Annotated in this window: 188 protein-coding genes, 3 tRNA genes and 6 pseudogenes (1 of these 197 cut by a window edge); 89 read left to right on the top strand and 108 right to left on the bottom strand. The window is 61.8% G+C overall.

The window, feature by feature from the left end; translation table 11 throughout:
- From HU806_RS04585 to HU806_RS04555, 7 genes are all read left to right on the top strand, one after another.
- Positions 1–459 carry the 3' end of an ABC transporter substrate-binding protein gene (locus HU806_RS04585; protein ID WP_186610242.1) on the top strand. It extends 852 nt beyond the left edge of the window, so only the last 459 of its 1311 coding nucleotides appear in the window; the start codon falls outside the window, past its left edge; it ends in the stop codon at positions 457–459.
- 144 nt (positions 460–603) lie between these two features.
- Entirely contained in the window at positions 604–1536 is a 933-nt protein-coding gene (locus HU806_RS04580) for a carbohydrate ABC transporter permease (RefSeq protein ID WP_186610241.1), read from the top strand.
- Positions 1537–1543: 7 nt separating this feature from the next.
- Positions 1544–2374 carry a carbohydrate ABC transporter permease gene (locus tag HU806_RS04575; RefSeq protein WP_186610240.1) on the top strand — a complete coding sequence of 277 codons (831 nt, stop codon included), beginning with the start codon at positions 1544–1546 and terminating at the stop codon, positions 2372–2374.
- Between the two features lie 39 nt (positions 2375–2413).
- The gene (locus HU806_RS04570; RefSeq protein ID WP_186610239.1) at positions 2414–3517 is read left to right on the top strand and encodes an ABC transporter ATP-binding protein; all 1104 of its coding nucleotides are present in this window, start codon (positions 2414–2416) and stop codon (positions 3515–3517) included.
- A 16-nt stretch (positions 3518–3533) separates the two neighbouring features.
- Entirely contained in the window at positions 3534–5015 is a 1482-nt protein-coding gene (locus HU806_RS04565; protein WP_186610238.1) for a mannitol dehydrogenase family protein, read from the top strand.
- 199 nt (positions 5016–5214) lie between these two features.
- Entirely contained in the window at positions 5215–6702 is a 1488-nt protein-coding gene (xylB, locus tag HU806_RS04560) for a xylulokinase (protein WP_186610237.1), read from the top strand.
- A 12-nt stretch (positions 6703–6714) separates the two neighbouring features.
- Positions 6715–7653 (top strand): carbohydrate kinase family protein, encoded by a 939-nt coding sequence (locus HU806_RS04555; RefSeq protein WP_186610236.1) that lies wholly within the window; start codon positions 6715–6717, stop codon positions 7651–7653.
- Positions 7654–7726: 73 nt separating this feature from the next.
- Here HU806_RS04555 and HU806_RS04550 read toward each other — a convergent pair whose 3' ends face one another.
- The 4 genes from HU806_RS04550 to HU806_RS04535 form a co-directional block, all read right to left on the bottom strand.
- Positions 7727–8020 carry a DUF1652 domain-containing protein gene (locus HU806_RS04550; protein WP_186610235.1) on the bottom strand — a complete coding sequence of 98 codons (294 nt, stop codon included), beginning with the start codon at positions 8018–8020 and terminating at the stop codon, positions 7727–7729.
- A gap of 381 nt (positions 8021–8401) precedes the next feature.
- Positions 8402–9409: a threonine ammonia-lyase, biosynthetic gene (gene ilvA / locus HU806_RS04545; protein ID WP_186610234.1), complete on the bottom strand. Its 1008-nt coding sequence runs from the start codon at positions 9407–9409 to the stop codon at positions 8402–8404.
- 224 nt (positions 9410–9633) lie between these two features.
- Positions 9634–10782, bottom strand: coding sequence for a PQQ-dependent sugar dehydrogenase (locus HU806_RS04540; RefSeq protein WP_186610233.1), 1149 nt, complete (start codon positions 10780–10782; stop codon positions 9634–9636).
- 35 nt (positions 10783–10817) lie between these two features.
- Complete coding sequence (locus HU806_RS04535) at positions 10818–11159, bottom strand: hypothetical protein (RefSeq protein ID WP_186610232.1); 342 nt, start codon at positions 11157–11159, stop codon at positions 10818–10820.
- A gap of 213 nt (positions 11160–11372) precedes the next feature.
- Between HU806_RS04535 and ku the strand changes: the two genes are divergently transcribed.
- Both ku and ligD read left to right on the top strand, forming a co-directional pair.
- Positions 11373–12263 carry a non-homologous end joining protein Ku gene (gene ku / locus HU806_RS04530; protein ID WP_186610231.1) on the top strand — a complete coding sequence of 297 codons (891 nt, stop codon included), beginning with the start codon at positions 11373–11375 and terminating at the stop codon, positions 12261–12263.
- A 33-nt stretch (positions 12264–12296) separates the two neighbouring features.
- Positions 12297–14267 (top strand): DNA ligase D, encoded by a 1971-nt coding sequence (gene ligD / locus HU806_RS04525; protein WP_186610230.1) that lies wholly within the window; start codon positions 12297–12299, stop codon positions 14265–14267.
- 4 nt (positions 14268–14271) lie between these two features.
- Here ligD and lpxO read toward each other — a convergent pair whose 3' ends face one another.
- Positions 14272–15174 carry a lipid A hydroxylase LpxO gene (gene lpxO, locus HU806_RS04520; RefSeq protein ID WP_186610229.1) on the bottom strand — a complete coding sequence of 301 codons (903 nt, stop codon included), beginning with the start codon at positions 15172–15174 and terminating at the stop codon, positions 14272–14274.
- Positions 15175–15575: 401 nt separating this feature from the next.
- On the opposite strand from lpxO, the gene HU806_RS04515 reads away from it, so the two are divergent.
- Both HU806_RS04515 and HU806_RS04510 read left to right on the top strand, forming a co-directional pair.
- Positions 15576–17165, top strand: coding sequence for an ABC-F family ATPase (locus HU806_RS04515; RefSeq protein ID WP_186610222.1), 1590 nt, complete (start codon positions 15576–15578; stop codon positions 17163–17165).
- 402 nt (positions 17166–17567) lie between these two features.
- Positions 17568–18761 carry an MFS transporter gene (locus HU806_RS04510; RefSeq protein ID WP_186610221.1) on the top strand — a complete coding sequence of 398 codons (1194 nt, stop codon included), beginning with the start codon at positions 17568–17570 and terminating at the stop codon, positions 18759–18761.
- Here HU806_RS04510 and HU806_RS04505 read toward each other — a convergent pair.
- Complete coding sequence (locus HU806_RS04505) at positions 18755–19792, bottom strand: alpha/beta hydrolase family protein (RefSeq protein WP_186610219.1); 1038 nt, start codon at positions 19790–19792, stop codon at positions 18755–18757. The two genes, HU806_RS04510 and HU806_RS04505, sit on opposite strands and share 7 nt — an antisense overlap.
- Before the next feature lie 182 nt (positions 19793–19974).
- Entirely contained in the window at positions 19975–20583 is a 609-nt protein-coding gene (locus tag HU806_RS04500; RefSeq protein WP_186610217.1) for an FMN-dependent NADH-azoreductase, read from the bottom strand.
- A 130-nt stretch (positions 20584–20713) separates the two neighbouring features.
- Here HU806_RS04500 and HU806_RS04495 point away from each other — a divergent pair, with 130 nt between their 5' ends.
- Positions 20714–21622, top strand: a complete 909-nt coding sequence (locus HU806_RS04495) for a LysR substrate-binding domain-containing protein (protein WP_186610215.1) — start codon at positions 20714–20716, stop codon at positions 21620–21622.
- Positions 21619–21969 carry an MmcQ/YjbR family DNA-binding protein gene (locus HU806_RS04490; protein WP_186610209.1) on the top strand — a complete coding sequence of 117 codons (351 nt, stop codon included), beginning with the start codon at positions 21619–21621 and terminating at the stop codon, positions 21967–21969. The genes HU806_RS04495 and HU806_RS04490 overlap by 4 nt, the downstream gene beginning before the upstream one ends.
- Positions 21970–21981: 12 nt before the next feature.
- Here HU806_RS04490 and ubiT read toward each other — a convergent pair whose 3' ends face one another.
- From ubiT to norR, 7 genes and pseudogenes are all read right to left on the bottom strand, one after another.
- Complete coding sequence (gene ubiT, locus HU806_RS04485; RefSeq protein ID WP_186610203.1) at positions 21982–22452, bottom strand: ubiquinone anaerobic biosynthesis accessory factor UbiT; 471 nt, start codon at positions 22450–22452, stop codon at positions 21982–21984.
- Positions 22446–23336 carry a U32 family peptidase gene (locus HU806_RS04480; RefSeq protein ID WP_186610194.1) on the bottom strand — a complete coding sequence of 297 codons (891 nt, stop codon included), beginning with the start codon at positions 23334–23336 and terminating at the stop codon, positions 22446–22448. Before HU806_RS04480 ends, ubiT begins: the two co-directional genes overlap by 7 nt.
- Before the next feature lie 10 nt (positions 23337–23346).
- Positions 23347–24342 (bottom strand): ubiquinone anaerobic biosynthesis protein UbiU, encoded by a 996-nt coding sequence (gene ubiU / locus HU806_RS04475; protein ID WP_186610192.1) that lies wholly within the window; start codon positions 24340–24342, stop codon positions 23347–23349.
- 80 nt (positions 24343–24422) lie between these two features.
- Positions 24423–25658 carry a molybdopterin molybdotransferase MoeA gene (locus HU806_RS04470; RefSeq protein WP_186610190.1) on the bottom strand — a complete coding sequence of 412 codons (1236 nt, stop codon included), beginning with the start codon at positions 25656–25658 and terminating at the stop codon, positions 24423–24425.
- Complete coding sequence (gene moaB, locus HU806_RS04465) at positions 25655–26209, bottom strand: molybdenum cofactor biosynthesis protein B (protein WP_186610188.1); 555 nt, start codon at positions 26207–26209, stop codon at positions 25655–25657. Before moaB ends, HU806_RS04470 begins: the two co-directional genes overlap by 4 nt.
- An 88-nt stretch (positions 26210–26297) precedes the next feature.
- A pseudogene (gene pdxH, locus HU806_RS04460) lies at positions 26298–26944 on the bottom strand (pyridoxamine 5'-phosphate oxidase).
- 114 nt (positions 26945–27058) lie between these two features.
- Positions 27059–28579: a nitric oxide reductase transcriptional regulator NorR gene (norR, locus tag HU806_RS04455; RefSeq protein WP_186610180.1), complete on the bottom strand. Its 1521-nt coding sequence runs from the start codon at positions 28577–28579 to the stop codon at positions 27059–27061.
- 160 nt (positions 28580–28739) lie between these two features.
- Between norR and ytfE the strand changes: the two genes are divergently transcribed.
- Complete coding sequence (gene ytfE, locus HU806_RS04450) at positions 28740–29414, top strand: iron-sulfur cluster repair protein YtfE (RefSeq protein WP_186610178.1); 675 nt, start codon at positions 28740–28742, stop codon at positions 29412–29414.
- Positions 29415–29503: 89 nt separating this feature from the next.
- On the opposite strand, the gene HU806_RS04445 is transcribed toward ytfE, so the two are convergent.
- Together HU806_RS04445 and HU806_RS04440 are read right to left on the bottom strand one after the other, a co-directional pair.
- Positions 29504–29941, bottom strand: coding sequence for a CopD family copper resistance protein (locus HU806_RS04445; protein ID WP_186610176.1), 438 nt, complete (start codon positions 29939–29941; stop codon positions 29504–29506).
- Between the two features lie 25 nt (positions 29942–29966).
- Positions 29967–31157: an NnrS family protein gene (locus tag HU806_RS04440; protein WP_186610174.1), complete on the bottom strand. Its 1191-nt coding sequence runs from the start codon at positions 31155–31157 to the stop codon at positions 29967–29969.
- Positions 31158–31642: 485 nt separating this feature from the next.
- On the opposite strand from HU806_RS04440, the gene HU806_RS04435 reads away from it, so the two are divergent.
- Together HU806_RS04435 and HU806_RS04430 are read left to right on the top strand one after the other, a co-directional pair.
- Complete coding sequence (locus HU806_RS04435) at positions 31643–32155, top strand: hypothetical protein (RefSeq protein WP_186610166.1); 513 nt, start codon at positions 31643–31645, stop codon at positions 32153–32155.
- A gap of 37 nt (positions 32156–32192) precedes the next feature.
- A pseudogene (locus HU806_RS04430) lies at positions 32193–32428 on the top strand (cytochrome D1 domain-containing protein); the annotation flags it as partial.
- A 134-nt stretch (positions 32429–32562) separates the two neighbouring features.
- Here the strand turns inward: HU806_RS04430 and HU806_RS04425 are convergent.
- The gene (locus HU806_RS04425) at positions 32563–34041 is read right to left on the bottom strand and encodes a hypothetical protein (RefSeq protein WP_186610161.1); all 1479 of its coding nucleotides are present in this window, start codon (positions 34039–34041) and stop codon (positions 32563–32565) included.
- Positions 34042–34224: 183 nt separating this feature from the next.
- Between HU806_RS04425 and HU806_RS04420 the strand changes: the two genes are divergently transcribed.
- Positions 34225–36882, top strand: coding sequence for an excinuclease ABC subunit UvrA (locus tag HU806_RS04420; protein WP_186610159.1), 2658 nt, complete (start codon positions 34225–34227; stop codon positions 36880–36882).
- A 270-nt stretch (positions 36883–37152) separates the two neighbouring features.
- Here HU806_RS04420 and hemN read toward each other — a convergent pair.
- From hemN to HU806_RS04405, 3 genes and pseudogenes are all read right to left on the bottom strand, one after another.
- Positions 37153–38540, bottom strand: a pseudogene (hemN, locus tag HU806_RS04415) (oxygen-independent coproporphyrinogen III oxidase).
- Positions 38537–39892: an oxygen-independent coproporphyrinogen III oxidase gene (locus HU806_RS04410; protein ID WP_186610157.1), complete on the bottom strand. Its 1356-nt coding sequence runs from the start codon at positions 39890–39892 to the stop codon at positions 38537–38539. The pseudogene hemN and the gene HU806_RS04410 overlap by 4 nt, the downstream one beginning before the upstream one ends.
- A gap of 84 nt (positions 39893–39976) precedes the next feature.
- Positions 39977–40420 (bottom strand): CopD family copper resistance protein, encoded by a 444-nt coding sequence (locus HU806_RS04405; RefSeq protein ID WP_186610148.1) that lies wholly within the window; start codon positions 40418–40420, stop codon positions 39977–39979.
- Between the two features lie 303 nt (positions 40421–40723).
- On the opposite strand from HU806_RS04405, the gene HU806_RS04400 reads away from it, so the two are divergent.
- Positions 40724–46336 carry a putative Ig domain-containing protein gene (locus tag HU806_RS04400; protein ID WP_186610147.1) on the top strand — a complete coding sequence of 1871 codons (5613 nt, stop codon included), beginning with the start codon at positions 40724–40726 and terminating at the stop codon, positions 46334–46336.
- 90 nt (positions 46337–46426) lie between these two features.
- Here HU806_RS04400 and HU806_RS04395 read toward each other — a convergent pair whose 3' ends face one another.
- The 7 genes from HU806_RS04395 to HU806_RS04365 form a co-directional block, all read right to left on the bottom strand.
- Positions 46427–47776 (bottom strand): TolC family outer membrane protein, encoded by a 1350-nt coding sequence (locus HU806_RS04395; protein ID WP_186610145.1) that lies wholly within the window; start codon positions 47774–47776, stop codon positions 46427–46429.
- 2 nt (positions 47777–47778) lie between these two features.
- Positions 47779–49149, bottom strand: coding sequence for an HlyD family type I secretion periplasmic adaptor subunit (locus HU806_RS04390; protein WP_186610140.1), 1371 nt, complete (start codon positions 49147–49149; stop codon positions 47779–47781).
- On the bottom strand, positions 49142–50863 hold the full coding sequence (locus HU806_RS04385) for a type I secretion system permease/ATPase (RefSeq protein ID WP_186610138.1): 1722 nt from the start codon (positions 50861–50863) through the stop codon (positions 49142–49144). The genes HU806_RS04390 and HU806_RS04385 overlap by 8 nt, the downstream gene beginning before the upstream one ends.
- A 288-nt stretch (positions 50864–51151) precedes the next feature.
- Positions 51152–52552 (bottom strand): amino acid permease, encoded by a 1401-nt coding sequence (locus tag HU806_RS04380; protein ID WP_186610136.1) that lies wholly within the window; start codon positions 52550–52552, stop codon positions 51152–51154.
- A 224-nt stretch (positions 52553–52776) separates the two neighbouring features.
- Positions 52777–53424 (bottom strand): response regulator transcription factor, encoded by a 648-nt coding sequence (locus tag HU806_RS04375; RefSeq protein ID WP_186610134.1) that lies wholly within the window; start codon positions 53422–53424, stop codon positions 52777–52779.
- A gap of 79 nt (positions 53425–53503) precedes the next feature.
- On the bottom strand, positions 53504–54103 hold the full coding sequence (locus HU806_RS04370; RefSeq protein WP_186610132.1) for a lecithin retinol acyltransferase family protein: 600 nt from the start codon (positions 54101–54103) through the stop codon (positions 53504–53506).
- Between the two features lie 113 nt (positions 54104–54216).
- Entirely contained in the window at positions 54217–59691 is a 5475-nt protein-coding gene (locus HU806_RS04365; protein ID WP_186610130.1) for a trifunctional serine/threonine-protein kinase/ATP-binding protein/sensor histidine kinase, read from the bottom strand.
- 438 nt (positions 59692–60129) lie between these two features.
- Between HU806_RS04365 and HU806_RS04360 the strand changes: the two genes are divergently transcribed.
- The 5 genes from HU806_RS04360 (at position 60130) to HU806_RS04340 (ending at position 66086) form a co-directional block, all read left to right on the top strand.
- Positions 60130–60507 (top strand): response regulator transcription factor, encoded by a 378-nt coding sequence (locus tag HU806_RS04360; protein ID WP_186610129.1) that lies wholly within the window; start codon positions 60130–60132, stop codon positions 60505–60507.
- 205 nt (positions 60508–60712) lie between these two features.
- Positions 60713–62182, top strand: a complete 1470-nt coding sequence (locus tag HU806_RS04355) for an efflux transporter outer membrane subunit (RefSeq protein WP_186610128.1) — start codon at positions 60713–60715, stop codon at positions 62180–62182.
- Entirely contained in the window at positions 62179–63744 is a 1566-nt protein-coding gene (locus HU806_RS04350; RefSeq protein ID WP_186610127.1) for an MFS transporter, read from the top strand. The genes HU806_RS04355 and HU806_RS04350 overlap by 4 nt, the downstream gene beginning before the upstream one ends.
- 6 nt (positions 63745–63750) lie before the next feature.
- Positions 63751–64782, top strand: coding sequence for an HlyD family secretion protein (locus HU806_RS04345; RefSeq protein ID WP_186610126.1), 1032 nt, complete (start codon positions 63751–63753; stop codon positions 64780–64782).
- Between the two features lie 200 nt (positions 64783–64982).
- The gene (locus tag HU806_RS04340; RefSeq protein WP_186610124.1) at positions 64983–66086 is read left to right on the top strand and encodes a sigma-54 interaction domain-containing protein; all 1104 of its coding nucleotides are present in this window, start codon (positions 64983–64985) and stop codon (positions 66084–66086) included.
- A 78-nt stretch (positions 66087–66164) separates the two neighbouring features.
- On the opposite strand, the gene HU806_RS04335 is transcribed toward HU806_RS04340, so the two are convergent.
- The 7 genes and pseudogenes from HU806_RS04335 to sfnG form a co-directional block, all read right to left on the bottom strand.
- On the bottom strand, positions 66165–66920 hold the full coding sequence (locus HU806_RS04335) for an ABC transporter ATP-binding protein (protein WP_186610122.1): 756 nt from the start codon (positions 66918–66920) through the stop codon (positions 66165–66167).
- 57 nt (positions 66921–66977) lie between these two features.
- Positions 66978–68303 carry an ABC transporter substrate-binding protein gene (locus HU806_RS04330; RefSeq protein ID WP_186610120.1) on the bottom strand — a complete coding sequence of 442 codons (1326 nt, stop codon included), beginning with the start codon at positions 68301–68303 and terminating at the stop codon, positions 66978–66980.
- A 50-nt stretch (positions 68304–68353) separates the two neighbouring features.
- Positions 68354–69421, bottom strand: a complete 1068-nt coding sequence (locus HU806_RS04325; RefSeq protein ID WP_186610119.1) for a branched-chain amino acid ABC transporter permease — start codon at positions 69419–69421, stop codon at positions 68354–68356.
- 9 nt (positions 69422–69430) lie between these two features.
- Positions 69431–70310: pseudogene (locus tag HU806_RS04320) on the bottom strand (branched-chain amino acid ABC transporter permease).
- Positions 70311–70376: 66 nt separating this feature from the next.
- Complete coding sequence (locus HU806_RS04315) at positions 70377–71159, bottom strand: ABC transporter ATP-binding protein (protein ID WP_186610117.1); 783 nt, start codon at positions 71157–71159, stop codon at positions 70377–70379.
- Positions 71156–72322, bottom strand: coding sequence for an AMP-binding protein (locus tag HU806_RS04310; RefSeq protein ID WP_186610114.1), 1167 nt, complete (start codon positions 72320–72322; stop codon positions 71156–71158). The genes HU806_RS04315 and HU806_RS04310 overlap by 4 nt, the downstream gene beginning before the upstream one ends.
- Before the next feature lie 13 nt (positions 72323–72335).
- On the bottom strand, positions 72336–73433 hold the full coding sequence (sfnG, locus tag HU806_RS04305) for a dimethylsulfone monooxygenase SfnG (protein WP_186610112.1): 1098 nt from the start codon (positions 73431–73433) through the stop codon (positions 72336–72338).
- Between the two features lie 380 nt (positions 73434–73813).
- Here sfnG and HU806_RS04300 point away from each other — a divergent pair, with 380 nt between their 5' ends.
- From HU806_RS04300 to HU806_RS04290, 3 genes are all read left to right on the top strand, one after another.
- Positions 73814–75058 carry an acyl-CoA dehydrogenase family protein gene (locus HU806_RS04300; protein ID WP_186610110.1) on the top strand — a complete coding sequence of 415 codons (1245 nt, stop codon included), beginning with the start codon at positions 73814–73816 and terminating at the stop codon, positions 75056–75058.
- 181 nt (positions 75059–75239) lie between these two features.
- A complete protein-coding gene (locus HU806_RS04295; protein WP_186610108.1) occupies positions 75240–76379 on the top strand; it encodes an epoxide hydrolase family protein in 1140 nt (379 codons plus the stop codon).
- Between the two features lie 461 nt (positions 76380–76840).
- Positions 76841–77122 (top strand): fructose-bisphosphate aldolase, encoded by a 282-nt coding sequence (locus tag HU806_RS04290; protein ID WP_186610106.1) that lies wholly within the window; start codon positions 76841–76843, stop codon positions 77120–77122.
- A 989-nt stretch (positions 77123–78111) separates the two neighbouring features.
- On the opposite strand, the gene HU806_RS04285 is transcribed toward HU806_RS04290, so the two are convergent.
- From HU806_RS04285 to HU806_RS04270, 4 genes are read right to left on the bottom strand one after another with little or no spacing between them, the layout of a single operon-like run.
- Complete coding sequence (locus tag HU806_RS04285) at positions 78112–78333, bottom strand: formate dehydrogenase subunit delta (protein WP_186610104.1); 222 nt, start codon at positions 78331–78333, stop codon at positions 78112–78114.
- Positions 78330–81206, bottom strand: a complete 2877-nt coding sequence (fdhF, locus tag HU806_RS04280; RefSeq protein WP_186610101.1) for a formate dehydrogenase subunit alpha — start codon at positions 81204–81206, stop codon at positions 78330–78332. The genes HU806_RS04285 and fdhF overlap by 4 nt, the downstream gene beginning before the upstream one ends.
- Positions 81203–82762, bottom strand: a complete 1560-nt coding sequence (locus HU806_RS04275; protein WP_186610099.1) for a formate dehydrogenase beta subunit — start codon at positions 82760–82762, stop codon at positions 81203–81205. Before HU806_RS04275 ends, fdhF begins: the two co-directional genes overlap by 4 nt.
- The gene (locus tag HU806_RS04270; RefSeq protein WP_186610097.1) at positions 82756–83238 is read right to left on the bottom strand and encodes a formate dehydrogenase subunit gamma; all 483 of its coding nucleotides are present in this window, start codon (positions 83236–83238) and stop codon (positions 82756–82758) included. The genes HU806_RS04275 and HU806_RS04270 overlap by 7 nt, the downstream gene beginning before the upstream one ends.
- A gap of 353 nt (positions 83239–83591) precedes the next feature.
- Between HU806_RS04270 and HU806_RS26790 the strand changes: the two are divergent.
- A pseudogene (locus tag HU806_RS26790) lies at positions 83592–83708 on the top strand (hypothetical protein); the annotation flags it as partial.
- 202 nt (positions 83709–83910) lie between these two features.
- Positions 83911–84804, top strand: a complete 894-nt coding sequence (locus HU806_RS04265) for a LysR family transcriptional regulator (protein WP_186610095.1) — start codon at positions 83911–83913, stop codon at positions 84802–84804.
- On the opposite strand, the gene HU806_RS04260 is transcribed toward HU806_RS04265, so the two are convergent.
- Entirely contained in the window at positions 84792–86003 is a 1212-nt protein-coding gene (locus HU806_RS04260) for a (R)-mandelonitrile lyase (protein WP_186610093.1), read from the bottom strand. The two genes, HU806_RS04265 and HU806_RS04260, sit on opposite strands and share 13 nt — an antisense overlap.
- Positions 86004–86305: 302 nt before the next feature.
- Between HU806_RS04260 and HU806_RS04255 the strand changes: the two genes are divergently transcribed.
- From HU806_RS04255 to HU806_RS04245, 3 genes are all read left to right on the top strand, one after another.
- Positions 86306–88024, top strand: a complete 1719-nt coding sequence (locus HU806_RS04255) for an RHS repeat domain-containing protein (RefSeq protein ID WP_186610078.1) — start codon at positions 86306–86308, stop codon at positions 88022–88024.
- Between the two features lie 192 nt (positions 88025–88216).
- Entirely contained in the window at positions 88217–88915 is a 699-nt protein-coding gene (locus HU806_RS04250; RefSeq protein WP_186610077.1) for a hypothetical protein, read from the top strand.
- A 64-nt stretch (positions 88916–88979) separates the two neighbouring features.
- Entirely contained in the window at positions 88980–89879 is a 900-nt protein-coding gene (locus HU806_RS04245; RefSeq protein ID WP_189672365.1) for an AraC family transcriptional regulator, read from the top strand.
- Between the two features lie 75 nt (positions 89880–89954).
- Here HU806_RS04245 and HU806_RS04240 read toward each other — a convergent pair whose 3' ends face one another.
- From HU806_RS04240 to HU806_RS04205, 8 genes are all read right to left on the bottom strand, one after another.
- On the bottom strand, positions 89955–90398 hold the full coding sequence (locus HU806_RS04240; RefSeq protein ID WP_186610067.1) for an HIT family protein: 444 nt from the start codon (positions 90396–90398) through the stop codon (positions 89955–89957).
- Between the two features lie 21 nt (positions 90399–90419).
- On the bottom strand, positions 90420–90782 hold the full coding sequence (locus tag HU806_RS04235; RefSeq protein ID WP_186610065.1) for a response regulator: 363 nt from the start codon (positions 90780–90782) through the stop codon (positions 90420–90422).
- Positions 90779–92965 (bottom strand): PAS domain-containing sensor histidine kinase, encoded by a 2187-nt coding sequence (locus HU806_RS04230; protein ID WP_186610062.1) that lies wholly within the window; start codon positions 92963–92965, stop codon positions 90779–90781. The genes HU806_RS04235 and HU806_RS04230 overlap by 4 nt, the downstream gene beginning before the upstream one ends.
- A 118-nt stretch (positions 92966–93083) precedes the next feature.
- A complete protein-coding gene (locus HU806_RS04225) occupies positions 93084–93914 on the bottom strand; it encodes an amidohydrolase family protein (protein ID WP_186610061.1) in 831 nt (276 codons plus the stop codon).
- A 30-nt stretch (positions 93915–93944) separates the two neighbouring features.
- Complete coding sequence (locus tag HU806_RS04220) at positions 93945–95234, bottom strand: MFS transporter (protein ID WP_186610059.1); 1290 nt, start codon at positions 95232–95234, stop codon at positions 93945–93947.
- Between the two features lie 134 nt (positions 95235–95368).
- Positions 95369–96100, bottom strand: coding sequence for a GntR family transcriptional regulator (locus tag HU806_RS04215; protein ID WP_186610058.1), 732 nt, complete (start codon positions 96098–96100; stop codon positions 95369–95371).
- 127 nt (positions 96101–96227) lie between these two features.
- Positions 96228–97433, bottom strand: a complete 1206-nt coding sequence (gene arsJ, locus HU806_RS04210; RefSeq protein ID WP_186610057.1) for an organoarsenical effux MFS transporter ArsJ — start codon at positions 97431–97433, stop codon at positions 96228–96230.
- A 9-nt stretch (positions 97434–97442) separates the two neighbouring features.
- Positions 97443–98447, bottom strand: a complete 1005-nt coding sequence (locus HU806_RS04205) for an ArsJ-associated glyceraldehyde-3-phosphate dehydrogenase (protein WP_186610056.1) — start codon at positions 98445–98447, stop codon at positions 97443–97445.
- 305 nt (positions 98448–98752) lie between these two features.
- On the opposite strand from HU806_RS04205, the gene HU806_RS04200 reads away from it, so the two are divergent.
- Positions 98753–100474 (top strand): amidase, encoded by a 1722-nt coding sequence (locus tag HU806_RS04200; RefSeq protein WP_186610055.1) that lies wholly within the window; start codon positions 98753–98755, stop codon positions 100472–100474.
- Between the two features lie 25 nt (positions 100475–100499).
- Here the strand turns inward: HU806_RS04200 and HU806_RS26440 are convergent.
- A pseudogene (locus tag HU806_RS26440) lies at positions 100500–100633 on the bottom strand (EAL domain-containing protein); the annotation flags it as partial.
- A 129-nt stretch (positions 100634–100762) separates the two neighbouring features.
- Here HU806_RS26440 and HU806_RS04195 point away from each other — a divergent pair.
- From HU806_RS04195 to HU806_RS04185, 3 genes are all read left to right on the top strand, one after another.
- Positions 100763–101191 (top strand): helix-turn-helix domain-containing protein, encoded by a 429-nt coding sequence (locus tag HU806_RS04195; RefSeq protein ID WP_186610054.1) that lies wholly within the window; start codon positions 100763–100765, stop codon positions 101189–101191.
- Positions 101192–101233: 42 nt separating this feature from the next.
- Complete coding sequence (locus HU806_RS04190; RefSeq protein WP_186610053.1) at positions 101234–102583, top strand: OprD family porin; 1350 nt, start codon at positions 101234–101236, stop codon at positions 102581–102583.
- 96 nt (positions 102584–102679) lie between these two features.
- On the top strand, positions 102680–103630 hold the full coding sequence (locus HU806_RS04185) for a DNA/RNA non-specific endonuclease (protein WP_186610335.1): 951 nt from the start codon (positions 102680–102682) through the stop codon (positions 103628–103630).
- 66 nt (positions 103631–103696) lie between these two features.
- Here the strand turns inward: HU806_RS04185 and HU806_RS04180 are convergent, their stop codons facing one another.
- The 4 genes from HU806_RS04180 to HU806_RS04165 all read right to left on the bottom strand — a co-directional run bounded on the left by HU806_RS04180 (position 103697) and on the right by HU806_RS04165 (position 107422).
- Positions 103697–104461, bottom strand: a complete 765-nt coding sequence (locus tag HU806_RS04180) for an SDR family NAD(P)-dependent oxidoreductase (protein WP_186610051.1) — start codon at positions 104459–104461, stop codon at positions 103697–103699.
- Between the two features lie 183 nt (positions 104462–104644).
- A complete protein-coding gene (locus HU806_RS04175) occupies positions 104645–105937 on the bottom strand; it encodes a PQQ-dependent sugar dehydrogenase (RefSeq protein WP_186610049.1) in 1293 nt (430 codons plus the stop codon).
- Positions 105934–106362 carry a DUF2231 domain-containing protein gene (locus HU806_RS04170; RefSeq protein ID WP_186610047.1) on the bottom strand — a complete coding sequence of 143 codons (429 nt, stop codon included), beginning with the start codon at positions 106360–106362 and terminating at the stop codon, positions 105934–105936. Before HU806_RS04170 ends, HU806_RS04175 begins: the two co-directional genes overlap by 4 nt.
- Before the next feature lie 136 nt (positions 106363–106498).
- Positions 106499–107422, bottom strand: coding sequence for a LysR family transcriptional regulator (locus tag HU806_RS04165; RefSeq protein ID WP_186610046.1), 924 nt, complete (start codon positions 107420–107422; stop codon positions 106499–106501).
- A gap of 114 nt (positions 107423–107536) precedes the next feature.
- Between HU806_RS04165 and HU806_RS04160 the strand changes: the two genes are divergently transcribed.
- The 3 genes from HU806_RS04160 (at position 107537) to HU806_RS04150 (ending at position 112350) form a co-directional block, all read left to right on the top strand.
- Positions 107537–108532, top strand: coding sequence for an aldo/keto reductase (locus HU806_RS04160; protein ID WP_186610044.1), 996 nt, complete (start codon positions 107537–107539; stop codon positions 108530–108532).
- Positions 108533–108640: 108 nt separating this feature from the next.
- Positions 108641–110050, top strand: coding sequence for a putrescine-ornithine antiporter (gene potE / locus HU806_RS04155; RefSeq protein WP_186610042.1), 1410 nt, complete (start codon positions 108641–108643; stop codon positions 110048–110050).
- Positions 110047–112350, top strand: a complete 2304-nt coding sequence (locus HU806_RS04150; protein WP_186610041.1) for an Orn/Lys/Arg family decarboxylase — start codon at positions 110047–110049, stop codon at positions 112348–112350. Before potE ends, HU806_RS04150 begins: the two co-directional genes overlap by 4 nt.
- Positions 112351–112371: 21 nt before the next feature.
- Here the strand turns inward: HU806_RS04150 and HU806_RS04145 are convergent, their stop codons facing one another.
- On the bottom strand, positions 112372–112935 hold the full coding sequence (locus HU806_RS04145; protein ID WP_186610040.1) for a TetR family transcriptional regulator: 564 nt from the start codon (positions 112933–112935) through the stop codon (positions 112372–112374).
- A 187-nt stretch (positions 112936–113122) separates the two neighbouring features.
- On the opposite strand from HU806_RS04145, the gene HU806_RS04140 reads away from it, so the two are divergent.
- On the top strand, positions 113123–113779 hold the full coding sequence (locus HU806_RS04140; RefSeq protein WP_186610334.1) for a glutathione S-transferase: 657 nt from the start codon (positions 113123–113125) through the stop codon (positions 113777–113779).
- Between the two features lie 21 nt (positions 113780–113800).
- Here HU806_RS04140 and HU806_RS04135 read toward each other — a convergent pair whose 3' ends face one another.
- The gene (locus HU806_RS04135; RefSeq protein ID WP_186610039.1) at positions 113801–114496 is read right to left on the bottom strand and encodes a tRNA (adenine(22)-N(1))-methyltransferase TrmK; all 696 of its coding nucleotides are present in this window, start codon (positions 114494–114496) and stop codon (positions 113801–113803) included.
- 221 nt (positions 114497–114717) lie between these two features.
- Between HU806_RS04135 and HU806_RS04130 the strand changes: the two genes are divergently transcribed.
- Positions 114718–115422 (top strand): transporter substrate-binding domain-containing protein, encoded by a 705-nt coding sequence (locus HU806_RS04130; RefSeq protein ID WP_186610333.1) that lies wholly within the window; start codon positions 114718–114720, stop codon positions 115420–115422.
- A gap of 18 nt (positions 115423–115440) precedes the next feature.
- On the opposite strand, the gene HU806_RS04125 is transcribed toward HU806_RS04130, so the two are convergent.
- A complete protein-coding gene (locus HU806_RS04125) occupies positions 115441–115899 on the bottom strand; it encodes a winged helix-turn-helix transcriptional regulator (protein WP_186610332.1) in 459 nt (152 codons plus the stop codon).
- 105 nt (positions 115900–116004) lie between these two features.
- On the opposite strand from HU806_RS04125, the gene HU806_RS04120 reads away from it, so the two are divergent.
- Together HU806_RS04120 and HU806_RS04115 are read left to right on the top strand one after the other, a co-directional pair.
- Complete coding sequence (locus HU806_RS04120; protein WP_238350113.1) at positions 116005–117261, top strand: MFS transporter; 1257 nt, start codon at positions 116005–116007, stop codon at positions 117259–117261.
- Positions 117237–117509, top strand: coding sequence for a YceK/YidQ family lipoprotein (locus HU806_RS04115; RefSeq protein ID WP_186610038.1), 273 nt, complete (start codon positions 117237–117239; stop codon positions 117507–117509). Before HU806_RS04120 ends, HU806_RS04115 begins: the two co-directional genes overlap by 25 nt.
- A gap of 22 nt (positions 117510–117531) precedes the next feature.
- Here the strand turns inward: HU806_RS04115 and HU806_RS04110 are convergent, their stop codons facing one another.
- The gene (locus tag HU806_RS04110; RefSeq protein ID WP_186610037.1) at positions 117532–118422 is read right to left on the bottom strand and encodes a LysR substrate-binding domain-containing protein; all 891 of its coding nucleotides are present in this window, start codon (positions 118420–118422) and stop codon (positions 117532–117534) included.
- Between the two features lie 106 nt (positions 118423–118528).
- Between HU806_RS04110 and HU806_RS04105 the strand changes: the two genes are divergently transcribed.
- A complete protein-coding gene (locus HU806_RS04105) occupies positions 118529–118984 on the top strand; it encodes a PACE efflux transporter (protein ID WP_186610036.1) in 456 nt (151 codons plus the stop codon).
- A gap of 12 nt (positions 118985–118996) precedes the next feature.
- On the opposite strand, the gene HU806_RS04100 is transcribed toward HU806_RS04105, so the two are convergent.
- On the bottom strand, positions 118997–119851 hold the full coding sequence (locus HU806_RS04100) for a LysR family transcriptional regulator (RefSeq protein WP_186610035.1): 855 nt from the start codon (positions 119849–119851) through the stop codon (positions 118997–118999).
- 74 nt (positions 119852–119925) lie between these two features.
- On the opposite strand from HU806_RS04100, the gene HU806_RS04095 reads away from it, so the two are divergent.
- The gene (locus HU806_RS04095; RefSeq protein ID WP_186610034.1) at positions 119926–120870 is read left to right on the top strand and encodes a DMT family transporter; all 945 of its coding nucleotides are present in this window, start codon (positions 119926–119928) and stop codon (positions 120868–120870) included.
- Here the strand turns inward: HU806_RS04095 and HU806_RS04090 are convergent.
- Positions 120867–122921, bottom strand: coding sequence for a 2Fe-2S iron-sulfur cluster-binding protein (locus HU806_RS04090; RefSeq protein ID WP_186610033.1), 2055 nt, complete (start codon positions 122919–122921; stop codon positions 120867–120869). The genes HU806_RS04095 and HU806_RS04090 overlap by 4 nt on opposite strands.
- Before the next feature lie 389 nt (positions 122922–123310).
- Here HU806_RS04090 and yghU point away from each other — a divergent pair, with 389 nt between their 5' ends.
- Entirely contained in the window at positions 123311–124150 is an 840-nt protein-coding gene (gene yghU / locus HU806_RS04085; protein WP_186610032.1) for a glutathione-dependent disulfide-bond oxidoreductase, read from the top strand.
- Positions 124151–124361: 211 nt separating this feature from the next.
- Here the strand turns inward: yghU and HU806_RS04080 are convergent, their stop codons facing one another.
- Positions 124362–125288 (bottom strand): Gfo/Idh/MocA family protein, encoded by a 927-nt coding sequence (locus HU806_RS04080; RefSeq protein WP_186610031.1) that lies wholly within the window; start codon positions 125286–125288, stop codon positions 124362–124364.
- A gap of 91 nt (positions 125289–125379) precedes the next feature.
- Positions 125380–126165 (bottom strand): DeoR/GlpR family DNA-binding transcription regulator, encoded by a 786-nt coding sequence (locus HU806_RS04075; protein WP_186610030.1) that lies wholly within the window; start codon positions 126163–126165, stop codon positions 125380–125382.
- A 209-nt stretch (positions 126166–126374) separates the two neighbouring features.
- Here HU806_RS04075 and mqo point away from each other — a divergent pair, with 209 nt between their 5' ends.
- The gene (gene mqo / locus HU806_RS04070) at positions 126375–128024 is read left to right on the top strand and encodes a malate dehydrogenase (quinone) (protein WP_186610029.1); all 1650 of its coding nucleotides are present in this window, start codon (positions 126375–126377) and stop codon (positions 128022–128024) included.
- A gap of 63 nt (positions 128025–128087) precedes the next feature.
- Here the strand turns inward: mqo and HU806_RS04065 are convergent, their stop codons facing one another.
- From HU806_RS04065 to gspG, 19 genes are all read right to left on the bottom strand, one after another.
- Positions 128088–129065, bottom strand: a complete 978-nt coding sequence (locus tag HU806_RS04065; RefSeq protein ID WP_186610028.1) for a LysR substrate-binding domain-containing protein — start codon at positions 129063–129065, stop codon at positions 128088–128090.
- A 41-nt stretch (positions 129066–129106) separates the two neighbouring features.
- A complete protein-coding gene (locus HU806_RS04060; protein ID WP_186610027.1) occupies positions 129107–130072 on the bottom strand; it encodes a peptidylprolyl isomerase in 966 nt (321 codons plus the stop codon).
- A 5-nt stretch (positions 130073–130077) separates the two neighbouring features.
- Positions 130078–130560, bottom strand: coding sequence for a YbjN domain-containing protein (locus tag HU806_RS04055; protein WP_186610026.1), 483 nt, complete (start codon positions 130558–130560; stop codon positions 130078–130080).
- 35 nt (positions 130561–130595) lie between these two features.
- Positions 130596–131243, bottom strand: coding sequence for a DNA repair protein (locus HU806_RS04050; RefSeq protein ID WP_186610025.1), 648 nt, complete (start codon positions 131241–131243; stop codon positions 130596–130598).
- A gap of 15 nt (positions 131244–131258) precedes the next feature.
- A complete protein-coding gene (locus HU806_RS04045; RefSeq protein ID WP_186610024.1) occupies positions 131259–132950 on the bottom strand; it encodes a putative porin in 1692 nt (563 codons plus the stop codon).
- Between the two features lie 35 nt (positions 132951–132985).
- Complete coding sequence (locus HU806_RS04040; RefSeq protein WP_238340404.1) at positions 132986–133708, bottom strand: energy transducer TonB family protein; 723 nt, start codon at positions 133706–133708, stop codon at positions 132986–132988.
- 3 nt (positions 133709–133711) lie between these two features.
- Positions 133712–134137, bottom strand: coding sequence for an ExbD/TolR family protein (locus HU806_RS04035; protein ID WP_186610023.1), 426 nt, complete (start codon positions 134135–134137; stop codon positions 133712–133714).
- 10 nt (positions 134138–134147) lie between these two features.
- Positions 134148–135980: a DUF2341 domain-containing protein gene (locus tag HU806_RS04030; protein WP_186610022.1), complete on the bottom strand. Its 1833-nt coding sequence runs from the start codon at positions 135978–135980 to the stop codon at positions 134148–134150.
- 31 nt (positions 135981–136011) lie between these two features.
- Positions 136012–137607, bottom strand: a complete 1596-nt coding sequence (locus HU806_RS04025) for a ShlB/FhaC/HecB family hemolysin secretion/activation protein (protein ID WP_186610329.1) — start codon at positions 137605–137607, stop codon at positions 136012–136014.
- A gap of 147 nt (positions 137608–137754) precedes the next feature.
- Positions 137755–138354 (bottom strand): transposase, encoded by a 600-nt coding sequence (locus tag HU806_RS26650; protein ID WP_186610021.1) that lies wholly within the window; start codon positions 138352–138354, stop codon positions 137755–137757.
- A 255-nt stretch (positions 138355–138609) separates the two neighbouring features.
- Entirely contained in the window at positions 138610–151122 is a 12513-nt protein-coding gene (locus HU806_RS04015) for a filamentous hemagglutinin family protein (protein ID WP_186610020.1), read from the bottom strand.
- Positions 151123–151326: 204 nt separating this feature from the next.
- Positions 151327–152559, bottom strand: coding sequence for a substrate-binding domain-containing protein (locus tag HU806_RS04010; RefSeq protein ID WP_186610019.1), 1233 nt, complete (start codon positions 152557–152559; stop codon positions 151327–151329).
- A gap of 339 nt (positions 152560–152898) precedes the next feature.
- On the bottom strand, positions 152899–154110 hold the full coding sequence (gspF, locus tag HU806_RS04005) for a type II secretion system inner membrane protein GspF (protein WP_186610018.1): 1212 nt from the start codon (positions 154108–154110) through the stop codon (positions 152899–152901).
- A complete protein-coding gene (gene gspE / locus HU806_RS04000) occupies positions 154110–155552 on the bottom strand; it encodes a type II secretion system ATPase GspE (protein ID WP_186610017.1) in 1443 nt (480 codons plus the stop codon). Before gspE ends, gspF begins: the two co-directional genes overlap by 1 nt.
- Complete coding sequence (gspD, locus tag HU806_RS03995) at positions 155549–157933, bottom strand: type II secretion system secretin GspD (protein ID WP_186610016.1); 2385 nt, start codon at positions 157931–157933, stop codon at positions 155549–155551. The genes gspE and gspD overlap by 4 nt, the downstream gene beginning before the upstream one ends.
- A complete protein-coding gene (locus HU806_RS03990) occupies positions 157930–158484 on the bottom strand; it encodes a type II secretion system protein M (protein WP_186610015.1) in 555 nt (184 codons plus the stop codon). Before HU806_RS03990 ends, gspD begins: the two co-directional genes overlap by 4 nt.
- Entirely contained in the window at positions 158477–159649 is a 1173-nt protein-coding gene (gspL, locus tag HU806_RS03985) for a type II secretion system protein GspL (protein WP_186610014.1), read from the bottom strand. Before gspL ends, HU806_RS03990 begins: the two co-directional genes overlap by 8 nt.
- The gene (gspK, locus tag HU806_RS03980; RefSeq protein WP_527251134.1) at positions 159646–160629 is read right to left on the bottom strand and encodes a type II secretion system minor pseudopilin GspK; all 984 of its coding nucleotides are present in this window, start codon (positions 160627–160629) and stop codon (positions 159646–159648) included. Before gspK ends, gspL begins: the two co-directional genes overlap by 4 nt.
- On the bottom strand, positions 160617–161066 hold the full coding sequence (gspG, locus tag HU806_RS03975) for a type II secretion system major pseudopilin GspG (RefSeq protein WP_186610013.1): 450 nt from the start codon (positions 161064–161066) through the stop codon (positions 160617–160619). Before gspG ends, gspK begins: the two co-directional genes overlap by 13 nt.
- A 172-nt stretch (positions 161067–161238) precedes the next feature.
- Here gspG and gspI point away from each other — a divergent pair, with 172 nt between their 5' ends.
- A complete protein-coding gene (gene gspI / locus HU806_RS03970; protein WP_186610012.1) occupies positions 161239–161619 on the top strand; it encodes a type II secretion system minor pseudopilin GspI in 381 nt (126 codons plus the stop codon).
- 1 nt (position 161620) lies between these two features.
- Here the strand turns inward: gspI and HU806_RS03965 are convergent, their stop codons facing one another.
- The gene (locus HU806_RS03965; RefSeq protein WP_186610011.1) at positions 161621–162049 is read right to left on the bottom strand and encodes a type II secretion system protein N; all 429 of its coding nucleotides are present in this window, start codon (positions 162047–162049) and stop codon (positions 161621–161623) included.
- Between the two features lie 91 nt (positions 162050–162140).
- On the opposite strand from HU806_RS03965, the gene gspH reads away from it, so the two are divergent.
- Positions 162141–162599, top strand: coding sequence for a type II secretion system minor pseudopilin GspH (gene gspH, locus HU806_RS03960; protein ID WP_186610010.1), 459 nt, complete (start codon positions 162141–162143; stop codon positions 162597–162599).
- Positions 162599–163210, top strand: a complete 612-nt coding sequence (locus tag HU806_RS03955; RefSeq protein ID WP_186610009.1) for a PulJ/GspJ family protein — start codon at positions 162599–162601, stop codon at positions 163208–163210. Before gspH ends, HU806_RS03955 begins: the two co-directional genes overlap by 1 nt.
- A gap of 16 nt (positions 163211–163226) precedes the next feature.
- On the opposite strand, the gene HU806_RS03950 is transcribed toward HU806_RS03955, so the two are convergent.
- Genes HU806_RS03950 through HU806_RS03940 form a run of 3 tightly spaced genes read right to left on the bottom strand, consistent with a single transcriptional unit; the run spans position 163227 to position 165304 of the window.
- On the bottom strand, positions 163227–164183 hold the full coding sequence (locus tag HU806_RS03950) for a FecR family protein (RefSeq protein ID WP_186610008.1): 957 nt from the start codon (positions 164181–164183) through the stop codon (positions 163227–163229).
- Positions 164184–164237: 54 nt separating this feature from the next.
- Complete coding sequence (locus tag HU806_RS03945) at positions 164238–164783, bottom strand: RNA polymerase sigma factor (RefSeq protein WP_186610007.1); 546 nt, start codon at positions 164781–164783, stop codon at positions 164238–164240.
- 17 nt (positions 164784–164800) lie between these two features.
- Positions 164801–165304: an STN domain-containing protein gene (locus HU806_RS03940; RefSeq protein ID WP_238350112.1), complete on the bottom strand. Its 504-nt coding sequence runs from the start codon at positions 165302–165304 to the stop codon at positions 164801–164803.
- A 367-nt stretch (positions 165305–165671) separates the two neighbouring features.
- Here HU806_RS03940 and HU806_RS03935 point away from each other — a divergent pair, with 367 nt between their 5' ends.
- A complete protein-coding gene (locus tag HU806_RS03935; protein ID WP_186610005.1) occupies positions 165672–165980 on the top strand; it encodes a hypothetical protein in 309 nt (102 codons plus the stop codon).
- A gap of 242 nt (positions 165981–166222) precedes the next feature.
- Positions 166223–166726: a GNAT family N-acetyltransferase gene (locus HU806_RS03930; RefSeq protein ID WP_186610004.1), complete on the top strand. Its 504-nt coding sequence runs from the start codon at positions 166223–166225 to the stop codon at positions 166724–166726.
- Between the two features lie 14 nt (positions 166727–166740).
- Here HU806_RS03930 and HU806_RS03925 read toward each other — a convergent pair whose 3' ends face one another.
- The 3 genes from HU806_RS03925 to HU806_RS03915 form a co-directional block, all read right to left on the bottom strand.
- A complete protein-coding gene (locus HU806_RS03925) occupies positions 166741–167118 on the bottom strand; it encodes a hypothetical protein (RefSeq protein ID WP_527251132.1) in 378 nt (125 codons plus the stop codon).
- A gap of 168 nt (positions 167119–167286) precedes the next feature.
- Positions 167287–167628, bottom strand: a complete 342-nt coding sequence (locus HU806_RS03920) for a YajG family lipoprotein (protein ID WP_186610003.1) — start codon at positions 167626–167628, stop codon at positions 167287–167289.
- A gap of 167 nt (positions 167629–167795) precedes the next feature.
- Positions 167796–168974 carry a XylR family transcriptional regulator gene (locus HU806_RS03915; RefSeq protein WP_186610002.1) on the bottom strand — a complete coding sequence of 393 codons (1179 nt, stop codon included), beginning with the start codon at positions 168972–168974 and terminating at the stop codon, positions 167796–167798.
- 155 nt (positions 168975–169129) lie between these two features.
- Here HU806_RS03915 and xylA point away from each other — a divergent pair, with 155 nt between their 5' ends.
- The 6 genes from xylA to leuD all read left to right on the top strand — a co-directional run bounded on the left by xylA (position 169130) and on the right by leuD (position 176554).
- On the top strand, positions 169130–170446 hold the full coding sequence (gene xylA, locus HU806_RS03910) for a xylose isomerase (RefSeq protein WP_186610001.1): 1317 nt from the start codon (positions 169130–169132) through the stop codon (positions 170444–170446).
- 149 nt (positions 170447–170595) lie between these two features.
- Positions 170596–171597, top strand: a complete 1002-nt coding sequence (gene xylF / locus HU806_RS03905) for a D-xylose ABC transporter substrate-binding protein (protein ID WP_186610000.1) — start codon at positions 170596–170598, stop codon at positions 171595–171597.
- 82 nt (positions 171598–171679) lie between these two features.
- The gene (xylG, locus tag HU806_RS03900; RefSeq protein ID WP_186609999.1) at positions 171680–173236 is read left to right on the top strand and encodes a D-xylose ABC transporter ATP-binding protein; all 1557 of its coding nucleotides are present in this window, start codon (positions 171680–171682) and stop codon (positions 173234–173236) included.
- The gene (locus HU806_RS03895) at positions 173237–174373 is read left to right on the top strand and encodes a sugar ABC transporter permease (protein ID WP_186609998.1); all 1137 of its coding nucleotides are present in this window, start codon (positions 173237–173239) and stop codon (positions 174371–174373) included.
- Between the two features lie 150 nt (positions 174374–174523).
- Positions 174524–175945, top strand: coding sequence for a 3-isopropylmalate dehydratase large subunit (gene leuC, locus HU806_RS03890; protein WP_186609997.1), 1422 nt, complete (start codon positions 174524–174526; stop codon positions 175943–175945).
- Positions 175946–175948: 3 nt separating this feature from the next.
- Positions 175949–176554, top strand: coding sequence for a 3-isopropylmalate dehydratase small subunit (gene leuD / locus HU806_RS03885; protein WP_186609996.1), 606 nt, complete (start codon positions 175949–175951; stop codon positions 176552–176554).
- A 123-nt stretch (positions 176555–176677) separates the two neighbouring features.
- Here the strand turns inward: leuD and HU806_RS03880 are convergent, their stop codons facing one another.
- Positions 176678–177349 (bottom strand): Bax inhibitor-1/YccA family protein, encoded by a 672-nt coding sequence (locus HU806_RS03880; protein WP_186609995.1) that lies wholly within the window; start codon positions 177347–177349, stop codon positions 176678–176680.
- Between the two features lie 124 nt (positions 177350–177473).
- Between HU806_RS03880 and HU806_RS03875 the strand changes: the two genes are divergently transcribed.
- The 3 genes from HU806_RS03875 (at position 177474) to HU806_RS03865 (ending at position 180443) form a co-directional block, all read left to right on the top strand.
- Positions 177474–177561 (top strand) — tRNA-Ser (locus tag HU806_RS03875).
- A gap of 122 nt (positions 177562–177683) precedes the next feature.
- Positions 177684–178538: an SPFH domain-containing protein gene (locus HU806_RS03870; RefSeq protein ID WP_186610326.1), complete on the top strand. Its 855-nt coding sequence runs from the start codon at positions 177684–177686 to the stop codon at positions 178536–178538.
- A gap of 111 nt (positions 178539–178649) precedes the next feature.
- Entirely contained in the window at positions 178650–180443 is a 1794-nt protein-coding gene (locus HU806_RS03865) for a DAHL domain-containing protein (RefSeq protein WP_186609994.1), read from the top strand.
- 46 nt (positions 180444–180489) lie between these two features.
- Here HU806_RS03865 and HU806_RS03860 read toward each other — a convergent pair whose 3' ends face one another.
- Positions 180490–180681, bottom strand: a complete 192-nt coding sequence (locus HU806_RS03860) for a DUF2188 domain-containing protein (RefSeq protein WP_186609993.1) — start codon at positions 180679–180681, stop codon at positions 180490–180492.
- Positions 180682–180783: 102 nt separating this feature from the next.
- Positions 180784–181683, bottom strand: coding sequence for a polysaccharide deacetylase family protein (locus HU806_RS03855; RefSeq protein WP_186609992.1), 900 nt, complete (start codon positions 181681–181683; stop codon positions 180784–180786).
- Between the two features lie 239 nt (positions 181684–181922).
- On the opposite strand from HU806_RS03855, the gene HU806_RS03850 reads away from it, so the two are divergent.
- The 3 genes from HU806_RS03850 to HU806_RS03840 all read left to right on the top strand — a co-directional run bounded on the left by HU806_RS03850 (position 181923) and on the right by HU806_RS03840 (position 183145).
- Positions 181923–182177, top strand: a complete 255-nt coding sequence (locus tag HU806_RS03850) for a DUF6555 family protein (RefSeq protein ID WP_186609991.1) — start codon at positions 181923–181925, stop codon at positions 182175–182177.
- Between the two features lie 155 nt (positions 182178–182332).
- The gene (locus HU806_RS03845) at positions 182333–182563 is read left to right on the top strand and encodes a hypothetical protein (RefSeq protein ID WP_186609990.1); all 231 of its coding nucleotides are present in this window, start codon (positions 182333–182335) and stop codon (positions 182561–182563) included.
- Positions 182564–182719: 156 nt separating this feature from the next.
- Positions 182720–183145 carry a hypothetical protein gene (locus HU806_RS03840; protein WP_186609989.1) on the top strand — a complete coding sequence of 142 codons (426 nt, stop codon included), beginning with the start codon at positions 182720–182722 and terminating at the stop codon, positions 183143–183145.
- A 23-nt stretch (positions 183146–183168) separates the two neighbouring features.
- Here the strand turns inward: HU806_RS03840 and HU806_RS03835 are convergent, their stop codons facing one another.
- Together HU806_RS03835 and HU806_RS03830 are read right to left on the bottom strand one after the other, a co-directional pair.
- A complete protein-coding gene (locus HU806_RS03835; RefSeq protein ID WP_186609988.1) occupies positions 183169–183396 on the bottom strand; it encodes a PLD nuclease N-terminal domain-containing protein in 228 nt (75 codons plus the stop codon).
- A 92-nt stretch (positions 183397–183488) separates the two neighbouring features.
- The gene (locus HU806_RS03830; RefSeq protein WP_186609987.1) at positions 183489–183674 is read right to left on the bottom strand and encodes a hypothetical protein; all 186 of its coding nucleotides are present in this window, start codon (positions 183672–183674) and stop codon (positions 183489–183491) included.
- 251 nt (positions 183675–183925) lie between these two features.
- On the opposite strand from HU806_RS03830, the gene HU806_RS03825 reads away from it, so the two are divergent.
- A complete protein-coding gene (locus tag HU806_RS03825) occupies positions 183926–184288 on the top strand; it encodes an NUDIX hydrolase (RefSeq protein ID WP_186609986.1) in 363 nt (120 codons plus the stop codon).
- A gap of 75 nt (positions 184289–184363) precedes the next feature.
- On the opposite strand, the gene HU806_RS03820 is transcribed toward HU806_RS03825, so the two are convergent.
- Both HU806_RS03820 and HU806_RS03815 read right to left on the bottom strand, forming a co-directional pair.
- Positions 184364–184450: transfer RNA gene (locus HU806_RS03820), tRNA-Leu, on the bottom strand.
- Positions 184451–184646: 196 nt separating this feature from the next.
- Positions 184647–184720, bottom strand: a tRNA-Cys gene (locus tag HU806_RS03815).
- Between the two features lie 339 nt (positions 184721–185059).
- Here HU806_RS03815 and HU806_RS03810 point away from each other — a divergent pair.
- The 10 genes from HU806_RS03810 (at position 185060) to HU806_RS03765 (ending at position 196485) form a co-directional block, all read left to right on the top strand.
- A complete protein-coding gene (locus HU806_RS03810; protein WP_186609985.1) occupies positions 185060–185896 on the top strand; it encodes an SRPBCC family protein in 837 nt (278 codons plus the stop codon).
- Positions 185896–187068, top strand: coding sequence for a zinc-dependent alcohol dehydrogenase (locus HU806_RS03805; protein ID WP_186609984.1), 1173 nt, complete (start codon positions 185896–185898; stop codon positions 187066–187068). The genes HU806_RS03810 and HU806_RS03805 overlap by 1 nt, the downstream gene beginning before the upstream one ends.
- Before the next feature lie 144 nt (positions 187069–187212).
- Complete coding sequence (locus HU806_RS03800; RefSeq protein WP_186609983.1) at positions 187213–188442, top strand: MFS transporter; 1230 nt, start codon at positions 187213–187215, stop codon at positions 188440–188442.
- Positions 188443–188548: 106 nt separating this feature from the next.
- Complete coding sequence (locus HU806_RS03795) at positions 188549–189064, top strand: sigma-70 family RNA polymerase sigma factor (RefSeq protein WP_186609982.1); 516 nt, start codon at positions 188549–188551, stop codon at positions 189062–189064.
- Complete coding sequence (locus HU806_RS03790) at positions 189065–190027, top strand: FecR domain-containing protein (RefSeq protein ID WP_186609981.1); 963 nt, start codon at positions 189065–189067, stop codon at positions 190025–190027. It abuts the gene before it with no gap.
- An 88-nt stretch (positions 190028–190115) separates the two neighbouring features.
- Complete coding sequence (locus HU806_RS03785; protein ID WP_186609980.1) at positions 190116–192551, top strand: TonB-dependent receptor; 2436 nt, start codon at positions 190116–190118, stop codon at positions 192549–192551.
- A gap of 62 nt (positions 192552–192613) precedes the next feature.
- Positions 192614–193786: an ABC transporter substrate-binding protein gene (locus HU806_RS03780; RefSeq protein WP_186609979.1), complete on the top strand. Its 1173-nt coding sequence runs from the start codon at positions 192614–192616 to the stop codon at positions 193784–193786.
- Positions 193783–194841 carry a FecCD family ABC transporter permease gene (locus tag HU806_RS03775; protein WP_186609978.1) on the top strand — a complete coding sequence of 353 codons (1059 nt, stop codon included), beginning with the start codon at positions 193783–193785 and terminating at the stop codon, positions 194839–194841. Before HU806_RS03780 ends, HU806_RS03775 begins: the two co-directional genes overlap by 4 nt.
- Complete coding sequence (locus HU806_RS03770) at positions 194835–195590, top strand: ABC transporter ATP-binding protein (RefSeq protein WP_186609977.1); 756 nt, start codon at positions 194835–194837, stop codon at positions 195588–195590. Before HU806_RS03775 ends, HU806_RS03770 begins: the two co-directional genes overlap by 7 nt.
- Before the next feature lie 115 nt (positions 195591–195705).
- Positions 195706–196485, top strand: a complete 780-nt coding sequence (locus tag HU806_RS03765; RefSeq protein ID WP_186609976.1) for a TSUP family transporter — start codon at positions 195706–195708, stop codon at positions 196483–196485.
- Here HU806_RS03765 and nudC read toward each other — a convergent pair.
- From nudC to HU806_RS03705, 12 genes are all read right to left on the bottom strand, one after another.
- On the bottom strand, positions 196453–197283 hold the full coding sequence (gene nudC / locus HU806_RS03760) for an NAD(+) diphosphatase (RefSeq protein WP_186609975.1): 831 nt from the start codon (positions 197281–197283) through the stop codon (positions 196453–196455). The genes HU806_RS03765 and nudC overlap by 33 nt on opposite strands.
- Before the next feature lie 6 nt (positions 197284–197289).
- Complete coding sequence (locus tag HU806_RS03755) at positions 197290–198102, bottom strand: crotonase/enoyl-CoA hydratase family protein (protein WP_186609974.1); 813 nt, start codon at positions 198100–198102, stop codon at positions 197290–197292.
- 254 nt (positions 198103–198356) lie between these two features.
- A complete protein-coding gene (locus HU806_RS03750) occupies positions 198357–199838 on the bottom strand; it encodes an efflux transporter outer membrane subunit (protein ID WP_186609973.1) in 1482 nt (493 codons plus the stop codon).
- Entirely contained in the window at positions 199835–202939 is a 3105-nt protein-coding gene (locus HU806_RS03745) for an efflux RND transporter permease subunit (RefSeq protein WP_186609972.1), read from the bottom strand. Before HU806_RS03745 ends, HU806_RS03750 begins: the two co-directional genes overlap by 4 nt.
- Before the next feature lie 93 nt (positions 202940–203032).
- On the bottom strand, positions 203033–206131 hold the full coding sequence (locus tag HU806_RS03740) for an MdtB/MuxB family multidrug efflux RND transporter permease subunit (protein WP_186609971.1): 3099 nt from the start codon (positions 206129–206131) through the stop codon (positions 203033–203035).
- Positions 206128–207444: an MdtA/MuxA family multidrug efflux RND transporter periplasmic adaptor subunit gene (locus HU806_RS03735; RefSeq protein ID WP_186609970.1), complete on the bottom strand. Its 1317-nt coding sequence runs from the start codon at positions 207442–207444 to the stop codon at positions 206128–206130. Before HU806_RS03735 ends, HU806_RS03740 begins: the two co-directional genes overlap by 4 nt.
- A gap of 190 nt (positions 207445–207634) precedes the next feature.
- A complete protein-coding gene (gene tpx / locus HU806_RS03730) occupies positions 207635–208135 on the bottom strand; it encodes a thiol peroxidase (RefSeq protein WP_186609969.1) in 501 nt (166 codons plus the stop codon).
- Positions 208136–208250: 115 nt separating this feature from the next.
- On the bottom strand, positions 208251–208922 hold the full coding sequence (locus HU806_RS03725) for a DUF3313 domain-containing protein (RefSeq protein WP_186609968.1): 672 nt from the start codon (positions 208920–208922) through the stop codon (positions 208251–208253).
- A gap of 83 nt (positions 208923–209005) precedes the next feature.
- Positions 209006–209500, bottom strand: coding sequence for a hypothetical protein (locus HU806_RS03720; protein WP_186609967.1), 495 nt, complete (start codon positions 209498–209500; stop codon positions 209006–209008).
- A gap of 276 nt (positions 209501–209776) precedes the next feature.
- On the bottom strand, positions 209777–210574 hold the full coding sequence (locus HU806_RS03715; protein ID WP_186609966.1) for a transglutaminase family protein: 798 nt from the start codon (positions 210572–210574) through the stop codon (positions 209777–209779).
- Positions 210571–211521 carry an alpha-E domain-containing protein gene (locus tag HU806_RS03710; protein ID WP_186609965.1) on the bottom strand — a complete coding sequence of 317 codons (951 nt, stop codon included), beginning with the start codon at positions 211519–211521 and terminating at the stop codon, positions 210571–210573. Before HU806_RS03710 ends, HU806_RS03715 begins: the two co-directional genes overlap by 4 nt.
- Before the next feature lie 3 nt (positions 211522–211524).
- Positions 211525–212934: a circularly permuted type 2 ATP-grasp protein gene (locus HU806_RS03705; RefSeq protein ID WP_186609964.1), complete on the bottom strand. Its 1410-nt coding sequence runs from the start codon at positions 212932–212934 to the stop codon at positions 211525–211527.
- Positions 212935–213553: 619 nt separating this feature from the next.
- Between HU806_RS03705 and HU806_RS03700 the strand changes: the two genes are divergently transcribed.
- From HU806_RS03700 to HU806_RS03670, 7 genes are all read left to right on the top strand, one after another.
- The gene (locus HU806_RS03700; RefSeq protein ID WP_186609963.1) at positions 213554–214144 is read left to right on the top strand and encodes an amino acid synthesis family protein; all 591 of its coding nucleotides are present in this window, start codon (positions 213554–213556) and stop codon (positions 214142–214144) included.
- Between the two features lie 45 nt (positions 214145–214189).
- Positions 214190–215023 (top strand): alpha/beta fold hydrolase, encoded by an 834-nt coding sequence (locus tag HU806_RS03695; RefSeq protein ID WP_186609962.1) that lies wholly within the window; start codon positions 214190–214192, stop codon positions 215021–215023.
- Complete coding sequence (locus HU806_RS03690) at positions 215020–216501, top strand: aldehyde dehydrogenase (RefSeq protein ID WP_186609961.1); 1482 nt, start codon at positions 215020–215022, stop codon at positions 216499–216501. Before HU806_RS03695 ends, HU806_RS03690 begins: the two co-directional genes overlap by 4 nt.
- Before the next feature lie 12 nt (positions 216502–216513).
- On the top strand, positions 216514–216999 hold the full coding sequence (locus tag HU806_RS03685) for a flavin reductase family protein (protein ID WP_186609960.1): 486 nt from the start codon (positions 216514–216516) through the stop codon (positions 216997–216999).
- 44 nt (positions 217000–217043) lie between these two features.
- Positions 217044–217448, top strand: a complete 405-nt coding sequence (locus tag HU806_RS03680) for a carboxymuconolactone decarboxylase family protein (protein ID WP_186609959.1) — start codon at positions 217044–217046, stop codon at positions 217446–217448.
- Between the two features lie 61 nt (positions 217449–217509).
- Positions 217510–218262 (top strand): GntR family transcriptional regulator, encoded by a 753-nt coding sequence (locus tag HU806_RS03675; protein ID WP_186609958.1) that lies wholly within the window; start codon positions 217510–217512, stop codon positions 218260–218262.
- A 2-nt stretch (positions 218263–218264) separates the two neighbouring features.
- Positions 218265–218828, top strand: coding sequence for an NUDIX hydrolase (locus HU806_RS03670; RefSeq protein WP_186609957.1), 564 nt, complete (start codon positions 218265–218267; stop codon positions 218826–218828).
- Positions 218829–218834: 6 nt separating this feature from the next.
- Here the strand turns inward: HU806_RS03670 and HU806_RS03665 are convergent, their stop codons facing one another.
- The gene (locus HU806_RS03665) at positions 218835–219128 is read right to left on the bottom strand and encodes a DUF1330 domain-containing protein (protein ID WP_186609956.1); all 294 of its coding nucleotides are present in this window, start codon (positions 219126–219128) and stop codon (positions 218835–218837) included.
- A gap of 82 nt (positions 219129–219210) precedes the next feature.
- Here HU806_RS03665 and ribBA point away from each other — a divergent pair, with 82 nt between their 5' ends.
- From ribBA to HU806_RS03630, 7 genes are all read left to right on the top strand, one after another.
- On the top strand, positions 219211–220320 hold the full coding sequence (ribBA, locus tag HU806_RS03660; protein WP_186609955.1) for a bifunctional 3,4-dihydroxy-2-butanone-4-phosphate synthase/GTP cyclohydrolase II: 1110 nt from the start codon (positions 219211–219213) through the stop codon (positions 220318–220320).
- 228 nt (positions 220321–220548) lie between these two features.
- Positions 220549–221574: an ABC transporter substrate-binding protein gene (locus tag HU806_RS03655; RefSeq protein ID WP_186609954.1), complete on the top strand. Its 1026-nt coding sequence runs from the start codon at positions 220549–220551 to the stop codon at positions 221572–221574.
- A complete protein-coding gene (locus HU806_RS03650; protein WP_186610325.1) occupies positions 221571–222506 on the top strand; it encodes an ABC transporter permease in 936 nt (311 codons plus the stop codon). The genes HU806_RS03655 and HU806_RS03650 overlap by 4 nt, the downstream gene beginning before the upstream one ends.
- 6 nt (positions 222507–222512) lie before the next feature.
- Positions 222513–223322, top strand: a complete 810-nt coding sequence (locus tag HU806_RS03645; protein WP_186609953.1) for an ABC transporter permease — start codon at positions 222513–222515, stop codon at positions 223320–223322.
- Between the two features lie 17 nt (positions 223323–223339).
- Complete coding sequence (locus tag HU806_RS03640; protein WP_186609952.1) at positions 223340–224491, top strand: ABC transporter ATP-binding protein; 1152 nt, start codon at positions 223340–223342, stop codon at positions 224489–224491.
- Positions 224492–224518: 27 nt separating this feature from the next.
- Positions 224519–225004, top strand: a complete 486-nt coding sequence (locus HU806_RS03635) for a flavin reductase family protein (RefSeq protein WP_186609951.1) — start codon at positions 224519–224521, stop codon at positions 225002–225004.
- A gap of 29 nt (positions 225005–225033) precedes the next feature.
- Positions 225034–226077, top strand: coding sequence for an LLM class flavin-dependent oxidoreductase (locus tag HU806_RS03630; RefSeq protein ID WP_186609950.1), 1044 nt, complete (start codon positions 225034–225036; stop codon positions 226075–226077).
- 74 nt (positions 226078–226151) lie between these two features.
- Here the strand turns inward: HU806_RS03630 and HU806_RS03625 are convergent, their stop codons facing one another.
- On the bottom strand, positions 226152–228188 hold the full coding sequence (locus tag HU806_RS03625; RefSeq protein ID WP_527251133.1) for a TonB-dependent siderophore receptor: 2037 nt from the start codon (positions 228186–228188) through the stop codon (positions 226152–226154).
- A gap of 298 nt (positions 228189–228486) precedes the next feature.
- On the opposite strand from HU806_RS03625, the gene HU806_RS03620 reads away from it, so the two are divergent.
- Positions 228487–230283, top strand: a complete 1797-nt coding sequence (locus tag HU806_RS03620) for a methyl-accepting chemotaxis protein (protein WP_186609948.1) — start codon at positions 228487–228489, stop codon at positions 230281–230283.
- A gap of 230 nt (positions 230284–230513) precedes the next feature.
- On the opposite strand, the gene HU806_RS03615 is transcribed toward HU806_RS03620, so the two are convergent.
- Positions 230514–230686, bottom strand: a 173-nt coding sequence (locus tag HU806_RS03615; RefSeq protein WP_186609947.1) for a YbdD/YjiX family protein, incomplete at its 5' end; no start/stop codon positions are given.

Genomic DNA, 230686 nt, shown 5'->3' with positions numbered 1-230686 from the left:
TTCGCTCCCCACGAAAAAACCGATAAGGGCACCTCGTGGATGTACTCCTGGTCGCTGGCGATCCCGACCAGCTCCAAAGCCAAGGAAGCGGCCAAGGTCTTTACCACTTGGGCGACGTCCAAGGAGTACGGCCAACTGGTCGCCAAGACCGACGGCATTGCCAACGTACCACCGGGCACCCGCGCCTCGACCTACAGCGACGAGTACATGAAGGCCGCGCCGTTTGCCAAGGTGACGCTGGAATCGTTGAAGGTCGCCGACCCGAAGGCTCCAACGCTCAAGCCCGTGCCCTACATCGGCATTCAACTGGTGACCATTCCCGAATTCCAGGCCATCGGCACCCAGGTAGGCAAATTCTTCTCGGGCGCGCTGACCGGCCAGCAGACCGTGGACCAGGCGTTGACCGCCGCGCAGTCCACCACAGAGCGGGAAATGAAGCGCGCCGGGTATCCCAAGTAAAGACCTGTAGACATCCATTTGTGGCGAGGGAGCTTGCTCCCGCTGGCGGGCAGAAGGATTGCCTGTCGGCATAGGCCCGCTGCGCGGTCCAGCGCAAGCAAGCTTCCTCTCCACAGGGAATGCGTCGCATAAGAGTAAGCACTCATGAATACCTCGACAACGACAGTCAAAGCCCCCATCGAAATAGCCCCGCCGACACGCAAGGTCCGTGTGGCAAACCCCGGCTGGTTCCTGGTCAGCCCTTCGGTCGCCTTGTTGCTGCTGTGGATGATCGTGCCGCTGGGCATGACCGTCTACTTCTCGACGATCCGCTACAACCTGCTCTACCCCGGCGAAAACCAATTCGTCGGGCTGGAGAACTTCACCTACTTCCTGACCGACTCGGGCTTCATGCCCGGCGCCACCAACACCCTGCTGCTGGTGGGCAGCGTGTTGTTGATCAGTATCGTGCTTGGTGTGTTGATCAGCGCGCTGCTGGAAGCCAGTGAGTTTTTCGGTCGTGGGATCGTGCGGGTGTTGCTGATCTCGCCGTTCTTCATCATGCCGACCGTGGGCGCGCTGATCTGGAAAAACCTGATTTTCCACCCGGTCTCCGGAATCCTCGCCTCGGTCTGGAAACTGTTCGGCGCGCAGCCGGTGGACTGGCTGGCGCATTACCCGCTGCTGTCGATCATCATCATCGTGTCGTGGCAATGGCTGCCCTTCGCGATCCTGATCCTGATGACCGCCATGCAGTCACTCGACCAGGAACAGAAAGAAGCCGCGCGCCTCGACGGTGCCGGCCCGATCGCGATCTTCTGGCACCTGACCCTGCCGCACCTGGCGCGTCCTATCGCCGTGGTGCTGATGATCGAGACGATTTTCCTGCTGTCGGTGTTCGCCGAGATCTTCACCACCACCAACGGCGGTCCCGGCTACGCATCGACCAACCTCGCCTACCTGATCTACAACCAGGCGTTGGTGCAGTTCGACGTCGGCATGGCGTCGGCCGGTGGTTTGATCGCCGTGGTGATCGCCAACATCGCCGCCATCATCCTCGTGCGGATGATCGGCAAAAACCTCACCGACAAAAATTGAGGCCGCCATGACTCTTCAACAATCCCGTCGCCTGCAAAGCCTGCTGCTGGGCACGCTGGCCTGGGCCATCGCGATCCTGATCTTCTTTCCGATCTTCTGGATGGTGCTGACCAGCTTCAAGACCGAAATCGATGCGTTCGCCACGCCGCCGCAGTTCATCTTCATGCCGACGCTGGAGAACTACCTGCACATCAACGAGCGCAGCAACTACTTCAGCTTCGCCTGGAACTCGGTGGTGATTTCCTTCAGCGCCACTGCCCTTTGCCTGTTGATCGCGGTGCCGGCAGCCTACTCCATGGCGTTCTACGAAACCCAGCGCACCAAGGGCACCTTGCTGTGGATGCTCTCCACCAAGATGCTGCCACCGGTGGGCGTGCTGATGCCGATCTATTTGCTGGCCAAGAGCTTTGGCCTGTTGGACACGCGCATTGCGCTGATCATCATCTACACGCTGATCAACCTGCCGATCGTGGTCTGGATGATTTACACCTACTTCAAGGACATTCCCCGCGACATCCTCGAAGCCGCGCGCCTGGATGGCGCCACGCTCTGGCAGGAGATGGTCCGCGTGCTGCTGCCGATCGCCAAGGGCGGCCTCGCTTCCACCGTGTTGTTGTCGCTGATCCTGTGCTGGAACGAGGCGTTCTGGTCGCTGAACCTCACCTCATCCAAAGCCGCGCCACTGACAGCGCTGATTGCCTCTTACTCCAGTCCGGAAGGTTTGTTCTGGGCCAAATTGTCGGCCGTCTCGACCCTGGCCTGCGCGCCGATCCTGATCTTCGGCTGGATCAGCCAGAAACAGCTGGTACGCGGTTTGTCCTTCGGCGCGGTGAAGTAACGCGCCCTACACAGTCATCAGAAGCGGAGGCCCATCATCATGGCCAATCTGAAAATCAAGAATCTGCAAAAAGGCTTCGAAGGCTTCTCCATCATCAAGGGCATCGACCTTGAAGTGAACGACCGCGAGTTCGTGGTCTTTGTCGGCCCGTCCGGCTGTGGCAAATCCACCTTGCTGCGGCTGATTGCCGGCCTCGAAGAAGTCAGCGACGGCACCATCGAACTGGACGGCCGGGACATCACCGAAGTCAGCCCGGCCAAGCGCGACCTGGCGATGGTGTTCCAGACCTATGCCCTGTACCCGCACATGAGCGTGCGCAAGAACATGTCCTTCGCGTTGGACCTGGCCGGCGTACCCAAGGCCGAGGTCGAGAAGAAAGTCAACGAAGCGGCGCGCATCCTCGAGCTGGGGCCGATGCTGGAGCGCAAACCCAAGCAATTGTCCGGCGGCCAGCGCCAACGCGTGGCCATTGGCCGAGCCATCGTGCGCAACCCGAAAATTTTCCTGTTCGACGAACCGCTGTCCAACCTCGACGCCGCCCTGCGCGTGCAGATGCGCCTGGAACTGGCGCGCCTGCACAAAGAGCTGCAGGCGACCATGATCTACGTAACCCACGACCAGGTTGAAGCCATGACCCTGGCCGACAAAGTGGTGGTGCTCAATGGTGGGCGCATCGAACAGGTCGGCTCGCCGCTGGACCTGTATCACCAGCCCGCCAACCTCTTCGTGGCCGGGTTCCTCGGCACGCCAAAAATGGGTTTCCTCAAGGGCAAGGTCACCGCACTGGACGGCCAGGGTTGCGAAGTCCTGCTGGACGCCGGGACGCGGATCAGCCTGCCGTTGAGCGGTGCCAACCTGAGCGTTGGCGGCGCAGTAACTTTGGGTATTCGCCCGGAACACCTGAACCTGGCGCAACCGGGCGATTGCACGCTGCGGGTTACCGCCGATGTCAGCGAACGGCTGGGCAGCGACACCTTCTGCCACGTCGTCACCGCGTCCGGCGAAGCCTTGACGATGCGAGTGCGCGGCGACCTGGCGAGCCGTTTCGGCGAGCAACTGGATCTGCACCTGGACGCCGAACACTGCCATTTATTCGATGCCGAAGGCGTAGCGGTCTCCCGCGCCCTGCGTGCTGCCGCCTGATTGCCGAGATTTTGCGATGAAACTCAACCGACAGAACCTGCACAACCTCAAGCCCGAGGTCGCCCTACCCGCCTATAACCTGAGCGACCGTCGCCAGGGCATCGTCCACATCGGCGTCGGCGGTTTCCACCGTGCGCACCAGGCGTATTACACCGATGCACTGATGAACACCGGCGAAGGCCTTGACTGGGCCATCTGCGGCGTCGGCCTGCGGGCCGAGGACCGCCGCGCCCGGGACGACCTGGCCGGCCAGGATTACCTGTTCACCCTCTTCGAACTGGGCGACACCGATGACACCGAAGTGCGGGTGATCGGCGCCATCGCCGACATGCTGCTGGCCGAAGACGGCGCCCGTGCGCTGATCGACAAACTGGCCGACCCGCAGATCCGCATTGTCTCGTTGACCATCACCGAGGGCGGTTACTGCATCGACGACAGCAACGGCGAGTTCATGGCCCACCTGCCGCAGATCCAGCACGACCTGGCCCATCCGGACCAGCCGACCACGGTGTTCGGCTTCCTCTGCGCGGCCCTGGCCAAGCGCCGAGCCTTGGGGACGCCGGCGTTCACCCTGATGTCCTGCGACAACCTGCCCCACAACGGTGCGGTCACCCGCAAGGCGCTGCTGGCCTTCGCCGCCCTGCGTGACCCTGAGCTGGGACGGTGGATCGACCAGAACGTAAGCTTCCCCAACGCCATGGTTGATCGGATCACGCCGATGACCAGCAGCGCCCATCGTTTGCAGCTGCATGACGAACATGGCATCGATGACGCCTGGCCGGTGGTCTGCGAGCCCTTTGTGCAGTGGGTGCTGGAAGACAAATTCGTCAGCGGTCGCCCAGCTTGGGAAAAGGTCGGGGTGCAGTTCACCGATGACGTTTCGCCTTATGAAGAGATGAAGATCAAGCTGCTCAACGGATCCCATCTCGCCTTGACCTACCTGGGATTTCTGAAGGGCTATCGCTTCGTCCATGAAACGATGAACGACCCGCTGTTCGTGCGCTACATGCGCGCCTACATGGACCTGGATGTGACACCGCAACTGGCGCCGGTGCCGGGCATCGACCTGAGCGAATACAAAAATACCCTGGTGGAGCGCTTCTCCAACCAAGCCATCGCCGACCAGTTGGAGCGGGTCTGTTCGGACGGCTCCTCGAAGTTTCCGAAATTCACCGTGCCGACCATTAACCGCTTGATCGCCGACGGCGCCGAAACCCGCCGCGCCGCGCTGGTGGTGGCGGCCTGGGCGGTGTATCTGAAGGGCGTGGACGAGAACGGCGCGAGCTATTCAATTCCCGACCCACGAGCGGCGTTCTGCCAGGCGCTGGTGGCCGACGACGTGCTGGTGACCCAGCGGGTGCTGCAAGTTGAAGAAATTTTTGGCACGGCGATTCCCCGTTCGCCTGAATTCGTGGCAGCCTTCGAATGGTGCTGCAACAGCTTGCGCGAGCATGGGGTGACCAAGACGCTTGAGCGGGTACTGGCTGATCAAGGCTAGATGCAACCCGCTTTCGTGGCGAGGGAGCTTGCTCCCGCTGGGTTGCGCAGCGACCCCATGAATCTGACACCCGTTTGTCAGGCTCACTGCGCTGCCTGGATTGGGGCTGCTGCGCAGCCCAGCGGGAGCAAGCTCCCTCGCCACAGGTGTTGCATGTCCCTGACGATAATGTAATCAAGCTGCTGATCCGAGGATTTCCATGGCCAACCAACAACTGTTCCTGGGCATCGATTGCGGCACCCAAGGCACCAAGGCGCTGATCCTGGATGCGATCAGCGGCCAGGTACTCGGCCAGGGCGCCGCAGCCCACAGCATGATCAGCGGCGCCAACGGCCGTCGCGAACAAGACACCCAGCAATGGCTCGACGCGTTCACCCAAGCTACTCGGCAGGCGTTGTCGGCCGCCGGAGTCGATGGCCAGGCGATCATCGGCATCGGCGTATCCGGCCAACAGCATGGCCTGGTGCTGCTTGATGACCAGGGCCAGGTCCTGCGCCCGGCCAAGCTGTGGTGCGACACCGAGACAACCGCGGAAAACGATCGACTCCTGGCGCACCTCGGCGGTGAAAGTGGCTCCCTGGAGCGTCTCGGCGTGGTGATCGCTCCGGGTTATACGGTATCCAAATTGCTCTGGACCCAAGAACAGCATCCGCAGGTGTTCGAACGCATCGCCAGCGTCCTGCTGCCCCACGACTTCCTCAATTACTGGCTGACCGGCCGCCATTGCAGCGAATTCGGCGATGCCTCGGGCACCGGTTATTTCAACGTGCGCAGCCGCCAATGGGACACGGAGCTGCTGCGACATATCGACCCCAGCGGACGCCTGCTATCGGCCTTGCCGGAACTGATCGAGGCCCATCAACCGGTCGGCAGGATCCTGCCGCAGATTGCCGCACACCTTGGCTTGAACCCCGAGGCCGTGGTGGCCAGCGGTGGCGGCGACAATATGATGGGCGCGATCGGCACGGGCAATATCCAGCCCGGCGTGATCACTATGAGCCTCGGCTCCTCCGGCACGGTGTACGCCTATGCGGCGGAGCCCGTGGTCAGCCCGCAGGCGTCGGTGGCAACGTTCTGTTCTTCCAGCGGCGGCTGGTTACCGCTGATCTGCACCATGAACCTGACCAACGCCACCGGGGCGCTGCGCGAGCTGTTGGACTTGGACATCGACACGTTCAATACCTTGGTCACCCAAGCGCCGATCGGTGCCGAAGGCGTCTGCATGCTGCCGTTCCTCAATGGCGAACGGGTCCCCGCCCTGCCAAACGCCACCGGCAGCCTGCTGGGCCTGACGACCACCAACCTGACCCGGCCCAATCTGTGCCGCGCCGTGGTCGAAGGCACGACCTTCGGCCTGCGTTACGGCCTTGACCTACTCAGGGCCAATGGACTCGAGGCGCAGAGCATTCGCCTGATCGGCGGCGGCTCGAAGAGCCCGGTCTGGCGGCAGATCGTCGCCGATATCATGGACATCACGGTCATCTGCACCGAACAGAGCGAAGCGGCTGCCCTGGGCGGGGCGATCCAGGCGGCCTGGTGCCATGGCGGCGCGCAAGAACAGCTGGCTGAACTGTGCCAGCGTTGCGTCAAGCTCGACCCGGCCAGCGAAACCCGGCCCGTCGCCGAACAGGTCGCGGCGTCCCAGCAAGCTTATGAACTTTATCGGCAACACGTCGCAACCCTTTGAGAGCAGGCAACTATGTATCTGGTGTGTGGTGAAGCGCTGTTTGATCTGTTCAGCGCAAACGAAGCGGGAGCTCCGGCGTCCCAAGTGAATTTCAAGGCAATTGCCGGCGGCTCGCCGTTCAACGTGGCGGTAGGGTTACGCCGGCTGGGGATCGAATCGGCATTGTTTGCCGGGCTGTCCACCGACTACCTCGGCCAACGCTTGCGACAGGTATTGACCGACGAAGGCGTCAGCACGCAATTCACCCATGACTTCGACGCCCCCACTACCCTGGCGATGGTCGCCGTAGGGGCCAACGGCTCGCCGCACTACAGCTTTCGCGGTGAGGGTTGCGCGGATCGGCTATTGACCATGGCGCATCTGCCGACGCTGAGCCCGCAGGTGCGTGGCTTGCATGTCGGTTCATTTTCCCTGGTGGTGCAGCCGGTCGCCGACACGCTGCTGGCGCTGGTGCAACGCGAAAGCGGCAAGCGCCTGATCAGCCTGGACCCGAATGTGCGGCTCAATCCGCAGCCGGACATCGAGTTGTGGCGTTCGCGAATCGCCACGTTGGTGCAGTATGCCGACCTGATCAAAGTCAGCGATGAAGACCTGGGTCTGCTCTACCCCGACCGAGACCCGCATGAAGTGATCAGCGGCTGGCTGGAACATCGTTGCCAACTGGCATTTCTGACCCGTGGCGGCGACGGCGCGACGGTGTTCAGCCGTCATCATGGCGTCAGGTCGCTTGCTGCCTGTCCAGTCAAGATCGCCGATACCGTAGGCGCGGGCGATACATTCCAGGCGGCATTGATCGCCTGGCTGACTGAACAGCAGTTGGATTGTGTGGAGGGCTTGAATTCGCTGACAGCGCAACAGCTCAGTCAAATGCTCGACTTCGCCATGCGCGCCGCTGCGCTGACCTGCGGCAAAACCGGTCCCGACCTGCCTTACCGACGGGAACTGGACTAGCAACAATCAAAGACTGCACGCCGGGTTCGAACGATGTCGGACCCGGTCGTCAGGCCGCAAGGACGAGGAGTGATTAGCGCCCGCTCATCCGATGTTGCTGATGGAAATAGTTACCTGAAGCGTGATTTGCGGAAGCACGCCCGTGGTCAAGCTCAGTGCGCAGTTCGGCGATCAGGTCATTGATGGCGCGGCAGCCGGTGAGCTTGGTGGCATCGATATCAGTCTTGACCAGTGCCACACGATCGGTTTCATGGTCGTCGTAAATCTTCACCGTCATCGACAAATCCGGTGACAAGGTGCATTGCGAGCGTTTCGGCAGCAGGCTGCTTTCAATGATGTTTCGCATTTCCAAGGCAGATAAAAACATGGCAACTCTCTCCTGTTGAGGCAGCCAACTTATGTTCACGACGGGGGTATTTTCGTCCGATTCTTCCCTTCGGACTGGACTACGAATGCCCTACCGTTCGTTCATTTTGGCGTTTTCTGGTGTTGGAGCCCGTTCAATCGGACTCGGGTATCAACCCGCAAAAAACATGCCTGTACCTGGGTACATCCAGCCTGTTACAAATCAATCACTTAGCGAGAAAATCAAGCGAAACGGTCATGCAGAATGCAAGGAAACGGTGTTTCTCTCATGCAAACTGCAATTGCCCGTTCGGCTTGTCAGGCTCAGAGTAGCCACTATTTCGACTTCATGGGCGGGCATCCGTCGGCTTCTGGAAAAAAAACCGTGACGCGTCATGCAATCTCAGGAAACCGCCATCGCCGCACGTTCGGCGACGTGGCGCAAGCTGTCGAAGTTGATATTGGCGCCCGAGTCGATGGCCACCAGCGTCTGGCCTTGCGCGCCGCTGTCAGCCACGTATTGCTTGATACCCGCCACTGCCAAGGCGCCCGATGGCTCGGTGATCGAGCGCGTGTCGTCGTAGATGTCCCGGATCGCCGCGCAGAGCTGGTCGTTGGTGACGGTTATCACTTCATCGACACAGAATCGGCAGATATCAAAGCCATGGGCACCGATCTGTGCTACGGCCACGCCGTCGGCGAAGGTGCCCACGCTGGGCAGCGTCACTCGTTCACCAGCAGCCAACGCCGCTTGAAGGCAGGCGGAATGTTCGGACTCGACGCCGATGATGCGTATTTCCGGGCGCAGGTATTTGACGTACGCCGCGATTCCGGCGATCAGCCCGCCGCCACCGACCGGAACGAAAATGGCGTCCAGCGGACCTGGATGCTCGCGCAGGATCTCCATCGCGACCGTTCCCTGCCCGGCGATGACTTGCGGGTCGTCAAACGGCGAGACGAACTCTCGTCCGGTCTGTTGGGCCAGGTTCAAGGCGAACTCCAGAGCGAACGGAAAGCTCTCGCCGTGCAGCAATGCCTCGGCGCCCCGGCTGCGCACGCCCAGTACCTTGAGCTGCGGCGTGGTGCTGGGCATGACAATGCAAGCGGATATTCCCAGCTCCCGAGCGGCCAGCGCTACGCCCTGGGCATGATTACCTGCCGAAGCCGTGATCACGCCACGGCTGCGTTGCTCCGGGGTCAGTTGTACCAATTTGTTGTAGGCGCCGCGAATCTTGAAGGAAAAGGTCGGCTGCAAGTCTTCGCGCTTGAGCAGGATCCGGTTTCCCAGGGCTTGCGACAACGCTGGGGCCGCTTGCAACGGCGTGGCCACCGCCAATTCATACACCGGCGCGGCCAGAATCTTCTTGACGTAGTGCTCCAGCAAGGCTTGCTCGGCGCGGGTCGGGGTCATGGCGGTCTCCTGGTTCGAATGAAGCCCTGGAGACAGAAAGAAAAAACCCGCCTCTAGGGCGGGTTGGGTGCAGCCGTCAGCTAGCCCGCCAAATAAGGAATGGCGGTAATAATGCTTGGCTGGCTGCGCAGTACGGTGGAATTCATGACTGGACGTTAGCCGCGCGCGCCGGGCAAGTCAATGGAAATCCCGGCCCGGCTACCCGAACCTCATTGAATTCACCGTCATTTAAGCCCGACCTTGTACAACGCACCGTCGCCCTCATCCGTCAGCACATACAGGAAACCATCCGGGCCCTGGCGAACGTCACGGATTCGTTCGCCAAGATCACCCAGCAAGCGCTCTTCATGGACAACCTTGTCGCCTTCGAACTCCAGACGGATCAAATCCTTGGAAACCAGCCCGCCGATAAAAACGTTACGTTGCCAAGCCTTGAATCGGTCGCTGTCATAGAACGCCATCCCGCTGAGACCTGGCGACAGCTGCCAGACGTGGTGCGGGCCCTCGGTGCCTTCAACGGTCTTGCCCTGGGCTTCGGGAATGCGTGCGCCGGAGTAATTGTCGCCATGGGTCGCCAGTGGCCAGCCATAGTTCTTGCCGCGTTCGATGATATTCAACTCATCACCGCCCTTGGGCCCGTGCTCATTCTCCCACAGCGTACCGTTCCAAGGGTTCAACGCCGCGCCCTGTGAATTGCGAATGCCGTAGGACCAGATTTCGGGCCGGACGTTTTCCTGGCCAACAAAAGGATTGTCGTCAGGCACCTTGCCGTCGGGGTAGATACGTACGATCTTGCCTTGCAGCTTGTCCAGGTCCTGGGCGGTCGGGCGGTCGTTGTTTTCCCCCAGGGTAATGAACAGGTAGCCGTCCCGGTCGAACACCAGGCGCGAGCCGAAATGGTTGCCCGTGGAAAGCTTGGGTTGCTGGCGGAAGATCACATTGAAGTCCTTCAGACTCTTGAAGTCTTCGGACAATTGCCCGCGCCCGACGGCGGTGCCGGCCTTGCCGTCCTTACCCGCCTCGGCATAGGAAAGGTAAACCGTGCGGTCCCGCTTGAAGTCCGGCGACAGCACAACGTCCAGCAAGCCGCCCTGGCTTCGCGCCCAAACGTCCGGCACGCCGCTCAGCGGTGCTGAAAGCTTGCCGTCCGGGCTGACCCGCCGCAGGTTGCCCGACCGCTCCGTCACCAGCATTCCCTGCTGATCTGGCAGGAACGCCACGGACCAAGGGTGTTCGAGCCCCCGGGTCACCGTCGTCACTTCTACCGTGCCCTCCTCGCTTTTCATTGGCTGGGGCTGCGCGGCAGAGACCGGCGTGGCAAGGGTTAGAACAGCGCTGGCGCAAAAGGCCGCCAGGAGTGTTTTACGGATCATGCACACTTCCTTCTGTGGTGTGAAAAAAGACCGGCCTAGCGATTGCCGTTATTGCTGTTTCTGGGCGGCGTCGGCGCCTCGATCGTCGGCCGCGCAGAACCCGATGGCTGCCCGGAGCGCGGGTAGCCGTTACCGATGCCGCCGTTTTCCAAGGTCGGCGGTCGGGGAACGGGCACGGTCGGGTTGTTGCGAATGCCCGGCACGTTCGACTGGGTGCCCTGCATGCTGTTGGGATTGGCCCGGCGTATCGGGCTGTTATAGGGATTGTTATTGCCCGGTGGATTCTGCGCCACGATCACCGAGCCTTGGTCGAAGGACGTGGCCTGGGCAGTAGCCGTCAGCAATAGCGCAATGGTGGCAATCATCAGCCTGTTCATTTGAATACCTCTTGGATTCAGGCATATCGAAAACACGCTACGCCGCAGGTTCGCGGTTGTTAAGCGAAATGTCCGCGCGAAGATGTAACCAGGCATCTCTGGAACGCCCGTTCCGCTGGCGCGATGGCCGCAGCCAGCCGGCGCGCGGTGGAAACTTTTGCCGGCGCCCGGAGGTCACCAGAGAGACTCATTTACTGGCAAGGAAAATCCACCATGGCACGGGCAATCTGGAAAGGCGCAATCAGTTTCGGGCTGGTCCACATTCCCGTGGCGCTGGTATCGGCCACCGCGTCCCAAGGCGTGGATTTCGACTGGCTGGACAAGCGCAGCATGGACCCGGTCGGCTACAAGCGCGTCAACAAGGTCACCGGCAAGGAGGTGACCAAGGACGACATCGTCAAAGGCGTGCAATACCAGAAAGGCCAATACGTGCTGATCAGCGAAGATGAAATCCGCGCCGCCCACCCAAAATCCACCCAGACCATCGACATCTTTTCCTTCGTCGACAGCGAAAAAATCCCCCTGCAGAACATCGACAAGCCCTATTTCCTGGCGCCCGACAAACGCGGTGGCAAGGTCTATGCCTTGTTGCGCGAAACCCTGGTCAAGACCAACAAAGTGGCGCTGGCCCATGTGGTGTTGCATACCCGCCAGCACTTGGCGGCGCTCATGCCTTTGGAGTCGGCCCTGGTGCTGGTGATGCTGCGCTGGCCGGCCGAGGTGCGCGAGCTCGACGTGCTGGAGTTGGGCGACGAAGTGACGAGCCCGACGCTGGCCAAGGGCGAGCTGGAGATGGCCAAGCGCCTCGTGGAAGACATGAGTGGCGACTGGGAACCCCAGGAGTACCGCGACAGTTTCGAGGACAAGATCATGGAGCTGGTGGAGAAGAAGGCCAACGAGGGCCGGCTCGAAGCGGTGGAAACCGACCCTGGCGAAGAACAGCGCAAGACCGCCGATGTCATCGACCTTACCGAGCTGCTCAAGCGCAGCCTGGGCGGCAAGGGCAAGGCGCCGGACAAACCCGCCGAGAAGCCCGCAGCCAAATCCACCAAGACCCGCAAGCCCGCTCCCGCTAAAAAAGCCACCAAGGCCTCCCGGGGCTAACCCCGAGGCGCCAGCAACACAAGGGAATCTGTCATGGCCAAGGCCGAGAGTGAATATGCCCGTCTGTCCGATGCCGCACTGGACCCAGCATCAGCACCCAAGTCCCCCGGGAAAACCGCGCTACCCGATCGATTGTTGCCGCAGCTGGCGACACCGGTCGAGCAACCGCCGGCTGGCGAATGGCGCTATGAAGTCAAATTCGACGGTTATCGATTGCTGACCCGCATCGAAGGCGGCGAAGTTCGCTTGTTCAACCGCAATCAGCTGGACTGGACCGACCGGCTGAAGCTGCATGCCGATGCGCTGGCCGAATTGAATCTGGATAACAGCTGGCTCGACGGCGAGCTGGTGCTGCTCGATGATACCGGTCACTCCGATTTCGCAGCGCTGCGTCAAGCTTTCGAAATCGGCCGCACGGTAGACATGGTCTATTTCCTCTTCGACGCGCCTTTTCTCAACGGTGTGGACCTGCGCCAGGCGCCTGTCGAAGAACGCCGTGCCGCCTTGAAAAAAGCCCTCAGCAATAACGGGAGCAAGCGCGTGCGCTTCTCCGAGGCGTTCTCCGCCAGCCAGGGCGATATATTTGAAAGTGCCAACGCGCTCGCACTCGATGGCGTGGTCGGCAAGCGCCTGGGCAGCCCGTATGAATCGCGACGCAGCCCCGACTGGGTGAAACTCAAGTGCCGATTGCGCCAGGCCTTCGTCATCGTCGGTTTCACCCACCCCCAAGGCAAGCGTCACGGCTTTGGCTCGCTGTTGCTCGCGGTCAATGGGCCATCGGGTTTGATTTACGCCGGTCGAGTCAGCAACGGGTTCAGCCAATCGCACGTCAAGCAATTGCATGAGCAGCTGTGCACGTTGGAGCGTGACGCTTCGCCGCTGGCGGAACCGCTCAACGGCACCCGTAGCCGCAGCGTGAAATGGGTCGAGCCGACCCAGGTCTGTGACGTCGAGTTCACCGAATGGACTCGGGACGGCTTGGTCAACCAGGCGGTCTTCCTTGGATTGCCCCATGACAGGCCCTCGGGCACGATCATCCGCGAGCAACCGATGCCGATAAAAGCCGAGCCGACGAAACCCAAGTACCGCGGTAAAACCCGCACCGTGGAAGTCGCCGGGGTGAAGATCACCCATCCCGAACGCGTCATCGACAGCGTCAGCGGTGTCCGCAAGGACGAGCTGGCCCGATATTACGCGGACATCGCTCCGTGGATCCTGCCGCACCTGAAGCAGCGGCCAGTGGCTCTGCTGCGCGCCCCGGACGGGATTGGCGAAGAGCAGTTCTTCCAGAAACACGCCGATCGCCTGGAGATTCCCCACATCAAACAGCTCGACCCGGCGCTGGATCCTGGCCATGCCGCGCTGATGGAAATCGACGACGTCCCATCACTGGTCAGCGCGGCGCAGATGGGCACGGTGGAATTGCACACCTGGACCGCGACCCATGACCGGATCGAGTCGCCGGATCTGTTCGTCCTCGACCTTGACCCCGACCCGTCGCTGCCCTGGAGCGCCATGATCGAAGCCACCCGCATGACCCTGTCATTGCTCGACGAATTGGGTTTGCAGGCGTTCCTCAAGACCAGCGGCGGCAAGGGCATGCACATCATCGTGCCGTTGGCACGCGGTGAAGGCTGGGACGCGACCAAGGCGTTCGCCAAGGCCATCTCGCAATTCATGACCCGGCAGATGCCGAAGCAGATCACCGCAACCATGGGACCGAAGAACAGGGTCGGCAAGATCTTCCTCGACTACCTGCGCAACTCGCGCGGCGCCAGTACGGTGGTCGCTTACTCAGTGCGCGCACGGCCAGGGCTGCCGGTGTCGGTGCCCATAGCGCGGGCGGAGCTGGACGGCTTGCGCAACGCCCAGCAATGGGACATCTACACCGCCCTGGAGCGGGCCAAGGGCTTGGGCGCCGATCCGTGGGAAGGCTACAGCCATCGCCAACGAATCACAGCGAAGATGTGGGAACAGCTGGACGCGCAGAAACCTGGGGACTGAACCTTCAGATCCAGATGAACAGCGCCAGCAAGCCGCCGAAGAACGCCCATTTCTGCAGGTAATAGAGCGTGCGGTTGCGCTTCTTCAGGGCCTTGCCTTGCAGGCGAATCCTGTAGAGCCTGGAAAACGCTCGATTCAGTGCACCAGTCTTGTCGCTGGTCGCATCGTTGGGCGCGCCGGCGGCCGCCATCACGGTACGGCTGAACCAGCGGTTGAAGGCAGTGGCCCAACGAAATTTCATCGGCCGCTCCACGTCGCAGAACAAGATGATGCGGTTGTGTGGCGTGGTGTTCTCTGCGTAATGAATGAACGTTTCGTCGAACATCACCGCTTCGCCGTCGCGCCAATGGTAATGCTCGCCGTCGACGTTGATATAACAGCCGGCCTCGTTGGGCGTTTCCAGGCCCAGGTGATAACGATAGGACCCGGCATACGGATCGCGATGACGCACCAGCTTCGAGCCTGGCGGAAGTTCGGCGAACATCGCCGCCTTGATCGAGCCGATGCCCTGCACCAGTTCGGTGGTGCGTGGGCAGAGTTTCATCGCCGAGGGATGGCTGTCGCCGTACCATTTCAGGTAGAAGCGCTTCCAGCCGGTCTTGAAGAAAGAGTTGAAGCCCACATCGTCATACTGATTGGAACGCTTGATCTCCCCCGCCCGCAGCAGATTCTGGCCTTCGGCGCGGATTTCTTCCCAATGGGCTTGCAATGGACTCAGGTCGGGGAACTGCTCCGGGCTCAGGAATGGCTTGTTGGGCAGCTTCGAGCACAGGTACAGCAGGCAATTGATCGGCGCGAGAAAGGACGAGTGATCGCTCAGCTGGCGCCCGAGCTTGTGCCGTACGCGCCCACGCAGGTGCACATAGCCAATGGAAAGGAGGTAGATCGCGACAATGATGAGCTTCACGGGATCGGTCTGGTCCAGGAGTGAACAGGCTGCTGCTCCTGGCCAGCCAAGCGGCAATGGAGAGCGTCGAGCGAGATGGCGATTTAGCCACAATTTGTAACTGAAGGTTATCCCTCAGTTGTGAAAAACTGTCTTGCCTGGGTAACACCCTATCGTTAATGCAGCCAGATCAGTACAATCGCCGCCAAATATCACGCGCCCCCTTGGCCGATACCGGAAAACCCGGCTTCGGCGCAACTCCACTCGGTCCAGGCGCTCCGTATGCAGCTGTCCTCTTATGCCGGATGGACCCTTGCGCTTGCGACCGCGAAGCCTCTAGCGCGGTGCGGATCGGCGCAAACAGGTACTGAACAGGTACTGCCGCACCCTTAGCTACTCTGAATGTTCCGCAGGATAAACCTTTGATCTCTACAGCTAACATCACGATGCAGTTCGGCGCCAAGCCGCTGTTCGAAAACGTCTCTGTCAAATTCGGCGCGGGCAACCGCTACGGCTTGATCGGCGCCAACGGTTGCGGCAAGTCGACCTTCATGAAAATCCTCGGCGGCGACCTCGAGCCGTCCGGCGGCCAAGTCATGCTCGAGCCGAACGTGCGCCTGGGTAAACTTCGCCAGGATCAGTTCGCCTACGAAGAATTCACCGTGATCGATACCGTGATCATGGGCCACGAAGAACTGTGGAAGGTCAAGGCCGAGCGCGACCGTATCTACTCGCTGCCGGAAATGACCGAAGAAGACGGCATGGCCGTGGCCGAGCTGGAAACCGAGTTTGCCGAGATGGACGGCTACACCGCCGAATCCCGCGCTGGCGAATTGCTGCTGGGCCTGGGTATCGGCATCGAACAGCATTTCGGCCCGATGAGCGAAGTCTCGCCAGGCTGGAAGCTGCGTGTGCTGCTGGCCCAGGCGCTGTTCTCCGATCCCGAAGTGCTATTGCTCGACGAACCGACCAACCACCTGGATATCAACACCATCCGCTGGCTGGAAAACGTGCTGACCCAGCGTTCGAGCCTGATGATCATCATCTCCCACGACCGTCACTTCCTGAACAGTGTCTGCACCCACATGGCGGACCTGGACTACGGCGAGCTGCGCCTGTTCCCAGGCAACTACGACGAATACATGACCGTGGCGACCCAATCCCGCGAGCAATTGCTGTCGGACAACGCCAAGAAGAAAGCGCAGATTTCCGAACTCCAGTCGTTCGTCAGCCGCTTCTCGGCCAACGCCTCGAAAGCCAAGCAGGCCACCTCCCGCGCCAAGCAGATCGACAAGATCCAACTGGCCGAGGTCAAGCCTTCGAGCCGTGTCAGCCCGTTCATTCGCTTCGAGCAGACCAAGAAACTGCACCGCCAGGCAGTCATCGTCGAGCGCATGGCCAAGGGCTTTGACGGCAAGCCGCTGTTCAAGGACTTCAGCTTCACCGTCGAAGCCGGCGAGCGCGTCGCGATCATCGGCCCGAACGGCATCGGCAAGACCACGTTGCTGCGTACCCTGGTCAATGAACTGAAACCCGATGCCGGTACCGTGAAGTGGACCGACGCCGCCGAACTGGGCTACTACGCCCAGGACCATGCCCACGACTTCGAAGATGACGTCAACCTGTTCGACTGGATGGGCCAGTGGACTCAGGGTGGCGAACAACTGGTTCGCGGCACCCTCGGCCGGATGTTGTTCTCCAACGACGAAATCCTCAAGTCGGTCAAGGTCATCTCCGGTGGTGAACAGGGTCGCATGCTGTTCGGCAAGCTGATCCTGCAGAAGCCGAACGTGCTCATCATGGACGAACCGACCAACCACTTGGACATGGAATCCATCGAAGCGCTGAACCTGGCGCTGGAAAACTATCCGGGTACGCTGATCTTCGTCAGCCACGACCGTGAGTTCGTCTCGTCCCTGGCTACGCGGATCATCGAGCTGAGCGCCGACGGCGTGGTCGACTTCAGCGGCACCTATGACGACTACCTGCGCAGTCAGGGTGTGTTGTTCTAAGGGCAGCTTCGAGCTGTAAGCTTCAAGCGGCAAGTGAAAGGCCCGGTCCATGTGACCGCAATGCTGTTCACTTAAGGCAATCGACAAACTCGTGGCGAGGGAGCTTGCTCCCGCTGGGCCGCGAAGCGGCCCTAAAACCTGCCAATGCGGAGCATCAGACACACCGCATCCGCCGGTTTACGACTGCTTCGCAGCCGAGCGGGAGCAAGCTCCCTCGCCACGGGTCGTCATTTTTCTTAAATGAACCGCATTGCGGTCCATGTGACCGGGCTTTTTGTGTTTCCAGGGTAAGAAACTATTGGGTGCTCCATGGCTTTGGCGAGGCTATTAGTTAGCCTGCTTCCTTTTCTCCTCTCCCCGCGCCATGATAAAGCTCTCCTGCCGCTGCCCGCGAACGAGCCCATGCCCACGCCCCCATCAGCTCCCAGTTCCCTGTCGATCACCCTGCAGATCGTCTCCATCGTTTTCTATACCTTCATTGCCTTTCTCTGCATCGGCCTGCCGATTGCCGTGTTGCCTGGCTATGTCCATGACCAACTGGGCTTCAGCGCGGTGGTGGCCGGGCTGACCATCGGTTCCCAATACCTGGCGACGCTGCTCAGTCGCCCCATGGCTGGACGGCTGTCGGACAGCATTGGCACGAAGCGGGCAATCGTCTACGGTTTGCTGGGGATTCTGCTCAGCGGCGTGCTGACGCTGATCTCAACGGTGCTGCAGGACTTCCCTCTGCCGAGCCTGTTGATCCTGATTGCCGGCCGGTTATTGCTAGGTGTCGCCCAAGGGCTGATCGGCGTCGGTACGATCAGTTGGTGCATGGGACAAGTCGGTGTGGAACACACGGCCCGTTCGATTTCCTGGAACGGCATCGCTTCCTACGGCGCAATCGCTATCGGCGCCCCGCTGGGGGTGGTGATGGTCGATGGGTTGGGTTTCGCCAGCCTGGGGATCGCCTTGTCACTGCTCGCTGGCATGGCGCTGTGGCTGATTCGCAACAAGCCGTCGGTACCGGTCGTTCGTGGCGAGCGCCTGCCGTTCTGGGCGGTGTTCGGGCGCATTTCACCGTTTGGCGCCAGCCTGTGCCTGGCTTCGATCGGCTACGGCACACTCACCACCTTCATCACCCTCTTCTATCTCAGCCGCGGCTGGACCGGCGCGGCATGGTGCCTGACGGTGTTTGGCGTGTGCTTCATCCTGGCACGGTTGTTGTTCATTTCCAGCATCGCCCGCTTCGGTGGCTTCAGTTCGGCCATTGTCTGCATGAGCATCGAAACCCTGGGGCTGGTGTTGCTGTGGCTGGCGCCTTCGACTGCGTTTGCCTTGGTCGGCGCGGGACTCGCCGGCTTCGGACTGTCGCTGGTGTACCCGGCGCTGGGCGTAGAGGCGATCAAGCAGGTGCCCAACAGCAGCCGAGGCGCCGGACTGAGCGCCTACGCGGTGTTCTTTGACTTGGCGCTGGCGATCGCCGGTCCGTTGATGGGCGCGGTGGCGTTAAACCTGGGCTACTCGTCGATCTTCTTCTTTGCAGCCTTGTTGTCAATCATCGGGCTGGGGCTGGCGTTGCTGCTGCGACGGCGAGCGGAAAGAGTCGATCACTGATCGGCGGTCCTCAGGCCGGCCCGGGTCGGCTTGCCCAGTGCCTGGCTGAAAAAGCGGCTGGCCTCGGAGATCATCGTGCGGTGGATGTCCTTGCGGTCGACGCCATCGGCATCGGTGCACAGCGCCGGCATCGCCGCGATCTGCTCGTCCGTGCAAGGCGCCATGAAGACGAAGTGCCCTGCCCCGGCCAACGTCTTGAAATCCGGCGCGGTGGGCAGTTTGCGAGCCAGTGCCGCGGCATTCTTGTCGAAGGCCACCAGCTTGTCGCCGTCACCGCTATAAAGCAGCACCGGCACATGGACGTCGGCCAGCGTGTGCCGACCGAACTTCAAACTCAACGGCGCCATCAGCAATAACGCGCGGACCCTCGGGTCGGCCACCGGCGACAGGTCGTCGCGGTCGGCAATCAATTCGCCTTGGGTGTTGCAGGCGTCACGGTCATCCGGGCGTTCCTGGCAGTAGCGGCGCAGGCGATTGAGATCCGGGGTGGCGCCGGAAAGGATCAAGGCGGTTTCGCCACCGGCGGAATAGCCGATGACACCCACCTGCCCCGCGTTGACGTAAGGCGAGAGCATCGGATCGTTCAATGTCGCGGTGATCGCTTCGGAGATCTGGATCGGCCGTCCATACAAGTTGCTCAAGGTGCCGAGCCGACTGTGGTCCTGGGCGTTGTCGCCGGGATGAATCACCGCCACCACGACAAACCCTTTGCGCGCCAGCGACGTGGCCAGGTCATGCAGCGCCAGGGGCGTGCCGGTATTGCCGTGGGACAGCATCAACAGCGGGAAACGGCCGATGGCGATCTGCGCGTTGGGCGCAGCGTCGATCTGGTAGCCGCCCAGCGTGCTGGATTGCTCACCGGCGGTCGACGGATAGAACGCAATGGCCTGCATCGGCTGGTGATCCAGCGGATCGAGAAAGCTCAGCTCGTGAAAACCGGCGCTCCAATGCGGATGTGGCGCCGGTGCGGCCTGCACCGAACCGAACCCGCTCAACCAACAAAGCAACAGTGCTGCACCAAGACGTGTCATCGAATTTTCCACCTTCACCCGCCGATCGGGAGCCCATTGGCTCGCGGTTCCGGTCGTGCATGATCTGCGCCATGAATCCGGCGCCGAATGCAGGAAAACCCCGCATCCCAGCCATCCATTGACGACGAGAATACAGGGTTTTGCGAAGGTTGCCCGCGGAGCTTGGTGGCTTTACGCAAGCCTTACGCGGCGGCGAATTGCTGGCTGATCTGCAGCTTGGCTTGGCTCATGCCCTTGGCGCGCATGTCGTCGCCTTTGGCCAGGCCTTCAGCACGGACGAATTCAATGTCGGTAATGCCAAGAAAGCCGAACATGTGCTTGAGATAGTCTTCGTGGCCCACGCCACTCGGCTGTCCGGCATGCAGGCCGCCGGCGGTGGAAACGATCACCAGTTTCTTGCCGCCGCATAGACCTTCAAAGCCTGCATCGCCGTAGCGGAACGTTTGGCCAGCCACTGCGATACGGTCGATCCACGCCTTAAGCTGGGTCGGGATGGTGAAGTTGTACATGGGTGCGGCGATGACCAGCGCGTCTGCTGCCTGGAACTCGGCCATCGTTTCTGCGCTGAGCTCAGCCTCGTACTTGAGCGCGGCATCGCGCAATTCGGCGCTGGTGCCGGCGGCAACGAGCGTCTGGGCGGAAAAGTGGCTGATGGCGTCGGCGGCCAAATCACGATAAGTGACGGTAATAGCCGGCTCGGCGGCTTTCCAGGCCTGCACCAGCTCACGGCTCAATTGGCGCGACGCCGAGTTGTCGCCAAGGATGCTCGAATCGATATGCAACAGTTTCATGTGAATGCTCTCCTGAGTGAGGATCGCAACCAGGCGATCAAGTGCGAACAATCCTATCGATGAAACCAATAGCCGATAAGACCGCAAGAATGCGATAGTTCGTCCCACACACAGGACAATCGAAATCAATATGCAAGACCTCAACGATCTGTACTACTTCGCCAAGGTGGTCGAAGCCGGTGGCTTCGCGGCCGCCGGGCGCTTGCTGGGCATCCCCAAGTCGCGCCTGTCACGGCGTATCGCCGAGTTGGAAGAACGCCTCGGCGCCCGCCTGCTGCAACGTACCACTCGCCAGTTGAAGCTGACGGCAGTGGGCGAACGCTACCTGAGCCATTGCCAGGCCATGTTGCTCGAAGCCGAGATGGCTGACGAGGCGGTGGCGAGCATGTCCAGCGAACCCCGTGGGCGATTGCGAGTGTCGAGCCCGGTGGGGCTGGCTCATCAATTCCTGCCCCTGATCATCGAAACCTTCCTGGCGAAATATCCCTTGGTCCAGTTGGAGATGACCCTGCTCAATCGGCGCGTGGACCTGATTGGCGAAGGCATCGACGTGGCGTTGCGCGTGCGCGATGTGGGCGACGAAGACCCGCTGCTGATGACCCGCCGCCTGCGCCAGGCCCGACTGACTCTGGTCGCCAGCCCGGCACTCGTCGAAGGACGGCAAATCGAAACCCCGGACGACCTCAAGCAACTGCCGGTGCTAGGGGCACTGGACGCCGATCGACTGGTTCATCTGCGCCTGCTCGACCGCAGCGGGCAAAGTACCGAACTGGCCCTGGAAGCACGCCTGGGCATCGACGATTTCATCGTGCGCCGCGCCTGCGCCCTCGCCGGCCTGGGCATTACTTTGCTGCCGAGCATGTATTGCGAGCAGGAGTTGCTTGACGGCAGGTTGGTGGAGTTGTTGCCCGGATGGTCATCGCCCGATGGCTGGCTCCTGGCAGTCTATCCTCACCGGCGCGGTATGCTGCCGGCGGTGCGCGCCTGGATCGATCATCTGGTGGCGGCTTTTGAACAATGCGGGGACAAAACGATATGAGTTTGAGCGAAGAGGACGTCGCACGGTTTTGCCTGGGCTTGCCAGGCGCCAGGGAAGACTACAAGTGGGGCGGCGTGCGGGTGTTTTCCGTCGCCGCAAACAAAATGTTCGCCCTGCAAAACCTGCGGGGCGACTCATTGGCGTTCAAGGTCGACAAGGACCTGTTCCTCGGCCATTGCGACCGCCCGGGCATTCACCCGGCGCCTTATCTGGCGCGTGCGCAATGGATCATCATGCAGGTCCCCTACCCGCTGGGCGCCGACGAGTTGCGTGGTTTGCTGCAACGCTCTCATCAACTGGTGGTCAGCAAGTTGCCCAAGCGCACGCAGGTTGGGTTGCTGTTGTAGACGGGGCGGTCATCAGACCGTCGCCAAGCCCTTTCCTGCCCGCTCCAGATTGCGCCATAGCCACGGTGGCAAGACGTCCGGGTCGAGGCTGTCGATCAGGTTCTTCAGCGCCAGGCCCAGTTCGGTGTCGCCTTCAATGACCAGTCGCCTGCGGAAGAACAAGGTGTCGGGGTCTTCCTGACGGCTGGCCAATAGCAGGAATTCGCGCCAATTGCCGCTGATGCTGACCTGGGCGTCGGCCCGCTCGGCGATGCGCAGCCCATCGTGGGCCAACGTCAGGAACCAGCACAATTTCAGGTCCGATACCCGCAGGCACAGCCAGCGCCCGTGCAGCACGTCGAAACCGCCATCGCGCAGCGGTTCGGCCAAGCAACGGTTGAGCGCCTGCTGCAAGGCCAGGCGTTGCACCAGGAACGGCACCTTGCCCACCAGCGGCAACAAGCGGTCGGCGCCCTTGAGCAGCCATTTTTTCGGATTTAACACAGGCCCGCCTCCTCGACTTTCAGCATGCCAGCGTGGCCGTGCCAGTACCCGTTGCAACCATCGACGAACAGCGGTGGCGCTTCGCCCTGACGGACTTTGTCGAACGCTCTGACCACCTCGTCCATGCCCTGTGCCCTCGGACTCAGGCGCAGCACATCGGCGCCACTTGCCAGCAGCGCGTTGTAATCGGCCAACAGGTTCGTCACCTCGCCGGACATCGTCTGAATGCCGTTCAAGGTGAACAACAATTGTCCTTCCTGGCTGCTCAGCGCCAGTCCGTCGGGGTAGTTGATGCAACAGAACTGGCAGTCGTCCTTCGGCCGGTTTTCGGCTCGGGCGGTAAAGCAGCGCGCCGAATAGGCCAAGGGCAGATGGCCGTAGGCGAAGATTTCCACCTCGGGCACCTTCCGATCCATCTCACGCACCTGCTCCAGCACATCGCCGATCAGCGCCGCCGAACACTCCACCGGCGGCACCCAGCGGATCATGCCGCTGTCGAGCAACTGCGCCAGGGCGTGGCCGTTGTACAGATTCAACGCCGGCCCGCCGACAAAGGGCAGCTTGCGCTCGGCCATGAACTGCACCGCGCCCATGTCGTTGGCTTCCACCAGCAACTCGCCGTTGTCACATAAACGACGCAGGGTGGACAGTTCCGAAGCCGCTTCGATCAGCGTCAAACTCGACAACACAATCTGCGCCTGGCTGCACTGTTGCAGCTCACGGCCCAAGCCCAGCCATTGGTCCAGGGAGAATGCCCGACGCTTCGAACAGACGGTTTCCCCCAGGTAAATCACATCCAGCGGCAAGGCCGACATCTCGGCGTAGAAGTTTCCCAGTTGCGCTTTGTCCCAATAGAACAGGACCGGTCCCAGGCTGAGTTTCATCTGGCCTCCCTCATTGCCATGAACGGTGGTAGGCACCCAATGTGGTCTGGCTGCCCTCGGACAGACCGGCCAACACCTGGCGCCATTCTTCGCGAACCCGGAAGCGCTGGGGCGCGGCCTGGTGCGCATCCAGCGCGGCGCGCCAGACCCGGGTCACTTGCTCGACGTAGGCCGGGCTGCGCTGGCGACCTTCGATTTTCACCGCCTCGACGCCGATGGCCGCCAGTTCCGGCAGCAGGTCCAGCGTGTCGAGGCTGGTGGGTTCTTCCAGCGCATGGAAGCGCTTGCCGCCCACCAGGAAACGCCCCTTGCACAGGGTCGGGTAGCCGGCCGGTTCTGCGGGGGTGTAGCGGTCGATCAGCACCTCGCTCAAGCGCGCGCTCAGCCCTTGGGCGTCCTCGCTCCAGCGCACCGCTTTGGCCGGCGAGCAGACGCCGCAGAGGTTCGGCGATTCGCCGGTCACGTAGGAAGACAAGTGACAGCGACCTTCGGCCATGATGCACAGGCTGCCAAAACCGAAGACTTCAATCGGCACCGGACTGCCCGCCGCCACCTGCCGCACCTGGGCCAGGGACAGCACACGCGGCAGCACGGCGCGGCGGATGCCGTAGCGCTGGGCGTAAAACGCCAGGGCCGCCGCGTGGGTTGCCGAGCCTTGTACCGAGAGGTGCAGCGCCAGCCGTGGGTGTCGTTGGCTGGCGTAGCCGAGCACGCCGGGGTCCGCGGCGATGAGCGCATCCACGCCGAAATCGGCGGCGCGATCCACGGCGCGCTGCCAGCGCTCCCAGCCCTTGGGTTGCGGGTATGTATTGACCGCCACGTAGAGTTTGCGTTGATGCTGGCGGATGTGCGCAACCGCCGCGTCGAACTGTTTGTCATCCATGTTCAACCCGGCGAAATGCCGGGCATTGGTGTCATCGCGAAAGCCGACATAGACGGCATCGGCGCCTTGGCGCACCGCCGCTTTGAGGGCTGGCAGATTCCCTGCCGGGCAAACCAGTTGCATGGGGCATCCTCATCAGAAAACGCAAGCGCCGCCAGTCTAGCCAGCCCGGCGGCGGTGACCTTGACGGAGGTCAATTGCCGTCAATGCATCAGGCTCGTGAACGGCAAGTACATCACCTGGTCGTGCTTGTGCAGTTGCGCCTCACGCTCCACCACCGCCAGCCCATCGGCCCAGCACGCGGCCGTCAGCATCGCCGAGCTTTGCTGGGGATGCAGTTCGACGCACAGGTGTCCGTCTGCACCGGGAACCAACCTGGCCCGCAGATACTGCCGACGGTGGTTGCGCTTGAGCCAGTCAAACCCGGCGGGTACCTGCAACGGCACGGGCAACACGTCGCGCATGCCCTGGGCGCGGAACAGGAACGGACGCAGGACAACCAGTGCGGTGATCAGCGCCGCCGAGGGGTTGCCCGGCAGGCCGATCCACGGCTTGCCTTCAACGTCACCGAACGCCAGGGGTTTGCCCGGCTGGATTGCCAGGCGCCAGAGGTCGAGATGCCCCAAGGCCTCGATGGCGTGCTTGAGATGGTCCTCCTCGCCCACCGATACGCCGCCCGAGGTGATCAGCACGTCGCATTCGGCTGCGGCCAGGCGCAACGCTCGTTGACTGGCCAACAGCTGGTCAGGCATGACACCAAGGTCATGAACCTCAAAGCCCCACCCGCGCAACAACGCCGCCAGGCTATGACGGTTGCTGTTGTAGATCTGTCCCGGCGCCAATGGCGCTCCCGGTTCACGCAACTCGTCGCCGCTGCTGAGCAAGCCCACCTGCAACGGACGAAAAATTTCCACCCGGGCGATGCCCGCGCCGGCCAGCAACCCCAGCTCCTGGGCACGCAAGCGAGTGCCGACGCCGAGCAAGCGATCGCCCCGGCGCAGCTCTTCGCCTTCCTCGCGAACATGGTCGCCGCGATTGGCCGCCGGCAACCAGATATGCCCGTCATCGACCCGACAGCTTTCCTGCGGCACGACCGTATCGGCGCCCGGCGGCAACGGCGCACCGGTGAAGATACGCACGGCCTGCCCCGCCTGGAGTGGCTCGCCCGGCCCATCGCCCGCGGCGATCCTTCCGGCCAACATCAGGTATCCACCGCCAGCCGGCAGGTCAGCGGCCCGCACGGCGTAGCCGTCCATCGCACTGTTGTCCCAAGCCGGCAGATTCATGGGACACAAGACATCGCTGGCCAGCACCCGCGCCAAGGCCTGATCCAAAACCACCCGTTGCACCGGCGGTGGCGGCGGCGCCTGGTCAAGCAGATGCCGGATCGCTTCGTCCACCGGCGTCAACATGCCGCTGTCACACACGCCGCCGCTCATGCGCGTGTCTCGCAGGCTGTCGGAGCGACACCGTCCTGCGGCTTGAGGTGCGGGGTGAAATTGCACGGCCCGGTGCGGCTGTCCAATTGCCCGGCCAGGATCTGCCCCCAACCGGTCCGGCACGCGCCCGGAGAGCCCGGCAGGCAACACACCAGGACACCGTTACTCACGCCCGCCAAGGCACGGGACTGCAGGGTGGACATGCCGATCTCAGCCAACGACACCTGACGGAACAGTTCGCCGAAGCCATCGACATGCTTGTCGAGCAATGGCGCCACCGCTTGCGGCGTATTGTCGCGCGGGGTGAAGCCGGTGCCGCCGGTCATTAGGACCACCTGCACCTTGGGGTCGGCGATCCACTGCGAAACCCGCGCGCGGATTTGATAGATGTCGTCCTTCACCAGCCCTCGGTCGATCAGTACATGACCGGCGGTTTGCAGCAGATCCGCCAGGGTCTGGCCCGAAGTATCGGTGGCGAAGGTACGGGTGTCGCTGATGGTCAGCACCGCGATATTCAGCGGTTGGAAAAGGCGTTGCGTCAGATGGGCCATGATCAGCCGTCCTGTCAGAAAAGATGGCCCAGCCTGAACCGCAATCGGTGCCGGGCCTATTCCTCCATGGAGGTACCTCCCTCGGTGCTCAGGGCGCCAGGCGACTGCGCTGCCAAAGGCCGCCGTGCAACCGATAGTCGAGACGGTCATGCAGGCGGTCAGCGCGGCCCTGCCAGAATTCAAGTCGCTCGGGCTGCAGGCAATAGCCGCCCCAATGCGCGGGACGCGGAACCGGTTGCCCGGCGAAACGCTGTCCGACTTGCGCCAGCAAAGCCTCCAACGCGGCACGATTGTCCAGTGCACGGCTTTGCGGCGAAGCCCAGGCCCCCAGGCGACTGGCGACGGAGCGGGAACGGAAGTAGGCGTCCGACAGCGTCGGGTCAAGCTTATGGACCTGCCCTTCGACGCGTACCTGTCGCTCAAGGCCCGGCCAGAAAAACGTCATGGCGGCCCAAGGATGGGTCGCCAGGTCCCGCCCCTTGCCGCTGTCATAGTTGCCGAAGAACGAGAAACCTTCTTCGCCGAAGCCCTTGAGCAACAGGATCCGGCAATGCGGTCGCCCCTGCTCGTCCACCGTCGCCAGGGCCATGCTGTGGCTTCCACCGGAGGGCTTTCGGTCTCGCGGGCCTGTTGCATCCAGAGACTGAACAGGATCAGGGGATTCTCCGGTGCCTGGGCTTCGTCCAGCCCGTCACGGGTGTACTGGCGGCGCATGTTGGCCAGGGAAAGGGGCATGAACGATGTCTCCACTGTGGGTTTGGCCCCAGTGTGGTGTCGGCAGCGTTCGCTGGCCTTGATCGTTGTCAATGCCGGTTGTTGCATCGAAGTGACAATACGGTTGTGCTGGCGCTACTTGAGCCCCAACCGCCGCGCCAGTTTATGCAGGTTGCTTGGGTCGATCTCCAACAGCCGCGCGGCCCCCGCCCAGTTCTGGCCGCAGCGCTCCAAGGCCTTGAAGATGGCTTGCCGCTGGCAGTCGTCGACCGTCGCGCTCAAGGGCCGCAACGGGGCGTCAAGCGATTCCTGCGGTGCGCAGACCGTGGCCGTGCTGGCATTGACGTCCAAGTCGAGCACTTGCGGCTCCAGGGTCATGATCAGGCTGCGACTGGCGCCACGGCTCAGTTGTTTCAACGCCGCTCGGCTGATCACGTGCTCCAGCTCCCGCACGTTACCGGGCCAGGTGTAGGCCAGCAGCGCCTGCTCGGCGGCTGGCGACAGGCGCAGCCCGCGCAAGCCCAATCGCGTGCGGTTAAGTTCGAGGAAGTGCCCGGCCAGTATCAACACATCGTGGCCGCGCTCGCGCAGCGGCGGGATTGGCACTGGATAGACCGATAACCGGTGGTACAGATCGGCCCGAAACAGCCCGTCGCGAATGCTGTCGGGCAGGTGCCGGTTGGTCGCGGCGATGATCCGTACGTCAACGTGCAATGGCTTGTCCGCCCCCAGGCGCTGGATCTCTCCGTTCTGCAAGGTACGAAGCAACTTGGCTTGCACGGTCAACGGCAATTCGCCTACTTCATCGAGAAACAGCGTGCCACCGTTGGCCGCGTCGAAGCGCCCGGCGCGGTCGGTCGTCGCTCCGGAAAACGCGCCTTTGACGTGGCCGAACAATTCACTTTCGGCCAGGGACTCGGGTAACGCCGCGCAATTGACCTGCACCAAAGGCTTGTGCCCGCGCCGGGAAAGACGATGCAAGCGGCGGGCAAACAATTCTTTGCCAACCCCGGTCTCGCCCAGCAACAGCACGGGCAGTTCGGAATCGGCCAAGACGTCCAGTTCGTTGAGCAATTGCTGCAAACCCTCGCTGCGCCCGAGGATCTCGCCCTCCTCGGCTGGCAGGCGCAGGTCCGTCTGGTCGCTGCGCGACGCCCGCAGGCTGCGGTTCTCCTGCTCCAGCCGGGTGACCCGCAGCGCCGCCTCGATCTGCAACGTACAGCGCTTGAGTTCCTCCCGGGCGCGGCTGTCGAAGGTGCCGGCGTGCAATGCATCCAGGGTGATCGCCCCCCACAGGCGTCCTTCCACATAGAGGCTCACGCCCATGCAATCGTGCACCGGCAACGGCTCGCCGACGTGGTGATCGAGCAGGCCGTCGTAAGGGTCCGGCAGGCGGCTGTCGGGTTCGAACCAGGTCGGCTCACGCGATGCCATGATCGCCGCCAGGCGCGGGTGCTGGGCGATCACGAACCGACGGCCCAGCGCTTCGTGCACCAGGCCCACGGTCGCCACGGGCCGGAGGCTGTCGTCGTCCAGACGGAGCAAACCGACGGCGCCACTGTTGAAATATTCGCGCAGGGTCTGCACCAGGCGCTGCAATCGCACGGCATTGGGCAGCTCGACAATCAGGTCGGCGGCCAGGCTTTCACGCAGCATGGTAGTGATGACCCTCCAGGGTTCGTTTGACCCCTCGCAGCCAAGGTGAAAATCACCTTGTCATGAATTTATCTATTTACTTTCAAGCAGTTGAACCCTGGCACGGCGACTGCAATGCCCGTTCATCTGTCCCTTCCGGGATTCAACCCAAGGAAACATGATGAGCCTCGACCTACTTGAACAAAGCCTCGGCCAACTGGCCTGCGATATTCCCGGCGCTACCCGGACTTTTCATCACTACAACCTCGACTTCTGTTGCGGCGGACAAAAGACCCTGCGCGAAGCCGCACTGGGAAAAGGTCTGAACCCCCTGCTGATCGCCGACGCCCTGCGCACCCTGCAAGCTGCTGGCGAGCTGGGCCACGACTGGCGCAACGAGCCTCAGTCGCGGTTGATCGCCCACATCCTCGAACGCTACCACGCCCGCCATCGCGAACAACTGCCAGAACTGATCCGCCTGGCCCGGCGTGTCGAGCGGGTGCATGGCGCGCGGCCCAGTTGCCCCAACGGTTTGGCCGACCATTTGGCAGACCTGTACCAGGAGCTTGAAGGCCACATGCTCAAGGAAGAACAAGTGCTGTTCCCGATGTTGCAACAGGGCCTGGGCGAGCGAGCCTCGGCGCCGATCCAGGTGCTGCGCTACGAACACGACCAGCACGGTGAAGCCTTGGAAACCATGCTCGCCCTCACCGACCAGATCACTCCACCGGCCGACGCCTGCAACACCTGGCGCGCGCTGTATCGCGGGCTGGTGGAGCTGCGGGATGACCTGATGCAGCATATTCATCTGGAAAACAATGTGCTGTTTGTCAATGCGATGAAGCCAGTGCATTGATTGAAAACACCGCAGCCGTACCGGTTGCGGTGTTCACAATCAGGGGTTCACAACCAGGGGTTCAAAACCAGGGGTTCAAAACCAGGTGTTCAAAACTGCCAGTAGAACATCCCCTTTGCCAACACCACGATCAGTAGCATGTGCCCGAGGATACTACGCCGCAGCCAACAGCCCCGGTTCGGCGTCAACCGGCCGCGCTTGAGCCAATAGGCCAGCCAGACGTAATGCCCGACGATGCTCAGGGCTAGCAGGATCTTGAAACTCAGCAGCAGGCCGAAACTGCTGTCCAGCGGCTGCGCCAAGGCGCCGCGATGGTGCCAGGCCAGGCCGATGCCGGCGCCGTACAGCACAAGCACGACGCCATGCAGTACATGCCGTGAACGCTTGGCGATCGCTTGGTCGGCAGCCTCGCGGGTGTCCTGCGCCAGCGGCCGGCGAGCGGCCTGCCAGATGATCACCTCGAAAAACAGCGTGCCAATGAAGGCGATGGCCGCCAATAGATGCGCGACCAGCAAGACCCCGTACATTATCGATCATCTCCGTGCGGCCGATTCATCCAGGATGCCCATCCACCCGCGCCTGCAGCAACATCGGGCCATAACGCCAGGCGTACAGGCCAAACGCCAATAACCAGCACAGGCCCGCCAGCCAAAGCGCGGGCAGCGGCAAGAGCAACCCCAGTAGCACCCGACTGAAACACGCCAGGTTCAAGAGGATGAAGGCCAGCGTCATGCCCGTCGGCGGCTCGAGTGGACGCCCGGTATGGCCGAGGCTGACGCGGGCGATCATCGCCAGGATCAGTCCGGCCATGGCGCCGATGGTCAAGGCATGCACCGCCAGGCTCGGGTTCAGCGGCGCGCCGAAGTGCCACAACGCCATGCCCAGGCACGCCACGGCCAGCCAAGCGTAGGCCAGGTGCAACGACCACAACAGCGGCACCCGCCACAAGTCCCGGTCATGCCAGCGCACCAGACGAATCCCGTGCCCAACCGCCAACGCGGTGAACAACAGGCCGACCCAGACGCTGGCCGACAATGCCGGACCGAAGGCATAGAGCAACGCCACCAGCGCCGAACCCGCCAGCAACAGGCGGTCGAGCCACGGCCAAGGGGCCACACCGTCGACCCGACCGAGGCCACGCTGGGTAAAGAACGGAATCACCCGCCCGCCAATCAACCCCATCAGCGCCGCTACCAGCCACAGGCCGGTGAGCACGCTTTGACGCTGCAGGCCTTCGTCGTGCTGTACCAGGCCGTACACCGACAAACCATCAGCGGCGGCCAACAGCAGCAATACCAGCACGATCGGGTAATTGCGTTGCTGCCGCGCGCGCCACAACGTCAGGCCCATCAGTGCTGCCACGGCCAAGGCAAAACCCATTTCCAACGCCATCAGCAAAGGCCAGGGCGCATCGGCCAGCCAGGCCAGCCGCGCGCCCAGCCACAGCAACGCCAGTGCGGCCAAGCGCTTGCCGCTGAGCCCTGGGCTGCCCGTCCAGGTCTGCACCGCCGTCAGCAGGAATCCGGCGATGATCGCCAGGCCGAAACCGAACAACAACTCATGACGGTGCCAGGCCAGCCAGCCGCCGGCCGGTTGCCAGGCCGACAAGCGCCCGGTAAACGCGGCGAGCCAAAAAGGAATGGCCAGCAGCGCTAGCACGCAACCGGCCAGAAAGAACGGCCGAAACGCCAGGCGCCACAGCGGCGCGATGGCCATGGCCTTGCGACGGTCAAGCAATTGCATACACCACTCCTTTGCCTCGCTGAACCGTCAGCGAGGTACGACAAACCAGGGTTCGAATGATCGGCTATCGACGCCGGCAGGCCTTGTCTCAGATCAAGCCAGCGCGTCGGCGACCTCCCGTCTCGAACAGGCACTTGCAAGGGGCTTGCCGAACGGGATCATTGTGGGAGCCGGGCTTGCCCATGAAGAGGCCAGAAGCCATTGCGCAAACGCTTGGATTGACCACCCGCCGACCCGCACCGCCGCTTTCTCAACCGGCACAGCGATAACACTCAATTGGCGATCAAACTTGACGAACGGATCGAGGCCAGAGGGGATTCCGTGTTGCGAAAACATCAGCACCTTTTGTCGGATATTGACGTCGACCTGTCAGTCCTGACAGTAGACCACCCGCCATTTGTGGCGCCCAATCAGGTGGCGCTGCGATCTCCAATGTCCGGCTCCACGGGCAGGGTCAAAAGCGCTTGTGACCGGAGAAAACAAAGATGGAAAATGTGGATGATTTAGTCGATTTCGAAGATGGAAGGCACGGCTGGGAAAATGATCTTGGATCTCTGGATGGGACACTCGAAGAGGAAGACACCCCAACAGGCAAGAATACTTTCTGGTCCGGCAGGCTGAAAGCGAAATACCCCCAAGAAGAGTTTGAGATTTCTGCTTCTCTCGCCAAGATGTTTTTCTTTTCTGGCGAAGGGCAGCAGGACGGGATGTTTAGTATATCTTTCGACTACCGCGTTCATTGGCCGGAGCAGGGAGAAGCAATACGGATATATCTCATGGCTTCAGGAGAAGTACCGCTGGGCTATTCCCGTACTTTAATAGATGAGAGAACTCCAGTGGACGAGTGGCTCCAATTTCCTTTATCTAGCCTTTACTACGCCCGTGACAGGATGACCCCTGTCTTGATCGGCGCGCATGGCTCGCTTGAGAACCATGCGTCCTCCCGTAAGATAGACATCGATAACATCAGGGTTGTGGAATTGCCCGTTAAAAAATAGAAACTCACGAACGGTCGCCTGACGTCAAGCACTTGCTCATGTCGACATCGTTGACGGCGACCGTTTCGAAGTCCTGGCGCGTTTCGCCTCGCATTTTGCCGTGCATGGCGGGCCGAAGTTTCGCCGGACGGACGCTTCGTCTATTTCGCCTCCCGGGACGGCTGGATCAGCCTGTACGACCTGCGTAACCTCGAACTGATCGCCGAGGTCCGGGCCGGACTCAATACTCGGAACCTGACGGTGAGCAAGGATGGTCGCTGGGTGCTGGTGGGCAAGGAGATCAAGCGCCTGCCGATGAACAAGCCGTCCGGCAAGTACAACGAGGGCAACAAGATCGAGTTCGCCGAAGGAACCTCGCACTGACCCGTGGCGAGTGTTTGCTAAAGCATTGGTCAAACAACCCATCCCTAGCGCAACCCATAGGAATGGATGCGTCCGTCATTATTGTCGTACCAATTGCCGTGCGCCCAGATCACGCGGTCCTGCGCCGGTTGGAAGCCGAGGATGCCCAAGTAACCTGTGATGGAGAGGCGTTGCCAGGAGCGGCCCCAATCGTTGGAATAGAACACTGCGTCGGCGGAGATGTTCGCGTTCGACCCAAAGTAGAGCCAGCGCGGCGGCTGGTGGTTGCTGGTGGTGTTGATCAGCAGGGTGTTTTGCCCCATCCAGAAATTGCCACCACGAACCTGTGTATCCGATGCCAGCGGTGCAAACACGCTGGGCAGGTCGCTCAAGGGCTTCCAACTGAGTGCGGCGGTGTCCAGTTCGGCAACAACATCTTGCCCACGGTCTCCCAGGTCAATCAGCCCAACCACCCGCCCGGCGTCGTACTGCAGCAGTTTGCTGACAAAAAGATTGTCGTCACGCTGCACGTCGATCACCTGCCACTGCCCTGCCTTGGCTTGCAACCGGGCCCGTGTCGTGACGTTCACCGCGATATTGTGGCTCGCGCCGTCCGGATGGCCTCCCCAGAAACGCTGGGATACCCAGATAAATGCCGTCTGTGTATCAAGCTGCAGGACATGGGTCCGGGTTTCGCCATGTGTGCCTGCGTTAGTGCTCCAATCGGTGATGTCAGGGCGTTTGCCGTGGGCATATTCGGCGGACACCAACAGCGACTCGCGGGCCATTATTGGCGAGCTGTTCGCACCGCGATCGGCGGAGTAAAAGACGCCGGTGGAGACGGCACTCGGCTTCTCTTCATCACCGTATTCATCCACGGCGTCCGGCGTCCCGACCGCCCAGACTTCATTCAAACCGTGGAAATACGGGGCCAGGCTCCAGGCCAGCGACTCGACCTCGGGAAACCAGCCCTTGGTCAGCCAGGTCCAGCGCTGGCCTTGATCATCACTGCGAAGCACCACGGTCTGGCGGGTCTGGTGGGCGTTCGCGGTTTCAGGACGACGAAGGCCCGTGAGCAGGAACACACTGCTCCCGTCGGGGTTGGCCACCAGACAGGCGCTGCCGCTGACATGCGCCACGAGTTGGAATTGCCCTTGGGCGTCGAGGCGGGAAATGAAGGTGGTTTCCCTGTCAGCGTGAGAGAGCGAACTGGCAAAAATCCCGGGCTGCTCCGGTGCTTCAGACTCATCTGACTTGCCATGGACCACCGCATCCAGGTCCACGACGTCCGCGGACGGTTCAAGCTCTTTCGCCTCCCTCTCCAAGCGCGCCACCAGCCAGGTTCCCTGCGGGGTCACCGTCACGCCCGTGCAATACTGCCCCATCGCTCGCAACCGGGTGTCCTTCACCGCGCCCACCTGCTGCTGGTCGGGACTGTCGCCGCCCAGTTCCAGCTTGGCGCTGACAATCATCCAGATGTACCAGAGCGCCGCACCGGCCAGCAGCGCGACAAACAGCGTGGAGAACACTTTGGATCGAGGCATGAGGGGGTCCGTATCCATGGGAAAAAATCTGCAGAGCTTTTCTCATCTCTTTCGCCTGGAGTAAATTTTTATCGCACGGCAAAGCATGAACCCGGTCGCATAATTGTCAGCGCTGTGATCCAGTTCAACTCGCCCAACCTGAACGCCCCAGCGCATTGCACCGACGCACACAAGGAACGCTCAATGCCCGCTCGCATCGGCCCCGAATCAACCGCTTCATTGCCTGCAAGCACTGGGTTCGTCCGGGTGCGAGGCGCCCGCGAACACAACCTCAAGAATGTCGACGTCGACATCCCTCGCGATGCACTAGTGGTGTTTACCGGCGTGTCGGGTTCCGGCAAGTCGTCACTGGCGTTCTCCACGCTTTATGCCGAAGCCCAGCGGCGCTATTTCGAATCGGTCGCGCCCTACGCGCGGCGCCTGATCGACCAGGTGGGCGTGCCGGACGTGGACAGCATCGAAGGCCTGCCGCCAGCGGTGGCCTTGCAGCAGCAACGCGGCACGCCCAGCGCGCGCTCCTCGGTGGGCAGTGTCACCACCTTGTCGAGCCTGATCCGCATGCTCTATTCCCGTGCTGGCAGCTACCCGGCCGACCAACCGATGCTGTACGCCGAAGACTTCTCGCCCAACACGCCGCAGGGTGCCTGCACGCAGTGCCACGGTTTGGGACGGGTCTATGAGGTGACTGAAGCGTCCATGGTGCCCGATCCTTCGTTGACCATTCGCGAACGCGCGGTGGCGGCCTGGCCGATGGCGTGGCAAGGCCAGAACCTGCGGGACATCCTGGTGACCCTGGGTTATGACGTCGACATTCCCTGGCGCGACCTGCCAAGGAGACAGCGCGACTGGATCCTGTTCACCGAAGAAACGCCGACCGTCCCGGTGTACGCCGGGCTCACCCCGGCCCAGACCCGCGAAGCGCTCAAGCGCAAGCTCGAACCCAGCTACCAGGGCACGTTCAGCGGCGCCCGGCGCTACCTGCTGCACACTTTCATGCATTCGCAAAGCGCCCAGATGCGCAAGCGCGTGGCGCAATACATGCGCGCCAGCCCCTGCCCGGCGTGCGAGGGCAAACGCCTCAAGCACCAGGCGCTGAGGGTGACGTTCGCCGGCCTGGACATCGCCGAACTGTCGCACCTGCCATTGCTGGAGTTGGCCGAAGTGCTCAAGGGTGTCGCCGCGCCCGACTACCTGCGCCAGCCTGAAGAACCGGGCGATGTCCTCAGCCACCACCAGACCCGCGAAGCCCGCGAGCAACGTGCCGCCCGGGGCGAAAATCCCCACGCGGGCGGGCCGGACGCGCGCCACACGCCCAACCTGTCCCTGGAAAAACGCCTGGCCGCCCAGCGCATCGCCGCTGAGCTGCTGGAGCGGATCGTCACGCTGATCGACCTCGGCCTCGGCTACCTGGCCTTGGAGCGCAGCACGCCGACGCTGTCCTCCGGTGAACTGCAGCGCCTGCGCCTGGCCACCCAGCTCAACTCCCAATTGTTCGGCGTGATCTACGTGCTGGATGAACCCTCCGCCGGCTTGCACCCTGCCGACAGCGAAGCGTTGTTCGGCGCCTTGCAGCGCCTGAAGGCGGCGGGCAATTCGGTGTTCGTGGTCGAGCACGACCTGGACACCATGCGCCGCGCCGACTGGCTCATCGACGTCGGTCCCGATGCGGGTGAGCAAGGCGGAAAAATCCTCTACAGCGGGCCACCTGAAGGCCTTGATCAATTGCCTGAGTCCCGGACCCGAGCCTATCTTTTCTCGCCAAGTGGCGTCGCCGCGAGCCCCCCGCGTGAACCCAGGGCTTGGCTGCGCCTGGAAGGGATCACCCGCAACAACCTCGAGAATCTGAACGCGGCCTTTCCCCTCGGTTGTTTCACCGCGGTGACCGGCATTTCGGGCTCGGGTAAATCCAGCCTCGTCAGCCAGGCCTTGCTTGACCTGATAGGCGCCCACCTGGGCCAGGCCGGCCCCACCGCCGAGACCGATGAACAAAGCCTGGAAGACGAACCCGTGCAAACCAGCGGCGGCCATGTCACCGCCGGGCTCGATGCGATCAAGCGACTGGTCCAGGTCGACCAGAAACCCATCGGCCGCACGCCCCGCTCCAACCTCGCCACCTACACCGGACTGTTCGACCACGTGCGCAAACTCTTCGCCGCTACCGAACAGGCAACAGCGCTGGGATTCGATGCCGGACGGTTTTCCTTCAACGTCGCCAAAGGCCGCTGCGAAACCTGTGAAGGCGAAGGTTTCGTCAGCGTGGAGTTGTTGTTCATGCCGAGCGTGTACGCCCCCTGCCCTACGTGCCATGGCGCCCGCTACAACCCGCAGACCCTGGAGGTAATTTGGCAGGGCTTGAACATCGCCCAAGTGCTGCAACTGACCGTGGACCAGGCGCTCGAGGTCTTCGCCGGCCAAGCATCGGCGCGGCGCTCGTTGCAAGTGCTGCATGACATTGGCCTGGGCTATCTGCGCCTCGGCCAACCGGCCACCGAGCTGTCCGGCGGCGAGGCCCAGCGGATCAAACTGACAACGGAACTGCAACGCAAGGCCCGCGGCGCGACGTTATACGTGCTGGACGAGCCTACCAACGGCTTGCATCCCCAGGACGTCGATCGCTTGCTGGTGCAATTGAACCGTCTGGTGGACGAAGGCCACAGCGTGGTGGTGGTCGAGCATGACATGCGCGTCGTGGCCCAGAGCGACTGGGTCATCGACATTGGCCCGGGTGCGGGGACGCAGGGCGGCAAAGTCGTGGTCTGCGGCGCGCCGCAGGTGGTCGCGGCGTGTCGGGAAAGCCGCACGGCGCCGTTTCTGGCGAGGGCTTTGCAGCCGAAACACTGAACCGTGGCGAGGGAGCTAGCTCCCGCTGAGTGGCGCAGCCGCCCCAAAACCAGCCACCACGGTGCAACAGGTGAACCCTGCCAGCCGGGTTTACGACCGCTGCGCAGCCGAGCGGGAGCAAGCTCCCTCGCCACAGAAGCCTGTGCCCCAGAACCCTGCGTATCCTCGGGAAAGCATGTTGCTGACAGACTCCCACCAATCGGCATAGCACTCTCTTGTGGTGCGACGTTTCGCTAAATCCCCTCGCCACAAGTGCTACTCAGTAGCTTCTCAAACAGTGCGCGAATACTGCACCGTCTGCTCCCCCGCCAGGTACGCATCGAACGCCATGGCCACGTTGCGCATCATCAGTTGCCCCTGGGGCAACAACACCAGCGAGTCCTCATGGATCGCCAATAATCCATCGCCCACCAATTCCTCGAGCCGCTCCAGCGCGTCAACGAAGTACTCGACAAAGTGGATGCCGTGATCCGCTTCGATCCGACCGAAATCAATCCGCCCGTGGCACATCAATTCGCTGATCACTTCGCGCCGCAAGCGGTCGTCATCGCTCAGGTGGTAACCCCGTTGCACCGGCAACAAGCCCTGGTCCAGCCACGCGTAGTATTGGGAAAGCTCCTTGACGTTCTGGTTATAGCTGTCACCGACCTTGCCGATTGAAGACACGCCCAGGCCAATCAGGTCGCAGTCTGCATGGGTGGAATAGCCCTGAAAATTACGCTGCAAGGTCCCCCGGGAACGGGCACGCACCAGTTCGTCGTCCGGCAAGGCGAAGTGATCCATGCCGATGTAGACGTAACCGGCCGCGGTCAGGCGGTTGATGGTCAGTTCCAGCAGTTCCAGCTTGCGTTCGGGTGGCGGCATGTCTTCGGGCCGGATCATCCGTTGCGCCCTCACCCGTTGCGGCAGGTGCGCGTAGCTGTACGCGGCGATCCGGTCAGGGCGCAAGGCGATGATCTTGCTCAAGGTGGCATCGAAACTGGCCAGGGTCTGCAGCGGCAGGCCGTAGATCAGATCGACGCTGATCGACTTGAATCGAGCCAGCCGGGCCGCCTCTACCAGCTCGCCGACCTGGGCCTCGCTTTGCACCCGATTGACCGCGGCCTGCACTTGCGCATCGAAATCCTGGATGCCGAAGCTCAGGCGGTTGAAGCCAAGCGAAGCAAGCCTTGGATCTGTCCGGCATCTATCGTGCGGGGATCGACCTCAATGGAAAACTCATGGTCGTCACTGTCGTCCATGTCGAATGATTCGTGCAGGCAGTCCATCAGGTCAGCCAGTTGCTCATGGCTCAGGTAAGTCGGCGTGCCTCCGCCCAGGTGCAGTTGGGTCAACTTGCGCGAGCGCTCGAACAAGGCGGCTTGCAAGGCGATCTCGCGCTTGAGGTACGACAGATACTCGGCGGCGCGATGGGTCTTGCGCGTGATGATCTTGTTGCAGGCGCAGTAGTAGCAAAGGCTCTGGCAGAACGGGATATGGATATACACCGAGAGCGGCTTGGGCACCTGCGCCTGGTGGCTGCGTCGGGCCGCCTGGCGGTATTCATCCAGGGCGAACGCTTGGTGAAATTGCGGCGCGGTGGGATAGGACGTATAGCGAGGTCCCGGGCGATCGTATTTTTCGACCAGAGTGCGATTGAAACCGGTGGCTGCGTTCATGAAGACTTCAACTTTTCAAAATAGTGTAGGCCCGCGCCCGCAAGTTCCGGGTCGAACAGGTTGCAGATCGCGTCTACGCTCAGGCGCCCAGCGGGCAGGATGCCGATGAAACGGCTCGACAGCTCGATCAATCCCTGAACGTGCAACTGTTCCAACAAAGGCCAGACGCCTGCGAAATACTCGCGAAACACCAGGCCGAAACGCCTTTCGACCGCTGGGATATCCAGCTCCAGGTCACACGACAACTGTTCGGTGACCGTGGCCCTGATCAAGTCCTGCGCCTCGCAACGCCAGCCACGGCACACCGGCAATTGCCCGGCATCGAGTTGCTGGCAGTACTGGAGGAGGTCGTCGGTGTTCTGCACGTACAGGTGCTCGATCTGGGTGATGGCCGACAAGCCGAATCCCACATGATCGCAACAACCGTGACGGGTGAAACCCTGGCAGTTGCGATGCAGGCGTCCATGTTCCTGGGCGACCGCCAGGTCATCGTCAGCCCGGACAAACTGCCCCAGGCCGATGTAGTGGTAACCGGCCTCGAGCAGTTGTTCGCAGCAACTGCGACGCATCGCGCCCTTGTCGGTCTCGCTGCAAAAGGCTGCGGCCCCTCCGGCGTTGTTGGAACGGTAGCGATAAGGCGCGCGGGCGTAATCGAAGACGTAGAGGCGATCCGGTTCCAGCTCGATCAATGTGGCCAGTTTCTGGGCGAAACTCTGGGGAGTCTGCCAGGCATGACCGTAGCCCAAGTCAATGTTGATCGAGCGAAAACCAAAGGTCCGCGCCGCATCGATCAGCGAGTGGATCGGGGCTGGGTTCTGGTAGCAATCGATGGACAACTCGCTGTCGCGCCCGATGTCCGGAACGCCGATGCTGACATGGGTGAAACCCTGGTCACGGATCAGCCCCATGGTCGACCAGTCGGTATGGTGCAAGTCGACTTCGATGCTGTGGTCACCGCTTTCGCAGAAATCGAAACGCTTGCGCAGGTCGCTCATCAACCTTTGCAGGTGCGTAATCACCGGCGTTCCGCCGGTCAGGCAGAACTGCTCGACCCGCCGCCCCGAGCCCAGGTGACAGGCAACCAGGCCCATCTCATAGGTCAGGCGCTGCAGATAGCCGTCGATTTCCCCGCATTGGCACACGCTGGCCAGGGTCGAGCAGGAGGCTAACCTCAAGCGCGACGGCAAATGCACCGTCAGCGACAGGGGCCGGCGCTTTTGGCGGCTGGAGCGTAACCCCCTGAGCAGGTCGAGCGAGCCGATGCCTGGGTGGAATTTACGCGCACCGATCGGGCAATTCACCTGCGCAACCGCTGGCGCAGACTCATCGAGGATATGAAACAGGTCGAACATGACAATCTCCGAGTGGCTGCGCGACAACAGTGTCGGGCTTATCCCACGCGGCCACCTTGACCTGTATCAAGCGCACTGCTCGCGCTACCCATTGAGGTAGAACATGCCCTTGGCCAGCAGCACGATTGCGACCAGATGCAAGAAGACGCTGGCGTGGATGAATCGGACGTAACCGGCTTTCATGCGCCCGCTTCGAAACAGCCACATCGCCCAGAGGAAATGCCCCAGCACACTGGCCGCCAGGAGGATCTTCAACCCAAGCAACACGCCAAAGGACGATTGCAATGGCGACGCCAGCACCGCCCGGTAACGCAGCCAGACCATGGCCACGCCAGCGCCGAACAACACCAGCAATACCCAGGGCATCAATTGTCGGGCACGCCGGCTGATGCCCTGCTCAAGCAGCACCATCACTTTGGTGGGCAGTTGTTGGCGGATGCTTTCCAGGAACAGCACCTCGAAGAACACCGTGCCAATGAAGATCAGCGCGGCGAACAGGTGCAAAGTCAGAAACAGCGGATACGTCATGGGGCTCCCCGGCGGCACTTGGGGCGCTGCCTTTATTCAAGGCTAACGCCGGTCGAGCATGGGGAGGTTGACGCCAATCAAGTAAAAGCTCGCGCTCACCCATTCACCGTTGATCGGCAATAAGCGTCAACAAAACGTTACACATCGGCGAAGACCAGACAACCGTCGATCAGATCATTCAGTTTTTTGACACTTCGCCGATGTGCGGTCACAACTTTTTCGCTCCGCTGGGTCTTAACACCGAGGTCGCCGATGGAATATTGGCAGCCACCGAGGTTTTGAGCCTGATACGGAGATAAGTCCATGATTTTCAACGTACAAAATTTTGGCGCCAAAGGAGATGGCGTTACTGACGACACGGCGGCCATTCAAAGTGCGATCGATGCGGCAGCGGCCGCAGGCGGCGGTCAGGTGTACATGCCGACCGGGACCTACATCGTTTCGGGGGGAGTGGAACCTTCCGATGGCTGCCTGATGCTCAAGAGCAACGTCTACCTGTACGGCGACGGCATGGGCGACACCACGGTCAAGCTGGCCGACGGCTCCGACACCAAGATCACCGGTATTATTCGCTCGGCCTATGGCGAGGAAACCCACGATTTCGGCGTCAGCAACCTCACCATCGACGGTAACCGCGACGCCACCACCGGCAAGGTGGACGGCTGGTTCAACGGTTATATTCCCGGCGAAGAAGGCTACGATTCCAACGTTACCCTCGACAGCGTCGAGATCAAGGATTGCTCCGGGTACGGCTTCGACCCCCACGAGCAAACCGTCAACATGGTCATCAAGAACAGTGTGTCCCACGGCAACGGCCTGGATGGTTTCGTTGCCGACTTCCTCAGCGACAGCACTTTCGAAAACAACATCGCCTACGACAACGACCGCCACGGCTTCAACGTCGTCACCAGCACCCACGACTTCACCCTCGCCAACAACGTCGCCTACAACAACGGCGGCAACGGCATCGTGGTGCAGCGGGGCAGCGAGGACATTCCCTCCCCCAGCAACATCACCATCACCGGCGGCGAGGTGTACGGCAACGGCGCCGAAGGCGTGCTGATCAAGCTGTCCAGCGACGTGACCGTCACTGGCGTCGACATTCACGACAACGCCAGCGCCGGGGTCCGTATCTACGGCAGCAATCACGTCGAGGTCCTCGACAACACGCTCAACAACAATGCGTTGGGCAGCGCGGTACCGGAAATCATCATCCAGTCCTACGATGACACGCTTGGCGTGTCCGGAAAGTACTTCAACGGCAGCGACAACCTGATCCAGGGCAACGTCATCAGCGGCAGCAACCTTTCCACCTACGGCGTCGCCGAGCGCAACGAAGACGGCACCGATCGCAACGCGATCATCGCCAACACCATCAGCCACACCAGCAAGGGCGCCACGCTGGTCTACGGCGACGGCAGCTACGTCAGCGCCACGGTGCCAATGACCACGGTTCAAGGCACGGCGGGCAATGACATCCTGACGGGCACCAGCGCCAGCGAGATCTTCTACGGTGCAGCCGGCAACGACACCATCAACGGCGCGGCTGGCAGCGACATCCTGGTGGGCGGCGCGGGCGTCGACAAACTCACCGGCGGCACAGGCGCCGATGTGTTCCGCTTCGCCAGCCAGTCCGACAGCTACCGCAATGCAACCGCAAGCTTCGATGACACCATCGCCGATTTCGACGTCACCCAGGACAAGATCGACCTCGCCGACCTCGGCTTTACCGGCCTGGGCAATGGCCGTGGCGGCACCTTGCAAGTCAGCTACAACGCCAGCAGCGACCGCACCTATATCAAGGATTACGACGCCGACGGCAGCGGCAATCGCTTCGAGCTGATTCTCTCGGGCAACCTGGCAAGCACCCTGACGGCGGACAACTTCATTTTCAACCGGGTGATTACTGGCACCGCCGGCAGCGACTCGTTGCTGGGCACCGATGCGGCCGACACCCTGCTCGGCCTGGCTGGCAATGACAGCCTCAGTGGCGGCGCGGGCGGCGACAAGCTCAACGGCGGCGCCGGCATGGATACCCTCACCGGCGGCGCCGGGGCGGATACCTTCGTGTTCGCCAACCGCATGGACAGCTACCGCAACTACAATACCGGTGGCGCCAACCTCGGAGACCTGATCACCGATTTCGACATCGGCGCCGACAAGATCGACCTTTCCGCCATGGGATTCACCGGCCTGGGCGACGGCAAGAACAACACCGTCTACCTGGTTCTCAACAGTGCCGGCACCAAGACCTATATCAAGTCGCTGGAGGCCGATGCCAATGGCAACCGCTTCGAAGTGGCCCTGGACGGCAACTACCTCAACACCCTGACCAGCGCCAACTTCGTCTTCGCCACCTCGTCGCCGACCAACCAGGCGCCCGTGCTGGCCACGCCCTTGCTAGACCAGAACGCGAATGAAAAAACACCGTTCAGCTACGTGGTGCCAGCCACCAGTTTCAGCGACCCGGACAATGACACCCTCAGCTATACCGCCAAGCTGGCCGATGGCAATGCCTTGCCCAGTTGGCTGACATTCGATGCCGCCACGCGCACCTTCAGCGGCACGCCACCGGACACGGCGTCGGGCACCTACTCGATCCAAGTCACCGCAACCGACGGCAGCAACGCCACCGTCAGCGACAGCTTCACCCTGGCCGTACAAGACGTGCCCAGCTCCGTGGTGATCAACGGCACGCCGAACAACGACACGCTGACCGGCACTGTCGCCAACGAGCAGATTTTCGGCGGCGCGGGCAACGATACGATCAACGGCGCAGCCGGCAACGACATCCTGGTGGGTGGCACCGGCGTGGACAAACTCACCGGCGGCACTGGCGCCGATGTATTCCGCTACACCTCCAAGCTCGACAGCTACCGCACCAGTTCCACCAGCGCCAGTGACCAGATCCTCGATTTCGACGTGGCCGCCGACAAGATCGACGTCTCGGCCCTGGGCTACACCGGGCTGGGCAACGGGCTCAATGGCACCCTGCAGGTCACTTACAGCTCGTCGACCAACCGCACCTACCTCAAGGACCTCACGGTCGATGCCAATGGCAACCGCTTCGAAATATCGATGGCGGGCAATTTCGTCAGCAGCCTGACGGCCAGTCATTTTGTCTTCGCCGACCAGAACACCCCGACCAACGTGGCGCCGGTGGTGGTCATCCCGCTCCTGGACCAGAACACCAGCGAAAGCACGCCATTCAGCTACACCGTGGCAAGCAATAGCTTCACCGACGCCAACCAGGATGTGTTGACCTACACCGCGACCCTCGCCAACGGCAGCGCCCTGCCCTCATGGCTGAGCTTCAATGCCACCAACCTGACCTTCACCGGCACGCCCACTGGCACCGCGGCAGGCAACTATGACGTACTGGTCAAGGCCACCGACCCCTCCGGCGCATCGGTCAGCGACAGTTTTGCCCTGGTGGTGGCCGATGCCCCCGCCAACACCATCACCGGCACGGCCAATGCCGAGAGCCTGAACGGCACGGCCGGCGCCGATCTGATCCTGGGCCTGGGTGGTAACGACACCATCAAGGCCGGCACCGGTGCCGACATCGTCGATGGCGGTGCCGGGCGCGACTCGCTGTATGGCGGCGATGGCGGCGACACGTTCCGCTACAACAACCTGTCCGACAGCTACCGCGACTACGACACCGGAGGCGTCACCGCCACGGACACGATCTACGACTTCACCGCGGGCGTCGACAAGATCGACGTGTCCGGGCTGGGTTTCCTCGGCCTGGGCGATGGCAGCAATGGCACGCTCTACATGACCTTGAACGCGGCCGGCGACAAGACCTACATCAAGTCGAGCCAGGCCGACGCCGATGGCAATCGCTTCGAGATCGCCCTGAACGGCAACTACCTCAACACCCTGACCGCCGATGATTTCGTCTTCGGCGAGCGCGCCCAGCAGGACATTCTTTACCTGCCGACTCTCGGCCAATCCAACGCGCGCCTGCTGCGCATGAGCGAAGACGACGATCAGTCCGGCACCTCGATGCTGGTCAACGACCTGAACAAATACACCACCTACGACGTGCGCAGCCAGTTCAGCGATGCCGACGGCAACGGCATCGATATTGCGGTGGGTGGCAGCACGGTCAACGGCTTGTCGACCCTCGGCGCCGAAGAGTTGAAATTGTGCTGGTGGTTGACCGACACCAACCAACCCGGGCCGGCGCTGTTGCGTGCGGTGACGTTGCTGCGCGACCAGCTCACGGAGCTGAAATCCATCGACAACGTCACGATGGGCATTGTCTGGGGCCAGGGCGAGGAAGCCGCCCAGGAAATCGCCCGCGCAACGGACAAGGAAGCGGCAGCGGCGGCCTACAAGGCGGCGACGCTGAAGGTCTTTGATTACTTGCACGCCCAGTTTGGCAATTTCAATGTGTACATGATGGAGACCGGTCACTACGAGCAGGACGCGGCACGTGCCCGTGGCTACTCGGAAGAGAAGATCGCTGCCATCGTCGCGGGCGTCGGTTATGTCCGCGCCACCCAGGAAGCCATCGCGGCCGAGCGCGCCGATGTGAAACTGGCGGTGGATTACACCGACCTGCCGCTGCGCTACGAAGTCGACCCGTTGGTGTATCCCGACGACGTCTGGCATCTGCATGAGGAGTCGGCGGAAATCGTCGGCCAGCGCCTGGCGGACTACATCGCAGGTGACCTCGGATTCCAGGGCAACCCTAACGACAACAACAGCGTCCAGGATATTTTCGATGGCGCGCAGAATGAAGGCGGGAAGATCTCCGGCACCGACCAGGCGGACACGCTGGTGGGCAGTTCCGGCAACGACATATTGGACGGAGACTTGGGTGCCGACTCGTTGACCGGTGGCGATGGCAACGACATCTACGTCGTCGACAACGCATTCGACAGCCTGGTGGAAACCAACACCTCGACCTCGCAGATCGATACGGTCCAGGCGTCGGTCAGCTGGACGCTCGGCGCCAACCTGGAAAACCTGGTGTTGACCGGCGTGTCGGACATCGACGGGACCGGCAACGAGCGTCGCAACTTCATCACTGGCAACGCGGCCAACAACGTGCTCAATGGCGCTGCGGGGGCTGACAGCATGAGCGGTGGCGACGGTAACGACACCTACTATGTCGACAACGCCAGCGATACGGCAATCGAGACCAGCAGCAACCCGGTGTCCGGCGGCATCGACAGCGTCCACAGCAGCCTGGCCACCTACACGCTGGGCAACAACGTGGAGAATCTGTACATCGACAGCGCCAGTGCCGCCAACGGGATCGGCAATGCGCTGGGCAATACGCTGTTCGCCGGTGCTGGCGACAACATCCTCGACGGGCGCGATGGCAATGACACGGCGTCGTTCGAGCGCGCGTCGGCCGGGGTGACCGTGAATCTGTCAACGTCCGCGCAACAAAACACCGTGGGCTCGGGGCTCGACACGCTGAAGTTCATCGAGAACCTGACGGGCAGTGCCTATGCGGACACCCTGTTGGGCAACAGTGCCGGGAACATCCTCAACGGCGGCGCGGGCAACGATACCTTGGTGGGCGGCTCGGGCGATGACCGCCTCATCGGCGGTGCCGGCACTGACAATCTCACCGGCGGCACGGGCGCGGATACTTATGCGTTTGGTGCACTGTCGGACCTGGGCGTCGGCGCAGCGCGCGATGTGATCAACGGTTTCAAGACGACGGAGCTCGATAAACTGGATTTCACCGGCCTGGACGCCAACCCGCTGACCGCCAATGTCGATGCGTTCAACTTCATCGGCAGCAACGCCTTTGACGCCAGCAACGCCACCGGCCAACTGCGCTTCGTCGACGGCATCCTCTACGGCAGCATCGACGCCGACGCCACCGCCGAGTTCGAATTCGAACTGGTTGGCGTCAAGGAGCTGCACGCCAGTGACTTCACTGCCTGAGTGATGGGGGCTGCTGCGCAGCCCAGCGGGGCGATGTTACGTTTCGCTAAATCCCCTCGCCACAAGAGCAACAGCCCGTGGGCCCCGGCCTTAGAACAAGCTCTGCACCTGTTCCAGCACCGCGCGGTTCATCTGGCCGGTGTGGATGTGCAGGCTTACATAGCTTTGCAGCATGTCCAGTTTGGTGTCGAGCAGGTCCCGGCGCGCCTGGAATAGCCGTTGCTGGGCATCGAGGATGTCGACCGTCGAACGTACCCCGCCTTGAAACCCCTTCTCCGTCGACGTCAGCGCCCGTTGGTTGGATTCCACCGCCCGTTGCATCGCCTTGCTCTTGGCAAAACCTGCCACCACACCCAGGTAATCGGTTTCGATGTCTTCGGCCAACTGCTGACGCTGCACGTCGTAATCGGACTGGGCGCCTGCAAGCTGTGCCTCGGCCTTGGCCACCGAGGCGCGCACTGCACCGCCGCGATACAACGGAATGTCCAATTGCACGCCAACGTAATAAGTGTCCTGGCGCGGGTCCAGCTCCTGGTACTGACGGGTTTCCCGGCGCGTCAACTGAGTGGTCAGCGACAGCGTTGGGTAGTGCCCGGCACGCTGGCTGTCGGCCTGCGCCTCGGCCACTTTCACCGCCGCCAGCCGGGCCGCCAGTTCCGGGCTGGCCTCGCGGGCAATTGCCGTCCAGTAAGGCAAATCCTGCTCCGGCGGGATCGGCGTTCCGGCGGGAAGTTCTTCGCGCATCGGTTGGATGTCATCAATCGGTACATTGGAACGGCCCGACAGCGCCCGCAGCGCAGCCACGCGCCGGGCGTTGGCTTCGGCTTCCTGGGCCTCCACCAGATCGAGCCGGGCCTGGGCCTCGTCGATGTCGGTGATCGCGCCCTGGCCACCCTGATAAAGCTTTTTGCTCTGGATCACCAACCCATTGATGGCGGTTTTCTGCTGGGCGATCAACTTGAGCTCGTTCTCGGCCCGAGCGACGTCGAAATAGCCCTTGGCAACCCGATCGAACAACGCCTGGCCGGCCACATCGAACTGTTGGCTACCGAGTGCTCCCCGGGCCTTGCCTTCCTGATACGCCGCCCAACGGCCCTTGTCATACAGCGGTTGCTGCGCAGCCAAGGTCACGTTGTTGGCCTGGTAATCGTTGCTATTGACGTAGCCGCTGTCATCACCGCCATCGGTACGCCCGCCATACCCATAACGCGATGACAACGACACTTGCGGGTACAGCCCGCCCCGGCCGATCGCCTCTTCCTGGCGCGACGCATCAAAGGCGTGGGTCGCCGCTTGCAAGGTCGGGTCGTTGAGACGCGAGGCATCGTAGGCGGCGATCAGGCTCAACCCGCCCTCCGCCGCCCACACCGGGCCGATCACTGCCCAACTGGTACACAAACTCAACAGCACACGGACGCCGTAACGGCAACGGTCGGTCATGCTCATTCCTCTTTGAAGGCAGCCAGCAAGCGTTCGCGCAAAGGTTTCATCAGATAGTTCATCAAGGTCCGCTCACCGGTCACCACGGTGACATCGGCGAGCATGCCCGGGCGCACCAGCAGCCCGGCCTCTTGCAGCGAAGCCACCGTGTCGGCGGGAATCTCGACCTTGGCGGAGAAGTACGGCTGGTGGGTTTGCTGGTCGATCAGCTGGTCCGCCGACACCGTGGTCACGGTGCCCGTCACCGTTGGCGTATCCACCCGTTGCAGGGCGGTGAAATGCACGTGCACCGGCAACCCCGGGCGCAGCTTGTTGGCCATCAGCGGCTCAAAGCGCGCGGTGATCGCCATCGGCGCGTCCAGTGGCACGACCTGCATCAGCGTTTGCCCGGCCTGGGCGACGCCCCCGACCGTGTGGATCGACATGTCCATCACCTGCCCGGCCACCGGTGCCCGGATCGCGCCGTTGTCCACTTCGAACTGCAAGGCGCGGATCTGATCGGCATAGCCCGCCGCCTCGGCGGACACTTCACTGAGCTGGGTTTCGGCATCGCGGCGAAACTCCTGCTGCGCCTGCAAAGCCTTGAGCCGGCTTTCATTGATCGCCTGGCGCGTCCTGCCGACGTCACCGATGCCGGAAGCAATCTGTCCGGCCAGTTGCGCGGCATTACGCTCGGCCTCGAAGAGCTTGTTGCGCGGCACGTAGCCTTCCCGGGCGAGTTCGCGCAGGCCTTCGAGTTCCTGCTGCTGGAAACGCATTTGCGCGTCGTAGTTGCGCTTGACCCCTTCGTACCCCTGCAACTGCTGCTGCAAAGCGCCAATTTCATGCTCAATGATCTGCAGGCGGCTACCCAGCTCGGCACGCCGCGTCAGGAACAACTGACTCTGCAGCGCCATGGCCGCCTTGACGCGCGGCTCTTCGGCCCGCTCCAGCAATTGCGCCGGCCACTGGATCTCAGCGGCACCCAGGCGTTCGGCGATCAATCGCGCCTCGATACTGCGGTCGTTGAGCAGCTTGCCCAGGGTGACGTCCAACTGCGATTGCGCTTGCACGGTGTTGAGCTGTACCAGCAACTGGCCCTGGCTGACGCGGTCACCGTCGCTGACCAGCAACTTCTCCACTACGCCGCCCACCAGCGATTGCACCGCCTTGCGCTCGCCCGCCACCACCACGGTGCCGCTGCCCACCACGCCCTGGTCGAGTGGCGCCAGAAAGGCCCAGAGCAGGAATCCGCCCAGCGTCAGGGCCAGGAAGATCACCCCGTAGCGCGCCGCGCCACCGGCATCGGTGCTGGCGCTGGGCAAGGTGTTGCTGCTGAGCACGCTCAAGCCGTGCTCGCCGTGGACCACCGTGGTCGGTTTCACATCACGCATCTTTGCCTGCCTCCCGCACGGCGGTTGGCCTTGGTCCCGGCATCAACGCCTTGAGCACCCGATCCCGAGGGCCGAACGCTTGTTGAGTCCCGTCCTTCAACACAAGGATGTGATCGACCACCGCCAGCACGTTGGGCCGGTGCGTGATCAGCACCACGGTGCTGCCGGCGGCCTTGAGCACGCCTATGGCCTGCACCAACGCCAGTTCGCCGGCTTCATCCAGATTGGAATTGGGCTCGTCGAGCACGATCAGCGACGGGCTGCCATACAGCGCGCGCGCCAGGCCCAGGCGTTGCTTCTGGCCGCCGGACAAGCCAAGCCCGCCGGGGCCCAACGGCGTGTCGTAACCCTTGGGGAATCTCAGGATCATTTCGTGGATGCCCGCGTGACGACCGGCGGCAATAATCTTGTCGGCGTCCTGCTCGCCGAAGCGGGCAATATTGTCGGCCACGCTGCCGTCGAACAGCTCGATGTCCTGCGGCAGATAACCCAGGTACGGGCCCAAGGCGTCATGAGACCATTGGCTGATCTCGGCATCGTCCAGCCGCACCGAGCCGCCCATGGCCGGCCATACCCCGACCAGCGCCCGGGCCAGCGTCGATTTACCGCTGGCGCTGGGACCGACCACCGCAAGCACCTCGCCTTTGCCCAGGCTGAAATTGATGCCCCGCAGGATCGGCTGCGAAGCACCGGGCGGCCCCACGTACAACTGCTCCAGGCGCACCGCGCCGGTGGGCGCAGGCAATGGCATGCGCAAGCGCTCGCGGGGATGTTGCGCCAGCAGTTGGCTCAGCCGCTGGTAACTCTGGCGACCGGCGTTGAACTGCTTCCACGAGCCGATGGCGATTTCCACCGGCGCCAGGGCACGCCCCAACAACAGCGACATGGCGATCATCATGCCCGCCGACAACTGGCCTTCCAGCACCAGCAGCGCGCCCAGCCCCAAGGCCAGGGACTGACCAGAAATGCGCACGAAACGAGTCGCCGAGGTGATACGCGCACCCCGATCACTGGCATGCGCCTGCGCCGCGATAATCCGTTGTTGCAGCAGGCTCCAGCGTTGACGCAGCGGCCCGAGCATGCCCAAGGCCTGGATGACTTCGGCGTTCTGCAGCGTGCTGTTGACGTAGATCGATGACTGCACGCCCAACCGATTGGCCTCCCCCAGCCGGACGCGGGTCGCCAGCTCGCCCCACAGCGCCAGCCCGACCAACGCCAGGGCGAGCACCAGGGTCAGCACGCCGAACCAGGGGTGAAAGATGAACGCCACCAAGAGGAAGATCGGCAACCACGGCGCATCGAGCAAGGCGATCAGGCCCTGGCCGGTAATCAGCTGTCGCAGGGTGGCCAGGTCGCTCAGGACCTGTGCCGGGTTGGCGTTGTGCTCACGCAGGCTGCGGGCAAAGGCCGCATCGAAAATCCGCTCGCCCAGGGCATCGTCCAGCCCGGCGCTCATGCGAATCATCACCTCGCCGCGCACCCACTCGATCAAGGCACTGAACATGAACAGTCCGAGGGCGATCAGTGTGAGCATGAACAAGGTGGTTTCGTTGCGGCTGGTCAGGACCCGGTCGTAGACCTGCATCATGTAGAGCGACGGCACCAGCACCAGTAGGTTGATCACCCCGCTGAACAGCGCCAGCGACCCGAACACCCGGCGATAACTGAGCAAAGCGGCGTCGATGTCGTGCCGAGGATCGAGGAGCAAACCCATAGATATCAACCCGCAAAAGGAATAAACGGTCCCGGCGCAATCCATGCGAATCTAGGCGTCAATAAAAGAGCGTCAGGTAGCTGACATTGTCGCTATATGAGCCGAACGTCGCCGCTACGGACGCCAAGTACTGACAACGCAACCTAGGGTTAGTGCCAGCATGGGATCGCTGTTTTTTAGGCGGGTCTTGCAAAACGGGCGGACAAAAAAGGGCTGCTGCACAGCCCAGTGGGAGCAAGCGCCCTCGCCACGATGAGGTGCGGACCCGGAAACGGACCCGCAGGGAGGCTAGCTCAGGGAAACCGCCTCCTCAGGCTGCGGAGGATGTCGCGAAGTCACCAGGCCGAGGAACGAAACGACCAAGGCCAGGCCAAGGGTCGCGCTCACCTCGCTGCGGTGCTCGGGTGTCACCATCATGACCGCCAGGGCCCCTGTGATGAAAATGATCACCGCCCAGGTCAGCCAAGGAAATAACCACATGCGAAAGGCCGGCTCGACGCCTTGCCGACGCAGTAACCGGCGCATGCGCAGTTGGGAAACGGCAATGACCAGATAAACCAGCAGAGCGATGGCGCCAGAACTGGCGAGCAGGAACTGGAACAAGCCTGCCGGCATGAAGAAGCTGAACAAGGTGATGCCCAATCCCAGAATCGTGCTGGCAATCACCGCCCTCCGGGGCACGCCAGCGGACGAAGTCGCTTCCACCGCTCCCGGCGCATCGCCACGACGGCCGAGGGAATACAACATGCGCGAGGCGATGTAGATAGATGAATTCATGCAACTCGCCACGGCGATCAACACCACCACATCCACCATGAATTTGGCGTGGGGAATGTTCATCAATTCCAGCGCCCGCTGGTAGGAGCCCACGGAAGCCAGGAGCGGATCGTTCCAGGGCACTACGGAAATGACCACGAAGATCGATAACAGGTAGAACACGCCGATGCGCCAGATCACCGAGCGGGTGGCCTTGGCGATGTTTTGTGCAGGATTGCTGGACTCGGCGGCGGCGATCGTCACCGCCTCGGTGCCAATGAAACTGAACATGATGGTGATGAAAGCCCCGACGACGGCTGACAATCCGTTGGGCGCAAATCCGCCGTGCTCTTCCATCAAGCGACTCAAGCCACTGGCTTCACGCTCGGGAATCCAACCCATCAACACGGCGAACCCCAGGGAGATAAAACCGATGATCGCCACGACCTTGGCCATCGCGAACCAGAACTCGAACTCGCCGTACTTCGAAACGCTGAACAGATTGGTTACAGCCAGGGCGACGATCGACACCGAAGCGAACAGCCAGGCATCGACGGAGGGAAACCATTGGTTCAGCACATGGCCGGCGGCAAGCGCCTCGATGGGGATTACCAACACCCAGAACCACCAATAGAGCCAGCCGATGGTGAAGCCGGCCCAGCGTCCGATCGCCTGGTCGGCGTAGGTGGAAAATGAACCGGTGTCCGGGCGGGCGACGGCCATCTCGCCGAGCATGCGCATGACGAGCACCACCAGCAGGCCAGAGAAAAGATACGCCAGCATCACGGCCGGTCCCGCGGCAGCGATGGCATGGCCCGATCCGACAAACAGACCGGCGCCGATGATCCCGGCAATTGAAAGCATGGTGACGTGACGAGGCTTGAAGCCCTGTGCAAGGTGGCCGTTCGAATCCTTGAAGGTCGGGCTGGTCATTTTTGTTCTCTTATCGACAGTGAGGCGTGTCGAGGGACTGTCGGTGCTGGTTGGTTTTCGCTCCTCCTGAAAGCGGCACACCCTGGATGTCTGATCCGTCCCTCGTGAATTGGGCTTTGCAGTTGAAATGTTGTGCCACGTTACCCGCCTACGCTGCCGAGTCAGTTACCTGTGAGCGCCGCCTTTTTGCCTGATCTCGCCAACGCATAATGGCGTTTGGCCGGTTATAAAGGCTCTGCGCCGAGGGTTTCAGCCATTCGCACCAAGTCGGCGAACGACTTGGCATGCATTTTTTTCATGGCATGGGCGCGATGGATTTTCACGGTGATCTCGCTCAGGTTCATTTGCCCGGCGATCTGCTTGTTCATCAGTCCCTTGGCCGCCAGGCCCATGACTTCTTTTTCGCGGGCCGTCAGGGTCTGGTAACGGGCGTGCAGGCCCGAGAGTTGCTGCTCGACCTCCCTTCGCTTGACGTCAGCCTGAAGTGCAGCTGAGACGGCGTCGAGCAGGTCCTGTTCGCGAAACGGTTTGGCGAGGAAATCCATGGCACCGGCTTTCATCGCCTTGACGGACATTTCAATGTCGCCGTGACCGGTGATAAAGATGATGGGAATCCGGATATTCGACGCAGCCAACTGACGCTGGAAATCCAGTCCGCTGCTGCCTTGTAATCGGACATCGAGCACGAGGCAACTGGCGCAATCAGGCTTGGGCCATTGGAGGAACTCGGCGGTGGACGCAAATGTCTCGACGCGCATGCCGACAGAGCGCAGGAGGTTGCTCAATGCACATCGTATGGAGGCATCGTCGTCCAGGACGAACACAACGGGACCTTCGCTGCCCGGCGAATGAGTTTTTGAATTGCCGTTCATGCACGATCCTCTAGCGGGTGGATTGAAAAAGCCTAGCACAGCGCCTCCGACGCCGAATTGACCTGACGTGCCGTGATCCTCACGCAACGAAGTGAGCGTTCAGTACAGTAATCGTTGCGAGGAATTCGCGCGGGCGGTGCCAGTATGCCCCGACTTGGGCGCTGTAACTCCTCCCAGTCAGGCACCAGGTGCAGAAGTGTTCGCAGTTGTTGGTAAAGAGGCTGTAGCGGTTCTCACCCAGTCTCGAGCGGGCCCGATGGGCTACTTCATCGGCTGGATAACGGGCGGGTTGCTCGACGATCCACACGGGCCTGCCACTGGCGAAATGCGCCAGGTCGGTCACTTCGATGGGACCCGCTTCAAGCGCACCGCTAAACCCCGAATAATGGGCAACGGCACCGGCGCCCAGGTAAATCCCATGATGGATATAGAACCGGCGCGGACTGATCAAATGCGCCCCGACGGGCACTTCATCCAGAGCTTCGATATCGACCCGTTTCAACGACTCGATTGCCAGCGCTCCAGGTCTCTTGGTTCCGTGGCGGGCTTCCGGGGACACGCCCGCCTGCGCAGGCTCGGTCACGCGATAGGAGACGTTGGCGGTAACCAACGCCAGGCAGATAAGCACTATTGAACGAAGTGACGAAAATTCATCCGCCGCGATGCCTGTCAGTTTCATTGCCAGATACTCCGCAACCCATGGCAATCACTGTATCGCTCGGGTTCGCGGAGATCATTTGTACCTGGGATTGGCGCACTGATCGATTGATATGCGCCCTGTAAACCTTGGTATTAGCGCGCAATGGGCAGCGAAAATTCGACGACAGCCCCGCGAGGCTGATTGGGGGCTGCCTGCAAACAGCCGCCATGGGATTCGATGATCGATCGACAAATGGATAAACCCAGCCCAAGCCCTGAAGCCTTGGTGGTGTAGAACGATGCGAACACTTGCTCCGCGCACCCCGAGGCAAAACCCGGCCCCGTATCGCTGACGCTCACCCGCACGCAACCGGCATCGTCCAGCCCGGTGCTGATCGACAAGTGCCGTTCGCCTTCATCGACGCTGCTCATGGCCTCCAATGCATTCATGATCAGGTTGAGCAGCACCTGTTGCAGTTCCACGCGATCCCCGTTCACGCAAGGCAGTGCGCCGGCCAGTTGGGTTTGTATCGAGGCACCGTTCTTGATGATCTGGCTGCGGGTGAACTCGACCATTTCCTCGATGGCCGCGTTGATATCCAACGGCGCTTTTTGCGGGGGAGCCTTGCGGATGTGCTCGCGGATTCGTCCCAGCACATCAGCAGCTCGATTGGCATCGAAAACCAGATGCCCGAGGATCTGTCGTACTTCCTCGATTTCCGGCGGCTGGGCGTTGAGCCAACGCAGCGCGGCGTCGGCGTTGAGAATGGTTGCGGCGATCGGCTGGTTGACTTCATGGGCAATCGAGGCGACCAACTGGCCCATGGTCGCAACCCGGTTTGCATGGGCCAGTTCGGTCTGCACTTCACGATAGCGACGCTCGCTTTCGCGGATTTTCTCCTCCGCCTGCCGGCGCTCGGTCAGGTCCAGCACAAACGCCACGCCTTCCCGGCTGCTGGCTTCGAACATGGCCAGGCCGACGATCACCGGCAGCCGGCTGCCGTCCTTCCTGAAGTACTCCTTCTCGTACGGAGAGGCTTGCCCCGTGCGCAGGGCCTGGGCCAACGAACGCTCGCTCAGTTCCCGATGCTCAGGTACCGTCAGGTCTCGCCAGCGCAGGCGGCCCGACGCCAGGTCCTCTCGCTCGTAGCCCACCATGCGCAGGAATGCATCATTGGCCTCGATGATGTCGCCCTCGGCATTCCAGACTAGAATTCCGATAATGTTGGCATCGACGAGGCGACGGATTTTCGCCTCCCGTTCGGCCACCTCACGGTACAGCCGAGCGTTCTCCAGGGAAATGGCCGCGCGAGACGCCACCAGATTCAGGATGGCAAGCCGGTTCGGACTGAATACGTGGGCGGCAAGGCTGTTTTCCAGATAGAGCACGCCAACCAGCGTGGCCTGGTTGACCAGCGCAAGGCACAGGATCGAACGCACGGAACGTTGGCGAAAGTACGGATCGGCAGCAAAAGCAGCGGCTGCCGGAGCCATGGCGTCATCGAGGAATACGCTCTCCTGGGTTCGCAGCACGTGGTAAAGAATCGACTCCGGCAACAGCGTCGAACTGACCGGTGCGTCACGCAGTTGCGTCGCGGTCCCGCCGGTCGCCGCTTGCGCCGCGATCCGGTGCCCATCGCCAGTGGACAGGATCAACAGGCCGCGCTCGGCGCCGGCTTGCTCGATGGCCGTGGCCATCACTCGATCGATCAACTTCTCCAGGACAATTTCACCCGACACGGCCTGGGAAACCTTGAGCACGGTCGCGATGTCCAGGTGTTCCACCGGCGTCGCCATCGTGGTCGCCGGGCCGGGCGTGGGGTCTTTTTCCCGCAGCCATGGATACCGGGCTTCGAGCTGCCGAACCTTGCCATCGGCTCCCCAACGCAGATAGCCATAGCAGGCGTCCTGCAGGTACATCCGGGCGATTTTCTCAAGGCCACGGGCGGCGTAGAAGCGTGAAGCCAGTTCGTTGGCAAGCGCCTCGACATGAATGAAGCCGCTTTCCCGTGCGGCGTTCATGGCCTGTTCGTAAAGCAGCTCGGCATCGATTGGCCGGCCTTCGACGCGGGCAATTTCTGCCCCCACCAGTGCGGCGCGGCTCGCGAAGTTGTCCGGACACTGCTGCGCCCAGGCCTGGAGCTGTCGGTGCCCCTCCCTCATTGCCCCAAGATGCGCCGCTCGTTCATCCGTAGGGGTTTTCTCAAAAACGGCAGCATGAGCCAGGGCGGCGAAAAAGTAATATTCGGCTTCCTCGAAGAACGATTGGCAAACCCAGAGCAATTGCTGCGCTTTTTCGGCAGCGACCAAAGCCGCTTCAGGCTCGTCGGCCATACAGCGGGCCTGTAGCTTGCGAACCCAGTACAGGCATTCAGCCAGGACCAGGTCCGGCTTGCTGGACAGATGGGATTCGGTGGTGGCCTCGTCCAGTTCGTCGTCATCCAGGCGGCCAAACATCGACGTCTGGCCGCGAAGCATCCGGATCAGCAGCAATTGCGTGACGATGAAATCCGTCACCAGCCCGAAACGTACCTTCCTCGCATAGGCCAGGCCACGTTCGGCTTCATCTTGGACCTTGGGCAACGGTTCACCAGCGAAGAGCAGGTCTGCGGTGAGGTTGTTGCCCGCATAAGCACCATATGGCAAGTCCCCGATCCGGTTTGCCGCCGCAAACGAACGGCGCAACAGGTCGCGGCATTGTCCGACGGGTCTCATCCAGCGCACGGCAAAGCAGGAGAAGCACAGGTACGTGCTGGCCTCGAATCGGGTCATGCCACGACGCTCGACGAGATCGCAGCCCAACTGCCCGAAGCGAAACCCCACTTCATGATCGCCAAACCGCCGGCCGGCGACCCTGAAAAGATTGGCATAGAGCACACAGGACGCGTCGCAGTTGCCGCGTTCCAGGCTCAGGGTGATGGCTTTGCAGATCAACAGATCCGCCAGGTTCGCGTCACTTTGCAGAGCGGGGGCGAACAGCTTGCTCAGCGCATTGACCGTCTCCAACGCGGTTGTGTCTTCCATCAAAGGCAAATCGATCAGGTCCTCGATGGCCCGATCCCCGAGCAATGTAGCGATGCGGTCATATTCCTGACGCACGGCCTCGTCACTCGGCTGGGCCGCCCAATGAATGCCGACATGCCGCAGATAGGCGAGACACACCGCCACCGCGCCGTCGCTGCGATCCATCAGCAGGTAGACATCCATCAGCAGGCAAGCGACGCTGGCCCGCTCGCTCACCGTGACGGCGCGATCCGACAGGGCCGTCAGCCGCTCGTCGGCCGTGGCGAGCTGGCCGGTCAGGAATTCGCATTCGGCCCTGTTCAGTTCCAGCGCAAAATTCAAGCCGTGTCGATGTGTCCAGCTGTCATCGCCCAGCAGCTCGACCCCAATGGCCAGGTAATTGAGCGCCGACGCATAGGCCGTCGACGCCTTGGCCCGCTGGCCCGCGAGCAGGTTGAGGGCGGCCAGTTCCTCTCGCTCGCCCTGGTCGACGAGCAACGCGGCGCCGAGGTTAAGCTGGCCGACGATGTCGAATATAGCCTCGTCGCGATGCTGGGCAGAAAGCTGTCGGGCCAACATCCGCCCAATTTTCAAGTGGCTCGAGGCACGTGACTCCAGCGGGATCATCGAGTAGGCCGCTTCATGGATACGGTCGTGGACAAAACCGTACGCACCGTCACGGCGTTCCACCAACTCCTGGCGGATCGCCTCCCAGAGGACCGTCCGGATTTGCGTCCTGGGGACCTCGAGGATAATCGCCAGCGCGTTCAGCCCGCAGACATTCCCCATGCACGCAAGTTGTTGCAAGGCCTGCTGCGTCTGGGTAGGGAGGCGCGCGAGCTTGCCGCTCATCAAGTCAACGATGTTGTCGGTGTACCCCTTGGCGTGGATCCGGTCCGGGTCCCACCACCAGTGCTGGCGACCATGGTCGAACGCCAGCAATTGCTCGTCGGCGAGGGCCTGCAAGAACTGGATCACAAAAAACGGATTGCCCGCGGTCTTGTCGAGCACCAACTGCGCCAGCGGCTCGATGCGATCAGGCTGGTCATGAAGCGCCTCGGCGATCAATTGCTCGATATGCACCTTGGCGAGCGGTGAAAGCATGATTTCGCTGACCTTGACGCCGACGCTGCGCAACGTCTTGAGTTTGCCTGCCAGCGGATGCGTCGCATCCACTTCATTGCTGCGGTAGGCACCGACCAGCAGCAGATAGCGCAGGTCATCGCTGGCCAGCAAGTCGTCCAGCAGGTCGAGCGTCGCCGCATCAAGCCATTGCAAGTCATCGAGGAATAACGCAAGAGGATGCTCGCGGCGGGCGAAGACACCGATAAAACGTCGCAACACCAGCAGGAAGCGCCGCTGCTCCTGCTGGGGGTCGAGTACCAGCACCGCAGGCGGCTCGCCGATGATCAGCCTCAGTTCAGGTATCAGGTCGGTCATCAGCCGTGCGTTGGGGTCCAGGGCCTGGCGCAATGCATCGCGCCAACCGGCCAGCTCGGCTTCGCTCTTGCCCAACAGCGTGCGCACCAGGCTCTGGAACGCCTGTATCAGCGTCGAATAGGGAATATCGCGCCGGTACTGATCGAACTTGCCGCTGGCGAACAACCCCCTTGGCGGCACGAGCACCTTGTGCAACTCATTGACCACGGAAGATTTACCAATCCCGGAATAGCCGGTCACCAATACGAGTTCGGGCGCGCCCGTTTCAACGACCCGGTTGAACGCCCCAACCAAGGCTTGGACCTCGGGCTCGCGCCCATAAAGTTTTTCCGGGATCAACAGGCGGTCCGAGCTGCCCTGTTCGGCCAATGCAAAAGCTTCGATGCGACGCCATTGCTGCCAGTGGACCAGGCATTGACGCAGGTCGTGCTCCACACTCGCGGCCGTCTGGTAGCGCTCCTCGGCGGTCTTGGCGAGCAGCTTCATGACGATCCGGGAAAGCGTTTCGGGAATGGTTTCGATGCGCTCGTTGGGCGCCAAGGGCTTCTTGGCGATATGGCAATGCACCCATTCGATCGGGTCGGAGGCCGTGAACGGCAGCGAGCCGGTCAGCATCTGGTAGAGCGTGACGCCGAAGGAATAGAGATCGCTGCGCGAGTCGATCGAGCGATTCATCCTGCCAGTCTGTTCGGGCGCCATGTAGGCCAGCGTGCCGGCAAGCGTCTCGGGGGCCTGGCGCTCGCGCGGCAAGCGCGATGTCATGCCGAACCCGGTGAGCCGAGCCTGGCCATCGTCGCAGTCCACCAGGATATGGCTGGGCTTGATGTCCTTATGGACCAGGCCACGCTCATGAAGCTTGCCCAATGCCATGGCAATGCTCGCCGCAAGCTGCAAGAACCGGGTTGTCTCCAGGGGCGAGGTCAGCAAGTGCACCAGGGGCAAACCGCCCGGGTCGCTGAGCACCAGTTGCACCTGAGGACCTTCACTTATCCATTCCAGGGGTTGTATGCACCACGAAGCGTCCAACTCATCCCTCAGGCTGAATTCGTGGGCGAGCCGCTCGAGGCAGTCGGGGCGCGGTTGCCGGTTGGCAGGCCGCACCACCAGGACAGGGTTATCGCCGTCGGCCCCTGGGCGTCGTTCCCGGCAGAAGATACGCTCGCCATCGTCCCATTGTGTTTGCATGCGGGTTTCCATCGGCACTGGAGCAAAAGGAGTTTCTGTCGCATTTGCCGTCGAGCTGGCGTCCAGTGTCATGTCGCAATTGCCGTTGCTGCCGCTTGACCGCGGTTTCCATGGCTGCGCCGGCAGCCCGGCGATAAAACGCAGTGTCGGGTTCCGGGACGGGTTGTATTGCCATCGTCCAGATTAGCGTCTCGCCAGTTTCCTTCCCAATTTCTTTCCAGAATAAATACCGGCGCGCAGATAACCGGTACGGCGGTTGGAATGGCCACGCCAGCCGGCGATGCGGCGCTAGTCTATTAGAAACTGCGCCACGATCATTACTATCAGGGTATCCAGCACCGCATCTTTGGTCTTAGCGGGATATACGCAAGTATACTTTTGCCCCTGACCGGACCGCGTATGGTGAAGTGAAGACAGGCTCCATTACGAGCGATCCTCATGCCAGACACTCCCATGCGCGACAAAGCGACGATTGCAGTAGTCGATGACGACGAATCGGTTCGCACCGCGCTCAATAGCCTGTTGCGATCCAGCGGTTACGAAGTGCGCACCTATCCTGGCGCCATGGAATTCCTCGACTCGAAAGCGCCCGCACAAACACATTGCCTGGTATGCGACATACAGATGCCGGGCATGAGTGGCATCGAGTTGCATCGACATCTGCTTGAACGAGGCTGGCGCATCCCCACGCTGTTCATTACCGCCTACCCGCAATTGGCCGCAAATGTTCCTGGGTTGGTGGCCTGCCTGCCAAAACCTTGCGACGGCAATGACCTGCTGGACGTTATCGGCCTCGCCCTGCGCCAATCGCACTGACCGGCGGCGCTGTCCGCTGCCTACGACATACCTGCGTATACCTATCTCCTTCCAACGTATGGTTTCGCTGAACCGATGCAGAAGTGTGGCCGGAGCAGCTCGTCGATAACATCGATTCATGGCGAGCGAATCGTCATGCATGAATCTATCGACCCCATGGCGGACGCTCTTAGGGCGACGCCGAAACACTGCGGGGGATCTGACTATGTCGGGCTTCGACGATTTACCTCAACGCCTCCTTGCACGCTTGAGCGTCATCACTGCGGCGCTCGGCGCTGCTTGCCTGACGGGTTGCATGGTGGGCCCGGATTTCACCAGGCCTGAAGACGGGCTGGACGTCGCGCAACTGACGCCTCGCCAAGAACACAGCGGCGCCCCTCGTTCCTCCACCGCCGCTGTGCCCATGCAATGGTGGCGGCTGTTCAACGACGCCCTGCTCACCGAGTTGCTGGCGCGGACGCTGGAGGGAAACCTTGACTTGCAAATGGCCGCCGAACGCATCGAGCAAAGCCGCGCACGGCTGGGCATCGCCGCATCGCAGTTGTTGCCCACAGTCGGCGCCAACGCCAGCTACGCACGCGAAGCGCTGAGCGAGCATGGCAAATTTGCCGCACTGGGCGCTCCCACCGCCTCCAGCAATTTTTGGCAGTTGGGTTTCGACGCCAATTGGGAACTCGACCTATGGGGCCGGGCCCGGCGCTCGCGCGAAGGCGCCCAGGCGATGGTCGAGGTCGCTGTGTACGATCGCGAAGCCGCAAGGGTGGCGCTGGCCGCCGAAGTAGCGCGCACTTATCTTCAGTTGCGCGGCACCCAGGCGCAACTGGACATCGCCCGGCAAAACCAGGCGGTTGCCGAACGCACCCTGGCCCTGGCTGAAAGCCGCGAGCGCAATGGCGTGGCGACACGCTTCGAAACCTCATCGGCCCGCGCGCAGTTGGCGACGGTCAAGGCCCTGCTTCCTGAGCTGGCCCAGCGTCGCAATGCGCAGATGAACGCCCTCGCCCTGCTCATGGGCGAACAACCGCGAGCCCTCGATGCTCGACTGCGCCAGGCCATGCCCTTGCCGTCGCTGCCCGCTCGCATTCCGCTCGGTGTGCCATCCGAACTGGCTCACCGGCGCGCGGACATCCTGCGTGCCGAAGCGCAACTTCACGCCGCCACGGCAGCGATCGGCGTGGCGAAGGCTGATTTCTATCCGCGTATCGGCTTGAAAGGACGTGTCGGTGTGGAGGCGTTTGACAGCGGCGACCTCGCCAGTTGGGACTCGCGAATGTTTTCCGTCGGGCCGACGGTCTACCTGCCCATCTTCCAGGGTGGACGCCTGATGCAGCGCTTGGCCCTGAACGAATCGCGGCAAAAAACCGCGGCCCTGGCTTATCGGCAAACCGTCTTGCAAGCCTGGCACGAAGTCGACAACGCCCTGGACGCCTGGGCTGCCCAACGCCGCCAGCACGACGAGCTGCTGGTTTCGTATCAACAGAACAAGGAGGCGCTGAACGCGGCGGAACGCGGCTATCAACAAGGCGCCGCCGACTATCTCAGCGTCCTCACGGCGCAACTCAACCTGCTGGCCAGCCAGACCCACCTCAACACCAGCGCGACCAATGCCACCCTCACCGTGGTCAACCTCTACAAGTCCCTGGGTGGCGGTTGGGATCCGGAGCACGTTCGATGAACAGCGTGGCCTTGTCGCCAGCGATCGTTGCAGCCAACGAAGCGCCCCGGGCCGTGACCTCGAAACGGCCACTGGTCGGCCTGCTGGGGATTTTCCTGGCGGCGATGATGGCGGGATTGAACATCCGCGTCGGCGCGTTGGCCCTGGCGGATGTGAGAGGCGCGTTGGGCTTCGGCCTGGACGACGCGTCCTGGCTCACCACGGCATACAGCGCCGGAGAATTGATTGCCATGCCCTTTGCGGCCTGGTTTGCCATCACGCTATCGGTCCGCCGTCTCGAATTGTGGGTGTTGGGCACTTGTACCGCGCTGGCGGCAATGTTGCCCTACATCCGGGACCTGGACCTGCTGCTGGCGTTGCGCTTTGCCCAAGGCCTCGCCAGTGGGACGACGATTCCCTTGCTGATGATGGCGGCGCTGAAATTCCTGCCGCCGCCGATACGGCTATATGGGCTGGCACTGTATGCAATGACCGCCACCTTCGCCCCCAATCTGTCCATCTGGCTGGCTGGCCACTGGACCGACAGCCTGCAGGATTGGCGCTGGGTGTACTGGCAAATCATCCCCCTCGCTTGCATCGCTGCGGCGTTGATCGGCTGGGGATTGCCCAAAGAACCCATCCAACCCCAGCGTTTCGGGCAAGCCAACTGGCTGGGCATGGCTTGCGCGGTGCCGGCCTTCGGCCTGATCACGGTCGCGCTGGACCAGGGCACACGCCTGGACTGGTTCAATTCGCCGCTGGTGACTTCCTCGCTGCTGACCGGCGTGGCGTTGCTGGCGGTCTACTTGTTGACCGAGTGGCATCACCCCGCGCCGTTCATCAAGTTGCAGATCCTGGCGCGTCGCAACCTGGGGCTGGGCTGTACCTTGTTTTTCTTCCTGCTGATGGTGCTGATGTCCAGCTCACTGTTGCCTGCCAGTTACCTGGCTACGCTGCAAGATTACCGGCCCTTCCAGATGGCCTCCATCGGCCTGATCGTGGCGCTGCCCCAACTGATCCTGGGCCCCCTGGTGGCGCTGATGCTGTACCAGAAGTGGGTCGATGCGCGCCTGGTTTTCGCCATGGGATTGTGCCTGATTGCCTTGGCGTGCCTGTGTGGCGCGCAACTGACCAGCGACTGGAACCGCGACCAGTTCGTCATGGCGCAAACGCTGCAAGCCTTGGGGCAACCCATGGCCGTGGTGTCAATGCTGTTCCTGATCACCAGCGTGGTGCAGCCTGCCGAAGGGCCTTATTTCTCCGGCACCATCAATACAGTGCGCGCCTTCGGATCGCTGGCCGGCGCTGCGCTGGTGGGGCAGTGGGTGGTCTTGCGTGGACGGTTTCACTCGGAGATGTTGCTGGACCATGCGGCCCTCGCCGGCAGCGCCTTGCCGTCCGCGCCTGAACCGATGGCGTTGATGAGCCTTGTCAGCCAGCAAGCACTGGTGCTGTCGATCGCCGATGCCTACCGCGTGCTTGGCCTGCTGGCCCTGCTGCTGATTCCGCTCGTGCTGCGCCTGACCTTCATCCCCGCTCCTGTCATCCAGGCCAACTCGCCCCCTTCGTCCTCAAACGGGTGACCCATCATGGCATTACCAAAGAAAGCCAAGCTCATCAGTGCAATGTTGCTCGCCGTCGCGGTCAGCGGGGCTGTCGTCCTCAATCGCCCCGAATCCGCCTCCGCCGTCCAGTCGACCGACGACGCCTATGTTCACGCTGATTTCACTACGGTAGCGCCGCAAGTGTCAGGCACGGTGGATTCGGTGTTGATCGAAGATAACCAGCCGGTGAACAAAGGCGACCTGCTGGCGACCATCGATGATCGTGATTTCGTCGCAGCCGTTAACTCGGCGAAAGCTCAAGTCGCAAACGCCCGCGCCGGTATCGCGGGCCTACAAGCGCATCTGACCCGACAGGCCACCGCCATTCGCCAGGCACAAGCGGCACTCGCCGCAGACGAAGCCGCGCTCAAGCTGGCAGCTGTCAACCAGACGCGATATCGCAACCTGGCCGATGACGGCTCGGGCACCGTGCAGGCGCGGCAACAGGCCGAAGCGCAACTGAGCATCCAACGGGCTCGCCGGGACAAGAGCGAAGCAGGCCTACAAGCCGCCCGGCAACAAGTGGATGTGCTCAAGGCCGACCTGGAAAAAGCCAGGGCGACCCTCGCCCATGCCGAGGCTAGGCAAGCCATCGCGGAACTGAAGCTTTCCTACACCCGGATTACGGCACCGATCAGCGGCACGATCGGGCAGAAATCGGTACGGGTCGGTGCGTTCGTCAACGCTGGAAAACCCTTGCTGGCAATCGTCCCGCTCGACGCCGTCTACATCACGGCGAACTTTCGCGAAACGCAACTGGCGCGGGTAGCGCCCGGACAAACTGTGGAAATTGAAGTGGATGCATTTGCGGGCAAGGCGCTGCGGGGCACGGTACAAAGCCTGGGGCCGGCCAGCGGCGTCAGCTATTCCGCCGTTGCGCCGCACAACGCCACCGGCAACTTCACCAAGATCGTCCAGCGTTTGCCGGTGCGTATCCGCATCAATCCTGACCAGCCTGATGCGACGAAGCTGCGCGTTGGGATGTCCGTTACCCCGCGTATTCGTGTGGGTGAGTGAATTGGAGTTGAAGCGCGCTCGGTGCATCGATTGTGGCGTTGACGTGGTCACACGACTTAAGCATATAGCTTAATGTTATTTTTACTGCCGTTTTTAGATCACCTAGATTAGCCACCAAGCCCAATGGCTTCGCACGGTAATGCCGGCAAGAAACGCTGGTTCTAACCTCATCACGGCACTCTCATTAACGGGCCTTCGCCATGCAGCTTCTAACCCTTCCCCCTTCCCCCGGCCTGGCCACTTCGATACGTGCCACCGCCCAAGTATTTGCCGATCCTAGCTCCCAAGCGCTCTTGGCCCATTTGCAACAGGTAGCCCCCAGCGACGCCAGCGTACTGATCATCGGCCAGACCGGCACCGGCAAGGAGTTGGTCGCACGCCATGTCCACAACCTCAGCGCCCGACGCGACAAGCCGTTCGTGGCAGTAAACTGCGGAGCGTTTTCCGAGACGCTGGTGGAGGCCGAGCTGTTCGGCCATGAAAAAGGCGCGTTCACCGGCGCCCTGACGGCCAAGGCCGGGTGGTTCGAAGAGGCCGATGGCGGCACGCTGTTCCTTGATGAGATCGGCGACCTGCCGTTGCCGATCCAGGTCAAGTTGCTGCGCGTCCTGCAGGAACGTGAAGTGGTGCGCCTGGGCTCGCGCAAGAGCATCAAGATCAATGTTCGAGTGCTCGCCGCCACCAACGTGCAGCTGGAAAAAGCCATCAACGCCGGGCACTTTCGGGAGGATCTTTATTACCGTCTGAACGTGGTCAGCGTGGTGCTCAAGCCCTTGCGCGAACGTCCCGGCGATATCCTCCCGTTGATTCGCCATTTCATCGCCGAATACAGCCGCCGGCTTGGTCACGGCGAGGTCACGCTGGACGACCAGGCGCAGCGCAAATTGCTCGATTATTCGTGGCCTGGAAATATTCGCGAGCTGGAAAACGTCATTCACCACACCCTGTTGATCTGCCGCAACAGGGTGATCGGCGTGCAGGACCTGCACCTGTCGAACTTTCGCATCGAGCGCCAGGACACGCCACGGGACTGCGCGCCGCAGACGCCTGAGGCGCTGCTGGAAAAAGCTTTTGAGCAACTGCTTGAGCAAGCGCACGGCGATGTCTATGAAAAAGTCGAAGCCGTCCTGCTGCGCACCGCCTACCGATACGCCAGTTGCAACCAGGTCCACACGGCCAGCCTGTTGGGTCTGAGCCGCAATGTCACCCGCAGCCTGCTGATTCGGATTGGCGAACTGGTGGTCAACAAACGTCAGGCAGCGCTGAACACCCGCGATGGTCGGGTGGTCAATCTGTCTACCTGATCCACCTCGGCGGCTGGTCCAGGGGCTGCTGGGCAGCCCAGCGGGAGCAAGCTCCCTCGCCACGGGTCTGTTGGACAACTACCCTGCCCGCGCGCCGAGGTAAAAGTCCTCCAGGTCGCCGCGGGTCGCCAGTTGTCCGGCGCTGCCCTCGCTGACCACGCGGCCGTTTTCCAGGACGTAGCCATACTGGGCGTAACGCAGGGCAAGGCCGATATTCTGCTCGGCGATCAGGAAGCTGGTGCCTTCGCGCTGGTTGAGCTGGCGAATGATTTCGAAAATTTCCTCGACGATCTGCGGCGCCAACCCCATCGAGGGTTCATCCAGCAACACCAATTGCGGCCGAGCCATGAGCGCGCGTCCAATCGCGATCATCTGTTGCTCGCCACCCGAGGTATAGCCAGCCAGGCTCTTGCGACGCAACTTGAGGCGCGGAAAATGGGCGTACACCGACTCCAGGTCCGCCAGCAGCTGACGTCGCGGAACCTTGTGGGCCAGGGCACCGGCCAGGAGATTTTCTTCCACGGTCAACTGACCGAAGCAATGCCGCCCTTCCAGCACTTGCACCAGCCCGTCTTGCGCCAGTAAATGGGGCGCGCTGCGAGTGACCTCCTGCCCGCGATAAACGATCCGCCCCCGGACCACTTCGCCCCGTTCGGCGCGCACCAGGTTTGACGCAGCCTTGAGGGTCGTGCTCTTGCCCGCGCCGTTGGCGCCCAGCAGCACCACAATCTGGCCTTTCTTCACGCTCAGCGACACGTTGCGAATCGCCAGGATGGAGTGTTCGTAAAGGACCTCGATACCGTCAATCTGCAGGATGGGAATTTCTGTCGTCATGCTGTCTCGCCTTCTCGTAAAGCGACCCGCCGCAAGCGCCGGGTCGCGGCATGCCCTTTAGGATTGCTTGCTGCAATCGCGCGGCGTGATGCCTTTTTCCCGGGCGTACTGGTGCGAAGAGGCTTCGATGATCGGCCGCAGCAAGGCGCGGTCGGCCTGGACCCAATCGCTGATCAACTTCCACTGCGTGCCGTCCCATTGCTGGAAGCGCACCGCGCCGCCGCCTTCGTGGTCCGAGCAGGACAATTGCAACGGCTGCACCAGCCCCAGCGCGCCCAGCTCCTTGAGGCGTGCATCATCGAGCTTGAGATTCTCGAAGCCCCAGCGCACTTGCTCGCCAGTCAGCGGTTGCTTACCGAATTTCTGTTGGGCAACGCGTAGGGCCTCGACATTGAGGATGCCGTTGACCACGCCCAGGTTGTAATACACCGTGCCAAAACGCTTGGGGTCCGCCAGGTCGCCGTGGCCGGCGTCGACCACGTCTTTCCTGATGCCTTGCAGCACCGGGAAATCGGTGCCGGACGGGTGCGTGGTAATGGCGATATAACCTTTGGCGGCGGCACCGGCAGGCGCGGCGTCATCTTCGGAATTGCTCCAGATGTTGCCGATGATGTGGTCAGCCGGGAAACCGACTTTCTGCGCGGTTTTCAGCGACACCGGGTTCATCACGCCCCAGCCGCGCAGGATCACCCAGTCGGGTTTATCCCGGCGGATATTCAGCCACTGCGATTGCTGCTCGTTGCCTGGGTGCGGCACCTCCAGCAAGGTCAACGCAAAACCGTATTTGTCGGCGAGGGTCTGCAGCACCTCGTTGGTTTCCTTGCCGTAGGGCGAGCCGTGATACAGGGTGACGATCTTCAAGCCCTTGAGCTTATCGAATCCGCCGGCCCGCTGGCCGATGTAATTGATGATCGCCGACACTTCCGAATACGGGTTCAATTGCAGCGGAAAGACATAAGGAAACACGCTGCCATCGGTGGAGTCCGTGCGGCCATGGTTGATGGTGATCAGCGGCAGCTTGTCCGCGGTGGAGCGCTCCAGCGTGGCGTAGGCAATACCCACCGACAGCGGGTTGGTGGCGGCCGCCGGCGCACCGTTCAAGCCTTTCTTCAGGCGCTCATAGCACTCGACGCCCTTCTCCACCACGTACTCGGTTTCGCACTCGCTCCAGGTCAGCTTCACCCCGTTCACGCCGCCGTTGGCGTTGACGTACTTGAGGTAGTCGATGAAACCGCCAAAAAAACCACTGCCGCCGGCGGCGTAAGGACCGATGCGATAGCTTTGCAGCGGGAAGTACTGTTCGTTGTCCGCCTGCACGGTGAACGCAGCGGCGGTGAGGCTCAGGGCCAGCGCGAGGGTGCTGGCGAATGATCGTTTGGACATCGGATTTTCCTTGTTATGAAGCCATAGAGAACCAATACAAATGGAGCGGCTCAGTAGCGCAACGGCCACCGCCGCGCACGCTCGCGAAATCGTTGCCAGAGGCGCGCAAGGCCCTCCGGTTCCTTGATCAGGAACAGGATGATCAGGGCACCAAAAAACATTTTTTGCAGGTTCTCGACCTGGCCGGCGTCGATCAGTCCGCTGGGCAGCAGCGACACCAGATTGGAAAGCAACACCGGGAAAAGGACGATGAATGCCGCCCCGAGGAAGTTGCCGAGCAGACTGCCGAGGCCGCCGATAATGATGATGAACAAGACTTGGAAAGACCGATTCAGGTCAAAACCGTGGGGCTCGACGGTGCCCAGGTAAGCGAAGGCCCAGAGCGCGCCGGCCACACCGAGGAAAAAGCCGCTGATGGCAAAGGCCAGCAGCTTGGTTTTTGCCAGCGGGATACCCATCACTGCCGCTGCCGTGTCCATGTCGCGCACCGCCATCCACTGGCGTCCCAACTCGCTGCGCACCAGGTTGTTGCCTAGCCAGAACAGCGCCACCACCACCGTCAGGGTCAGTAGATAGCGACCGGCCGGCGCGTTGAGGTTCACGCCGAAGATGTCCAGGCGCGGCGCGCTGATGACCCCCGACGCACTGTGATTGGAAAACCAGCCAAACCGGGTCAGCGCCCACGTCACGAAAAACTGCGCCGCCAAGGTCGAGACCAATAAATAGAAGCCCTTGATGCGCAGGCTCGGCAAACCAAACAGCACCGACACCAACGCCGCCACCAGCCCGCCCAGCGCAATGCTGAGCAACAGCGGTAAACCGTCGACACGCACCTCAAGGTTGTAAGTAGCAAAGGCACCCACGGCCATGAACGCCGCGGACCCCAGGGACAGTTGCCCGGCGTAGCCAGTGAGCAAGTTGAGCCCCAACCCGGCCAACGACAGCACCAGGAATGGAATCAGGATTGCGCTGAGCCAGTAATCATTTCCCACCCACGGCACCACGACGAAGGCAATCAGCAGCAGCGCCACGAGCCCGTGGCGGTCCTGGCGCAAGGCAAAGACGCGGCGATCCTCGGCATAACGCGTGCTGAACTGGCCTGCTTCTCGATAAAACATGCTGCTCTCCTAGACCCGTTCGATGGCGCGTTCGCCAAACAACCCTGCCGGACGCACCAGCAGGAACAGCAGCGCCAGCCCATAGGGGAACCAGTTCTCGATGCCACTGCCGATGACAGGCCCGAGGTACACCTCCGCCAATTTTTCCGATGCGCCGATGATCAGCCCGCCGACAATCGCCCCGCTGATGGAGGTGAAGCCGCCGATGATCAGCACCGGCAAAGCCTTGAGCACCACCAGCGACAGCGAAAACTGCACCCCCAGGCGAGCGCCCCAGAGCAGGCCAGCGACCAGCCCGACAAATCCCGCCACCGTCCACACCACCACCCAGACCCGTTGCAAGCGGATGCCCACGGCCAGCGCCGCCAACGGGTCGTCGGCCACGGCCCGCAGCGCCAGGCCCAATCGGGTTTTGTTGAACAGCCAGGACAGCAGCGCCACCAGTGACGCGGCGGTCAGCGCGGCGAAAATATCGAACTGCGACAGCAGCATCCCGCCCAGTTCCAGCGGCTCGTCGCTGATGCCCAGGTCCAGGCCATGCACCTGGGCACCCCACAACGCCTGGGCAAACCCTTCGATGACATAGGAAAGCCCGAGGGTGGCCATGAACAACGTGATCGGCGAGCGGTTCACCAGTGGACGCAACACCACGCGCTCCACCGCCACGGCGATCAGCAGCATCGCCGCGAGGCTGATGACAAACGCCAACCAGAACGGCACGCCGCGCTCCAGCAGGCTGACGAAGGTCAGTGCCGAGAACAGCACCATCGCGCCCTGGGCGAAATTGAACACGCCGGAGGCCTTGTAGATCAGGACAAACCCGATGGCCACCAAGGCGTACATCACCCCGGCCAAACCCGCCAATTAATACTTCAAAGAAAAATTCCATAGCGGTTCCTGGTTTGCGGACGCAGCTTGCCGGCCCTCCCTGATGGGAAGGCTCGAATTTCATGAATCAGTGTCGAGTGCCGAGGTAAGCCGAAATGACCTCGGGGTTTTGCCGTACAACTTCGGGGGCGCCGTCGCCGATCTTGCGACCGTAATCGAGCACCACCACATGGTCGCTAATGCCCATGACGACGCCGATGTCGTGCTCGATCAACACCACCGTGGTGCCCAACTCACGGTTGATGTCGACGATGAAGCGGCTCATCTGCTGCTTTTCCTCAGCGTTCATCCCAGCCATCGGCTCGTCCAGTAATAACAGCCTGGGCTCCGCCGCCAGCGCGCGAGCCAGCTCCACGCGTTTCTGCAGACCGTAAGGCAGCGTGCCCACCAGCAAGTCGCGCCAGGGCTGCAAGTGCAAAAACTCGATGACGCGCTCGGCCGCTTCGCGCTGGCGGTCGTCCTCGGCACCGGCCCGGCCGATCCGCAACGCCTGCTCGAGCCAAGTGCTGCGACGCTTGAGGTTGCGGCCGGTGAGCACGTTGTCGAGCACGCTCATGCCTCTGAACAGCGCGATGTTCTGGAACGTCCGGGCGACGCCACGCACGGCCACATCGTGGGCACGCAGGCGCCGACGCTCGTCGCCGTCAAAACGGATGCGCCCCTCCTGGGCTTGGTAGACACCGCTGATGATATTGAGCAACGAACTCTTGCCGGCGCCGTTAGGCCCGATCAGGGCACAAATCTCACCGGCGGCGACGCGAAAGCTGATGTCGGTGACGGCTTTGACGCCCTTGAATGACAGCGAAATATTGTCCAGTTCCAACAATTGCCTGGCGGCCGGTTGAGTCATGACGTCGCCTCCTGCCAAACCCTTTGGGAATGACGCTTGCCTTCTGCATCGGTGCTGGAAACCAAAGTAATCGCCGGCACTTCCCAGTGGGCCGAATCCCGCCATTGGCGGACGTTGATGCCCAAGGCTTGGAAAAAAGCCTGGGTCGCGGGCCGCAACGCCTCGCCCACCACCAACGGCGCATGGGTTCGCGAAAAGCCGAGGACATCGCGCAGCGGCCGCCGCACCAGCCAATGGCCCACGAACCGCCGCAACAGCCCCGGTCGTGCGGCCAAGGCCCAATCCACCAGTTTGCGCGCGCCATCGCCCGGTTCGGGCAGGCGTTCCAGCGCATAGCCATGCAAGCGCTCATAGGTTTCGCGCGTGCCGGCCACCAGCGTCGGGCCCAGCTCCCGTCGATCACGATCGCGGGTCGCAAGGTTCTCGGGAAAATTCAAGCGAAAACCGGCGATCAACCAAGGCGCCAGCAGATACCGCGCCTGACCACCCGAGGCAAAGCCTCGGGCGGCCAGCGCCTCGTCCTTTGGCCCCAGTCCTTCGCGCTGAACCAGTTGTTGACCGTCCTGCAACAGCTCGACGTGACTGATGCGTTGCCGTTCAATGGCCTGTGGTCCCTGGCGGTAGAGGACAAACGCGGTTTGCTGCGCACGGGCTTGCGGGAGCGTTTCGACAAACGTCTTCGACCCCGTCAACGTGGCGTAATCCAGCGCCTGGTCAAACGGAACCAAGCCCGCCAGGCCGCGCCTGTCCAGATAAATCAGTACGCGGGGAGCCACCTCTGCCGCGCCTAGACGCAACAGTTCTTCGGGCCCTTCGGCCACGACGAAATCCGGCAGCAATTGGCCGAGCAGTTGCGCCTGCCCGGCAGCCGTGTCCAACGGATCGAGCAGGCTCGCCGCCCCCCCGAGCCACTGCGCCGCGAGCGCCGCCACGATGGCCTGCGGCCGCGGACGGCTGATGATCGTCAGGGTCGCGCCCACCGAGAATCCGCCGTCCTGCAAGGCGTTCGCCAGGCGCTGCACCTCATCGGCCAACTGCCACCAGGTCCACACTTGCCAGACGCCCAGGTGCTTGTGGCGCAGGGCGACCTCCGTGCCGTGCTCAAGCGCCTGCCGATGCAGCCAGTGGGGCAAAGTGTCGAAGGTTTCAATGAGCGTGCCCATGCTGCCTCCCCGCCTAAGCGACCGCCGCCGTTTTCGTCGCCACTTTGCCCTGTTCCAGCTCGCGCACCAGCGGCAGGACCCGTTGACCGAAATATTCCACCTCCTCCTGGAAGTGCAGGAAAGCGGCGAGCACCAGATCCACCCCCACGGCTTTCAACGCAACGATGCGTTCGGCGATCTGCCGGGGCGTGCCGATCAGGTTGGTCTTGAAGCCATCGTTGTATTGCACCAAGTCTTCGAAACTGGACTTGGCCCAGTTGCCCTCGCCTTCCGGACTGGCCTTGCCGGCCTGTTTTGCCGCGTCGCCAAACGCGTTGACGGCTTCGGGGTCGGCCTGGTCAATAATCTGTGCGAGCACCGCGCGCGCTTCTTCTTCCGTGTCACGGGCGATGACAAAGGCGTTCACGCCAACCTTGACGGTGTGGTTGTTGGCGGCCGCTTTGGTCCGCAAATCATCGATCTGGGCCTTGACCCCTTCCACCGTGTTGCCGTTGGTGAAATACCAGTCGGACACCCGGGCGGCCATGTCCCGCGCGGCCCGCGAACTGCCGCCCTGGAAAATTTCCGGGTGTTGCTGCAAAGGTTTTGGCTTGAGGGTGTAGCTGTTGAAGCGATAGAAGTCGCCGCGAAAGGTGAAGTTGTCGGTGGTCCAGACGCCCTTGAGCGTGGTGATGAACTCTTCAGAACGGCGATAACGCTCGTCGTGTTCCAGCCAGGGTTCGCCGATGGCGTTGAATTCACCCTTGAACCAGCCGGACACCACGTTGATCGCCACGCGGCCGCCGGTGAGCTGGTCGATGGTTGCAATCTGCTTGGCCAATACCGAAGGCGTCCACGGCCCCGGCAACACCGCCGCGATGACCTTCAGGCGCGTGGTCGCCGCCAGCAGCGCATGGCTGAACGCCACCGATTCGTGCTGGTATTCGGCGCCATAACCGGCGGTGAAACGAATCTGGGTCAGGGCATAGTCGAAGCCGGCGGCCTCGGCGATCTGCGCGAGCTTGCGGTTGTAATCGATGCCCCAGTCGGTGCGCTGGGGGATCTTGCTGACCACCAATCCACCGCTGACATTGGGTACCCAGTAGGCAAACTTGATCGTGTCCTGGCTCATTACGTGTACTCCCAGCTCGTTGAAATATAGGCGTCGTCGCCTCTGCAACGGCTAGAGCAGCAACCGTGCCACTTGTATTTATCCTTGATAATCAAGTGGTTACATAAACAGCTCAGGGTGTATGGCTGTCGTGCGGCAGACAGGCTGTTGAATCGCTGTTGCACAGCCAACAGCCCGCGCGTCGCCGCCCCTGGCGGTCACTGTTGCCCGACACACAGTCGCCAGACAGTTTGTTCGTCGGGCGACAGCCTGGGCGCTTTGGAATAGGGCAAACGCCCCGTTTTCGTTGGCTTCGGGCACCGGGCATGGAGCATGCAATGACGGTCTGCAACGGCAGGCCTTCGCCCTGCCCGCCTCTCGTCAACACAAGGAACATCGCCATGACCGCACAGCAACAACACCTGCCACCTGTCCTTTCCACCGGCACCGACTATGAGGCGCTGGCCCAGCGATTCCGGCCGATCTTTGCGCGCATCCAAAGCGGCGCGCTGGCCCGTGAACAGTCACGCAGCTTGCCCTTCGAACCAGTGAAATGGCTCAAGGAAGCGGGCTTTGGCGCGGTGCGCGTGCCGGTGGAATTCGGCGGCGCCGGGGCCTCGTTGCCACAGCTGTTGCAACTGTTGATCGAACTGGCCGAAGCCGACTCCAACCTGCCCCAAGCCCTGCGCGGGCACTTTGCTTTTGTCGAAGATCGCCTCAATGCCCACGCCAGCAGTCCGCAAGGCGTCTGGTTCAAGCGCTTCGTCAACGGCGACCTGGTGGGCAACGCCTGGACCGAAATTGGCGCGGTGAAACTCGGCCAGGTCATCACCCGAGTGTCTCGCCAAGGCGAGCAATGGGTGGCCAACGGCACCAAGTACTACAGCACCGGCAGCATCTTCGCCGACTGGATCGACCTCTATGCCCAACGCGACGACAACGGCGCCGATGTGATCGCCGTCGTGAATGTCCACCAACCTGGCGTCAAGCAAAGCGACGACTGGGACGGCTTCGGTCAACGCACCACCGGCAGCGGCACGTCGGCGTTCGAGAACGCCGTGGTCGACGCCGAGAACCTCATCGACTTCTCCACCCGTTTCAAATACCAGACCGCGTTCTATCAACTGGTCCTTCTCGCCGTGCAGACCGGCGCCGGTCGCGCCGCCGTCCAGGACTTCAGCGAGCAAGTGCGCCAGCGCACCCGCGTCTTCAGCACCGGCAACGCCAGCGAAGTCAGCCAGGACGTGCAAGTGCAGCAGGTGATCGGCAAGGCCTCGGCGCAAGTCTACGCCGCCGAGGCCACGACCCTGCGCGCGGCCGGCGCCTCGCAACGTGCCTACGAAAGCCGTTTCGGCCAAGACGCCGAAATCGAACACACCGCCAATATCCTCGCCGAACTGGAGTCGGCCCAAGCCCAGGTGGTGGTCGCCGACCTGACGCTGCGCGCCACCAGCGACCTGTTCAACGCCCTCGGTGCCTCCGCCACCAGCACCAGCAAAGCCCTCGACCGCCACTGGCGCAACGCCCGCACGGCGGCTTCGCATAATCCGTTGATCTACAAGGAGCGCATCATTGGCGACTGGGAAATCAATGGGACGGAGCCGCCGTATGTCTGGCAGATTGGTGGAGGATCGAAGCCGCGTTGACTTTCCTTCGCGGCGTCAGCGGTTGTTGCGCAGGATGGAGAAATTCAGCGCAGCAGCCGGGAGCATGGCAGGCAGCGGTGGGTTACGATCCATTGCAGTGTCCATTGTCCGAAGACTCGCTGGCCCGCGCATAAATTCAATAAGCGTTCGCGACGCCTGCAAAAGCCAACAGGGAACAAGCATGTTCGCCCGACCTTTCTCCATCGACATTCCCGAAAGCGCCCTTGATGACCTTCGCCATCGCCTGCAAAACACCCGGCTCCCGGTGCCACTGGCCGGGCAAGGTTGGCGCGAAGGGATGGACATTGATGTGCTCCACGCACTGATTGCCCAATGGTCGAACGCATTCGACTGGCGAACCCAGGAAGCAGCGCTCAACCGCCTGCCGCAATTTGTCGCCACGCTGGGCGAGCAGCAGGTTCACTTCGTCCATCAGCGCGGCGTCGGGCCCAATCCGATGCCACTCGTGCTCACTCACGGCTGGCCCGGCTCGTTCATCGAGATGCAGCGCATCATCGCGCTGCTGACGGATCCGGCCAGCCATGGCGGCGATCCGGCCGATGCGTTCGATGTGGTGGTGCCGTCGTTGCCCGGCTACACCTTTTCCGCGCCGTTCATACAAGCCGGTTGCGGGCCATTCGAGGTGGCGGGTTTGTGGGGCGAGCTGATGACCGGGCTGGGTTATGAACGGTTCGGTGCCCAGGGCGGCGATGTCGGAGCGGCTGTAACGTCCTGGCTGGGGGTGCGCTTTCCCGAGCGCCTGACCGGCATCCACCTCAACTACATTCCCGGCGCGTACCGCCCGCCGCTTGGCGAAACTGATCCACCTTTGAGCGAAGAAGAATCTGCTTACCTGCAACGCGCCGCGGCCTTCAGCGAAGCCGAAGGTGCCTATGCGCACATCCAACGAACCAAGCCACAAAGCCTGGCTGTGGGCCTCAACGATTCTCCGGCGGGATTGCTGGCCTGGATGGGGGAAAAGATTCTGTCGTGGTGCGATCCGGGCGCCGCTATCGATCGCGAATGGCTGTTGACCAATGTGACGCTCTACTGGCTGACGAACTGCATTGGTTCGTCGTTTCGCCCGTATGTGGAGGGCATCCGGCGGCCTCTGGTGCTTGCCAGCGGTGAGCGAGTGAACCCGCCGCTTGGGGTCGCGTTGTTTCCCAAGGAACTGCCGCTACCGCCACGCAGTTGGGTGGAGCGCGGCTATAACGTCAGGCGCTGGACGCAGATGCCGCGCGGTGGTCATTTTGCGGCGTTGGAGCAGCCGGAGTTGTTGGCGGGGGATATTCGGGCATTTTTTCGGGACTTTCGATGAGCCAAGGCGGTCCGTAAATCTTGTAGGAAATGACTACCCGTGGCGAGGGAGCTTGCTCTCGCTGGGGTGCGAAGCGGCCTGGGATCGGCGGCTCCGTTTCGTCAGACGTACCGCAGCGCTCGGTTTTACGGCGGCTGCGCCACCGAGCGGGAGCAAGCTCCCTCGCCACGGGTTCTGTGTGCGTCCTACAGGTCGGTTGTGGGGGTTGGGATCGACTTCTATAGTTGGGCTCGTCGCTGGCTTTGGCTGGTGGCTGGGTTTCGCAGCCCGACTGCAAAGGAAATGCACCGTCGAATGAAATTCAGGCAAACTTGCCCGCGTTCATTTTATGGCGGTTGCGCGCGGGAGATCTTCGGGTCTGCCGGGTTTTCCTTCCTCGGTCTGCGAACCCGCGCGCAACTGCCACCCGTTTGTTTCGCAGCGAAAAGGTGGCATTTCTTTTTTCTTGAAGGAAATACCTTATGACAGCTGATCAAGCATCTTTCCGTTTCACCCCCCTCACCCAGACGGTCACCACACACCCCGTCCTGCTGATCGACAACCACGCGCCACTGCCCGAACTCCACGCCTGTGTCAGTGAACGACTGTATGCCACGCTCGATTACCTGACGCTCGTGGCCTGTTCCAGCCTGCGCGACTCATCCACCAGTGATATCAACACTCTGACCAACGTTGCCCGGATCCTCGTGCAGGACGTGGCCGACGTGTTCGGCGTCATCGAACGACGGGGTCTCGAGGGTTGATTTGATTGCGGAATTGGGCTTGGCATTGGGTACATATCCATTGCTGCGGTGATGGCTGCTAAGGGTTTCGCTTTTACAGCGAGTCACTTTCGAAAGGCACGAAAGTAACCAAAGTGCCTTTGCCCCACCACTCGGCACCTCGCCTAGGCTCGGTGTGCCCTCACTCCGGCATTGCTCCGTGGGCCCGCCGCGAAGGCCCATCCATGGGCCAGCGCGGCTATCCCGGCATCCATGCCGGGATACCCACTGCGCAATGCCTGCGTTCGGCCAGCGTGGTTAACGGGGCGCCGAGATCAACGTCCGCCGCGAGGCGGCCTGATAGCCGACCTGGTTTAGGTTGGGACCGCGTATCTCCTGTGAGTACGGGTTTGCTAGCAATAACGGTGGGTGAGCAGGCATGGCGACGAAAGTGCCCTGGTCTTCACTGGCACAAGCAAACGCCGCTTTCGAAAGCAAACGATAAACCTGTGGCGAGGGAGCTTGCTCCCGCTGGGCTGCGCAGCAGACCCAAAACCATTCAGCAAGGTGTATCTGGATAATCGCAGGGTTGCATTTTACGACTGCTGCGCAGCCGAGCGGGAGCAAGCTCCCTCGCCACGGGGGTATCGATTTTCTTGAGTTCAGGACTTCCCACAGGAGGAACGCGATCACCTGCAGACAGGCCGGCTATCAGGCCGCCTCGTGGTGGACGTTGATTTCGGCGCCCCGTTAACCACGCTGGCTGAACGAAGGTGTTGTGGAGTGGGTAACCCGGCATGGATGCCGGGTTAGCCGCGCTGGACCATGGATGGTCCTTCGCGGCGGGCCCACGGAGCAATGCCTTCGTTCAGGCATGCCGAGCCTTAGCGAGGCACCAAGTGGTGGGGCAAAAGCGTTTTGCTTACTTTTGACTGGGCCGGCTTCCGGGCTTCTCAAAAGTGAGTCGCCGTAAGGGCGGAACCATAAGCAGCCGTCACCGCAGAAACGGATATGTACCCGGTCAAAATAGATCAGGTAGCCCCCTCAGGTTCAGTCAACGCCGCCAACACCAACGGATGCAAAACCGCATCCGGATGTTTTTCCTGCCACGCCCCGAGATCCCGGCGCATCCCCGGCGTCCAGAAGTTCTTGATGTGCTGTCGGACCCCACTCACCGCCAGCGCCTGATCAGGCTCCGTGGCGAAATACCGGGCGATCTCGTTGGCCATCTTGATCAGGTTCTGCGAGCTCATCGGCGTACCTCGGCTTTTTCGGCGTGACGACGTTCCTTCAGCAGTCGCCGCTGCTCATCGCTGAAAGCCTGATACCGCTTCTGCCATTCCGAAGGCTGGCTGACCCGCACGATCTCCACTGCCGTGACCTTGTATTCCGGGCAGTTGGTGGCCCAGTCGGAGTTGTCGGTGGTGATCACGTTGGCCCCGGATTCAGGGAAGTGGAAGGTCGTATAAACCACACCCGGCGCCACCCGCTCCGTAACCTTGGCCCGCAGCACCGTCTGGCCGGCGCGGCTGCCGATACCGACCCAGTCTTCGTCGACAATCCCACGGTTCTCGGCATCGGTCGGGTGGATTTCCAGGCGATCTTCCTCGTGCCAAGCGACGTTGTCGGTGCGCCGGGTCTGGGCACCGACGTTGTACTGGCTGAGGATCCGCCCGGTGGTCAGCAATAGCGGATAACGACCGTTGACCTTCTCTTCGGTGGGCACGTAGCCGGTGAGCATGAAGCGTCCTTTACCGCGCACGAACTCGTCGATGTGCATGGTCGGCGTGCCATCCGGCGCGGCATCGTTGCACGGCCATTGCAGGCTGCCGTGCCGCTCCAGTTCGGTGTAGCTGACGCGGCTGAACGTCGGCGTCAGGCGGGCGATCTCGTCCATGATTTCCGAAGGATGGTTGTAGTGCATCTTGTAGCCAAGGGCATCGGCCAGGGCGATGGTGGCTTCCCAGTCGGCCTTGCCGGCCAGCGGGTCCATCACTTTGCGGACCCGCGAGATGCGGCGTTCGGCGTTGGTGAAGGTGCCGTCCTTTTCCAGGAACGAGCTGCCCGGCAAAAACACGTGGGCGAACTTCGCTGTTTCGTTGAGGAAGATGTCCTGGACGATCACGCATTCCAGAGCAGTCAAGGCCGCGGTCACATGCTGGGTGTTGGGGTCGCTCTGGGCGATGTCCTCGCCCTGGCAGTAAAGCGCCTTGAAGGTGCCGTCCAGCGCCGCCTCGAACATGTTCGGGATGCGCAGGCCCGGGTCGGGTTGCAGGGTCACGTTCCAGGCTTGTTCGAACTGGGCGCGCACCGTTTCGTTGGAGATGTGCCGGTAGCCGGGCAATTCGTGGGGGAACGAGCCCATGTCGCAGGAACCCTGGACGTTGTTCTGACCCCGCAACGGGTTCACTCCGACGCCTTCGCGGCCGATGTTGCCGGTGGCCATGGCGAGGTTGGCGATGCCCATCACCGAGGTACTGCCCTGACTGTGTTCGGTGACGCCGAGGCCATAGTAAATGGCCGCGTTGCCACCCGTGGCGTAGACCCGCGCCGCGGCGCGGATTTGCTCGGCGGGCACACCGCAGACCGGGCCGAGGACCTCAGGGGCGTTTTCCGGCAGGCTGACGAAATCACGCCAGCGGGCAAAATCCGTCGCCTCGCAACGCGCCTTGACGAAAGGCTCGTCAACCAGGCCGTCAGTGACGATCACGTGGGCCAGCGCGTTGAGCATCGCCACGTTGGTGCCCGGACGCAATTGCAAGTGCAGCTCGGCTCGGGCGTGAGGCGAATCCACCAGGTCGATGCGCCGTGGGTCGATGACGATCAGCCGCGCGCCCTGGCGCAGGCGACGCTTGAGCTGGGAGCCAAACACCGGGTGAGCGTCGGTGGGGTTGGCGCCCATCACCATGATCACGTCGGCTTTCATCACCGAGTCGAAGTTCTGCGTGCCGGCGGATTCGCCCAGCGTTTGCTTGAGGCCGTAACCCGTCGGCGAATGACAGACCCGGGCGCAGGTGTCGACGTTATTGTTGCCGAACGCCGTGCGCACCAGCTTCTGCACCAGGTAGGTTTCTTCGTTGGTGCAGCGGCTGGAGGTGATGCCGCCGATGGAATCGCGGCCGTACTTGAGCTGGATCCGTCGCAGTTCGCTGGCGGCATAGGTGACCGCCTCGTCCCAGCTGACTTCCTGCCACGGGTCACTGATGTGCTTGCGGATCATCGGCTTGGTGATGCGGTCCGGGTGAGTCGCGTAGCCCCAGGCAAAGCGACCCTTGACGCACGAGTGGCCGTGGTTGGCCTGGCCGTTCTTGTCCGGGACCATGCGCACCAGTTGCTCGCCTTTCATCTCGGCGCGGAACGAGCAGCCCACGCCGCAATAGGCGCAGGTGGTGACGACGCTGCGTTCCGGCTGGCCGATCTCCACCACGCTCTTGTCGATCAGCGTCGCCGTCGGGCAGGCCTGGACGCAAGCGCCGCAGGAGACGCATTCGGAATCGAGGAAGTTGTCGCCGCCGGCCGCTTCCACTCGGGAATCGAAACCACGCCCGGTGATGGTCAGGGCGAAGGTGCCCTGGATTTCCTCGCAGGCGCGCACGCAGCGACTGCAGACGATGCATTTGCTCGGGTCGTAATCGAAATAAGGGTTGGACACGTCCTTGGCTTCGGCCAGGTGATTGGCGCCTTCATAGCCATAGCGCACTTCCCGCAGGCCCACCTGCCCCGCCACCGTTTGCAATTCGCAGTTGCCGTTGGCCGGGCACGTCAGGCAGTCCAGTGGGTGATCGGAAATGTACAGTTCCATCACGTTGCGGCGCAGCGTGGCGAGCTTGGAGGTCTGGGTGCGCACCACCATGCCCTCGGTCACGGGCGTGGTGCATGAGGCCGGGTAACCGCGCATGCCGTCGATCTCCACCAGGCACATGCGACAGGAGCCGAAGGCTTCCATGCTGTCGGTGGCGCACAGCTTGGGGATGGTGGTGCCGAGCAAGGCCGCCGCGCGCATCACCGACGTGCCGGAGGGGACGTTGATCTCGCGGCCATCGATGGTCAGGCTGACTTGCACGTCGCTTTCGCGAGCCGGGGTGCCCAGGTCAATGTCGCTGGCTGGGTCGAAGATGGTGATCATTGGTCGGCCTCCGTGGTCGCCAGACCGAAGTCGGCGGGGAAGTACTTGAGGGCGCTGGCGACGGGGTAGGACGTCATCCCACCGAGGGCACAGAGCGAGCCGTATTGCAGGGTGTCGCAAAGGTCTTGCAGCAACAACGCCTGTTCCTGGCGGGCGTTGGCATCGGTGCTGGCGATCAAGCGATCCACCACCTCGACGCCTCGGGTTGAACCGATGCGGCACGGCGTGCATTTGCCGCAGGACTCCTCGGCGCAGAACTGCAAGGCGAACCGGGCCATCCGGGCCATGTCGAGACTGTCATCGGCGACCACCACGCCACCGTGGCCGAGCATCGCGCCCATGGCGGCGAACGCTTCGTAGTCCAGCGGCGTATCGAATTGCGCCGGAGGCACCCAAGCGCCCAGCGGTCCGCCGACTTGCGCGGCCTTCAGCGGGCGACCGCTGGCGGTGCCGCCGCCGTACTCTTCCACCAACTCGCGCAGGCTCAGGCCAAACGCGCGTTCCACCAGGCCGCCGCGACGAACATTGCCGGCCAGCTGGAACGGCATGGTGCCCAGCGAGCGACCCATGCCGAAGTCGCGATAGAACTGCGCGCCCTTCTCCAGGATCACCGGCACGGAGGCCAGGGTCACGACGTTATGGACCAGGGTCGGCAAGCCGAACAGGCCCTGTAACGCTGGCAGCGGCGGCTTGGCGCGGACCATGCCGCGCTTGCCTTCGAGGGATTCCAGCAGCGCCGTTTCCTCGCCACAGATGTAGGCGCCGGCGCCCACCCGGACTTCAATGTCGAAGGCGCAACCGCTGCTGCCCACGTCCGCGCCCAGGTAACCGGCCTCGCGGGCGATGTACAGGGCTTGATTCAATGTGCTGATGGCGTCCGGGTATTCGGAGCGGACGTAGATGTAGCCCATCGTCGCGCCGACGGCGATCCCGGCGATGATCATGCCTTCGATCAACAGGAAGGGATCACCTTCCATCAACATGCGGTCGGCGAAGGTGCCTGAGTCGCCCTCGTCGGCGTTGCACACCACGTATTTCTGCGGGCCCTGGGCGTCGCGCACGGTGCGCCACTTGATGCCCGCCGGGAACGCCGCGCCACCGCGACCGCGCAAACCGGAGTCCAGCACATTGGCGACAACCTCGGCGCCATCCAACTGGATCGAGCGGGCGAGGCCGCGGAATCCGCCTTGGGCGCGGTAGTCGTCGAGGGACAAGGGTTGGGTGATGCCGGCACGGGCGAACAGCAGGCGTTGCTGGCTTTTCAGGTAGGGAATGTTTTCCACCAGCCCCAACGCTGATGGATGGCTGCCTGGGTCGTGGGCGAGCGCATCGAGCAGGCCCGGCACGTCTTGTGCGGTGAGCGGGCCAAAACCCAACCGCCCTTCGGGCGTCTCTAGCTCCACCAACGGTTCCAGCCAATAAAGGCCTCGGGAACTGGTACGCCGCACCTGAAGCGGCAATTGACGACGCTCGGCCTCATGGACCAGCGCCTCAGCCACTCTGTCAGCGCCGACGGCACGGGCCACTGAATCACGGGGAACGCAGAGCGTCAGCATGGACCATCCTCCAGGCATCCGTTCACCAATTGGCGCAGGCGTTCAGGGGTCAGCCGCGCGTGCAACTCTCCGTCCAACTCCAAGGCCGGCGAGCAGACGCAGGCACCCAGGCAGTAGACCGGCCGCAGGCTGATGGCTCCGTCGGCGCTGGTGCCGTGATCGTCCAGCGACAGTTGCTCGCGCAACTGCGCCGCCAGGCCCTCGGCCCCCATGCTCTGGCACGACTCGGCCCGGCACAGGCGCAGCGTGTGACGCGCCGGCGGCGTGGTGCGAAAGTCATGGTAGAAGCTGATGACGCCGCGCACTTCAGCCAGACTGAGGTTCAGGGCATGGGCGATTTCCGGGACAGCGGCATCGGGAACGTACCCGCAACCTTCCTGGATGGCATGGAGGATGGGCAACAAGGCACCGGGGGTGTCCTTCTTGCGCGCCAGCACGCTGTGGATCAGAGGCAGGTGAAGCGTCTCATCAAGCATAAACGTACCTCGGCATCTCGAACGGCAGCGCCGCGTGGCGGTAGTCGTTCGGAGTCTTGGCTGCGGCGTGCGGCCCACGTCACGGTAGCGTGGCAAATCCGATCGCCATTCTTGCTCTCCGGCCAGGTGTCTTTTGGCGCACTTGGTCCGGGGCATCTTCACAGCTTGCCACTCCCGGGGGGTGGCGATTGCACGTGGACGACGAAACGTGTTCTGAAAGCGACGATTGGATAGCTTGCTTCTCGAAACAACGCTCCCTGACAAGATAGACGATGCACGGCGTTTGGCAGGACTGAAATGCCTGCCATCCGCAACGCGGGACCTATCGGGACGGCGACCATGTCCTTGTCGATGGTCAGCCCAAGGAACTGGTCATCATCCCTGGGGCCGGGCATGTCGATTTCTATGATCGCGTCGATCTGATTCCTTTTGATAAGTTGACGAGTTTTTTCCAGAGCAATCTGAAGTAATCATAAATCACACCGCTCATACTGCGGCCGAACGCAGGATCTGTGGCGAGGGAGCTTGCTCCCGCTCGGGTGCGAAGCAGCCGCCAAAGCTTGGGGCCGCTGCGCGACCCAGCGGGAGCAAGCTCCCTCGCCACGGGGCCGTGTGTTGACTGGATTGAGCGCGTGTAGCTATCCGCTGAAAAAAAGAACCAGAGACGGACCAATGACCACTGAACGCTACGACCAACTCGCCATTTTCTCGACCGTGGCCCAAGAGCGCAGTTTTACCCGGGCAGCCGCCAAACTCGGCATGTCCCAGCCGGCGTTGAGCCGAGCGATGCGTCAGTTGGAGGAGCGGCTGGGGGTGAGGTTGTTGTCGCGCACCACGCGCAGCGTTGCGCCGACCGAAGCGGGCGAACACCTGTTGCGGGTGGTGGCACCGCGGTTCGAAGAAATCGATAACGAGATGGCGATGCTCAGTGAGTTTCGCGACAAACCGGCCGGCAAATTGCGCATCACCGCTGGCGAACATTCGGCGATCACCGTCCTGCAATCCGTTCTCGCCAAGCTGGTGCCAGACCACCCCGACCTCACCATCGAAATCATCGTCGACTACGGCTTTACCGACATCGTCGCGGAGGGTTTCGACGCCGGTGTGCGGTTGGGACCGCAGGTCGCCAAGGACATGATCGCCATGCGCATCGGTCCCGACATGCGCATGGCGGTCGTGGGTTCCCCGGCCTATTTCGCCCGACATCCCAAGCCCATCCTTCCAAACGAGCTGACGGCGCACAACTGCATCAACCTGCGCATGCCGACCCATGGCGCCCTCTACGTTTGGGAATTCGAGAAAGATGGACAAGAATTGAACGTTCGGGTGGAAGGCCAATTGGTATTCAACACGATCGCCATGCGCCTGGAGGCCGCGCTCCAGGGCTTGGGACTGGCCTTCATGCCGGAGGATCTGGTGCGGGACGCAGTAGCGCAAGGCCGGTTGATCCGGGTGCTGGAGGATTGGTGCGAACCGTTTTCCGGCTATCACCTCTACTACCCAAGTCGCCGCCAGAGTTCGCCAGCCTTCACGCTGCTGCGCGAAGCCTTGCGTTATGAAGGTTGATTGGCCTGGGCGGCATCCAACGCCTCTGACGCACGTTTGGCTGCGGCGGTGTCGCCCTGCTCGTTAAGTAACTGGATCAGCTCTCGCAGCTGCGAAGCGCTCAATCCGACCCGAAGGCTGACGGCCATGTGCGAACGCAGTTGTGACTCCACGCCCGGAGTGGCCGCGAGGGCTGCCACCGTCGCCAGTTCTCGGCTTTGCCAGTCCAGATTGTCGCGCTCGAAAATGTCGCCGAACAGATGGGTTTGCAGGTATTGATTGATGACCGGGGCAAAATCGAACAACGGCCCGCTGACCGGCGCACCGACGAGGCGTGTCTGATTGGCCTTGCCCGCCGCCAGCAATGCATCGCCGGTGGGAATCGGGCGAACGGGCTCGCGTCCCGGATCGTCCTGGACGTCGCGTTGCTTGCGAGCCTCGACTACCTTCATCAACTCGCCGAGGGCGTTAAGGCTGCGGGGGAAGCCGCTGTAGGCGTAGAGTTGCACAAGGATTTCCTTCGCCTCGCTGATGGTCAGCCCCGCGTCCAGGCCTTTATTCAATGCGGTATTGAGCGCCGGCATGTTGCTGGTCGCCATGGCGGCGGCAATCAGCGGGATGGCGCGCTGCTTGGCCGAAAGCGTCTGGGAAACCTGCGTCGCATCCGGCTTGGCCAATGGCGCCAGCGCTGCGCCGGCAGCGTATTGCTCATCACTGACTTGTTCCATCCAGTCGACGTTCTTGCCACCCTCCGTACCGGTCAAGGCCAGATGCGTCATGGCGCTGGTCGGTGCGGCGCCATGCCAGTGCTTGACGCCCGGCGGACAAACAATCACATCGCCTGGGTGGATGTGCTGCACCGGCTTGCCCCATTCCTGGGTCAGGCCCACGCCGGAGACCACCACCAATCGCTGGCCGGCGGGATGGGTATGCCAGGCCGAGCGCGCGCCCGGTTCGAAGCTGACGTAGGCACCGGAAACATTGATCTCATCTGTCGCGGGGAATAATGGATCGACACGCACCCGACCGGTGAAATAGTCCGCAGGCCCCGCCGTCGAGGCCTGGCTGCCCGCCCGGATGATCTGCTGTGAGTGGCGCGACTCGCTGGCGCTTTGCGTGCCTGCGGCGTCGGCAAAAGGCGCCGCTGCACATAAGGCAAAACAAAGGGTCCCGGCCTTGGCGGCAGCGGGTACTTTTGATGGGGTCAAACGCTGGGTCATCTGGCTTGCCTCTCGATTGATATCGTAGAGAGACAAACTACGCGCGCGTGATTGATCGATAAACCGTGCCAATGGCATAGGACTTATGCTCGGTTCGTATAAATCCTCATGAAGAGGAAGATCTTAATTTTTTGTTTTTATAGCTAACGCGTCTTGAGTACCATCGCGAACTGATAGTTCTGACAGGTCACAAACCCTGTCGAACAGCGCTAATGTCATGTCCGGCGGTGAAGGATCGTTCAGCGCCTTCCATGGGCTCCTGACAGGAGCCTGGATCAGGACATATCGTGCGCCGAGACCAGATGACTTCCTCCCCGGCATTACATGCGGCAACACCGGTTTTATCGGTCTTCGAGCCACGAGGACTGCCAGCGCGCACGGTGCTTTATCACCGACGAGTCGAGGGCGAACCTTCCGAATCCCGGATCCATCGTCAGGCTTATGACACATCGGGTCGCCCGGTGGCGCACTGGGATCCACGCCTATGGGCGTTGGTTGAGGGAGGCTCCACGGCACCGGCGAATCAGACCTCGATTCATAGCCTGTCCAGTAAAGCGCTTGCCCAAAACAGTGTCGATTCAGGCTGGCTCTTGAGCTTGTTAGACGAAGCGGGCCAGGTGTCGCGCCGCTGGGACAGCCGCGGTACTCAGGCACGTATCGAATACGACGACTCGTTACGTCCGGTAGCGATGTTCGAGCAAGGTCAAGGGGAGCTTGAGCGTTGCGCGGAACGCCGATCTTACGGGGGGGCCGAGGCCAGTGCGCATAATTTGTGTGGCCAACTGATGCGCCATGATGATCCAGCTGGCAGCGTACAGGTGCACGAAGCAGCCTTGATTGGTGGGGTCATCCAGCAATCTCGCCGTTTTTTACGTGAGCAAACGCCGCCTGACTGGCCGCTTGAGCTGTCCTTGCGCGATGCATTGTTGGAACCCGCACCAGAGGATGCGATAACGCAGCACCACTATAATGCCGTGGGCAATGTGCTGACCCAGACAGACGCCAAAGGCCATCGCCAGCGCTTCACCTATTCTGTGGCTGGGCATTTGCACAGCGTTCGGCTGCAATTGGCCGGACAAGCCGAACAGCTGTTACTGTCGGGAATAGGCTACAACGCCTTCGCCCAAATCGAGACTCAAACCGCCGGCAATGGACTCGTCACTTCAGCCGATTACTCTCCCAGCGACGGACGGCTCATGCACTTGCTGGCGCGAAGGACGGACGGCACATGCCTGCTCGACCTTCGCTACGATTACGACCCGGTGGGCAATGTCTTGAGCGTTCGCGATGAAGCCCAGCCCGTGCGTTTCTTCAATAACCAACGCATCGAGCCAATCAGCACTTATCGCTACGACACGCTGTACCAACTGATCGAGGCTACGGGAAGAGAAATCGCCACGGGACGACAGGGACCAGCCTTGCCAGAACTAAGACCAACGCCGCTTGACCCCAACCAACTGAGTCAATTCACCCAGACCTATTGGTACGACACCGGCAATAACCTGACCACGTTGCGGCATGTCGGCGCCCAGCCCTACACCCATGAAATGCAGGTGGCTCCGTTGAGCAACCGCAGCGTGCCGAAGGACGTCGAGCTGACTTCGGCGTTCGATGTCAACGGGAACCTGCTCCAGTTGCAGCCCGGACAAGCGCTAAGCTGGGACCTGCGTAACCAGTTGCAATGCGTCACCCCGATAGAGCGGCTAGAAACCGTCAACGACGATGAAGTGTATGTCTATGACGGTGGCGGCGAGCGGGTCCGCAAAATTCGCCGCAGCCAAGCCAGGATGGTCTCGCACCGGGCGGAGGTGCGTTATTTGCCCGGTCTGGAGTTACGAACCGACACAGCGAATGGCGAAAGCCTGCAAGTAATCAGTGTGCCCGTCGGCCTCGGTGGAGTTCGAGTATTACATTGGGACGCCGGGCTACCTGACGGCATGAGTAATGATCAGTTTCGCTACAGCGTGAGCGACCACCTGGGCAGTTGCACCCTGGAACTGGTACCGGATGGTCAGGAATAACCCGGTCACTTTGATCGACCAAGATGGGCTTGCCCCCATCTATCCTGTTCTAGGCGCTTTTCTGAGTGATGTGTTCATGACGGTGAATATGACTTGATTGGTAGCCAGCGCCTGGAGCCAGGCGCGTCAGCAGATTACGCGCCAATCGCAATATGGGGTGACCGGATCCACGTCGGCACGGCTGGAAGGCACATGGGGATTCGCCCAACCGACGAGGCAGGTTTCCCTGATTTTGTTGGCGAAATAACAGGGCGGGAGATCAGCAACGACTCTGGGCATTACCGTCCCTCGGGCGGATTGGGGCACCTTGTCCCGGAGGGGTACGTGTACAAGGAAAAACACGCCGCAGAAGCCGGCTCCCCGATACGCCTGAGCATGCTCTCTTCGCCTCAGGAGTATGTGGATAAGGTGACGGCATTCAGGAAAGAGCACGACAGATCGGAAAGGGCCGGAGCTGTGCTGGATTTCCTGGCGTATCACGGTTTGCAGGGTGAAGCCCAGCGCGCCGCCTTCGCGTATGAAAACGTACATATCACTCGACTTTTTCGAGACAGTGGACTGGACATAGAGAAAAGCTTCGGTGAAGTCCTGTTGGAGCTTGAAGGTGAAATTGCCCCCCTCGAGACAGTGATTTCATTAAATCCCCGTTCCAGCCAAAGCAACAAAGCAAAACTTGCAATGTTGCAGAACAGAGTAGCGGCCATGAACAAAATCAGTTCCAAGGCGCCTGATGTCCTTCGACAACCGTACTCTGCCTACAAACGAGACGTTGAATTGCTCCGCGCCCCTCCGACAGTGGCTGCTTTAGCGAATCCGGGCACGCCAAAGGCCGCACGCCCTTTCAAAAAACCCGGTTTCCTTCACCGGATCAAAAACGCGATAGGGCGTTAAAGCAGCGAAACGTTTCCTCTGAGCAAACGCGGCTAGGCAGGCTCGCCGCGTATAGTCGATGCTTATGTCGACCACACCTCCAAGAGGCGTATCCGTGCCTGAGCTACCTAACGACTGCGCTTACACCAAACGCTTCGACGCCGTACTGGCCTATATCGAGGCCAATCTTGAAGGCGATCTTTCGGTGCAGACGTTGAGTCAAGTGGCGAATTTCTCGGTGTTTCACTTCCATCGCCAATTCACGGCATTCGTGGGCGTGCCTGTTTCCCGTTACGTGCAGTTGATACGGCTGCGACGCGCGGCGCATCGCCTGGTCGCCCTTGCCGATTACCCGGTACTGGACGCCGCGCTGGATGCGGGTTTTAAAAGCCCCGAGGCATTTTGCCGGGCGTTCGGCCGAGCGTTCGGCAGTGCACCAAGCATGTTCAGGAAGAACGCGAACTGGCAGGTCTGGAACACGGTATTCGCCGTCCCTCATTTTTCCAGGAAAGTACTCATGCACGTACGAATCATCGAACTCCCCGAAATCAAGGTGGCGGCGCTTGAGCACCGCGGACCGCCAGGGCTCGTCAACGAGAGCGTATGCCAGTTCATCGCATGGCGCATGAGTAGCGGGCAGTCGCCGGTGGCGTCAAGCCGCACGTTCGGCATTCCCTACGGCAACCCCGACACGACACCGCCACACGCCTTCCGATTCGCGATCTGCGGTGAGATTCTCGAAGACGTGACGCCGAATGACTTCGGCGTACACCCGCTGGTCATTCCCGGCGGTCGCTATGCCGTGGTGCGCCACGCAGGATCTCCCGATCACATCGGCGAAACGATCTATCCGATCTACCGCGACTGGCTTCCCGGCAGCGGCGAGGAACTGCGTGACCAGCCATTGGTTTTCCACTACTTGAGCGTCTATCCCGAGACACCGCAGGATCAATGGCAGACTGATGTGTATGTGCCGCTGCGGTAGCGGGATAAGCCCTTCCGCCCTTCGGCTTACCCGCAAGCCCGCGCATGGGGCATCCGGCGCTGATCAGGAACCCAGTCAGCCCTCAGAACGAATACGCTCCACCAACCGCGCCTGCAATTGCTCGAGCTCCTGCGGATCAGCTTTCCCCTGCCCATGGGCGCCAGGCGCTTGGCCTTCCCAGCGTGGGATGATGTGCACATGGATGTGGTAGACCGTCTGCCCCGCTGGCGCGCCGTTGAATTGGGCGATCTGCACACCGTCAGGCTGCAACTCGTCGACGATGACGCGGGTGAGGCGCTGCACCGCTGACATCAGCTTCCCCAGCACCGCAGGGTCGACTTCCAGGATGTTCCGGGCCTGGGCCGCCTTGGGAATGACTAGTACGTGACCGCGCGACTGAGGGAAGAGGTCGAGGAAAGCCAACACATCCGCGTCTTCGTAGATCTTGTAGCAAGGGGCTTCGTCGCGAAGGATAAGCGCAAAAATATTCTGCGGATCGTATTGGCCGTGCAAGCTCATGGTCGCTCCTTGGAAGGTATTTTAACTTTTTAGCGTCAGCGCTATCTTCTGCTGCAATTCGCTTTCTGAGAATGGTTTATGCAAAACCGGGTATCTGGCAAATTCGCCAGGCACACCGCTAGCACCGTATCCGGTACTGAACAGGAAAGGAATATCGCGATTACGCAGTATTTCTGCAACGGGAAAAACGCGTTCACCGGCCAGGTTGACGTCCAGGATCGCCAAGTCGATCTGCGCCGTGCCCGCCATTTCACGGGCCACGGCGAGCCGTGGAACGGACGCCACCACCGTGCACCCCAGCTCTTCGAGCATTTCCTCGATCAACATGGCGACTGTGCCTTCGTCTTCGACAAGGAGCACTCTGATACCCGCAAACAGGGTCATGCGTGGTTCTCAGCGACCATAAACGAGAAGCGACAAAGAACGCCCTCAGGAGCAAAGGTGAGCACGAATATTCCGCCGAGGTCACGCTCGATGCAACGCTTCATCAAACGTGAACCGAGCCCTTCGCGCTCCGGCTGGTGCACCAGCGGTCCACCCTGCTCGCGCCAATCCACCGTCAGCAAGGTCCCGTTCGGTTGCGGCTGGACGTTCCAGTTCACCGAGAGCCTGCCGGTCTCGACAGACATCGCGCCGTACTTGAGGGCATTGATCGCCAGCTCATTGAGGGTCATCGTCAGGCCAAGCGCGATTCGCGTATCGACATCGATGGCATCACCCTCGATGGTGATCCGACCGGGCTCGGCTCCGAATATCGGGGTGAGCACTTCCTGCGCCAGGGAAGCGAGGGGTGTATGGCCCCAGTGCCGCCTCGTCAGCAGGTCGTGGGCTCGGGACAAGGCGAGAAGGCGAGCCTCGAACCGGGTGTAGCCGTCCTTGGCGTCCTGGGCGTTGCGCGCCGTTTGGGCTGCCAGGGATTGCACGGTGGCGAGGGTGTTCTTGACCCGGTGATTGAGTTCGTCGATCAGTGTCTTCTGCCGGTCTTCCGCCTGCTTTCGCTCGGTGATATCCACCAGCATGTTGATGGCGCCGACCAGGTTGCCTTCGGCATCGTGCAGCGGCGTGGGATATGGGGCGAACGGTACGCGGGTGCCATCCGGCCGTTCTGCTATCGCTTCGACACCGCGTATCGGTCGGTTTTCCTTCAAGGCGACCGCCATCGGACACTGGTCGTGGGGCAGCGGGGTTCCGTCGGTGGTGAACAGTTTCCAAGTCACGCACCAGAGCTCGCCCAATCGAGGCGTGCGACCTGATAGTTCGACCGCCGCCCGGTTGAAGAAGTTGATACGGCCGTCGGCGTCGGTGGTGTAGACCGCTGCGGGCAGTGCTTCGAGCAGATTGCGCATGTGCCGCTCGCTTTCGCGAATCTGGTTCTCCATCCGTCGCGCCAAGGTGACATCCTGGAGCACGCGCACGCCATAGCAAAACACCCCGTCGGCGTCCCTGACCGATGAACTGTGGATGTCCAGGTACACGGTCTCGCCGTCAGGCTTGAAAGCGCGCTTGCGCAGCTCGTAGTTGTCCAGCTCGCCGGCCACTTGGCGCGCATATAAGGCAGCATCCTCGTCGGTGCTGTCGGGGTGGGTGTAGTCCAGGAAAGTCATTTGCAACAGTTCTTCGCGCGACCGACCGAGCATGTTGCAGAGGGCGTCGTTGACCCGCAGCAGGCGTCCGTCCGCGCCGGCCTCGGCGATGCCGATCGTCGCCGCTTCGTACGTCGCCGACAGCCTGTCGTCGCTCTCCTTGCGTGCGGCTTCGGCCGTATGGACACAAGTCATGTCCACCGTGAAGCAGCGCGTATTGAAGAGCTTGCCCTGTTCGAACCGCCCGTTGGAAGTGATCGAGACATGCTTGATCGAGCCGTCCTTGGCCCTCAAGCGCGCTGGATAGTTTTCCAGGCATTCGCCGCTGCTCAACTTGCTCAGGATGTCGCAGATGACGGGCTCGTCGACATGAAACTCGCTGATGTTGCGGCCGATATATTCTTTTTCCGAATAGCCCAGCAGGGTCAGCTCGGCCTTGTTGGCGCGCAGGATGATGCCCTCGCCACTAACGATGTGCAGGCCCACCGCGCTGTTCTCGAAAAAATCTTCGAGGTCGGCGTTCTTGTGCCGAAGCTCTTCGGCCACGGCATGGTGGGCCGAGACATCCTGGAAGCAGTTGATCGCGCCCTGGATGACCCCTTGCGAGTCCTTCAGGGCCCGGATGTTCACCAGTGCCACGAACCGCGCCCCATCCGGACGTTCGATGATCACTTCCTGGTTGCGCGTCGGCAGACCCGTTTCCAGGGACGTCGCCATCGGGCAGGCTTCCAACGCAAGCGGGGTACCGTCGGGCAGGAAAAGGCGATAAGAACCACAGAAGCGGTCACCACCCTCCCCCAGCATCGGCACTCGTCCCCACATTGCCGCCGCCTCGCTGTTATACCGGACCAGCCAGCCTGCGCGGTCGCAGATGTACACGGCGCCGGGAATGGCATCGAGCGCGTTCGTTCCAATCGCCACGAGACTTTCGTACTCGCTCGGCGGCGTACGCGTCTCTGTGGGAAACGCTTCAATATTCGACATGGTTCATCCTCAATCCGCCTGGCCTTGCCATCGCTGCGGTCCTGCGACTTCGCAATGGACACTAGACCCCCTGTTCATCCCGCGAGTTCAGGGAAACTCGACACCGCATGAATTCAGGTCAGAACCTGAACAAATGGCGCGGTGTTTCCACCATGAGCGCGCGCATAAGGTGCGCCGAACCCTCTAGTGCATGCAACTGCTGCATCACGGTATCGAAACCGACGTTGCCTTCATATTGGGTGTGCGGCCAGTCACTGCCCCAGACCAGCCGACGCGGGCCTAAACTCTGCTCCAGCAACGCCAATGCGGACCGGGCGAATTCGAGGTTCTCCCGATCCGTCCCGGCCAGCCGGTAGATGCCGGAGACCTTCATCCACACCTGGCCGCCAGTGCCCAGCTCCAGCATCTCGGCAAAGCCTGGCTGGTCAAGGCCCAAACGGGCATCCGGGCGACCGAAATGATCGATCACCACTTGCACGCCAAACGGCATCAGTTGACCAATCAATGCCGACAACTCATTCACGGGCGCATGCAATTCGACGTGCCAGCCCAATCCAGCGAGATCTTCCAGGAAAGCTTTCCACGCCGTCTCGCGAAAATCAGGCAGGGCCTTGCCCATCAGGTTCAAGCGCACACCGACCACACCCAGTCGAGCCATGTCCTCGAGCAAGGCGCGGCTGATACCGGGCTCAACTACCACGACGCCGCGAAGTCGCTCCGGCGCCTGTCGCAGCGCAGCCAGCAAGTAGCCGTTGTCGGTGCCGAGAAAGCTCGGCTGGACCAATACCCCATGGCTCAGGCCGTGGGTTTTCAGGTGTTCCAGATAGTCCGCCAGCGTGGCGTCATAGCCAGGCGTGTAGCGCCGAACAGCCGCCAGTTCCAGCTCGCGACTGAACACATGAGCGTGACAGTCGACGCCGGTGATCGGCGTAGTGCAGGTATCAACCATTGCTTTTCATCTATCGCAAATAAGGAGTGATCAGGCCCGGGCGCTCTCGCTGCCAGATGGAACGGCGGGTGCGGGGGGCGCGGTCGCCTCGAGGCTGCGGCCGCGGGTTTCCGGCAGGCACAGCGCCGCGAGCACCGCCACGCCGTAGGCAATGCCGGCGTCGATGCCGATGGCCGACCCGAGGGACATGGAATCGCTCATATGGCCGACCAGGAACGGGAAGACCGCCGACAGCACCCGACCGAAGTTGTAGCAGAAACCTACGCCGGCACCGCGCACGTCCGCCGGGTACAACTCGTTGAAGAACGCCCCGAGGCTCGCCGGAATGCCCGCGGCGAAGAAGCCGAGCGGGAAGCCGAGGAACAGCATCTGCGTGTTGCTCAGCGGCAGGAACACGTAGCACTGCACGGTCACCACACAGCACAGCGCGAACAGCAGGATGTTCTTGCGCCGGCCAATGCGATCGATCATCAAGCCACTGGCGATACAACCGCACCAGAAGGCAAAGATGATCACCGCCAGATAGCCGCCGGAATTGAGCACCGACAGATTGCGCTCGGTCTTGAGAAACGTCGGCAGCCAAGTCATCACCGCGTGATAACCGCCGTGGGCCCCCAACCCCAACAAGCCGCCGAACAAGGTCACGCGAATCAATTCAGGGCGAAAGATGCCGCCCAGGGATTTGAAAAAACTCTGCGGGATGGCTTGTTCCTTTTGCAGGCGCTGGAAGCTGTCCGGCTCCTCGACGTTGCGACGCACCCAGATAATCAGGAACGACGGCAACAGGCCAACAATGAACATCACTCGCCAGGCCATGTCCTGCGGCACCAGGGAATAGATCAAGGTAAACACCCCGACCGCCAATCCCCAACCCACCGCCCAGGCGCTCTGGACGGTGCCCATGACCTTGCCGCGGTATTTCGGATTGATCGTCTCGGCCATCAGAACCGCGCCGGCAGCCCACTCCCCACCGATTCCGAAGCCTTGCAGGGCCTTGACGATCAGCAACTGGTGAAAGCCGGTGACGAACGCCGACAAGAAGGTGAAGAACGAGAACCACAAAATCATCCATTGCAGCGTTCGTACCCGACCATAACGATCCGATAACGTGCCGCCGACCCAGCCACCGAGGGCCGACGTGACCAGCGTGACGCCGCTGATCAGCCCCGCATCGCCCTTGGACAAGGCGAACGCGGCGATCAATGCCGGGATCGCCAGGCCGAACATCTGTACTTCCAGGGCGTCGAGCGACCAGCCGCCGAAACACGCCCAAAACGTTTTACGCTCCCGAGAAGTGATTTGGCGATACCAGTTGAACATGATTCTTATCCTTACGAGTGGAACGAAAGGCAGCCGAGAGCGAACCGCGCCGCTGCAGGGCCAGTCAGGAAAAACAGAACGACAAGGGCAGCGGCGACCGACTCGCCGTCGGACAGTCCGCTAACCCGGCGAGGTCAGCGGATTTCCACGCTGTAGCGGAAGTGCTCGGCATGCCCCCGCGAACGGCGCCACTCCAGCGGGTTGCCTGCGTAATCTCGGGCCAGACGCTCGATTACCACCACCGGGCTGCTGACCGGAACTTGCAACAAGCGCGCGTGCACTTCGTTGACCGATTCAGCCGTGAGGGTTTCCTGCGCGTAGGCAACCACCTGCCCGCAGATTTCCTCGTAGATCGGATAGAGCAGCGGCCCTTTCTGGTTCAGATCGATCTCCAGCAGCGGCTGGAACCGACTGCGGGGCAACCAGATCTCCTCGGCCAGCACCGGCTCGACTTCCAGCAGACGTACCCGGACGATGCGGATCACCTGCGCATCAACCGGCAACCCCAAGGCCTGCGCGACCGCCGACGGCGCAGGCACCGGCTCGACAGACAGGATGCGACTCTCCGGGACCCGACGTTCACCGGACGCAGACTGAAAGCGAAAAAAACGAAACAACGATGACTGAAACTGAGGACGACGAATAAACGTACCCCGACCCTGCTGCCGCTCCAGCACGCCCTCGCTGACCAACGCATCGATCGCTTTGCGCACCGTGCCGGTGGACAGCTGGTACTCGGCTGAAAGCGCCGCCTCAGTGGGAATCGCCTCGCCCGGGCGCCAGCGATTATTGGCGATCTGTTCGGCCAACTGGTCGCGTAAACGTTGATAAAGCGGCAGGCGGGCGTCGCTGGACAGGGCGTTCATAAGACTACATTCACCTTGTTATCTAGTCATATATATGAATTCAGACCGAGTATTTGCTTCGAGCCGCATCGTTGTCAAGACGGACCCTGGCATTTTGCAGACCAACGGAAACAGCGAGCGCAGCGAATCAGTGCGCTGCGTGACGAGGCAACGCCAACGAAATCAAGGCAGCCAGCAATACGAACGCACTGGAAATCCACAGGCACGCCGCCAACCCGTACCCTTGGTAGACCCAACCGGAAAGCAGCGTTCCGGCCAGCCGTCCGATGGCGTTGGACATGTAATAGAAACCCACGTCCAGCGACACGCCGTCTTCCTTGGCGTACGACACGATCAGGTAGCTGTGCAGGGAAGAATTCACCGCGAACAGCGCGCCAAAGATCATCAGCCCGCCCAACAATACCGCTTGCTCTGACAGCCCCAGCGCTATCACCGCCGGCAAGCCCGCCAACGCCAGCGCCCAGAGGAACGCGGCGCGTCCATCCGGGACCTGCCCGCGTTTCTTGCCGGTGATGTTCGGCGCCAGGGATTGCACGATGCCGTAGCCGATGACCCACGCGGCGAGAAATCCGCCCACGGTCCAGAAATCCCAGCCGAAGACACTGCTCAGGTAGACCGGCAAGGCCACCACAAACCAGACATCCCGGGCACCGAACAGGAACATCCGCGCCGCAGACAAGATATTGATCGCTCGGCTCTTGGACAGGATGTCGCGAAACCGGGGCTTGGCCTTTGCCTTGCCCAGGTCCTTCTTCAATAGGATCAGGCTACCGACCCAGATCAGAGCCAACACGAAGGCCATCGCCAACAACGCGCCCTGGAATCCGATCAATGCGAGCAAGGCCCCGCCGAGGAAAAAGCCGACGCCCTTGAGCGCGTTCTTCGAACCGGTGAGGATCGCTATCCAGCGATAAAGCCTGCCCTGCTCACCATCAGGCACCAGGAGCTTGATGGAGCTCTTGGCGCTCATCTTGTTCAGGTCCTTGGCGATTCCCGACAGCGCCTGGGCCATCATCACCCAGGCGACGGTCAGCCAGGCGCAAGGAACTGTCAGCATCAGCAGCGCCACGACTTGCAGGCCCAAGCCGATATTCATCGTCCGGTTCAGGCCCAGCCGGGCACCGAGGTAGCCGCCCAGCAGGTTGGTGACGACGCCGAAGAGTTCGTAGAACAGAAACAGCGCGGCGATCTGCAAAGGGCTGTAGCCCAGCGCGTGGAAATGCAGGACCACCAACATGCGCAAGGCGCCGTCGGTGAGGGTAAAAGCCCAGTAATTGCCGGTGACGAGCAGGTACTGCCGGACAGGCGGAGCGAGGGCCGAAAGCATTTTCATCGCGGTTCCTCAGACAGCCAGGCCGACCATCCGGGCCAGTTCGACGGTACGATTGGCGTAGCCCCATTCGTTGTCGTACCAGGCGTAGAGTTTGACCTGGGTGCCGTTGATGACCATCGTCGACAACGCATCGATGATCGAGGAACGCGGATCGGTGCGGTAGTCGACGGACACCAGTGGACGCTCTTCGAAACCGAGGATGTCCTTGAGCCCGTGCTCGGAAGCGTCCTTGAGAAAACGGTTCACTTCCTCGACCGTGGTGGCTCGCTCTACCTCGAACACGCAATCGGTCAGCGAAGCGTTGGCCAACGGCACCCGTACGGCGTGGCCGTTGAGGCGTCCGCGCAGTTCGGGAAAGATTTCGGCGATGGCGGTGGCCGAGCCGGTACTGGTGGGAATCAGGCTCATGCCGCACGCCCGTGCGCGACGCAGGTCCTTGTGCGGCTGATCGAGAATGCTCTGGGTGTTGGTCAGGTCATGAATGGTGGTGATCGAACCGTGGCGGATGCCGAGCTTTTCATGGATCACTTTCACCACCGGCGCCAGGCAGTTGGTCGTGCACGAGGCCGCAGTGACGATGCGGTGCTGATCGGGCCTGAACAAATGATGATTGACGCCCATGACGATGTTCAAAGCGCCCTGCTCTTTCACCGGAGCACTGACCACCACGCGCTTCACGCCTTGGTCGAGATAAGCCTGGAGCACGGCAACCGTCTTCATCTTGCCGCTGGCTTCGATCACCAGATCGCAGCTCGACCAGTCGGTATCGGCAATGGCTTTGTTGGCGGTGACTTTGATGCGTTTACCGTCGATGACAAGGCAGTCGCCCTCGGCGCCGGCTTGGTTATGCCAGCGACCGTGCACCGAATCGAAGTTGAGCAGATGCGCATGGGTCGCCGCGTCACCCGCCGGATCGTTGATCTGCACGAACTCGAACTCAGGCCAGCCCCAGGCAGCTCGCAGCGCGAGGCGACCGATGCGTCCGAAACCGTTGATGCCAATTTTGATCGTCATGGGGAGGCTCTTTCTCAGTGAAAGCTAACTGGGGTCATATGCGGGAAAACGAATATATGTTTTTTCGCATGCAAATAGAAGCGCAGATCTTTCGAGCATTGATGTCCGGCGGGGTCGATGCGAGGTTTCGCTAAATCCCCTCGCCACGGGTCATCGCTATTCTTGTGAACGACAGTGCCCTCGGGTCGCGCTCTCGTAGTAGAGTCTCCACCCGATGTCAGAATCCATTTCGAAAGACGTGAGCGCCGGACATCTCGTTCGAACGACTCGCATCACGTCATTCGCCCAGCCGCAGCGATAACAACATGATTGAAATCACCGAAATCTCGATTGCCCAGCTCCGGGCTGCGCTCGAATCCGGCCAGACCACGGCGGTCGAGCTGGTCCAGGCGTACCTTGCCCGGATCGACGCCTACGACGGCCTGGACACCACCACCGCCCTCAATGCGGTGGTGGTTCGCAACCCCGATGCGCTGGACGAAGCGCGGGCGTCCGATGCCCGTCGGGCCAAGGGCCAGACGTTGGGCCCGCTCGACGGCATTCCCTACACCGCCAAGGACAGTTACCTGGTGAAGGGGCTCACCGCCGCCTCCGGAAGCCCGGCGTTCAAGGATCTGGTTGCCTATCGCGACGCCTTCACCATTGAACGACTGCGCGGCGCCGGGGCCATCTGCCTGGGCAAGACCAACATGCCGCCGATGGCAAACGGCGGGATGCAGCGCGGCGTGTATGGCCGCGCTGAAAGCCCATACAACGGCGATTACCTCACCGCGCCGTTCGCCTCGGGCTCTTCAAACGGCGCGGGCACTGCCACTGCCGCCAGTTTCGCCGCCTTCGGCCTGGCGGAAGAAACCTGGTCGAGCGGACGCGGCCCGGCCTCGAACAATGGCTTGTGTGCCTACACCCCTTCGCGCGGGGTGATTTCGGTGCGCGGCAACTGGCCGTTGACACCCACCATGGACGTCGTCGTGCCTTACGCCAGGACCATGGCCGACCTGCTCGAAGTATTGGACGTGGTAGTGGCGAATGATCCCGATACTCGCGGAGACCTTTGGCGCCTGCAGCCTTGGGTACCGATTCCGCCCGTGGATTCGATTCGTCCCGCCTCGTACCAAAGCCTCGCCGCCCAACCGGATACGCTGGCCGGCATCCGTTTCGGCGTGCCGCGCATGTACATCAACGCCGACCCGGAAGCGGGCACGGCGCAAAAGCCGGGAATCGGTGGCCCGACCGGTCAACGAATCATCACTCGTGCGTCGGTGATTGCCCTTTGGGAAGAGGCCCGCAAGGCGTTGGAGGCCCAAGGCGCGGAAGTGATCGAAGTGGATTTCCCGTTGGTGTCCAACTGCGAGGGCGATCGTCCTGGCGCACCGACCGTCTTCACTCGCGGCCTGGTTTCCAAGGAATTCCTCCACCATGAATTATGGGATCTGTCGGCCTGGGCATTCGATGATTTCCTGCGGGCCAACGACGATCCGAAACTCAATCGCCTGGCCGACGTCGACGGACCGCTGATTTTTCCTCACGATCCCGGCACCCTGCCCAACCGCGAGGATGACCTGGCCGCCGGCATGGACGAATACGTGAAGATGGCCCAACGCGGCATCACGCCGTGGGACCAGATTCCGACCTTGCCTGACGGATTGCGTGGACTCGAAGAGACACGCCGGATCGATCTCGAAGACTGGATGCAGCGGCTTGGCCTGGATGCGGTGATCTTCCCCACCGTGGCCGACGTCGGCCCAGCGGACGCGGACGTCAATCCGGCATCTGCCGACATCGCCTGGAGCAACGGGGTTTGGGTCGCCAACGGCAACCTCGCCATACGCCACCTGGGCGTGCCCACGGTCACCGTGCCGATGGGCGTGATGGCGGACATCGGCATGCCTGTAGGGCTGACATTCGCCGGCCGAGCCTATGACGATTCGAAGCTGTTGCAGCTGGCCTCGGCGTTCGAGGCGATGGGCTCGAAACGAATGATTCCGCCGCGCACGCCGCCGTTGTCGAGTGATGGGCAACAGGCCTGACGGCGACTCAAGCCTACGGACCATCCACCCGCTCGCCTTCGGTCACTTCGAACATGAGCCTGTCCGAGGAAAATCCGATTGGCGCGCGGCCTCCAGTGTCGCCCGTATAAAGGTCTCGGCCCGGTACACGGCGTTGGGCAGGAAGTTGATGCTGATTAACAACGTTTAACTCGCGCGATCGCGCGGCCTCACCAAGAATGTGACGCTCTGTCCAGACCCTTTAAAGCGGGAGGCGGTGCCCTATCGCGCGGTACGCGGGCGCGCTTCCTACTGACACGGATTTTTGTCATGGCCCTCGCATCGCTCATCGCCGTCAGCACGCCCGTCACGCCCGTCACGCCAACAGCCAAGACCACCGGCGGCCTGTCGCCCTGGCGCGAAAACCTGGTCAAGAAAATGATTCTCGATGGGCTGAGCGAGACGTTGGAAATCGCCCGGCTGGCCGAGGCATGCGCCCTGTCCCGCAGCCATTTCTCCCGAGCCTTCAAGCGCAGCACCGGCCAATCCCCCCAAGCCTGGATCCGTGCCCAGCGCATAGCCAGGGCCAAGCAGCTGATGCAGAGCACTGATCTGACCCTGACGCAAATCAGCCTGGAATGCGGCTTCTGCGACCAGGCGCATTTCTGTCACCTCTTCACCCACAGCGCAGGCATCAGTCCGTTTGCCTGGCGGTCTCGGGTCCAACGTGCGCAGCCCTATGTACTTGGCACCGTGTGACTCCACGCATTTTTCGCCAAACTATTCACACGGAAATGAAGCATGTCGCCTGCAACAAAAAACACCGTCGGTCCCGGGCCCATGCCAGCGGCCCTGAAACCGCTTTGGCTCCTGGCCTTGCTGGCGGGAAGCGCCCCCACAATGGCGGCGCAAACCGTCGATGGTTTTGTCGAAGGAGCAACGCTTGAAATACTGAGCCGCAACTTTTACCTCAACAATGACTACCGCTCCCCTACCCCGGCAGGCAAAAGCTACAAGCAGGAATGGGCCCAGGGTTTCATCGCATCGTTCGAGTCCGGTTTCAGCGCCGGCACCGTCGGTGTCGGCATCGACGCCCATGGTTTCCTGGGGCTGAAACTGGACGGTGGCAAAGGCCACTCCGGAACCGGGTTATTGCCGCTGGACGACGACGGCCGTAGCGAGGATCAATATTCCAGCGCAGGCGGTGCGCTAAAGATCAAGGCATCTCGAACCACCCTGGCACTGGGCGAAATGACCGTGCAAACCCCGGTGTTCGATACAGCGGACAAACGCCTGCAACCGGAATACGCCAGCGGCGTGTTGCTGACCAGTCGCGAAATCGAGGAGATCGACCTGCACGCCGGCCATTTCCATGCCTTCAAGAACCAGGACGCTTCCACCGCGAGGGCGGATTTTTCCGGGTACGGGGCAACCACCCGCCACGGCAGCATCGACTTCGTGGGTGCCGATCTGTTCAACGGCCGCCCAGTGGGTGGCGCCGTGTACGCCTCCGAATTGAGCGACACCTGGCGCCAGTACTACACCAACCTGCACGCCACCTTTGGCGATCTGTTCGTCGACGGCAATCTGTATCACACCCGCGACCAAGGCCAGGCCGCCGCGGGTGCCATCGACAACACCGCCTACAGCCTCTTGGGCAAATACCGGCGCGATGCCCAGGCGTTCACCGTGGCCTATCAGAAAATCAACGGCAACACGCCGTTTGACTTCGTCGGTGGCGACTCCATTTACCTGGCCAACTCGATCAAATACGCCGACTTCAATGGCCCCGGCGAACACTCCTGGCAAGCACGCTATGACCTCGACCTTGGCGCGCTGGGCATCCCCGGCCTGGGTTTCATGGCCCGCTATGTGACCGGTAGTGGAATAGATGGCAGCCATGCCCCCCAGGGCGGCGCCTACAACCCGTTCGACACCGACACCGGGACCTACAGCCCGCAACAAAGAGACGGCGGCCGTCACTGGGAACGCGACCTGGACCTGCACTATGTCGTGCCGTCGGGCCCAGCCAAGGACTTGTCGCTGCAGCTGTCCCATGTCACCCACCGTGCCAACGACGCCCAGGCGGGCGACGACATCGACAGGCTCTACATCGTTATCCAATACCCGCTCAAGCTGGGGCCGTTCTGAAGGAAAACATCATCAAAGCTTCACGGCGCCGACGGCATGATGATCGTTATCGAGCCCGCTCGTAGCAACGTTTATCAGCCCAGCGAGGAAGCGCCCATGTCGTCAGCAGGAACACCGATAGATGTCTCCCATCGACCACGACTGGCGGATCTCAAGCCGCTCGTTCAGCCAGTGCGACCGGTTGCCAATGAGCTGCGCCAGCCGACGGAACCCAGGGTCACCCCGGCAGCGCAATTGGAAAACCGCGAGGGGTACCGCAGCGATTTCCTCGGCGGGTTCATTGTGCCCTGGCCCGCCCTTGATGCCGAGCAGGCAAAGGATGTCTATTCAACAGGCAACACCGATAACCGCCTGGATTACACCCATTTCTCCATCACGATGTCGCGACATCGACGATTGGCGCTCGTTGCGGGGGTCAACATCGACGGCGCCAGCAGTGTCGAAATCGACCGCAAGCGCGATGCCTGGGCCTATGACGGTCGGCTGCCCAGCGACGCACAGATCGGCGAAGCACTCTACGCCGACAATCTGTTGGATCGCGGCCACCTCGTCAGGCGCCAGGATCCGAACTGGGGCCAAGAGGCGCACACGGCCAATGGCGACACGTTCCACTTCACCAATTGCTCGCCGCAAATGGCGGCCTTCAATCAGAAAACCTGGTTGGAGCTCGAGGACTACATCCTCGACAACACCCGCCGCTGGAAAGGCAGAGCGACAGTGTTCACCGGGCCGCTGTTTCGCGAGGATGACCCCACCTACAGAGATGTACAAATTCCCAGCGCATTCTGGAAAGTCGTGGCATTTCTCAGCGACGACGGCAAGCCATCCGCGAGTGCCTATATGATTGACCAGCAGCGCGAGCTCGGGAAACTTCAACTGGTATTCGGCGCGCTTAAAACCTACCGGCACAGCGTCGACCAGGTTGAATCACTCACGGGCATTCGCTTCGGTGGCCTGGCTGACTACGATGGTTTTTCCAACGAGGAACGCTTGACGGGAACACGGATTGAAGCGGCAATCCGGGGTCCGGAGGATATTCTGCTTTAGCGGCCCGACCGGCGCCCGAGGTGTGTGCGCCGGCGGGCTCTCAGCGGTCGCTCCCGCTCCGCAGGATCAGCCGGCGGTGACAGTCATGCCGCCATCGGCCATGACCACCGAACCGACCATGAAACTGGCGCGGTCCGACGCCAGGAAGGCGACCACCTCGGCGATTTCTTCCGGCTGCGCGGCGCGGCCGATAGGGGCTGCTTCACCGTGTTGGGCGAGGAACGCCGCGCCATCTTCCACCACGTCATTGAGAATATTGGTGACCACATCGCCGACACCGACCGCATTGACGCGAATGCCATGCTCGATGACTTCCAGCGCCAACGTGCGAGTCAGTTGCGCCAGTGCACCCTTGGACGCGGTGTAGGCGGCAATGGTCGGGAAAGCAAAATAGGAGGCATAAGAGGCAATGTTGACGATGGCCCCCGACTTGTTGGGCATCATTGCCTTGACGGCTTCGCGAGAATGCAGGAACGCCGCGGTGGCGTTGACTGCCTGGATGCGTTCCCAGTCCTGGCGCGTCATGTCGACGACCAACTTGTTGATGATGATCCCGGCGTTATTGACCAGGATATCCAGCCGGCCGAACTGCTCCACCGCCAGGCCCACCGCGCGCTCGGCGGCGCCGTCCTCGGTAATGTCGGCCACCAGCGGTACCAGCCCCGGACGGGCCAGCTCGTTGACGGCGGGGTTGATGTCCTCGGCAATCACCTTGGCGCCACGGGTATGCAGCATCAGGGCGATGGCCTTGCCAATACCGCTGGCGGCGCCGGTCACCAGCGCGACTTTGCCTTCGACTTCGTTGGGAATGTTGTGTTTGAAATCGCTCATGGTCGTTCTCCTCGTTTACAGCCGACGAGGTATTCGCCGGCGCGCTGTCGTGATGACGGCTTCACTGTCGCGCAAAGAGGGTTAACGGGCTTTGGTGATGCTGCGGGGGCTGTCGGGGTTTTGCGCGAATCTGCAAAACCGACGGGATAGCCCGGGACGACGGCGCGCCCCGGGCCTCATCAACTATGGCTTGCGCGTGACCCTCCACACTGTGTTCGCCAGGTCATCAGCAATGATCAACGCACCCCGCGGATCGACCGTCACGCCGACGGGGCGTCCACGGGTCTTGCCATCGGAACCGCGGAAGCCCGTGGCGAAGTCCACCGCCTCACCCGCAGGGCGACCGTCGCGGAACGGCACGAAGATCACTTTGTAGCCCACCGGCTGATCACGGTTCCAACTGCCGTGCTCGCCAACGAACGCGCCTTCGGCGAACTGCTCGCCCATGGCCGGAATCGAGAAATCGACACCGAGCGCGGCGACGTGGGATCCCAGGCTGTAATCGGGTTTGACCGCAGCGGCGACTTTTTGCGGATCCTGTGGCTGCGCACGTGGGTCGACGTTCTGCCCCCAATAGCTGTAGGGCCAGCCGTAAAACGCACCTTCGCGCACCGAGGTCAGGTAGTCCGGCACCAGGTCCGGCCCCAGTTCGTCCCGTTCGTTGACCACCGCCCACAGCTGGCCGGAGCCAGGCTCGACCTTCAGCGCCGTTGGATTGCGCAGACCGGTCGCGTAGGGTTTGTGAGCGCCCGTCTCGGCGTCGATCTGCCAGACCATGGCCCGGTCGATCTCGACTTCCATGCCGCGCTCGGTGACGTTGCTGTTCGAGCCTATGCCGACGTACAGCGAGCGACCGTCAGGGCTGGCGGTCAGTGCCTTGGTCCAGTGGTGGTTGATCGCCGACGGCAGGTCGGTGACCTTGACGGGCGGGCCGCTGGCCTTGGTCTGGCCGTCTGCGTAATCAAAGCGAACCAGCGCATCCTGGTTGGCCACGTACAGCTTGCCGTTGGCAAACGCCAGGCCATACGGCGCGTTGAGGTTTTCGGCGAAGACCGTCTTGAGCTCGTAAGTGCCGTCGCCGTCAGCATCGCGCAACAACGTGAGGCGGTTGCCGCCCTTGACCTGGGTGTTGCCCTTGGCCTTGATGACGCTGGCAATCACGTCCTTGGGCTTGAGCTTCGCGGCGTTTCCGCCACGGCCCTCGGCGACGATAATGTCGCCGTTTGGCAAGACCAGCGTTTGACGCGGGATCTTCAGATCGGTCGCAATGGCGGTGATGTCGTAGCCTTGGGGCACCGTCGGCTTCTGGTCTCCCCACGCCACCGGCTCGGCGATTTTCATGCTGGGCAACAGCCCACGCTGGGGCTCGGGCAATTTAGGGTCGGGACCCAGTGCCTGGGTCGCGTCCCCTTCGCCTCCGCAAGCGCTCAGCAGCAGCGCCATGCTCAAGGCGGTCAATGCGATGCGCGGCTTCATTGCTCACCTCCCGAACGCAGGTTGGTAAGGCCGACCCACGCGGCCACGCAGGCCAGCAGCGTCGCGATGACAGACAGCACGAGGCCTTGGGGCATGATGGCCCAGGCGTCCTTGGCGTGCTCGAAAGCGTTGACCAACCCGAGGACCCAAGTGACCAGCAACAGCAGGAAGTACGCCACCGGACGCCCGGCCTTGCGTTCGGCCCGGAGCAGGTTGACCAGGGCGAACACCAGCGCCAGTCCACAAAACACCAGCCCACCGGCAATCAGCCACGAGGCAAAATTGCTCCACTGGATCTGATACGTCTTGAAGTAAGCGATGTCGCTCAATAGCGCGCCGAGAAACAAGGGAACGGTGCCCGCCAGCAAGACCGCGTGGAGCGGTCCTGGCGTGCTTCGGTAGAGGGGATGAGCGGTAACGGTCATTGGCAACTCCTTTTCGTTCAGCGGCCCTGATCGTTATCTGGTGAGAGGCCGATCAGGGTTGCGTTGATGACGCTAGGAAAATGATCGCGCTGCCAAGGCGTTAGTTCCGATATTTTCGTTGGCCCAGGATCTTCGGCTATATCTTCACCATCAGTTCCCCCTGCGCATCCGCCACGCCATGCAGCAGCTCGATCACCCAATCGATAAACACCCGTACCCGGGGCGACAGTTGTCGATGTGGTGGGTAGACCATTGAAATTGGCCATAACGGCACCGGATGGTCCTTCAACACCTCTATCAGCCGGCCCTCGGCCAACTGCCGTTGAACGTGATAGCGCGGCACCTGGACCAAACCGAACCCGGCTTCGCAGGCCGTCACGTAGGCGTCGGCATTGTTGACGGTCAGTTCGCCCGGGAGTTGCAACTCGCGCACCTGCCCTGCGACTTCGAATTCAAACGGGAAAAATCGTCCGCCGCCGGATGCAAAGCGGATGGCCTGGTGCGCAGTCAAATCCTCCGGTCGCAGCGGCGTTCCGGCGCGAGCCAGGTAACTCGGGCTGGCGCATGTGAGCTGGGACAATCGCACGATGGGTCGTGCCACCAATGCCTGGTCAGTGATGTTGCCGGCGCGGATTGCGCAGTCCACGCCCTCGCGCTGCAAGTGCACTTGGCGGTCATGAAAACCGATGTCCAGTTGCAACTGTGGATAGCGCCGATAAAAGTCCGGCAAGTTCGGCACGATCCAGGTGCAGCCGAAGGCGATGGGCATGTCCACCCGCAAGGTGCCGCGAGGCTGGCTGCGTTGCGCAGACAGCGAGGCTTCGAGATCGTCCAATTCATCCAGCAATTGGCCGCAGCGCTGGTAATAGGCTTCGCCATCGAGCGTGGCGCGCACTTGCCGCGTCGTGCGCTGCAGCAGTTGCACCCCCAGATGACCTTCGAGTTGTTGAATCAACAGGCTGACCGTGGCGCGTGGCAAGCCAAGATCATCGGCCGCCCTGCCAAAACCGCCCAACTCAACGATGCGCCGGAACACCTGCATGGCTTGTAATCGGTCCATAAACGACACCCACTATTCAGAAATCACGAATAGTTAAACCAGATTCGCCAGGTTTATCCAGAAATTCAGGTGCGGGACACTGGCCCTGTCATTCATTTCTTTGGAGTCAACCGCATGATCACTCGCCAACTCGGCCAAAAAGGCCCACACGTCAGCGCTATCGGCCTGGGCTGCATGGGCATGTCGGACTTCTACACCACCGGAATCGATCCGCAAGAAGCCATTGCCACGCTCCACCGCGCCGTGGAGCTGGGCGTGACGCTGTTCGATACCGCCGACATGTATGGGCCTTACACCAACGAGACACTGCTCGGACAAGCCTTGCGTGGCAAGCGTGAAGGGATCTACCTGGCGAGCAAGTTCGGCCTGGTGCGCAGCGAAGATCCCCACGCCCGGGGCGTCAATGGGCACCCCGATTACGTCCGACAGTCCGTCGACGGCAGTCTCGAGCGCCTCGATACCGATTACCTGGACCTCTATTACCAACACCGCATTGACCCGCAGGTGCCGGTCGAAGAGACGGTTGGCGCAATGGCGGAGCTGGTCAAGGCCGGCAAGGTGCGCCATATCGGTCTCTCGGAGGCCAGCGCCGAAACTATCCAGCGGGCGCATGCGGTGCATCCTTTGGCGGCCGTGCAAAGCGAATACTCGCTGTGGTCCAGGGAGCCCGAGCACAACGGCGTGCTGGAAACCTGCCGGCGCCTGGGGATCGCCTTCGTCGCCTATAGCCCATTGGGTCGCGGTTTCCTGACGGGCGAACTGAAGGCCCCGGAGGATTTTGCCGCCGATGACTATCGCCGCTTCAATCCACGCTTCGAGGCCGACAATTTCTATCGCAACCTCGCGCTGGTCGAGCGGGTCAAGGCGTTGGCTGCGCAGAAACACATCAGCGCCTCACAATTGGCCCTGGCCTGGGTACTGGCCCAAGGGAGCAACGTGATCCCGATCCCGGGAACGAAACAGCGCAAATACTTGGAGAGCAACGTAGCCGCGATCGAGGTTTCCCTGAGCGCCGATGAATTGAATCATCTGGATGAAATTTTTGGCGCCCAAGGAGCCGTGGCGGGTGAGCGATACGACGCTCAGGTGATGACTTTGCTCGACGGCTGAACAGCAACACGGTTGAGTTGCTGAAGGTAACGGCCCGGCCTTTTCTTGCTTACCGAAAATCCTCTGCTATAGCTTAAGGCCGTTACTTTACGTATCTGAGGCAAGGGAATGTCAGTCGCCAAGAAAATGAGCGTGGGGCAGCTGACCATGCTGACCGCCGTCAACATGCTCGGCTCGGGCATCGTGTTGCTGCCGACCAAACTCGCCGAAGTGGGCGGTATCTCGATTCTTTCCTGGCTGATCACCGCCACGGGCTCGCTGGCATTGGCCTACGCCTTTGCCCGCTGCGGCATGCTCAGCCGCAAGACCGGCGGAATGGGCGGATACGCTGAGTACACCTTCGGCAAGTCCGGCAACTACATCACCAACTACACCTACGGCCTTTCGCTGCTGATTGCCAACGTGGCGATCAGCATCACCGCCGTCGGCTATATCCAGACGCTCTTCAGTATCCAGCTCGACTCGCTGCAGGTCGGCCTGGCAACCATCGCATTATTGTGGCTGACCACCTTTGCCAATTTCGGCGGGGCACGCATTACCGGCAAGATTGGCGCCGTGACAGTCTGGGGGGTGATAGCCCCGGTGGTGCTGGTTTCGACAGTCGGTTGGTTCTGGTTCGACAGCAGCATCTACGCAGCCGGTTGGAACCCTCACGACATGAGCTGGTACGAAGCGGCCGGGGCTTCCGTGGCGATCACCCTCTGGGCGTTCCTGGGGCTGGAGTCGGCGTGCGCCAACGGCGACGCAGTGGAGAATCCCGAGAAAAACGTGCCGATCGCGGTACTCGGTGGGACGCTGGGCGCTGCGGTGATCTACATCGTTTCAACCAACGTCATTGCCGGCATCGTCGACAACGCCGAGCTGGTCTCCTCCACGGCGCCGTTCGGCCTGGTCTTCGCCAAGATGTTCAACCCGCTGATCGGAAACGTGGTCATGGGCCTGATGGTGATGGCGTGTGTCGGCTCGCTGCTCGGCTGGCAGTTCACCGTTGCGCAGGTCTTCAAGAGCTCGGCGGACACCGGTTACTTCCTGCCAATCTTCGCCAAGGCCAACAAGCATGGCGTGCCGATCGTGAGCATGCTGATCCTGCTGGCGATGCAGACAGCGTTGGCATTGCTGACCATCAGCCCTGACCTCGCCAAGCAATTCGACACCTTGGTGAACCTCGCCGTGGTCACCAACCTGGTGCCCTACATCCTCTCCATGGCGACGCTGGTCACCCTGCAAAAAATATCGGATGTCCCGGCCAACAAGGCCCTGGTCACCAATATTGTCGCGGGCGTTGCCGCGGCCTACAGCTACCTGGCGCTCTACAGCTCGGGGGAACAGGCGCTGATGCTGGGCGGCGTGGCAGTCATCGTCGGCTATACGCTGTTCGGCTACGTCAATACCCGCCTGATCCGTCTTGAAGCGTTGAACAATAGCGTACCGACCCAGACCGTCGCGGCGCAGCACATCGTTGGCGAGCCCATTCCCGTCAACCACCTGAAGACGGCCAACCTGGAGGCTTTGCCATGACGGAACAGCGAAATCTTTTGGGAATGCTGGCTTTGCTGGTGTCCAACGCGCCAGACAAGCGCAGCGTGTTCGGTCGAGCACTGATCCAGTTGATCAGCGATGTGGAAGAGCGCGCCGTCAGTGTGCTGACCTCCGAAAACCTGAGCGATGCCAAGTCGATCCTGAGCTCCGACCCGGCGATCCAGTGCGTGCTGCTCAGTTGGGAAATAGACACCAGCGAAGACCACCGCGAATGCATCGACTTGCTCACCGCGCTACGCGAGCGCAACACCCGGGTGCCGGTGTTCCTGATCAGCGATCGCAGCACCGCATCCAACGTACCGCTGATCGTCATGCAATATGCCGATGACTTCATCTGGCTGCCCGAGGACACCAGCCGCTTCCTGAGCGGACGGATCCTGGCGGCCATCGAGCGCTATCGCCAGGCGGTACTGCCGCCGATGTTCGGCGCCCTGCTGAAGTTCGCCCGCAGCTACGAGTACTCCTGGCATACGCCGGGGCACGCCGGTGGCACGGCTTTTCTGAAAAGCACGGCGGGCCGGGCGTTCTACGAGTTTTTCGGTGAGAACCTGCTGCGTTCGGACCTGTCGATCTCCGTCGGCGAACTGGGTTCGCTGCTCGACCACAGCGGCCCTATCGGCCAGGGCGAGCGCTACGCCGCCAAGGTGTTCGGTGCGCATCGCACCTACTACGTCACCAATGGCTCGTCGATGTCCAACCGGGTCATCCTCATGGCCAGCGTGACGCGCGACCAGATCGCGCTGTGTGATCGCAACTGCCATAAATCCGCCGAGCACGCGATGACCCTGTCCGGGGCAATTCCGACTTACCTGGTGCCGACCCGCAACCGCTTCGGCATCATCGGCCCGATCCTGCCACAGACCCTCAGCGCCGAAGGCGTGAAGGCCGCCATCGCCAGCAATCCACTGGTCAAGAGCCACATCGACCCGACGCCGGTGCACGCCATCATCACCAACTCAACTTACGATGGCCTGACCTACAACGTTACCCGCGTCGAGGAACTGCTGGGGCAAAGTGTCGACCGCCTGCATTTCGACGAGGCCTGGTATGGCTATGCGCGGTTCAATCCGTTGTACAAGGACCGCTTTGCAATGCACGGCAGTCCGGACGATCACGACCCGTCGAAACCGACCGTGTTCGCCACCCAGTCCACGCATAAATTGCTCGCGGCGCTGTCCCAGGCCTCGATGATCCACGTGCGCAACGGGCGCAACCCGATTCCTCATGGGCGCTTCAATGAGTCGTACATGATGCATGCCTCCACCTCGCCCAATTACGCGATCATGGCCTCATGCGATGTCAGCTCGGCCATGATGGAGGCGCCAAGCGGGCAGATCCTGACCAGCGAAGCAATCGAGGAAGCCGTCGCCTTCCGCCAGGTCATCTCGCATATGCAAAGCGAGATGTTCAGCCATGACGACTGGTTCTTCTCCTGCTGGCAACCGCCATCGGTGCAGGTGGATGGACAGGCGATTCTATTTCACGAGGTCGATCCGGCCAGGCTCAAGGTTGACCCGAGTTGCTGGGTGCTGCACCCCAATGAGGTCTGGCATGGCTTCGGTGACATTGAAGACGGCTACTGCATGCTCGATCCGATCAAGGTCTCGGTCCTCAGCCCCGGAATGGGCGATGACGGCAATCTGCTGGACTTCGGCATCCCGGCGTGCGTGCTCACCGCCTATCTCGGCAGGCAGGGTATCGTGGTGGAAAAAACCACTGACTTCACCATCCTGTTCCTGTTTTCCATTGGCATCACCAAAGGCAAATGGGGCACATTGGTCAACGCCCTGCTCGACTTCAAGCGCGACTACGATGAGAACCTGGAACTGGAGCTGTGCCTGCCCGACCTGGTGAGTGCCAACCAGCAACGCTACGCGGGCATGGGCCTCAAGGACCTGGCCGAAGAGATCTTCGCCGCCATGAAAAAAACCAAGACCACCGCTGCCATGGCCGAGGCCTTCGGCATGCTGCCCACGGCGCAGTTCAGCCCGGTGGAGGCTTATGAAAAACTGGTGAGGAACGAGATCGAAACGGTGACCTTGGAAGAAGCCGCCGGCCGGATTGCGGCAACGGGCATCGTCCCGTACCCGCCGGGAATTCCCCTGCTGATGCCAGGGGAAAACGCAGGACCTGCGGACGGGCCGATACTGACCTACCTCAAGGCGCTGGAAAACTTTGACCGATCATTCCCCGGCTTCACCCATGACACCCATGGGATTGAGAACGAGTCAGGCGTCTATCAGTTGCTGGTACTGAAACAGGACGCGGCCGGCCAGTGATCGATTGGCTGAACCAATGGCTCAGGCGGGGATCAGCCCTGCCTCTTGGTAACTCAGGATCAGGTCGTCGAACAGACGGATATCCAAACGCGTCCTGGCAATCAACTGGGCACCGGCGACGGCGGTATAAATGGCCAGGGCGCGTCGTCCACACTTCTCCGCGCTGCCTGTTCCGGCGTCTGCCAACACTTCGGCCAGCCATGCCACGTTAGCGTCTGCGAACGCCTTGACCTCACGCTTCACCTGCTCCGGCAGGCTTTCATGCTCGGCCGCCATGAAGCTCGACAGGCAAAGCCGGTTGCCATTCTCCAGCGACGTGCGAAAAATCGATGGATACAGCTGCAGGCAACGATTCGCGTCGGGATTTGCGTCACGAATCGCCTTCAGGGCTGCCGCTGCGTCCTGCCAGTATCGTTCAGCCACTGCGGCGCCAAGCTCGGCCTTGCTTGGGAAGTGGTAGTAGATACTTGCGTTCTTGATCCCCACCGCCTCGGCAATGCTTCGAAAGTTGATGCCGCTGTATCCGTGTGTCTGCGCAGCGCTTTTGGCCGCTGACAAGATGGCTTCCCGAGCATTTTCGCTCACCTCGTGACTCCTCGCTCTGGTTGCGTAATGGAGCCGATTCTACCCGTCAGAATTTTACCTGCCAAGTGACAGGTAGGGATTGACACGCAGGAATTCGTCGGCCAATCTTTTACCTACCAATTGACAGGCAGGTGCTCAGCTCATGACCGCTACCCATCCTCACCTCGGCACCCAGGCGCTACCCATGATGAAAATCCACGACTGGTTCGACGGCCCTTATCCAGCGCGCGTGCGCATCGCCCTGGCAGAAAAAGGCCTGCTCTCCAAGACCGAGTTCGTTTCGGTCAATCTATGGACCGGCGAGCACAAGAAGCCGGAATTCCTGACCATCAACTATTCAGGAACATTACCGGTCCTGGAGTTGGACGACGGGACGTTGATCGCCGAGTGCACGGCAATTACCCAGTATGTGGACGCCTTGGTGGGCAGCCCTTCCCTGACGGGCGAAACTCCTTTGGAGAAAGGCCTTATCCATATGATGACCAAGCGCGCTGAAATCGAATTTCTCGATGCTGTCAGCGTGTACTTTCACCACGCGACACCAGGCCTGGGCCCGGACGTCGAGCTGTATCAAAACCCTGAATGGGGCAACCGGATGCGAGACAAAGCAATCAGGGGGATGCGTTATTTCGATGACCTCCTGCAACAGCGACCCTATATCGCTGGCGAGAGTTTTTCGATGGCGGACATCGCGGTACTGGGCGGGATGATCTTCGCTTCGCTGGTCAAACTGCCGGTGCCCGATGAATGCGTTGCCTTGCTTGAATGGCATGCCAGGATGCAAGAACGACCCAGTGTCCAGCAGTGGCGAGCCATGGTGGAGCGCGGCGCGCCGCTACGTTGAGCAAGAACGGAAGTCGCCGGTTCACGCCAACAGCTCGCTGATCCAGCGGACCTGAAGAGCCATATCCTGAACCTTTTCCTCGGCCACGGCCTGCTGCGCCTGGGCAAAACTGACCAAGGTCTTTTGCTTCAGTCGTAGCAGGCGCCGCCACTTTGCCAGGAAAACCGGGCTTCGGGCCTGTAGCTGCAACGGGCCGAAGTACAGCTCTTGGGCGGTGTACGCCACCGGCCCGTCGCGCTCGGCGACAATGATTTCGTAGTAGAAGCGGTTCTCTCGCAGCACTTCCTCGCTCACGATCCGGTAATCATTGTCCATCAACCATTGACGCAGTGGCTGCTCGCCGCCGTTGGGTTGCAGGATCAAACGCTCCTGGCCACTCAAGCGGCCCTTGCCGCCGTCGAGAATGTCGCGAATCGTCTCGCCGCCCATACCACACAGACTGATCGCCGTGATGCCGTCGTCAGGCTCGATTGCCGCCAGGCCGTTGGCCAGGCGCACGCTGATTTTCGCGTCCAGTGCGCTTTCGCGCACGGTGCGTTCGGCCGAGCGGAACGGCGTCACTGCCACCTCGCCCGCGAGCGCCGCCGCGATCACACCCCGGTTGATCAGCGCCACCGGCAGATAACCATGATCGGAGCCGATATCGGCCAGGCGCGCCCCTGCCGGCACATGCCTCGCCACGCGCTCCAAGCGCATGGACAGCGTTTGTTCGTTCACACTTGCAACCCTTTTCTCGGCGACACATAGACGTCTGCCCAATTGTGCCACGGACTGTTTCTCTCCAGGCAACTGAGCGGCCGTTCGCATAACAGCGCCACCGCCGACGTCTGCCACGTGATTGGGTCTATGCTTGTGTTGGGTTCGCACAGCAACAGCGAACCACCCCAACAGGAGAACACGTGAAGCATTCGATGCCTGCCGCAGCACTGCTTTGTCTAATGCTCGGCTCTGCGAACGCCGCCGAGCCCTATCAAGTCGTGACCGAGGAATGGGCGCCCTATAATTACGTGGAGAACAACCAGCTCACCGGCATGACCACGGAAATTGTCCGGGCCATCATGACGCTGACCGGGGACGACTTCGAAATATCATTGCAACCGAGCATGCGCGCCACGCAGATATTGAAGAACCGGCCCAAGACCATCATGTATTCGTTGTTCCGTACACCGGAGCGCGAACCGTTGTACAAGTGGGTCGGGCCAATCGTCGAAGAATCCATCCACGCCTACCAACTGTCCAATTCGCCGCCGATCAACTCCCTGGAACAGTTACTGCGCGCCCCACAGGTCACCACCCGGCATGCCGGGCTGGTGCCCCAGATGTTGCAATCGCTGGGCTTCAGTAACCTGGACAAAAGCGCAACCGAAAGCAAACTGCTCTACCGCATGCTGCTGGCCGGGCGAACCAATATCATTGTCGGCGACACCGCTGCGGGAGTGGCTTACTACAGTCGGCAGTTGAGCATCGCCCCCGGCACCCTGCGCAAAATCCCCATCGAGCTTTACCGCTCCTCGCTGTACATCGCTTTCAACACTGACAGTGACGACGAACTGATCGCCGCATGGACCCGCGCGTTGGAGCAACTGCGCCAGTCCGGTGAATTGGCGCGCATCCAGCGGCGCTATGAACAACCGACTCAATAGTAGAAGACAGGCCTGGTCTCAAGGCTCTTCGCCTATCCGTCTTACTCGGTGACAATCCCAGGATTGGACCTTCTGGCCGCTCGACGAGCGAACCTCGATCGGCATCAACGGCTGTCCGGACGCGTTGTCCAACAGCTGCGAACGCGTCTCTTGCGGCGCGAACAGGAACCGCTCGCCCCACTGCCTCAAGCTGACCACGACCGGGAAAATCTCCTGTCCTTTTTCCGTCAGGACATATTCCTTGTAGGCGCTTCCATCCGAGGCAGGTCGCACGTCGAACACGCCGACCTCGACCAAGGCTTTCAGGCGCGACGCCAGAATGTTCTTGGCCACGCCCAGGTTCTTCTGGAACTCGCTGAATCGGCGGATGCCATCGAAGGCATCGCGAATGATCATCAGCGACCAGCGATCGCCAATGACCTCCAAGGTCCGGGAGACCGGGCATTCGCTGTTATGTGATGGAGCGTCTTTCAACATCATGTCTGGCCTGCACTCGGTCAAAGTGGTTGCAATTTAAAACCTAAACCAGCAAAAATCCAATCAGGTATTCAATTGAAACCAGATTACACCATGGAGGCGCGCATGACCGCATACACCGACGTGAACCGAGGCTTGTCAGCGACGCTCACTTTACTGTTTTCAGTAACGTGCGCCCTCGCTGTCGCCAACGTCTACTTCGCGCAACCCTTGCTCGCCTCGATAGCGCAAAGCCTGGCTGTCGCCCCCGGGTTGATCGGTATCGTGGTAACGGCGACCCAGGTCGGATACGCGCTCGGACTGCTGTTCATCGTGCCGCTGGGGGACAAGGTCAATCCCCGGAAACTGATCTTGACGCTCGTTGCGCTGTCCGTGGTTGCGTTGGCGGCGGTCGGCGCATCACGCCATTGGTGGGTCCTGCTGGGCGCAATGATCGTGACGGGGCTATTGGCAGTGGTCGTCCAGGTGCTGGTCGCCTACGCCGCCACGCTGTCCGCGCCATCGCAACGCGGGCAGGCGGTGGGCACTATTACCAGCGCGATTGTGCTGGGCATTCTTCTGGCACGGTTTACCTCGGGATTGATTGCCGACCTGGCAGGCTGGCGTGCGGTTTATTTCGTCTCCTCCGGGCTGATGCTGCTCATCGCCGCGGTGTTATGGAAAGTGATTCCTGCCACAACGTCGCCTCGCCACCGACAATCCTACCCTGTGCTGATCGGGTCTCTGTTCAAGCTGTTCTTGACCGAACCGGTCTTGCGAATCAGGGGTCTGTTCGCCCTGCTGGTCTTTGCTGCCTTTTCCGTGCTGTGGACCGCCATGGTCCTACCGTTGAGCGCCCCGCCGCTGTCACTTTCCCACACCGCTATCGGCCTGTTTGGCCTGGCCGGTGTCGCCGGTGCCCTGGCGGCCAGGAGCGCCGGTCGCTGGGCCGATCGAGGTTTCGGACGACGTGTGACCGGTCTGTCGCTCGGGCTCTTGGTAATGTCCTGGCTGCCGATCGCTTTTGCCGAAAGCTCGCTGGTGGCCTTGGTCTGCGGGGTAGTCTTGCTCGACTTCGCCGTGCAAGCGGTGCACGTCACCAACCAAAGCCTTATTTTCGCCGCCCGCCCCGACGCACAAAGTCGCATGGTCGGCGCCTACATGTGTTTCTACTCGATCGGCAGCGCGCTCGGGGCCGCCGCCGCCACTCAGGTGTATGCGCTTTGGGGCTGGACGGCGGTCAGTCTGCTGGGTGGGTCGATCAGTGCGCTGGCGTTGGCTTTGTGGGGTATTTCGATTCATATGTCGGGCTGCCCATCGGCGATGCTACAGTCGCGCACCAACAAGGAGGGAACGCCATGCGCATCATCGGAACGGCTCTAATCATCGCACTGCTGACGGGATGCGCGACCGCCAACGAAACCTTCGGCCCCGGCGGCCTTTGCGGCGTCAGCCCGTATTGCGGCGTGTATTTCGATTACCAGGTGCTCAAGGAGGCGGTGACGGAGGATAACTCAACGTTCGCCAGTGCATTCGCGCCGTTCGCGGCCATCGACCTGCCCTTGAGTTTCGTCGCCGATACGTTGATCCTGCCCTACACCATTTTTCACATGAGACCGTCCGAGGAATAAAGGCGATTGGCGCGACGAACATTCAGCCGCCAAGCGCGCCCTGCGCAAGCAACCATTCACTGAACGCCCGCACCGCCGGCTGCCGCTCTCGCCCGGGCACACACACCAAGGTGTAACGCGCGCCCGCGAGGCGAATCTCCGGGCGATAGGCGATCAACTGGCCGCGCGCGACAGCTTCGGCAACCAGTACCTGGCTGGCCAACACCAATCCGTGTCCGACGATGGCTGCCTGCAGGGCATGCTGTTCCTCGTCATAGCGCCGCAGACGGGCGCTCTCCAACCAATCGCCAATGCCGGCCTTGGCGCACCAGGCCGGCCAATCGACCGTGACGGCGGAGCTGCTCAACCACGGCACATCGATCAATTCAACGGGCGCCCCCGTAGCAGGCGGTTGCCAGTCGGGACGACAATACACGCCGAAATACTCATCCAGCAGTGGCTGCTCGACCAGTTGCGGATCAGGTTTGAACAGGGCGCGAATCGCCAGGTCGATGCTCGCGTCACGCCGCAGATCCACCACCTCGTTGCTGCTGTGCAGCCGGACGCTGATGTCCGGGTGCAAGCGATAAAACCCTCCGAGCCGTGGGATCAACCACAGGCTGGCGAAGGCCGGCGTGGTGCTCACCACCAGCGATTGCGCCACGCAGGACGGGGACAACACTTGCAGGCCCTGCTGGATATCGAGCAGCGCCCGGTGGACGTAGGTGTGCAGGCGCTCACCATCGGCGCTCAGGCGAACGCTTTGGCTGGAGCGTTCGAACAGGCGCACGCCCAGTAAGGTTTCGAGATTCTTGATCTGATGGGAGATCGCCGCGGCGCTGATGTTCAGCTCCTGGGCGGCAGCCTTGAAACTGCCTAGCCGTGCGGCAGACTCGAAGCCGCGCAAGGCGGTAAGGGGCAATTTGGCAAACATGGGCGCAAGCGTTACTCACGTTGAGCGAGGCTCAATTTAGCTCAATTGTGCGCGCACGCTCAACTCGCGAGGCTGTGCTCCTGCCCCCAAGATCCGGAGACTACCGATGCAAGGCGCACCTCGCAAAATCCTCCAGGCCATACTCTACGAAGCGGGCGGTGTCCTGTTCGTGGCACCGGCGCTAACGCTGATCTACCAGCAAGGCATGGGTTATTCCACCTTGCTGTCCTTGGTGATATCTGCCGTCGCGCTGGGCTGGAACATGCTATTCAACAGCGCGTTCGAATGGTGGGAGCGCCGCCAGCACAACCGTCAGCGCAACTGGCAACGGCGGTTGTTGCACGCCTTGGGGTTCGAAGGCGGTTTGACGCTGATCCTTACTCCGGTGATTGCCGCGTGGCTAGGCATCAGCCTGTGGCTGGCGCTGGTAACCAATCTGGGATTGTTTGTGTTTTTCTTCTTTTACTCGCTGGTTTTTCAATGGGGATTCGATCGGGTGTTCGATGTCCCGCTGTCGGCGCAGTCTGGACAGACTTCGACATCCAAAGCCAACGCCACGTGATAGCGTCCTGCCCTACAGCCGAAAGCGCTGCTGGATGGCCTGGCCAAGCAAGTCAACCGTTTCATCGTCATGGGACGCCTGGGATCGCATGAACACTACGTCGTGATCCGGGATCACCGGCAGCTCATCAAGGATTTGCATGTTATCCGTCACCCGACCACGGTCGATCAGGCTGATCGCCAACCCGACCTCCACGCAAGCCTTGACGGCCTGGTTGGAGGGGCTTTCGAGGACGATTCGCACCTTGCGCCCGCTTTGCCGGAGCGCTTGCAGCATGACCTGTCGGTAAGGGCATTGCGCCGCGTGCACGGCCAGCGCCAGCGGCTCGGTCAAATTCGCCGTCGCGTGAAGCGCCGCGACCCAGACCGGTGTCGTGGTAACCAGGAACTCAACCTCAGCGTTGCGCAGCTCCTTCGGCTGGGTGAGCACGGCGGCCTGGAGCTTGCCGCGCTGGACCTGCTCACGCAGGGCATAGCTGGGGGCGGTCTTGAGCTCGAGAATGACGTTCGGCCAGGCTGCGGTGAACGTTGGGACAATGTCGCGGATGACATGGTCAGCGTATTCGTCGGGCACACCCAAGGTGATCCGTCCCGCCAGCCGCGTGCCGTGTAAGTCGGCCAACACCCGGTCGTGGGTGGTGAGCAGCTCCGTCGTGGAAACGAGCAGGCGCTTGCCCAACGCGGTCAGGGAGACCGCTTGATTGTCACGGTCCAGCAGCCGGCCACCGGCGATCGCTTCCAGTCGCTGAATGTGCACGCTGACCGTCGCCGGGCTCTTGTGGAGCTGCTGCGCCGCAGCGCTGAATTTGCCTATTCGCGCGACCGCATGAAAGGTTCGTATCAGCTCAATGTCCAGTATGGCTGTCATGATTCACCCTTCGTGAACGACTTCTACAAGATATTTTGATTTATTAGATTAGTCGGCTTTCGTAGCCTGTGACCATGAACTCGCCTAAGTCGATCACTTGCCCTGCCGCGCCCAGCTTGTATTGGCTGATTCCGTTGCCCTTGCTGGAAGCGGCACTGGTCCTGGCCTGGAGCTCAGGCTTCGTCGGCGCGCGCTTCTCCATCGACTACGCGCCGCCGTTGCTCGTGGTGTTCTGGCGCTGCGTCCTGGTCACGCTGATCCTGTTTCCCTTCATCGTCGGCCAACTGCGACCAATCCCCTTCGCCGCACTCTTGAAGAACGCCGGTATCGGCCTGCTAGCGATGGCGGGTTATCTGGCCGGTATCACCCAAGGCATCGCCCTGGGTGTTCCGGCAGGCCTGGCCGCGTTGTTTGCCGACTTGCTGCCGATAGGCCTGGCACTGTTGGCTGCCGGCGTGCTGGGACAACGCTTGGCGCCGGCAGCCTGGGCGGGTTTGACCATCGGCCTGAGCGGTGTTGCCCTCGGCACCCACGGCGCGTTGGCCTGGGGCGACGCGCCTTTGTGGGCATATGGGTTGCCGCTGCTCGGCATGCTCTCGCTCGCTGCTGCGACCTTGTGGCAGAAGCATCTTCCAGCCTCGCAATCGATTGGCCTACTGCCCAATCTCTGGCTGCAATGCTGTGTCAGCGGCCTGGCGTTTGCGCTTATCGAGGGTGTACAGGGCAGCCTCGCGCCGATACCCAGTACTGGCTTTGTGCTGAGCGTCGTATGGACGGCGGGATTGTCGACGATGGGCGGATATGGGCTCTATTGGTTGTGCCTGCGCCGAGCGACAGCCACCCGTGTCGCCAGCGTTCTCTACCTGAGCCCGCCCATTACGATGCTGTGGGCCTGGGCAATGTTCGACGAGCCATTGTCGTGGCTCATGGCGCTGGGGATGGCGGTGTCTGCTGTCGGCATCTGGATGGTGATGCGTGATGAAGCGCGTGGTCGACGCAGCGCCACCGCCGCGCGTTAAACCTCCAGCACCAAAGGCTCACTGCCCTCGGCCGGAACCGCGCAACAAATCAGCACTTCGCCGTCCGCGACCGGCTCGGCGGGCTGGGTCAGGTAATGCACCTGGCCTTGGGTCATGCGGGTTGTACAGGTGCCACAGGAACCGCCGCGGCAACTGAATTCCGGGTTCAGCCCCCGGGCCTCGGCCAACTCCAGCAGCGTCCCGCTGCCCGGCTCCCAGCGCGCTTCCTTGGCCGAGCTGGCGAACAGGACTTTCACCGTTTCACTCGCCGCGGGCACCTGCTCGGCCACGGGCATTCGAACCTCGATATCGCGCACTAGCGTGGACGGGCCAAAGGTTTCCGCATGGATGCGATCATCGGGAATGCGCAGCTTGCGCAGGCCGTCATACAGCGCCTGGGTAAAGCTGCCCGGCCCGCACAAATAGAAGTCATAGTCGTCCAGCGGCAGCCATTGCTTGAGCAACGCCACATCGATTCTGCCGGACACGTCGTAACCTTGCCCGGCGCTGCCGTCGGTGGGCGGTTGGCTGACCGTGCGCAATACCCGCAGCTTGTCACCGGCACGGGCCGCCAGCTCGTCGATCTCTTCGCGAAAGGCCAGATCAGCCACGTGACGAGCGCTTTGTATCAGCCAGACCGAACGCATGCGGCTGATGCGTTTCCCTTGGTAGACCACCTCGCGCAACATCGACAGCAACGGCGTAATGCCAACGCCCGCTGCCAACAGCACCAACGGGCGGCGCTCGATGGGGTCCACGGTGAAGTGGCCTTGGGGCGCCCGCGCCTCAATTTCATGGGCCGCCTGAATCTGTTCATGCAAGTGCGAAGACACCACGCCGTCGCGCTTGACGCTAATGCGCAGGAAATCATCGGATGGCGCGCTGGACACGCTGTAGGTGCGGATCGACGGAGTTTGCTGCCCTTGCAGTAATACTCGCACCGGCAAATGCTGTCCGGCTTCGAACCGTGGCAAACCGGCGCCATCGGTGGTTTGCAGATAAAAAGAACGGATGTCGGGGCTCTCATCCACCGTCCGAATGACCTGCAACGCACGCCATTGGGTCCGCAGGGCTTCGGCCTGCAAGCGCTCAGCGGTTTGTTCCCAACTGCCGGTCATCAGCGAATTGGGCGAGTCACCTTCGTCCTGGTCCTTCCAGCGCAACGGTATCGCTGCGGGACGGTAGACCAAGCGTTGCGGAGTCACACGCAACAACCGCTCGGCGCCCTGGAACGCAGCGATCTGCGGATCATCCAGCAACACCTCGGCGCGACCGCTCAGTTGCAACAGGTCGCCGGTTTCAAAGTCGACGAACAACAACCCTGCACGCGGATTCAGCAGGATATTGCCCAACGTGTTGAAAAACAGATTCCCGGAAAAATCCGGGATGGTCAGCGTCCCGTCCTCGTCCATGTGCACGAAACCGGACTTGCCGCCACGGTGCGACGCATCGACCTGCCGCTCGCCGTCACGGATCACGTAGGTGGCGATGTAGAACGAATCGGCCGCCGTGACCAGCCGACGAACCCAAGGGTCGTCCAGCTCCAGTTCACGCGAGACGGCAGCTTGCTCATCGACAAAGCTGTATTGGCGCAGGTTGATGTAGCGCGGGCAGTTGCCATACGCCTGGCTCACCGAGATGGCCAGCCCTTGGTCCAGCCGACGGCGCACGACACCGTTCATGCGGTTACGGCGGCGGGTATGCAACTCGATGCCCAGCATGCCGATGGCATCGCCCTCGCCCATGCCTTCCTGGGCTGGATCGCTCGGCTGCGGCTCGAGATCGATGTGCAGCGTTTGTGGATCCGGTGAACTGATGAAGCCGGGCTGCCCGGTGCGCAGCGTCGCCCAGGCGTCGCCTTGACGATCCACCGCGCCCAGCACCACGAAGGGCAATTGGGCGTAGAACTCACGGTGCTGATCCGGCATCCAGGTGCGGGCCAGTTGCCGCTGGCCGACACCGGCCATCATGTCCACCGCACCGACGGAGCGCTGCAAGGTCAACTCGCCTTCGTGCCAGGGTGAAGGTTGTGCTTTCGAGGCTTCGTTCATCAGCTACTCCTCGCGCCCCGGCATTGCTGCTGGGTCAGTGCGCTGTGGTCAGGGATGGTCCGTCATATCTTTGGACAAGGTATGCGGTGGGTGAAGCCATCTTCTGCCCAAAGCCACGGTGCAGGAATACGCATGGATTGAAATCCACTGTTTCAGGAAATGGAATGACCTCGACGCCTGGGTCCTGGCGCAATCAGAGAGTATTTAGTTTTTGGCGCGAAAAAGCCCTTGTCCGGCTTATCTATTACTGAGAGAGATACAGACAATCAATCGCCTTTGTTCGCCTGACAAAACGCCCCTGCATTAGAGTCCATCTCTCGATGCGAGCCATTGCGCAAATGTGCGGCTTCATCCCAGGATCAGTGCATTCAAACGATAAGGTACGTCTCATGAGCAAAGCGTCTTACGTTCCTCCAAAAATCTGGAAGCACGAGGCCCCTTCGGGCGGCCAGTTTGCCAGCATCAACCGCCCGGTCGCCGGGCCGACCCACGAAAAAACCTTGCCGGTCGGCGAGCACCCGTTGCAGCTCTATTCACTGGCGACGCCCAACGGCGTCAAAGTCACGATCCTGCTCGAAGAGTTGCTGGCGCTCGGGCACACCGGCGCGGAATACGACGCCTGGCTGATTCGCATCGGCGAAGGCGACCAGTTTTCCAGCGGTTTTGTCGAGGTCAATCCAAACTCGAAGATTCCGGCCCTGCTGGATCGCAGCGTCGAGCCAGCGATCCGCGTCTTCGAGTCCGGGTCGATCCTGCTTTACCTGGCAGAAAAATTCGGCGCGCTGCTGCCCACCGACCCGGCCGGCCGCACCGAAACCTTGAACTGGCTGTTCTGGCAGATGGGTTCGGCGCCGTACTTGGGCGGCGGTTTCGGACATTTCTACGCCTATGCGCCGGAAAAACTCGAGTACCCGATCAATCGCTTCACCATGGAAGCCAAGCGCCAACTGGATGTGCTGGACCGTCGCCTGGCTGAAAACAAATACCTGGCGGGCGACCAGTACACCATCGCCGACATCGCGATCTGGCCCTGGTATGGGCAACTGGTGCGCAATAACGTGTATTCAGCTGCGGAGTTCCTCTCGGCCCACGAATACACCCATGTGCAGCGCTGGGCCGAGGAAATCGCCAACCGACCTGCGGTGATGCGCGGCCAGCGGGTCAACCGGACCTGGGGCGATGAAGCGAGCCAAGTGCCGGAGCGGCACCGGGCGGAGGATTTGGGCTAGGCGCGCCTACGCGAAACCCTGTGGTGAGGGAGCATGCGCCCTCACCACGTTCGATCGTTCCCACGCTCCTGCGTGGGAACGCCACCAGGGACGCTCCGCGTTCCGCTTCTGGGGTGACGCAGAGCGTCACGGGGATGCATTCCCACGCAGAGCGTGGGAACGATCAAATAACCCTGTGGCGCGGGAGCAAGCTTCCTCGCCACAAGTTCCATCAATCGTAAAACGGTTCGACCAGGGTCCGACTGCCCACGAAGAAGCTGTCCGCGACCAGGCGTAGCGGTTGCAAATCCATGTCGCTGGCCTTGTCCTTGATCAGCTGTTGGAAATGCCGATACACCGCCGCGTATTCGCCCTCCTCCGACACAGCCTGGCGCACGCTGTCGATACTCAGCAACGCGCCGCCATTGTCGAGCCGCAGGACGCCTTCGGCGCAGCGAATCTCGATGCTCCAGAGCTCGTCATGACCATGGTCGAAGTCGAACTCGGCACGGATATCGAGCTGGCGCGCGTCCGCCATCTTGATGCTCGCGGCAATCGGTGACTGGCAGTTGTCGGGAACGCGCAGTTCGGCCGACTCGACGAACAGCGACAGCGGCAGCAGATGGGTGGCAATCGACAGGGCATTGATGCCGGGATCAAAGACGCCCAGGCCGCCGGGCTGCCAGATCCATGCCTGGCCCGGGTGCCATTTGCGCACGTCTTCCTTCCAATCGATCCGGACGCTTTGCAGCGTACGGCTGGCCAGCCAGTCGCGAGCCGCTTCGATGCCGGGCGCATAGCGCGAATGCCAGGCGTAGAGGCCGCTGACGCCTTGCTCGCGCGCCAGGTCAACAAGGGCCATCGCTTCGCCCAACGTCGCGCAGGGCGGCTTTTCCACCAGCACGTGCTTGCCGGCAGCCAAGGCTTGTCGGACCAGCCCGAACCGACCTTGTGGCGGCGTGCAAAATGCGATTGCATCGACGTGCGGGCCGTTTTCCAGCAATTCGCCCAGGGACTGGAAATTCTCCACCCCAGCGCAAGGCTGCCCTTGCGTAGCGACCGCCACCAGTTCGAACGCGGGGTTCGCGCGAATAGCGGGGACGTGTTGATCCTGGGCGATCTTGCCGTAGCCCACCAGACCGAGACGAATCGGTTGCATCGATGACTCCTGACTTTTGTACTTATGATGGGGCTGCAAACTAGACGTAAATCGCCTGGCGGACAATGGGTTCGTATCCCATTGCTCGGCGTCAGCGCTGCGCCGGGGCGGTCACGATCTTGGAAATCCGGCTGAGAAAGGGTTCGAGTCGCTCCCGCGGTGCGTCGTGCTCGACCACCAAAGCCGTGACTTCATCGCAAGACGCCACTTGATAGTGGGCAACGCTGGAAAGTTTCTCATTGGTCACCGCCACCACCACTTGACCGCTCGCCGCCACCACCGCGCGTTTGAATTCCGCGTCATCCAGGCCAAACGCCGTGACCCCATTGTCCGAGTCAATGGCGCAGGCACCGACAAAGCACAAGTCGAAATTGAACTGGCGCAATTGCTGGACGGCCGCCAGCCCGATGGCCCCGCCCGCGACCGGATTCAGGCGACCGCCCAGCAGAATGACTTCGGCGCGGGGCAGCTTCATCAGCTCCACCGCGATCAAGGGTGAGTTGGTGCTGAGGGTCAATCGCAGCTCCGGGTCGATGGCGCGGGCGATGGCCAAGTTGGTCGACCCGGCATCGAGGAACACGTGCTGCCCGGCAACGAGCAGCGAGGCCGCCCGCTGGCCAAGCGTCCCCTTGCGTGCCGAATCCTGGTGGATCCGGACATCGATAGGCGCCTCGGCCGCTGGCAGGCGAATCGCGCCGCCATAGACGCGCTTGCACAAGCCCGCCGCTGCCAGCGCGCCCAAATCGCGCCGTATCGAGTGTTCCGAAACATTGAACTCAACCGCCAAGTCAGCCGCAATGACCCGGCCATACAGGGCGAGACGTTCGCTGATCAATCGCTGGCGTTCGCCGGGAAACGCTTCGTTAAAAGAACTCATGACATTGGCAACCTGCATAAACGAGCGACAATAACCACAAACGAGCACACTATGCCGCGTGCCCCAAGGATCGTCAAACCAGGCGGGATTGCCTTTCGTCACTCTCTCGCGGCGGACACGTGAACAGTTTTTTCCCGAGGCGGGTCAACCCAAGGTCAGTAGCGTCATTTTGTAAACGAGCGACTCACCCGGTCGCCGAGGGTGGAACCATGAACAATACAATCATCGCAGCCCTGGTAAGCGCCGTCGTCCTATCGGGCGCCAACGGTGCCCAGGCCGCAGAAACGAAAAAGGTCGATGTGCTGTTGGTGGGCGGTGGAATCATGAGTTCGACGCTGGGCATCTGGCTCAATGAGTTGGAACCCGGCTGGTCGATGGAGATGGTCGAGCGCCTGGATACGGTGGCCGAAGAAAGCTCCAACGGCTGGAACAACGCCGGCACCGGCCACTCTGCGTTGGCAGAACTCAACTACACGCCGATGGACGAGCAAGGCAACGTCAATATTTCCAAAGCCATCGAGATCAACGAAGCCTTCCAGATCACCCGGCAGTTCCTGGCCTGGCAGGTCAAGAACAATGTCCTGAAAAACCCTCGCTCATTTATCAACTCCACCCCGCACATGAGTTTTGTGTGGGGGGACGACAACATCAAGTTCCTAAGGAAACGCTATGAGGCGCTGCAAGCGAGTCCACTGTTCCGCCCCATGCAATATTCGGAGGATCCGGAGCAGATCAAGAAATGGGTGCCGCTGATGATGGAGGGGCGCGACCCGAACCAGAAGCTTGCGGTGACCTGGACGCCGATCGGCACCGACGTGAATTTTGGCGAAATCACCCGCCAATACGTCAGTCATTTGCAGAGCAGACCCAATTTCAGCCTGAAGCTTTCCAGCGAAGTCCGCGATATCACCCGCAATGACGATGGCTCCTGGCACGTGGAGTACAAGAATCTCAAGGACGGTGAGACCACAGCCACCGACGCCAGGTTCGTCTTCATCGGCGCGGGGGGTGGCGCGTTGCATCTGTTGCAGAAGTCGGGCATCGAGGAAGCGAAGGAATACGCAGGGTTTCCGGTCGGCGGCTCGTTCCTGGTCGCCGAAAATCCCACCATTGCCGAGCGACATATGGCCAAGGCGTACGGGATAGCCTCCACCGGCGCGCCGCCGATGTCCGTGCCGCACTTGGACACCCGAGTGCTGGATGGCAAGCGCGTCATCCTGTTCGGCCCCTTCGCGACCTTCTCCACCAAATTCCTCAAGGAAGGCTCGTACTTCGACCTGTTTACCAGCATGACGCCACACAATATCTGGCCCATGACCAAAGTCGGCATCGAGCAGTACCCGCTGGTGGAATATCTGGCCGGCCAGCTGATGCTTTCCGACGACGACCGATTCAAGGCCTTGCAGGAATATTTTCCCCAGGCCAAGCAGGAAGACTGGCGCCTCTGGCAAGCCGGCCAGCGGGTCCAGGTGATCAAGCGCGATGAAGAAAAAGGCGGCGTGCTCAAACTCGGTACCGAGGTGGTCGCGTCGCAGGATGGCAGCATCGCCGGATTGCTCGGAGCATCTCCCGGCGCCTCGACAGCGGCGCCTATCATGCTTGAAGTCATGCAGCGGGTCTTCAAGGACAAGGTCGCCTCCCCGGCCTGGCAGGAAAAGCTGCACCAGATCGTGCCGAGCTATGGGACCCGGCTCAACGATGACCCGGCGCGAGTCTACGAGGAATGGAAATACACCAGCGAGCTGCTGCAACTGGCGCCGCCACCGGATATTCGTGGCAACGCCGAGTCGAACGCCCCGACCAACAGCGATCCGGTGGGGCAGAAACACAGCGATTCCGACCCGGACATTGCTTTGTGAATGGCGTCCAGGCTGTCGTCTTGTAGCTGAGCCTCGAAACAACGACTCAGCTACCGGCACAGCCTAGAACCACTCCTTGTGCTCTTCAAACGCCGCGCGGACCATCGCCACCAATCGCACGACTTCCTGCCTGTGCGCTTCATCGCCATGCACGGCCAGCCAGACCTGCATCTGCATGTCGCCAGTGAACAATTCGGGCAAAGGTTGCAGGGTTTTGTCGAGCGAGCAAACGTAGTGCGGCAGCAGGCCGATACAGGCGCTCCATTGAATCATCTGGCGCATCAACTCATAGGAGTTCACCTGCGTGACGCCTGACCGGCGCTCGCTGACGGCGCGGTTCCACGGGGCCAGCGAAGGCATTTTTGCGTAGCTGTGCAGGCTGACCAGCATGTAGTCCTGAAGCTCGGGAAGGCTGCGCGGGCGACTTGCTTCCCGGGAGTAGCGCTTGGCAATGTGCGGGATGTATTCCAGCTCGGCCAGGCAACTGAGTTCGGCCACCGGGAAAGATAGCTGCGGCGCCGTCGCCCGTGGGTCAGTGAGCCAGACGATGACATCCGCCTCAACCGACTCCTGGCCGGGTTGACCGTCGAGGCGCACCACGTCCAGGCGCACGTTGGCGTGTTGGCGCAAGAAGCCAAGCAGCGCGCGGCTGAGGACGTCGTGCAGCAACGGCTCGGCCACGGCCACCCGCACCAGGGTCTGCTCGGTGTCGAAGGCGTCAGGCAACGCCAGCAAAGTTCGCTGGGCCAGTAATTGGCTGCGCAGATGACGGCCAGCCTGGCTGAGCATCAGCGCATTTCCCCGGTGCTCGAACAATGGACGGCCGTAATGACTGGATAACCGCGAAAGTTTTTTCCGCAATAACGACGCTTTGACATTCAGGCTACGCGCGGCCTGCATGAAACAGCTACAGCGTGCCGCCACCAGGAAAAACTCCAGCGCTTGCGGATCCTTGAAGCCCTTCAGTGCCTGATCATCGGTTGCCACCGAAGCACCCAGCCGCGCGTAATCTCGAACCTTGCCAATCTCCTCCAGCGCCATACACCCTCCTCCCTAAGGTAGCTCCACGGCTGCCGCACCGCTTAACGAACAGACTCCAATGCCTGGTTCAGTTGCGCGCCATCGATGCTCAACGTCGCCTTGCTGACCAAACCTTCCAGATATGCCCTGGCCACCTGCTCCTGGCGCTGATTGCGCAGCGCCTCGCGCAACTGTCCACGCACCTCATCCAGACTCGCGGGACGTGCCGGTTGCATGTCGGTGAGCTTGAGAATGTGAAAACCCGCGTCGCTGCGCAAAGCGTCGGAAATACTTCCAACCCGCTGCCGCGCCAGCATTTCGCGCATTTGCGGCACATATTGCTGCAACGGTTGCAAGCCGCTGTCGCCACCCCGCTGCGCCGTGGCCTGGTCGTCGGAAAACTCCCGGGCCAACGCGGCGAAATCAGCATTGGGAGCCTGGGCGCGGCGAGCCAGTTCGGTGGCTTTCTTGCGCACCGACTCTTCGTTGGCTCCCGGCTCCAGCGCGATGAAAATCTGACTGACGCGATACAACGCCGGGCTTTGCAGCTGGCCCTTCGCTGCGTCATAGGCTTGTTGCAGCGCCTGCTCATCCGGGTAATCGGCAGGCACTTGGCTGACGGATTGCAGATAGGTGCGTAACAGGATCTGTTCGGTGGCGGCTCGGGTCATCTGTTGAATTTCCGGGCGTTCCTGCCAACCTTGCGCGTCGGCCTGCTGCAACAAGGCTTTCTCCGCCAGGCGCGCTCGAATCCAGCCCTCCAGGGCGCCACGATTGGCGCGCAGTTGCTCGCGCACCGGCGGCGCCAACGAGCCCAGCACACCATTGAGTTCGGCGCTGCTCAATTGCAGTTCACCCAGACTGGCAACGGCCGGCGCGGTCTCGCCTTGGCTTCGGGCAGCTACCGGTTGTGTCGGCTGCATTGAGGCATGGGGAGAATCGCCAGGGTTGAGGGCCACTGCCACGGCGATGCCTCCCGCCACCAGAACGACAAGACTGATGCCCACCTGTTTGCTGAACCTGCTCATCACGATCAAGCCTCTTCAACCGCGACTTCTGGCACTGGCGCAGCGTCCACCGCCTGTTGCTGGCGGGCCTGCTGGCTGTATTCGCGCAGGTACACCACAAACTCTTGCAGCAAGCGGTCCCAGAGCTCCAGCACGCCGCGCAAGTGATCCTCACTGACGCCGGCGGCGACGATGGCGTCCATCTCCATCACCAGGAATTCGCCCTGAAGGCTGAGGCGGGCAAAGCGCCGGCTGGCGTTCCACACTTCCACCAAGCCTTCAGGCAACTTGCCCTCGATGCGCAGCGCGCAGCTGAACGTAAAGTCGAGGAAGCTACCCTCGGCGGCGGCCGGGTTGCCGAAGCGCACGGCAAAACCAATGCCCTGGCTGGCGCTCAACAACTGCACTACCGTGCCCTGTTCGGTGCGATTGACGCGATAGCCAGCGGCTTGCAGCAACTCGCCGAGCTGCTCGGGGGTGATGCTCTGGATCAGTGTTTGGGTGGTCATCGCAGATTTTCCTGTGGGGTAGAAGTGGGCGGTGATTATTTGCCCGCAGTGGTCTTGGTCGCGTCGAACTGGGTCTGGTACAGCGCATCGCCATAACGCTGCGCCAATTCCTCGAACTTCACCCGCGCGCCGCTGGCAAAGGGCTGGCGAATCTTCAGCACATCACTGACCTCGATGTTTTCGTAGGCGCCGAGGATCTCTTTGGCGATGCCATACATCTGCTGGTTCTTCGCCACACATTGCTGCACTTCGCTCTCGCGACTGGTCAGGCTGGCTTGCAGGGTGGCCCGCGCCGCTTCGATACCGCGGGCGCGGCCCAGCAGTTCTTCGTAGGCTTGCTTGAATTTGCCGACCTGCTCGCCGCTGGCCGCCACCTGTGCCTGGGCGCTGCTGCGCACGGCATCCTGCTGGGCGCCCAGTTGTTCGTTCTGGCTGCGGGCCTTGGCCAGTTCGGCGGTCAGTTGCTTGATTTGCCCTTGCGCGGCGCTCAGTTGGCTCTCCGCTGCCTGGCGCGCAGCGGTGCCTTGCGCCTGTTCGCTCTGCAAGGCTTGCAACTGCTGTGTGGTGCTGCGCAACTGGGCACGCAGGCGCTCCTCCAAGGTTTGCGCCGAAGCACCCAAGGCTGCGCCGAGGCCCAGCAACAGCACCACAGCGTGGATGACGGGATGAAATGGCCTGGTCATATGGTCCTCCCGGCGCTAGAAGCGCGTATTGAGCTCAAGTTGCAGAACGTCGATAGCGAACGGCGCGCCATACACTTCTTCGCTGCTAAGCCAGCGCGCGGTCGCCAATACGTTGTCTTCGATTCCATAGTTGCCGCCGAGGAAATAACCCTTGGCGTTGGTGCCCCCAAGGTGAAACGAAGAATCGTTGAAGCCATCCGGCAAGGCATCCGGCTCGATGTACTTGTAGCCGGCGAACAGGTTCCAGTCGCCGCGCTTTTTCAGGTCCAGGGCGCTGCCCAGGGTGAACTGCAGCATCCAGGCACTGTCACCGCTTTCGATGTCGCCGTTCTCATCCAGGTTGTTGGCCAGCGCACCGGCAGAGCGCTTGCGCATCTTGCCTTCGTCGTAGCCGAGGTTGACCAGGTAGTTGCCTTGGCTGCGCAGCTTCAGGTCGTCGAACAGCAAGGTGTCCCACACCATGTTGAGATCGAGCAGGTTGAACTCCGAGGCCAGGCCTACGAACTGCGGCTGCGGCGAGGTGGTCGGCGCGGAAGGGTCCGGCACCAGGTCGCGCAGCTCCATCAACGTGTTGCCCTTTTGCATGAAGGCCGGGCGCGTTTCGTCGCTGTCACAGGCGGGGGCGCCGTCATAGATGGCACAAGGATTGGAGCGCCGCCCTTCGATGTCATCGAACTGGTAATAAGCCAATGCCCCCTTGATGTTGTTGTCCGGGGCAAACGCCCAGCTCGCGCCAAGCTGGGCGCCGTAGAGCCACTTGTTCTCGCTGTCTTCCTTGTTGAAACCATCGCTCGACGCGCTGTCGGAGCTGTACTCCACCGGGAACGCACCGAGGGTGCCAAACATCGCCAGGTCGCGGCTCAACGGGTGATTGAACGAGCCGGCCAAGCCGTCGAAATTGAGGTCGTTGGAATACAGCAGATCGGTGGACATGAACGGGTTGGGCATGCGTCCACCGGTGAAGCTCAGTTCCTTGGTGGGGCGATAGTTGAGATAGCCCTGGTCGAGCCACAGATCCTTTTTGTCAAAGCCGCCGCCCAGGGTCTGGGTGGTGGAGACTGGACTGCTGTCCGAGCCCGTGCCCAGGCGGATAGCCGCTGTCCATTGCGGGGATAGCGCGGCCCGCATGCCCATGCGAGCCCGCAGGCGCAGCATGTTCTCGCGGTCTTCGCGGGTATTGAGCAACGGTGGAAGTTGCGAGCCGCTGTTGGGGTTGACGTCGTAAGGCCCGCTGTTATTGAGCTCGGCGAAGTCGACGATCTCGTTACTGTTGCTGCCCGAGTAAAAGCGCGACTCGTTGCGCAAGCGCACGTCACCTTCAAAGGTGATGCGTGAGACCCAGTCGGGGAAGGTGTTGGGCTGGGCCCAGTTTTCCTGTTTGGCTTGGGCGATCACTTCGGCTTTGACCTGGTCGCGAATCTGTTCCCGAACGATAGCCGGCACATACTGCACCCGAACCTCGCCCGGTGCGCCTGGCGCTGGCACCGGTGCGGTGTTGGCGGCCGTCTGCCGGGCTTGCGTGGCCTCGGCTTCGGCCTGGTCGATCAGCGCTTGGGCCTGGTCCTGTTTGAGCACGCCTTGTTGCACCAACAGGCGAATCAGATTGACCGTCGCGTTCTGCGAGGGTGTCTGCGCCAACGCGCTACCCGCCAGGCTGGCGATCACCAGGCCGACGCCCAGCGCCAATCGATTAACTTTGCAGATCATGAACACAACTCCTAATGGTCTCTTGGCGACCCGGCTTAGCCCGGCCGGCGTCCTTGTAGGCGGATACGCACCGGCACCTGCAACGAGGCGGGTGGGCGTTCCAGATTGGGTGAGGCGCGCAAGGTGGCCAGCACCTTGGCGTCAAGTTCGGCATCGCCGCTGGTGCGCCCCAGTTCCACCCGGATCACCCGGCCGGCCTGGTCCAGCCAGACGTCGGCCTCCAGGCGGAAAGCCAGGTTGCGCAGCTCGGGCGACTCGCGCAGCAAGCGCTGGAAGCTGTAGGCCAGGAACTGGCTGTAGGTGCCGTTGCCGAGGCGTCCGCCACCGGCGCCAGCCATCCCGCCGCCCTTACCCGCGCCGATATTGAAAGCGTCGGAGCCAGCCTGGGCGTCGCTGTCCATTTGCATCGGGTCAGCCAGGTCTTCGGCGGGCGAAGGCGGTGCTTCCTCCTCCGGCTTGACTTCCTCTGGTTCGGGCGTGGGTTCGGGCTCGACGATTTTTTCTTCCACCGGCTTTTCCGGCTCCGGCGGTTTTTCCGGGGGCGGCGGCGGAGGTGGCGGCAACGGAATGATCGCGGGAATCTTCGGCGCCTCGCGACGGATGCCGCTCATATCGTTGGCCCATGTCCACAGCAGCCAGGCCAGGCCCGCGCCCACCAGCAAACCGGCAGTCCACTGCAATACGCGGCGCACCCTGCCAGTGCCGTCCCGCTGCCGTTCCAGGTGACCGTTTTGCGGCTGTTCAGGAAAAGACGTCATGACTCAGCCCTGGCTCGGTTTGCCGGTGACCAGGCCCACCTGGGACAACTCCAGGCGGCGCAACAGGTCCAGCACTTCAATGACTTTCTGGTACTGCACGGCCGAGTCACCTCGCACGATCACCGGAAAATCCGGGCTCTGGGCTTTCTCGATGCGCAAGCGATCTTCAAGTTCGTTGAGGGTGACCGGGTAGGCATCGAGGAACACCTGGCCGCCATCATTGATGGAAATCGCCTTGGTCTTGGGCTGCGAAAGCGAGATGGTCGAGCTGGCCTTCGGCAGGTTGATCTGAATCCCGGAGACCTGGGCGGTGGCAGTGAGAATAAACATCACCAGCACCACCATGAGCACGTCCACCAGCGGCGTGATGTTGATGGTGTCGACGGCCGCATCTTCGTCGTCGTCCGAGGCGCTATTGAGGTTGGCCATGGTCGCTCCCCTACACCGTCAAGGAAGGGCTGGCGACGTGGTTGCCCCGTCGATGCGCCGCTTCACTGGACTGGCTTTCGCCGTGGACTTCGGCCAGGCGGGTGATGAATTCGTCGACGAATACCCGCATGTCGGCGCTGACTTCCTTGTTGCGCGTGGTCAGGCGGTTGTAGCCAAACAGCGCCGGGATCGCGACAAACAATCCCATGGCGGTGGCCAGCAACGCGGCCGCCATGCCGGGGGCGATGGCGTTGATGTTCACATCACCGGCCATGGCGGTGCCGAGAAACACCACCATGATCCCCAGCACAGTCCCCAGCAGGCCGATGTAAGGGCCGCCGGCGATGGCGTTGGACAACGTCGACAACTTGGAACTGAGCTGTTGGTTTTCCCGAGTCCGTACACCGTCCATGGAACAGCGGATGGCTTCGATGGTGGCTGCGGAGATCGACGAGGTGTCGGCGCCCTGGTCGCGGCGGGTGCGGATCTCGGCAACCGCCACTCCATACAGGCGCCACAGCGACGAATCGCCCAGGCGCTGCGCCAGGTCGCGGTCATCGGCGAGCAGTTCCAACCGTGTCCCAACCTTGGCGAAATGACTGCGGAAGACTTCGTTGGCACGGCTGACCCGGCTGACATTGCGGCTCTTGCGCACCATGATCACCCACGACTGCAGCATCATCAGCACCAAGACGGCAATGATCACCCAGGCGTCCAGCGGCACCGCGTTGAGCAGGAAACCCAGGCTGCCGAAACCAAAGCCGGATTGTTCTTCGTCCACTCCATAGACCACCAGGCGCGACTCGGCGCCCTGGGCGGTGGCATCGGCCAGGATCTGCTCGGGCGAACGGGCGACGCGGGACAAGCGCAGTTCATCGAGTGCGCCAGTGAAGGCTTGATACGTAGCGGTCGGTGCCACCGCGCCGGCTTCAACGGCAGCCGGTGAATCGGCGCCGATGGCAATCGCACCCTGCAAGGCTGGCAACGGTTGCGCCAGGTTCGCCGCCGGCTTTCCATTCACATACAAACGCAACCCGCTGGCGTCAGCCGTCAACGCCAGGTGTTGCCATTGCCCCAGCGCCACGGCCTGATTGGCCACGGCGCGCTGGCCGTTCACTTCCACAAAGGGCACGCCTTGGTTCACGCCCACCAGCAACGCGTTGCCGGCATCACGACGGGCCAGCAGCAGTTGCTCGCCTGCGCCCTGCTCCATCCGCAACCAGGTGCTGAAGGTCAACGCACCACCCGCGCTCACGCCCAGGGATGGACTGGCCGGCAGCAACAGCGGCTGACCGTTGAGCTGTGCCGAGCGCCCGATGACACCGTCGATGATGTTTGCCGGGGCGTTCTGCGCGTGGTTGGCAAAGGCGCTGGCGTCCCTTGGCGGTGCGCCAACGGCACCGTCAAAGTGATAGACCAGGCTGTAGTCGGCATCGAAGGCTGACTGAGCGTTGCTCGTGGCCGGCGCTTTCGGGTTGCCGTAGTACATCCAGACATCCTGGCGCTTGCCGCCCTCCACCAGAGGCACGTCTACCCAGATCAGCGCCATGCCCATCAGCGGGTCGAAACTCTCGATCTGGTGGTTGAGTACGGTGTGATCATCGGTGGCGACAAAACGGATGTCCGAACCGTTTTCGTTGACCCCATCGAAGGTGAAATTGCCGGTGTGCAAACGCACCAGCAACGAGGTGCGCCCCACCGCCTGGCTGATCGCCGCGCCCTGGGGCGTGGTGTCGATACTGATCTGTTTGCGGTAGTGCCAATCGTCCTGCCACCAGGCGCTGGCCGTTGCCGGCAGCACAAGGCCCAGGCAAGCGAGAAGAATGAAAATCAAGCGATGCATAACGGGGTGCTCCAAGGTCTGTGCCTACCGGTCAAAAGGTCGCCTGCATATTGAAGTGCACGCGTGAATCGTGTTTGCGGGTGTTCGGGCCGTCCTTGAGCGGCAGGCCCCAGTCGAGGCTGCCCGACAACCATTCGCGCAACGTTGCGCGGGTGCCGAAGCCGATACTCGCCAGGCTGTAGTCAGCCTCCTGATCGGGCAGCGCGTCTTGCAGGGCCATTTGCGCGCCTTCGGCAAAGACGTATAAACGCCAATTGTCGACGTAGCTGCCGAGCCCTTTGCCCAGGTGCTTGCTCAACGACGGTGTGCGCAGTTCCTGGGAAAACAGCACGCCGTCATCGCCCGTGCGTTCCGCTGCGAGATAACCGCGCACACTGGTGGCGCCACCGGCGGAAAACTGTTCGTTGGAGACCAGCGGCCCGGAGGCCAGTTGGAAGCTCAGCTTGCTTGCCGCTTGCCAGTCCCCGGCAAAATTCCGGGTGAAGGTGCTGTCGCCCTTGAACACGGCGAAGCTGGGATTGGCCTCGTAGCGCTTGGCCCGAAATTCATCGGCGTCGCTGCCATAGCCGAAGAAGCTGCGGGTGCCGGCAACGATGCTCAGGCCCAGGCCAAACTGTGAGGTTTCGGTGTAGCGAAAGCCGTTGTAGGCCAGGGTGATCGGCGCGTACTTGATCGGCACCTCATCACTGGAGCCGCCAAATTGCAGGGCCTCCTCGAAATCCTTGAAGTCCACGCCCACCGACAGCGAGTTGGCCCAAACGCCCTGGGGCGGCACGTTGTAGATCAGCGACGCGCCATAGGAGTGTCCCTTGCCCAACACGTTGCTGCCGCCGATGGTCGCGACGTTGCTATCGGACTGGTAGCCGGACAACTGCGCATTCCAACGCTCGCTCAGGGGCGCGTTATAGGATCCCGACCAGACTTGCGCGTTGTCCCGGTCTTCGGGGGCGGTGAAATACGTCAGCGACGCCGAATGGCCGCGCTGCCAGAGGTTGTTGTGGCCCAGCGTGACCACCGAACGCAGTTTTTCGGTGTCGGCGCTGTAGTCGTTGTTCAGCCCGACACTGGCTTGCCAGGGGTTCTTGTCTTCGACTTGCAGGTCAACATCCATGGTTCCCGGACGCTGCCCTTCGCGCACCACCGGCACCACCTGGCGCCCAGGGTTGCGGTTGGCCACGGCCAACTGGCTTTGCACCGCGGCGAAATCGGCCACTTTGCCTTCTTCCAGTGCCGGTACTTCTTCGCGGACATTGACTGGCGAATAGTGCTCGGTGCCGACCACGCGTACTCGGCCGATCTTGGTTTCGCTGACTTGCAGGTACACCACGCCGCCTTCCACCTGCTGCTCCGGCAGTTCGACGAACACCGACTGGTAACCCTTGGCCTGGTAACGCTGTTGCAGCGCGTCGCGGGCGCCTTCGATGTCGGTGAGCTTGCGTTGCGGCCCCAGGAACGCATACACCGCTTCTTCGATTTCCCGGGCATCGAGCACGGTATTGCCGCGCACGACGTACTCATTCACGTCCACCAGGCGCGCAGGCGTTCCGGCCTCGGCCGCGGCCGGTGTATCGGCTTCCTCGGCCCACAGCGTTGGTGCCTCGGCGACGAGCATCAGCGCAAGCACCATGGGCAGGTAAGGCCTGCACCGGCCGATGTTGAAGTCCCAATGATCCACACATCCCCCTCGATTCAATTGCGCCACGCGCGCAGCGCCTGCTGCAAAGCCGCGCGCCGCGTGACGCGCTGCCTTGGCATCGTGTTGTTTGCTGACGGTTTATTTGCGCTTGGAATGGCCTGCGTGCCTGGAAAGCCAGGTGTGCAACAAGGCGAAGTTCAGCGAAAACTCCGGCATGTGCATCAGGTCGCCGCAGAACACTTCGCTGACAATGCGCTCGAGCAATTTCGCCGCGTGCGGGCTGTCCAGCAGCTCGCCGATATCGCGCACGAAGACCGAGAACGCCCAGACCCGCTGGTTCAACTCAAGACCCACGAACCAGCGGAACAACAGGTTGTAATTGAGCTGCTCGTACAGCTGTTTTTCACTGGGCAGCGAGTACAGCAGTTGCAACAGCAAAGCGAGCATCAAGGCCGGTACCGGCACCTGGATCTGGTGTTCGCGCGCCCATTGCTGCAAAGGCTCGGACGCGGCCTCCAGCAGTTCCTCGATCTGTGGGCGCAACATCACCAGGGAATGACCTGGCGGCACGTAGCTGGACAGTTCCTTCAAGGCACTCTGCCAATCGTCCTGGGACACGATCCACACCCAAGGCGCTCCGTAGCGGTACACCGAGACCGGTTTTTTGCGCGCGGCTTCAACAATTTTCGACAGGCGCTGGTCCAGCTCCTGCATGCCCACTTTCGAGTAACTTTCCATAGACCCCAATGCCCCTGTCACACCTGGCATCCAGCGCGAAATAGCGCCAGAAAAAGTTGTCCGGCTTCCCTGCAAAAGGCCTTTTCGTCCACAGCGATCCTGCGCCGTTGCCGTTTCACACAACCTTGACCCCGGCCACCTGCCACTACCGAACTTTTGTCATCGAATCTTCATGAACGGTTACCGACAGCGACCGAGCGCCCATGAAAAAAGGGCGACAGTTGCCTGTCGCCCTCGGGGTTTTGTTGACGTTTCTCAGAGCGTCAGGTTGCGTTGTTCCTCCGGGGTCAACTGATTACGCGCCTGGTCGTCCAACCGTCCGGCGCCCAATACCCGCACGCTGTTGCTTGGTTCATGGTCCGGTGCCCGGCTGGCGCCTTCCTGCGACGGCGCCAGGCGCTCGTTGCCAAAGCCCAGGACCTGCACGCTAAACACCGACGGCATGCGATTGCGCGAAGCGGCCTGTTGCTCGCGAGCCACGCCTTGCGCCGCGTCGCTGGCCGAAGCCGCGGCGGAACTGGCGTTGGTCAGGGCGCCAGTGTTGACCACGGCGCTGACCGGCACGCCGTTGGACTTGCCTTGCACCTGGATGTTGGCCGCGTTGACCACGTGCAAGGCGGCGATGTTGATATTGCCCGAGACCCGGATACCCGCCTCTCCCGCGTCGATGGTGCCGAGCGGCGCGAGCAGATCGATATCGCCCGGTGCGACCTCGGCAATGGGGTTGAGCGTGGCGATACCGGCGCCAGTGCTCGGCACCGACGGCGACAAGGTGACGTTGCCCCAGTTGTCGTAGACGCGCTTGGGCGGTGTGTAAACCAGGGTGGTTTTCGAACCGCGACCGGCGTTGATATCCCCCGTCGCGGACCAGGCGAGAATGTCGCCGCCAAAGGTGGTCATGATCCGGCTTTGTCCCAGCAACACGCTGCCGTTGCTGAACAACTGGATGTCGCCAACGCCTTGGGTGATGACCCCGGCAGTGGACGGCGGCGCTTCGCCTTCGATACCAAAAACCTGCTGCCCGCCTGGCGTCAGCATCTGGATATCGCCACCAAAGTTGGTGTGCACCCCAGCGCCGCCGAACATCGTGATATCGCCCTGGTAAGCCAGCGGATTACCGGCCACGTCGTGGGTCGGGAACAGCGCGGCGATGGCGTTGCGACCGCGCAGGTAGCTACCGGAACGAGGACTGCTGGCGTTGTTGTACTCGCGACCGCCGGCACGCAGTTCGGCGAAGTACACCTCGCGGGCAAACACCCGCTGCTGCTCGGCCGGCAACGCGGCGAAATAAGCCTGCGCCTGATCGGCCTCACCGCTGAAGCCATACCGCGACGTCAGCCAGGCCGCCAGTTCGACCTCGTAGGTTTTCGCCACCTTGCCCGGCTGTTGGGCCAGGCCGACAGCGGCGTCCGCCAGGTTGGCCGGATCCAGGTATTGGCGCACGAAGCCCAGGTAATCCGGCCCGGCAGCGCCCACGCCGGCTTGCATCACGATGCTTGCGCCGGGGCGATTGTCACCGGCTTTCACCGGACCGAGGCTGGTCACCGCGGCCTGGTCTTCCATCAGGATGTTGCGCCCGGCGCTGATCTCCAGCGTACCGGGGCCGGCGACATTGAAGGTGCTGTAGAGGATGTCGCGGCCGGCGGAGACAATGGAGATGTCGGTGGGGTCGTCGTGGACGAACAGGTTGCCGGTGCTTTTCGCATCGCCAGGGAGCTGGGGCACGGAATTGTTGGTGAGCTGTCCGCTGTTGACTATGTCGCGCCCCGCCATGATCCAGGCCGGCCGAGCGGCTTCGTACCAGATATCACCCTCGTAGGGTTGAACGGAAAAGGACAGGATCTCCCCCGTGCGCAGCCCCACGATATCGCCGTTTACCGCGTAGAAACGTGTCGGCTGGTCCGCGCCCCGGTAACTGCCTTCGGTGCCGGAGCCGCCGAAAGCGAACAGAGTACCCGTGCCATTCGTGTCGGTTTTGACGCCGGTACTGTCCATGTAGCTGAACCCCGGACGAGCCACCGTGGCCAGGCTCGCCTGAGGAGCGTTGGTGGGGGAAATGGTAAAACCTCCCGCGTAAATCGAGTCGGCCGCGAGAAACTCCAGTTGCGCCTGCGCGCCCGGCGCCAGTACTAGCGAGTAAGGCAGATTGGGCATCGCCGTGCCCCCCGTCCAGGTCCCGGAAGGTCCGTAGTAAAGGCTTCCGTTGGCGGCGGTGGCTCGAAGGATGGACGGATAGACAAAACGACCGTCGGTGGGTGCCGAGTCGCCCGGCGCCGGGGCGCTACCGCCTATGGCCACCTCGCCGACGCGCGTGAACGGCGTCAGGTTGCCCCCCGCCGTCAACAGGTCAATGGCGGTGTGATCGGTCCACAGGCTGAACCACGAGGAGCCGGTGCCCTTTCCTGCGGCCCCCAAGTTGACGAGCTGTGTACCTTGCGAGAGCAGGCGCCCGGCATCGGCGGCGCCGCCCAGCACCAGATCGCCTCGGGCATCCAGGGCCACGGTGGCGTCCCCCGGCACCACGATCATGCCGCCGGTGGCACTTGCCGAAGTGGCTTGGAACGGATCGTAGGCCCGGGATTCACGCGGGTCCTGCCACAGCGCATGCGGGCCGCTGACCAATTCGATGCCGCCAAAAGAACCGGCATGGGCCCTGACGGTCCCGCGCAAATTGATCAGGCTGCCGTTCAATGCATGACGCTGGGCGACCGGACCTTTGCTGTTGGCGCTTTCCAGCGCCCGCGCGCTCAGCGATGGGTTGAGCCCACCACCGACGCGCAGGCTCAAGTCACCGCCGCCGGTCATCTGCAACTGACCATTGACCATGCGCCCCGTCGAGCCCACCGCCAGTACCAAGCCCTGGCTGCGCGTAGCGTATTGCTCGCCGGTGTCGCCACGTGGCGCCAACATGCCGGCATCGCCCGCCACGTCCACGGCCAGGTTGCCGCCGCCCAAGGTGCCCAGGCCCGTGAAGCCGACCAGTGCCATGTTTTGCCCTTCGGCCGCGAAGGTGCCGAAGTTGATCCACCAGGCCGTGGGGGTGGTGCCGTCGACGCCGCCGCCCTGGCGCCACAGCCAGTTGCCAACGCTTGAGCTCGCGTTCAGCCCGGTTCGGCTGATGACATCGCCGGTCAAGTCGGCGCCAACGGTCAACGACAGGTTGCCGCCCTGATCGGGATACCAGGCGCGATAGAGGCTGCTCGGGCCTCCGTCTACCAAGGATTCATAGACACCGGCGCCCCAAGGAAGCACTTGGTCCGTCACCTGGTCGACTGAACCATCTTTCCAGACCCCTCGGGCAGGGTTATAGCCTGCCGATTGCGCCTGGGTCAGGGTCGAAGTACCCGCCGTGTAGATGCCGAACAGCGAGTGCAGGCTCAGGTCGCCCGCACTGACCAGGTCGAGGTCGCCGGTACCGGTGCGCAGCACACTGAAACTGCTCGCCTCGGGTTTGTAGACGTATTGGTACTCACCCTCGGACAACTTCGCCAGGCAGGCATCGGAGGACACACAAAGCATGTCCACGGTCTGGCCCAATTCAGCCGCCAGTTCGCTGGCCGAACGTCCTTCATAAGCCGGATTGCCCAAGGCACCGGCACCGTTAGCGGTGATGAACAGGGGACTGTTCGTGCACCACGTTGGTCCCAACGAACAAAAGTCCTCCACGCTCATGCCAAGCTGCGCCGCCATCGCTGCTGCGGAAAAACCTACAGCCTCGAGATTTCCGTTGAACTCCATCGAGAAATCCACCGTCGTCACCAGTGGATCGCTCGCGGTGCCCGGCACCGGTGCTCCTCCCCCGGTCTGAACGCGGGTACCCTGCATTGCATAATGGGTGTCCGCCACCGTCAGCTTGCCATTCTGCGCATAGGGGTCCGCCAGACGCGTGTCGGCCGCCTGAAGATCGGCGCCCGCCACGGTCCGTACCGACCACGATTGCGAGCCTTCGGCAAGCATCGGTGCAATCGCCCAGTTACGGCCCTTGCCGTCCCCGCCACGCAAGTTGATTTTCTCCACGCCGTCGGCGAGCTTCACATCGGTGCCCGCCGGAATCAGCGCGCCCAATGCGAGCTGCAGCGCGCCCGCTTGCACCATGACATTCGGGTTGGCCATATCGACCATGTTCAACGGACGGCTGGGCAACGCCACGCCCTTGGGCCACACCAGACCGGTCAGCGCCATGTCGCCCGCCAGCACCGAGCCGGCATCGAGGATCATCCCTGGGTCCAGGATCAGGTCAGCACTCAGCCGGGTTCCGGCGGCGTGGGCCAGCGAGCCATCGGCGTTGCGGATATTCGCCGCCAGTACCGTGCCGGCCGGCAGGCTCACGGCCTCGGCAACGGTGCCAGACACCGGCAAGCGAGTACCGACGGCCAGGGTGACCGTTTGCAATGGCAGGTCGTAGTTGAGGATGACACCGGACAGGAACGTGGTGCCTTCCTGCAACTCGATGCCCGCGCGCCGCACGATCACATCACCGTTGAACAGCTGCTTGCCGGGCGTCAGCACCCAGCCATCGTCGTCCGGGGTTGCCGGCGGCGGCGCGAAACCGTCGTTGATGCTGCCATATACGCTGAGGTCGCCCCCGGCGCGCAGCACCAGGCTGCCGACTTCGCCGGAACCGTATACGGCAGTTTTTGGCGTCAGCGGGTTGAGGCTGGCGTAGCGGTAACCGGAGAGGTCCAGGTCGCCCTGCACCACCAGGTCACCGTCGGCGGTGGCACTGACGATTTCGACACCGGGGCGCAGGTGGAAAGCGTTGCGATAGGCGGCATTGTTGAGGCCCGCCAGCTTGCCATCGCGTAAGGCATTGTTGTTCAAGGCGTTGTCGATAAAGTCCCGGTTGTCGTCATGGATACCATTGAGGTAGTCCTGATTGATGACTTGGTACGGCCGGCCACTGGCGGCCGGGTCGGTGCCGTAGGCGGCATCGTCGTAGCGTTGCACGCCATTGAGCGCGATCAGCTTGGCGCCCTGGATGTTCAGGCTGCCGCTGGCATCGATGGCGATGTCGCCGGCCGTGGCGCCGCCCAGGCGTGGCGCATTCAGCTCCAGGGTGCCACGGGCCTTGCCGTCGTGGCCGACCGTGGTGGCGGTGCCATGGCGCAGATCGATGCGCGCGCCACCGGCCAGCGTCAGCAGGCCATCTCCGGAACTGAGTTCAACCATGGCGCGGTTCGGCGAATCGATGATCTGGCCGTAGCTGTCGACCCGCAGCACGCGGCCGTGGGCATCGAGCACGGCGTTGCCGCCAAGGGTCAAGCCTTGCTTGCCGGCCAGGCGGATGGAACCCACGCGCTCGCCGCTGGCGTCCACGGTGCCATTGACGGTGAGTTTGCCGCCGTCCACCGACACGTTGACCACACCGGCCTTGAGGCCATCGCCGATCACCAGGTCACCCTGCTTGAGCTGGAAGCTGCGCCCGCCGAATACCTGGCCCTGGTTCAGGCGCTGGTTGAGGGCGGCAAAGTCATCGCTCAGGCTGCCATCGCCCAGGCGTTGGGCGCGGATGTCCACGCTGCCGGCCTTGTAGGGCACGGCGGTGCCGCCCGCATCGTAGTAGCCGCTGCTGCTGCCCAGCACGCTGCCCGCCAGGTCGACCTTGCCGGCGGCCGCCGCCAGTGCGGTGGCCTTGAGAGTGCCGGCCTGGTTGTTCACGGCGGAGAGATCGATCACCGAGCCGGCGGCCTGGCGGATATTGCCGTTGCGGCTTTCGAGGATCAGGTCACCGCCCCAACTGTACTTGCTGACATCGTTGAAGGTGATTTTGCGTCCGGCCAGGTCGAGGCGCGCGGCGGCGGTGAGGGTCAATTCATCCTCGGCGCTGAGGGTCAGCTTGCCGCTGGGCAGCACCACGTTGCCTTCGACCCGCACGTTCTTGCCGTTCAACGCCAGCTCGGCGCCCAAGCTATCGGCGCCGGCCACCGGCAGGCGACTGCCCGCCGGAGCGCTGACGCGGATATTGCCGCCTGCGGTGATCCGGTTGACCGACCCAGCCTCGCCGGTCATCAACGGCGTCAGGATGTTCAGGTTGCCGCCGCTGTACTGAAAGCCTTTGCCCGTGATGTATTCACCCTGACGCTGGTAAACCAGCAGGCCACCCTTATGGTTGGCGGTGATGCGTTCGCTGGCGTTGAGATTGACGTTGGCAAATCCCAGCGCCAGCCGGTCATAGGCCTTGACCACCTTGGGCTCGGTGGTCGGGGCATAGCCAAAACCGATGCGTTCGGCGTCGATTTGCAGGTTGCCCGCCCCCGTACCGGCACTATCGCGCACGATGCTGGCGGCCTCGTTTTGCGCACCGTTCCAGATCAGGTCGCGGGTGCGGATTCGTGCGGTTTCACCCGCCTCGCCCTTGCCGTATATGGCGGGCGTGGTGAGCACCAACTCCTTGAGCCGTGATTTGCCGGTCGCCGCGTCAAAGGTATCGAGGCTGGCGTTGCCATAGAAATTCAGCGAATCGCGAGCGCCCAGCACCAGGGTTTCGAGCGCCGGCGCGCCGGCGCTGGTATCGCCGAGCAACAGACGATCTAGCACCTGCTGGTTGAGCGTCAGGCCATTGGGCAACAGGTTGCGTGACGCCAGGTCAGCCAGGGTGTCGGCACTGCCGACGTTGATGCCGCCGACCGCCAGGGTCAGGTTGCGGGTGCCGAAGCGCACGGCATCCGTCAGCTCGAAGCGATTGTCCGTGGCCGAAGCGATGGTGCCCTCGGAATACAGGCGGGTGGTGCCGGTGCAAACCCCATCGCATACACCAATGCGGATACTGCCGGGGGCGTTTTCTGGCTCCTGCGGGTTAGGCGCGGAAGGCGCCAGCATGTTCAAGTAGCCATTGGACACGGCCAGCACGCTGTTGCGACCGGGGCTGTAGATATAGCCGTCGTGCGAGTCACGGGCCACGGCGCCCATGCCCAGGGTATTGATCGACGCGCCTTGCTCCACGGTAATTCCACCATTCGGGCTGGACGTCACCAGGAACACTTCAGGCGCCCGCAAGGTCGCGCCGCTGCGCAAGGTGATATTTTGGGTCCGGGCGACGGAGCCGTTACCATCTCCGAATTCAAGGAAGTTACCGCCCTGGCCATAGCGGGCCAAGGCGTAACCGCCGATAAACAGGCTGCTGGCGCCGATGGCATTCACCGCATCGTCAGTCAGGGTTACAACGTCCGATCCAGAACTGGCCGCCTCTCCTGCCTTGATGATTTCCAGGTTCCCAGCCCTGACCAACGTGAGTGTGGTGGTGCTGCCGCGACCATCTTTGGCTGCTTTGCTCAGCAGTTTTCCGGCAAAACTGAAACTCGGTTGGTCACTCTGGTTGCGCTCGAACGTGACGTTGAACGCCTTGGCATCCCGGGGCAGCAGCACAGCGGGAACCCCCAGGCGCGCGGCATCCGCCAGGGCGAACTGACTGAAGCTGGTCTCGTTGTACTGCGAATAGCGGCGCAGCGTATCCGCCGCGGTGACGATCACCTGGCTCGCCAGGCTGTCGCGTACGCCCGTGCCGGCAATGCCGAGGGTGCCGGCCGTTGCCCAGGAGCCGTTACGCATGGCCTGGGTCGGCACCACCCCGCCCTGCCCGGCCAGGCCGTTGACCTCGATGCGAAACGCACCCGGCAGCAGCGCGTAGGTCGAGGGCAGCAAGGTATAGGTGCCGGCCGGCAAGCCGGGTATGCCGGCACCGAGGGTAATCTGCTGGCCGACCAAGGGGGCGACGGCGCCGGCTTCGCCACCCACCGGCGCATAGCCGGTTTGTACGCCGGGTACGATGGCGTAGACCGGGTTGCTGCTCAGTGCCGGTAACAGGAAACCGTCCGGGCCGAACTGCACCAAGGGATTGAAGCGCGCGTCAGTGGAACCGCCACGACCCGAGATGAAACCGGCGCCGGTCAATTCACCGCCGCCGGACACATCCACCACCGCCCCCGCCGCAACGTCGATGGTCTCGCCCACCAGATCGATCTTGCCTGGCACGCCATTGAGGGCTGGCTGCAGCAGGCTCTTGTCGAGCGTCACGCCATCGAACACGTAGGATTTGCCATCCGCTGTTCCGCCATAGGGCATGACGAGCCCCGCGCCGCTGACGGAGGTCAGGCTGCCCGGCAGAAAGTTCACGTCACTGCCGGGACGCGACGCCGTTTCCAGCGCCGTCTGGCCGATGATCAGGTTGCCCAAGGGCGCCCGCAAAATGCCGCCCTGATTGATGACATCCGCTTCGAGTCGCAACTCGCCGAACGCGGAGTAAGGCACCGAAGGGATCGCCGAGCCATTGCGGCCTATGTCTATTCGCTTGGCAGTCAGGGTCCCTTGCACACCGGTGCCGGGGTAGATCTGCGCGGCGGTGAGGCCCAGCACACCCGGTGTACGAATCAACATCTTGTGATCGGTCTGGCTGCTCGCCATCCGAATGTCACCTTGGCTGTTGAGCTGCAGATCCGCAAAACCGCGCCGGTCAACCTGCCGGACGTCTCCGTCGGCCATCGTCAGCGTTCCGCTGCCGCCGATCCTCACCGCGTCACGGACCTCAAGGAGCCCGGTCGCTGTCAGCAGCAGTTTCCCCGCGGCAGGTCGTGCCGACGGCGTCAGTCCTATGCCGGTGCTGCTGTTGTCAGCCCCGGCGGCCGTTTTATCCACCGCGCCAGCCAAGCGCACGTAACTGCCGCGCAGATTGACCACCGAGTCCGCGGCGGCTGTCTCTGCCATGCCGTACGCACCCGCATAGAGTTGCAGCGCGTTGGCCTTCGACAGGTTCACATTGCCGTCGAAGGTCAACAGGCCAGTGCTGAACAGCGACAACGTATCAAAGCCTCCGGCCTCGACCTGATCCACCGCAAGCCGTGCATAGCCATGTTCCAACAGGGCGGCGCCCTGTTCGGGAGCGCTACCGGCGGCGATCCCCGTCGCGGAATGGCGTTGCTCGATAATCAGTTCGCGGGTCTTGCGCTGATCGTCCGGCAAATCGGAATTGTTCGAATAAACGGTGGCCCCCAGTCCGACCGACAGGCTCCCACCCGCCGCGCCGGTGCCACCGGCGGCAGCCTTGAATTGACCGTCAAGGTAGAGGCCGCTGGTCGAGCCAAAACTGATGCTGCCGCCGTGGCTGGCAACCAAGCGGTTTTGCCCCGCGTCATCCAGAACGGCGCTCGCACCCGAAGCATCGAGCAACGCGCCTTCACGCACCACGATGAATTTGCCGATACCGCCGCCGTCGCCCGTCGCATGGTTGATTTCGCCACCAATGACGATACTTCCGCCGTTACGTACGAAACCGTATGGGTTCCCGCTGGCACCCGTGGCGGTGGCGGCGCGAGCGGCTACGTCCAGGACCGCGTTCTCGCCGATCCAGATCGACTTGAAGTTGTCAGTGGGTGGTATGAGCGCCGTTTGCGGCCCAGGCGCGGAGCCGACCGTGATCGAGCCACCCCAGGCATTCAACGTGCCGTCCACGGTGATTTGGCCGATCCCACTCAAGCGGATCGCCTGCCCGGGATCGACGTTCAGCACCGCCGATTTGCCCACCAGCAGGTCCGCGGTGGCAACGTTCCCCGGGCGGGTGTTCTGGCTGCCGGCTTGCAGCGACAGGCTGGCACCCTGGCGTTGGGTCAGCACGCCCTTGCCGGCATCTTCGAGGTACAGCGGCGGCGTCCAGGTTTCCAGCGCGCTGTCAGGCGCGCCACCGGTGGCGAGCCCAGCGGCGGCCGAGCCTTGGCGATACACCGGCAACGTGACGTCGACTCGAGTGCCCTCGGCGACTTCCAGGCCATCGCTGCCAATGATGTCGTAGGCGGAAAAGCCTTTCTTGAAGAAACCACCATCGAGCAACAAAGTACCTGCCGCCGCCGATGTCGCGGTGTCGCTGATCAGCACCTTACCGGCATGCAGTTGCAAGGTGCCGCCACCCTTCACACCCTGGCCACGCAACTCCCCACCCAAGCTCAATTCCCCAGTGACGGTGCTCAGGCTGACATCGCCGCCCTTGCCGCCCTGCAACTTGCCCGAATTGAGCAAGGCCGCGCCGGAAGAAACATCCAGCACGCTGCCGGCGCCCAGCACCAGGGCGCCGCCGGTCTTCAGGGCAATGCTGCCACCGTTCTGATAGGGCAAGGCGCTGATGTCGGCAGGGTCCAGTTGCAGATTGCTCCACAGCCCACTGGCGTCCAGGCGCACCCCTTTGCCCACGGTGATCGAGGAAGCGCCGGCCACCGGCATCGAACCATCGACCTGAACGAAATCCCTGCCCACCTGAATGACGCCGCCGTGGGCGGTAATGTCAGCATTCACGGCCACTTTCGGGCCAAACAAACTGATGGTGCCGGCCGGGGCTACCTGCAACGCCCCATCGACATTGATGCCTTCGCTGGCGGCTACTTTGATCGCACCCAGCTTGAAGCCGCTGAGCTGGTTGCTGTCCAGGTACAACGTCCCCTGGCGATCCGTCGGCAAGGCACTGCCGAGGTCGATGCCATTGGCAACGCCTGCGGCGCCTTTGCCGATGACGACGCTCTTTAGCGTATCGGCCGTGGCGCCAAGGGCATATTCCACGGTGCCGCTTTCCTTCACGTAGAACGGCACGTACGCGCCGACCACCAGTTGCCCACCCCGGGCCACGGCTTTTTGCGACTGCTGGTAGCCATCCAGGCCGACCTGGGCGGCGCGGGTCTGGCGATCACCCTGGAAGGTGTCGCTGGCGAGTGTGCCTTCGAGCACCGCATTACGCGTACCAATCACCAGGGTGCCGGCGTCGCGGCCAACGGTGTAGCCCGCTTCTTGGCGCGATCGCGGGGCGATCAGGGGATTGTAGTAATAGTTCGTTTGCCCCCAGCGCTGGGTATGGTCTTCGTAGCCTTTGTAGAGGCCGGTATAGAGCCTGTCGCCGGGCGCACTGTTGAGTTCATACAAGCGGCCATCGGCGCCTCTGAGCCAGGTTTGCTTGATCGTGCCGCTTTGCACGTCCAGCGTGCCGCCGGACATATTGATCTGCGAGCCAGCCTGAGTGACCAAGTCATTACCGGTAAAACTCACGGTACCGCCCTGGGCCATCCATTCGGCGGCGCTATGGCCCTGGGTGCCGAGGTAGCCGCTGACTTCCAGCAAGCCACCGGCGGTGTACCAGCGATCGGTGGCGTAGCCGTTGGTGCCCGCCGGGACGAACACCAGCTCGCGGGTATCCACCCACACATCGTTGTTATTCAACGCACCTTCATCACGGTTGCCGGCGGCATCACGCTGCTCGTTGCCCTGGATGTTGACCTTGATGCTGTTCGCTTCCATCGCCACCTTGACCCCGGTGGCGCCGGACACATCGATCACCGCGCCGTCGCGCACCAGGCTGCGGGTGCCGGCATTCACCGCGACCTGGCCGCCGGTGGCGAGGGTGATCGAGCCTTTCTGGAAGTCGACGCTGCCGGCACTGTCGATCCGCACCAGCGACAGGTCACGGCGATAGGTGTCGGCGGGGATCACCTTGCCGTCCTGGCTGACGACCGGCTTCAACAAGCTGTCGCGCTGACTGTCCAGGGCCGTGGCGCTGGCGTCCAACAGGATCGCCGTGGTGCTGCCTTCGCCGAGGGTCACGTTGGCCTCGCTACCGCGCGCGGTCAGATGCAGCGTGCCACGGGTGTCCGCCGAAGTGCTGGCGACGGCCACGCCGTTTTGCCGCACCTGGTTGCCGGTCAGGGTCACGTCGCCGCTGGCCGCCATCAGCAGCCCCGTGTTGCTCACCTGCCCGGCACCCGTACCGCCTACTTGATGGGCGATGACCTCATTGCCGCGGGTGGTTGAAGTCGAGTTGCCGTCGCTGGCGAAGCCTTTTTTGATCGTGAAGCTGTCACCGGCCGCCAGCACGGTTTGGCCGCGCTGGGTACTGATGGTGCCGGCGTTGTCGACGGTCTTGCCCAGCAACAACACATAGCCGCCACCGGCGGTCGATTTGCTTGGGGCGGCCGTGGAAATCTGCGCGCCCTGCTCCACCCGAATCGCGCCTTGGGCGTTGGTGAAACTTGCGGCGCTGGCGTTGTAGAGGCCACCGGTCTTGAATTGCTCGTCGCTGAAATCCGTGGCGGCCGCCACCAGGTTACGCACGTTGACCTGGCTGCTGCCGCTGAATACCACGCCGTTGCTGTTGAGGATCATCACCGTGCCGTCGGCCTTGATCTGGCCCTGGATCTGGCTCGGCGCGGTGCTGTTGTTGACCTTGTTCAACGCCGCCCAACTGGCGTCCTGTTGAAACGCCAGGGTGGTGTCACGGCCGATATTGAACGTGTCCCAGTTGAGGATTGCCTTGTCGGCGGTCTGCTTGACGGTCACCACGACCTTGCCATTGGCATCGGTCTGCACCGGGCCATTGGCGTTGACGAACAGCGGCTTGCCGTCCGGACCAATCACCGCGTTCAGGCCATTGCCACCCAAACCGTTATGGATGGTTTGCGGTGCGCCAAAGGTGGCCGCACGCCCTGCCGCCTGGGCAGCCTGGCTGGCCGCGATCGCCGCCACCGTGCTGTTCATGTTCGCCAGCGAACGGCCCAACTGCTGCTGCACCCGTTGTTGCTGCGCCAGCGGTGGAGGCGTTCCAGGGCGCGGCGCGCTGGGGCTGGTCGGGCCCGCCGCCGGAGCCGCGCCCTTGGCCGCGAACCAGGCCGAACTGAAACTGGTCGCTGCGTACGCGGGGTTGGCCAGCAGCAGCAAGGCAATGGCCTGGGCCAAGGGCTTGAGGCACAGCACAGCGGTGGATTCAGCATTACGGCGAATGGCTTTCTGTGGGCGGCGACGCATCACTACGGATCCTTTTTACGCAGGGCGAATTCGGTAGCGCCCTCTGGACGAGGCACGCAAATGACTAATCCCAAGGCAGGTTGACGCCATCGCGACCGAACTTTTGTCATGCAATGTTCATCTGCCGGGCGGTTGCCTGAAACGAAAAACCGGCAACAGCGCGAGGCTGTTGCCGGTTCATGCAGCGAACCCGGTGTTCAGGGTTTAGAGCGGACGACCAATGCCGTTGCAGGCGGTGGTGTTGCCCACCGACAGCGAGTTGGTGGCGGTGAAGAAGGTTTCGCGGACCGCGGTTTTCCAGGTGTCGGTGATCGGGATCAGCTTGGCGGCGATGATTTCATCGTCGTTGTTGAGCAGGTCGTTGAGGGTGTAGTGGCGGCCGATAAAGCTGCGAACAGCGGAAGTATCGGTGCTGTCCTTGTAGCACTGGTTGAATACCAGGAAGGTGTAGCCAACGATGCTGTAGCCCGTCGCTGGGTTAGGCAGGACCTTGGCCCAGTTTTCCGGCAGGCCACGATCAGCGGCGGCTGGCGGAGCGATGGTGCTCAGGGCGGTCGTCACGTTGCCGATGGTGGGCAGGTTGCCGTTGACGCGAGCGACCACGGCGTTGCTGCTGGCGTTGACGTCTTCCGGACCGACGTAGCCGATGGCGCCTTCGGTGGAAAGCACGGTGCTGGCCATCGCGGTGCTGCCGGTCACGGCAGTGGCGTTTGCCGGAACGGTGCCGACGGCCGTGGTGAAGGTGCCGTTGGTGGTGAACTTGGTCGGGCACTGGCTGTTCAGGTGACGGGTGAAGATCTCGCTGGTGCCGCTGCTGCCGGCGCGGTAGTAGACCTTGATCGGGGTGGTTGGATAGGTGCTGTTGACCTGGTTCCAAGTGGTGACAGTACCCGAGAAAATGTTGCACAGCTGGGCGCTGGTCAGGTTCAGGTTGTTGACGGCGGTGCCGTTGGCCAACGTGAGTTTGTATGGAACGGTCACCGAAGTGGCTTCGGCAGGAATCTGGATGATCGGACCCCAGTTGGCGGCGTTGCCGGTCGGCACGGCGGGCGACTGGTGAGCGGCGCGATAGGTGGTCAGTTCAGCGCTGGACAGAATCGAGTCGCTACCGGCGTAGTCAACGGTCACGGCCGGAACGTAGACCTTTTCCAGGGCGGTGGCCGAGTTGCCGTCCAGGTTCCAGACCAGCACGTCGGAGTTGTTGGTCAGGAAAGCGGTCTTGCCGCCGCCGCTGCCCACACCCACGTAGTTGGCGAAGGCCGGTTGTGGCGCAGGGCCGTTGAGGATGCCGACGGGAGCCGCGACGCCACCGGTTGGAGGCACGCCGTACAGGTTCTGCGGCAGAGTGGCACCGCCACCGACGACAGCGGCCATGGCCTGGGCGGAGCAAAGGCCGGCGACGGCCATGGAAACAGCAAGAACGTTGCGCTTGAACATGAAGAATCTCCTTTCATCGTGTCTGGACGTTGGTAGTTCGCTTGTGCTTCTCATCGCGACCGCTGCCCCGAGCAGATTTCCAGCGCTCTTTTAAAGGGGTGGCCACGGCGTAGAAGCTCTCAACTTCCGGTGACAGAGAAAGGAAAAAATCTCGGGTGTTCGACGCTGTTTTTCCTAAATATTCTCGGGAGTTACCGACACCTTCCTGACATTTCGCTCAGCTTTCGCAGCATGAGTGCAACCCCATGCCGTGCCCTTCCCCGTGGGCCGTAGCCTGGCGCGCTGTACATGTCGAACGGATGAACCCGAGTGGCGCTCTGGTGTGGGATGACGCAGGTTTCATTGCACCAGCTGATTGATCTCGATGATCGGCAGCAGCACAGCCATGACGATGGTCAGCACGACGCCACCCATGATCACGATCATCAGCGGCTCCAACAGCGCCGTCATGCCCATGGCCCTACGTTCTATATCGCGGGACAGGGTTTGCGCGGCGCGCTCGAGCATGGGCGGCAAGTTACCGGTTTTTTCGCCGCTGGCGATCAGGTGGATCAGGATGGGCGGGAACACCTTGCCGACTCGCAGCGCGTTGGCAAGGCCCACGCCTTCGCGTACCCGCAGCGTCGCATCGGCCACGCAATGGCCCAGGCGGTCGTTGGCCAGCGTCTGCCCGGCGGCGTCGAGGGCACGCAACAGTGGCACGCCGGCGCTGCCGAGAATCGCCAGGGTCGAGGCGAAACGCGCCGTGTTCACCCCGAGCACGAAGCGGCCTATCAGCGGAAGCCGCAACACCCGGCTATGCCAGGCCAGGCGTGCCTCGGCGTTACGCAAATAGCGGCGCCACCCCCACCAGCAACCGGCCAGCCCGGCGAAACAGGCCCAGCCCCACGCGCGCAGGAAATCGCTGGCCTGCAGCATCACTCGGGTCAGGGCTGGCAGGTCCTGGCGCGCCTGGGAAAAGGCGCTGACCACCTGCGGCACCACGAAACCCAGCAGGAAAATCACGATGACGATGGAGACCACGCCCACCACCGCCGGGTAGATAAACGCCGTAAGGATCTTGCCCCTCAGGTTGTTGCGTTCTTCGATGTAGTCGGCCAGGCGTTCCATCACTTGGGCAAGGTCGCCGGATTCTTCGCCAGCGGCAATCATCGCCCGGTAGATTTCGGGAAAATCCCGTGGCCGTGCGGCGAGCGCATCGGCCAGGCGCATGCCATTGCGCACATCGCCACGCACCGCGCCCAGGGTCTCGGCGATGTGGCGTTTCTCGGCCTGGTCCACGGTGGCCGACAGGGCCGCTTCCAACGGCAAGCTGGCGCCCAGCAGGCTCGCCAGTTGGCGGGTGGCCCAGGCCAGATCGCCGTCGGACAGCTTGGGGCTGAACATACCGGGCGCACTGGCGCTGTTGACGGCCTGTTGTTCATCGATGCGCAACGGCGTCAACCCACGGCCACGCAGTTCACCCATCGCACTGCGCTGGCTGTCGGCTTCCAACACGCCCTGTTGGATTTTCCCGGAGGCATCGGCGGCCTCGAAACGGTAGCGGTTCATCAAGCGTCCCGGGTCACGCGCAGGATTTCCTCGCGGGCGGTGGAGCCACTGGTCACCCACCGCTCGCCGTCCTCGCGCATGCTCGACATACCGGCCTGCCGCGCACTTATGCGCAGCGCCTGTTCGCCTTCGCCCTGGTGGATCAGCCGGCGCACCTCGTCGTCCACCACGAACAATTCATGGATGCCGGTACGGCCGCTGTAGCCGGTGTGATTGCAACGTGGGCAGCCGTGGGGGCGCCACTGTCCCGGCACCGCTTCATCAGGCTGCTTGCATTGCGGACACAAGCGCCGCACCAGGCGTTGCGCGAGGACGCCGAGCAGTGACGACGCCAACAGGAAGGGTTCCACGCCGATATCGGTCAGCCGGGACACAGCCGACACGGCGTCGTTGGTGTGCAAAGTCGCCAAGACCAAGTGCCCGGTCAACGAGGCCTGGACCGCGATCTGGGCGGTTTCCTGGTCGCGGATTTCGCCGATCATGATCACGTCCGGGTCCTGGCGCAGGATGGCGCGCAGGGCCAGGCCGAAGCTCATGTCGATCCGGCTGTTGACCTGAATCTGGCTGATGCCCGGCAAATCGTATTCCACCGGGTCTTCGACGGTGAGGATGTTGCTGGTACTGGCATCCAGGCGGGCCAGGGCGGCATAGAGCGTGGTGGTCTTGCCGCTGCCGGTAGGACCGGTGACGAGCACGATGCCGTGGGGTTGGCGGATCAGTTGGTCGAGTTGAGTGAGCACGGCGGGCGCCATGCCCAAGGTTTCCAGCTGTAACCGCCCGGCCTGTTTGTCCAACAGGCGCATCACCACCCGCTCGCCGTGGCCGGTGGGCACGGTGGATACCCGCACGTCGATGGGTCGTCCGGCGACACGCAGGGCGATGCGGCCGTCTTGGGGCAAGCGTTTCTCGGCGATATCCAACTGCGCCATGATCTTGATCCGCGACACCAGCGCCGCATGCAAGGCTTTGCGCGGAGCGACTACATCGCGCAGGGCGCCATCGACGCGGTAGCGCACCACGGAATGACTTTCGAACGGCTCGATATGAATATCGCTGGCTTCATCCCGCGCCGCCTGGGTCAGCAACGCGTTGATCATGCGGATGACCGGGGCGCCACCTTCGCTGTCCAGCAGGTCGGCGACTTCCGGGATGTCTTGCATCAGCCGGTCCAGGTCGACTTCATTTTCCGCCGCGCCGACGATCGCGGCGGCGCTGCCGGTATCGGCATAGGCGCTGGTCAGCAGCGCCTCCAACTCATCGTCGCGGATGCGTTGCAAGGCGGTGATGCCATAACGGCGACGAACCTCATTGATGGCCCAGCCGGGCGTTGCGGCGCTGACCAACAGCACATCGCCCTCCTCGCCAGCCTTGAGCAACAGCCGTTGGGCCTTGGCCCAGGCGTAGGGCAACGCGCCCTGGCGGGTTGGTTGCCCAGGGTTCATGGCTGCTTGCCCGTTTCCAGCGGCACGGCGCGGATGGCTGCGCGGGGCACCTGATTGAGCGGCGCTGGATTGCGTGACGGCACGTTGAGCGGCATCGCCTGCTCGGCTGGGGGCAACTGCGGCGCCTGCATATCGGTAAGCGGCCATTTGTGGGTTGGCTGCAGATTGCCTTGGGCGCGACGGATAAAGTCATAGCGATTGAGGGTGATGCTGCGTCCGACATTGTTGTCGCGAATGATGTACGGGCGCAGGAATACCATCAGGTTGGTCTTGGTCCTCGAACGGCTGTCGCTGCGAAACAGCGCGCCGATGCCGGGGATACTGCCCAACCCCGGAATGGCATCGGAGCTCTCGGTAAAACCATCCTGGAGCAAGCCGCCCAGTACCATGATCTGTCCATCGTCGAGCAGGATGCTGGTGTCGATGGCGCGCTTGTTGGTCACCGTGCCGGCGTCACTGGAGGCACGCGGGTCCACGCTGCTGACTTCCTGGTAGATGTCCAGCTTGACCGTGCCGCCTTCGGAGATCTGCGGACGCACGTTCAGGCGCAGGCCTACTTCCTCGCGCTCGATGGTCTGGAACGGGTTGTTGCTGTTGCCCCCGCCATTGGTCACATAGTTGCCCGTGACGAACGGGATGGTCTGACCGACGAAAATGCTCGCCGCTTCGTTGTCCAGCGTCAACAGATTGGGGGTGGACAGCACGTTGGTGCCGCCCTTGCTTTTCAGCGCGCGGGCCAGCACTTTCAGATCCAACACCTGGCCGATGCCCGGAATATTCACGGTGCCCGAAACCTTGCCGATGCTCAGGCCACCGGGCAGCGCATCGATACTGTTCTTGGCCGATGTATTGATGCCGGCGCCGCCCAGGTTGGCGCCGCCGATCCAGCCATTGCCGGCAAGGTCGCCGGCCTGCCATTGGATGCCGAATGCGCTGGCATCGTCTTCACTGACTTCGACGATCAGGCTTTCGATCACCACCTGGGCTCGGCGCTGGTCGAGCAGGTCGATGACCTCCCGCAGGTTGCGATACAACGGGTCGGGGGCGGAAATCAGCAAGGTGTTGGTGGTGGTATCGGCCTGCACGGTCACGCCATTGGCGGAAAACGCCACCGCGCTTTCGCCGGACTGATGGCCGCTCTGGCCGCTCTGACCACTCGGCATTTGCAGGCCGGCGCCCTGGCCGTTGCTGTTTTGCGAGCTGGCGCCGGTACTCGAGGAACTGCTGCCATTGCCGGTGGTGCTGTTGCCCGATTGGCCCCCCAGGCCGCCGCCACTCAACAGCGCTCGCGCGCCGTCGGTGGACGCACCGGCCATTTCCCCTTCACCGGTGAGCAAGCCGCGCAGGGCCTGCGCCAATTTGTTGGCCTGGGCGTTGCGCAGATACACCACGTGAAGATTGCTCGGGTTGTTCTGCGCGTTGTCGAGCTTGTAGATCAACTGGCGGGCCAATTCGGTACGCTCGGGGCTGCCGGTGCGCAGGATGATGCTGTTGGACCGTGGGTCCCCAATCACCGAGACCTTTTGCGTGGCATCGGCGCCCTGCACGTCCAGCAGCTCGGAGACCATCGTCGCGATGTCGACCGCAATCCCGTTCTGCACCGGCACCACATCGGTGTCGATGGCCCCGGGAATGTCGATGTTGGCGATGATCTGCGCCACGCGCCTGAGGTTTTCCGCGTAATCGGTGACCACTACCGTGTTGTTGCCAGGATAGGCATTGATGGGGTTGTTAGCCGACACGATAGGCCGCAGCACCGGAATCAGGTTGACCGCGTTTTCGTACTGCAGGCGGTAGGTCCGCGTGATCATGCCATTGCCCGCCGGACGGTCGGCGTCCCCCACCGGGCCGCCCAGCAACTTGGCATCGGCTTCCGGCACCACCTGGCTGACGCCCTCCACTTCGACCACGGCAAAGCCTTGCATGCGCAGGGCCGCCAGCAACATGTCGTAGGCGGTATGAGCCGGCACTTCGCCTTCAGACACCAGGGTCAGTTGGCCTTTGATGCGCGGATCGACCAGGAACTGGCGACCGGTTGCCCGGGACAAAGCGCGCACCACGGCGGGAATGTCGGCCTCGACAAAATTCAACTGCACCGGCTGCTTGCCCAAGCCGTTGCCGGCCACCGCCGCAGCGTCGGCGGAAGAACGCGGGCTCGAGCGCGACGGTGCCTTGTTGACCTGCCGCTGCCGCTGCTCTTGCACCTGCGCCTGGGCTCGCTGGCGTTCCACCAGCGCATCGCCGCTGCCGGTCTGCGCCAGGGGCTGGCCGAGTTCGCTTTGCGCGGCAATGGGCTGCGGTTGCTCGCCGCCCCATTGGCTACAGGCACTCAGCAGCAGCGCCAAGGGAAATGTTGACGCGTACGTACCAAACCGCTTCATGAAGAGTCCTTAGCGCCTGGCGCCTGTTCCATGCCGACGACCCCGGAAATCCGCGCGGCCGTCTCAGTACTTTGCGTTGCTGTCCGTTGCAAATGAGCGTCACGCACCCGCAGGCCGAGCCTGGGTGCGTCGTCCAGTAACCAGTTCAACACGGCGTCGGCCGGCGCGTTATCGAGTGTCAGCCGCCACGTCGTGGCATCACCCTCTGCGCTGTTTTCCAGGCGGTAGGCGCCCGCGAGACCGATGCCATCCAAACGCTCATGCAAAACCTGCGGGGTGATCGCGCCGGGCGGTACGCTGGCGCCTTGCACCTCGCCCAGCACCGATTCCAGCGCTGTCGCCTGGGAACGCAGGCGCGGCAGCTCGACCTGCCAATGATCGATGCGTTGCAGCGGCGGTTGGATCAAGCCGTACCACAGCACCATCACCGGCAACACCACGGCGGCGACGCGCAAGATGCGTTTATCCCGCGCGCTGCTGCGTTGCCAGAACTGCAGTGCGCTGGCGCGCTGGGCCTGCCAGCGGGCGCGATAGCCGGCGAGGCTACTCATCCGCGGCCTCCGCGACGGGCGTCGTCTTGGCGTCCGCTGGCAAACGCCTAAGGGTCCACTGCCCGTTGGCCAGATCTGCTTGTATGCCGCCTTGCGCCAGGCTGGCTTGCCAACTGCTCTCGGCAGGGGGTTTGCGGGCCGGCGCGCGCGGGATCAGGTGCAATTGCGTGCCATCGAAGTCGAGCTTGTCGACGGCGCCCGCCATGAACGGCAAATGCCCAGCCGCCTGCTGCACCAGGACCGCGAAGCTGAGCGGTCCTTCGGCCAACGTCCCGTCGCGTCGCGCATCACGTTGCTGACGCGCCTGTTGCAAGGGATTGAGGACCACCGGCAACTCGGGGAAAACCTGCTGCACCCGACTGACCATCTGTCTCTTGATTGCTTGGCCCTCATCGGCCAGCCGCATGGCATACAGATTGAGGCCCAAGGTCCAGATCAACGCCGCCATCGCGCAACCAGCGACGGCACGGCCCCAGCGCTGATTGCCCCGTGGGTTCTGCTCGATGCCGCTGAGCAGACTCCATGACGGCACCGGGCCGATCCAGCGCTGTTCGCCCGGCAATGGATCGACGTCGGCCAAGCATTCTGGCCGCGCGCCGACCCAACGCACCGCCCTCTCGCGCAATTGCTCGAGCCCTTCTTCCATCAAGGGATGAACCCAGGCGCGTTGAAGGTCCTCGCGTACCAGCAGATGATCTTCCACCCAAGTTGCCGTGCACGCGCCGGCCTCGGCCAACGATAAAAAGCACGGCGCCGCGTACAGGCCGCGCGGCTGCAACTTGAGCGTTTGCAACAACTGCGAAAGACACTGCAGGGCCGCCCGGTCAAACCAAGCCAATTGCACCTGGCCGCCCATGTCGCGAGGCCCGTGTACCAGGTGAACGATATCGTCGCTGCCCAGCAGCAGGTTGTCCGCCGCGCAACGCACGGCATCGCCCAGGCGCGCAGGTGGCAGCGGGGGCAATTCGACGCAGGCCAGCAAGCTGTCCTGGGGATGCAGACAGAGCTCCAACGCCTGGGTTTGGGCAGCGCTGCTCAGCTCGCGCAAAGACTGTCGACCCTGCTTGACCAACGCGCCCTTACGGTCGAGCCAGGCACACTCCAACAGGCTGTCGGCGCTCAACTGCGCCAACGGCGCCAGGGCCATCCGCAGTAAAGCGCTCATGCGCCCACCCGCGACCAAATCACTCGGGGCCGGTTCAGCTCACCGCGATAGAACAGCGCCTGGACGCTGAACTGGCGCTGCTCGACGGTGGATTGCCCGCGCAACAGAAACCACTCGCTGGTGATACCCAGCCGTAGTTGTTCAGTGCTCATCTGCGGTACACGCAAGCGGTTGAGGTAATCCCCGCTATTGATGAACCACTGGCCACGGTCGCGCTCGGCGATCAGCGCTTGCGCCTGGGCCACGCTCATGCCGGGCACCCGCGCGGCCAGGACTTGGGCGGTGGTGGTGTTGCCGTTCACCCAGGTGATTGCTGGCAGCACCGTGACAAAGGGGCGCAAGCGCTCAAGAGTGGCGGGGTCGATACCCGGCAAGCTGGCCAAGTCATCGAAGTGGCGCAACATCGGCCGGGTGGCGGGCAGCGGACGGCTGTCTGCGTCGGGCGATGTCAGGCGGCCGCTGGCCAATCCCGTTCCGGCGCTCGTGCTTTGCGACGCAGGCTGCAAACGCCTGGGGTACGCTTCGATCACTCGCTGGACGATGCGATTGGCCTGGGCAAGCGGCACGCCCAGTTCGGCGCAAAGGCGTTCGAACACAGCGGATTCCAGCGTGTCGAGCTGTCCGTCCAGGACCAGGTTGCGCAGATTGAATTTGCTCTGCTCATCGCTGATGCGACCGTCGAACACGCCGCTCTCAGAGCCCAGGCGCACGCCGCGCATGGGCTGCGCCCAGTCCTGGTCCAAACGCGTCATGGGTTCGCGCAGCCGTTGCTGCCACAGCGCCTGCCGGGTCCACTCCAGCACCCCGTTGGACAGCCAGGCGCCCCGCACTCGCTGGCTTTCGCTTTCCACGCCACGAGTCACCTGCGTCTGCCGGGCGATCATGCCGGCGGCAATCACCGCCACCACGGTCGCTACGAGTAAGGCGCTGATCACCGCCATGCCGCGCTGCGCTGAATGCCCCACGGCTAAAGCTGCCAGGAGCCGATATCAGCGTTGACGCCTTCACCGTCGGGCTGGCCATCGGCGCCGAGGGAGAACACATCAACCTCGCCGTTGGTGCCTGGGTTGAGGTAATTGTAGGCACGACCCCAAGGGTCCTTGGGCAATCGCTCCAGATAAGCGCGCCAATTGGCGCTGGTGGCATTGGCGGGCTTTTGCGCCAAGGCTGCGAGGCCTTCGTTCATGGTCGGGTAGCGTCCTTGATCAAGGCGAAACAGCTTGAGCGCCTGCATCAGCCCGGCGACGTCCTGGCGAGCCGCCGTGGCTCTGGCCTGGTCCGGCCGGTCGAGGACTTTGGGCACGACCATGGCGGCGAGAATCCCGAGGATGACCACCACGACCATGATTTCGATCAGGGTAAAACCTCGCTGCCGGCGAGGGCCTTGTGTGGGACGGTTAGACGACGCGACACCCATCTCGACACTCCTTGGCTGGCGCCTGGTTCGGCGCGGATTGAGGTTTCCATTCGCTGCGGATTGTTCCAGTCGCATATGTCACTGGTATAAAAAATCCTCAGGAGCTTTGGTCAGCAATCCGTCAAGTGCGGGCATTAGGCTGAAGTCCATTTCCCCGACGACGTTCATCACCATGACCAGACAGGTGCCCCGGCAACGCGGTTTTACCCTGATCGAAGTGTTGGTGGCGCTGCTGATCGTGGCGGTGGCGATGTCGGCGGCGGTACGCGCCAGTGGACAAATGAGCCAGAGCAACGCGCTTCTGCGCGAGCGCTCGGTGGCACTGTTGGCGGCGCAGAACAGCCTGGCCGAACTGCGTCTGCGCGGAGTGAAAAACAAGGACAGCGCCATGCAGCGCTGTGATCAAGGACGCTTGAAACTCAGTTGTGAACAGCGGGTAACTCGCAGCGGCGATCTGCTGCGGGTGCAGGTCCTGGTGCATGATCGTGAACAACACGGGCCGCCGCTGGCGCGCCTGGAAACGTTGTTCAGCCGTCCCATCGCCAAACCATGAATCAACGCAGCGACGGCAGCGCCACCGGCGCCGGCAGGCGGGCTATCGGCAAACGCGACTCAGTGCCGGCGCGGTCGATGACCACGGCGTCGCCTTCGATACCGCGCAAGCGCACGCCCTCGCCCAGTTGCTCCCCCGCCAGGAAGGCCCGGGGCGGCCCGTCATCGATACTGAGGACCGCTACCGCGCCATTCGGGCCGGCCAACAGGCCGCTGAGCTTGATCTCCAGGGTATGCGCCGAACTGGCAAACCACTGGGCCGCCTCCTGGCCGGTGGCGGCCAGCGGTGGCAAGGCTGCGCTGCTGGCCTGGGCTTGCACGGGCGCCGAATCGTTGAGCAAAAAACCCCATGTGACCAGCCCCGCCACGCTGGCAAGCACGGCGGCAGCCTGTACCAGGGTGGCCGGGTTCAACCGATGGAAATGGCGCATGAGCGGATCCTCCGTGAATTCGAGTGAATCAGGCTACCCGTGCTTTCTCACGCTTTTATTGCAAATCCACCCCAGATACAGGCGCAGCGCCATGAATAATTGGCGACACCGGCAACAAGGCTTCACGCTGATCGAACTGATGGTGGTGTTGGTGATCATCGGCATTGCCAGCGCCGCCATCAGCTTGAACATCCACGCCGACCCGGCGCGCGGCCTGCGTGAAGACGCCAAGCGCCTGGCCTTGCTGCTCGGGACCGCCCAGGCCGAAGCGCGCAGCGACGGCCGGCCCATCACCTGGGTCGCCGACAACCAGGGCTACCGTTTCGTGCGAAGGGATGTCGTCGATGCGCGGGATCGGGAGTTCATCAACGACCCGCAACTACGGCCCAGACGCTGGGATTCGGCGCCAGTGGAGGTGCGCATACGCCAGGGCAAAACGCTGGTGCTCGACGCCGAATGGATTGGCGCCCCTCTGCAAGTCACCCTGTCCAGCAACCAGGCCAGCGTATCGGTGACGCGCACCGCGACTGGCCGCATCGAGGTGCAGTGATGGACCGCCAAAGAGGCTTCACGCTGATTGAGGTGATGGTCGCCATTATGCTGATGACGATCGTCAGCCTGATCGCCTGGCGCGGGCTCGACGGCGTGACCCGCGCCGACGCTCACTTGCAGGACAGCGTCGAGCAACACGCGCAACTGATGCGTGCGCTCAACCAGTTGCAGCGAGACTTTGCCCTGCGCGCCACCACTGAGTTGGCCGAGCCAAAAGCCCCTGACGACCCGTCTGTCGCCAGCCTTCCGGCGCCTGCGGCGATCAGCATCCGCAGCAGCGACAGCAACCCGTTGCAATTGGAACTGATACGCGCCACGGCGGCGCAGGACGGCAGCGTGCAGCGCGTGAAATGGTGGATCGACAACGGCACGTTGTTTCGCGCCGCCGGTGCCGGCCGGTCGCGCTACCCATTACCTGCGCCCAAGGGAGGCGTGGCGGTGCTCAGTGAACTGGAGCGCGTCGATGTGCGGGTATGGCGCGCGGATCGTGGCTGGAGCCATCTGACCGGCAGCAAGGAGGAAAACCCGGCTGGCCTGGAGTTCAGCTTCAGCCGTCGCACGGCGCAAGGCACCGAGCAGTACCGCCAGGTATTGGCGCCGGTTGAATGATAGTGCATGAGTGGTTTTAGCTGACCAGCACGATGCCGCCCGGTAGCTCGGTGATCGAGGCGCCATAGGCATCGCGAATCAGCACGGCGACATTCGCCAATTGCGCCAAGCTGAAGCGCGCCTGCACCTTGCGCTGCCCCAGTTGCGCGTTCATCAACACAATCATCCCAGGGCGGTAGCGGTTGATTTCATCAATCACGCTCGCCAACGGTGCGTCGTTGAACACCAGCATCTGCTCACGCCAGGCCATCACTTGCTGCGTGTCGAAGGCGCTGGGTTGGCCTTGTCGCTGCGCGGTATAGGTCAGTTGCAGGCCTTGCACCAGGCTTATGCGACGTCCTTGATGCTGGACTTGCACGCGACCTTCCAGGCACGTTACGCACACGCTGCCATCGATGGCTCGCACATTGAATCGCGCACCATCGGCCAGCAGCTCGGCATTACCGGCCAATACGCGCAAAGGCGTACGGGCCTGGACCTCCACTTCGCCGCTCAGCACTTCGATGGCGGCATCGCCCGCGGCCACGGTGCGCTGGCTGATACGCGTCTGGGTATTGAGTTCAAGCACTACGCCCTGGACCAGGTCGACACGCCGTTGCTCACCCACGTCGGTTTGAAAATCAGCCCCCATGAACCCGCCATCGAACAGCGCCGGACGCGCTACCAATACCGCCACTGACGCGGCAATCGCCCCGCCGAGAAACGCTCGCCGGCCGAAACGTCGGGGGTGATCGATGACCTTAGCCGCCTGTACGCCTTGGAGCATTTGCTCGGCAGGCGCCATGGCTTGCCACAACTGCCGGGCCTGGACAAATGCCCGGGCATGTTCGGAGCTCTGTGCGCTCCACCGGCGAAAGGCCTCGGCATCGGCTTGGGTGGCGTGCCCGGACGTCAGGCGCACCAGCCAATGGAAGGCTTCGTCCCGGAGCTGGCTAACCGTGGCAGTGGCCGATTCAGATGCGCTTATGGACATGTTTTTCAAACGTGCAATGACTCGAGAAAGTACGCGCGACACGCGCTTCATGACCTAAGACTGTTTTCCCGCGCCGGGACCGAACCGCTGGATCACTTTTCTTTCCAGGCGATCCGCACAGTATTCCAGCGCAGCCTTGAGTTCCTTCTCGACCATCCGGGTGGAAATGCCAAAACGCTGGGCGATCTCCTGATGCGGCGTTTGCTCCATGCGCGATGCCATCAATATTTGCCGACGCCTGGAGGAAAGCTCGGTCAGCGCCTGCATCAGCGCGCGAATTTCAATCTGGCCGCCCACGATCACCGCCGGGTCCTGATGCTCGTCGACCGTTTGCATCAGCTCTTCGATTTCGATACCGGTGAGCAGTCGCGCGTCCTGTGCACGACGGTCAGCGGCGATGTTCAGGGCCATGCGAAACAGGTAGGCACCGGGTTTCTGCACATCCAACGGCTGTTCCATGCGGTCTACCCGCAGATAGGTTTCATGCAATACGTCGTTGGCCAGGTCATCGGAGCCCAGACGCCGGCGCAGGCGCGCGCGAAACACATCATAGGAAGCCAGGAACACCTTGAGCATGGCGCTCTGCTCCTTTTCCGTCATGGCTTTACCGCTCCTTCCTATGGGTTGCATTCCATGCCAGCGGCAGCGGCGTCCGGCACCACCAGCACCGTCACCGGCTGCGGCAACGACGACGGCGGTAGCTGGCCAATATTCAATCGGCCCAGCGCCTCGACTATCGCCGCATCACGCTGGTCATCACCGGTGGAAGCCAGCAAGCGACTGTGCTGCACCTCGCCCAACGCGCCCACCCACACTTGCAACGCTGCGCGATAACGGCCCGGGCGAGTCACCACGGAGCGACATAGCGCCTGCTCCAGCGCAGACTGCAAGGCGTTGGCAAAACTGTTCTCACGTAACCTGGGATTGCCGTGGCGTGGCGGCGTACCTGCACGGCTGGCGACCTCGGCTCGTTTGACGGTAAATGCATCCGCGCCGGTGTATAGCGCCATCAGGCCGCTTCCGGCCAATAACTGCTCCAGCGCCTGGCGCGCATGCAAGCGCCCATTCACCGCCGTCGATCGCCGTCCATGCGTCAGCTGGCGATCAACCAGGATTGCCATTGCGCTGGTTCTACTGAAAAGGTCCAGGGCGGCACTCAGCTCCTGAGCGGGGATTGCAAATTCGACCAAGCGATCCGCTCGGTGGCCAGCCTCACGAGGCGCAGGCGTGGCTGACCACGCATCCCTTTGCGGCATCAGTGCCTGGAGCAAAAAAAACAGTACCGTGGGCGCGAGGCAGCACCTGCTCAGCGCTTCTCTTGACATAGACGGCTTCCGGCCCGAACGGCGTGTCGACGCCCTGCGTTGGCGCATCATGAGAGCTGTACATGTCGTTTGTGTGACGATCGCTGCAAAAAAAACATCGCCATACGCTGCGCGATTCCGAGGTAGATTGGATTCTTCTGCCGCCGCGAAAAGGAACCTCGTCATGGACTGTCGCGTATTCACGCCACTGCTTCTTATTCTTCCCTTGTGGGTGCAAGCCGCCGAGCCAGTGAATGAGGGATGCATCAATGTCGAGGTGAACGGCTACAAGGCACTCTCCTATGAATGCCTGAGCGAGCAGATGGCTAACCCGAAGGGCACGGCGGCAGCTCGCAAGAACCAGGAAGCGATGAACGTGCCGATCGACCAGCGCGCGCCGAACAAGCTCGGCTTGTACAACCAGTCCGCTACGCGAATTCGCATGGGCAACACCTTTGGCAATTCCGCCTTGCCGCAACGCCCGCCGCAGTAGCGTAATGCTGTTCACTTGAACCGTGGCGAGGGAGCTTGCTCCCGCTCGGCTGCGCAGCAGTCGCATAACCTGCCAACGCGCTCCGTCTGGAAGACCGCATTGCCCATTTGGGGCTGCTTCACAGCCCAACGGGAGCAAGCTCCCTCGCCACAGGTTTGTTGAACGTCTTAAATGAACAGCATTACGCCGCAGTAGCGGCACTGGCACCATGAATGTATTTGGTAGAAAACAGGACGTGTTACATGGACCAGGACAACATCAGGATTCGTACCCTGCAACTCAGCGACACCGAGGCATTGCTGGCGTTTGAAGTGCAGAACCGCGAATGGTTCGAACGCCACATCGACGCGCGTGACTCGGCGTTCTATTCGATGCAGGGTGTCAGCGAGCACATCGCCGATTACCTGTCCGGCTTAGCCGCTGCGACCTGGCACCCGTTTGTGATTGAAGACGCAAGCGGAAAGATTATCGGACGAGCGAACCTGAAAGACATCGACACCTGGGGGCGGTCAGCGCAAATCGGCTATCGGATCGCCCAGGACGCATGCGGTCGAGGACTGGCGACACTGGCGGTGAAACACTTGATCCAACAGGCCCAGTCGCACTGGCGACTCGGTCGGCTGCAGGCCAATGTCTACGCGACCAACATAGGCTCGGTAAAAGTGCTTCTGCGCTGTGGTTTTCTGCCGGAGCGTTCCAACCGGGACGAAACCGGGCATGACAATTGGTACGGCCTTTCAATCTAGCTTCAGGGGCCAGTTTATCGAGACCCAAACGGATAATGCTTGATACGACAGGGATAGTCGTTGCCATCACCTTTGCAAATCCCATCCAGGTAGCGGTATTTGATCCGGACCGTCTGGCCTTTTGCGGGCCATTGCCGGCGCGGCAGCGTGCCTTGGTAGTCGGCGGTTTCCGGGACGAAACCGAGCACCGCGCCCTCCGCCGGACATTCCACGCCGGGTGAGACCGGACGCGCTTTAAGCACCTGGACCTTAAGCTCTGGCGTGGGTCGTTTCACCACTTCGGTAACCTTCAGCTCAATTTCACAGATCTGCCACGTCGAGGCCTGCACCGGCGCGCAAAGGGTCGCAAGCGTCAAGACGAATGGAACGGCGCGCGCTGGGAACATATTCATTTCGATCCTTGTGATGTGCGGCGACTTTGCGTTCGCCATCCTCTCACATCCGGCACGCATGGTTCCCGTCGACAAAAAAAAGCCCCGCGACCGAATGCGGTGCGGGGCAAGGGGATTGGTTGGTTGCGGCCAACCAAAGGAGCACGGTAAAAAGCGTTTACGAACCGGTCAGATGCATTCCTGTGCAGCGCGCTCGAAACTCGAAGGCATGAGATTGGAGGCCAGCAGATGGCGCTCGTAGATGAACACCTTGCCGCCGCTGCCGGCCTTGTAGGCTTCCAGGACATTGTCTGCCAGCACCTTGCTCGGCACGACGATGCGATAGCTGCGCTGGGTCTGCGAGACCAATGGGCTCAACGCACTGCCTTGCAGCTTCGGTACGACACATTCGGCGTATTCAGCCGGCGTCTTGCTGGTCTGCAAGGTCAGGGTCGGATCGTTCGGCGCCGAGGCACACCCCGCCAGCAGCAACGGGGTCAACGCCAGGGAAAACAAAAATAAAGGGCGCATGGTCGGGTCCTGAATAACAAAGAGGGGGCTGCGTGTTCGATGGCGGTGATTTTCCAATGAATGTGTTCAAAGCAGAACTTGCATTTGGTAATGGTCACTATTACTCCCAGCAATAGTTGCAAGCCGGGCAGGATGACCAGAGCGGTGTGCAGCCCTCTGTCATTTCCTCAATCAACCTGACGCACTTGATACTCCCGAGGCGTGCAGCCGAATTCGCGACGAAACACCGTGTGCAGGTACTGCGCCGATTTGAAACCACAATTCTGGGCGATGTCGGCAATCGGCGAGCCGGTGTTTTCCAACCCTTTGGCGGCGGCGGCCAGTTTGAAACGGAGGATTTCGTCGTGGACGCTGCAGCCCCGCTCCTTGCGAAAGTGCGATTCCAACGATGAACGCGACACCCCTACGTAAGCCGCCACCTGGGCGGTCTTGATGCCCTGGCAGGCGTATTGGCGGATGAACAGCAGTGCCTGCATGACATAGGGATTGCCCAATGGTTGGTGCAGGCTCGATACCTGCACATTGATCGCATCAGGCGGGATTAGAACCTGCGTGCCCGAGGACGGCATGCCATGCAGCATTTGGTGAAGCAACCGCGCGGCGGTCCGGCCCATGGTTTCGGTGCCCTGCACCACTGAACTCAGCGGCACCCGGGTCAGGCTGCGGGTCAACGGGTCGTTGTCGATGCCGATCAGGGCGACTTCTTCCGGCACGGCGATCCCGGCGGTCAGGCAGGCTTGCAGCAACTGCCGGGCCCGGGCGTCGCTGACGGCGATGATGCCGATGGGCTTGGGCAGGCTTTGCAGCCAGGCGATCTGCTGCTCGACGGCGCTGTCCCAGAGTGGCGCGCTAGTGCCCATGCCGCGATAGACCTCAGCGTGCAGGCCATCGCGCTGGACCAATTGGCGAAAGGCTTTCTCCCGCTCCTGGGCCCAGCGATTGGCTTGTGCTTCGGGCAGGCTGAAGCAGGCGAAACGCGTCAACCCGGCCTCGATCAGATGCTCGTAGGCCAATTTGATCAGCGCGTGATTATCCGTGGCGACATAAGGGATGCCCTTGGGGTAGGCGCGCTCATCCTGATACGAGCCGCCCACCGCCACCACGGGCAACTTGATTCCGGCCAGCGCCTCGCCAATCAGTGGGTCGTCAAAGTCCGCAATGATCCCGTCGCCCTGCCAGCGTTCGATCCCTTTCAAGCGACACAGGAAGTCTTCCTCGAGGAACAGATCCCAGGACGCGCGCGTGCTGCTCAGGTAGTTGCCGATGCCGCTGATAATGCCGCGATCGTAGATCTTGCTGCCATTGAACAGCAGGGCAATGCGGTGAACGGGCGGGACGGTTTTCATGGTGTGTTCCCTATGCCGATCGACACAGACTAGGCGCGCAGGCGTTGATTCTCAATACTCAAAATCGAACTGTCTGTTGGTGATTTTCATAATCTGCACCGACAGGGGCGGCGTTAGTATCGGGACACCGCCAAGAATAAAAAGGAAACCGTCCCATGCCGTACTTTCCCGATGTCGAGACGATTCGCTTTGAGGGCCCGCGCAGCGACTCACCGCTCGCCTTCCGCCATTACGATGCCGACAAACTGGTGCTTGGCAAACCCATGCGCGAGCATCTGCGCATGGCCGTCTGCTACTGGCACACGTTTGTCTGGCCGGGGTCCGATGTGTTCGGCGCCGGCACCTTCAAGCGCCCTTGGCAGCACGCCGGGGACCCGATGGAGCTGGCGATCGGCAAGGCCGAAGCGGCGTTCGAGTTTTTCTCCAAACTGGGCATCGACTATTACTGCTTCCATGACACCGATGTCGCGCCGGAAGGCCAGTCGTTGAAGGAGTACCGCAACCACTTCGCGCAGATGGTCGACCACCTGGAGCGCCATCAGGAACAGACCGGGATCAAGCTGCTCTGGGGCACCGCCAATTGCTTCAGTAATCCACGCTTCGCCGCTGGCGCCGCCAGCAATCCGAACCCGGAAGTATTTGCCTGCGCCGCCGCCCAGGTGTTCAGCGCCATGAACGCCACCCAGCGCCTCAAAGGCTCGAACTACGTGCTGTGGGGCGGCCGTGAAGGTTACGAAACCCTGCTCAATACCGATTTGAAACGCGAGCGCGAACAGCTGGGCCGTTTCATGCGCATGGTGGTCGATCACAAGCACAAGATCGGCTTCAAGGGCGACCTGCTGATCGAGCCCAAACCCCAGGAACCGACGAAGCATCAATATGATTACGACAGCGCAACGGTGTTCGGCTTCTTGCAACAGTTCGGCCTGGAAAACGAGATCAAGGTCAACATCGAGGCCAACCACGCCACGCTCGCCGGGCACAGTTTCCATCATGAAATCGCCACAGCGGTCTCGCTGGGGATCTTCGGCAGCATCGACGCCAACCGTGGCGATCCGCAGAACGGCTGGGACACTGACCAGTTCCCCAACAGCGTCGAGGAAATGACCCTGGCCACCTATGAAATCCTCAAGGCTGGGGGCTTCGGCAACGGTGGATTCAACTTCGATTCCAAGGTCCGCCGGCAAAGCGTGGACGACATCGACCTGTTCCACGGTCATGTCGCGGCGATGGACGTGCTGGCGCTTTCCCTCGAGCGCGCAGCGGCGATGGTGCAGAACGATCAGTTGCAGGCATTCAAGGACCAGCGCTACGCCGGCTGGCGGCAGCCATTCGGCAAGGCCGTTCTGGCGGGTGATTTCAGCCTCGAATCGCTGGCCGAGCACGCCTTTACCAACGACCTGGATCCGCCAGCCGTCAGCGGTCGGCAGGAGATGCTCGAAAACGTCGTCAACCGGTTCATCTATCCCTGACGGTGAACCCGGTTCGCGGGCGCAGCGAGGTTGTTACATTCGCGCGACAAATCTGTGCCCGCAACGCCGTGTAACTCTCTACAGTTCTACCGGCATCACGTTCATCGTCAGGCAGTGTCTTTCAAAAAACAATAAAAGGACGCACCACCATGAAAAACTTCAAACACACTCTGCTCGCCGGCGCATTGGCCCTGCTATCGCTCCCGGTCATGGCCGACGCCGCCCATCCGAAAATCGGTTTCTCCATCGATGACCTGCGCCTGGAACGTTGGTCGCGGGACCGTGACTACTTCGTCGCGGCGGCGGAAAAACTCGACGCCAAAGTCTTCGTGCAGTCGGCGGATGCCAACGAGCAAAAGCAGATTTCCCAAATCGAAAACCTGATTTCCCGCGGCGTCGACGTGATCGTCATCGTGCCGTTCAACGCCACCGTACTGACCAACGCCGTCGCCGAAGCCAAGAAGGCCGGGATCAAGGTCGTGTCCTATGATCGACTGATCCTCAATGCCGATATCGACGCCTACATTTCCTTCGATAACGAAAAAGTCGGCGAGATGCAGGCCAGCGGTGTGCTGAAAGCAGCGCCCAAGGGCAACTATTTCCTGCTCGGTGGCGCCCCTACGGACAACAACGCGAAGATCCTCCGTGAGGGCCAGATGAAGGTCCTGCAACCGGCCATCGACAAGGGCGACATCAAGATTGTCGGCCAGCAATGGGTGAAGGAATGGAACCCCACCGAAGCCCTGAGCATCGTTGAAAACGCCCTGACCCGGAACAACAACAAGATCGATGGCATCGTAGCCTCCAACGACGCCACCGCCGGCGGCGCCATCCAGGCCCTGGCCGCGCAGAAGTTGGCCGGCAAGGTGCCCATCTCTGGCCAGGACGCCGACCTGGCGGCGGTCAAGCGCGTCATCGATGGCACGCAGACCATGACTGTCTACAAACCGCTGAAACTGATCGCCTCCGAAGCGGCCAAACTCTCGGTCCAACTGGCGCGCAACGAAAAACCTACCTACAGCTCGCAGTACGACAATGGCAACAAAAAAGTCGACACCATCCTGCTCACGCCCACCGCGCTGACCAAGGACAACATCGACCTGCTGGAAAAGGACGGGTTCTATACCAAGGCACAGATCGCCGGACAATGACCTGAGCGCCCTCCCCGCGGGCCCCATATCCGTCCCGCGGGGTTGTCGTTGATGTGTGAGCCCTTTTCTACGAGCCCTCGCCATGTCCGAATATCTGTTGCAAATGAACGGCATCGTCAAGACGTTCGACGGTGTCAAAGCCCTCAATGGCATCGACATCAAGGTCAAGCCAGGTGAATGCGTCGGCCTTTGCGGCGAGAACGGCGCGGGCAAGTCCACCCTGATGAAAGTCCTGTCGGCGGTCTATCCCTACGGCACCTGGCAAGGTGAGATTCTCTGGGACGGCCAGCCGCTGAAAGCCCAATCGATCAGCGAAACCGAAGCCGCCGGGATCGTCATCATCCATCAAGAACTGACCCTGGTTCCCGACCTGTCGGTGGCCGAAAACATCTTCATGGGCCACGAGTTGACACTGCCCGGCGGGCGCATGAACTACCCGGCGATGATCCACCGCGCCGAAGCCCTGATGCGCGAACTCAAAGTGCCTGACATGAACGTCTCGCTGCCGGTTTCGCAGTACGGCGGTGGCTACCAGCAACTGGTGGAGATCGCCAAGGCGCTGAACAAACAGGCGCGCCTGCTGATTCTCGACGAGCCCTCCTCGGCTTTGACCCGCTCGGAAATCGACGTGCTGCTGGACATCATCCGCGACCTCAAGGCCAAGGGAGTTGCCTGCGTCTATATCTCCCACAAGCTCGATGAAGTGGCCGCCGTGTGCGACACCATTTCAGTGATTCGCGATGGCAAACACATCGCTACCACCGCCATGGCTGACATGGATATCCCGAAGATCATCACCCAGATGGTCGGGCGGGAAATGAGCAACCTCTACCCCACCGAACCCCACGAGGTAGGCGAGGTGATTTTCGAAGCGCGCCACATCACCTGCTACGACGTCGATAACCCCAGGCGCAAACGCGTCGACGATATTTCGTTCGTGCTCAAGCGCGGGGAGATCCTCGGCATCGCCGGGCTGGTGGGCGCCGGCCGCACGGAACTGGTGTCAGCGCTGTTCGGCGCCTACCCCGGTCGTCATGAAGGTGAAGTCTGGCTGGACGGCCAGCGCATCGACACCGGCACGCCACTCAAATCCATCCGCGCCGGCCTGTGCATGGTCCCCGAAGACCGCAAGCGCCAAGGCATCATTCCGGACCTGGGCGTCGGCCAGAACATCACCCTGGCCGTGCTGGACAACTACTCGAAACTGACCCGCATCGACGCCGAGGCCGAGCTGGGCAGCATCGACCGGGAAATCTCGCGCATGCACCTGAAAACCGCGACCCCGTTCCTGCCGATCACCAGCCTTTCCGGGGGCAACCAGCAAAAAGCCGTGCTGGCGAAAATGCTTCTGACCAAGCCTCGGGTGTTGATTCTCGACGAGCCGACCCGCGGCGTGGATGTCGGTGCCAAGTACGAGATCTACAAGCTGATGGGCGCGTTGGCCGCCGAAGGTGTGTCAATCATCATGGTGTCCTCGGAACTGGCCGAAGTGCTGGGGGTTTCCGATCGCGTGCTGGTGATCGGCGAAGGCCAGCTGCGCGGCGACTTCATCAACCAGCAATTGACCCAGGAACAGGTGCTCGCCGCCGCGCTCAGCCATCCCGAAGATCCTCACAATAATGATCGGAAGTCCGCGTAGATGAACCAGGTCAAACAACTGTTCACCCGCTACAAAATGCTTGCCCTGGTGATTGCCGTGGCGATTATCTGGCTGTTCTTCAGTTGGCAAACCGACGGTGGTTTCCTGACCCCGCGCAACCTCTCCAACCTGCTGCGGCAGATGTCCATCACCGGCATCCTGGCCTGCGGCATGGTGCTGGTGATCATCAGCGGCGAGATCGATCTTTCGGTGGGCTCGTTGCTGGGCCTGTTGGGCGGGCTGGCAGCGATTCTCGACGTGGTCTACCACATTCCGCTGCTGGCGAACCTCAGCGTGGTCGCCCTGTGCGGACTGGTCATTGGCCTTGCCAACGGCTACATGACCGCCTACCTGCGCATCCCCTCCTTCATCGTGGGCCTGGGCGGCATGCTGGCGTTTCGCGGCATTCTGCTGGGCATCACCGATGGCACCACCATCGCCCCGGTGTCGCCGGAGCTGGTTTATGTCGGCCAGGGTTATTTGCCCCACGCGGTCGGCACGGGACTTGGCGTGCTGTTGTTCGCCCTGACGCTGTTTCTGACCTGGAAGCAGCGGCGCAATCGTGCCCTTCACGGCCTCGCGGCGCATGCTCTGGCGCGGGACGTGGTGCGGGTGGTGTTGATTGGCGCGGTGCTGGCGGGGTTCGTCTACACGCTCAACAGCTATGACGGGATTCCGGTTCCGGTGTTGCTGCTGCTGATCCTGCTCGGCGTGTTCAGCTACGTGACCAGCCAGACCGTCTTCGGCCGGCGCGTCTATTCGGTGGGCAGCAACATGGAGGCCACGCGCCTGTCGGGCATCAACGTGCAGGCGGTGAAGCTGTGGATCTTCGGCATCATGGGCGTGATGTGCGCCCTCGCCGGCATGGTCAACACCGCGCGCCTGGCCGCCGGCTCACCGTCGGCCGGCAACATGGGCGAACTGGACGCCATCGCCGCCTGCTTCATCGGCGGCACCTCCATGCGCGGCGGCTCCGGTACGGTCTACGGCGCGTTGCTCGGTGCTTTGGTCATTACCAGCCTGGACAACGGCATGTCGATGCTCGACGTCGACAGCTACTGGCAGATGATCGTCAAAGGCAGCATCCTGGTCCTGGCCGTGTGGGTGGACGTCAGCACCCGCAGCGGCAGGCGCTGATCACATCAGCTCGGGGCGGCCTGCCCGCCGCCCCGGCCGGATGATTGATCACGACTCGTGTGCAACGCCTTCACTTTAGCGCTCTTGATGCCTGCTTGACGGTGAATATGCTGTTCGCAGGCAAGCCCCGCCAAGACAAGAAGCGCTCGAATGAACAGCCCGAGAACCCTCTATCAGAAACACATCGACAGCCATACCGTCTGCCCGCTGGATGACCAAGGTCACGTGCTGCTCTACGTCGACCGCCAAGTGGCGAACGAGTACACCAGCCCGCAAGCCTTCAGCGGCCTGCGCGAAACCCGCCGCAGCGTATGGCGGCCGAGCGCAACCCTTGCGGTGGTCGACCACGTCAACCCGACGACGCCCCAGCGCATCGCGACCATGCCGGATGCCGGCGGTGCCCGGCAGGTGTCGTACTTTGCCGAAAACTGTCGCGACTTCGGCATTGAGCTGTTCGATGTACTCGACAAACGCCAAGGTATCGAGCACGTCGTGGCCCCTGAGCAAGGCTTTATCCTGCCGGGCATGGTCGTCGCCGCCGGCGATAGCCATACGACCACCTATGGCGCATTGGGAGCGTTTGGTTTTGGCATCGGCACCTCTGAAATAGAACACTTATTGGCAACGCAGACACTGGTCTACAAGCGCTTGAAAACCCTGCGCGTCATAGTGAATGGCGTGCTCGGGGCGGGAGTTACCGCCAAGGACATCATCATGGCCCTGATTGAACGGATCGGCGCCTCCGGAGCCACCGGATATGCCATCGAATTCACGGGCCCGGCCATCACCGCCCTGAGCGTCGAAGCCAGGATGACCATTTGCAACATGGCCGTTGAAGCCGGAGCCCGAGGCGCCTTCATGGCGCCGGACGACAAAGTCTTCGCCTACCTGCGAGCCAAGCCCCGAGCTCCCCGGGGCGAATTGTGGGAACGGGCCGTGGCCAAGTGGCGAGCATTGCACAGCGATGAAGGCGCAGTGTTCGATCGGGAAGTGACACTTGATGTCAATGCGCTGGAACCCATGGTGACTTGGGGCACCAGCCCCGACCAGGCGTCGCCGGTAGGCGCTCGCGTGCCGGACCCATCGACGCAGCCCGACCCAATCCTGCGCCAGGGCCTGCAAAGGGCGCTGGACTACATGGGCTTGACGCCAGGGATGTTGCTCAATGAGGTGGTCATCAGCCATGCGTTCATCGGCTCCTGCACCAATGCGCGTATCGAAGACTTGCGCGATGCGGCACGTGTCGTACGCGGCAAGCGCGTGGCGGCCCATGTGCGCGCAATGATCGTGCCCGGCTCCACCGCCGTGCGTGACCAGGCCGAAGAAGAAGGACTGGCCGGGATATTCCGCGACGCCGGTTTCGAATGGCGCCAGTCGGGCTGCTCGATGTGCCTGGCGATGAACGATGACGTACTCGCCCCTGGGGATCGCTGCGCGTCCAGCACCAATCGCAACTTCGAAGGACGCCAGGGCGCAGGCGCGCGCACCCACCTGATGAGCCCGGCCATGGTCGCTGCCGCAGCGATAACCGGCCATCTGACTGACGTTCGTTCACTGCTCGCGGAGGCTTGAAGCATGCAACCTTTTGACACCGTTGCTGGCACAGCCGCCCCACTGCTGGCTGCCAACATCGACACTGATGTGATCATGCCCAAGCAGTTTCTCAAGGGCATCGACCGCCAAGGGCTGGACCGTGGTCTGTTTTTCGACCTGAGATGGCTGGAGCCAGGCGTTCCCAATCCTGATTTCGTCCTCAATAGACCCGGCTGGCGCGGGGCAACGTTCCTGGTGGTGGGCGACAATTTTGGCTGCGGCTCGAGCCGGGAACATGCTGTGTGGGGGTTGAAGCAGGTGGGCATTCGGGCGCTGATCGGGACGAGCTTCGCGGGGATCTTCTACGACAATTGCCAGCGAAACGGGGTACTGCTGATTGAGCTTCCCGAGACCCGATGGAGGAAAGTCGCGGACGTTATCAGCCAGGCCGAAACGGCACACATCAACGTCAATTTGCCTGGGCAGCGCATTGAACTAGCGGACGGTACTGTCGTTGCGTTCGAGATCGACGGATTGCGTAAGCAATCGCTGCTGCTCGGGTTGGATGCCATTGGTGCCACGCTTCAACGCACGGAACAGATCCGCCGCTTTGAAAGTCAGCACTTGGCGCAAAACCCCTGGTTGTGATGGTTCTCTTGCCGGTCCCGCAATAAACCCGAAAAAAGGCACAAAAAAACGGCGCCCTCCCTTTCAGGAGAGGCGCCGTTTCTCAAATCAACAGCTCACACCGAAGCGGACGCTCCAGCAATATCAGTCATCGCGACCCATCAGGCCAAACAGCTGCAACAAGCTGACAAACAGGTTGTAGATCGACACATACAGGCTGACGGTCGCCATGATGTAGTTGCGCTCGCCGCCATGGATGATGGCGCTGGTCTGGTACAGGATGCAGACCGACGAGAACAGCACGAAGCCGGCGCTGATTGCCAATTGGAGGCCGCTGATCTGGAAGAAGAAGCTAGCCACCACCGCGCCCAGCAACACGAAGAAACCGGCGGTGATGAAACCGCTCAGGAAACTCATGTCCTTGCGGGAGATCAGCACGTAGGCCGACAGACCGCCGAATACCAGGGCTGTCATCGCGAAAGCCGAGCTGACGACTTCAGCGCCGCCCTGCATGCCCAGGTAACGGTTGAGGATCGGGCCGAGCAAAAAGCCCATGAAACCGGTCAGGGCAAACGCCGAAACCAGGCCCCAGGCCGAATCGCGGAGCTTGTTGGTAAGGAAGAACAGGCCGTAGAAACCGATCAGCACGACGAAGATGTTCGGGTAACCGACACGCATCTGTTGTGCGACGAAGGCCATCACACCGCTGAAAGCGAGCGTGAGTGCCAGCAGGCCATAAGTGTTGCGCAAGACGCGGCTAACCTCTAGCTGCTCAGCCTGCACGCTGTTGTTCACTGCGTAATCCTGTTCGCGCATGGCGACACTCCTCCGGTTTTGAAACATTCAGTGGCATGGATCATAACAGACGCTCTGTAACAAGCTACGTAGAGAGTTTGACAGTGTGTTTCATTCGGGTATTATGGCGCCCGCAACGCAATACGGAGGTGTGGCCGAGTGGTTTAAGGCAACGGTCTTGAAAACCGTCGACTGTAACAGGTCCATGAGTTCGAATCCCATCGCCTCCGCCATCTTCTAACGTTAGAGCCCTGAATTTTCAGGGCTTTTTCGTGTCTGGCGTTTGAAAAAACAGTGACGGTCTTCACAAAGGAAACAGTGCATGCCATCTCCAACCCCACTCAAGGAAAGTAAAGTGAACAGCAAAACCATCGGTTCGATCGCCGCTGCAATTCTCGGCGTGGTCCTGTTATGCGTGTTCTATGGCAGTTGGTACACCGTTGATGAGACCGAGCGCGGCGTGCTCTTGCGCAACGGAGCCCTGGTCGGCGTAGTTGAGCCGGGCTTGTCGTTCAAGATGCCATTTATCGAGTCGGTCCGCTTGATCAGCACGCAAAGCCAGGTCACCTCCTACAATGACCTGCAGGCTTACAGCAAGGACCAGCAATCCGCCGAGCTCAAGGTGTCGGTGTCCTGGCACATCGCGCCTTCCGACGTGGCGAAGGTCTATACCCAGTTCAAGGACCTCGAAGGCATTCGGGACCGGATGATCAGCCGACAAGTGCCGACCCAGGTCGAGAACGTGTTTGGCAAGTTCAACGCCGTCGCCGCAGTGCAGAACCGCGTTCAGTTGGTCAACGATATCTCGGCGGCAATCAAGTCGACGATCACCGGACCGGTGATCATCGACAGCGTCCAGGTCGAGAACATCGATTTCAGCGATGCCTACGAAAAAGCCATCGAAGCGCGCATGGCGGCGGAAGTCCAGGTCAAGACCCGTGAGCAACAGCTCGCCACCGAGCAGGTCCAGGCGCAGATTCGTGTGACCCAGGCCCAGGCGGAAGCCGATTCGCAGGTTGCCCAGGCCAAGGCAGATGCGCTCGCCACTGAACTGCGCGGCAAGGCTGAAGCCGAGGCCATCAAGGCGCGCGCCCAGGCGCTGGCCAGTAACCAGAACCTGGTTGAACTGACCAAGGCCGAGCGCTGGAACGGCGAGTTGCCCACGACCATGCTGCCAAACACCGCACTGCCCTTCATCGATCTGAAGTAAGTTCTACCCGCGCGGTCAATTCTGGCCGCGCTTCCCCTACATCGCACCACCGAGGAAACGCAGCCCCGTCTCGTTGACGCTACACTTCGGTCACTGACGCAGGAGAAACGCGTGACCACTCTCTTCAGAAAATATAAATGGCCCGCCTTGTTGGCCGCGGCGCTGATTGTTTTCTCGGCGCTGATTTTCTTTTTAATAAAGTCCTACACCTACGACACATCGACTTACTTCGAGTCGCGCGACTTCATTCGTCAACTCAAACAAGCCGACGCGAACTGGAACGTAAAAATCCTTCGGAAAAAAATAGGCGTCAACAACAACCTTTCGCTCACCCCGCCGCCCGAAGCGCAAAGTCGATGGGAGCAATTGGAGCGACTGAACCACTCCGGTCCGCTGGCAACGCTGTGGGCATCAAGGCGCCAGGGCTACGTGGATGCGGTCAAGAACAAGAGCCTGTTGGTGGCGCAATTCGAGCAACACAATGCCAACTTGCGTACATCATTGGACGCACTACCGACGGTTGAGGATCAAATACAAACCTTGCTGCAGGAGATGAAAGCCGACGGGGAGATTGCCCGTTTGACGGCCGCCTCCAATGTCCTCGACCTGGCGTTGACGACCTTGGAATACGCGCTTTACGTCACATCGGACAAAGCGGTGGAAGTACAGGAGCAGTTAAATGAACTCGACCAACACATTGATTCGTTGCCCGCGTCCTCTCGCCCGACCTTTATCGCCCTGATACAACACGTCAAGACCATCATTCAAGAGCAGCCGTTGGTCAACGACCTGCTGGATCGCATCAGCGTCATACCAGTAGCCCAGGAACTGGACAGCATCAACGAGCTGTTGAACGAAACGCAACGCCGGACGGCCGCGACAGACCGCCAGTACCATATGTACCTGGCCGTCTGCGCCAGCCTGATGGCGCTGTTGATGATTTACCTCGCCGTGCGGCTGGTGCGCAGTTATTCGGTGATCAATCAGATCAACCATGAGCTGCAGGCTTCCAACGACAATCTGGAAGAGCGCGTGCAAGAGCGTACGCAGGAGTTGAAAGAGGCCGAGCGCGAGTTGGTGGATGCTGCACGCATGGCGGGCATGGCAGAGATCGCGACGAACGTCTTGCACAACGTCGGCAACGTGCTCAACAGCGTGAATATTTCAGCGGAGCTGGTGAGCCGCAAGCTGAAGAACAGCAAGACGCAGGGATTGGGCAGAGCTGTCAGGATGATGAACGAACATGCCCAGGATCTCGGCCAGTTCATCACCGAGGACGAAAAAGGCAAGCTGTTGCCCCACTACTTCAATGAACTGGCCGACGCCGTTGCCGCCGAACAGGCGCTGCTCATTGAAGAGCTGGCGCAACTGACCAGAAGCATCGATCACATCAAGGAAATCGTCACGACCCAGCAAACCTACGCCGGGGCCGCCAGGCTGATCGAGCCGCTGAATATTGCCAATCTGTTCGAAGATGCATTGCGCATGAATTCGGTCGCGCTGAGCCGGCACCATGTCACCGTGATCAAGGATTACCAGGACACACCGGTGATTCTGGGCGACAAGCACCGATTGCTACTGATCCTGATCAACTTGATCAGCAATGCCAAGTTCGCCATGTCCCATATCGAACCGCCTCGGGAAATGGTCTTGGGCATTCGTATCGTCGAGCCGGCAACCTTATGCATAACCGTCAAGGATTGTGGTGAAGGCATCGCACCTGAGAACTTGACCAGGATCTTCAATCACGGGTTCACGACCCGCAAGAATGGCCACGGATTCGGCTTGCACAGTTGCGCTTTAGCGGCGGTCGAAATGAATGGCCGCCTTCATGTCCACAGTGACGGACCTGGGCAAGGCGCGGTGTTCACCCTGGAAATCCCGCTGGACCTGGCGGTTTCCTGATCCGATAGGCAGCGCGGCAGGTTTGAGTGCCCGCCGCGCTTCTCGGCTACCGAGTGTTGCCTGGCTGCACGCTACGGCGCCTCCTGGCCGGCAACGCGGCGGCATAGGCCAGCGCTTCCTCGCGCGACGCGAAGGAGCCCAACCGGTCGGCCTGGGTACAAACCCGCCACGGGCCGCTGTTTACGCTGAGCACGTCATAACCATTGATGTGCATTTTCGTCAGCATCGCAGTACTCATGATCGTCACCTCCTGAAAAAACCGGTCTACGGCGTCTACCTTACTCCCGGTTTTCGGCCCGGTGCCTACCGAACGTCGCGCCATGTCCAGCGAGCAATCCCATCAGTGGGCGTCCGAATCCCATAGCCAGTCCCACAAACCGGGCAGGTGCACAGGCTGGGAGGTATTCTGGACCGTGCGCGCCATCGCAGCGCGCTCAAGGGCCTGATTGTCGTCATAAAAAGGCTTGGCAGCCGTCTTCAGGCCGGTGTCTCGTGCACTGTCGAGCAGAATCTGCAGGTACTCACGGGCGTGGCGAGCGGTATAGCGATTGAGGTCATGGAAGGTCACCACGACCGGTATCACCCCGTCCACGGCTGGCAGCTGTCCGGCAGCGATGCGCTCACGCGCTTCGGAGAGTTGGTGTGTCAGGTTCATCCGGCGTCGCGGACTCAGGGTGATGCCCCAGACTTTTCCATCGTTGGCACTCAAGTCCGTCAGCAATACGTGCATGCCGTGCCGCTGATAGGCGGCGAAGGTGCGCCTGTCATAACTCCAGAACGGTGGCCTCACCAGGCTGGGCGGCGCGCCGGTCACTGCGGCAATATCGTTTGCGCCGTTGACGAGCGACTGCTCCAGTTCGTCAGGATCCAGGAATCGATGATTGGTGTGCCAATGGGTTGCCGTATGAAAGCCCAGCACGTGCCCTTCCTGGTGCTCACGACGCATGACTGAACGGCCGACGTCGCTGCCTCCGGCTCGCGGCGCACGCGTCTGGACAAAAAATACAGCCTTGATCCCTGGCTGCACCGGGTTATGCGCAAGGGCGTCCAACACATCCAGGCTAGGATTCCAGAACGACGATGCGCTGGGACCATCGTCAAAGGTCAGCAGGAAACGGATCGGAGGTTGAGCGCGCAAGCGTTGCTCGGTGTTCGGGGTCAGTTCGATGGGTGATCCAATGCAACCCGACAAACCGCTGGCAATGAATATCATGACCAGCGCCCCGACGATATTTTTCATGTTTTGCCTTTATATCAGTGCCGCAATGCGTCGCCTTCGATCCCTGGCACCTTGTTTTGAAGCTCATCTTGGAGAAGGTTAACCGGGTTTGGTTCCACACCGTGAGCACTGCCGTTTGCAGGCCATGCTGCGCAAACTGGCCAAAGGCCTGCGCAGCGGGTTTACGACCGTCTGGAAATCCGATGGAATTTTCCGAACGCCTCCGTATCCATCCGTATAGGATCAATTAGGGAGGATTTATGGGCGGTCCATCGCTTTACATCATCGACTACATGCTCCATGGCGAGCCCAAGTCTTTCATCATTCGCGCAGACTTGATGAATAACTCCGAAGCTTGGCATTGGGCCAGTTGCGACGCGGGTGTTGGGCGCATACCCAAATTCGGCAGGGAAAAGGTCAAGCGGGTATCAAAACCCATGGCGGAAAAATACGGTATTACCGATGTGCGCTGGCGAGCCTCCGTTGCGCCTTCGTGGATAAAGGAGTCCGGCTGAAACTGATATGACAGATCCTGGCGCGCCGACTGTCCAGTCGCGCGCCGGATGCTCCACAAACCAGATATAACTCAACTACGCTTTATTGCAGCATTACCCGTCATTACCGATGGGTTTTGTGCTGCCTGATCCTTAACCTTGAATGGAGGTGTGACATGTCCGAAAAAGAGTCCATCACCACCCTGCTCACTTTGCTGGAATCGCGCCAGGCGAGGCTGACCGCTGCCTGCAAGGAAATCGCCGACTGGGTCGACCACCAGGGCGGCCACCCCGCCGCGGTCCGTATCCGCGATCGCCTCAACGACATCGAGAAAGACGCTCCTTCGATCCAGAGCGCATTGTCATCGTTGAAGCCCTCGGAGCCACCGCTACCCAAGTTTCGGTAGCGCCAGCTTCGTTAACGCCAGGCTGCGTTGATAATTGTTGCCTGACAGATTCCCCCTACGTTCTACCGGTTGAAAAACCGATGGAACAAGGGCCGTTCTTTGCGCCTCGATATTGATAGGTATGGCTGCAAAGAAACGTCGAAAGGGAGAATCATCATGAATGCCAAAGTCCTGCTGCTGATCGCCTGCGCAGTTCCCTCCACCGTCATGGCCCAGGGATGTGACGTCACTACTCGGTCCCAGAGCCAAGCGGTAGCTGAAATCGAAACCCACAGTTGTTATGAATATAAAGGCGTGCCCTCCGAGGCCATCGGCTGGTCCTGCAGCAATGAGAGCAAGGGAACCCTGAGCACCGAAAAGAAACCGGTCGAGCGCTGCGCCGAGGGCTATGTGGCGACCTGCCAGGCCAGGCTCACCCAGGAAGCCTTGGCCAACCCCCATTCAACCAGCAAAGACCGCAGCGGTGGCTCGGCCAACCTTCCGGACAATGCGCAAGTCACTTGGTACTACTACGGCGCGCAACAGCTTCAGCAAGCGCAAAAAGACTGCGAAACCACCGGCGGCCAGTGGCAAAACCGCTGACCGGGTGGCTCGCAAAGACTGCGTCAGCCCTTACTGTGCTCGGGCGATGAAGGCGGGTTCTTCATGCCTCGCGGCCCCGCCACACCCCAGACAATCAAGCCCAGCACCGGCAGGATGATCAACAGCAGCGCCCAGCCTGCCTTGGTACCGGCCGATTTATCGCTCCGGAAGACGCTGACAATTGCCCACAGATCCACGAGCAACAGCAGCACCGCAACGGCGATCCAGAAATAACTGGCTAATTCAGACATGGCCTAATCCTCTTGTCAGTCTATGGATTAGGCATGGCCGCCGAGGGTCCGTTCAAAGAATCTGCTTGACCGGTGGCGTGACAGCCGCGCAGCTACTCGCGCTCATTCAGATAGGCGACCCATTGCTCATAGGCCTCATGTTGACGCCGGACTGCCTCTTCCCAGGCAGTCCCGGACATTTGATGGATACAGATCAGCGCCATCATTTCTGATGTTGCGGTATCGAGCTCGACTAGAAGCTCGTGGGATTTGATCTTGAAATCTTCGACGGTGGTCATTTTGCTCGTTCCCCCATTTACCGGGACCGGTTTCGTCCACCCAACATTGATGCGTTTTTTCCCAGCTGATTCATTTTTGGCGATGACCGGTCGCTAAAGCGTACCGCTGGCGAAATAAGTGCAGCCTTTGTCGTAGGCTCGCGGTCCCACGGGTAATAGCAAAATAATACATTTTGAACACACCGACCGCGCAGGGCTCAAATATTGCAGTTATATTGCAATTTAATGACAGTCGGTGGAGAGGCAAGGCTATGAAAATTCGAGCGACCGTCATCTGCGAGGAAGATCGCCATATCCTGCTGGTGCGAAAGCCCAAGAGCCTCTGGGCCCTGCCGGGTGGCACTGTCGAGCACGGCGAAAGCCATGCCGACGCAGCACTGAGAGAGCTGGCGGAGGAAACCGGCCTGAGCGCCGAGAACCTTCTCTACCTGATGCGGCTCAATGAAGGCGGTACTGAACATCACGTGTTCGAAGCTTCGGTCAACGACTCCAAGGCAGCCCGGCCGCAGAACGAAATCTGTGACTGCCTCTGGCATCCGCTGGATGCCATTGCCCAGTTGCAGATGAAAAAGGGCACGCGGGAAATACTGGAGGCGTTTCGGCGCAGGTTGTGATCGGTGGCTGGAGACTTTCGGCGGAGCAAACAAAAAGGGTTGCATGAGGAATATCATGCAACCCTTTGTTTTGTATGGTGCCCGAAGCCGGAATCGAACCGGCACGCCCTTACGAGCGGGGGATTTTAAGTCCCATGCGTCTACCAGTTTCGCCATTCGGGCGGTAGCGCGGCCAAGCCGTGTGAAAACTGCCAGATGTGCATCTGGCTGGATTGAGGCTGGTGCAACAGAGGGGGAAATATATACATCCCTCCCCGGTGAAGCAAGGATGCCCTTGCCCTTTTAAAGACAAAACCTTTCACTGCTTCGTGAATAAAAAAAGCTCTGTAGATCATGGATCTACAGAGCTTTTTAAAAGTGGAGGCCGAAGTCGGAATCGAACCGGCGTAGGTGGATTTGCAATCCACTGCATAACCATTTTGCTATTCGGCCTCAAGACGCTTGATGCAATGCAACCACATCAACCGCATACAAACTGATCAGGACAATAGCCACCATTAGCGAGCTATCTCCTTGAAAACATTAGGTTTTTTAACACCCCAATGCGTTCGATGGGCGCAATTATGTACTCATTTGCCTGGACTGACAACCCCTTGATTTCAAAAAAATTTTAGCTGACTGCCGGCCTTCCGGCTCTTTTTACCCGGCAATACCAATGAGCGAAACCCGTCCCATATCCGGCTCATCGGAAACCGCCAAAACCAACGGAACAACCCCGCGCGCCCTTGGTTCATTCCTTATGTCGTCCCTGGATTAATAAGGAGAATCATCATGACCGAACGTCCAAAACTGGTGGCGAGCCGGGCCCCGGTTCCCACGCCTTTGCACCCTAATCTCGGCACGCCGGAGCGTTTGGTGTCGCTGGTCGCAGGTACATTGCTGATCGCCAACGGCTTGCGCCAAGGGGGTCTGAAAGGCTGGCCACAGGTGCTGCTAGGTGCATGCGCGGCCTGGCGTGGCTACAGCGGTACATGCAGGGTCAAGCGCGCGTTGACTCACAGCCCGTTCGAGCAAACCTTCGAACAGGATCGCGACTGGGACGGCAGCAAGGTGATCTCCCGCAGCATCACGGTGGGCAAGCCCAGGGAAGAGGTGTTTGCGTTCTGCCGCAACCCGGCCAATCTCGGGTCGCTGATGCCCTGGGTCGATGCCATCGAGCAGACCGGCGAGCGCACCTATCGCTGGGTCGCCCATGGGCCGATGGACAAAACGCTGCACTGGGACCTCGAAGAGTGCGAGCCCAAGGAAGGTCGCAAACTGCACTGGATCGCCGGGCCGGATAAACGATTCAAGCATGACATCCAAATGCACTTCAGCGATGCGCCGGCCGGCCGCGGTACGCAAATCAAAGTCATTGTCGCCTGCCAGACGCCCCTCGGCGCGGCCGGTTACGCCCTGGCTGCGGCCATTTCCCGGTTCTCGGACAAAGCCTTGCTTAACGTGCTGCGCAGCATCAAGCAACAGCTGGAAACCGGGGAAGTGAGTACCAACAAAATGCGCGAGCAAACCAAGGATTTTCTCTTCGTGCACCCTGCCAGCAATGCGACTCAAGCACCGGCCAATGATTCTCCCACTGACAAGTCCGGACTCAACGGAGGTACCGTCTGATGCGCGCACTGACTTGGCAAGGCCCCAACTCACTACAAGTCGAGACCGTCGACGACCCGTCCATCCTCAACCCCCGCGATGCCATCGTGCGAGTCATCCTGTCGTCCGTCTGCGGCTCGGATTTGCACCTGCTCGGCGGTTACGTACCGACCATGCAGGCCGGCGATATCATTGGCCATGAATTCATGGGCGAAGTGGTGGAAACCGGCGCGGCTGTCACCCAATTCAAGAAAGGCGACCGGGTTGTCACGGTGTCGATTGTCGGCTGCGGGGAATGCGAGCACTGCCAGCGCTCGGACTTTTCCTGCTGCGACAACTCCAATCCAAACCCCACCGCTACAGACATTGCCTACGGCCAGCCGGCTTGCGGCATCATTGGCTACAGCCATGCCTTCGGCGGTTACGCCGGCAGCCACGCGACTTACATCCGCGTGCCTTTCGCCGACGTCAACCTGTTCACCATCCCCGACGGCGTCAGCGACGAACAGGCGGTGTTCGTCTCCGACGCAGTGCCCACCGGTTATTTCGCCGCCGACAATGCCGACATCCAGCGCGGCGATACAGTGGCCGTCTGGGGCTGCGGCGGCGTTGGGCTGATGGCAATCTCCAGCGCCTATTTGCTGGGCGCCGAACGAGTGATCGCCATCGACCGCTTTCCCGATCGCTTGCGCCTGGCCGAAGAAAAGGCTGGCGCCATCGCTCTTAATTACGAAACCACCGATGTGCACGCCGCCTTGCTGGAGCTGACCGGCGGCCGCGGACCGGATCGCTGCATCGATTGCGTCGGCATGGAGGCCCACGGCACCGAGGTCGATTATTTCTACGACAAGACCAAGCAGATGCTGCGCCTGCACACCGAGCGCGGAACCGTCCTGCGCCAGTCGATCCGCGCCTGTCGCAAAGGAGGGACAGTGTCGGTGGTCGGGGTGTATGGCGGCCTGCTGGACAAATTCCCGATGGGGGCGATCGTCAACAAATTCCTGACCCTGCGTTCGGGCCAGCAACCGGGACAGCGCTACGTGAAGCGGTTGTTCGAGCACATCCAGAAAGGTGAGCTGGACCCCTCCTATCTGCTGACCCATCCCATGGGGCTGGAGCAGTCGGTGGAAGGCTATGGAATGTTCAAGGACAAGCGCGAGAATTGCTTGCGTGCGGTGTTTCGGCCGGAGTGAAGCTCCACTGGGGAACCCTGGGGCGAGAGCGCTTGAATCTCGCCCTGGGTTAACCGCGCTCGCATCAGGCACTGCATTTTTTTCTTGCCCATATCGACGCACTGTCGGATAAGACACAGCCTTAACCGCCTTGCGAGTCTGCCCATGCCCCGTGTTGGTATCCCCAAGGGTTCCAGTGTCCGTCTGCTTGTCTTGCTGTTGTTTTCGATTCAACTGGTTTCCATGGGCGCCATGGAAATGAGTGGGCCGTTCTGGCCCGTTCATCTGCGTCAACTGACCAGCAACGATGCACTGTTCAGCTTCGCCAGCACGGCGGTGTACGTCGGTCCGATGCTGGGCATCATCCTGACCAGCGCCTTATGGGGCCGCGTCGGTGATCGCTACGGGCACAAGCTGATGATGATCCGAGCGCTGGCGGGCCTTTCATTGACCCAACTCGGGCTGGCGTTGACCAGCGATATCTGGGTGATCCTGATCCTGCGTTTCCTGCAAGGTGCTTTTGCCGGTTATATCGCCCCGGCCCAGGCCTATGGGGTGAGCATCGAGGCACCGTCGCGACGGGCCAGACTGTTTGCCATCCTGCAGATTTCCACGAATGTCGGCTCGTTGCTGGGGGCGGTGGTGGGCGGGCTGATTCTGGACCAGGCAACGTTTTTCTGGATCAACATCGTGGCCTCGGCCTTATGCGCCGTGTGCACTGTGGTAGCGGCATTGACATTGCCCTACGTGGCGCCGGTGAAAAAGGTCTCTTCGGCAGGCAATCAGGCCGACTCCTCGCGACGCGGACTGTTCAACCCCGCGACGGCTTGGTTGCTGGGCATCATGGGCCTTCTGCTGCTGGCCCGAATGCTGCCGCAGACGTCATTTTCCTTGTATGTGGCTTCAACCTTCGAGGTCAGCAATGCCATGGTCGGGCTCTGCTACGGCTTGCTCGCCCTGGGGTTCATTCTTTGCGCGACGTCCTGGTCGCGCTACTTCGAACAGCGCAACCCGGCGCAAACGCTGCACGCCATGACCGGCATCGTGTTGAGTTGCATCGCTGTCACCGCCTTGGCCGGCCTGACTCGGCAGCCGGTAATCTTCGCCCTCGCCTATTTCATCTGGGGCTTGCTGTTGGGCGCGACAACGCCCGTGCTGACGGCACTCATTTCCAAGAGTACCGACAACAGCCGCCAAGGCCAGGTGCTGGGTTTGTCCCAAGGCATTTCGCAGACGGCGTCCATCATTGGGATTTCCCTTGGCGCCTTACTCAGCCAAGTCTATGGCCTGCAAAACATTTATCTCTATGTCTGCCTCGCCTATGCAGTGGCGCTGATGCCACTGATCCTGCTGCGCTACAAACCGCTCGGGATGCTCGGTAAAGCCGGCGAGTAGCGCCAACGCACCCTAAATGCCCCCACCGGCAATATGACCTTGCGCGGCACTGAGCGCCTCCACTACCATTGGGAATAATTCTCACTATCAAAAAAATACAACAGCCATGAACGATCCAGGGTCAGTGGTCAATGATTGTCACCTGCGTACCGTCGCAGACCTCTATAGCGGACACCATGGCTGGTTGTACGCCCAGCTTTACCGAAAACTGGGCAACGCGCTGGACGCCGCCGACCTCGCACATGACACCTTCATTCGCATACTCGCCTCGAAGGTAGCGGTAATCGAAGAACCGCGGGCGTACCTGAGCTGTGTTGCCGGGGGCATCCTGGTCAACTGGTTCCAGCGCAAGGCACTCGAGCGCGCTTATCTCCAGGCGCTGGCTTCGTTGCCGGCGCCTGAAGTGCCTTCCCCCGAGCGACGCTTGCTGGTGCTTGAGGCGCTTTACGAGATCGACGCCATGCTCGATACCCTGCCGACTCAAGTAAAGCGGGCGTTCCTGCTCTCCCAGCTCAACGGCCTGAAATATGCCGACATCGCCACGCAACTCGGCGTTTCGCTGATCACCATCAAGCGCTACATGAAACAGGCTTTCCTGCACTGCCTGATGCTGGTGGACTGAATGCAACTTCACGACCAAGCACTCGACCCGGCCATCCTCAGCGAAGCCGCCGACTGGCTGATGCGCCTGAGCGAAGGCAGCGTCAATGACGCCGAACGCCAGGAATGGGAACGTTGGCGAGCCAGCAGCCCGGCACACGGCCAGGCCTGGGCCCGGGCCGAGCTACTGCTATGCAAGCTGCAGGGCCTGCCCCCTGCGCTGGCGATGGCGGCGCTGGACCGCCCCAGCAATCCCTCTCGCCGTGCCGCCATGGGTAAGCTAGCCACCCTGCTCGCCCTGGCTCCCTTGGCCTGGGGCAGTTGGAAGCTCAACGATTGGCAGCAGTGGACCGCCGATTATCGCGCCCCCGTAGGCGAGCGGCGCGACGTGACCCTGGCCGACGGTAGCCATGTCACCTTGAACACCGATACCGCGATCGATGTGTATTTCGACGAGCGCCAGCGCCTGCTGCTGTTGCGCCGCGGCGAGATACTCGTCCAGACCGCGGCGGATCCGTCTCCGGTCGCGCGACCTTTCCGGGTACAAACCAGCGAAGGCCGGATGCAGGCGCTCGGGACACGCTTCAGCGTTCGCGAAGAAACCGGACACACCCGCCTCGCGGTATTGGAAGGCGCCGTGCGCATTGAGGTCAGGGGCATCGGCGAGCAAGTGGTCGAGGCTGGCCAAGCCAGCGGTTTTACCGCACGGGGCATCGATGGACTGAAACCTGTCGACAAGTCCTCGCTGGCCTGGGCCCGCGGCATGCTGATGGCCGACAACATGCGCCTGGGGGACTTTATCAACGAACTGAGCCGCTATCGCAACGGTGTCCTGCGCTGCGATCCGGCCATCGCCGGCTTGCGCATATCCGGTGCCTTTCCTGTCAACGACACCCGCCGAACCCTGAAGATGCTCGCCCAGACCTACCCCATCAGCGTGACGTCCCGCCTCGGCGATTATTGGGTCATGTTGGCGCCGGCGTGAACCCAAAAAAAATAATCGTGCGGGGATGATACTTTTTTCAATCCTGGCTGGCTTAGAGAACAAACCCTCTACACAGGATCATCCCGCCATGCCCGTTGCCCGCTCCCTGCGTTCGGATCGCAAGCTGAATCTGGCGATTCGCAGTGCCATGCTCAGCGTCGCACTTACCACCTTGAGTCCAGGTACCTGGGCGGCCCCGGGCGCGCCGCTGGACAGCGTTGCCAGCCAGTCCTACAACATCCAGCCCGGCCCCTTGGGGGCAACGCTTTCGGCGTTCGCCGTGCAGGCCGGCATCGCATTGTCGTTCGAACCGTCACTCACCCAAGGCTTGAACAGCCCCGGCCTGTCCGGCCAGTTCACCGCCCGTGAAGCATTTGCCCGGCTGCTGACGGGCAGCGGCCTGGACCTGGTCGCACGCGACGATGGCAGCTACACCTTGCAAAAACGCGACGGCGACGCTGAGCTGACCTTGTCGCAAACCACGATCAATGCAGCCGAAGTACGCCCCGGGGAGCTGCCGGCGGCCTACAGCGGCGGCCAAGTTGCCCGTGGCGGCCGGGTGGGCCTGCTGGGCAACAAAGACTTGATGGACACCCCCTTCAGCGTCAGCAACTACACCTCGACCTTGATGAAGGACCAGCAAGCCGTGACCGCCGCCGATGTGCTGGAGCGCGACTCCTCGGTGCGATCTACCGGCCAGGCCGGTGGCATCGTCGATTCGTTTTTCATTCGCGGTTTCCCGGTGGGCGAAGGCAACCTGGGTGAGCTGGCATTTGATGGTGTGTATGGCGTGGCGCCGAACTACCGGGTCTTCACCGAATACGCCGAGCGCATCGAGGTTATCAAGGGCCCGGCCGCCCTGCTGTATGGCATGTCGCCTAACAGCGGCGTCGGTGGCGTAATCAACATCGTGCCCAAGCGCTCCTTGGATCAGGACCTGACCCGCTTGACGGCGAGCTACGCGATGGACACCCAGGCAGGCGGCCACGTCGATATCAGCCGGCGCTTCGGCGAGGAACGCCGCTTCGGTGTGCGCGTCAATGGCAGTCTGCAAGGTGGTGACACAGCGATTGACAAGCAATCGCGGGATGTCGGTATCGGCGCCATCTCCCTGGATTACCAAGGCGACCGTTTCAGGACCAGCCTGGACCTGATCAGCCAGGAAGAACAATGGGACGCACCGTCCCGGCCCTTCAGCATCGCGAACGGTGTCGAGGTGCCTTCGGCGGCCAACGGACGCAGTAACGTGACCCAGGACTGGGGCTGGTCCGAAACCCGCGACAAATCGGCGCTGCTCAGTGGCGAATATGACTTGAGCGACAACCTGACGGTATTCGGTCACGCCGGAGGAGGGAAGTCAGATGTGGCGCGGCTATCGGACCAGCTGCCGACGATTCTGAACGACGCCGGGGACACGCGCTCGACACCCGGTTATTACAAGTTCGAAGTCGAGCGCTACACCGTAGACGCCGGTGCCCGGGCTCGGTTCGATACCGGTCCGGTCAGCCACAGCGCTACTCTTCAGGCCAGCCGCTATCGCGATGAGCTGCGCCGAGGAATCAATTCCGGCGCCCCGGTCTTTTCGAATATCTATCACCCGGTCGAGCGCGACAAACCGTCCATCGCATCCCCCGATGTAGCGAAGGTGTCAGACACCGAACTGTCCGGCGTGGCCTTGGCCGATACATTGTCGATCCTGGATGAGCGCGCTCAAGTGACGCTTGGCCTGCGCAAACAGAGCATCAAATCGACCAATTACAACACTTTCGGCAACGTCACCAGTGCCTACGACGAAAGCGAAATCACGCCGCTGTTCGGCGCGGTGATCAAGCCATGGGAACATGTCTCGTTCTACTACAACTACATCGAAGGCTTGAGCAAGGGTGACACCGCGCCGGCCAACGCGAGCAACTCAGGGGAAACATTCAAGCCGTACATCTCCCGCCAGCAGGAAGTCGGGGTCAAGGTCGACTACGGCACTTTCACCTCGACCCTTGCACTGTTCCAGATCAAGAAGCCTGCCGGCGAGTTGACCAACGGCACCGCAGGTAACGTGTATTCCGTCCAGGGCGAACAACGCAACCGCGGTATCGAACTGAACATGTTCGGCGAACTGCGCGAAGGCACGCGCCTGTTGGGCGGCGTCACTTTGCTCGATGGCGAACTCACCAAAAGCGGCACCGCCGCCAATCGCGGCAACAAACCGGTGGGCGTGCCTGAAGTGCAGGCCAACCTCTGGGCCGAATGGGACACCCCGTGGGTACAAGGCGTGACGCTGACCGGCGGGGCAATCTATACCGGCAGCCAGTACGTCAATCAGGCCAATACCCAAGAACTCGACCCGTGGACGCGCTTCGATGCCGGCGCCCGCTACAGCACCGTGCTCGATGGCCGGCCTACGACGTTGCGCGCCACGGTGCAGAACGTGTTCGACCGCGAGTATTGGTCCGGCGTCGCCTCCTACGGCGCGTTCTCCCAAGGCGCGCCGCGCACCCTCTTGCTCTCGGCGACAGTCGACTTCTGATTGCGCTTCGCCCCGGCAGCGCATGCACCGCTGCTGGGGCCGGTACTGACAAGGTTCAAACAATGCTGATTCCACCTCTGACGCGTTCATCGCTCACCGCCTGGCTGCTGGGTGCCGCCATCTTGCTGCTGAGCGGTTTGGCTTTTTCAGACACCCCGCCCGCCACCAAGACCACCGTCACCGACTTGCTCGGCCGCCAGGTCCAGGTGCGAATTCCGGTACGCCGGGTCATTCTCGGCGAAGGCCGCCAGTTGTATCTGGTGGCGGCGTTGGACACTGACAACCCGATCCGTCGCATCGTTGGCTGGCGCAAGGATCTGATCCAGTCCGATCCGGATACCTACGGCGCCTACCTGCGGCGCTATCCGGCGATTGCCAAGGTCCCGACTTTCGGCGGTTTCGAAGACGGTACCTTCGACATCGAGCAAGCGATCAGCCAGCAACCGGATGTGATCGTCCTCAACATCGAAGCCCAACACGCCACCGAGGACGCTCGCTACATCGAGAAGCTCGATGCGCTTGGCATCCCGGTGGTCTACGTGGACTTTCGCAATAACCCAATGCAGAACACCGAGCCGACCATGCGCCTGTTCGGCCAGTTGTTCGGCGAAGAAACCCGCGCCGAGGCATTCATCGCCTATCGCAACCAGCAGATCCGTCGCGTCACCGATGTGATCCAGGCCCGCCAGCCGCCCCGCCCCAACGTGTTCATCGAACGTATCGGGGGCTACACCGATGATTGCTGCCTGAGTTTCGGCAATGAAAACTTCGGTCGCTTCGTCGAGCTGGCCGGTGGCCGCAACATTGCCGGCTCAATAATTCCCAACACCTTCGGCCAGTTGAACGCTGAGCAAGTGATCGTCGCCAACCCGGAACAGGTGGTGGTCACCAGTGCCAACTGGGAGGCCTTTGCCCCTGGCGGGCGCTGGGTTGGCGTGGGGCCGGGGGCCGATCTGGCCGAGGCCCGGCGCAAATTGCAGTGGTACACCCAACGTCCTGCCTATGCCGGGATCAAGGCCCAGCAAACCCAGGAATTCCATGCCATCTGGCACCAGTTCTATAACAGCCCCTATCAGTTCATCGCCATCCAGCAACTGGCCAAGTGGTTCCACCCGGAGCTGTTCACCGAACTGGACCCCGACGCTACGTTTCGCGAGTTCCATGAGCGTTTCCTGCCAGTGCCCTATGAGCCGGGCTACTTCGTCAGCCTCAAGCCAACGCAGGCCCAACCATGAATAGCCGCATCGATGATATCGCCCTGGGCACGATTTACCGCGAGCAAGTCTGGCGTAAACGCTTGATCCTGATCAGCCTGGCCGTGCTACTGCTATGTAGTGTGCTGTTGGACCTGGCCCTCGGCCCCGCCAGCTACAGCCTGGATGAAGTGCTGGGCGCGCTGTTCTCTCCTGATGCCGCGGCGCCCCAGGTGCGCGTGGTGATGTGGGAAATTCGCCTGCCGGTGGCGCTGATGGCGGTGGCCGTGGGGGCCGCATTGTCCCTGGCCGGCGCGCAGATGCAGACCATCCTCAACAATCCGCTGGCGAGCCCGTTCACTTTGGGCATTTCGGCGGCGGCCAGCTTCGGCGCGGCCTTGGGGCTGGCATTCGGCGTGGCCCTGGTGCCGGTGATCGCCCAGTACATGGTGCCGCTCAATGCCTTTGTCATGGCGATGCTTTCGGCCCTGCTGATTCACGTTCTCAGCCTGCGCCGGGGCATGACCAGCGAAACCATAGTGCTGTTGGGCATCGCCCTGGTGTTCACCTTCAATGCGCTGTTGGCACTGGTGCAGTTTTTCGCCACCGAGCAAGCCGTGGCTGCGGTGGTGTTCTGGACCATGGGCAGCCTGACCAAGGCCACTTGGCCGAAACTCGGCGTGGTCTGCCTGGTCATCCTGGTCACCTTGCCGATCTTTGCCCGCCGCGCCTGGGCGATGACCGCCCTGCGCCTGGGGGATGAAAAAGCTGCGAGCTTCGGCGTCAACGTGCGCAAGTTGCGCTTGCAGACGCTGGTCATGGTCAGCCTGCTGGCGTCGTTTCCCGTGGCGTTTGTCGGCACCATCGGCTTCATCGGTCTCGTGGGTCCGCACATTGCGCGGATGCTGATCGGCGAAGACCAGCGTTTCTTTCTCCCGGCCTCACTGCTTACAGGTGCCTTGATCCTGTCGGTCAGTTCGGTGGTCAGCAAGACCCTGATACCCGGAGCGATTTTCCCCATCGGCGTAGTCACGTCGCTGATCGGCGTGCCGTTCTTCATCTCACTTATTCTGGGCGGCAGGAAACAGTCATGGTAACGATCGAGCTGGAAGACGTCGGCGCTCGTTATGGTCGCCGATCGGTACTCGAGGGGATCAGTACCCCAATGCTCAGCGGTGGCGAGGTCGTGGCGGTGGTGGGCCCCAACGCGGCGGGGAAATCCACGTTGTTCAAACGCATCGCCGGACTGATCGAAGGCCCGGGCCAGGTTCGCCTGGAAGGTTCGCGCAGGGGCCAGGCCGGTATCTGCTACATGCCGCAGAACCTCAATACCAGCGCGCGACTGACCGTGTATGAATCGGTGCTGCTGGCGCGCAAGCAACAGGCGCCCGGTTGGGCCGTGCACGCCGATGAACTGGAAGTCGTCGACCGTATCCTTGAATCCCTGGGCATCGGCGACCTGTCATTTCGTAATCTCGGCGAACTGAGCGGCGGGCAACAGCAATTGGTGTCCATCGCGCAGACGCTGGTGCGCGAGCCCGACGTCCTGCTGATGGATGAGCCTACCAGCGCCCTGGACATGCACCGCCAGGTCCAAGTCTTGAGCTTCATGCGCGCCCTCGCCCGCCAGCACTCGATTATCCTGTTCATTGCCATTCACGACCTGAACCAGGCGTTGCGCTTCGCCGACCAGGTGCTGGTCATCGCCCATGGAACCCTGCAAGGCTGCGGTCGAAGCGAGGATGTGATCACCGAGCAAATGCTGCGTGACGTGTATCGGGTGCAGGCCCGGATCGAGCGGTGCTCCCGGGATGAGCGGCACATTATTGTCGACGACGTGGTTTGAAGGGCTGCTCGCCACTGGAATAAGTGAGGTCTTGCGGGTCGCGGGGCGGCGCCGTTATGGGTAACATAACGGCCTTCCCGCAGCCCTTCTGCGACCTGCCCAATAAGCCCATTCCATGCCTTTTGAACTCAGCGTAGACCTCTTCACCCTCGCTATCCTGGCCGTTGTCGCGTTCATTGCCGGTTTCATCGACGCCATTGCCGGCGGTGGCGGCCTGCTCACCACGCCTGCCCTGTTGACCGCTGGCCTGCCGCCGCACCTGGTCCTGGGCACCAATAAGCTGAGTTCGACCTTTGGCTCGGCCACGGCCAGCTTTACCTTCTACAGGCGCAAGCTGTTTCATCCACTGCAGTGGACTCACGCGATTGTCGGCACGCTGGTCGGTGCGCTGGCCGGCGCCATCGTCGCCCATTACCTGCCCGCCGAATGGCTGAACAAGATGTTGCCGGTGATTGTCTTTGCCTGCGGCTTGTACCTGCTGTTCGGCGGCACACCCAAGGCGCCGTTGGACAGTGACGCGCCGATCAAGAAGACCTGGCAGTCGCCCCAAGGCTTCACCCTGGGTTTCTATGACGGCGTAGCCGGCCCGGGAACCGGCGCGTTCTGGACCGTCAGCAGCCTGCTGCTCTACCCCATCGACCTGGTCAAGGCCAGCGGCGTAGCCCGCAGCATGAACTTCGTCAGTAACATCGCGGCACTGTCGGTGTTCATCTTTTCGGGCCAGGTGGATTGGATCATCGGCCTGAGCATGGGCCTGTCGGTGATGGTCGGTGCCTTCTTCGGCGCGCGCACCGCCATCAGCGGCGGCGCGAAGTTCATCCGCCCGGTGTTCATCACCGTGGTGCTGGGCCTGACCGTGCGTCTAGCCTGGCAACACTGGTTCAGCGTGGCCTAGCCGGCGAGCCACATAGAGGTCGATCAGGTAGCGGGCAATGGAACGCGAGGCCGGCAGTGGCGGCAGGTCGTGGACGTTGAACCATTGGGCGTCCTCGATTTCGTCTTCCTGGGGCACGATGTCGCCCCCGGCGTACTCGGCATGGAAACCCAGCATCATCGAATGAGGGAACGGCCAGCACTGGCTACCCATGTATTGGATGTTTTTCACCTCAAGGCTGACTTCTTCGCGGACCTCGCGCACCAGGCAATCCTCGACCGATTCACCCGGCTCGGCAAACCCCGCCAAGGTGCTATAGACACCGCTGACGAAACGGGGCGAACGGGCCAGCAGCACTTCATCGCCACGGGTGATCAACACGATCATGCTGGGTGAGATGCGCGGGTAATGCCGCAGATCGCACGCCTGACAATGCATCGCCCGCTCCCGCGGAACCTGGCTCATACGCTCCCCGCAGCTGCCACAAAAGCGATGTTCCCGGGCCCAGGTGCCGACCTGCGCCGCATAGCCCAGCACCTTGAACAGCGTGTGGTCGTCCTCGAGCATGAACGCCCGCAGGCCTTTCCAGTTGCAGCCGGGAATGTCCAAGGGGCTGTGCAGTTCCAGCAGGTAGACCGGTTCGCCATCCAGGTGACCGATGCCATGTTCGGCGAGGATCGACAGGTCCTGGCGCTTGAGCCAGTCGCGGGGAAACAACGCGCCGTTGTCATCGTACAAAAAACCTTCCGGGCTGCGAGCCACGGCCCAGCCGCCGGGAAGGTCGGTATCGAGTACTGCGGTGGTCCAGCGTGAAAGCATGATCGATCAATCCAGAAATTCAGGTTTCTGTTTACTCATATGGGCGGCCATGGCCACGCGCAGGTCGTTGGATTGCAACATGGCGGCGTTCCACGTGGCGACGTATTCCAGCCCGTCGTCGATGCGGTGATCGCGCATGTAGCTGATCATTTCCTTGGTGCCGGTGATAGCGATCGGCGACTTGGCGGCAATTTCCCGGGCAATGCCCATCACCCCGTCGAGCAGGCTGGCGGTATCACTGTAGACACGATTGACCAGGCCAATGTCCCGCGCTTCGTCGGCACCAAAGGTACGTCCCGTATAAGCGAGTTCACGCAGCATGCCGTCCCCGATGATCCGCGGCAAGCGTTGCAATGTGCCAACATCGGCGGCCATGCCGATGTCGATTTCCTTGATGGAGAATTGCGCGTCCTGGGCGGCGTAGCGCATGTCGCAGGCGGAAATCAAGTCGATGGCACCGCCCAGGCAATAACCCTGGATCGCCGCGAGAACCGGTTTACGGCAATTGTCCACGGCGTTGAACGAGGCTTGCAGTTCCAGGATCTTGCGCCGCAGCACACGGGCGTTGCGGCCGACATCCTTGCCCAGTTCATTCGCCACTCCGGCCAGCATCATCAGGTCGATGCCGGACGAAAAGTGCTTGCCGGCACCGCTCAGGACCACTACCCGCACTTCGTCGGTATCGTCGACCCACTGGAAGATATCGATGATCTCAGTCCAGAACGCAGCGTTCATCGCGTTGATCTTGTCCGGGCGATTGATCTGCACATGGGCGATGTTGTCTGCAAGTTCGACGTTGAACGCTTGGTATTGCGACATGGCAGTGATCCTTTACCGTGCTGGAAGAGGCCTGAACTATAACAAGCCAGCGTGAAAGGACGTAGGCAGTGCATCGGCCAAAAGCGGGACTGCGGGCCTGCGAATCCCCGTGGCGAGGGAGCTTGCTCCCGCTGGGCTGCGCAGCGACCCCAAAAAGCTGAATGCGAGCTGACTGACACACCGAGGTGGCAGAACCAGGGGCTGCTGCGCAACCCAACGGGAGCAAGCTCCCTCGCCACAAAGGCTTGGCGCGATCATGGTTTGTCGCTCGCCTGCAACTGCCCATCCCAACCGCCGCCCAACGCCGCGATCAATTGCACGCTGGCGATCAACCGGCTTTGTTGCAGGCTAAGCACACTGCGTTCGTTGCTCAGGGCGGTGGCCTGGACAGTCACCACGTCCAGATAACCGATCAACCCGGCCTTGTACTGGTTCTGCGTCAGGCGCAGGGACTCACGAGCGGCATCCAGCGCTTCCTGGCGGACGCGAGCCTCATCTTCGAGCACCTTGAGCTGGATCATGTAGTTCTCGACTTCACGGAACCCGTCGAGCACGGTCTGCCGATAGGTCGCCACGGTCTGGTCGTAGGCCGCGACGCTGCGGTCGACTTCCGCCGAGCGCTGGCCGCCGTCGAACAGCGTCATCGCCAATTGCGGCCCCACCGACCAGAAGCGGTTCGGCACGCTCACCCAGTTGTCGTAGGTACTGCTGCTGTAGCCGCCGCTCAGGCTCAGCGTCAGGTCCGGATAATAGGCGGCCTTCGCAACGCCAATGTTGGCGTTGGCGGCCATGACCGAGCGTTCCGCCGAAGCGATGTCCGGACGGCGTTCGAGCAATTGCGAGGGCAGCGCCACCGGGACTTGCGGCAAGGATGGAATGTCCTGGGTTTCGGCCAGGCTGAACTCGGCCGGAGGCAGACCAATCAGCACGGCAATGGCATTTTCGAACTGGGCCCGCTGCCAGATCAGATCGATCAGGTCGCCCTGGGTGGTCTTGAGCTGGTTTTGCGCCTGGGCCACCGCGTCCTTGCCGGACACCCCGGCGCGGTACTGGTTTTCAGTCATCTTCAGCGAGCGCTGGTAGTTGTCGACGGTGGTCTGCAACAAGCGCTTCTGCTCGTCGATCACGCGCAGTTGCAAGTAGTTTTGCACCAGTTCCGATTGCTGGCTCAGGCGCATCGCCGCCAAGTCGGCAAAACTGGCTTGTGCGCTGGCTTCGTCGGCCTCCAGGGTGCGGCGCAATTTGCCCCAGACGTCCGCTTCCCAGCTCACGCCCGCCTGGGCGCTGTAGGTGTCGCGGATGCCGCTGGAGGAGCTGCTCAGGCTCGAACTGCTGCTGCCGGTGCCCTGGCTGGAGCGGTTCTTTCCAACGGTCAGGTCCACCGTTGGAAAGAACGCCCCGCGCGCACTGCGCGCCAGCGCCTGGGCCTGACGGTACTGGGCTTCGGCCTGGGCGACGGTCTGGTTGGAGGCGTTGAGCTTCTCCACCAGTTCATTGAGTCGGGTGTCCGCGTACAGCTCCCACCAGGCACCACGGGCCAGGGCGTCGCTGGGGTTGGCCTGGCGCCAGCCCTGGGCCTCTTTGTATTGCACAGGTGCGGCGGCGGCCGGACGCTGGTAATCCGGGCCGATCGCGCAAGCACTCAGCATCGCCACGCACAGCGCCAGGCTCAGTACCCGCGAGCCACGGGCAGTCGCCAGCGGTGCGGCAAGGTTGCAAAACGAACGGTCGGTCATAGCGGAGTTTCCAGGGCAGCATCTGTGCGCACCCCACGCCAGCGGTTGAAGCGATGGCGCAGGTTATCGAGATAGAGGTAGACCACCGGGGTGGTGTAAAGCGTCAGGACCTGGCTGAACACCAGCCCGCCGATGATGGTCAGGCCCAGCGGCTGGCGCATCTCCGAACCTTCGGCACCGCCGAGCAGCAATGGCAAGGCGCCAAGAATGGCCGCCAGCGTGGTCATCAGGATCGGCCGTAGCCGCAACAGGCACGCACTGCGGATCGACTCCAGCGGCGTCTGGCCGGCGCGCTCCAATTGCAGCGCCAAGTCGATCATCAGGATCGCGTTTTTCTTCACCACGCCAATCAACAGGAACAGCCCTAGCAGCGAGATGAGGCTGAATTCGCTGCCCAGCACATAGATCGACAGCAACGCGCCGACCCCCGCCGAGGGCAAGGTGGACAGGATGGTCAGCGGATGAATGTAGCTCTCGTACAACACGCCCAGAACCAGGTACACCGCCAGCAACGCCCCGAGGATCATGAACGGCTGGCTTTTCTGGGTGGCAGCGAAGGCATCGGCAGTGCCGGCCATCTTCGCGATAACGTCCTCCGGCATCCCAAGCTTGGCAATGGCCCGCTCAACCGCGGCCGTGCCCTGCTCCACCGTGACGCCTTCGGCCATATCGAAGGAAATGCCCTCGGAAGCAAACTGGCCTTCGTGACTGACCCGGTCGTCCTCCAGGCTGTTCTCGTAGTGGGCAATGGCCGACAGCGGGACCCGTGCCCCGTCGGCAGTGATGACCTGGACCTGCTCGAGTGTCTTGGGATCCTGAGCGTATTTGGGGTTGACCTCCATCACCACTTGGTACTGGTTGAGGCTGTCGTAAATCGTGGATATCTGCCGCTGGCTGTAGGCGTTGTTCAATACCGACGTGACCATGTCCATGTCGATACCCAGGCGCTTGGCCTGGTCGCGGTCCACTATCAACGTGACTTGCTGCGCACCGCCACCATCACGGGCATCGATGGCGGTGAGTTCCGGCAGGGCGCGGAAAGCGGCGACAACCTTGGGGTACCACTCGCGCAGGGAGGCCAGGTCGGCGCTTTGCAGGATGTAGGAGTATTGCGAGGTGGTCTGCTCGCGACCACCACCAAATTGCAGGTCCTGGTCGGCCATCAGCATCAATTGGCCGCCGGGCACCTTGGGCATCTCCTTGCGCAGGCGCTCAATGACTTTCTGCGCGGAAATCCCCCGCTCCTTGATCGGTTTGAGGCGCACCAGTATGAAGGCGTTGTTGGTGCCGTTGTTGCCGCCGATGAATCCCGCCACGCTCTGCACCGCTTCGTCCTTGAGCACCGCGCGGCGGAAGATTTCCATCTTCGGCTGCATGACGTTGAACGACAGCCCGTCGTCACCGCGCACGAAGCCGATCAATTGGCCGGTGTCCTGTTGCGGCATGAAGGTTTTAGGCACCACCACGTATAACGCGATGTTCACGCCGATGGTCACCAGCAGGCTCAGCAAGGTCAGGCGTCGATGGCGCAGCACCCAATCGAGCGTGCGCGCGTAGCCACGGACCATTCGCTCGTTGAGCCCATGGCTGAAGCGCTGCAGGCGATTCTCCTGCCCCGGCACGTGAGGCTTGAGCCAGCGAGCGCAGAGCATCGGCGTGAGCGTCAAGGAGACGATAAGCGAGACGACAATGGCGGCGGCCAGGGTGATGGAAAACTCGCGGAACAGACTCTCGACAATCCCCCCCATGAACAGGATCGACAGGAACACCGCCACCAGCGAGGCGTTCATCGACAGCAAAGTGAAGCCCACCTCTTCGGCACCGAGGTACGCGGCCTTCATCGGCGGCACACCTTCGTCGATGTGGCGGGAAATGTTCTCCAGCACCACGATGGCGTCGTCCACGACCAGCCCCGTGGCGAGGATCAAGGCCATCAGCGACAGGTTGTTCAGGGAGAACCCGTAGAGGTACATGACCGCGAACGTGCCCACCAGCGACACCGGCACCGCCAGGGTCGGAATCAGCGAAGCGCGGAAGTTACCGAGGAACAGGAATACCACCAGCACCACCAGCGCCACGGCAATCAGCAGGGTCATTTCCGCCTCGTGCAGCGTGGCCTTGATGACCGGCGAGCGGTCCATGGCCAGGTTCAACTTGACGCTGGCCGGCAGCACAGCTTGCAACGCCGGCAGCTGGTTCTTGATTTCGTTGACGGTCTCGATGATGTTGGCGCCGGCCTGGCGGTTGATCACCAGCAGCACGGCGGCATCGTTGTTGAAGAAACCGCTGTTATAGCGATCCTCGACGCTGTCGCTGACCTTGGCGACGTCCTTGAGCCGCAACACCGAACCGTCCTGATAGCGGATGATCAGTGTTTCGTAGTCCTTGGCTTTTTCCAGCTGGTCATTGGCCTGGACTTGCCACATCCGCTTGTCGTCTTCGACCGAGCCCTTGGGCCTGCGCACGTTGCTGTCGGCAATGGCCGTGCGCACGTCATCCAACGCCACGCCGTACTGGTTGAGCAATTGCGGCTCCAGTTCGATACGCACCGCTGGCAGGGAACTGCCGCCGATCTGCACTTCACCAACGCCCGAGACCTGGGACAGGCTCTGCGACAGGATCGTCGAAGCCAGGTCGTAGAGCTGGCCTTTCTCCAACACATCCGAGGTCAGCGACAACACCATGATCGGTGCCTGGGACGGGTTGACCTTCTTGTAGGTCGGCATGCTGCGCATACCGCTGGGCAGCAAGTTGCGCGAGGCGTTGATGGCGGCCTGCACCTCGCGGGCTGCGCCGTTGATGTCGCGGTCCAGGTCAAATTGCAGGATCACCCGCGTGGAGCCCTGGCTGGAGCGGCTGCTCATGGTATTGACGCCGGCGATGGCGCCAAAAGAGCGTTCCAGCGGCGTCGCCACCGTGGAGGCCATCACTTCGGGGCTGGCCCCCGGCAGATTGGCCTGGACCACGATCACCGGGAAGTCCATCTGCGGCAATGGCGAAACCGGCAGCAGGCCGAAGCACACGCCGCCGAGCAGCATGATGGCAAAGCTCAGTAGCATGGTCGCTACCGGGCGACGGATGAAGGGGCCGGAGAGGTTCATGGGCGACAGCTCCGAGCTACAAGCCGCAAGCTGCGAGAGCAAAGCGAGTCGTGCGCAGGCTTTAACTTGCAGCTTACAGCTTGCGGCTTGTAGCTAGATGCTTTCATACCCTTTCCCCTCAGGCCGGGCAAAGCGCCGCGCCAAGCGGTCGAAATACAGGTAGATCACCGGCGTGGTGAACAGCGTCAGCACCTGGCTGACCAGCAGCCCCCCCACCATCACCAAACCCAACGGCTGGCGCAGTTCGGCGCCGGAGCCGGTGGCGAGCATCAGCGGTACCGCGCCGAACAGTGCCGCCAGGGTGGTCATCAGGATCGGCCGAAAGCGCAGCAGCGCGGCTTGGTAAATCGCCGTCTGTGGGTCCAGGCCCTGGTTGCGTTCGGCGTCAAGGGCGAAGTCGATCATCATGATCGCGTTTTTCTTGACGATGCCGATCAGCAAGATGATGCCGATGATCGCGATCATGCCCAGGTCATTACCGCTGAGGATCAACGCCAGCAAGGCGCCGATGGCCGCCGACGGCAACGTGGAGAGAATCGTGATCGGATGGATATAGCTCTCGTACAAAACCCCCAGCACGATGTACATGGTCACCACCGCTGCCAGGATCAGCAGCAACGTGCTCGACAGCGACGCCTGGAATGCCTCGGCAGCGCCTTGGAACTGGGTCTGCACGCCTACCGGCATGCCAATGTCCTGCTGGACCTTTTCGATCACATCGACGGCGTGCCCGAGGGCAACGCCCGGCGCCAGGTTGAAGGACATCATCACCGCCGGGAACTGGCCGATGTGGGCAATTGCCAGTTGCGCCTGGCGCTCTTCCACCCGGGCCAGGCTCGATAACCGCACTTGCCCGCCATCGGTGGTCTTGACGTGTATCCGGTCCAGGGCCTGCGGACCGATCCGTTCGCCGGCCTGGGCTTGCAGCACCACCCGGTACTGGCTGGCCTGGGTGTAGATGGTTGAGATCTGGCGTTGGCCGAAAGCGTCGTACAGCGCATCGGTGATGTTCGACACGGACACGCCCAGGCGCGAAGCGGCGTCGCGGTCGATCACCAGGTAAACCTGCAAGCCCTTGTCCTGCAAATCGCTGGCGACATCGGTCAGTTCCGGCTGCTGGGCCAAGGCCTCGACCAGACGGCCGCTCCACAGGCTGAGCAACTCGGCGTCCGGTGACGACAGGCTGAATTGATACTGGGTGCGGCTGACCCGGTCCTCGATGGTCAGGTCCTGCACCGGTTGCATGAACAGGCGGATGCCCACCAAACGATCCAGCTGCGGCTGCAAGCGGGCGATGATCTCGGTCGCGCTGTCGTCCCGTTCGCTGTGGGGCTTGAGGTTGATCAGCAAACGCCCGCTGTTGAGCGTGGCATTGTCGCCATCCACGCCGATGTACGACGACAGGCTTTCCACCGCCGGGTCGGTGAGGATGACCTTGGCCAATTGCTGCTGGCGCTCGCTCATGGCGGCAAAGGATATCGATTGCGGCGCTTCGGAAATGCCCTGGATCACGCCGGTGTCCTGTACCGGAAAAAAGCCCTTGGGCACGGCCAGGTACAACACCACCGTCAGCACCAGACTGCCCACGGCCACCAGCAACGTCAGCGGCTGATGCTTGAGCACCCACTGCAATTTCCGTCCGTAGGCCGCGATCAGCCAATCGATCCAGGCTCCGCTGGCGCGGTAGAAGCGGCCCTGCTCTTCTTCCTTGGGCTCGCGCTTGAGCAACCGGGCGCACATCATCGGCGTCAGGGTCAGCGACACCACCAGCGAGATCAGGATGGCCACTGCCAGGGTGATGGCGAACTCGCGGAACAAGCGCCCGACCACGTCGGCCATGAACAGCAGCGGGATCAGCACGGCGATCAGCGACAGCGTCAGCGAGATCAGCGTAAAGCCGATCTGCTTCGCGCCCTTGAGCGCGGCCTGCATCGGGCTGTCGCCCTCCTCGATGAAACGGGCGATGTTCTCCAGCATGACGATAGCGTCGTCCACCACGAAACCGGTGGCGATGGTCAGCGCCATCAGCGTCAGGTTGTTGATGGAGAAACCGGCCAGGTACATCACGCCGAACGTACCGATCAGCGACAGCGGCACGGCCACCGAAGGAATGATGGTGGCGCTTACCCGACGCAGGAACAGGAACGTCACCATCACCACCAGGGCGATAGCGATCAGCAGCTCATGTTGCACGTCGGTGACCGAGGCGCGGATGGTCTGGGTGCGGTCGGTGAGCACGGTCACGTCGAGGCCGGCCGGCAAGTTGTCGGTGATGCTCGGCAACAGGGCCTTGATCCGGTCGACCACCTCGATAACGTTCGCCCCGGGCTGGCGCTGGATGTTCAGCAGCACGGCCTGGTTTTCGTTGGCCCAAGCCGCGAGGCGTTCGTTTTCCGCGCCATCGACGATCTGCGCCACGTCCTTGAGCCGCAACGGCGCGCCGTTGGCGTAGGCCAGGATCAGTTCGGCGTAGTCCTTGGGTGAGGTCAACTGGTCGTTGGCGTCGAGCATCGAGACCCGGGTCGGGCCATCGAAATTGCCCTTGGGCTGGTTGACGTTGGAAGCGCCGATCAGGGTGCGCACGTCCGCCAGGTTCAGGCCGGCGGCCGCCAGGGCTTCGGGGTTGACCTTGATGCGCACGGCCTGGCGTTGGCCGCCGGCAATGGTGACCATGCCGACGCCACTGATCTGGGCGATTTTCTGCGCCATGCGCGTATCCACCAAGTCATTGAGCTTGGGCAACAGCATGGTCTTGGAAGTAATCGCCAGGGTCAGCACCGGGGTGTCCGCCGGGTTGACCTTGTTGTACACCGGCGGCGCCGGCAGGTCGTCGGGCAACAGGTTGGTGGCGGCGTTGATCGCGGCCTGCACCTGCTGCTCGGCGACGTCCATGTTGACATCGAGACTGAAGCGCAGGGTAATCACCGAGGCGCCGCCGGAACTGGTGGATGCCATTTGCGTCAGGCCCGGCATCTGCCCGAACTGCCGTTCCAGGGGCGCGGTCACGGCGCTGGTCATGACATCGGGGCTGGCGCCCGGGTACAGGGTCATCACGCGGATGGTCGGGTAATCGACCTGGGGCAACGCCGACACCGGCAGCAGCCGATAGGCGATCAGGCCGGCCAGGACAATGGCCAGCATACTCAGGGTCGTGGCGACCGGGCGGAGAATGAACAGCCGCGAGAAATTCATGCGCCGCCCTTTTTCGCCTTATCGGCCACGGCCGGTTCAGTCGGGGCCGCGGCGCTCTTGCCTTGCAGGTGCTCGGTCGGCGTGGTAGGCACGTCCTGGCTGTCGTTGACCACCTCCACTTCGCTGCCTTCCTTCAAGCGGTCGGTGCCTTCGAGCACCACCCGGTCGCCGGCTGCCAGTCCTTCGGTAACGACCGTGTGCACGCCATCGCTGGCGCCGACCTTGAGCTTCCTGATGGTGACCTTCTTGTCGCCGTCCAGGGCATAGACGAAAGTGCCATTGGTGCCAAACTGAATCGCAGCGGTCGGCGCCAGGACCACGTCTTTGAGCGTGTCGGCCAGCAGGCGCACGTTGACGAACTGGTTGGGAAACAACGATTGATCGCGGTTTTCGTAGCGGGCCTTGAACTTCAAGGTGCCGGTGGTCACATCGATCTGGTTGTCCAGGCTTTGCAGCACACCGCTGGCCTGGAGCTTGACGTCGCCCCGGTCCCACGCCTCGACCGGCAATTTCGCCCCGCTGCGGTAGCGGGCCAGCACGGTTTCGAGGTTATTTTCCGGGAGGGTAAATACCACGCTGATCGGCTGGGTCTGGGTGATGACTGCCAGGGCCGTGGTGTCGTTGGCCGCCACCAGGTTGCCGACGTCCAACTGACGCAAGCCTACGCGGCCAGTGATCGGCGCGCGGATCTTGGTGAATTCCAGGTTGAGCTTGGCGTCGTTGACCGCCGCCTGATTGGTCTTGACCGTGCCTTGGTACTGACCCACCAACGCAGCGGCGGTGTCGAGGGTCTGCTTGGCGATGCTGTCTTCGGCGTACAAGCCGCGATAGCGCTCCAGGTCGACCTGGGCGTTCTTCAATTGAGCCTGGTTCTGCAGCAACGTGCCTTCGGCCTGGAGCAAGGCGTTCTGGTACGGACGGGGGTCGATTTCGGCCAAGAGGTCCCCGGCCTTGACCATCTGCCCCTCTTCAAAGGCGATCTTGACCAGTTCCCCACCGACCCGGCTGCGCACGTTGATGGTGTTGAGCGCCGTCACCGTGCCCAGCGCCTTGTAGTACAACGGAAAATCCCCGGTGGCTGCTGGCGCCACCCGTACCGGAATCGGTCCGGTCGCCCCACCAAACCCGGGCCGCATGCCGCCCGCTCGTCCCGTTTGACCAGCGGTTGCTTTCTGCCCGGCCCCGGCTTTCTGATCGGTGCCGGCGGGCCAGAACTTCCAGGCCAGCAGCGCGACGACCAAGACGACGAACAGGCCGAATAACCAGCGACGGGAGTTGCGGGATACAGAGGATTGCATTGAATGGTCAACCATGGGGCGCGTGGGCTTCTTTTACGGGAGGCTGAACGATAAGCACTGGCGAGGTTTTAGCAAAGCGCCTTTACCGGCAATTTACCTTTGGCTTACGTTTCGCTTGGTCGGCTAAGACCTTGAAACACAAATGAAAACGGCCTGGACAGACCAGGCCGTTAACAATTGTAATAAATACTTTATTTCTGACGACTTATTTCAGAGCAGCAAGCGCCGCGTCATAGTTTGGCTCTTCAGCGATTTCCTTGACCAGTTCGCTGTGCAGCACGTTGTCGTTTTCGTCCAGCACGACCACGGCGCGGGCAGTCAGGCCGGCCAGCGGGCCGTCGGCGATGGCAACGCCGTAGTTCTCAATGAATTCGCGACCGCGCAGGGTCGACAGGTTCTGAACGTTTTCCAGGCCTTCGGCACCGCAGAAACGTGCTTGGGCGAATGGCAGGTCGGCTGAGATGCACAGCACCACGGTGTTGTTCAGCTCGTTGGCCTGGGCGTTGAATTTGCGCACGGAGGTGGCGCAGGTTGGGGTGTCAACGCTTGGAAAAATGTTCAGCACCTTGCGCTTGCCGGCGAAATCCTTCAGGGAAACGTCCGACAGATTGCCGGCAACCAGGGAAAAGGCTGGCGCCTTGGAACCGGCTTGTGGCAATTGGCCGTTGACTTGGACCGGATTGCCTTTGAGGGTGACTTGAGCCATGAACGGATTCCTTCTGACAGGTTTGAAAATGGTGAGGCCGGAGTTAACCACGAATTGAATCCGCGACCTATGCCTGCACATAAAAAGTCACGGATCCTACGAGCGAAGGGACCTGTTATTTAGCCTTGAGTTTCACATATGACTGATGCAGATCCGCTGCCCACCCATCGATCACTGCTTTGACGTCATCGGCCTTCATGACCTGGGACGCGTTCGACAACGGCTTACCCGTGCCCTTGCGCACCACTTGGGCGATAGCCGTGTTGCTGCCACCGTCAAGAAACACCGCTTCGGTGCCCAGCGTGGTTTCCTGGTCGCGAATGCCACTGGCGGTGCTGACCGCGGCGGCCACCAGGGCGATCGGGATCACTTCATACGGCTTCAATCCCTCGGTCTTGCTGCTGACGGCCGTGATGGCGGCGCGCACCACCAGCACCCCCGGCCCTGGGCTGGTGGCCAACGGCAGGGAGCGGCCCACTTCGCGCTTGAGTGCCTGGTCGTAGTAGCTGGTGATTCCGGCCAACGTGGCCGCCGGGATCTTCACCGTGGGTTGCGGCTTGGGATAAAGCTGTGTCGGTTCGATATAGACGCTGGAGTACTTGGCCAGGTCGATCTTCGGATCGATCCAGCGCATCACCGCAGCCCCCGACGGCGACTTCTCCTCCTTGAGCCGGCTGTAATCACCCAGGAAACCGGAGTACTCATCCGGCTGGGTGATCTTGCTGGAGCACCCCGCCAAGGCGAGCGTGGCGATGCAAACGGTGCCGATCATAGACGCGAACTTCATGCTGTCACTCCTGTAAGCCACACGAGGCGGGGCCGGGAGTTATAGGTATAGCCAATGCGCGAGTTTTTGCCCGGCTACCCGTTTCAGCTTCGCTCGCGGGGAATCAGGCTTTGCAATTGCTGGGCGAGGAAGTACGCATCGAAGAGGTAGTTGTCCGCATCCTTCAACCCGTTGGTCCTGCGCCATTGCCATTGCATCGACGGGGGCTGGCAAATCAACGAAATACTGCCATGGCGGGTGGCGGTCAGGCCCATGATCGATAAGGAAATCAATCCGCCCGCCCCCATCACATCCGGCACGAACTCAACCGGCTTGCCGGTGATGGCCAGTGTCAATTTCTGGGTCTTGAAACCGGACGTCTCGGCAGGAACACTCGGCCCATGAGCGACATACGCCTCACGACGCAATTCCAGAAGGTTTGGCGCCATGACCGGCGCCAACCACTGCTCGATTTGCCCGTACAACGCCTCGATCTGCTCAGCCCAGACCACGGACTGGGTCTGATGCTGTTGCTTCTTGTGCGCTTCGCTGTCGGCGTAATGACGAAGCATCTCGCCCAATTGCTGTACATCGTCCATGGCGCTGTTCCTCGATTAAGGGCGTGTTGCGAAGGACGATGATGACAGGTTCGCAGCTTTTGTGGCGAGGGAGCTTGCTCCCGCTGGGTTGCGAAGCGACCCCAAACCGTGGAATGCGTTCTGCCTGATGCACCGAAGCGCCTGGTTTCAGGGCCGCTGCGCAGCCCAGCGGGAGCAAGCTCCCTCGCCACGGTTTTGTGTTGGATGCCGGGTCCGTGACTCCGTGAACCTGTGGCGCGCGTTGCTTGCGAAAGGCCAGAGGCATCAACCATTGAATTACTGATGCTGCACCTGCACCATCGAGCTTACCTGCACCCGCGCGTGCATCTGCTCCGCCCCGCCGCCGCGACGCATGCCACGCACCGGGCAGGCGTCGAGGTAGTCCAGGCCGACCGCCAATTTCAGGTGTCGGTCGGGACGGGTCAGGCGGTTGGTCACGTCGAAGCTGTACCAGCCGTCGCCCAGCCAGGCTTCGGCCCAGGCATGACTGGCCAGGTGATTTTCGTCTTCGGTGCACAGGTAGCCGGACACATAACGCGCCGGTACGCCCAGGCTGCGGGCGCAGGACACGAATGCATGGGTATGGTCCTGGCAGACGCCCGCGCCACCGGCAAATGCTTGCGCGGCGGTGCTGCTGACGGCGGTGGTGCCGGGGCTGTAGGGCATGCGCTCGGCGAGGCCGTTCATCAAGTCGGACAGTGCCGAACGATCGCGCCGTGCTCCACATTGGGCAATGGCAAAGGCGCTGAGGTTGTCATCAATCTGCGTCAGGTGGCTGGTGCGCAGGAACGGCAGCGGCGATTGGCTATCAGGTTCCATTTCCACCGTCTGGTTGATTTGCACCTCACCGTAAGCGGTCAGCACCAGGGCGCCGTGAGGCTCGTCCATGGTCATCACATGCAAAATGTTGCCGTAAGGGTCGAGTTGGCTGCGCACCAGGCGCGGCAATTCCAGGTGCCATTGCAAAATCCGCTGGCGCTGGCTGTCCTTGGGGGTGAGGCGAAGGAACTGGATGCTGGTGCAGACTTCATCGGCGTAGCTGTAAGTCGTGTCGTGGCGTATGGACAGTTTCATACCACCTCCAGATAGGACTCGTGGACGGTCTGGCCCAGATGACGGATCTGGCCGATGAGTTCGGTCAGCCATTGATGCAGGCCCGACGCGAGGATTTCATCGATACCCGAATAGCGCAGGCGCGCATTCAGCTCGGCGGCCAGGCGCTGGGCCGGACGGCCGTTGTTGCCCGGCAGGCTGGCAAGGATTTGGTCCAGTTCTTCGATGCAGGCGTGCAGCGAGCGCGGAACGTCGGCTCGCAGTAGCAGCATTTCCGAGACCTGCTCGGCATTGGGCGCGTTGCGATAGATCTCGTTGAACGCCTCGAACGAGGACAGCGCCCGCAACAAGGCACTCCATTGATAGTAGCCACGGGCCGAATTGTCGCTGACCTCCTCCGACTCCTCGCCGAACATTTCGTAGCGCGCATCCAGCAGGCGCAAGGTGTTGTCGGCCCGCTCGATGAAGGTGCCCAGGCGAATGAAGCAATAGGCGTCGTTGCGCATGATCGTGCCCGACGTCGCGCCACGGAACAGGTGCGAACGTTCCTTGACCCATTCGCAGAAATGGCTGATGCCGTAGCGGCCCAGGCCATTGCTGGCGATGTTGCGCATCTCCAGCCAGGTGGCGTTGATGTTCTCCCACATGTCGGCGGTGATACGCCCGCGCACGGCATGGGCATTGGTTCGCGCGGCACGCAGGCAACTATAGATACTGCCGGGGTTGGTTTCGTCCAGCGCGAAAAAATGCAGCATGCGTTCGGTGTTGAGCGCGTCGTAACGGGCGTTGTAATCGTCCAGCGTACCGGCCGACAGCAGCGACATCGCCAACTCGGCGTGCCCATCGCTGCGCCCGGCCTGGGGCATCAGCGACAGCGAATAACTGACTTCGAGCATGCGCGCCAGGTTCTCGGCGCGCTCCAGGTAGCGGGACATCCAGTAGAGGTCAGAAGCGGTTCTTGAAAGCATGTCTTAGTCCTCCACTACCCAAGTGTCTTTGGTGCCGCCGCCCTGGGACGAGTTCACCACCAGCGAGCCTTCGCGCAGCGCCACGCGGGTCAGGCCGCCGGGTACCAGGCGGGTTTCCTTGCCCGATAGCACGAACGGACGCAAATCGATGTGGCGCGGTGCGATGCCGCTTTCAACAAAGGTCGGGCACGTCGACAGGCTCAAGGTCGGTTGGGCGATGTAGGCTTCGGGCCTGGCCTTGAGGCGAGCGCGGAAGTCTTCGATTTCCGCTGCGGTGGCGGCAGGCCCCACGAGCATGCCGTAGCCACCGGAGCCCTGGGTTTCCTTGACCACCAGATCGGGCAGGTTGGCCAGCACATGGGACAGATCCTGCGGTTTGCGGCACTGCCAGGTGGGCACGTTTTTCAAGATCGGCTCTTCGGTCAGGTAGAAACGGATCATCTCGTCGACGTAGGGGTAGATCGACTTGTCATCGGCCACGCCCGTGCCGACCGCGTTCGCCAATACCACATTGCCGGAACGATAGACTGCGATCAGTCCGGGCACACCGAGCATGGAATCGGGATTGAACGACAGCGGATCGAGATAGGCATCGTCGAGGCGACGGTAGATCACATCGACCTGCCGGGGACCGGCGGTGGTGCGCATGTACACGTGGTCATCGCGCACGAACAAGTCCGCACCTTCCACCAGTTCAACGCCCATCTCCCGAGCCAGGAAGGCATGTTCGAAATAGGCACTGTTGAAACGCCCCGGGGTAAGCACCACGGCGGTCGGATTTTCCAACGGACTTGAGCTTTTGAGGGTATCGAGCAGCAGGTTCGGGTAGTGGTCGATGGGCGCCACGCGCTGGGCGGCGAACAGCTCGGGGAACAGGCGCATCATCATCTTGCGATCTTCGAGCATGTAGCTCACGCCACTCGGCGTACGCAGGTTGTCCTCCAGTACGTAATAGCTGCCATCGCCATCGCGAACCAGGTCGACACCGGCGATATGGGCGTAGATGCCACGGTGCAGGTCCAGGCCTTGCATCGCGATCTGGTACCCCTCGTTGGCGAGCACCTGCTCGGCCGGAATGATGCCTTCCTTGAGAATGCGTTGCCCGTGGTAGATATCGGCCAGGAACATGTTCAGGGCCTGGACACGCTGGATGCAGCCGCGCTCGACCATCTGCCATTCGCTGGCCTTGATGCTACGGGGAATGATGTCGAAGGGGATCAGGCGCTCGGTGCCCTGCTCGTCGCCATAGAGCGTGAACGTAATGCCCGCCCGATGGAACAGCAGGTCGGCTTCGCGCCGGCGTTGCTCCAACAGCTCCAGCGGCGTGTCCGCCAGCCAGCGCGAGAAAGCTTGGTAATGCGGGCGGCAGTCACCCTTTGCGTCATACATTTCGTTGAAAAAAGCGTGGGGCATAGCCAACTCCCAGCCGTGTCGTACACGGCATTTCTTATTACGTCGTCAATCCACCAAGTCTGGCCTTGCCTTGTTTTTATGAGCCCTGTTTCTCTGAGCACCTCGATAGGCATGGGTCTCTGATTCAGGCCGTTGCGTCTGGATGACGTGCGCCCCCCTTGTATTTACGTCTCGAATACCTCGCTGGTTCGTTCTCTCGGAGCCGAAGCAAAGGCTGTGCCTAAGTGCCATGGATCGAAACAATGCTAGAAAAATCGTCGCAGGACGACGAAAAAGCGAAATTTCTTTTCAATTTCGCGACGCAAGGGCGTTTGCAGGCTGAAACGTTTGTTTCGAATCGCCGCGACGGGTCGACAAACGGGTCGAATCGGTGCAACGAGACGGGACGGCAAACATTAAATGCCCTGAAAAGGGGAAATTTATACCCACCGCAAAACGCGGCTCCCGGTTCAACCATAGCCGAAGCCAAGGGAAACACCTGTGGCGAGGGCCCCCGCTACATGCTCGCACAGCCTTCCGTCGCCTCCCTTCTGGCAAATTCGCTACGAGCACTTGCGTCAACAGTATTATGGTATACCATCATACGCACAGACCAATATCCCCTCTCACGGAGCAGCCCATGAGTTTCGAAATTCGCAAGATCGTCAGCTATGTCGAAGAAACCTTCATCGAAGGCGGCAAGGCCACCGACACACCGGTGACCATGGTCGGGTTGGCGGTGGTGATGAAGAACCCTTGGCTGGGCCGAGGTTTTGTCGAAGATCTGAAGCCGGAAATCCGCGCCAATTGCTCCGACCTCGGTGCGCTGATGGTCGAACGCCTGGTGGACATCATTGGCGGTGCGCAAAGGATCGAAGCCTATGGCAAGGCCGCAGTCGTCGGCGCAGACGGTGAAATCGAGCACGCCTCCGCCGTGATCCACACCCTGCGCTTCGGCAACCATTACCGCGAAGCGGTCAAGGCCAAGAGCTACCTGAGCTTTACCAATAAACGCGGCGGCCCGGGCACCTCGATCCAGATCCCGATGATGCACAAGGACGACGAAGGCCTGCGCTCGCACTACATCACCCTGGAAATGCAAATCGAAGACGCGCCGCGTGCCGACGAGATCGTCGTAGTGCTGGGCTGCGCCGATGGCGGTCGCCTGCACCCACGCATCGGTAACCGCTACATCGACCTGGAAGAACTGGCCGCCGAAAACGCCCAGTGATCCAAACCGGGGTAACCACAATAAAAAGGTATGCAGGAGCGCTCCATGATTCGGCTCACCGCTGAACTCACCCCGGCCGGCACCAGTTACCTGGCAACCGGCCAAGGCCAGCCTGTGGTCTTGATCCACGGCGTGGGCCTGAACAAAGAAATGTGGGGCGGCCAGGTCGTTGGCCTGGCCACGAAATACCGCGTGATCGCCTACGACATGCTCGGCCACGGCGCCAGTCCGCGCCCGCAAAGCGACACTGGCTTGCTGGGCTATGCCGGCCAGTTGCTGGAACTGCTCGATCATTTGCAATTGCCCCAGGCGACAGTGATCGGTTTTTCCATGGGTGGGTTGGTCGCCCGCGCCTTCGCCCTGCACTACCCGCAGCGCCTGCACGGCCTGGTGGTGCTCAACAGCGTGTTCAACCGCAGCGCCGAACAGCGTGCCGGGGTCATCGCCCGCACCGCGCAAGCCGCCGAGCATGGGCCGGACGCCAACGCCGAAGCAGCGCTGTCGCGCTGGTTCAGTCGCGAATACCAGGCGGCCAACCCGGCGCAGATCGCCGCGCTGCGCCAGACGCTGGCGCAAAATGACCCCCAGGGCTACCTGACGACTTATGAACTGTTCGCCACCCAGGACATGTACCGCGCCGACGACCTGGGCAGCATTCAAGTGCCGACGTTGATCGCCACTGGTGAACTGGACCCAGGCTCCACCCCGGAAATGGCCCGGCAGTTGGCCGAGCGGATTCCCGGTGCGACGGTTGCCGTGCTCGCCGAACAGCGGCATATGATGCCGGTAGAATCGCCGCGCCTGGTCAATCAGCTGCTGCTGGAATTTTTGGACACGGCAAGCGCCCGACATAATCCAATAAAGGGGATCGTTGCATGACGCTCACACGCTTTCAGATGTGCATTGGCGGTGAATGGGTCGATGCGCTGTCCGGCAAGACCTTCGAAAGTCTGAACCCGGCCCTGGCCCAGCCTTGGGCTGAACTGCCCGACGCCGACGAAGCCGATGTCGAGCGCGCCGTGCAAGCGGCGCAAACCGCTTTCGATAGCCCGGCCTGGCGTGGATTGACCGCCACCGCTCGGGGCAAGTTGCTGCGCCGTCTCGGCGACCTGATTGCTGAAAACAAAGAGCAACTGGCCCAGCTCGAAAGCCGCGACAACGGCAAGCTGATCCGCGAAACCCGCGGCCAGGTCAGCTATCTGCCGGAGTTCTTCCACTACACCGCCGGCCTCGCCGACAAGCTCGAAGGCGGCACCCTGCCCCTCGACAAGCCGGATATGTTTGCCTACACCGTGCATGAAGCGATGGGCGTGGTGGCCGCGATCATTCCGTGGAACAGCCCGCTTTACCTCACCGCTATCAAGCTCGCCCCCGCGCTGGCGGCGGGCAACACCATCGTGATCAAGCCGTCCGAGCACGCCTCGGCGACCGTTCTGGAGCTGGCGCGCCTGGCGCTGGAAGCCGGCATACCACCGGGCGTGGTCAACGTCGTCACCGGTTACGGCCCAAGCACCGGCGCCGCCCTCACCCGCCATCCGCTGGTGCGCAAGATTGCCTTTACCGGCGGCGCGGCCACGGCCCGGCATGTGGTGCGCAGCAGCGCCGAGAATTTCGCCAGGCTGTCGCTGGAATTGGGCGGTAAATCGCCAAACATCATCTTTGCCGACGCCGACCTCGACAGCGCCATCAACGGTGCGATCGCCGGGATTTATGCGGCGTCAGGCCAGAGTTGCGTGTCGGGTTCGCGATTGCTCGTGCAGGATGAAATCTACGATGACTTCGTCTCGCGCCTGGTGGAACGGGCCAAACGCATCCGCATCGGCAATCCGCAGGAAGACGCCAGCGAAATGGGCCCCATGGCCACCGCGCAGCAACTGGCCGTGGTCGAAGGCCTGGTCGCCGATGCCATCGCCGAAGGGGCGCGCCTGCGCCTGGGTGGCAAGCGTCCGCAGAACCTGGGCGAAGGTTGGTTCTATGAGCCGACGCTGTTCGAATGCGACCGCAACTCGATGAAAATCATGCAGGAAGAAGTCTTCGGCCCGGTGGCCTCAGTGATTCGCTTCAAGGACGAGGCCGAGGCCCTGGCGATCGCCAACGACTCGCAGTTCGGCCTCGCCGCCGGCATCTGGACCCGCGACCTGGGCCGTGCCCATCGCCTGGCCCGAGACGTACGTTCGGGAATTATCTGGGTCAACACCTACCGCGCGGTCTCGGCCATGGCGCCGATCGGCGGGTTCAAGAACAGCGGCTACGGGCGCGAAAGCGGCATCGATTCGGTGCTCGCCTATACCGAGCTGAAAACGGTATGGATCAATCTTTCCCAGGCGCCCATGCCTGATCCGTTCGTGATGCGCTAGGAGTCCTGAGAAATGATCGAACCCGGCATCTACAAAGAAGTCCTGAGCTCTTTCCCATCCGGCGTCACGGTAGTGACGACGCTGGACCCGGACGGCAATATCGTCGGCATCACCGCCAGCGCCTTCAGCGCCCTGTCGATCGACCCGGCACTGGTGCTGTTCTGCCCCAACTACGCGTCCGACACCTACCCGATCCTGCGCGACAGCAAGCAATTCGCAATTCACCTGCTGTCCGCCGACCAGACCGCCGAGGCCTATGCCTTTGCCGGCAAAGGCAAGGACAAGGCCAAGGGCATCGACTGGCACCTTAGCGACCTGGGCAATCCGCTGCTGGGCAAAGCCACGGCAATCATCGAATGCCAATTGTGGCGCGAATACGACGGCGGCGACCACGCGATCATCGTCGGCGCGGTGAAAAACCTGATCCTGCCCGCGCAACCGGCCACGCCGATGATCTATCACAAAGGCAAGCTCGGGCCGTTGCCTGCGCTGGCTTGAGGGTCGTACGCCCCCACAGGTTCATCACTTTTCAGGGATAGCGCATGAGCAACGACAAATACGCACAAGGCCTGAAGATCCGCACCCAGGTATTGGGCGAGGACTACGTCAAGCGCTCCATCGAGAACGCCGACGATTTCACCCGTCCAATGCAGGAAATGGTCACCGAATATTGCTGGGGTCACGTCTGGGGGCGCGAGGGTTTGTCGCTCAAGGAGCGCAGCATGATCAACCTGGCGATGATCTCGGCGCTCAATCGTCCGCACGAACTCAAGTTGCATGTGCGCGGCGCCTTGCGTAACGGACTGAGTCGTGAGCAAATACGCGAAATTCTGCTTCAGGTCGGCATTTATTGTGGCGTTCCCGCTGCCGTAGACAGTTTCCGGCTTGCCCGCGAAGCCTTCGCCGAAGCCGATGCCGAGGCATCCAGTCAACCCTCGGCTGTTTGAACTGAACGAGCATGGATGTTTGCCCGTTTTGCATGGACAGCCATATTACAGAGCGGACCCCATGAAACGCCTGCCACTCGACGACAGCTTCAAGGTCAATCGCAACCCCGTTACCCTGCGCGAAATCGTGCTGGATAAACTGCGAAGCGCCATCATGAACTTCCAGCTGCTGCCGGGCGATCGCCTGGTCGAACGCGATCTGTGCGATCGCCTGGGTGTCAGCCGCACGTCGGTGCGTGAAGCCTTGCGTCACCTCGAATCCGAAGGCCTGGTGGAGTTCGCCGATGCCAAGGGCCCCCGCGTGGCAATCATCACCCTGGCCGATGCCGGCGACATCTATGAACTGCGTTGCGTGCTCGAGGGGCTGATCGTCCAGCTGTTCACGCTGCGGGCCAAGGCCAAGGACATCAAGGCGCTGGAAAAAGCCCTGGAAGAAAACCGCAAGGCACTCAAGGACGGCGAATTACAACAGGTGCTGGACTCGGTGCAGGGATTCTACGACGTGCTCCTGGAAGGCTCCGGCAACCACGTCGCCGCCACCCAGCTGCGCCAATTGCAGGCGCGCATCAGCTATCTGCGGGCGACCTCCGTGTCCCAGGAGAACCGCCGCGGCAGCAGCAACCAGGAAATGGAACGCATGGTCGAGGCGATCAAGAGCGGCGATCCGCTGGCCGCGCACCAGGCATGTGTCGACCATGTACGCGCCGCCGCCAAGGTCGCCCTGGATTATCTCAAGCGCACCCAGGAAGAGACTGGCGCGATCCCCGAGATCACCGCCCCCATCGCCTTGAAAGAACCGCGCATAGGTCGCTGAGCATGTTCAGCCCGAGCTTTTGTCCAAAGTGTGGCGGCAGTGACTTGAGTCACCGCTTGCCGACGGGCGATACCCATCAGCGATTGATGTGCGGCAGCTGTGGCTACATCCATTACGTCAACCCGAAGATCATTGCCGGTTGCATCATCGAGCAGGACGGCAAATACCTGCTGTGCCAACGCGCCATCCCGCCGCGCCCCGGCACCTGGACCCTGCCGGCCGGTTTCATGGAAGGCAACGAGACCACCGAGCAGGCGGCTCTTCGGGAAGTCTGGGAAGAAACCGGCGTACGCGCCGAAATCGTTTCGCCCTATTCGATCTTCAGCGTGCCGAAGATCAGCGAGGTGTACATCATCTTCCGCGCCATCGCACTGGAGATCACCGGCCAGTTCGGCCCGGAAACCCTCGCCTGCCGGTTCTTCGCCCCCGAAGACATTCCGTGGGACAGCATCTATTACCCGGCCATCCGGCAGATCCTCGAACGTTATATCGAGGAACGCCAGGCCGGGGTCTATGGCATCTACATGGGCAACGACGACAGCGGCAAGATCCACTTCATCCGCTGACAATTTTCAGGGCGCCACGCCCTCGACAATGATCACCTCGGCCCGCGCCACGCCTTCCCGGTGCTTCTTCGCCGCCTGATATTGCTCCGAGTGATAGCAGGCCAGCGCCTGTTCATAAGAGTCGAATTCGATCACCACGCTGCGCTGCGCAGTGGCCCTGCCCTCCATCGCCTCGCTACGCCCGCCCCGGGCCAGCACCCGTGCGCCGAACAAGGCAAACGCCGCCGGCGCGCGCTGGGTGTATTGGCTGTATTGATCGGGGTCGGTGACATCCACGTGAGCAATCCAGTACGCCTTCATAGTGACCTCTTTGGTTGTTTTGTATTATGGTATACCACAAGCTGTTTCCATCCCGCACCCATCAAGATAAAGAGAGCCCGACATGGCCTTTAACAGCATTGAGGAAATCATCGAAGACTACCGCCTGGGCAAGATGGTGTTGCTGGTGGACGACGAAGACCGGGAAAACGAAGGCGACCTGTTGCTGGCCGCCGACTGTTGCAGTGCCCAGGCAATCAGCTTCATGGCCCGGGAAGCGCGTGGATTGATCTGCCTGACCCTGACCGATGATCACTGCCAGCGCCTCGGCCTGGAGCAGATGGTGCCGAGTAACGGCAGCGTGTTCAGCACTGCCTTCACCGTTTCCATCGAAGCCGCCACCGGCGTGACCACCGGTATTTGCGCCGCCGACCGGGCGCGTACTGTGGCCGCCGCCGTGGCCCCTGGCGCCGATGCCAACGACATCGTGCAACCGGGCCATATCTTCCCGTTGCGCGCCAAAGAAGGTGGCGTCCTCACCCGCGCCGGCCACACCGAAGCCGGCTGCGACCTGGCGCGCCTGGCAGGCTTCACCCCGGCATCGGTGATCGTCGAAGTGATGAACGACGACGGCACCATGGCCCGCCGCCCGGACCTGGAAGTCTTCGCGCGCAAGCACGGAATCAAGATCGGCACGATTGCCGACCTGATCCACTATCGCCTGAGCACCGAGCACACCGTGGTGCGCATCGGCGAGCGGGAACTGCCGACGGTGCACGGTACCTTTCGCCTGTTTACGTTCGAGGATCGCATCGAAGGCGGCGTGCACATGGCGATGATCATGGGCGAGATTCGCCGTGACGAACCGACGCTGGTACGCGTGCACGTCATCGACCCGCTGCGGGACCTGGTCGGCGCCGAGTACAACGGCCCGTCCAACTGGACGCTGTGGGCCGCCTTGCAGAGGGTCGCCGAGGAAGGTCGCGGCGTGGTGGTGGTGCTGGCCAATCACGAATCCTCCCAGGCGCTGCTCGAGCGCGTGCCGCAACTCACGCAACCGCCTCGACAATTCAGCCGCTCCCAGTCGCGCATCTATTCTGAAGTCGGTACCGGCGCGCAGATTCTCCAGGACCTCGGCGTTGGCAAACTGCGCCATCTGGGCCCTCCGCTCAAGTACGCGGGGTTGACCGGGTATGACTTGGAGGTGGTCGAGAGCATCGCGTTTACCGGGTGAACACGCGGCCCCATAGATAACGGCGCAAGCGAAAAAAACCGGGCCGGACAGATAGCCGGTACGGCAAAACCCTTGCAGAAAGTTTGGAATACCATAATATGATATTCCATCGACCGAGCGATCCAGGCATCCCTTGGTACGGTCGCCGGCAAGACCAGATTTACCCAAGCTCCCGATAAGTGGGCAAACAGAAGCCCACTCAATAAACACAACAATGAGGGCGTGAACATGGTGTTGAAGAAAAGTGCAGCCGCAGTTCTTTTTGCCGGCTTGCTGAGTGTCACCAGCCAGGCGACGATGGCCGCTGAAAGCGTCAACTTCGTCAGTTGGGGCGGCAGCACCCAGGACGCGCAGAAGCAGGCCTGGGCCGATCCTTTCAGCAAGGCCAGCGGCATCACCGTGGTCCAGGACGGCCCGACCGACTATGGCAAGCTCAAGGCCATGGTCGAAAGCGGCAACGTGCAGTGGGACGTGGTTGACGTCGAGGCCGACTTCGCCTTGCGCGCCGCTGCCGAAGGCCTGCTCGAACCCCTCGATTTCTCGGTCATCCAGCGCGACAAAATCGACCCGCGCTTCGTCTCCGACCACGGCGTCGGCTCCTTCTACTTCTCGTTTGTGCTTGGCTACAACGAAGGCAAGCTTGGCGCTGGCAAGCCATCGGATTGGTCCGCGCTGTTCGACACCAAGACCTATCCGGGCAAACGCGCCCTATACAAATGGCCAAGCCCAGGCGTGCTTGAACTGGCCTTGCTGGCCGACGGCGTAGCAGCCGACAAGCTCTACCCGCTGGACCTGGACCGCGCCTTCAAGAAACTCGACACCATCAAGAAGGACATCGTCTGGTGGGGCGGCGGCGCCCAGTCCCAGCAGTTGCTCGCCTCTGGCGAAGCCAGCATCGGACAATTCTGGAACGGCCGGATCTACGCCTTGCAGCAGGACGGTGCGCCCGTCGGCGTAAGCTGGAAACAGAACCTGGTAATGGCCGATATCCTGGTCATTCCCAAGGGTTCGAAGAACAAAGCCGCGGCCATGAAGTTCCTCGCCAACGCCAGCAGCGCCAAGGGCCAGGCGGACTTCTCCAACCTGACCGCCTACGCTCCCGTCAACGTTGACAGCATCGCGCGCCTGGATTCGGTGCTCGCTCCCAACCTGCCGACCGCCTACGCCAAGGATCAGATCACGCTTGATTTTGCGTACTGGGCCAAGAACGGTCAGGACATCGCGACACGGTGGAACGAATGGCTGGTGAAATGAAAATGGCGGCAGCGGCAACCCCTCGCACCGGGAGCGCCATCGGCGCTGCCGGTTCGGCAAGCGGTGCGGCAGTGACGTCCAAGCAGACGCCGCCGCTGATGCAGCGCTGGCGCGGGGCCGGCAACCTGGTCCCCGCCCTGCTGTTTCTTGGCCTGTTCTTCCTGGCGCCGCTGATCGGCTTGCTGCTGCGCGGCGTGCTGGAGCCGGTGCCAGGCCTGGGCAATTACGAGCAGCTGTTCGCCAACTCGGCCTACGCCCGCGTGCTGTTCAATACCTTCTCGGTGGCCGGGCTGGTGACGCTGTTCAGCCTGCTGCTGGGCTTCCCGCTCGCCTGGGCGATCACCCTGGTGCCTCGCGGCTGGGGCCGCTGGATGCTCAACATCGTGCTGCTGTCGATGTGGACCAGCCTGCTGGCCCGCACCTACTCCTGGCTGGTGCTGCTGCAAGCCTCCGGCGTGGTCAACAAGACGCTGATGGCCCTGGGCATCATCGACCAGCCGCTGGAGATGGTGCACAACCTCACCGGCGTGGTGATCGGCATGAGCTACATCATGATCCCGTTCATCGTCCTGCCGTTGCAGGCGACCATGCAGGCCATCGACCCGATGATCCTGCAGGCCGGTTCAATTTGCGGCGCCAGTCCCTGGACCAATTTCTTCCGGGTGTTCCTGCCGCTGTGCCGGCCGGGGCTGTTTTCCGGCGGGTTGATGGTGTTCGTGATGTCCCTCGGTTACTACGTGACCCCGGCACTGCTGGGCGGCGCGCAGAACATGATGCTGCCCGAATTCATCATCCAGCAGGTGCAGTCGTTCCTCAATTGGGGCCTGGCCAGTGCCGGCGCCGCGTTGTTGGTGGCGATCACCCTGGTGTTGTTCTACTTCTACCTGAAGCTCCAGCCGGAATCACCGGTGGGTGCGAGCAACGCGAGGTAAGCCGTCATGCTCCTGACTCCTAATGCCATGAGCCGGCGCATGCGGTTCGGCCTGTATTTCACCACCGGCCTGATCGCACTGTTCCTGCTGCTGCCGATCGTGTTCATCGTGCTGTTGTCATTCGGCTCGTCCCAGTGGCTGGTCTTCCCACCACCGGGCTGGACGTTCAAGTGGTACGGCCAGTTCTTCTCCAACCCGGACTGGATGAATGCGGCGTTGACCAGCCTCAAGGTCGCGGTACTGACCACCGTCTGCGCCGTAGCCTTGGGCCTGCCGACGGCGTTTGCCCTGGTACGCGGTCGTTTTCCGGGACGGGAAATGCTCTACGGTTTGTTCACCCTGCCGATGATCGTGCCGCTGGTGATCATTGCCGTGGCGGTGTACGCGCTGTTCCTCAAGCTCGGCTACACCGGGACCATGTTCGCCTTCGTGGTCAGCCACGTCATCGTCGCGCTGCCGTTCACCATCATCTCGATCATCAACTCGCTCAAGCTGTTCGACCAATCCATCGAGGACGCCGCGGTCATCTGCGGCGCCTCGCGCCTGCAAGCGGTGTTCAAGGTGACGTTCCCGGCCATTCGCCCGGGCATGGTCGCCGGCGCGCTGTTCGCGTTCCTCGTGTCGTGGGACGAAGTGGTGCTGAGCGTGATGATGGCCAGCCCGACCCTGCAAACCCTGCCCGTGAAAATGTGGACCACCCTGCGCCAGGACCTGACGCCTGTGATCGCCGTCGCTTCGACGCTGCTGATCGGCCTCTCGATTCTGGTCATGGTGATTGCCGCCGCCCTGCGTCGGCGCAACGAAATCAGCGCCTGAGCGCCAAGGAGAACACCATGAGTGCTGTCAAAGACCCCGCACAACAGAATGACAAGACCCTGGTCAGCCTGCGCAACCTGAACAAGCACTACGGCGACTTCGCCGCCGTGGACGATATTTCCCTGGATATCCAGGACGGTGAGTTCCTGACCTTCCTCGGCTCCAGCGGCTCGGGCAAGAGCACCACGTTGTCGATGCTCGCCGGTTTTGAAACCCCGAGCAGCGGCGAGATCCTGGTGGGGGGCAAATCCTTGGTCAACGTGCCGCCGCACAAGCGCGACATCGGCATGGTGTTCCAGCGCTATTCGTTGTTTCCGCATCTGTCGGTGCGCGACAACATCGCCTTCCCGCTGGCGATCCGCAAACTGGCCAGCGCCGAGCGCGAACGCCGGGTCGATGCCATGCTCAAGCTGGTGCAACTGGAAGAGTTCGCCCATCGCCGCCCTTCGCAACTGTCCGGTGGCCAGCAGCAGCGCGTGGCGATTGCCCGGGCGCTGGTCTATGAGCCGCGCATCCTGCTGATGGACGAACCCCTCGGCGCGTTGGACAAAAAGCTCCGTGAAGATTTGCAGGACGAACTGCGCCAGTTGCATCGCCGGCTGGGCATCACCATTGTCTACGTCACCCACGATCAGGAAGAAGCCATGCGCCTGTCCCAGCGCATCGCGATTTTCAGTCACGGCAAGATCGTCGGCCTCGGCAGCGGTTATGACCTCTACCAGAACCCGCCGAATGCCTTCGTGGCTTCGTTCCTCGGCAACTCCAACTTCCTCAAGCTCAAGGCCCAGGGCAATGCCGCAGCGACATTCGAAGGCCAGTCACTGTCGATCCGCTTGACCAGCGGCCTGCAAGCCGACCAGGACGTGTTGCTGATGGTTCGTCCGGAAAAAGCCTTGGCGCTGAGCGTCGAACAAGCGGCCCAGGATTCCTTGCCGGCGGGCTGGAACGAAGTCTCGGCCAAGGTCGTGGAAGTGCTGTTTCTCGGTGAAAGCCAGACCTGCAGCGTGATGACCTCTGGCGGCACGGCGATGACCGTCAAGGCGCTCTCCGCCGCCGGCATGCCACTCAAGGCCGGCGACCCGGTGCGCGTGCGTTGGGCCACCGCCGACGCCTGCGTCTACACCCAATGGGCCGAAAGCGACCTGAACAAGGCCGCAGGTGCTCACTGATAACCGCCCGAGTGCGAGGACTGCCAAATGATCGATGCCAACCTCTACAAACAAGTCATGGGCTCGTTCCCATCCGGCGTGACCGTGATCACCACCCTCGATGATGAAGGGCAAATCGTCGGCCTCACCGCCAGCGCCTTCAGCTCGTTGTCGATGGAACCGGCGCTGGTGCTGTTTTGCCCCAACTACAGCTCGGACTCCTATCCGGTGCTGATCAAGAACAAGCGCTTCGCCATCCACGTGCTCTCCGGCGACCAACAGAACGAAGCCTATGCGTTCGCCCGCAAAGGCAAGGACAAGGCCCAGGGCATCGATTGGACCCTGAGCGAACTGGGTAACCCGCTGCTGAGCAACGCTACTGCCATCATCGAATGCGAACTGTGGCGCGAATACGAAGGCGGCGACCACGCCATCATGGTCGGCGCAGTGAAGAACCTGATCGTGCCGCAACACACACCAGGGCCGCTGGTTTATTGCCACGGCAAGATGGGCGCCCTGCCCGTCCTCGCCTGAACCGATCGTCAACAACAAGAGAAAGCGCCATGAAATTTTCCCTGTTCGTACACATGGAGCGCTGGGACGAAAGCGTCAGCCATCGCCAGTTGTTCGAAGACCTCAGCGAGCTGACGCTGATGGCCGAGGCCGGTGGTTTCAGCACCGTGTGGATCGGCGAACACCACGCCATGGAGTACACCATTTCGCCAAGCCCGATGCCGCTGCTGGCGTACCTGGCCGGCAAGACCACGACCATTCACCTGGGCGCCGGCACCATCATCGCGCCGTTCTGGCACCCGCTGCGGGTGGCCGGCGAATGCGCGCTACTGGACGTGATCAGCAACGGCCGCATGGAAGTCGGCCTGGCCCGTGGCGCGTACCAGGTGGAATTCGACCGCATGGCCGGCGGCATGCCAGCCTCCTCCGGTGGGCAAGCCCTGCGGGAAATGGTCCCGGTGGTGCGCGCCTTGTGGCAAGGCGATTACGCCCATGACGGCGAGATCTGGAAATTCCCCACCTCCACCTGCGTGCCCAAGCCAATCCGCAAGCCGCACCCGCCGATGTGGATTGCCGCCCGCGACCCGGACTCCCACAACTTCGCTGTCGCCAACGGCTGCAACGTGATGGTCACGCCATTAATGAAAGGCGATGAAGAAGTCCTCGACCTGAAGAACAAGTTCCAGGCCGCCCTGGACAACAATCCCGACGTGCCGCGCCCGCAATTGATGGTGCTGCGCCACACCCATGTGCACGCGGTGGACGATCCCGAAGGCTGGAAGATCGGCGCCCAGGCGATTTCGAAGTTCTATCGCACCTTCGATGCCTGGTTCGGCAACAAGCAAGTCCCGGTCAACGGCTTCCTCGCGCCGAGCCCGGAAGAAAAGTTCGCCGAGCGCCCGGAATTCCAACTGGAGAACATCCGCAAGAACACCATGATCGGCACCCCGCAGGAGATCATCGAGCGGATCAAGTACTACCAGGAACTGGGCGTGGATGAGTTCAGCTTCTGGTGCGACAACAGCTTGCCGCATGCCGAGAAGAAGAAGTCCTTGGAGTTGTTCATCCAGCAGGTGGTGCCGGCGTTTCGCTGATCAACAGCGGATGAAGCGGAATAAAAAAATGCCCGGGCTGTGAGGTCCGGGCATTTTTTGTTGGAGCACTGCGGTCAGAACGTCACGCTGGCGCTCAGCTTGGCGGTACGCGGCTCGCCGACATTAACCATCAACTCGCTGCCGGTAGACGACGGGTAGTACTGCTTGTCGAACAGGTTGTCGACGTTCAGTTGCAACGAGGTCTTGTGGCCGAACACCGGCGATTCCCAGCGCACGAAGGCATCGGCGACGGTGTAGCTGCCGAGCCAGAAATCGTTGGCAGCATTGGCGGCCCGCTCACCGACATAGCGAGCACCGGCACCAGCGTGCCAGGCACCGAATTCGGCTGGGACGTTCAGGTGATGGGACAGATACAGGCTGGCGGTGTGCTTAGGGGCGTCGGGCAAGCGGTGACCTTCATTATTCGGGTCATCGAGGATTTCCGTGTGGGTATAGGCGTAGGTGCCGATCAGGTCCCAGCGATCGGCGAGGCGACCGGTGATGTCGAGTTCCAGGCCCTGGGAGCCGACTTTGCCGGCGGCTTCGGAGACATCGTCAACGGTGGTCACGACGTTCTTCTTGACGATATCGAATAAGGCCAGATTGATGTTCAAGCCCGGCAGCGGATCGTATTTGGCGCCGATTTCGTAGCTGCGGCCTTCTTCCGGTTTGAAGGTGCGGCGATCCCTGTCGACTACATCATTGGGTTTGAACGATTCACTGTAGTTGCCATACAGCGACAATGTTTCGGTGGCTTTGTAAACCAAACCAAGAAAGGGTACGAAGGCGTCGCCGTTGTCATTGCGATTGACATCATAATCACTGCCTAGACCTTGATCACTGTACTGGTCGTAATGCTGATAACGACCACCGAATACAAGAATCCAGCGGTCATCCAGATGCCAGTTGTCTTTCAAGTACACGGAGCTGGAATTCAACTGGTTTCGCAGGTCACTGTCGGTAGTGCTGACCCTGCTTGGCTCTCCCAGTCCACCGTATACCGGTGCCGCAGGATCAAAGCCGACTTGGAAAGCTCCACGATAAGTCTTGCCACGAAACTGATCGGACACCTGATTATCGGCGCCGATCAACAGGTCATGACGCTGGCCGAACAGTTCCTGGTTGCCAATAAAATCCCAACTGGCGTAGCGGGTTTCATCGTCATAATGCGCGCCATTGGCGGCGCGCCGGAGAACATTGTTCACCAGTCGCGGCTGCGCAATCGAAAGACTGTACCGATCATTGTTCCAGCCATAAGTCACCCGCGTCTTCCACGCATCGCTCAGCTCATATTCGAACCGCGCGGTAGCCGTCTCACGAATCCCCACACTTTTGGCCCATGGCTCATCCATGCGCTTATCGTAGTCAATGTCGGCCGGATGCCCATCGGTGAACATCGTCCCCCGGTCAAACGGGTTGGAATATTCGTTGTACTCGTAACTCAAGTTCAACGAAGCCCGCTCGCCGGTCCAGGCCAACGACGGCGCCACCAGGGTGCTTTCGTTGACGCCGTAGTTGCGCCAGTAATCCTCATGGCCGCGCTCGGCGATCAGGCGATAGGCCAAGCCGGTGTCGCCCAGCGGCCCGGTGGTATCGAGGGCCATGGTGCCGCCGCCCTCGCTGTAGGCCGAACCGCTCAATGTGGTGCTCTGGCTATATTCCGGCTTCTTGCTGATGACGTTGATCAACCCGCCGGGTTCCAGCGCGCCGTAGAGCATCGACGCCGGGCCCTTGAGCACTTCGACCCGCTCGGTGGTGGCGCTGAAGTTGTGACCCAGGTTCGAGCGCACACCGTCGCGCAGGATCGAACCGTCGTCGTTGGTGCCGAAACCACGCTTGACCAGCGAGTCCCGGGAGTTGCCCAAGGTGTTGCCCTGACTGACGCCGCTGACGAATTTCATCGCTTCGTCCAAGGAACGTACCTGGTAATCCGCCAGGGTCTGCTGGGTCACCACGTTGATCGACTGCGCCTCTTCCTTGATCGGTACATCGCTCTTGCTCGCCGTGCTGGCTTGCGACGCAGTATAGCCTTCGTCCTGAATGATCCGGCTGCCTTGCACGGCCGTGGTGGGCAGTTCGAGGGTGTCCTGCGCCCTCAAGGGGCTCGCCATGAAACAGCAGGACAGCGCGGGCAAGACACATTTGACGAGGGCGTTGCGATAAGCGAGAGGGGTGGAACGATTCAAGACGCTGCACTCTGGAGGGGATGTGAATGAGAGCGAATATACTTTGAGAATCATTCCCAGTAAATATTTTGTATCAACTTGATCGCCGTCTCCTGAGCGCCGCTGGGACCGGAGCGGTCTGGAACGTCGCAAAGTGATGTCAAATCGCCCTTCTGCCCTAAAGCTTTGCCGTCTGCGGTCGAATGTATTCCATTAAATGATTTTTTTGCCCAGGAGCAGCGGCATGCAGACGTTAAAGGCCTTGTATGAGTCTATCGAGATGCAATTTTTCGATACCCTCACCAAAAAGCTCTCGAGCCTTTTCCTGCTGGTGCTGGTCAGTGGTCTGCTGTATTGGGTGGCTCTCAGTGCCCGTGCCGACATTGTCCTGCAGTTGCGCACCGCTCAATTGGACGGCGCTTTGCTGGGACAAATCGAAGACCGGCTCGACAGCCTCACCCATGCCCTGCTCTTCGGCGCGTTCCTGACGCTGGGCATGATCAGCTTCATGGTCTGGTACTTCCGGCACCTCATCGTGCGCCCCGTCACGGCCATGACCAAGGCCCTGGAAGAGATCGCCAATGGCGAAGGTGACTTGTCCAAGGACCTGCCGCTGGTGACCCACGATGAGATCCGCACCCTGGCCGCGACCTGCAACCGCTTCCTGGCCAAGCAGCGCGAGATCATCAGTAACGTCCAGGCATTGACGGTGCACATCGCCGTCGAGTCGGCCCGCTCGCTGAAGAACATCAGCGACTCCAGCGACAGCGCTACCCACCAGGCACGCTTCGCCAAGGAAGTGATGGACCAGAGCAACACCGCCGTGGGCCGTATCGAAGAGGTCTCGCGCCAGACCCAAGGCATTTCAGGGACCACCGCGCAGAACCTGAGCATGGCCCGCGATTCCTACGCCGAGCTGCTGGAAGTGACCGGCAACATCAGCGAGATCTCCACCAGCCTCGGCGAATTCGCCACGCTGGTGGACGCCTTGAACCAGCGCTCATCGAGCATCAAGTCGATTGTCGGCCTGATCCAGCAGATTTCCGCCCAGACCAACCTGTTGGCCCTCAACGCCGCCATTGAAGCGGCCCGCGCCGGGGAAAGTGGCCGTGGTTTCGCCGTGGTGGCCGATGAAGTACGCACCTTGGCGCAGAACGTCAGCCGCGCCACCGACGATATTTCGCGCGACATCGACGCGATGCTCCAGGAAGTCAGCTCCACCCACCAGCAGACGACCCAGATCAGCCACAGCGCCCGGGAAACCCAGAAAGTCGTGGAGCGCGCCTCCGGCCATTTCGAAAGCATGATCATCGACTTCGAATCCACCAACGGCAAACTCGCCGACATCGCCGACCACATCCAGCAGTTTGCCGACACCAACACCGGCATCAACGAACGGGTCACTCAGATCCACGCCGATAGCCAGTCCATCGACCAGCGCATGCAGCAATCGGCGACGGCTACTCGCGACCTGTCCGGCGTTGCTGAAAAGGTCCAGACGCTGCTGGGTCGCTTTGTGCTCGGCCACGGCAAGCTGGACGCCGCCATCACCCGCGCCAGCCAATGCCGCGACACGCTCCAGGTGCGTCTGGAGGCGCTGCAAGACGAGGGCCTGAACCTGTTCGATCAGAGCTACAAACTGATTCCGGGTACCGATCCCAAGCAATACATGACCAGCTACACCGAGCGCTTTGCCCGGGTCTGCCAAGAAGAATGCGACAAGCTCACCCGCAGCACGCCAGGCGGCAAGGTTTCGTTCATCGTCGATACGAAGGGCTATTGCCCGGTCAACAACAGCTGGGTTTCCAAGCCCCCGACCGGCGACCGTGCGGTGGACTTGCCGGTTTGCCGCAACAAGCGGATCTTCAACGACCCGATCGGCCTGCGCGCGGCGGGCAACGTCCAGCGCTTCCTGCTGCAGACCTACCTGCGCGACACCGGGGAAATCATGACCGAGATCGACGTACCGTTCTTCTTCGGCGGCCGCCACTGGGGTAACTTGCGGGTAGGTTTCGATGCGGCGGTGTTGTTGGCGGACTGATTCATAAAGCAATCAAGCCAGACAACTACCCGTGGCGAGGGAGCTTGCTCCCGCTCGGCTGCGCAGCAGTCGCAAAACCGGTTGATGCGGTCGGTCTGAAGAAACGCTGGGGCCAGCTTCGCACGCCAGCGGGAGCAAGCTCCCTCGCCACAAGAAATTTGTGGTGCATGCAAATCCTGCCCCCCAAACAACCGTGGGAGCGAATTCGCTCCCACAGTCATCACCTCAACTCAACAACACTTGGGCCCACCCTTGCCACCGTAACGGGCCTCCTGGCGTTCGCGGAAGAACGCCTCGTAGTCCATCAACGGCTTGTCGGGGTGCTTGGTTTGCATGTGCTCGACGTAGTTGTCGTAGTCGGGCATGCCGACCATCAGGCGGGCGGCCTGACCGAGGTATTTAC

The sequence above is a fragment of the Pseudomonas sp. SWRI154 genome (assembly GCF_014268645.1).
Lineage (GTDB): Bacteria > Pseudomonadota > Gammaproteobacteria > Pseudomonadales > Pseudomonadaceae > Aquipseudomonas > Aquipseudomonas marvdashtae.
This window is presented reverse-complemented; position numbering and strand designations above follow the sequence as displayed.

Coding starts and splice junctions, on each gene's coding strand:
- HU806_RS04580 (WP_186610241.1), top strand. CDS start 604: ATGAATACCTCGACAACGACAGTCAAAGCCCCCATCGAAATAGCCCCG.
- HU806_RS04575 (WP_186610240.1), top strand. CDS start 1,544: ATGACTCTTCAACAATCCCGTCGCCTGCAAAGCCTGCTGCTGGGCACG.
- HU806_RS04570 (WP_186610239.1), top strand. CDS start 2,414: ATGGCCAATCTGAAAATCAAGAATCTGCAAAAAGGCTTCGAAGGCTTC.
- HU806_RS04565 (WP_186610238.1), top strand. CDS start 3,534: ATGAAACTCAACCGACAGAACCTGCACAACCTCAAGCCCGAGGTCGCC.
- xylB (WP_186610237.1), top strand. CDS start 5,215: ATGGCCAACCAACAACTGTTCCTGGGCATCGATTGCGGCACCCAAGGC.
- HU806_RS04555 (WP_186610236.1), top strand. CDS start 6,715: ATGTATCTGGTGTGTGGTGAAGCGCTGTTTGATCTGTTCAGCGCAAAC.
- HU806_RS04550 (WP_186610235.1), bottom strand. CDS start 8,020: ATGTTTTTATCTGCCTTGGAAATGCGAAACATCATTGAAAGCAGCCTG.
- ilvA (WP_186610234.1), bottom strand. CDS start 9,409: ATGACCCCGACCCGCGCCGAGCAAGCCTTGCTGGAGCACTACGTCAAG.
- HU806_RS04540 (WP_186610233.1), bottom strand. CDS start 10,782: ATGATCCGTAAAACACTCCTGGCGGCCTTTTGCGCCAGCGCTGTTCTA.
- HU806_RS04535 (WP_186610232.1), bottom strand. CDS start 11,159: ATGAACAGGCTGATGATTGCCACCATTGCGCTATTGCTGACGGCTACT.
- ku (WP_186610231.1), top strand. CDS start 11,373: ATGGCACGGGCAATCTGGAAAGGCGCAATCAGTTTCGGGCTGGTCCAC.
- ligD (WP_186610230.1), top strand. CDS start 12,297: ATGGCCAAGGCCGAGAGTGAATATGCCCGTCTGTCCGATGCCGCACTG.
- HU806_RS04510 (WP_186610221.1), top strand. CDS start 17,568: ATGCCCACGCCCCCATCAGCTCCCAGTTCCCTGTCGATCACCCTGCAG.
- HU806_RS04505 (WP_186610219.1), bottom strand. CDS start 19,792: ATGACACGTCTTGGTGCAGCACTGTTGCTTTGTTGGTTGAGCGGGTTC.
- HU806_RS04500 (WP_186610217.1), bottom strand. CDS start 20,583: ATGAAACTGTTGCATATCGATTCGAGCATCCTTGGCGACAACTCGGCG.
- HU806_RS04495 (WP_186610215.1), top strand. CDS start 20,714: ATGCAAGACCTCAACGATCTGTACTACTTCGCCAAGGTGGTCGAAGCC.
- HU806_RS04490 (WP_186610209.1), top strand. CDS start 21,619: ATGAGTTTGAGCGAAGAGGACGTCGCACGGTTTTGCCTGGGCTTGCCA.
- HU806_RS04480 (WP_186610194.1), bottom strand. CDS start 23,336: ATGAAACTCAGCCTGGGACCGGTCCTGTTCTATTGGGACAAAGCGCAA.
- ubiU (WP_186610192.1), bottom strand. CDS start 24,342: ATGCAACTGGTTTGCCCGGCAGGGAATCTGCCAGCCCTCAAAGCGGCG.
- HU806_RS04470 (WP_186610190.1), bottom strand. CDS start 25,658: ATGAGCGGCGGCGTGTGTGACAGCGGCATGTTGACGCCGGTGGACGAA.
- moaB (WP_186610188.1), bottom strand. CDS start 26,209: ATGGCCCATCTGACGCAACGCCTTTTCCAACCGCTGAATATCGCGGTG.
- norR (WP_186610180.1), bottom strand. CDS start 28,579: ATGCTGCGTGAAAGCCTGGCCGCCGACCTGATTGTCGAGCTGCCCAAT.
- ytfE (WP_186610178.1), top strand. CDS start 28,740: ATGAGCCTCGACCTACTTGAACAAAGCCTCGGCCAACTGGCCTGCGAT.
- HU806_RS04445 (WP_186610176.1), bottom strand. CDS start 29,941: ATGTACGGGGTCTTGCTGGTCGCGCATCTATTGGCGGCCATCGCCTTC.
- HU806_RS04440 (WP_186610174.1), bottom strand. CDS start 31,157: ATGCAATTGCTTGACCGTCGCAAGGCCATGGCCATCGCGCCGCTGTGG.
- HU806_RS04435 (WP_186610166.1), top strand. CDS start 31,643: ATGGAAAATGTGGATGATTTAGTCGATTTCGAAGATGGAAGGCACGGC.
- HU806_RS04425 (WP_186610161.1), bottom strand. CDS start 34,041: ATGCCTCGATCCAAAGTGTTCTCCACGCTGTTTGTCGCGCTGCTGGCC.
- HU806_RS04420 (WP_186610159.1), top strand. CDS start 34,225: ATGCCCGCTCGCATCGGCCCCGAATCAACCGCTTCATTGCCTGCAAGC.
- HU806_RS04410 (WP_186610157.1), bottom strand. CDS start 39,892: ATGTTCGACCTGTTTCATATCCTCGATGAGTCTGCGCCAGCGGTTGCG.
- HU806_RS04405 (WP_186610148.1), bottom strand. CDS start 40,420: ATGACGTATCCGCTGTTTCTGACTTTGCACCTGTTCGCCGCGCTGATC.
- HU806_RS04400 (WP_186610147.1), top strand. CDS start 40,724: ATGATTTTCAACGTACAAAATTTTGGCGCCAAAGGAGATGGCGTTACT.
- HU806_RS04395 (WP_186610145.1), bottom strand. CDS start 47,776: ATGACCGACCGTTGCCGTTACGGCGTCCGTGTGCTGTTGAGTTTGTGT.
- HU806_RS04390 (WP_186610140.1), bottom strand. CDS start 49,149: ATGCGTGATGTGAAACCGACCACGGTGGTCCACGGCGAGCACGGCTTG.
- HU806_RS04385 (WP_186610138.1), bottom strand. CDS start 50,863: ATGGGTTTGCTCCTCGATCCTCGGCACGACATCGACGCCGCTTTGCTC.
- HU806_RS04380 (WP_186610136.1), bottom strand. CDS start 52,552: ATGACCAGCCCGACCTTCAAGGATTCGAACGGCCACCTTGCACAGGGC.
- HU806_RS04375 (WP_186610134.1), bottom strand. CDS start 53,424: ATGAACGGCAATTCAAAAACTCATTCGCCGGGCAGCGAAGGTCCCGTT.
- HU806_RS04370 (WP_186610132.1), bottom strand. CDS start 54,103: ATGAAACTGACAGGCATCGCGGCGGATGAATTTTCGTCACTTCGTTCA.
- HU806_RS04365 (WP_186610130.1), bottom strand. CDS start 59,691: ATGCAAACACAATGGGACGATGGCGAGCGTATCTTCTGCCGGGAACGA.
- HU806_RS04360 (WP_186610129.1), top strand. CDS start 60,130: ATGCCAGACACTCCCATGCGCGACAAAGCGACGATTGCAGTAGTCGAT.
- HU806_RS04355 (WP_186610128.1), top strand. CDS start 60,713: ATGTCGGGCTTCGACGATTTACCTCAACGCCTCCTTGCACGCTTGAGC.
- HU806_RS04350 (WP_186610127.1), top strand. CDS start 62,179: ATGAACAGCGTGGCCTTGTCGCCAGCGATCGTTGCAGCCAACGAAGCG.
- HU806_RS04345 (WP_186610126.1), top strand. CDS start 63,751: ATGGCATTACCAAAGAAAGCCAAGCTCATCAGTGCAATGTTGCTCGCC.
- HU806_RS04340 (WP_186610124.1), top strand. CDS start 64,983: ATGCAGCTTCTAACCCTTCCCCCTTCCCCCGGCCTGGCCACTTCGATA.
- HU806_RS04335 (WP_186610122.1), bottom strand. CDS start 66,920: ATGACGACAGAAATTCCCATCCTGCAGATTGACGGTATCGAGGTCCTT.
- HU806_RS04330 (WP_186610120.1), bottom strand. CDS start 68,303: ATGTCCAAACGATCATTCGCCAGCACCCTCGCGCTGGCCCTGAGCCTC.
- HU806_RS04325 (WP_186610119.1), bottom strand. CDS start 69,421: ATGTTTTATCGAGAAGCAGGCCAGTTCAGCACGCGTTATGCCGAGGAT.
- HU806_RS04315 (WP_186610117.1), bottom strand. CDS start 71,159: ATGACTCAACCGGCCGCCAGGCAATTGTTGGAACTGGACAATATTTCG.
- HU806_RS04310 (WP_186610114.1), bottom strand. CDS start 72,322: ATGGGCACGCTCATTGAAACCTTCGACACTTTGCCCCACTGGCTGCAT.
- sfnG (WP_186610112.1), bottom strand. CDS start 73,433: ATGAGCCAGGACACGATCAAGTTTGCCTACTGGGTACCCAATGTCAGC.
- HU806_RS04300 (WP_186610110.1), top strand. CDS start 73,814: ATGACCGCACAGCAACAACACCTGCCACCTGTCCTTTCCACCGGCACC.
- HU806_RS04295 (WP_186610108.1), top strand. CDS start 75,240: ATGTTCGCCCGACCTTTCTCCATCGACATTCCCGAAAGCGCCCTTGAT.
- HU806_RS04290 (WP_186610106.1), top strand. CDS start 76,841: ATGACAGCTGATCAAGCATCTTTCCGTTTCACCCCCCTCACCCAGACG.
- HU806_RS04285 (WP_186610104.1), bottom strand. CDS start 78,333: ATGAGCTCGCAGAACCTGATCAAGATGGCCAACGAGATCGCCCGGTAT.
- fdhF (WP_186610101.1), bottom strand. CDS start 81,206: ATGATCACCATCTTCGACCCAGCCAGCGACATTGACCTGGGCACCCCG.
- HU806_RS04275 (WP_186610099.1), bottom strand. CDS start 82,762: ATGCTGACGCTCTGCGTTCCCCGTGATTCAGTGGCCCGTGCCGTCGGC.
- HU806_RS04270 (WP_186610097.1), bottom strand. CDS start 83,238: ATGCTTGATGAGACGCTTCACCTGCCTCTGATCCACAGCGTGCTGGCG.
- HU806_RS04265 (WP_186610095.1), top strand. CDS start 83,911: ATGACCACTGAACGCTACGACCAACTCGCCATTTTCTCGACCGTGGCC.
- HU806_RS04260 (WP_186610093.1), bottom strand. CDS start 86,003: ATGACCCAGCGTTTGACCCCATCAAAAGTACCCGCTGCCGCCAAGGCC.
- HU806_RS04255 (WP_186610078.1), top strand. CDS start 86,306: ATGACTTCCTCCCCGGCATTACATGCGGCAACACCGGTTTTATCGGTC.
- HU806_RS04250 (WP_186610077.1), top strand. CDS start 88,217: ATGGGGATTCGCCCAACCGACGAGGCAGGTTTCCCTGATTTTGTTGGC.
- HU806_RS04245 (WP_189672365.1), top strand. CDS start 88,980: ATGTCGACCACACCTCCAAGAGGCGTATCCGTGCCTGAGCTACCTAAC.
- HU806_RS04240 (WP_186610067.1), bottom strand. CDS start 90,398: ATGAGCTTGCACGGCCAATACGATCCGCAGAATATTTTTGCGCTTATC.
- HU806_RS04235 (WP_186610065.1), bottom strand. CDS start 90,782: ATGACCCTGTTTGCGGGTATCAGAGTGCTCCTTGTCGAAGACGAAGGC.
- HU806_RS04230 (WP_186610062.1), bottom strand. CDS start 92,965: ATGTCGAATATTGAAGCGTTTCCCACAGAGACGCGTACGCCGCCGAGC.
- HU806_RS04225 (WP_186610061.1), bottom strand. CDS start 93,914: ATGGTTGATACCTGCACTACGCCGATCACCGGCGTCGACTGTCACGCT.
- HU806_RS04220 (WP_186610059.1), bottom strand. CDS start 95,234: ATGTTCAACTGGTATCGCCAAATCACTTCTCGGGAGCGTAAAACGTTT.
- HU806_RS04215 (WP_186610058.1), bottom strand. CDS start 96,100: ATGAACGCCCTGTCCAGCGACGCCCGCCTGCCGCTTTATCAACGTTTA.
- arsJ (WP_186610057.1), bottom strand. CDS start 97,433: ATGAAAATGCTTTCGGCCCTCGCTCCGCCTGTCCGGCAGTACCTGCTC.
- HU806_RS04205 (WP_186610056.1), bottom strand. CDS start 98,447: ATGACGATCAAAATTGGCATCAACGGTTTCGGACGCATCGGTCGCCTC.
- HU806_RS04200 (WP_186610055.1), top strand. CDS start 98,753: ATGATTGAAATCACCGAAATCTCGATTGCCCAGCTCCGGGCTGCGCTC.
- HU806_RS04195 (WP_186610054.1), top strand. CDS start 100,763: ATGGCCCTCGCATCGCTCATCGCCGTCAGCACGCCCGTCACGCCCGTC.
- HU806_RS04190 (WP_186610053.1), top strand. CDS start 101,234: ATGTCGCCTGCAACAAAAAACACCGTCGGTCCCGGGCCCATGCCAGCG.
- HU806_RS04185 (WP_186610335.1), top strand. CDS start 102,680: ATGTCGTCAGCAGGAACACCGATAGATGTCTCCCATCGACCACGACTG.
- HU806_RS04180 (WP_186610051.1), bottom strand. CDS start 104,461: ATGAGCGATTTCAAACACAACATTCCCAACGAAGTCGAAGGCAAAGTC.
- HU806_RS04175 (WP_186610049.1), bottom strand. CDS start 105,937: ATGAAGCCGCGCATCGCATTGACCGCCTTGAGCATGGCGCTGCTGCTG.
- HU806_RS04170 (WP_186610047.1), bottom strand. CDS start 106,362: ATGACCGTTACCGCTCATCCCCTCTACCGAAGCACGCCAGGACCGCTC.
- HU806_RS04165 (WP_186610046.1), bottom strand. CDS start 107,422: ATGGACCGATTACAAGCCATGCAGGTGTTCCGGCGCATCGTTGAGTTG.
- HU806_RS04160 (WP_186610044.1), top strand. CDS start 107,537: ATGATCACTCGCCAACTCGGCCAAAAAGGCCCACACGTCAGCGCTATC.
- potE (WP_186610042.1), top strand. CDS start 108,641: ATGTCAGTCGCCAAGAAAATGAGCGTGGGGCAGCTGACCATGCTGACC.
- HU806_RS04150 (WP_186610041.1), top strand. CDS start 110,047: ATGACGGAACAGCGAAATCTTTTGGGAATGCTGGCTTTGCTGGTGTCC.
- HU806_RS04140 (WP_186610334.1), top strand. CDS start 113,123: ATGAAAATCCACGACTGGTTCGACGGCCCTTATCCAGCGCGCGTGCGC.
- HU806_RS04130 (WP_186610333.1), top strand. CDS start 114,718: ATGCTCGGCTCTGCGAACGCCGCCGAGCCCTATCAAGTCGTGACCGAG.
- HU806_RS04125 (WP_186610332.1), bottom strand. CDS start 115,899: ATGTTGAAAGACGCTCCATCACATAACAGCGAATGCCCGGTCTCCCGG.
- HU806_RS04120 (WP_238350113.1), top strand. CDS start 116,005: ATGACCGCATACACCGACGTGAACCGAGGCTTGTCAGCGACGCTCACT.
- HU806_RS04115 (WP_186610038.1), top strand. CDS start 117,237: ATGCGCATCATCGGAACGGCTCTAATCATCGCACTGCTGACGGGATGC.
- HU806_RS04110 (WP_186610037.1), bottom strand. CDS start 118,422: ATGTTTGCCAAATTGCCCCTTACCGCCTTGCGCGGCTTCGAGTCTGCC.
- HU806_RS04105 (WP_186610036.1), top strand. CDS start 118,529: ATGCAAGGCGCACCTCGCAAAATCCTCCAGGCCATACTCTACGAAGCG.
- HU806_RS04100 (WP_186610035.1), bottom strand. CDS start 119,851: ATGACAGCCATACTGGACATTGAGCTGATACGAACCTTTCATGCGGTC.
- HU806_RS04095 (WP_186610034.1), top strand. CDS start 119,926: ATGAACTCGCCTAAGTCGATCACTTGCCCTGCCGCGCCCAGCTTGTAT.
- HU806_RS04090 (WP_186610033.1), bottom strand. CDS start 122,921: ATGAACGAAGCCTCGAAAGCACAACCTTCACCCTGGCACGAAGGCGAG.
- yghU (WP_186610032.1), top strand. CDS start 123,311: ATGAGCAAAGCGTCTTACGTTCCTCCAAAAATCTGGAAGCACGAGGCC.
- HU806_RS04080 (WP_186610031.1), bottom strand. CDS start 125,288: ATGCAACCGATTCGTCTCGGTCTGGTGGGCTACGGCAAGATCGCCCAG.
- HU806_RS04075 (WP_186610030.1), bottom strand. CDS start 126,165: ATGAGTTCTTTTAACGAAGCGTTTCCCGGCGAACGCCAGCGATTGATC.
- mqo (WP_186610029.1), top strand. CDS start 126,375: ATGAACAATACAATCATCGCAGCCCTGGTAAGCGCCGTCGTCCTATCG.
- HU806_RS04065 (WP_186610028.1), bottom strand. CDS start 129,065: ATGGCGCTGGAGGAGATTGGCAAGGTTCGAGATTACGCGCGGCTGGGT.
- HU806_RS04060 (WP_186610027.1), bottom strand. CDS start 130,072: ATGAGCAGGTTCAGCAAACAGGTGGGCATCAGTCTTGTCGTTCTGGTG.
- HU806_RS04055 (WP_186610026.1), bottom strand. CDS start 130,560: ATGACCACCCAAACACTGATCCAGAGCATCACCCCCGAGCAGCTCGGC.
- HU806_RS04050 (WP_186610025.1), bottom strand. CDS start 131,243: ATGACCAGGCCATTTCATCCCGTCATCCACGCTGTGGTGCTGTTGCTG.
- HU806_RS04045 (WP_186610024.1), bottom strand. CDS start 132,950: ATGATCTGCAAAGTTAATCGATTGGCGCTGGGCGTCGGCCTGGTGATC.
- HU806_RS04040 (WP_238340404.1), bottom strand. CDS start 133,708: ATGACGTCTTTTCCTGAACAGCCGCAAAACGGTCACCTGGAACGGCAG.
- HU806_RS04035 (WP_186610023.1), bottom strand. CDS start 134,137: ATGGCCAACCTCAATAGCGCCTCGGACGACGACGAAGATGCGGCCGTC.
- HU806_RS04030 (WP_186610022.1), bottom strand. CDS start 135,980: ATGCATCGCTTGATTTTCATTCTTCTCGCTTGCCTGGGCCTTGTGCTG.
- HU806_RS04025 (WP_186610329.1), bottom strand. CDS start 137,607: ATGGTGCTTGCGCTGATGCTCGTCGCCGAGGCACCAACGCTGTGGGCC.
- HU806_RS26650 (WP_186610021.1), bottom strand. CDS start 138,354: ATGGAAAGTTACTCGAAAGTGGGCATGCAGGAGCTGGACCAGCGCCTG.
- HU806_RS04015 (WP_186610020.1), bottom strand. CDS start 151,122: ATGCGTCGCCGCCCACAGAAAGCCATTCGCCGTAATGCTGAATCCACC.
- HU806_RS04010 (WP_186610019.1), bottom strand. CDS start 152,559: ATGTTCAAGCGCAACGTTCTTGCTGTTTCCATGGCCGTCGCCGGCCTT.
- gspF (WP_186610018.1), bottom strand. CDS start 154,110: ATGAACCGCTACCGTTTCGAGGCCGCCGATGCCTCCGGGAAAATCCAA.
- gspE (WP_186610017.1), bottom strand. CDS start 155,552: ATGAACCCTGGGCAACCAACCCGCCAGGGCGCGTTGCCCTACGCCTGG.
- gspD (WP_186610016.1), bottom strand. CDS start 157,933: ATGAAGCGGTTTGGTACGTACGCGTCAACATTTCCCTTGGCGCTGCTG.
- HU806_RS03990 (WP_186610015.1), bottom strand. CDS start 158,484: ATGAGTAGCCTCGCCGGCTATCGCGCCCGCTGGCAGGCCCAGCGCGCC.
- gspL (WP_186610014.1), bottom strand. CDS start 159,649: ATGAGCGCTTTACTGCGGATGGCCCTGGCGCCGTTGGCGCAGTTGAGC.
- gspG (WP_186610013.1), bottom strand. CDS start 161,066: ATGGGTGTCGCGTCGTCTAACCGTCCCACACAAGGCCCTCGCCGGCAG.
- gspI (WP_186610012.1), top strand. CDS start 161,239: ATGACCAGACAGGTGCCCCGGCAACGCGGTTTTACCCTGATCGAAGTG.
- HU806_RS03965 (WP_186610011.1), bottom strand. CDS start 162,049: ATGCGCCATTTCCATCGGTTGAACCCGGCCACCCTGGTACAGGCTGCC.
- gspH (WP_186610010.1), top strand. CDS start 162,141: ATGAATAATTGGCGACACCGGCAACAAGGCTTCACGCTGATCGAACTG.
- HU806_RS03955 (WP_186610009.1), top strand. CDS start 162,599: ATGGACCGCCAAAGAGGCTTCACGCTGATTGAGGTGATGGTCGCCATT.
- HU806_RS03950 (WP_186610008.1), bottom strand. CDS start 164,183: ATGTCCATAAGCGCATCTGAATCGGCCACTGCCACGGTTAGCCAGCTC.
- HU806_RS03945 (WP_186610007.1), bottom strand. CDS start 164,783: ATGACGGAAAAGGAGCAGAGCGCCATGCTCAAGGTGTTCCTGGCTTCC.
- HU806_RS03940 (WP_238350112.1), bottom strand. CDS start 165,304: ATGGCAATCCTGGTTGATCGCCAGCTGACGCATGGACGGCGATCGACG.
- HU806_RS03935 (WP_186610005.1), top strand. CDS start 165,672: ATGGACTGTCGCGTATTCACGCCACTGCTTCTTATTCTTCCCTTGTGG.
- HU806_RS03930 (WP_186610004.1), top strand. CDS start 166,223: ATGGACCAGGACAACATCAGGATTCGTACCCTGCAACTCAGCGACACC.
- HU806_RS03925 (WP_527251132.1), bottom strand. CDS start 167,118: ATGAATATGTTCCCAGCGCGCGCCGTTCCATTCGTCTTGACGCTTGCG.
- HU806_RS03920 (WP_186610003.1), bottom strand. CDS start 167,628: ATGCGCCCTTTATTTTTGTTTTCCCTGGCGTTGACCCCGTTGCTGCTG.
- HU806_RS03915 (WP_186610002.1), bottom strand. CDS start 168,974: ATGAAAACCGTCCCGCCCGTTCACCGCATTGCCCTGCTGTTCAATGGC.
- xylA (WP_186610001.1), top strand. CDS start 169,130: ATGCCGTACTTTCCCGATGTCGAGACGATTCGCTTTGAGGGCCCGCGC.
- xylF (WP_186610000.1), top strand. CDS start 170,596: ATGAAAAACTTCAAACACACTCTGCTCGCCGGCGCATTGGCCCTGCTA.
- xylG (WP_186609999.1), top strand. CDS start 171,680: ATGTCCGAATATCTGTTGCAAATGAACGGCATCGTCAAGACGTTCGAC.
- HU806_RS03895 (WP_186609998.1), top strand. CDS start 173,237: ATGAACCAGGTCAAACAACTGTTCACCCGCTACAAAATGCTTGCCCTG.
- leuC (WP_186609997.1), top strand. CDS start 174,524: ATGAACAGCCCGAGAACCCTCTATCAGAAACACATCGACAGCCATACC.
- leuD (WP_186609996.1), top strand. CDS start 175,949: ATGCAACCTTTTGACACCGTTGCTGGCACAGCCGCCCCACTGCTGGCT.
- HU806_RS03880 (WP_186609995.1), bottom strand. CDS start 177,349: ATGCGCGAACAGGATTACGCAGTGAACAACAGCGTGCAGGCTGAGCAG.
- HU806_RS03860 (WP_186609993.1), bottom strand. CDS start 180,681: ATGAGTACTGCGATGCTGACGAAAATGCACATCAATGGTTATGACGTG.
- HU806_RS03855 (WP_186609992.1), bottom strand. CDS start 181,683: ATGAAAAATATCGTCGGGGCGCTGGTCATGATATTCATTGCCAGCGGT.
- HU806_RS03850 (WP_186609991.1), top strand. CDS start 181,923: ATGGGCGGTCCATCGCTTTACATCATCGACTACATGCTCCATGGCGAG.
- HU806_RS03845 (WP_186609990.1), top strand. CDS start 182,333: ATGTCCGAAAAAGAGTCCATCACCACCCTGCTCACTTTGCTGGAATCG.
- HU806_RS03840 (WP_186609989.1), top strand. CDS start 182,720: ATGAATGCCAAAGTCCTGCTGCTGATCGCCTGCGCAGTTCCCTCCACC.
- HU806_RS03835 (WP_186609988.1), bottom strand. CDS start 183,396: ATGTCTGAATTAGCCAGTTATTTCTGGATCGCCGTTGCGGTGCTGCTG.
- HU806_RS03830 (WP_186609987.1), bottom strand. CDS start 183,674: ATGACCACCGTCGAAGATTTCAAGATCAAATCCCACGAGCTTCTAGTC.
- HU806_RS03825 (WP_186609986.1), top strand. CDS start 183,926: ATGAAAATTCGAGCGACCGTCATCTGCGAGGAAGATCGCCATATCCTG.
- HU806_RS03810 (WP_186609985.1), top strand. CDS start 185,060: ATGACCGAACGTCCAAAACTGGTGGCGAGCCGGGCCCCGGTTCCCACG.
- HU806_RS03805 (WP_186609984.1), top strand. CDS start 185,896: ATGCGCGCACTGACTTGGCAAGGCCCCAACTCACTACAAGTCGAGACC.
- HU806_RS03800 (WP_186609983.1), top strand. CDS start 187,213: ATGCCCCGTGTTGGTATCCCCAAGGGTTCCAGTGTCCGTCTGCTTGTC.
- HU806_RS03795 (WP_186609982.1), top strand. CDS start 188,549: ATGAACGATCCAGGGTCAGTGGTCAATGATTGTCACCTGCGTACCGTC.
- HU806_RS03790 (WP_186609981.1), top strand. CDS start 189,065: ATGCAACTTCACGACCAAGCACTCGACCCGGCCATCCTCAGCGAAGCC.
- HU806_RS03785 (WP_186609980.1), top strand. CDS start 190,116: ATGCCCGTTGCCCGCTCCCTGCGTTCGGATCGCAAGCTGAATCTGGCG.
- HU806_RS03780 (WP_186609979.1), top strand. CDS start 192,614: ATGCTGATTCCACCTCTGACGCGTTCATCGCTCACCGCCTGGCTGCTG.
- HU806_RS03775 (WP_186609978.1), top strand. CDS start 193,783: ATGAATAGCCGCATCGATGATATCGCCCTGGGCACGATTTACCGCGAG.
- HU806_RS03770 (WP_186609977.1), top strand. CDS start 194,835: ATGGTAACGATCGAGCTGGAAGACGTCGGCGCTCGTTATGGTCGCCGA.
- HU806_RS03765 (WP_186609976.1), top strand. CDS start 195,706: ATGCCTTTTGAACTCAGCGTAGACCTCTTCACCCTCGCTATCCTGGCC.
- nudC (WP_186609975.1), bottom strand. CDS start 197,283: ATGCTTTCACGCTGGACCACCGCAGTACTCGATACCGACCTTCCCGGC.
- HU806_RS03755 (WP_186609974.1), bottom strand. CDS start 198,102: ATGTCGCAATACCAAGCGTTCAACGTCGAACTTGCAGACAACATCGCC.
- HU806_RS03750 (WP_186609973.1), bottom strand. CDS start 199,838: ATGACCGACCGTTCGTTTTGCAACCTTGCCGCACCGCTGGCGACTGCC.
- HU806_RS03745 (WP_186609972.1), bottom strand. CDS start 202,939: ATGAACCTCTCCGGCCCCTTCATCCGTCGCCCGGTAGCGACCATGCTA.
- HU806_RS03740 (WP_186609971.1), bottom strand. CDS start 206,131: ATGAATTTCTCGCGGCTGTTCATTCTCCGCCCGGTCGCCACGACCCTG.
- HU806_RS03735 (WP_186609970.1), bottom strand. CDS start 207,444: ATGGTTGACCATTCAATGCAATCCTCTGTATCCCGCAACTCCCGTCGC.
- tpx (WP_186609969.1), bottom strand. CDS start 208,135: ATGGCTCAAGTCACCCTCAAAGGCAATCCGGTCCAAGTCAACGGCCAA.
- HU806_RS03725 (WP_186609968.1), bottom strand. CDS start 208,922: ATGAAGTTCGCGTCTATGATCGGCACCGTTTGCATCGCCACGCTCGCC.
- HU806_RS03720 (WP_186609967.1), bottom strand. CDS start 209,500: ATGGACGATGTACAGCAATTGGGCGAGATGCTTCGTCATTACGCCGAC.
- HU806_RS03715 (WP_186609966.1), bottom strand. CDS start 210,574: ATGAAACTGTCCATACGCCACGACACGACTTACAGCTACGCCGATGAA.
- HU806_RS03710 (WP_186609965.1), bottom strand. CDS start 211,521: ATGCTTTCAAGAACCGCTTCTGACCTCTACTGGATGTCCCGCTACCTG.
- HU806_RS03705 (WP_186609964.1), bottom strand. CDS start 212,934: ATGCCCCACGCTTTTTTCAACGAAATGTATGACGCAAAGGGTGACTGC.
- HU806_RS03700 (WP_186609963.1), top strand. CDS start 213,554: ATGAGTTTCGAAATTCGCAAGATCGTCAGCTATGTCGAAGAAACCTTC.
- HU806_RS03695 (WP_186609962.1), top strand. CDS start 214,190: ATGATTCGGCTCACCGCTGAACTCACCCCGGCCGGCACCAGTTACCTG.
- HU806_RS03690 (WP_186609961.1), top strand. CDS start 215,020: ATGACGCTCACACGCTTTCAGATGTGCATTGGCGGTGAATGGGTCGAT.
- HU806_RS03685 (WP_186609960.1), top strand. CDS start 216,514: ATGATCGAACCCGGCATCTACAAAGAAGTCCTGAGCTCTTTCCCATCC.
- HU806_RS03680 (WP_186609959.1), top strand. CDS start 217,044: ATGAGCAACGACAAATACGCACAAGGCCTGAAGATCCGCACCCAGGTA.
- HU806_RS03675 (WP_186609958.1), top strand. CDS start 217,510: ATGAAACGCCTGCCACTCGACGACAGCTTCAAGGTCAATCGCAACCCC.
- HU806_RS03670 (WP_186609957.1), top strand. CDS start 218,265: ATGTTCAGCCCGAGCTTTTGTCCAAAGTGTGGCGGCAGTGACTTGAGT.
- HU806_RS03665 (WP_186609956.1), bottom strand. CDS start 219,128: ATGAAGGCGTACTGGATTGCTCACGTGGATGTCACCGACCCCGATCAA.
- ribBA (WP_186609955.1), top strand. CDS start 219,211: ATGGCCTTTAACAGCATTGAGGAAATCATCGAAGACTACCGCCTGGGC.
- HU806_RS03655 (WP_186609954.1), top strand. CDS start 220,549: ATGGTGTTGAAGAAAAGTGCAGCCGCAGTTCTTTTTGCCGGCTTGCTG.
- HU806_RS03650 (WP_186610325.1), top strand. CDS start 221,571: ATGAAAATGGCGGCAGCGGCAACCCCTCGCACCGGGAGCGCCATCGGC.
- HU806_RS03645 (WP_186609953.1), top strand. CDS start 222,513: ATGCTCCTGACTCCTAATGCCATGAGCCGGCGCATGCGGTTCGGCCTG.
- HU806_RS03640 (WP_186609952.1), top strand. CDS start 223,340: ATGAGTGCTGTCAAAGACCCCGCACAACAGAATGACAAGACCCTGGTC.
- HU806_RS03635 (WP_186609951.1), top strand. CDS start 224,519: ATGATCGATGCCAACCTCTACAAACAAGTCATGGGCTCGTTCCCATCC.
- HU806_RS03630 (WP_186609950.1), top strand. CDS start 225,034: ATGAAATTTTCCCTGTTCGTACACATGGAGCGCTGGGACGAAAGCGTC.
- HU806_RS03625 (WP_527251133.1), bottom strand. CDS start 228,188: ATGGCGAGCCCCTTGAGGGCGCAGGACACCCTCGAACTGCCCACCACG.
- HU806_RS03620 (WP_186609948.1), top strand. CDS start 228,487: ATGCAGACGTTAAAGGCCTTGTATGAGTCTATCGAGATGCAATTTTTC.